The sequence below is a fragment of the Streptomyces sp. TLI_185 genome, from assembly GCF_003814765.1.
Classification (GTDB): Bacteria; Actinomycetota; Actinomycetes; order Streptomycetales; family Streptomycetaceae; genus Streptomyces.
In genome coordinates this window covers 2,058,007-2,288,692 of sequence record NZ_RKRB01000001.1, presented here as the reverse complement: position 1 = coordinate 2,288,692, position 230,686 = coordinate 2,058,007, and the positions used below count along the sequence as shown (strand labels likewise).

The 230,686-nt window shown below is 70.2% G+C and carries 208 protein-coding genes, 7 tRNA genes and 1 pseudogene (2 of these 216 running past the window's edge); 154 read left to right on the top strand and 62 right to left on the bottom strand.

Going from position 1 to position 230,686, the window contains the following annotated elements:
* Positions 1–576, bottom strand: partial view of an IclR family transcriptional regulator gene (locus EDD92_RS10420; protein ID WP_123964029.1) — the 5' portion only. Its footprint begins 189 nt before the window's first position; only the first 576 of its 765 coding nucleotides appear in the window; its start codon is at positions 574–576; its stop codon lies beyond the left edge, outside the window.
* A 295-nt stretch (positions 577–871) separates the two neighbouring features.
* Here EDD92_RS10420 and metH point away from each other — a divergent pair, with 295 nt between their 5' ends.
* From metH to EDD92_RS10395, 4 genes are all read left to right on the top strand, one after another.
* Positions 872–4,393 carry a methionine synthase gene (metH, locus tag EDD92_RS10415; protein WP_123964028.1) on the top strand — a complete coding sequence of 1,174 codons (3,522 nt, stop codon included), beginning with the start codon at positions 872–874 and terminating at the stop codon, positions 4,391–4,393.
* Positions 4,394–4,590: 197 nt separating this feature from the next.
* Entirely contained in the window at positions 4,591–5,286 is a 696-nt protein-coding gene (locus EDD92_RS10410) for an HAD family phosphatase (protein WP_123964027.1), read from the top strand.
* Between the two features lie 463 nt (positions 5,287–5,749).
* Complete coding sequence (locus tag EDD92_RS10400; RefSeq protein WP_123964025.1) at positions 5,750–7,354, top strand: ABC transporter substrate-binding protein; 1,605 nt, start codon at positions 5,750–5,752, stop codon at positions 7,352–7,354.
* A 68-nt stretch (positions 7,355–7,422) separates the two neighbouring features.
* Positions 7,423–9,003: an ABC transporter substrate-binding protein gene (locus tag EDD92_RS10395; RefSeq protein WP_123964024.1), complete on the top strand. Its 1,581-nt coding sequence runs from the start codon at positions 7,423–7,425 to the stop codon at positions 9,001–9,003.
* Positions 9,004–9,074: 71 nt separating this feature from the next.
* On the opposite strand, the gene EDD92_RS10390 is transcribed toward EDD92_RS10395, so the two are convergent.
* Both EDD92_RS10390 and EDD92_RS10385 read right to left on the bottom strand, forming a co-directional pair.
* Positions 9,075–9,746 carry a response regulator transcription factor gene (locus EDD92_RS10390; protein ID WP_099927643.1) on the bottom strand — a complete coding sequence of 224 codons (672 nt, stop codon included), beginning with the start codon at positions 9,744–9,746 and terminating at the stop codon, positions 9,075–9,077.
* Positions 9,747–10,024: 278 nt separating this feature from the next.
* The gene (locus EDD92_RS10385) at positions 10,025–10,966 is read right to left on the bottom strand and encodes a RecB family exonuclease (protein ID WP_123964023.1); all 942 of its coding nucleotides are present in this window, start codon (positions 10,964–10,966) and stop codon (positions 10,025–10,027) included.
* A gap of 174 nt (positions 10,967–11,140) precedes the next feature.
* Between EDD92_RS10385 and EDD92_RS10380 the strand changes: the two genes are divergently transcribed.
* The 3 genes from EDD92_RS10380 to EDD92_RS10370 all read left to right on the top strand — a co-directional run bounded on the left by EDD92_RS10380 (position 11,141) and on the right by EDD92_RS10370 (position 14,529).
* Positions 11,141–12,772, top strand: coding sequence for a site-2 protease family protein (locus EDD92_RS10380; RefSeq protein WP_123964022.1), 1,632 nt, complete (start codon positions 11,141–11,143; stop codon positions 12,770–12,772).
* Positions 12,773–12,831: 59 nt separating this feature from the next.
* Positions 12,832–13,731 carry a tRNA (adenine-N1)-methyltransferase gene (locus tag EDD92_RS10375; RefSeq protein ID WP_030945999.1) on the top strand — a complete coding sequence of 300 codons (900 nt, stop codon included), beginning with the start codon at positions 12,832–12,834 and terminating at the stop codon, positions 13,729–13,731.
* Positions 13,732–13,953: 222 nt separating this feature from the next.
* On the top strand, positions 13,954–14,529 hold the full coding sequence (locus tag EDD92_RS10370; protein WP_123964021.1) for a hypothetical protein: 576 nt from the start codon (positions 13,954–13,956) through the stop codon (positions 14,527–14,529).
* 58 nt (positions 14,530–14,587) lie between these two features.
* On the opposite strand, the gene EDD92_RS10365 is transcribed toward EDD92_RS10370, so the two are convergent.
* Positions 14,588–14,893 (bottom strand): ferredoxin, encoded by a 306-nt coding sequence (locus tag EDD92_RS10365; protein WP_123964020.1) that lies wholly within the window; start codon positions 14,891–14,893, stop codon positions 14,588–14,590.
* A gap of 245 nt (positions 14,894–15,138) precedes the next feature.
* On the opposite strand from EDD92_RS10365, the gene arc reads away from it, so the two are divergent.
* The 6 genes from arc (at position 15,139) to prcA (ending at position 21,289) form a co-directional block, all read left to right on the top strand.
* The gene (gene arc, locus EDD92_RS10355; protein ID WP_123964019.1) at positions 15,139–16,905 is read left to right on the top strand and encodes a proteasome ATPase; all 1,767 of its coding nucleotides are present in this window, start codon (positions 15,139–15,141) and stop codon (positions 16,903–16,905) included.
* A 245-nt stretch (positions 16,906–17,150) separates the two neighbouring features.
* Positions 17,151–18,662, top strand: coding sequence for a depupylase/deamidase Dop (gene dop / locus EDD92_RS10350; protein WP_399182444.1), 1,512 nt, complete (start codon positions 17,151–17,153; stop codon positions 18,660–18,662).
* A 156-nt stretch (positions 18,663–18,818) separates the two neighbouring features.
* A complete protein-coding gene (locus tag EDD92_RS10345; RefSeq protein WP_011027899.1) occupies positions 18,819–19,037 on the top strand; it encodes a ubiquitin-like protein Pup in 219 nt (72 codons plus the stop codon).
* A gap of 47 nt (positions 19,038–19,084) precedes the next feature.
* On the top strand, positions 19,085–19,678 hold the full coding sequence (locus tag EDD92_RS10340) for an endonuclease VII domain-containing protein (RefSeq protein ID WP_260326454.1): 594 nt from the start codon (positions 19,085–19,087) through the stop codon (positions 19,676–19,678).
* Positions 19,630–20,475 (top strand): proteasome subunit beta, encoded by an 846-nt coding sequence (gene prcB, locus EDD92_RS10335; RefSeq protein WP_123964018.1) that lies wholly within the window; start codon positions 19,630–19,632, stop codon positions 20,473–20,475. The genes EDD92_RS10340 and prcB overlap by 49 nt, the downstream gene beginning before the upstream one ends.
* 61 nt (positions 20,476–20,536) lie before the next feature.
* Complete coding sequence (gene prcA, locus EDD92_RS10330) at positions 20,537–21,289, top strand: proteasome subunit alpha (protein ID WP_030945975.1); 753 nt, start codon at positions 20,537–20,539, stop codon at positions 21,287–21,289.
* Between the two features lie 66 nt (positions 21,290–21,355).
* On the opposite strand, the gene EDD92_RS10325 is transcribed toward prcA, so the two are convergent.
* A complete protein-coding gene (locus EDD92_RS10325) occupies positions 21,356–22,372 on the bottom strand; it encodes a LacI family DNA-binding transcriptional regulator (protein WP_123964017.1) in 1,017 nt (338 codons plus the stop codon).
* A gap of 158 nt (positions 22,373–22,530) precedes the next feature.
* Here EDD92_RS10325 and EDD92_RS10320 point away from each other — a divergent pair, with 158 nt between their 5' ends.
* The 11 genes from EDD92_RS10320 to EDD92_RS10270 all read left to right on the top strand — a co-directional run bounded on the left by EDD92_RS10320 (position 22,531) and on the right by EDD92_RS10270 (position 33,926).
* Complete coding sequence (locus EDD92_RS10320; RefSeq protein WP_123964016.1) at positions 22,531–23,790, top strand: MFS transporter; 1,260 nt, start codon at positions 22,531–22,533, stop codon at positions 23,788–23,790.
* 9 nt (positions 23,791–23,799) lie between these two features.
* Positions 23,800–25,161 (top strand): Pup--protein ligase, encoded by a 1,362-nt coding sequence (pafA, locus tag EDD92_RS10315; protein WP_059196529.1) that lies wholly within the window; start codon positions 23,800–23,802, stop codon positions 25,159–25,161.
* A gap of 135 nt (positions 25,162–25,296) precedes the next feature.
* Positions 25,297–26,298 (top strand): FKBP-type peptidyl-prolyl cis-trans isomerase, encoded by a 1,002-nt coding sequence (locus EDD92_RS10310; protein WP_123964015.1) that lies wholly within the window; start codon positions 25,297–25,299, stop codon positions 26,296–26,298.
* Between the two features lie 60 nt (positions 26,299–26,358).
* On the top strand, positions 26,359–26,730 hold the full coding sequence (locus tag EDD92_RS10305) for an FKBP-type peptidyl-prolyl cis-trans isomerase (protein WP_030945962.1): 372 nt from the start codon (positions 26,359–26,361) through the stop codon (positions 26,728–26,730).
* 130 nt (positions 26,731–26,860) lie between these two features.
* Entirely contained in the window at positions 26,861–27,814 is a 954-nt protein-coding gene (locus tag EDD92_RS10300; protein ID WP_123964014.1) for a YafY family protein, read from the top strand.
* 18 nt (positions 27,815–27,832) lie between these two features.
* Positions 27,833–28,858: a YafY family protein gene (locus EDD92_RS10295; protein WP_123964013.1), complete on the top strand. Its 1,026-nt coding sequence runs from the start codon at positions 27,833–27,835 to the stop codon at positions 28,856–28,858.
* Between the two features lie 82 nt (positions 28,859–28,940).
* Entirely contained in the window at positions 28,941–29,225 is a 285-nt protein-coding gene (locus tag EDD92_RS10290) for a hypothetical protein (protein WP_185123980.1), read from the top strand.
* A 10-nt stretch (positions 29,226–29,235) separates the two neighbouring features.
* Positions 29,236–29,430: a hypothetical protein gene (locus tag EDD92_RS10285; RefSeq protein WP_030945951.1), complete on the top strand. Its 195-nt coding sequence runs from the start codon at positions 29,236–29,238 to the stop codon at positions 29,428–29,430.
* Positions 29,431–29,711: 281 nt separating this feature from the next.
* Positions 29,712–29,999 carry a Sec-independent protein translocase subunit TatA gene (gene tatA / locus EDD92_RS10280; protein ID WP_123964012.1) on the top strand — a complete coding sequence of 96 codons (288 nt, stop codon included), beginning with the start codon at positions 29,712–29,714 and terminating at the stop codon, positions 29,997–29,999.
* 92 nt (positions 30,000–30,091) lie between these two features.
* Positions 30,092–30,973: a twin-arginine translocase subunit TatC gene (gene tatC / locus EDD92_RS10275; RefSeq protein WP_123970340.1), complete on the top strand. Its 882-nt coding sequence runs from the start codon at positions 30,092–30,094 to the stop codon at positions 30,971–30,973.
* Between the two features lie 91 nt (positions 30,974–31,064).
* Entirely contained in the window at positions 31,065–33,926 is a 2,862-nt protein-coding gene (locus EDD92_RS10270; protein ID WP_123964011.1) for an RNA helicase, read from the top strand.
* Positions 33,927–34,160: 234 nt separating this feature from the next.
* Here the strand turns inward: EDD92_RS10270 and atzF are convergent, their stop codons facing one another.
* The 4 genes from atzF to EDD92_RS10250 are packed head-to-tail and all read right to left on the bottom strand — an operon-like array spanning position 34,161 to position 40,763.
* Positions 34,161–35,834, bottom strand: a complete 1,674-nt coding sequence (atzF, locus tag EDD92_RS10265; RefSeq protein ID WP_260327294.1) for an allophanate hydrolase — start codon at positions 35,832–35,834, stop codon at positions 34,161–34,163.
* The gene (locus tag EDD92_RS10260; RefSeq protein ID WP_123964009.1) at positions 35,831–39,343 is read right to left on the bottom strand and encodes a 5-oxoprolinase/urea amidolyase family protein; all 3,513 of its coding nucleotides are present in this window, start codon (positions 39,341–39,343) and stop codon (positions 35,831–35,833) included. Before EDD92_RS10260 ends, atzF begins: the two co-directional genes overlap by 4 nt.
* Positions 39,340–39,942 (bottom strand): urea amidolyase associated protein UAAP2, encoded by a 603-nt coding sequence (locus EDD92_RS10255; RefSeq protein ID WP_123964008.1) that lies wholly within the window; start codon positions 39,940–39,942, stop codon positions 39,340–39,342. Before EDD92_RS10255 ends, EDD92_RS10260 begins: the two co-directional genes overlap by 4 nt.
* Positions 39,939–40,763, bottom strand: a complete 825-nt coding sequence (locus EDD92_RS10250) for an urea amidolyase associated protein UAAP1 (protein WP_123964007.1) — start codon at positions 40,761–40,763, stop codon at positions 39,939–39,941. Before EDD92_RS10250 ends, EDD92_RS10255 begins: the two co-directional genes overlap by 4 nt.
* A 183-nt stretch (positions 40,764–40,946) precedes the next feature.
* Here EDD92_RS10250 and EDD92_RS10245 point away from each other — a divergent pair, with 183 nt between their 5' ends.
* From EDD92_RS10245 to EDD92_RS10220, 6 genes are all read left to right on the top strand, one after another.
* Positions 40,947–41,582 carry a TetR/AcrR family transcriptional regulator gene (locus tag EDD92_RS10245; RefSeq protein ID WP_123964006.1) on the top strand — a complete coding sequence of 212 codons (636 nt, stop codon included), beginning with the start codon at positions 40,947–40,949 and terminating at the stop codon, positions 41,580–41,582.
* 316 nt (positions 41,583–41,898) lie between these two features.
* Positions 41,899–43,491 carry a sensor histidine kinase KdpD gene (locus EDD92_RS10240; RefSeq protein ID WP_123964005.1) on the top strand — a complete coding sequence of 531 codons (1,593 nt, stop codon included), beginning with the start codon at positions 41,899–41,901 and terminating at the stop codon, positions 43,489–43,491.
* Positions 43,488–43,895 carry a roadblock/LC7 domain-containing protein gene (locus EDD92_RS10235; RefSeq protein ID WP_016434374.1) on the top strand — a complete coding sequence of 136 codons (408 nt, stop codon included), beginning with the start codon at positions 43,488–43,490 and terminating at the stop codon, positions 43,893–43,895. Before EDD92_RS10240 ends, EDD92_RS10235 begins: the two co-directional genes overlap by 4 nt.
* Positions 43,892–44,305, top strand: coding sequence for a DUF742 domain-containing protein (locus tag EDD92_RS10230; RefSeq protein ID WP_030945921.1), 414 nt, complete (start codon positions 43,892–43,894; stop codon positions 44,303–44,305). The genes EDD92_RS10235 and EDD92_RS10230 overlap by 4 nt, the downstream gene beginning before the upstream one ends.
* Positions 44,286–44,906, top strand: a complete 621-nt coding sequence (locus EDD92_RS10225) for an ATP/GTP-binding protein (RefSeq protein WP_030945918.1) — start codon at positions 44,286–44,288, stop codon at positions 44,904–44,906. The genes EDD92_RS10230 and EDD92_RS10225 overlap by 20 nt, the downstream gene beginning before the upstream one ends.
* A 172-nt stretch (positions 44,907–45,078) precedes the next feature.
* Positions 45,079–46,560 (top strand): cytochrome P450, encoded by a 1,482-nt coding sequence (locus tag EDD92_RS10220; protein ID WP_123964004.1) that lies wholly within the window; start codon positions 45,079–45,081, stop codon positions 46,558–46,560.
* On the opposite strand, the gene EDD92_RS10215 is transcribed toward EDD92_RS10220, so the two are convergent.
* Complete coding sequence (locus tag EDD92_RS10215; protein WP_123964003.1) at positions 46,554–47,501, bottom strand: RluA family pseudouridine synthase; 948 nt, start codon at positions 47,499–47,501, stop codon at positions 46,554–46,556. The two genes, EDD92_RS10220 and EDD92_RS10215, sit on opposite strands and share 7 nt — an antisense overlap.
* Positions 47,502–48,114: 613 nt before the next feature.
* Here EDD92_RS10215 and EDD92_RS10210 point away from each other — a divergent pair.
* The 3 genes from EDD92_RS10210 to EDD92_RS10200 are packed head-to-tail and all read left to right on the top strand — an operon-like array spanning position 48,115 to position 51,182.
* On the top strand, positions 48,115–49,146 hold the full coding sequence (locus EDD92_RS10210) for a terpene synthase family protein (protein WP_260327293.1): 1,032 nt from the start codon (positions 48,115–48,117) through the stop codon (positions 49,144–49,146).
* Positions 49,147–49,199: 53 nt separating this feature from the next.
* The gene (locus EDD92_RS10205) at positions 49,200–50,549 is read left to right on the top strand and encodes a cytochrome P450 (RefSeq protein ID WP_123964001.1); all 1,350 of its coding nucleotides are present in this window, start codon (positions 49,200–49,202) and stop codon (positions 50,547–50,549) included.
* Positions 50,550–50,600: 51 nt separating this feature from the next.
* Entirely contained in the window at positions 50,601–51,182 is a 582-nt protein-coding gene (locus tag EDD92_RS10200) for a GNAT family N-acetyltransferase (RefSeq protein WP_123964000.1), read from the top strand.
* A gap of 782 nt (positions 51,183–51,964) precedes the next feature.
* On the opposite strand, the gene EDD92_RS10195 is transcribed toward EDD92_RS10200, so the two are convergent.
* Both EDD92_RS10195 and EDD92_RS10185 read right to left on the bottom strand, forming a co-directional pair.
* Complete coding sequence (locus tag EDD92_RS10195; protein WP_123963999.1) at positions 51,965–52,273, bottom strand: hypothetical protein; 309 nt, start codon at positions 52,271–52,273, stop codon at positions 51,965–51,967.
* 324 nt (positions 52,274–52,597) lie between these two features.
* Positions 52,598–54,163 (bottom strand): amino acid permease, encoded by a 1,566-nt coding sequence (locus EDD92_RS10185; RefSeq protein ID WP_123963997.1) that lies wholly within the window; start codon positions 54,161–54,163, stop codon positions 52,598–52,600.
* A gap of 228 nt (positions 54,164–54,391) precedes the next feature.
* On the opposite strand from EDD92_RS10185, the gene EDD92_RS10180 reads away from it, so the two are divergent.
* The 3 genes from EDD92_RS10180 (at position 54,392) to EDD92_RS10170 (ending at position 56,971) form a co-directional block, all read left to right on the top strand.
* Complete coding sequence (locus tag EDD92_RS10180; RefSeq protein ID WP_123963996.1) at positions 54,392–55,012, top strand: PadR family transcriptional regulator; 621 nt, start codon at positions 54,392–54,394, stop codon at positions 55,010–55,012.
* Between the two features lie 169 nt (positions 55,013–55,181).
* Entirely contained in the window at positions 55,182–56,198 is a 1,017-nt protein-coding gene (locus tag EDD92_RS10175) for an ATP-binding cassette domain-containing protein (protein WP_123963995.1), read from the top strand.
* Complete coding sequence (locus EDD92_RS10170; protein ID WP_123963994.1) at positions 56,195–56,971, top strand: ABC transporter permease; 777 nt, start codon at positions 56,195–56,197, stop codon at positions 56,969–56,971. The genes EDD92_RS10175 and EDD92_RS10170 overlap by 4 nt, the downstream gene beginning before the upstream one ends.
* Before the next feature lie 69 nt (positions 56,972–57,040).
* Here the strand turns inward: EDD92_RS10170 and EDD92_RS10165 are convergent, their stop codons facing one another.
* From EDD92_RS10165 to EDD92_RS10155, 3 genes are all read right to left on the bottom strand, one after another.
* Positions 57,041–57,889, bottom strand: coding sequence for a siderophore-interacting protein (locus EDD92_RS10165; protein ID WP_123963993.1), 849 nt, complete (start codon positions 57,887–57,889; stop codon positions 57,041–57,043).
* 102 nt (positions 57,890–57,991) lie between these two features.
* Entirely contained in the window at positions 57,992–58,921 is a 930-nt protein-coding gene (locus EDD92_RS10160; RefSeq protein ID WP_030945888.1) for a 5'-3' exonuclease, read from the bottom strand.
* Between the two features lie 21 nt (positions 58,922–58,942).
* The gene (locus EDD92_RS10155; RefSeq protein WP_260326449.1) at positions 58,943–59,296 is read right to left on the bottom strand and encodes a hypothetical protein; all 354 of its coding nucleotides are present in this window, start codon (positions 59,294–59,296) and stop codon (positions 58,943–58,945) included.
* 142 nt (positions 59,297–59,438) lie between these two features.
* On the opposite strand from EDD92_RS10155, the gene EDD92_RS10150 reads away from it, so the two are divergent.
* From EDD92_RS10150 to EDD92_RS10135, 4 genes are all read left to right on the top strand, one after another.
* Positions 59,439–60,527: a glycine betaine/L-proline ABC transporter ATP-binding protein gene (locus EDD92_RS10150; RefSeq protein WP_123963992.1), complete on the top strand. Its 1,089-nt coding sequence runs from the start codon at positions 59,439–59,441 to the stop codon at positions 60,525–60,527.
* A complete protein-coding gene (locus tag EDD92_RS10145) occupies positions 60,520–63,135 on the top strand; it encodes an ABC transporter permease/substrate binding protein (protein ID WP_123963991.1) in 2,616 nt (871 codons plus the stop codon). Before EDD92_RS10150 ends, EDD92_RS10145 begins: the two co-directional genes overlap by 8 nt.
* A gap of 690 nt (positions 63,136–63,825) precedes the next feature.
* The gene (locus EDD92_RS10140; protein WP_123963990.1) at positions 63,826–64,401 is read left to right on the top strand and encodes a helix-turn-helix domain-containing protein; all 576 of its coding nucleotides are present in this window, start codon (positions 63,826–63,828) and stop codon (positions 64,399–64,401) included.
* Positions 64,402–64,406: 5 nt separating this feature from the next.
* Positions 64,407–65,135, top strand: a complete 729-nt coding sequence (locus tag EDD92_RS10135; protein ID WP_123963989.1) for a helical backbone metal receptor — start codon at positions 64,407–64,409, stop codon at positions 65,133–65,135.
* A 73-nt stretch (positions 65,136–65,208) separates the two neighbouring features.
* Here EDD92_RS10135 and EDD92_RS10130 read toward each other — a convergent pair whose 3' ends face one another.
* A complete protein-coding gene (locus tag EDD92_RS10130) occupies positions 65,209–66,375 on the bottom strand; it encodes a TDT family transporter (RefSeq protein ID WP_123963988.1) in 1,167 nt (388 codons plus the stop codon).
* A 71-nt stretch (positions 66,376–66,446) separates the two neighbouring features.
* Between EDD92_RS10130 and EDD92_RS10125 the strand changes: the two genes are divergently transcribed.
* Entirely contained in the window at positions 66,447–67,370 is a 924-nt protein-coding gene (locus EDD92_RS10125; protein WP_123963987.1) for a LysR family transcriptional regulator, read from the top strand.
* A 237-nt stretch (positions 67,371–67,607) separates the two neighbouring features.
* Positions 67,608–68,573: an aminoglycoside phosphotransferase family protein gene (locus tag EDD92_RS10120; RefSeq protein ID WP_123963986.1), complete on the top strand. Its 966-nt coding sequence runs from the start codon at positions 67,608–67,610 to the stop codon at positions 68,571–68,573.
* Here the strand turns inward: EDD92_RS10120 and EDD92_RS10115 are convergent.
* Positions 68,548–69,261 (bottom strand): gamma-glutamyl-gamma-aminobutyrate hydrolase family protein, encoded by a 714-nt coding sequence (locus EDD92_RS10115; protein ID WP_123963985.1) that lies wholly within the window; start codon positions 69,259–69,261, stop codon positions 68,548–68,550. The two genes, EDD92_RS10120 and EDD92_RS10115, sit on opposite strands and share 26 nt — an antisense overlap.
* A gap of 85 nt (positions 69,262–69,346) precedes the next feature.
* Positions 69,347–70,081 (bottom strand): FadR/GntR family transcriptional regulator, encoded by a 735-nt coding sequence (locus EDD92_RS10110; protein WP_123963984.1) that lies wholly within the window; start codon positions 70,079–70,081, stop codon positions 69,347–69,349.
* Between the two features lie 94 nt (positions 70,082–70,175).
* On the opposite strand from EDD92_RS10110, the gene EDD92_RS10105 reads away from it, so the two are divergent.
* The 4 genes from EDD92_RS10105 to EDD92_RS10090 are packed head-to-tail and all read left to right on the top strand — an operon-like array spanning position 70,176 to position 75,005.
* Positions 70,176–71,546, top strand: a complete 1,371-nt coding sequence (locus EDD92_RS10105; RefSeq protein WP_123963983.1) for a glutamine synthetase family protein — start codon at positions 70,176–70,178, stop codon at positions 71,544–71,546.
* An 8-nt stretch (positions 71,547–71,554) separates the two neighbouring features.
* Positions 71,555–72,919 carry an aldehyde dehydrogenase gene (locus tag EDD92_RS10100; RefSeq protein ID WP_123963982.1) on the top strand — a complete coding sequence of 455 codons (1,365 nt, stop codon included), beginning with the start codon at positions 71,555–71,557 and terminating at the stop codon, positions 72,917–72,919.
* Positions 72,920–72,925: 6 nt separating this feature from the next.
* Complete coding sequence (locus EDD92_RS10095) at positions 72,926–73,741, top strand: 3-oxoacyl-ACP reductase (RefSeq protein ID WP_123963981.1); 816 nt, start codon at positions 72,926–72,928, stop codon at positions 73,739–73,741.
* A 25-nt stretch (positions 73,742–73,766) separates the two neighbouring features.
* Complete coding sequence (locus tag EDD92_RS10090; RefSeq protein ID WP_123963980.1) at positions 73,767–75,005, top strand: haloacid dehalogenase-like hydrolase; 1,239 nt, start codon at positions 73,767–73,769, stop codon at positions 75,003–75,005.
* A 25-nt stretch (positions 75,006–75,030) separates the two neighbouring features.
* Here the strand turns inward: EDD92_RS10090 and EDD92_RS10085 are convergent, their stop codons facing one another.
* Positions 75,031–76,233 (bottom strand): amino acid deaminase/aldolase, encoded by a 1,203-nt coding sequence (locus tag EDD92_RS10085; RefSeq protein WP_123963979.1) that lies wholly within the window; start codon positions 76,231–76,233, stop codon positions 75,031–75,033.
* 1,694 nt (positions 76,234–77,927) lie between these two features.
* On the opposite strand from EDD92_RS10085, the gene EDD92_RS10080 reads away from it, so the two are divergent.
* Positions 77,928–78,677, top strand: coding sequence for a hypothetical protein (locus EDD92_RS10080; RefSeq protein WP_311736761.1), 750 nt, complete (start codon positions 77,928–77,930; stop codon positions 78,675–78,677).
* Positions 78,674–79,840 carry a type VII secretion-associated serine protease mycosin gene (mycP, locus tag EDD92_RS10075; protein ID WP_123963978.1) on the top strand — a complete coding sequence of 389 codons (1,167 nt, stop codon included), beginning with the start codon at positions 78,674–78,676 and terminating at the stop codon, positions 79,838–79,840. Before EDD92_RS10080 ends, mycP begins: the two co-directional genes overlap by 4 nt.
* 13 nt (positions 79,841–79,853) lie before the next feature.
* On the opposite strand, the gene EDD92_RS10070 is transcribed toward mycP, so the two are convergent.
* Entirely contained in the window at positions 79,854–80,858 is a 1,005-nt protein-coding gene (locus EDD92_RS10070; protein WP_123963977.1) for a serine hydrolase, read from the bottom strand.
* 161 nt (positions 80,859–81,019) lie between these two features.
* Between EDD92_RS10070 and EDD92_RS10065 the strand changes: the two genes are divergently transcribed.
* Positions 81,020–81,751, top strand: a complete 732-nt coding sequence (locus EDD92_RS10065) for an SseB family protein (protein ID WP_123963976.1) — start codon at positions 81,020–81,022, stop codon at positions 81,749–81,751.
* Positions 81,752–81,769: 18 nt separating this feature from the next.
* On the opposite strand, the gene EDD92_RS10060 is transcribed toward EDD92_RS10065, so the two are convergent.
* Complete coding sequence (locus EDD92_RS10060) at positions 81,770–82,138, bottom strand: DUF1844 domain-containing protein (protein ID WP_030945834.1); 369 nt, start codon at positions 82,136–82,138, stop codon at positions 81,770–81,772.
* Positions 82,139–82,476: 338 nt separating this feature from the next.
* On the opposite strand from EDD92_RS10060, the pseudogene infC reads away from it, so the two are divergent.
* The 10 genes and pseudogenes from infC to EDD92_RS10000 all read left to right on the top strand — a co-directional run bounded on the left by infC (position 82,477) and on the right by EDD92_RS10000 (position 93,608).
* Positions 82,477–83,176: pseudogene (infC, locus tag EDD92_RS10050) on the top strand (translation initiation factor IF-3).
* A 111-nt stretch (positions 83,177–83,287) separates the two neighbouring features.
* Positions 83,288–83,482, top strand: a complete 195-nt coding sequence (gene rpmI / locus EDD92_RS10045; protein ID WP_003977225.1) for a 50S ribosomal protein L35 — start codon at positions 83,288–83,290, stop codon at positions 83,480–83,482.
* 101 nt (positions 83,483–83,583) lie between these two features.
* On the top strand, positions 83,584–83,967 hold the full coding sequence (rplT, locus tag EDD92_RS10040; RefSeq protein ID WP_004933571.1) for a 50S ribosomal protein L20: 384 nt from the start codon (positions 83,584–83,586) through the stop codon (positions 83,965–83,967).
* Positions 83,968–84,054: 87 nt separating this feature from the next.
* The gene (locus tag EDD92_RS10035) at positions 84,055–84,909 is read left to right on the top strand and encodes an RNA methyltransferase (RefSeq protein WP_123963975.1); all 855 of its coding nucleotides are present in this window, start codon (positions 84,055–84,057) and stop codon (positions 84,907–84,909) included.
* 54 nt (positions 84,910–84,963) lie between these two features.
* Positions 84,964–86,100, top strand: a complete 1,137-nt coding sequence (locus EDD92_RS10030; RefSeq protein ID WP_123963974.1) for an ATP-binding protein — start codon at positions 84,964–84,966, stop codon at positions 86,098–86,100.
* A 139-nt stretch (positions 86,101–86,239) separates the two neighbouring features.
* Positions 86,240–87,361, top strand: coding sequence for a phenylalanine--tRNA ligase subunit alpha (pheS, locus tag EDD92_RS10025; protein ID WP_123963973.1), 1,122 nt, complete (start codon positions 86,240–86,242; stop codon positions 87,359–87,361).
* Entirely contained in the window at positions 87,361–89,874 is a 2,514-nt protein-coding gene (gene pheT / locus EDD92_RS10020) for a phenylalanine--tRNA ligase subunit beta (RefSeq protein WP_123963972.1), read from the top strand. Before pheS ends, pheT begins: the two co-directional genes overlap by 1 nt.
* A 310-nt stretch (positions 89,875–90,184) precedes the next feature.
* Positions 90,185–91,255, top strand: a complete 1,071-nt coding sequence (locus EDD92_RS10010; RefSeq protein ID WP_123963971.1) for a PP2C family protein-serine/threonine phosphatase — start codon at positions 90,185–90,187, stop codon at positions 91,253–91,255.
* Positions 91,256–91,637: 382 nt separating this feature from the next.
* Positions 91,638–92,978 carry a transcriptional regulator gene (locus EDD92_RS10005; protein ID WP_099927557.1) on the top strand — a complete coding sequence of 447 codons (1,341 nt, stop codon included), beginning with the start codon at positions 91,638–91,640 and terminating at the stop codon, positions 92,976–92,978.
* A gap of 90 nt (positions 92,979–93,068) precedes the next feature.
* Complete coding sequence (locus EDD92_RS10000) at positions 93,069–93,608, top strand: NUDIX hydrolase (protein WP_030945812.1); 540 nt, start codon at positions 93,069–93,071, stop codon at positions 93,606–93,608.
* A 29-nt stretch (positions 93,609–93,637) separates the two neighbouring features.
* Here the strand turns inward: EDD92_RS10000 and EDD92_RS09995 are convergent, their stop codons facing one another.
* Positions 93,638–93,895, bottom strand: coding sequence for a hypothetical protein (locus tag EDD92_RS09995; protein WP_030945808.1), 258 nt, complete (start codon positions 93,893–93,895; stop codon positions 93,638–93,640).
* 222 nt (positions 93,896–94,117) lie between these two features.
* Positions 94,118–94,993 (bottom strand): 3-hydroxybutyryl-CoA dehydrogenase, encoded by an 876-nt coding sequence (locus tag EDD92_RS09990; protein ID WP_185123979.1) that lies wholly within the window; start codon positions 94,991–94,993, stop codon positions 94,118–94,120.
* A gap of 185 nt (positions 94,994–95,178) precedes the next feature.
* Here EDD92_RS09990 and EDD92_RS09985 point away from each other — a divergent pair, with 185 nt between their 5' ends.
* Entirely contained in the window at positions 95,179–96,438 is a 1,260-nt protein-coding gene (locus tag EDD92_RS09985) for a glycoside hydrolase family 10 protein (protein ID WP_185123978.1), read from the top strand.
* A gap of 154 nt (positions 96,439–96,592) precedes the next feature.
* On the opposite strand, the gene EDD92_RS09975 is transcribed toward EDD92_RS09985, so the two are convergent.
* Positions 96,593–96,787 (bottom strand): DUF1918 domain-containing protein, encoded by a 195-nt coding sequence (locus EDD92_RS09975; RefSeq protein WP_030945799.1) that lies wholly within the window; start codon positions 96,785–96,787, stop codon positions 96,593–96,595.
* Positions 96,788–96,882: 95 nt separating this feature from the next.
* On the bottom strand, positions 96,883–97,833 hold the full coding sequence (locus EDD92_RS09970; protein WP_123963969.1) for a DMT family transporter: 951 nt from the start codon (positions 97,831–97,833) through the stop codon (positions 96,883–96,885).
* On the opposite strand from EDD92_RS09970, the gene EDD92_RS09965 reads away from it, so the two are divergent.
* The 3 genes from EDD92_RS09965 to EDD92_RS09955 all read left to right on the top strand — a co-directional run bounded on the left by EDD92_RS09965 (position 97,832) and on the right by EDD92_RS09955 (position 100,621).
* The gene (locus tag EDD92_RS09965; protein WP_123963968.1) at positions 97,832–99,280 is read left to right on the top strand and encodes a PLP-dependent aminotransferase family protein; all 1,449 of its coding nucleotides are present in this window, start codon (positions 97,832–97,834) and stop codon (positions 99,278–99,280) included. The two genes, EDD92_RS09970 and EDD92_RS09965, sit on opposite strands and share 2 nt — an antisense overlap.
* A 206-nt stretch (positions 99,281–99,486) precedes the next feature.
* Positions 99,487–99,924: a GNAT family N-acetyltransferase gene (locus EDD92_RS09960; RefSeq protein WP_123963967.1), complete on the top strand. Its 438-nt coding sequence runs from the start codon at positions 99,487–99,489 to the stop codon at positions 99,922–99,924.
* A 103-nt stretch (positions 99,925–100,027) separates the two neighbouring features.
* Complete coding sequence (locus EDD92_RS09955; RefSeq protein ID WP_123963966.1) at positions 100,028–100,621, top strand: histidine phosphatase family protein; 594 nt, start codon at positions 100,028–100,030, stop codon at positions 100,619–100,621.
* On the opposite strand, the gene EDD92_RS09950 is transcribed toward EDD92_RS09955, so the two are convergent.
* Together EDD92_RS09950 and EDD92_RS09945 are read right to left on the bottom strand one after the other, a co-directional pair.
* Positions 100,603–101,046 carry a DUF6314 family protein gene (locus EDD92_RS09950; RefSeq protein ID WP_123963965.1) on the bottom strand — a complete coding sequence of 148 codons (444 nt, stop codon included), beginning with the start codon at positions 101,044–101,046 and terminating at the stop codon, positions 100,603–100,605. The genes EDD92_RS09955 and EDD92_RS09950 overlap by 19 nt on opposite strands.
* A gap of 2 nt (positions 101,047–101,048) precedes the next feature.
* Entirely contained in the window at positions 101,049–101,300 is a 252-nt protein-coding gene (locus EDD92_RS09945) for a hypothetical protein (protein ID WP_123963964.1), read from the bottom strand.
* A 143-nt stretch (positions 101,301–101,443) separates the two neighbouring features.
* Between EDD92_RS09945 and EDD92_RS09940 the strand changes: the two genes are divergently transcribed.
* Complete coding sequence (locus EDD92_RS09940) at positions 101,444–103,930, top strand: alpha-L-arabinofuranosidase C-terminal domain-containing protein (RefSeq protein ID WP_123963963.1); 2,487 nt, start codon at positions 101,444–101,446, stop codon at positions 103,928–103,930.
* Here the strand turns inward: EDD92_RS09940 and EDD92_RS09935 are convergent.
* Positions 103,917–104,357: a carboxymuconolactone decarboxylase family protein gene (locus EDD92_RS09935; RefSeq protein WP_123963962.1), complete on the bottom strand. Its 441-nt coding sequence runs from the start codon at positions 104,355–104,357 to the stop codon at positions 103,917–103,919. The genes EDD92_RS09940 and EDD92_RS09935 overlap by 14 nt on opposite strands.
* On the bottom strand, positions 104,354–104,785 hold the full coding sequence (locus EDD92_RS09930) for a MerR family transcriptional regulator (protein WP_123963961.1): 432 nt from the start codon (positions 104,783–104,785) through the stop codon (positions 104,354–104,356). Before EDD92_RS09930 ends, EDD92_RS09935 begins: the two co-directional genes overlap by 4 nt.
* A gap of 411 nt (positions 104,786–105,196) precedes the next feature.
* Between EDD92_RS09930 and EDD92_RS09925 the strand changes: the two genes are divergently transcribed.
* The 8 genes from EDD92_RS09925 to EDD92_RS09890 are packed head-to-tail and all read left to right on the top strand — an operon-like array spanning position 105,197 to position 114,032.
* On the top strand, positions 105,197–107,791 hold the full coding sequence (locus EDD92_RS09925) for a YfhO family protein (RefSeq protein WP_123963960.1): 2,595 nt from the start codon (positions 105,197–105,199) through the stop codon (positions 107,789–107,791).
* A gap of 22 nt (positions 107,792–107,813) precedes the next feature.
* The gene (locus EDD92_RS09920; protein ID WP_123963959.1) at positions 107,814–108,764 is read left to right on the top strand and encodes a glycosyltransferase family 2 protein; all 951 of its coding nucleotides are present in this window, start codon (positions 107,814–107,816) and stop codon (positions 108,762–108,764) included.
* Complete coding sequence (locus EDD92_RS09915; protein ID WP_123963958.1) at positions 108,764–109,162, top strand: GtrA family protein; 399 nt, start codon at positions 108,764–108,766, stop codon at positions 109,160–109,162. The genes EDD92_RS09920 and EDD92_RS09915 overlap by 1 nt, the downstream gene beginning before the upstream one ends.
* A 45-nt stretch (positions 109,163–109,207) precedes the next feature.
* Positions 109,208–110,236 (top strand): N-acetyl-gamma-glutamyl-phosphate reductase, encoded by a 1,029-nt coding sequence (argC, locus tag EDD92_RS09910; RefSeq protein ID WP_123963957.1) that lies wholly within the window; start codon positions 109,208–109,210, stop codon positions 110,234–110,236.
* Entirely contained in the window at positions 110,233–111,384 is a 1,152-nt protein-coding gene (gene argJ / locus EDD92_RS09905) for a bifunctional glutamate N-acetyltransferase/amino-acid acetyltransferase ArgJ (RefSeq protein ID WP_123963956.1), read from the top strand. The genes argC and argJ overlap by 4 nt, the downstream gene beginning before the upstream one ends.
* On the top strand, positions 111,381–112,295 hold the full coding sequence (argB, locus tag EDD92_RS09900) for an acetylglutamate kinase (RefSeq protein ID WP_099927533.1): 915 nt from the start codon (positions 111,381–111,383) through the stop codon (positions 112,293–112,295). The genes argJ and argB overlap by 4 nt, the downstream gene beginning before the upstream one ends.
* On the top strand, positions 112,292–113,485 hold the full coding sequence (locus EDD92_RS09895; RefSeq protein WP_123963955.1) for an acetylornithine transaminase: 1,194 nt from the start codon (positions 112,292–112,294) through the stop codon (positions 113,483–113,485). The genes argB and EDD92_RS09895 overlap by 4 nt, the downstream gene beginning before the upstream one ends.
* Before the next feature lie 7 nt (positions 113,486–113,492).
* Positions 113,493–114,032: an arginine repressor gene (locus EDD92_RS09890; protein WP_123963954.1), complete on the top strand. Its 540-nt coding sequence runs from the start codon at positions 113,493–113,495 to the stop codon at positions 114,030–114,032.
* Between the two features lie 82 nt (positions 114,033–114,114).
* On the opposite strand, the gene EDD92_RS09885 is transcribed toward EDD92_RS09890, so the two are convergent.
* The 5 genes from EDD92_RS09885 to EDD92_RS09865 form a co-directional block, all read right to left on the bottom strand.
* Positions 114,115–114,855 carry an FAD:protein FMN transferase gene (locus EDD92_RS09885; RefSeq protein ID WP_399185395.1) on the bottom strand — a complete coding sequence of 247 codons (741 nt, stop codon included), beginning with the start codon at positions 114,853–114,855 and terminating at the stop codon, positions 114,115–114,117.
* 55 nt (positions 114,856–114,910) lie between these two features.
* Positions 114,911–115,729 (bottom strand): FMN-binding protein, encoded by an 819-nt coding sequence (locus tag EDD92_RS09880; protein ID WP_185123977.1) that lies wholly within the window; start codon positions 115,727–115,729, stop codon positions 114,911–114,913.
* Between the two features lie 30 nt (positions 115,730–115,759).
* On the bottom strand, positions 115,760–117,142 hold the full coding sequence (locus EDD92_RS09875; RefSeq protein WP_185123976.1) for a ferric reductase-like transmembrane domain-containing protein: 1,383 nt from the start codon (positions 117,140–117,142) through the stop codon (positions 115,760–115,762).
* Positions 117,143–117,219: 77 nt separating this feature from the next.
* Positions 117,220–117,687, bottom strand: coding sequence for an FMN-binding protein (locus EDD92_RS09870; RefSeq protein ID WP_123963953.1), 468 nt, complete (start codon positions 117,685–117,687; stop codon positions 117,220–117,222).
* 10 nt (positions 117,688–117,697) lie between these two features.
* Positions 117,698–119,050 (bottom strand): ferric reductase-like transmembrane domain-containing protein, encoded by a 1,353-nt coding sequence (locus tag EDD92_RS09865; RefSeq protein ID WP_123963952.1) that lies wholly within the window; start codon positions 119,048–119,050, stop codon positions 117,698–117,700.
* Between the two features lie 150 nt (positions 119,051–119,200).
* Between EDD92_RS09865 and EDD92_RS09860 the strand changes: the two genes are divergently transcribed.
* A complete protein-coding gene (locus tag EDD92_RS09860; protein WP_123963951.1) occupies positions 119,201–119,941 on the top strand; it encodes a response regulator transcription factor in 741 nt (246 codons plus the stop codon).
* Positions 119,938–121,398 carry a cell wall metabolism sensor histidine kinase WalK gene (locus EDD92_RS09855; RefSeq protein ID WP_123963950.1) on the top strand — a complete coding sequence of 487 codons (1,461 nt, stop codon included), beginning with the start codon at positions 119,938–119,940 and terminating at the stop codon, positions 121,396–121,398. Before EDD92_RS09860 ends, EDD92_RS09855 begins: the two co-directional genes overlap by 4 nt.
* Here the strand turns inward: EDD92_RS09855 and EDD92_RS09850 are convergent.
* From EDD92_RS09850 to EDD92_RS09840, 3 genes are all read right to left on the bottom strand, one after another.
* On the bottom strand, positions 121,385–122,095 hold the full coding sequence (locus EDD92_RS09850) for a L,D-transpeptidase (protein ID WP_123963949.1): 711 nt from the start codon (positions 122,093–122,095) through the stop codon (positions 121,385–121,387). The genes EDD92_RS09855 and EDD92_RS09850 overlap by 14 nt on opposite strands.
* Positions 122,096–122,098: 3 nt before the next feature.
* Positions 122,099–122,686 carry a pyridoxamine 5'-phosphate oxidase family protein gene (locus tag EDD92_RS09845; protein ID WP_123963948.1) on the bottom strand — a complete coding sequence of 196 codons (588 nt, stop codon included), beginning with the start codon at positions 122,684–122,686 and terminating at the stop codon, positions 122,099–122,101.
* 194 nt (positions 122,687–122,880) lie between these two features.
* Positions 122,881–123,750, bottom strand: coding sequence for a hypothetical protein (locus tag EDD92_RS09840; RefSeq protein WP_123963947.1), 870 nt, complete (start codon positions 123,748–123,750; stop codon positions 122,881–122,883).
* 200 nt (positions 123,751–123,950) lie between these two features.
* Here EDD92_RS09840 and EDD92_RS09835 point away from each other — a divergent pair, with 200 nt between their 5' ends.
* The 6 genes from EDD92_RS09835 (at position 123,951) to EDD92_RS09810 (ending at position 130,853) form a co-directional block, all read left to right on the top strand.
* The gene (locus EDD92_RS09835; RefSeq protein WP_185123975.1) at positions 123,951–125,144 is read left to right on the top strand and encodes an argininosuccinate synthase; all 1,194 of its coding nucleotides are present in this window, start codon (positions 123,951–123,953) and stop codon (positions 125,142–125,144) included.
* 47 nt (positions 125,145–125,191) lie between these two features.
* The gene (gene argH, locus EDD92_RS09830) at positions 125,192–126,622 is read left to right on the top strand and encodes an argininosuccinate lyase (protein WP_123963945.1); all 1,431 of its coding nucleotides are present in this window, start codon (positions 125,192–125,194) and stop codon (positions 126,620–126,622) included.
* 195 nt (positions 126,623–126,817) lie between these two features.
* A complete protein-coding gene (locus EDD92_RS09825) occupies positions 126,818–127,636 on the top strand; it encodes an alpha/beta fold hydrolase (protein ID WP_123963944.1) in 819 nt (272 codons plus the stop codon).
* Between the two features lie 94 nt (positions 127,637–127,730).
* Positions 127,731–128,702 carry an aldo/keto reductase gene (locus tag EDD92_RS09820; RefSeq protein WP_123963943.1) on the top strand — a complete coding sequence of 324 codons (972 nt, stop codon included), beginning with the start codon at positions 127,731–127,733 and terminating at the stop codon, positions 128,700–128,702.
* 82 nt (positions 128,703–128,784) lie between these two features.
* The gene (locus EDD92_RS09815) at positions 128,785–129,333 is read left to right on the top strand and encodes a TetR/AcrR family transcriptional regulator (RefSeq protein WP_123963942.1); all 549 of its coding nucleotides are present in this window, start codon (positions 128,785–128,787) and stop codon (positions 129,331–129,333) included.
* Positions 129,330–130,853: an MFS transporter gene (locus tag EDD92_RS09810; RefSeq protein ID WP_123963941.1), complete on the top strand. Its 1,524-nt coding sequence runs from the start codon at positions 129,330–129,332 to the stop codon at positions 130,851–130,853. The genes EDD92_RS09815 and EDD92_RS09810 overlap by 4 nt, the downstream gene beginning before the upstream one ends.
* 80 nt (positions 130,854–130,933) lie before the next feature.
* Here the strand turns inward: EDD92_RS09810 and EDD92_RS09805 are convergent, their stop codons facing one another.
* Positions 130,934–131,605, bottom strand: coding sequence for a 1-acyl-sn-glycerol-3-phosphate acyltransferase (locus EDD92_RS09805; protein WP_030945712.1), 672 nt, complete (start codon positions 131,603–131,605; stop codon positions 130,934–130,936).
* 362 nt (positions 131,606–131,967) lie between these two features.
* On the opposite strand from EDD92_RS09805, the gene EDD92_RS09800 reads away from it, so the two are divergent.
* The 3 genes from EDD92_RS09800 (at position 131,968) to EDD92_RS09790 (ending at position 134,256) form a co-directional block, all read left to right on the top strand.
* On the top strand, positions 131,968–133,131 hold the full coding sequence (locus EDD92_RS09800; protein WP_123963940.1) for a glycerophosphodiester phosphodiesterase: 1,164 nt from the start codon (positions 131,968–131,970) through the stop codon (positions 133,129–133,131).
* 74 nt (positions 133,132–133,205) lie between these two features.
* The gene (locus tag EDD92_RS09795; RefSeq protein WP_099927517.1) at positions 133,206–133,712 is read left to right on the top strand and encodes a sigma-70 family RNA polymerase sigma factor; all 507 of its coding nucleotides are present in this window, start codon (positions 133,206–133,208) and stop codon (positions 133,710–133,712) included.
* 46 nt (positions 133,713–133,758) lie between these two features.
* A complete protein-coding gene (locus tag EDD92_RS09790; protein WP_123963939.1) occupies positions 133,759–134,256 on the top strand; it encodes a GNAT family N-acetyltransferase in 498 nt (165 codons plus the stop codon).
* Here the strand turns inward: EDD92_RS09790 and EDD92_RS09785 are convergent.
* Together EDD92_RS09785 and EDD92_RS09780 are read right to left on the bottom strand one after the other, a co-directional pair.
* Positions 134,246–134,668: a hypothetical protein gene (locus EDD92_RS09785; RefSeq protein ID WP_123963938.1), complete on the bottom strand. Its 423-nt coding sequence runs from the start codon at positions 134,666–134,668 to the stop codon at positions 134,246–134,248. The genes EDD92_RS09790 and EDD92_RS09785 overlap by 11 nt on opposite strands.
* A 1-nt stretch (position 134,669) precedes the next feature.
* On the bottom strand, positions 134,670–135,029 hold the full coding sequence (locus tag EDD92_RS09780) for a hypothetical protein (RefSeq protein ID WP_123963937.1): 360 nt from the start codon (positions 135,027–135,029) through the stop codon (positions 134,670–134,672).
* A 513-nt stretch (positions 135,030–135,542) separates the two neighbouring features.
* On the opposite strand from EDD92_RS09780, the gene EDD92_RS09775 reads away from it, so the two are divergent.
* From EDD92_RS09775 to EDD92_RS09735, 9 genes are all read left to right on the top strand, one after another.
* A complete protein-coding gene (locus EDD92_RS09775; RefSeq protein ID WP_123963936.1) occupies positions 135,543–136,580 on the top strand; it encodes a methionine ABC transporter ATP-binding protein in 1,038 nt (345 codons plus the stop codon).
* Complete coding sequence (locus EDD92_RS09770) at positions 136,577–137,314, top strand: methionine ABC transporter permease (protein ID WP_123963935.1); 738 nt, start codon at positions 136,577–136,579, stop codon at positions 137,312–137,314. The genes EDD92_RS09775 and EDD92_RS09770 overlap by 4 nt, the downstream gene beginning before the upstream one ends.
* Before the next feature lie 121 nt (positions 137,315–137,435).
* Positions 137,436–138,272 (top strand): MetQ/NlpA family ABC transporter substrate-binding protein, encoded by an 837-nt coding sequence (locus tag EDD92_RS09765; protein ID WP_123963934.1) that lies wholly within the window; start codon positions 137,436–137,438, stop codon positions 138,270–138,272.
* A gap of 154 nt (positions 138,273–138,426) precedes the next feature.
* Positions 138,427–139,065, top strand: coding sequence for a GNAT family N-acetyltransferase (locus EDD92_RS09760; protein WP_123963933.1), 639 nt, complete (start codon positions 138,427–138,429; stop codon positions 139,063–139,065).
* An 82-nt stretch (positions 139,066–139,147) separates the two neighbouring features.
* Positions 139,148–140,368, top strand: coding sequence for a precorrin-6y C5,15-methyltransferase (decarboxylating) subunit CbiE (gene cbiE / locus EDD92_RS09755; protein WP_123963932.1), 1,221 nt, complete (start codon positions 139,148–139,150; stop codon positions 140,366–140,368).
* A 391-nt stretch (positions 140,369–140,759) separates the two neighbouring features.
* Positions 140,760–144,956 carry a nicotinate-nucleotide--dimethylbenzimidazole phosphoribosyltransferase gene (cobT, locus tag EDD92_RS09750; protein ID WP_123963931.1) on the top strand — a complete coding sequence of 1,399 codons (4,197 nt, stop codon included), beginning with the start codon at positions 140,760–140,762 and terminating at the stop codon, positions 144,954–144,956.
* Between the two features lie 205 nt (positions 144,957–145,161).
* Positions 145,162–146,394, top strand: coding sequence for a uroporphyrinogen-III C-methyltransferase (cobA, locus tag EDD92_RS09745; RefSeq protein WP_123963930.1), 1,233 nt, complete (start codon positions 145,162–145,164; stop codon positions 146,392–146,394).
* Positions 146,395–146,458: 64 nt separating this feature from the next.
* Complete coding sequence (locus EDD92_RS09740) at positions 146,459–147,277, top strand: RNA methyltransferase (RefSeq protein ID WP_099927509.1); 819 nt, start codon at positions 146,459–146,461, stop codon at positions 147,275–147,277.
* A gap of 4 nt (positions 147,278–147,281) precedes the next feature.
* Positions 147,282–147,674 carry an NUDIX domain-containing protein gene (locus EDD92_RS09735; protein ID WP_123963929.1) on the top strand — a complete coding sequence of 131 codons (393 nt, stop codon included), beginning with the start codon at positions 147,282–147,284 and terminating at the stop codon, positions 147,672–147,674.
* A gap of 4 nt (positions 147,675–147,678) precedes the next feature.
* On the opposite strand, the gene EDD92_RS09730 is transcribed toward EDD92_RS09735, so the two are convergent.
* A complete protein-coding gene (locus tag EDD92_RS09730) occupies positions 147,679–149,046 on the bottom strand; it encodes a serine/threonine-protein kinase (protein ID WP_123970332.1) in 1,368 nt (455 codons plus the stop codon).
* Between the two features lie 196 nt (positions 149,047–149,242).
* Here EDD92_RS09730 and EDD92_RS51015 point away from each other — a divergent pair, with 196 nt between their 5' ends.
* The 4 genes from EDD92_RS51015 (at position 149,243) to EDD92_RS09710 (ending at position 152,083) form a co-directional block, all read left to right on the top strand.
* Entirely contained in the window at positions 149,243–149,518 is a 276-nt protein-coding gene (locus tag EDD92_RS51015) for a hypothetical protein (RefSeq protein WP_123963928.1), read from the top strand.
* 197 nt (positions 149,519–149,715) lie between these two features.
* Positions 149,716–149,910: a hypothetical protein gene (locus EDD92_RS09720; RefSeq protein WP_123963927.1), complete on the top strand. Its 195-nt coding sequence runs from the start codon at positions 149,716–149,718 to the stop codon at positions 149,908–149,910.
* Positions 149,911–150,764: 854 nt separating this feature from the next.
* Positions 150,765–151,703, top strand: coding sequence for a phosphotransferase family protein (locus tag EDD92_RS09715; protein WP_123963926.1), 939 nt, complete (start codon positions 150,765–150,767; stop codon positions 151,701–151,703).
* Positions 151,704–151,783: 80 nt separating this feature from the next.
* Positions 151,784–152,083 (top strand): zf-TFIIB domain-containing protein, encoded by a 300-nt coding sequence (locus EDD92_RS09710; RefSeq protein WP_123963925.1) that lies wholly within the window; start codon positions 151,784–151,786, stop codon positions 152,081–152,083.
* Positions 152,084–152,132: 49 nt separating this feature from the next.
* On the opposite strand, the gene EDD92_RS09705 is transcribed toward EDD92_RS09710, so the two are convergent.
* From EDD92_RS09705 to EDD92_RS09685, 5 genes are all read right to left on the bottom strand, one after another.
* Positions 152,133–152,207: transfer RNA gene (locus EDD92_RS09705), tRNA-Val, on the bottom strand.
* Positions 152,208–152,236: 29 nt separating this feature from the next.
* Positions 152,237–152,308: transfer RNA gene (locus tag EDD92_RS09700), tRNA-Val, on the bottom strand.
* Between the two features lie 36 nt (positions 152,309–152,344).
* Positions 152,345–152,416 (bottom strand) — tRNA-Val (locus EDD92_RS09695).
* A gap of 1 nt (position 152,417) precedes the next feature.
* Positions 152,418–152,491 (bottom strand) — tRNA-Cys (locus tag EDD92_RS09690).
* Positions 152,492–152,530: 39 nt separating this feature from the next.
* Positions 152,531–152,603 (bottom strand) — tRNA-Gly (locus EDD92_RS09685).
* Between the two features lie 178 nt (positions 152,604–152,781).
* Between EDD92_RS09685 and EDD92_RS09680 the strand changes: the two genes are divergently transcribed.
* The 3 genes from EDD92_RS09680 to EDD92_RS09670 are packed head-to-tail and all read left to right on the top strand — an operon-like array spanning position 152,782 to position 155,524.
* Positions 152,782–153,828: a chorismate-binding protein gene (locus EDD92_RS09680; protein ID WP_123963924.1), complete on the top strand. Its 1,047-nt coding sequence runs from the start codon at positions 152,782–152,784 to the stop codon at positions 153,826–153,828.
* Positions 153,825–154,646, top strand: a complete 822-nt coding sequence (locus EDD92_RS09675) for an aminotransferase class IV (protein ID WP_123963923.1) — start codon at positions 153,825–153,827, stop codon at positions 154,644–154,646. Before EDD92_RS09680 ends, EDD92_RS09675 begins: the two co-directional genes overlap by 4 nt.
* A 53-nt stretch (positions 154,647–154,699) precedes the next feature.
* On the top strand, positions 154,700–155,524 hold the full coding sequence (locus tag EDD92_RS09670) for a GNAT family N-acetyltransferase (RefSeq protein ID WP_123963922.1): 825 nt from the start codon (positions 154,700–154,702) through the stop codon (positions 155,522–155,524).
* A 167-nt stretch (positions 155,525–155,691) separates the two neighbouring features.
* Here EDD92_RS09670 and EDD92_RS09660 read toward each other — a convergent pair whose 3' ends face one another.
* A complete protein-coding gene (locus EDD92_RS09660) occupies positions 155,692–156,216 on the bottom strand; it encodes a DsbA family protein (RefSeq protein WP_185123974.1) in 525 nt (174 codons plus the stop codon).
* A 234-nt stretch (positions 156,217–156,450) separates the two neighbouring features.
* Between EDD92_RS09660 and EDD92_RS09655 the strand changes: the two genes are divergently transcribed.
* Positions 156,451–156,894 carry a hypothetical protein gene (locus EDD92_RS09655; RefSeq protein WP_123963919.1) on the top strand — a complete coding sequence of 148 codons (444 nt, stop codon included), beginning with the start codon at positions 156,451–156,453 and terminating at the stop codon, positions 156,892–156,894.
* Between the two features lie 154 nt (positions 156,895–157,048).
* Complete coding sequence (locus EDD92_RS49805) at positions 157,049–157,201, top strand: hypothetical protein (RefSeq protein WP_180292031.1); 153 nt, start codon at positions 157,049–157,051, stop codon at positions 157,199–157,201.
* Positions 157,202–157,266: 65 nt separating this feature from the next.
* On the opposite strand, the gene EDD92_RS09650 is transcribed toward EDD92_RS49805, so the two are convergent.
* Together EDD92_RS09650 and EDD92_RS09645 are read right to left on the bottom strand one after the other, a co-directional pair.
* Positions 157,267–157,827, bottom strand: a complete 561-nt coding sequence (locus EDD92_RS09650; RefSeq protein ID WP_123963918.1) for a CGNR zinc finger domain-containing protein — start codon at positions 157,825–157,827, stop codon at positions 157,267–157,269.
* A 242-nt stretch (positions 157,828–158,069) separates the two neighbouring features.
* Positions 158,070–158,483, bottom strand: a complete 414-nt coding sequence (locus EDD92_RS09645) for an SsgA family sporulation/cell division regulator (RefSeq protein WP_004002642.1) — start codon at positions 158,481–158,483, stop codon at positions 158,070–158,072.
* Positions 158,484–158,684: 201 nt separating this feature from the next.
* Here EDD92_RS09645 and EDD92_RS09640 point away from each other — a divergent pair, with 201 nt between their 5' ends.
* From EDD92_RS09640 to EDD92_RS09610, 7 genes are all read left to right on the top strand, one after another.
* The gene (locus EDD92_RS09640; protein WP_123963917.1) at positions 158,685–159,149 is read left to right on the top strand and encodes a TIGR02611 family protein; all 465 of its coding nucleotides are present in this window, start codon (positions 158,685–158,687) and stop codon (positions 159,147–159,149) included.
* A gap of 88 nt (positions 159,150–159,237) precedes the next feature.
* A tRNA-Val gene (locus tag EDD92_RS09635) sits at positions 159,238–159,309 on the top strand.
* 335 nt (positions 159,310–159,644) lie between these two features.
* A complete protein-coding gene (locus tag EDD92_RS09630; protein ID WP_123963916.1) occupies positions 159,645–160,934 on the top strand; it encodes an ABC transporter substrate-binding protein in 1,290 nt (429 codons plus the stop codon).
* Between the two features lie 123 nt (positions 160,935–161,057).
* The gene (locus tag EDD92_RS09625; protein WP_123963915.1) at positions 161,058–162,014 is read left to right on the top strand and encodes a carbohydrate ABC transporter permease; all 957 of its coding nucleotides are present in this window, start codon (positions 161,058–161,060) and stop codon (positions 162,012–162,014) included.
* The gene (locus tag EDD92_RS09620; protein ID WP_123963914.1) at positions 162,011–162,895 is read left to right on the top strand and encodes a carbohydrate ABC transporter permease; all 885 of its coding nucleotides are present in this window, start codon (positions 162,011–162,013) and stop codon (positions 162,893–162,895) included. The genes EDD92_RS09625 and EDD92_RS09620 overlap by 4 nt, the downstream gene beginning before the upstream one ends.
* Positions 162,896–162,905: 10 nt before the next feature.
* Positions 162,906–163,496 carry a hypothetical protein gene (locus tag EDD92_RS09615; protein ID WP_123963913.1) on the top strand — a complete coding sequence of 197 codons (591 nt, stop codon included), beginning with the start codon at positions 162,906–162,908 and terminating at the stop codon, positions 163,494–163,496.
* 114 nt (positions 163,497–163,610) lie between these two features.
* Positions 163,611–166,346: a Tat pathway signal sequence domain protein gene (locus EDD92_RS09610; RefSeq protein WP_123963912.1), complete on the top strand. Its 2,736-nt coding sequence runs from the start codon at positions 163,611–163,613 to the stop codon at positions 166,344–166,346.
* A 119-nt stretch (positions 166,347–166,465) separates the two neighbouring features.
* Here the strand turns inward: EDD92_RS09610 and EDD92_RS09605 are convergent, their stop codons facing one another.
* The gene (locus EDD92_RS09605) at positions 166,466–168,838 is read right to left on the bottom strand and encodes an SCO7613 C-terminal domain-containing membrane protein (RefSeq protein ID WP_399182372.1); all 2,373 of its coding nucleotides are present in this window, start codon (positions 168,836–168,838) and stop codon (positions 166,466–166,468) included.
* A gap of 124 nt (positions 168,839–168,962) precedes the next feature.
* Here EDD92_RS09605 and EDD92_RS09600 point away from each other — a divergent pair, with 124 nt between their 5' ends.
* Both EDD92_RS09600 and EDD92_RS09595 read left to right on the top strand, forming a co-directional pair.
* Positions 168,963–169,409, top strand: a complete 447-nt coding sequence (locus tag EDD92_RS09600; protein ID WP_123963910.1) for an SRPBCC family protein — start codon at positions 168,963–168,965, stop codon at positions 169,407–169,409.
* A 39-nt stretch (positions 169,410–169,448) separates the two neighbouring features.
* Positions 169,449–169,520: transfer RNA gene (locus EDD92_RS09595), tRNA-Val, on the top strand.
* A gap of 166 nt (positions 169,521–169,686) precedes the next feature.
* Here EDD92_RS09595 and EDD92_RS09590 read toward each other — a convergent pair.
* Complete coding sequence (locus tag EDD92_RS09590; protein WP_123963909.1) at positions 169,687–170,412, bottom strand: 3'-5' exonuclease; 726 nt, start codon at positions 170,410–170,412, stop codon at positions 169,687–169,689.
* A 168-nt stretch (positions 170,413–170,580) separates the two neighbouring features.
* Here EDD92_RS09590 and EDD92_RS09585 point away from each other — a divergent pair, with 168 nt between their 5' ends.
* The 3 genes from EDD92_RS09585 to thrS all read left to right on the top strand — a co-directional run bounded on the left by EDD92_RS09585 (position 170,581) and on the right by thrS (position 174,468).
* Positions 170,581–171,147: a DUF4365 domain-containing protein gene (locus tag EDD92_RS09585; protein ID WP_030949409.1), complete on the top strand. Its 567-nt coding sequence runs from the start codon at positions 170,581–170,583 to the stop codon at positions 171,145–171,147.
* A complete protein-coding gene (locus EDD92_RS09580) occupies positions 171,144–172,370 on the top strand; it encodes a hypothetical protein (protein ID WP_123963908.1) in 1,227 nt (408 codons plus the stop codon). Before EDD92_RS09585 ends, EDD92_RS09580 begins: the two co-directional genes overlap by 4 nt.
* A gap of 121 nt (positions 172,371–172,491) precedes the next feature.
* Positions 172,492–174,468: a threonine--tRNA ligase gene (gene thrS / locus EDD92_RS09575; RefSeq protein ID WP_123963907.1), complete on the top strand. Its 1,977-nt coding sequence runs from the start codon at positions 172,492–172,494 to the stop codon at positions 174,466–174,468.
* Positions 174,469–174,524: 56 nt separating this feature from the next.
* On the opposite strand, the gene EDD92_RS09570 is transcribed toward thrS, so the two are convergent.
* Positions 174,525–175,181 (bottom strand): potassium channel family protein, encoded by a 657-nt coding sequence (locus EDD92_RS09570; protein WP_123963906.1) that lies wholly within the window; start codon positions 175,179–175,181, stop codon positions 174,525–174,527.
* A 67-nt stretch (positions 175,182–175,248) separates the two neighbouring features.
* Between EDD92_RS09570 and EDD92_RS09565 the strand changes: the two genes are divergently transcribed.
* Positions 175,249–175,806, top strand: coding sequence for an HIT domain-containing protein (locus EDD92_RS09565; protein WP_037886466.1), 558 nt, complete (start codon positions 175,249–175,251; stop codon positions 175,804–175,806).
* Positions 175,807–175,809: 3 nt separating this feature from the next.
* Here the strand turns inward: EDD92_RS09565 and EDD92_RS09560 are convergent, their stop codons facing one another.
* Positions 175,810–177,471: a hypothetical protein gene (locus EDD92_RS09560; RefSeq protein ID WP_123963905.1), complete on the bottom strand. Its 1,662-nt coding sequence runs from the start codon at positions 177,469–177,471 to the stop codon at positions 175,810–175,812.
* A 214-nt stretch (positions 177,472–177,685) separates the two neighbouring features.
* Positions 177,686–179,884 carry an elongation factor G-like protein EF-G2 gene (locus EDD92_RS09555; RefSeq protein WP_123963904.1) on the bottom strand — a complete coding sequence of 733 codons (2,199 nt, stop codon included), beginning with the start codon at positions 179,882–179,884 and terminating at the stop codon, positions 177,686–177,688.
* 281 nt (positions 179,885–180,165) lie between these two features.
* On the opposite strand from EDD92_RS09555, the gene pgsA reads away from it, so the two are divergent.
* The 16 genes from pgsA to relA all read left to right on the top strand — a co-directional run bounded on the left by pgsA (position 180,166) and on the right by relA (position 196,641).
* Positions 180,166–180,846, top strand: coding sequence for a phosphatidylinositol phosphate synthase (gene pgsA, locus EDD92_RS09550; protein WP_123963903.1), 681 nt, complete (start codon positions 180,166–180,168; stop codon positions 180,844–180,846).
* Entirely contained in the window at positions 180,843–181,772 is a 930-nt protein-coding gene (locus EDD92_RS09545; protein WP_123963902.1) for a phosphatidylinositol mannoside acyltransferase, read from the top strand. Before pgsA ends, EDD92_RS09545 begins: the two co-directional genes overlap by 4 nt.
* The gene (locus tag EDD92_RS09540) at positions 181,769–182,938 is read left to right on the top strand and encodes a glycosyltransferase family 4 protein (RefSeq protein WP_123963901.1); all 1,170 of its coding nucleotides are present in this window, start codon (positions 181,769–181,771) and stop codon (positions 182,936–182,938) included. The genes EDD92_RS09545 and EDD92_RS09540 overlap by 4 nt, the downstream gene beginning before the upstream one ends.
* A gap of 318 nt (positions 182,939–183,256) precedes the next feature.
* A complete protein-coding gene (locus EDD92_RS09535) occupies positions 183,257–183,808 on the top strand; it encodes a hypothetical protein (RefSeq protein ID WP_123963900.1) in 552 nt (183 codons plus the stop codon).
* 13 nt (positions 183,809–183,821) lie between these two features.
* Entirely contained in the window at positions 183,822–184,250 is a 429-nt protein-coding gene (locus EDD92_RS09530; RefSeq protein ID WP_123963899.1) for a DUF6210 family protein, read from the top strand.
* A 127-nt stretch (positions 184,251–184,377) separates the two neighbouring features.
* Positions 184,378–185,289 (top strand): pyridoxal 5'-phosphate synthase lyase subunit PdxS, encoded by a 912-nt coding sequence (gene pdxS, locus EDD92_RS09525; RefSeq protein WP_123963898.1) that lies wholly within the window; start codon positions 184,378–184,380, stop codon positions 185,287–185,289.
* Positions 185,290–185,302: 13 nt separating this feature from the next.
* Complete coding sequence (gene pdxT, locus EDD92_RS09520; protein ID WP_123963897.1) at positions 185,303–185,908, top strand: pyridoxal 5'-phosphate synthase glutaminase subunit PdxT; 606 nt, start codon at positions 185,303–185,305, stop codon at positions 185,906–185,908.
* A gap of 48 nt (positions 185,909–185,956) precedes the next feature.
* Positions 185,957–186,709 (top strand): YebC/PmpR family DNA-binding transcriptional regulator, encoded by a 753-nt coding sequence (locus EDD92_RS09515; RefSeq protein ID WP_123963896.1) that lies wholly within the window; start codon positions 185,957–185,959, stop codon positions 186,707–186,709.
* A 203-nt stretch (positions 186,710–186,912) separates the two neighbouring features.
* Positions 186,913–187,452: a crossover junction endodeoxyribonuclease RuvC gene (ruvC, locus tag EDD92_RS09510; protein ID WP_099927474.1), complete on the top strand. Its 540-nt coding sequence runs from the start codon at positions 186,913–186,915 to the stop codon at positions 187,450–187,452.
* Positions 187,449–188,054, top strand: coding sequence for a Holliday junction branch migration protein RuvA (gene ruvA / locus EDD92_RS09505; protein WP_123963895.1), 606 nt, complete (start codon positions 187,449–187,451; stop codon positions 188,052–188,054). Before ruvC ends, ruvA begins: the two co-directional genes overlap by 4 nt.
* Before the next feature lie 32 nt (positions 188,055–188,086).
* A complete protein-coding gene (gene ruvB, locus EDD92_RS09500; protein WP_115909327.1) occupies positions 188,087–189,157 on the top strand; it encodes a Holliday junction branch migration DNA helicase RuvB in 1,071 nt (356 codons plus the stop codon).
* 186 nt (positions 189,158–189,343) lie between these two features.
* Positions 189,344–189,835: a preprotein translocase subunit YajC gene (gene yajC, locus EDD92_RS09495; RefSeq protein WP_399185392.1), complete on the top strand. Its 492-nt coding sequence runs from the start codon at positions 189,344–189,346 to the stop codon at positions 189,833–189,835.
* Positions 189,836–189,972: 137 nt separating this feature from the next.
* Positions 189,973–191,733, top strand: a complete 1,761-nt coding sequence (gene secD / locus EDD92_RS09490) for a protein translocase subunit SecD (protein ID WP_123963893.1) — start codon at positions 189,973–189,975, stop codon at positions 191,731–191,733.
* Position 191,734: 1 nt separating this feature from the next.
* A complete protein-coding gene (gene secF / locus EDD92_RS09485) occupies positions 191,735–192,853 on the top strand; it encodes a protein translocase subunit SecF (protein WP_123963892.1) in 1,119 nt (372 codons plus the stop codon).
* Positions 192,850–193,389: an adenine phosphoribosyltransferase gene (locus EDD92_RS09480; protein ID WP_123963891.1), complete on the top strand. Its 540-nt coding sequence runs from the start codon at positions 192,850–192,852 to the stop codon at positions 193,387–193,389. Before secF ends, EDD92_RS09480 begins: the two co-directional genes overlap by 4 nt.
* Positions 193,390–194,106: 717 nt before the next feature.
* Positions 194,107–196,641 (top strand): GTP pyrophosphokinase, encoded by a 2,535-nt coding sequence (gene relA / locus EDD92_RS09465; RefSeq protein WP_123963888.1) that lies wholly within the window; start codon positions 194,107–194,109, stop codon positions 196,639–196,641.
* 78 nt (positions 196,642–196,719) lie between these two features.
* Here the strand turns inward: relA and EDD92_RS09460 are convergent, their stop codons facing one another.
* Together EDD92_RS09460 and EDD92_RS09455 are read right to left on the bottom strand one after the other, a co-directional pair.
* Entirely contained in the window at positions 196,720–197,949 is a 1,230-nt protein-coding gene (locus EDD92_RS09460) for a DUF349 domain-containing protein (RefSeq protein ID WP_123963887.1), read from the bottom strand.
* A 135-nt stretch (positions 197,950–198,084) separates the two neighbouring features.
* A complete protein-coding gene (locus EDD92_RS09455; RefSeq protein ID WP_123963886.1) occupies positions 198,085–198,939 on the bottom strand; it encodes a peptidylprolyl isomerase in 855 nt (284 codons plus the stop codon).
* A gap of 167 nt (positions 198,940–199,106) precedes the next feature.
* On the opposite strand from EDD92_RS09455, the gene EDD92_RS09450 reads away from it, so the two are divergent.
* Positions 199,107–199,823, top strand: a complete 717-nt coding sequence (locus tag EDD92_RS09450; protein ID WP_123963885.1) for an MBL fold metallo-hydrolase — start codon at positions 199,107–199,109, stop codon at positions 199,821–199,823.
* Positions 199,824–199,834: 11 nt separating this feature from the next.
* Entirely contained in the window at positions 199,835–201,097 is a 1,263-nt protein-coding gene (gene hisS, locus EDD92_RS09445; RefSeq protein ID WP_123963884.1) for a histidine--tRNA ligase, read from the top strand.
* Between the two features lie 282 nt (positions 201,098–201,379).
* On the opposite strand, the gene EDD92_RS09440 is transcribed toward hisS, so the two are convergent.
* Genes EDD92_RS09440 through EDD92_RS09425 form a run of 4 tightly spaced genes read right to left on the bottom strand, consistent with a single transcriptional unit; the run spans position 201,380 to position 204,916 of the window.
* Positions 201,380–202,003 carry a response regulator transcription factor gene (locus tag EDD92_RS09440; protein ID WP_123963883.1) on the bottom strand — a complete coding sequence of 208 codons (624 nt, stop codon included), beginning with the start codon at positions 202,001–202,003 and terminating at the stop codon, positions 201,380–201,382.
* Entirely contained in the window at positions 202,000–203,250 is a 1,251-nt protein-coding gene (locus tag EDD92_RS09435) for a sensor histidine kinase (RefSeq protein ID WP_123963882.1), read from the bottom strand. Before EDD92_RS09435 ends, EDD92_RS09440 begins: the two co-directional genes overlap by 4 nt.
* Positions 203,208–204,053: an ABC transporter permease gene (locus tag EDD92_RS09430; protein ID WP_123963881.1), complete on the bottom strand. Its 846-nt coding sequence runs from the start codon at positions 204,051–204,053 to the stop codon at positions 203,208–203,210. Before EDD92_RS09430 ends, EDD92_RS09435 begins: the two co-directional genes overlap by 43 nt.
* Positions 204,050–204,916, bottom strand: a complete 867-nt coding sequence (locus EDD92_RS09425) for an ABC transporter ATP-binding protein (protein ID WP_123963880.1) — start codon at positions 204,914–204,916, stop codon at positions 204,050–204,052. Before EDD92_RS09425 ends, EDD92_RS09430 begins: the two co-directional genes overlap by 4 nt.
* A gap of 146 nt (positions 204,917–205,062) precedes the next feature.
* Here EDD92_RS09425 and EDD92_RS09420 point away from each other — a divergent pair, with 146 nt between their 5' ends.
* The 3 genes from EDD92_RS09420 (at position 205,063) to rpsD (ending at position 208,068) form a co-directional block, all read left to right on the top strand.
* Positions 205,063–205,725: a vitamin K epoxide reductase family protein gene (locus EDD92_RS09420; protein ID WP_123963879.1), complete on the top strand. Its 663-nt coding sequence runs from the start codon at positions 205,063–205,065 to the stop codon at positions 205,723–205,725.
* A 72-nt stretch (positions 205,726–205,797) separates the two neighbouring features.
* Complete coding sequence (locus EDD92_RS09415) at positions 205,798–207,153, top strand: replication-associated recombination protein A (RefSeq protein WP_115913638.1); 1,356 nt, start codon at positions 205,798–205,800, stop codon at positions 207,151–207,153.
* Between the two features lie 300 nt (positions 207,154–207,453).
* Complete coding sequence (gene rpsD, locus EDD92_RS09410) at positions 207,454–208,068, top strand: 30S ribosomal protein S4 (protein ID WP_062674288.1); 615 nt, start codon at positions 207,454–207,456, stop codon at positions 208,066–208,068.
* Between the two features lie 24 nt (positions 208,069–208,092).
* Here the strand turns inward: rpsD and EDD92_RS09405 are convergent, their stop codons facing one another.
* Positions 208,093–210,246 carry a regulator gene (locus EDD92_RS09405; protein WP_185123973.1) on the bottom strand — a complete coding sequence of 718 codons (2,154 nt, stop codon included), beginning with the start codon at positions 210,244–210,246 and terminating at the stop codon, positions 208,093–208,095.
* 152 nt (positions 210,247–210,398) lie between these two features.
* On the opposite strand from EDD92_RS09405, the gene EDD92_RS09400 reads away from it, so the two are divergent.
* From EDD92_RS09400 to nusB, 13 genes are all read left to right on the top strand, one after another.
* The gene (locus tag EDD92_RS09400) at positions 210,399–210,842 is read left to right on the top strand and encodes a DUF948 domain-containing protein (protein WP_030949495.1); all 444 of its coding nucleotides are present in this window, start codon (positions 210,399–210,401) and stop codon (positions 210,840–210,842) included.
* A 9-nt stretch (positions 210,843–210,851) separates the two neighbouring features.
* Positions 210,852–211,214: a hypothetical protein gene (locus tag EDD92_RS09395; protein WP_123963878.1), complete on the top strand. Its 363-nt coding sequence runs from the start codon at positions 210,852–210,854 to the stop codon at positions 211,212–211,214.
* Positions 211,214–213,886, top strand: coding sequence for an alanine--tRNA ligase (gene alaS, locus EDD92_RS09390; protein WP_123963877.1), 2,673 nt, complete (start codon positions 211,214–211,216; stop codon positions 213,884–213,886). Before EDD92_RS09395 ends, alaS begins: the two co-directional genes overlap by 1 nt.
* Before the next feature lie 2 nt (positions 213,887–213,888).
* Entirely contained in the window at positions 213,889–214,353 is a 465-nt protein-coding gene (gene ruvX, locus EDD92_RS09385) for a Holliday junction resolvase RuvX (RefSeq protein WP_123970330.1), read from the top strand.
* A gap of 122 nt (positions 214,354–214,475) precedes the next feature.
* A complete protein-coding gene (gene mltG, locus EDD92_RS09375; RefSeq protein WP_123963876.1) occupies positions 214,476–216,134 on the top strand; it encodes an endolytic transglycosylase MltG in 1,659 nt (552 codons plus the stop codon).
* Positions 216,134–216,949, top strand: coding sequence for a shikimate dehydrogenase (locus EDD92_RS09370; protein ID WP_123963875.1), 816 nt, complete (start codon positions 216,134–216,136; stop codon positions 216,947–216,949). Before mltG ends, EDD92_RS09370 begins: the two co-directional genes overlap by 1 nt.
* 154 nt (positions 216,950–217,103) lie before the next feature.
* The gene (aroC, locus tag EDD92_RS09365) at positions 217,104–218,288 is read left to right on the top strand and encodes a chorismate synthase (RefSeq protein ID WP_123963874.1); all 1,185 of its coding nucleotides are present in this window, start codon (positions 217,104–217,106) and stop codon (positions 218,286–218,288) included.
* On the top strand, positions 218,285–218,800 hold the full coding sequence (locus tag EDD92_RS09360) for a shikimate kinase (RefSeq protein ID WP_123963873.1): 516 nt from the start codon (positions 218,285–218,287) through the stop codon (positions 218,798–218,800). Before aroC ends, EDD92_RS09360 begins: the two co-directional genes overlap by 4 nt.
* Positions 218,797–219,888, top strand: a complete 1,092-nt coding sequence (gene aroB / locus EDD92_RS09355) for a 3-dehydroquinate synthase (protein ID WP_123963872.1) — start codon at positions 218,797–218,799, stop codon at positions 219,886–219,888. The genes EDD92_RS09360 and aroB overlap by 4 nt, the downstream gene beginning before the upstream one ends.
* 163 nt (positions 219,889–220,051) lie before the next feature.
* Positions 220,052–220,900, top strand: coding sequence for a Pro-rich N-terminal domain-containing protein (locus EDD92_RS09350; RefSeq protein ID WP_123963871.1), 849 nt, complete (start codon positions 220,052–220,054; stop codon positions 220,898–220,900).
* Positions 220,901–221,108: 208 nt separating this feature from the next.
* Positions 221,109–222,215, top strand: a complete 1,107-nt coding sequence (locus EDD92_RS09345; RefSeq protein WP_123963870.1) for an aminopeptidase P family protein — start codon at positions 221,109–221,111, stop codon at positions 222,213–222,215.
* 213 nt (positions 222,216–222,428) lie between these two features.
* Positions 222,429–222,995, top strand: coding sequence for an elongation factor P (efp, locus tag EDD92_RS09340; RefSeq protein ID WP_020117452.1), 567 nt, complete (start codon positions 222,429–222,431; stop codon positions 222,993–222,995).
* 2 nt (positions 222,996–222,997) lie between these two features.
* A complete protein-coding gene (nusB, locus tag EDD92_RS09335; RefSeq protein ID WP_030946863.1) occupies positions 222,998–223,432 on the top strand; it encodes a transcription antitermination factor NusB in 435 nt (144 codons plus the stop codon).
* 188 nt (positions 223,433–223,620) lie between these two features.
* Here nusB and bldD read toward each other — a convergent pair whose 3' ends face one another.
* Positions 223,621–224,121, bottom strand: a complete 501-nt coding sequence (bldD, locus tag EDD92_RS09330; protein ID WP_030946861.1) for a transcriptional regulator BldD — start codon at positions 224,119–224,121, stop codon at positions 223,621–223,623.
* A 253-nt stretch (positions 224,122–224,374) separates the two neighbouring features.
* On the opposite strand from bldD, the gene pyrR reads away from it, so the two are divergent.
* The 6 genes from pyrR to carB all read left to right on the top strand — a co-directional run.
* Positions 224,375–224,950 carry a bifunctional pyr operon transcriptional regulator/uracil phosphoribosyltransferase PyrR gene (pyrR, locus tag EDD92_RS09325; RefSeq protein WP_123963869.1) on the top strand — a complete coding sequence of 192 codons (576 nt, stop codon included), beginning with the start codon at positions 224,375–224,377 and terminating at the stop codon, positions 224,948–224,950.
* Between the two features lie 106 nt (positions 224,951–225,056).
* Positions 225,057–226,037 (top strand): aspartate carbamoyltransferase catalytic subunit, encoded by a 981-nt coding sequence (locus EDD92_RS09320; protein ID WP_123963868.1) that lies wholly within the window; start codon positions 225,057–225,059, stop codon positions 226,035–226,037.
* 5 nt (positions 226,038–226,042) lie between these two features.
* Positions 226,043–227,329 carry a dihydroorotase gene (locus EDD92_RS09315; RefSeq protein WP_123963867.1) on the top strand — a complete coding sequence of 429 codons (1,287 nt, stop codon included), beginning with the start codon at positions 226,043–226,045 and terminating at the stop codon, positions 227,327–227,329.
* On the top strand, positions 227,326–227,895 hold the full coding sequence (locus EDD92_RS09310) for a hypothetical protein (protein ID WP_123963866.1): 570 nt from the start codon (positions 227,326–227,328) through the stop codon (positions 227,893–227,895). Before EDD92_RS09315 ends, EDD92_RS09310 begins: the two co-directional genes overlap by 4 nt.
* Positions 227,892–229,049, top strand: coding sequence for a glutamine-hydrolyzing carbamoyl-phosphate synthase small subunit (gene carA / locus EDD92_RS09305; RefSeq protein WP_123963865.1), 1,158 nt, complete (start codon positions 227,892–227,894; stop codon positions 229,047–229,049). Before EDD92_RS09310 ends, carA begins: the two co-directional genes overlap by 4 nt.
* Positions 229,042–230,686: the start of a carbamoyl-phosphate synthase large subunit gene (gene carB, locus EDD92_RS09300; RefSeq protein WP_123963864.1), read on the top strand. It continues 1,664 nt past the right edge of the window; 1,645 of the gene's 3,309 nt are visible here — the first part of the coding sequence; it begins with the start codon at positions 229,042–229,044; its stop codon lies off the right edge, out of view. The genes carA and carB overlap by 8 nt, the downstream gene beginning before the upstream one ends.

Genomic DNA, 230,686 nt, shown 5'->3' with positions numbered 1-230,686 from the left:
CTCCTCGACGTCGGCCGCGTAGCCACGCGCGCGTGACATGTCGAGGATGTGCTCGAAGTCCTCCAGCTCGCACACGGTGCGGTCGGTGAAGGGCTTGCGGTCGGCCTCGATCGCCTCGCTGTGCGCGACCGGGTCGTACGCCGACAGGACCTTGCCCAGGGCCGTGGAGTGCAGGGGCTGCATGGCCCCTATCTCCAGCACTTGACGGCTGTCGTCGGGCCGGAAGACATGGTGCACGATCAGTACGCCCTGCTGGTGCAGGACACCGAGATACACACTCTCCCCGCTGGACCGGGCCAGGTCGTCCGTCCACACCAGGGCGCGCGCCCGCAGCTCGTGCACGTCGAGATAGGTGGTGCCCAGGCGCAGCAGTTCGGCGCCCAGCTGATAGCGCCCGGAGGCGTCGTCCTGCTCGACGAAACCCTCCTGCTGGAGGGTGCGCAGAATCCCGTGGGCGGTGCCCTTGGCGAGGCCCAGTGACGAGGCGATGTCCGAGAGGCCGAGCCGTCGCTCGCCGCCCGCGAGCAGCCGCAGCATCGCGGCCGCCCGTTCGAGCGACTGGATGTTCCGTGCCATCGCCGTACTGCCTCCGTCCCCTTCGACCGTCGACGTAGCGACGTCGCTGCCGCTGTTCGGCAATGTCGAACACTACCGGTCGATGCCGACCTCCCGCTAATGGTCGGTCCGCATCCGTCGTGTTCTGTTGAGTCACTGGTATCCCGGGAGTGACCTGCCCGTCATCCTCGTCCGCCCCGTGGACGCCCCTGACCATCCCCGGCCGACCCCGGTTACCCTGGCGAGGTGCGCCTACCGGGGGCAGTTCCCGGAATGACGCAAAGCCGACAGCCGTCGCACCTAAGGGAGCCCCTTAATGGCCTCGTCGCCACTGACCCCTTCCGCCGACAGCCGGACCCGTGTGTCCGCGCTCCGCGAGGCGCTCGCCACCCGGGTGGTGGTCGCCGACGGAGCGATGGGCACCATGCTGCAGGCGCAGGACCCCACCCTCGAGGACTTCGAGAACCTCGAGGGCTGCAACGAGATCCTCAACCTCACCCGGCCGGACATCGTGCGCTCCGTCCACGAGGAGTACTTCGCGGCGGACGTCGACTGCGTCGAGACCAACACCTTCGGTGCGAATCACACGGCCGCGGCGGAGTACGAGATCGCCGAGCGGGTGCACGAGTTGTCGGAGGCGGGTGCCCGGATCGCCCGTGAGGTGGCGGACGAGTTCGCGGCCCGTGACGGCCGTGCGCGCTGGGTGCTGGGTTCGATCGGCCCGGGCACCAAGCTGCCGACCCTCGGCCATGTCGGTTACGCCACGATCCGTGACGGTTATCAGGCCAATGCCGAGGGCCTGCTCGCGGGTGGTGCGGATGCCCTGATCGTGGAGACCACGCAGGACTTGTTGCAGACGAAGGCGTCGGTGCTCGGTGCCCGCCGGGCGATGGAGGCGACCGGTTCGGATGTGCCGTTGCTGGTGTCGATGGCGTTCGAGACGACCGGCACCATGCTGCTGGGCTCGGAGATTGGTGCCGCGCTGACGGCGCTGGAGCCGCTGGGCATCGACATGATCGGCCTGAACTGCTCGACCGGGCCGGCCGAGATGAGTGAGCATCTGCGCTATCTGACCCGGCATTCCCGTATTCCGCTGCTGTGCATGCCGAATGCGGGCCTGCCGGTGCTCACCAAGGACGGCGCGCACTTCCCGCTGGGGCCCGAGGGGCTGGCGGATGCGCAGGAGAACTTCGTCCTCGACTACGGGCTCTCCCTGATCGGGGGCTGTTGCGGCACGACTCCGGAGCATCTGCGGCAGGTCGTCGAGCGGGTGCGGACGCTCGCCCCGGGCGAGCGTGACCCGCAGCCCGAGCCGGGGGCTGCCTCCCTGTATCAGAGTGTGCCGTTCCGTCAGGACACCGCGTATCTGGCGATCGGTGAGCGCACGAACGCCAACGGGTCGAAGAAGTTCCGTGAGGCCATGCTGGCCGGCCGCTGGGACGATTGTGTGGAGATGGCCCGTGACCAGATCCGCGAGGGCGCGCACATGCTGGATTTGTGCGTGGACTATGTCGGCCGGGACGGCGTGGCGGACATGGAGGAGCTGGCGGGCCGCTTCGCGACCGCCTCGACGCTGCCGATCGTGCTGGACTCCACCGAGGTCGATGTCCTGCGGGCGGGGCTGGAGAAGCTCGGCGGCCGGGCGGTCATCAACTCCGTCAACTACGAGGACGGCGACGGCCCGGAGTCCCGTTTTGCGAAGGTCACCAAGCTCGCCCAGGAGCACGGCGCGGCGCTGATTGCGCTGACCATCGACGAGGAGGGCCAGGCCCGCACCCCCGAGCACAAGGTCGCCATCGCCGAACGGCTCATCGACGACCTGACCGGCAACTGGGGCATCCACGAGTCGGACATCCTCATCGACACCCTGACCTTCACCATCTGCACCGGTCAGGAGGAGTCGCGCAAGGACGGTATCGCCACCATCGAGGCGATCCGCGAGCTCAAGCGCCGGCACCCGGACGTGCAGACCACGCTGGGTCTGTCGAACATCTCCTTCGGTCTCAACCCGGCCGCCCGCATGCTGCTCAACTCGGTCTTCCTGGACGAGTGTGTCAAGGCGGGCCTGGACTCGGCGATCGTCCACGCCTCGAAGATCCTGCCGATCGCCCGCTTCAGCGAGGAGGAGGTGCAGACGGCCCTGGATCTGATCTACGACCGGCGGGCCGAGGGCTACGATCCGCTGCAGAAGCTGATGGCGCTGTTCGAGGGCGCCACGGCGAAGTCGCTGAAGGCGGGCAAGGCGGAGGAGCTGGCCGCGCTGCCGCTGGAGGAGCGTCTCAAGCGGCGCATCATCGATGGTGAGAAGAACGGTCTGGAGGCCGATCTCGACGCGGCGCTGGAGACCCGCAAGGCCCTGGACATCGTCAACGAGACGCTGCTGGACGGCATGAAGGTCGTCGGTGAGCTGTTCGGTTCCGGGCAGATGCAGCTGCCGTTCGTGCTGCAGTCCGCGGAGGTGATGAAGACGGCCGTCGCCCACCTCGAACCGCACATGGAGAAGGTCGAGGGCGACGAGGCCGGCAAGGGCACCATCGTGCTGGCCACCGTGCGCGGGGATGTGCACGACATCGGCAAGAACCTCGTCGACATCATCTTGTCGAACAACGGCTACAACGTCGTCAACCTCGGCATCAAGCAGCCGGTCTCGGCGATCCTGGAGGCCGCCGAGGAACACCGCGCCGACGTCATCGGCATGTCCGGGCTGCTGGTGAAGTCCACGGTGATCATGAAGGAGAACCTGGAGGAGCTCAACCAGCGCGGCCTGGCGGCCGACTTCCCGGTCATCCTCGGCGGTGCGGCCCTCACCCGCGCGTACGTGGAGCAGGACCTGCACGAGATCTACCAGGGCGAGGTCCGCTACGCCCGCGATGCGTTCGAGGGCCTGCGGCTGATGGACGCGCTGATCGGCGTCAAGCGCGGCGTGCCCGGCGCCAAGCTGCCGGAACTCAAGCAGCGCCGGGTCCGGGCGACGGCCTCCGCCGAGGTCGAGGAACGCCCGCAGGAGGGCCACGTCCGCTCCGACGTCGCCACCGACAACCCCCTCCCCACCCCGCCCTTCTGGGGCACCCGCGTCATCAAGGGCATCCAGCTCAAGGAGTACGCGAGCTGGCTGGACGAGGGCGCGCTGTTCAAGGGCCAGTGGGGGCTGAAGCAGGCCCGCACCGGTGAGGGACCGACGTACGAGGAGCTCGTCGACACCGAGGGCCGGCCCCGGCTGCGCGGCCTGCTGGACCGGCTCCAGACCGACAACCTGCTGGAAGCGGCCGTGGTCTACGGCTACTTCCCGTGCGTCTCCAAGGACGACGACCTGATCATCCTGGACGAGCAGGGCAACGAGCGCACCCGCTTCACCTTCCCGCGCCAGCGCCGCGGCCGCCGCCTGTGCCTCGCGGACTTCTTCCGGCCGGAGGAGGCGGGGGAGACCGACGTCGTCGGCCTGCAGGTCGTCACCGTCGGCTCGCGGATCGGCGAGGAGACGGCCCGCATGTTCGAGGCCAACGCCTACCGCGACTACCTCGAACTGCACGGCCTGTCCGTGCAGTTGGCGGAGGCGCTCGCCGAGTACTGGCACGCGCGGGTGCGATCGGAGCTGGGCTTCGCCGGAGAGGATCCCGCCGAGATCGAGGACATGTTCGCGCTGAAGTACCGCGGCGCCCGCTTCTCCCTCGGCTACGGCGCCTGCCCCGACCTGGAGGACCGCGCCAAGATCGCCGACCTGCTCCAGCCGGAGCGCATCGGCGTGCACCTGTCCGAGGAGTTCCAGCTCCACCCGGAGCAGTCCACCGACGCGATCGTGATCCACCACCCCGAGGCGAAGTACTTCAACGCCCGCTGAGAAGTCCGTCGGGAAAACCCTCCCGACGGCACATCGGCGCACCTCAGAGCGGCCCCCGGCGGTATACACGATGTGCCCCGGACCACGCCGGATAAACGAGGCGCTTCGGCCGCGACAGTCGTACACTGGTCGGTCCACAGCAGGCCGGTTCCCCACCCGGGAACCGGCCTGCTCGCCCCTCAAGGAGGTGCGCCAGGATGACCAGTACGGTCCCCGCGCTCGGAACCCGTACGGCCGAAGGCTCAGCCCTGCAGGCCGTGCTCCTCGACATGGACGGAACCCTCGTGGACACCGAGGGGTTCTGGTGGGACGTCGAGGTCGAGGTCTTCGCCGGCCTCGGCCACACCCTCGACGACACCTGGCGCCATGTCGTGGTCGGCGGACCCATGACCCGCAGCGCAGGGTTCCTGATCGAGGCCACCGGCGCCGACATCGCCCTCGCCGAGCTCACGGTGCTGCTCAACGAGGGCTTCGAGGACCGCATCGACCGCGCCCTGCCGCTGATGCCGGGCGCCGCCAGGCTGCTCGCCGAACTCTCCGAGTACGAGATCCCCACCGCCCTGGTCTCCGCCTCCCACCGGCGCATCATCGACCGTGTGCTCACCTCGCTCGGCCCCCAGCACTTCGCCCTGTCGGTGGCCGGCGACGAGGTGCCGCGCACCAAGCCGCACCCTGACCCGTATCTGACCGCGGCCGCCGGACTCGGCGTGGACCCGGCCAGATGCGCGGTCGTCGAGGACACCGCCACCGGTGTCGCGTCGGCCGAGGCAGCGGGCTGCCACGTGGTCGCCGTGCCCTCCGTGGCCCCCATCGCACCCGCCGCCCGGCGCACGGTCGTGACCTCCCTCGAAGACGTCGACCTGGCATTTCTGCGCGGACTGATCACCCGCTGATCGCCTTCTGATCGCCACTCGATGACGGAAATGCGCTGAGCGTTCACCCAGCGTGCAGCGCCGATAGGACATGAATTCCCAGGGCTGGTGTGCGAGGGAATTCGAAGAGCGGTGGATGGCCGAATTCCGGGACCGATCCCTGCCGTGGGGGATGTGAGGTTCCCCACTCATGCGGGCCTCGACAGGCCGTACAGGCTGTGCTCTTCGCCCCTTTTCGGAGTGCGAGGACGTGCCCTTGTGTCCCGATTGATGGAACGCTGCACGAATCCTTCCCGGGTCGGGTTTTCGGTCTGTCCGCAGCCGGTTTCGCTGCGTGATGGGGGCTCAACTCCGGTGACTGCGAACCGCCGTGCTGGTGCGGACTAACCTCGACGCGAGAACCATCACCTCTACCCCCGTGATCCGCCGCGACACCCCTGCATGCCGGATACACGGACCTGAACAGCTCTGGAGAAACACGAGCATGAACCGCAAGACTTTGGTGCTGCCGGCCGTGGTCGGCCTGCTCGCGCCCGTGCTCGCCGCGTGTGGCAGTTCCGACAGCAGCGGCAGCAGCGGGGACGCGATCGCCGTCGGCACCACGGACCGGTTCACCGCCACGAAGGACGCACCCGCGCCGCTCGATCCGGCGTACGCGTACGACGTCGGCACCTGGAACATCCTGCGCCAGACCGTGCAGACCCTGATGATCCAGCCGAAGGGCGAGGGCGACCCCGTGCCCGAGGCCGCGCAGAGCTGCGGCTTCACCGACTCGGGCAACGAGCGCTACGCCTGCACCCTGCGTGACGGCCTGAAGTTCTCCAACGGCAACAAGATCACCGCGGCCGACGTGAAGTACTCCATCGACCGCGCCCGCGCCATCAAGGCCGACTCCGGCGTCTCCGCCCTGCTGAACACCATCGACACCGTCGAGACGCAGGGCGACAACCAGGTCATCTTCCACCTCAAGACCGCGGACGCCACCTTCCCGTACAAGCTGTCGACTCCGGTCGCGGGCATCATCAACCCCGACGACTACGAGAAGAACAAGCTGCGTGACGGCTTCGACGTCGACGGATCCGGCCCGTACACCCTCTCGGCCGACGTCAAGAACGACGAGATCGTCAAGGCCACGTTCACCAAGAACCCCAACTACAAGGGGACGCTGAAGGTGAACAACTCCAAGGTCGACATGGTCTCCTACGCGGACGCCGACGCGATGGGCAAGGCCCTGGACAAGGGTGACATCGACGTCATGACCCGCAGCATGGCGCCGGAGCAGATCCAGAAGCTGTCCGCCGGTACGGACACCAACGAGGACCTGGTCGAGATGGCGGGTCTGGAGATCCGCTACCTCGCCTTCAACACCAACGCGCCGACCGTGAAGAACAAGGCCGTCCGCCAGGCCATGGCCCAGCTGATCAACCGCGGCGAGGTCGTCGCCAAGGTGTACGGCACCCAGGCCGAGCCGCTCTACTCGCTGGTTCCGGCGAGCATCACCGGCCACTCCAACTCGTTCTTCAACAAGTACGGCGACCCGAGCACCGCCAAGGCCAAGGCCCTGCTGACCGCCGCCGACATCAGCACCCCGGTCAAGCTGACGCTGCACTACACGACCGACCACTACGGCTCGGCCACGAAGAAGGAGTTCGAGGTCCTTCAGAAGCAGCTCAACGACAGCGGACTGTTCGACGTCACCATCAAGGGCTCGCCCTGGTCGACGTTCGTCCCGGCCGAGCGCAAGGGCCAGTACGACGTGTGGGGCATGGGCTGGTTCCCGGACTTCCCGGACGCCGACAACTACCTGGCGCCGTTCCTCGACACGGACAACTTCCTCAAGTTGCCCTACCACAACAGCAAGATCATCAACACGCTGATCCCGGCGTCCCGCCGCGAGGCCGACCGCATCGCGGCCTCCTCCAACCTGACCGAGATCCAGGACATCGTCGCCGACGACGTCCCGATCCTGCCGCTGTGGCAGGGCAAGCAGTACGTCGCCGCCCGCGGCGACGTCACGGGGACCGCGTACGCGCTCAACTCCTCCTCGACCCTTCAGCTGTGGGAGCTCGGCCGTGGCGTGAGCGGCTGATCTCTCTCGTGCCCGGGGCCCGGGGAGTGTGGCCCCGGGGTTCCGAACCCGACGAGAAGGCACAAGCAGTGAACATGCGTAACCAGTGGCCGGTCCTGCCCGTAGTGGCGGGGCTGGCCTCCGGCCTTTTGACCGGCTGCGGAACGGGCAGCTCAGACTCCGGGGGGACCGGCTCGTCCATCGTCATGGGAATGTCGGACGACGTCCTGGCCACCGACCCCGCCTCCGGTTACGACCCGGGTTCCTGGCTGTTGTTCAACAACGTCTTCCAGTCGCTGCTCAGCTTCCCCGACGGAGGCACGGAGCCCGAGCCGGAGGCCGCCGAGTCGTGCGTCTTCGCCGACGCGTCCACCAAGGTCTACCGGTGCACGCTCAAGGACGGCCTCAAGTTCAGCAACGGTGACGCGCTCACCTCCGAGGACGTCAAGTTCTCCTTCGACCGCATGCTCAAGATCAACGACGCTGCCGGTCCGGCCATCATGTTCCCCATGCTGGACAAGGTCGAGGCGCCGGACGCCAAGACAGTCGTCTTCCGGCTGAAGGTGCCCGACGCCACCTTCCCGAGCAAGATCGCCTCCGGTGCGGGCTCCATCGTCGACCACAGCCAGTACGACGCGAAGGGCCTGCGCAAGGACGGCAAGGCGGTCGGCTCCGGCCCGTACACGCTGGACTCGTTCGGCGACGACAAGGCCGTCTTCTCGGTCAACGAGAACTACAAGGGCAACGCGAAGGTGAAGAACTCCGGCGTGACGCTGAAGTTCTTCCACGGCAACGCGTCCGCCCTGAAGAAGGCGCTGCTCGACAACAAGATCGACATCGCCTACCGAGGCCTCAGCGCGGGCGACATCGCCGACATCCAGAACGCCGACAACGACTCCGAGGCCGAGGTCGTCGAGGGCAGCAGCGCCGAGGTCCAGCACCTCGTCTTCAACATGAAGGACCGGGTCGCAGGAAAGCTCGGTGTGCGCAAGGCCATCGCCTATCTGCTCGACCGCGACGCCCTCATCAAGGACGTCTACCAGGGCACGGCCACCCCGCTGTACTCGATCATCCCGGCGGGCATCGCCGGCCACAACACGGCCTTCTTCGACACCTACGGCGCCAGCCCCTCACCGGCCAAGGCCGCCGCCGCCCTGAGGAACGACGGCATCACCGGCAAGGTCAAGCTGACCCTCTGGTCCACCCCCTCGCGCTACGGCCCGGCAACCGACCAGGAGCTCAAGGCGATCGCCAAACAGCTCAACGCCAGCGGCCTCTTCGACGCCGACGTGAAGTCCGTCGCCTTCGACCAGTACGAGAAGGACATCGCCAAGGGCAAGTACGGCGTGTACGTGAAGGGCTGGGTGCCCGACTACCCGGACGCCGACAACTTCACGGCCCCCTTCTTCGGCCGGGGCAACGTGCTGAGCAACCACTACAGCAACAGCACGATCACCGGCACCCTCATCCCGCGCACCGCCGCCGAGAGCGACCGCGCAGCGACCGACAACGACTACGGCAGGCTGCAGGACATCGTCGCCGACCAGCTGCCCGTCCTCCCGGTCTGGCAGGCCAAGCAGTACGCGGTCACCCGCCAGAACGTCTACGGCCTCGAGTACTGCCTCGACGCCTCGACGGTCTTCCGCTTCTGGGAGCTCAGCAAGGACTGAGCGACGGCCCCATGCAGACGAAGGGCGCCCTCTCCGCGCGAGAGGGCGCCCTTCGTGTCGTACAGCTGCCGCTACTGCGCGCCGGGACGCACCAGCCCGCTCTCGTACGCATACACCGCGGCCTGCACCCGGTCCCGCAGCCCCAGCTTCGTCAGCACGTGTCCGACGTGCGTCTTGACAGTGGTCTCGCTGACGAACAGATCGGCGGCGATCTCGGCGTTGGACAGCCCGCGGGCCACCAGCTTCAGTACCTCCACCTCGCGCTCGGTCAGCGTGTGCAGCGTGTCCGGCACGGGCTCGTCCCCGGAGGGCAGATGAGTGGCGTACTTGTCGAGCAGCCGCCGGGTGATGCTCGGCGCCAGCATGGCCTCACCGCCGGCCACCACCCGGATTGCCTGCACCAGCTCGTTGGCCGGCGCATCCTTCAGCAGAAAGCCGCTGGCACCCGCCCGCAGCGCCTCCACCACGTACTCGTCGAGGTCGAACGTGGTCAGCACCAGCACCTTCGCCGGGCCGTCCCGCCCGGGCCCGGTGATCTGCCGGGTCGCCTCCACCCCGTCCATGCGAGGCATACGGATGTCCATCAGGACCACGTCGGGCTGCAGCGCCCGCACCTGGTCGAGAGCCTGGAGGCCGTCTCCGGCCTCGCCGACGACCGCGATGTCCTGCTCGGCCTCCAGGATCATCCGGAAGCCGGTGCGCAGCAGCGGCTGGTCGTCGACCAATAGGACGCGGATGGCCACGTAAGTCTCCTTCGCTAGTCCGGCCCCATTCTGCCCTGCGAGACGTCCGCGGACTCGGCCGCCCTCAGAGCCGGCGAACAAACCCGCCTCGCCGGCGACGCCGGGCACGCACCGCGGCGCCTCGGCGGGCGCGACCGAGGAGACCGACGGGCTCGGCGAGGGCGAGGCCGAGCGGTCGGCGTCGCGGCTCGTCGCGGAGCCCTCCTAGCGGCCGTCGGCGCCGCCCGGCATGCCGGCCCACCGCACCACCGGTCCCAGCCTTCAGGCGGCCGGCAGGCTTATCCGCCGGCTCTGACCGGCAGCGGATACGGCGGGGGAGTACCGCCGAATTCCGGGCAGTGCGCCTGGTGGTCGCACCAGCCGCACAGCTTGGTGGGACGCGGGCGCCAGTCCCCCGACTCCGTCGCCTGCCGGATCGCCTCCCACAGCGCCAGCAGCTTGCGCTCGACACGCTCCAGGTCGGTGAGGACGGGGTCGTAGGTCAACACATCCCCACTGCCGAGATACACGAGCTGCAGCCGCCTCGGCACCACGTTCTTCAGACGCCACACCACCAGGGCGTAGAACTTCATCTGGAACAGAGCCCCTTCGGCGTACTCCGGCCGCGGCGCCTTGCCCGTCTTGTAGTCGACGATCCGCACCTCGCCCGTGGGCGCCACGTCCACCCGGTCGATGATCCCGCGCAGCATCAGCCCCGAGTCCAGCTCCGCCTGCACGAACAGCTCCCGCTCGGCCGGCTCCAGCCGGGTCGGATCCTCCAGCGTGAACCATCGCTCTACGAGCTGCTCCGCCTCGCCCAGCCAGCGCGCAAGCCGCTCGCCCTGCGGATCGTCCTCGAACAGCTCCAGCACTTCCGGCCGGGTCTCCCGCAGCCGGTCCCACTGCCCGGGGATCAGGGACTTGGCGCGCGGCGCGGTCCGCTCCGCGGCCGGGGCGTCGAAGAGCCTCTCCAGCACCGCATGCACCAGCGTGCCCCGGGTCGCCGCCTCGCTCGGCTTCTCGGGCAGCCGGTCGATGACGCGGAACCGGTAGAGCAGAGGGCACTGCATGAAGTCACTGGCCCGCGAGGGCGACAGACTGGCGGGCGCTATGGCGATTCGCGAACTCGTGCCCGCCGCCTCGACCGGCGACGCTGCCGCCGGCTCCACCGTCACCGGCACATCCGCCCGCGCCATATCGCTGCTGGGGGCCTCCGCCGCGCCCTCCGTACTCGTCTCCATGCCCCAGACCATACGGCCCGCCACTGACAGTGACCCGCCTGCGGCCGTAACAGCTGCGACGCCTGGGGAAACAGAAGGGGTGCCGGGGCGGAACGCCTCCCGACGGCCGCATACCATCGACCCGAGACCCTTCCGCCCGGCAGGCGCGGAAGACGCTTCGAACGAGGGGACATCGTGGACGAGAGCGGCGGGAGCGGGCACCCGCGGTCCGGCACCGACGAGCCGGCCGAGCACCACGCAGGGTCAGCGGCCCCGGCCGCCCCCGAGTCCACCCCGGCCCACGACCAGCCCCCGACAGACGCGCCGGGGGAGGACACGGACCGGCCCACCGCAGGCGACGAGCGGAACACTGCGCACGGCACCGACCCGCAAGCGAGCCCAGCGCCCGACGCGGCAGGCAGCACCGCCGCGGACGAACGCCACGCAGACGAGCCCCCCACGGACAACCGCCCCCCGGCCAACAGCGCCACGGGCGACCACGCCTCCCATGCCGCCGGCCACTCGGCCCCCCCTGCCGACGGACACCGGGCTTCCCACACCGACGACGACACCCCTCACCCCGGCGACCGGGCCTCCCACACCTCCGCCCCCGGCGATCGCACCCTCGCCCACTCCCGCACCACCAGGAACCGCCCGCCCCGGCGCCAGGAATCCCCCCGAGGCGGCCTCCTCATGGGCCGCCCCTTCGGCGTGCCCGTGTACGTAGCGCCCAGCTGGTTCCTCGTCGCCGCCCTGATCACCTGGGTCTTCGGCGGCCAGCTCGACCGCGTCCTGCCCGAACTCGGCGCCGCCCGCTACCTCGTCTCCCTCTTCTTCGCCGTCGCCTTCTACGCCTCCGTCCTCGTCCACGAACTCGCCCACACCGTCGCCGCCCTCCGGTTCAAACTCCCCGTCCGCCGCATCCAGCTCCAGTTCTTCGGCGGCGTCTCCGAGATCGAGAAAGAGGCCGAGACCCCCGGCCGCGAATTCGTCCTCGCCTTCGTCGGCCCCCTCCTCTCCCTCGTCCTCGCCGGCCTCTTCTACGTCGCCATGCAGCCCGTCGAGCCCGGCACCGTCCCCGGCGTCCTGCTGGCCGGCCTGATGATCTCCAACCTCATCGTGGCCGCCTTCAACCTCCTGCCAGGCCTGCCCCTCGACGGCGGCCGCATGCTCCGCGCCGTCGTCTGGAAGATCACCGGCAGGCCCATGAGCGGCACCATCGCCGCCGCCTGGGTCGGCCGCGCCCTCGCCGTCTCCGTCCTCATCGGCCTGCCGCTGCTCACCCAGTCCGGCGCCCTCGGCTCCACCGCCGAGGACAGCGTCGGCATGGACACCGTCACCGACGCCCTGCTCGCCGCCATCCTCGCCGCCATCATCTGGACCGGCGCCGGCAACAGCCTCCGCATGGCCCGCCTCAGGGAACACCTGCCGGAACTGCGCGCCCGCAACCTCACCCGCCGCGCCGTCCCCGTCGAAACCGACACCCCCCTGTCCGAGGCACTGCGCCGCGCCAACGCCGCCGGCGCCCGCGCCCTCGTCGTCGTCGACCCCGAAGGCAACCCCCTCTCCCTCGTCCGCGAGGCCGCCATCGTCGGCGTACCCGAACACCGCCGCCCCTGGGTCGCCGTCAGCGGCCTCGCCCAGGACCTCACCGACGGCATGCGCGTCTCAGCAGAACTCGCCGGCGAAGACCTCCTCGACGTCCTGCGCGCCACCCCCGCCACCGAATACCTGGTGGTCGAGGAGACCGGCGAGATCTACGGCGTCCTGTCCGCGGCGGACGTGGAGCGCGCCTTCGTGAAGGCCATGGCCAGGCCCTCCTCCTAGACGGCCGGGCCCTTCTCCCAGTGGTCGGAGGCCCACGCAAACCCCGGTAGTCTGTTCACATGTCCGAACCGACCGGTGCCGCCCGCAGGCGCGGGCCCTTCAAGGTCGGGGACCAGGTTCAGCTGACCGACCCCAAGGGCCGCCACTACACGTTCACGCTCGAGGCCGGGAAGAACTTCCACACCCACAAGGGTTCCTTCCCGCACGACGAACTGATCGGCGCTCCCGAGGGCAGCGTTGTCCGCACCACCGGGAACGTCGCCTACCTCGCGCTGCGCCCCCTGCTCCCCGACTACGTCCTGTCCATGCCCCGTGGGGCCGCCGTCGTCTACCCCAAGGACGCCGGGCACATCCTCGCCTTTGCCGACATCTTCCCCGGCGCCCGCGTCGTCGAGGCCGGCGTCGGCTCCGGCTCGCTCAGCAGCTTCCTGCTGCGCGCCATTGGCGACCAGGGCATGCTGCACAGCTACGAGCGCCGCGAGGACTTCGCCGAGATCGCCCAGCAGAACGTCGAGCGCTACTTCGGCGGCCCCCACCCCGCCTGGCAGCTCACCGTCGGCGACCTCCAGGACAACCTGTCCGACACCGATGTCGACCGCGTCATCCTCGACATGCTCGCCCCCTGGGAGTGCCTGGAGGCCGTCTCCAAGGCCCTCGTGCCCGGCGGCATCCTGTGCTGCTACGTCGCCACCACCACCCAGCTCGCCCGGACCGTCGAGTCCATCCGCGAGATCGGTTCCTTCAACGAGCCGACGTCCTGGGAGACGATGATCCGCAACTGGCACGTGGAAGGCCTGGCCGTCCGCCCGGACCACCGCATGATCGGCCACACCGGCTTCCTGCTCACCGCCCGCCGCCTCGCCGACGGCGTCGAGCCCCCCATGCGCCGCCGCCGCCCCGCCAAGGGCGCCTACGGCGAGGACTACACCGGCCCCAACGCCGACGGAGGCGGCCGCTGACGCGGCCGCACACCCCACCCAACGAAGAGGCGCTGCCGCCGAGTTCCCGGACATCATCCGCAACTCGACCGCAGCGCCCTTCTGTTGACACCACGCCGCAAACCGAACAAACCAGGCACCGTCCATTCGAGGAACCGAACACCCCGCCGTTCCCCCGCACTGTGACGTGTGGCACGATGCAGGCCACCCCCACCGGCACAGCCCTCACAGGAGACACTCCTAGTGCAGCAATCCGCCGTCCCGGAACTGGCACACACGCACACCCGCCCCATCCACTGGGTCGCCACCGCCACGGCCGTCTCAGGCGTCATGGCCCTCTCCTCGCTCCTGCAGCCCAACTCCGCGACAGCAGCCCAGACGGCACACCCCCGGCCCGGGACCGCACACACGGCGACCGCGCCCAGCACCACGGGAGTCGACTTCCCCATCACCTGCGGGCCGGTCAAAGCAGTCGTACAGAAAAAAGCCACCGGAGACCTCGACGGCGACGGAAACCCCGAAACCGTGGCCGTCGTGCACTGCGACGCCCCCATGGGAACCCCGCCCGACGGCGTCTACGTCCTCACGCGCGCCGCGGACGGCGGCAAGCCACGCGTGGTGGCGACCCTGCTCGACCCCAAGACCGGCGACACCGTCAGTGACTTCGCCGTACGCGACGGAGCCGTCCTCGCCACACTCCTCGGCTACTCGTCCGACGACGTCCCCCGCTGCTGCCCCGACGTCACCGACAGCGCGAAGTGGCAGTGGAAGAACGGCGCGTTCACCCGCTCCACGCCCGCCGGAGCACACACCGTCTGACCCCCGCAACCCCCGCGTGTGAGAAATCAGACAGCAGTAACAGGCAGTACCCGACAGGTCACTCCGCGTCCGGACCGTAGACCTCGACCCTGTCCGAAACCCGACGCACATGGATGCACTCGCCCGGACACTCCTTCGCCGAATCCACCACATCCGTGAGAAGCGGCAGCGGCACGGGCGTTGCAGCCCCCTTGGCCTGCAACAACTCGTCCTCCGAGCCCTTCACATAGGCCAGCCCGTCGATGTCCAGCTCGAACACCTCCGGCGCGTACTGGGCGCAGATCCCGTCGCCGGTACACAGGTCCTGATCGATCCAGACCTCCAGCGCCTCACCGCCGACCACGGCCTCCTGCTGCACGCTCATGTCTCCTGCCGTAAAGGTGCCGAACCGAACCGGGAATCCGGCCAGCTCTGACGGGTGTTGAACACTTCGACCCTACCTCCGGCGGCTTCCCAATCATGTTCGGTGGGTATTCCCCTGGCGTGAGGGAGAGCGCAAGGGTGAAGATCGGACACACCCCGACAGTCTTTGTGATCTAGGGGTTTCAATCGACACCCACCCAGGTAGGGTCTGGAAGCGTCCAGCTCCCCTTGGAGGAGGTGAGGACCGTGGCAGCCCACGACGACGACATGAACCGCGGCATCCGCCCGGGACGAGGGTCCGACGACCCGGCCGGGCAGATTGCCTACCTTGAGCAGGAGATCGCCGTCCTGCGACGCAAGCTCGCCGACTCTCCGCGACACACGAGGATTCTCGAAGAGCGGATCGTCGAGCTGCAGACCAACCTGGCCGGCGTGTCCGCCCAGAACGAGCGACTCGCCAACACGCTCCGTGAGGCTCGCGACCAGATCGTGGCCCTCAAGGAAGAGGTCGACCGGCTCGCACAGCCACCGGCCGGCTTCGGAGTCTTCCTCACGGCGAACGAGGACGGCACGGCCGACATCTTCACCGGAGGCCGCAAGCTCCGCGTGAACGTCAGCCCCAGCGTCGACCTCGAAGATCTGAGGCGCGGCCAGGAAGTGATGCTCAACGAAGCGCTCAACGTGGTCGAGGCCATGGAGTTCGAGCGCGTCGGGGACATCGTCACCCTCAAGGAGATCCTCGAGGACGGCGAACGCGCCCTGGTGCTCGGGCACACCGATGAGGAGCGGGTGGTACGGCTCGCCGAGCCACTGCTGGACGTGAACATCCGCCCCGGTGACGCCCTGCTGCTCGAACCCCGTTCCGGCTATGTCTACGAGATCGTTCCCAAGAGCGAGGTCGAGGAACTCGTCCTCGAAGAGGTCCCCGACATCGGCTACGAGCAGATCGGCGGCCTCGGCGGCCAGATCGAAGCCATCCGCGACGCGGTCGAGCTGCCGTACCTCTACCCGGACCTGTTCAAGGAGCACGAACTGCGCCCGCCCAAGGGCGTCCTGCTCTACGGACCCCCCGGATGCGGAAAGACACTCATCGCCAAGGCCGTCGCCAACTCACTGGCCAAGAAGGTCGCCGAGGTCACCGGCCAGGCCGCCGGCAAGAGCTTCTTCCTCAACATCAAGGGCCCCGAGCTGCTCAACAAGTACGTCGGCGAGACCGAGCGGCAGATCCGCCTCGTCTTCCAGCGTGCACGTGAGAAGGCCAGCGAGGGCACACCCGTCATCGTCTTCTTCGACGAGATGGAATCCCTCTTCCGCACCCGAGGCTCCGGCGTCAGCTCCGACGTGGAAAACACCATCGTCCCCCAGCTGCTCGCCGAGATCGACGGTGTCGAAGGCCTGCAGAACGTGGTCGTGATCGGCGCCTCCAACCGCGAGGACATGATCGACCCCGCCATCCTGCGCCCCGGCCGCCTCGACGTGAAGATCAAGATCGAGCGCCCCGACGCCGAAGCCGCCAAGGACATCTTCGGCAAGTACCTCACCGAACGCCTCCCCCTGCACGCCGACGACGTCGGCGAGCACGGCGGCAACAAGACGACCACCGTCGAGAGCATGATCCAGACGGCCGTCGAGCACATGTACGCGGAATCCGAGGAGAACCGCTTCCTGGAGGTCACCTACGCCAACGGTGACAAGGAAGTCCTCTACTTCAAGGACTTCAACTCCGGCGCCATGATCGAAAACATCGTCGGCCGCGCCAAGAAGATGGCGATCAAGGACTTCCTCGACCACAACGCAAAGGGTCTCCGCGTCTCCCACCTCCTCCAGGCCTGCGTGGACGAGTTCAAGGAGAACGAAGACCTGCCCAACACCACCAACCCGGACGACTGGGCCCGAATCTCCGGAAAGAAGGGCGAACGGATCGTCTACATCCGCACCCTCATCACCGGAAAGCAGGGCGCCGACACCGGACGCTCCATCGACACGGTGGCGAACACCGGTCAGTACCTGTAAAAGACAGGGCGGCTGCGGGTGCCCTCACCGGGTACCCGCAGTCGACTGTTTTTCAGGCCAAGACCGCAACAAGAGGCGCGCAAGGCAATGACGCAAATGATCTCCCCACCAGCGCAAAGCCGTTCTAGGCTCTTCGGTACCGCCGAGTCGCGCAGTGCGGGGACGGGCACCGCACACGCACCGGAGCGCCAGCGGTACTTGAGCGCCGCCCCCGACCGAGGGCAGCGCCGGGCAAGGAGGGCCGCATGACCGTACGGCGAGTAATGGGCATCGAGACGGAGTACGGCATCTCCGTCCCCGGCCACCCCAACGCCAATGCCATGCTCACCTCGTCCCAGATCGTCAACGCCTACGCGGCGGCGATGCACCGGGCCCGCCGGGCCCGCTGGGACTTCGAGGAGGAGAACCCGCTGCGCGACGCGCGAGGCTTCGACCTCGCCCGCGAGGCCGCCGACGCCAGCCAGCTCACCGACGAGGACATCGGCCTCGCCAACGTGATCCTCACCAACGGCGCACGACTCTACGTCGACCACGCACACCCCGAATACAGCGCCCCCGAGGTCACCAACCCCCGCGACGCCGTCCTCTGGGACAAGGCCGGCGAACGCATCATGGCCGAAGCCGCCGAACGCGCAGCCGCGCTCCCCGGCGCCCAGCCGATCCACCTCTACAAGAACAACACCGACAACAAGGGCGCCTCCTACGGCACACACGAGAACTACCTGATGAAGCGGGAAACCCCCTTCTCGGACATCGTGCGCCACCTCACGCCCTTCTTCGTCTCCCGCCAGGTCGTCACCGGAGCAGGCCGCGTCGGCATCGGCCAGGACGGCCACGAACACGGCTTCCAGCTCAGCCAGCGCGCCGACTACTTCGAGGTCGAGGTCGGCCTCGAAACCACCCTCAAACGCCCCATCATCAACACCCGCGACGAGCCGCACGCCGACGCCGAGAAGTACCGCCGCCTGCACGTGATCATCGGCGACGCGAATCTTTCGGAGATCTCGACCTACCTGAAGCTGGGCACGACGGCGCTCGTCCTGTCGATGATCGAAGACGGCTTCATCGCCGTCGACCTGGCCGTGGACCAGCCCGTCCGCACCCTCCACCAGGTCTCCCACGACCCCACCCTCCAGCGCCTGGTCACCCTCCGCAGCGGCCGCACACTCACCGCGGTCCAGCTCCAGATGGAGTACTTCGAGCTCTCCCGCAAATACGTCGAGGAACGCTTCGGTGCGGATGCCGACGACCAGACCAAGGACGTCCTGGCCCGCTGGGAAGACACCCTCAACCGCCTGGAGAACGACCCCATGAGCCTCGCCGGCGAACTCGACTGGGTCGCCAAACGCGAACTCATGGAGGGCTACCGGCGCCGCGACGGCCTCGACTGGGACGCCGCAAAGCTCCACCTCCTCGACCTCCAGTACGCCGACGTACGCCCGGAAAAGGGCCTCTACAACCGTCTCGCGGCCCGCGGCCGCATGAAGCGCCTCCTGGACGAGAACGAGGTCGAGAGGGCCCGTACGAAGCCCCCGGAGGACACCCGCGCCTACTTCCGCGGACGCTGCCTGGAGCAGTACGCGGACGACGTCGCCGCGGCCTCCTGGGACTCCGTGATCTTCGACCTCCCGGGCCGGGACTCCCTCCAGCGCGTCCCAACCCTCGAACCGCTTCGCGGAACGCGAAATCACGTAAAGGAACTCCTCGACCGCTGCCGCACAGCGGAAGACCTGGTCAGGGTGCTGTCGGGCGGCTGAGCGGGCGCCGGGGCGGAACCGGCCGGGCAGGGTGGAAAGTCCATCGTCCGGGAATCATCGAGGTGGCCCCCGTACGTTGTAGCAACTGCGGGGCCGATGTCGGACCCTGCTTGTAGGGTCTGATCAAGAACGTCGAACCGAGCGGGGTGAGGGGTTATGGCGACCAAGGACACCGGCGGCGGCCAGCAGAAGGCGACGCGCTCCACGGAGGAGGTCGAGGAGCAGGCGCAGGATGCGCAGGCTTCTGAGGACCTCAAGGAGCGCCAGGAGAAGCTGAGCGATGACGTGGACTCCGTCCTGGACGAGATTGATGACGTCTTGGAGGAGAACGCAGAGGATTTCGTGAGGTCCTTCGTTCAGAAGGGTGGGGAGTAATCCGGCATTCGCCTTTGATTCTAAGGTGAAGTCGGGGGATTCTCGGGGTGAACGAAGAATCGGGATCGAGACGCTGTTCGCGGTGCAAGCAGTGCCTGCCGCGTGCGGCGTTCGCCAGCAACAAGTCCATGCCCGATGGCCTCCAGGCGTACTGCCGCGAGTGTGCCGCCGAGTACTACCGGCAGCGCCAGGAGGCCAAAGGGAAGAAGGTCCGCGAGAAGGTTTCGGTCCCGCCGGGGCATAAGCGGTGTCCGCAGTGCGAAGAGGTGAAGCCGCACTCGGAATGGGAGCTCAACAAGTCCTCGTCGGACGGCTGGGCAAGCTACTGCCGCGCGTGCCGGGCGGAGCGGAATCGGGTCAGCTACTTCAAGCGCAAGTACGGCCTCACACCAGCGGAGTTGGACGCACTGATCGAGGAGCAGCGCGGCATCTGTTGTATATGCCTTGCCGCTCCGGCCGAGCATGTGGATCACTGCCACAAGACGGGTAGGGTCCGAGGCGTACTGTGCTTCAGCTGCAATGCCGCACTGGGGCAGTTCAAGGATCGGCCCGATGCCATAAGGCGGGCTGCTGCTTACGTGGAAGGAATCGCGTGGAAGCCAACACTCGTAGCACCGGGCGTCTACCAGCTGCCTTCCTGACGCCTGGGTCGTCGTCCTTCATGGACTTCCTGTCCGCGCACCAGCCGGAGATGCTTCCGGGCAACCGGCAGCTGCCTCCGACGCAGGGTGTGATCGAGGCGCCGCACGGGACGACCATTGTGGGTGTCACGTTCCCGGGTGGTGTCGTGCTCGCAGGCGACCGTCGCGCCACCATGGGCAACGTCATCGCGCAGCGGGACATCGAGAAGGTGTTCCCGGCCGATGAGTACTCGGCCGTGGGTATCGCCGGTACGGCCGGTCTGGCTGTCGAGATGGTCAAGTTGTTCCAGCTGGAGCTGGAGCACTTCGAGAAGGTCGAGGGGGCGCAGCTCTCGTTGGAGGGCAAGGCGAACCGGCTGTCGACCATGATTCGTTCCAACCTGGGCATGGCCATGCAGGGCCTGGCCGTGGTTCCCCTTTTCGCGGGGTATGACGTGGACCGCGAGAGGGGCCGTATCTTCTCCTACGACGTGACGGGTGGCCGTTCCGAGGAGCATGGCTTTGCGGCCACGGGCTCCGGTTCGATCTTCGCGCGTGGTGCCATGAAGAAGCTCTTCCATGACGGCCTGACCGAGGACGAGGCCACGACTCTCGTGGTCCAGGCCCTCTATGACGCGGCCGACGACGACTCGGCGACCGGTGGTCCCGATGTCGCCCGCCGGATCTATCCGATCGTCACCGTGATCACTGAGGACGGTTTCCGTCGGCTCACCGATGACGAGTCCTCCGAGATCGCCCGCTCGATTCTGGCGCGGCGGCTGGAGCAGCCTGACGGTCCGCGGGCCGCGCTGCTGTAGCCGGGTGACCGGCTCTTACGAAGGTGATCGCGTGACTTCGACAGAAAGGGACGGATAACCGGTGTCGACGCCGTTCTATGTCTCACCCCAGCAGGCCATGGCCGACCGGGCGGAGTACGCCCGCAAGGGCATCGCCCGTGGTCGCAGCCTGGTCGTGTTGCAGTATGCCGACGGCATCGTCTTCGTCGGCGAGAACCCGTCCCGTGCGCTGCACAAGTTCAGCGAGATCTATGACCGGATCGGTTTTGCGGCCGCCGGCAAGTACAACGAGTACGAGAATCTGCGGATCGGCGGGGTGCGGTATGCCGATCTTCGTGGTTACACCTATGACCGTGATGACGTGACCGCCCGCGGTCTTGCCAACGTGTATGCGCAGACGCTGGGCACGATCTTTTCCAGTGCGGCCGAGAAGCCGTACGAGGTGGAGTTGGTCGTTGCCGAGGTGGGCGAGACGCCTGAGGGTGACCAGATCTATCGGTTGCCGCATGACGGGTCGATCGTGGACGAGCATGGGTCGGTCGCGGTCGGTGGCAATTCTGAGCAGATCAGCACCTACCTTGATCAGCAGCACCGTGAGGGTATGTCCCTCGCGGAGGGGCTGAAGCTGGCTGTTCAGGCCCTGTCCCGTGACACGAACGGTACGCAGCGGGAGATTCCCGCCGAGCGTCTGGAGGTCGCGGTGCTGGACCGTACGCGTCCGCAGGCGCGGAAGTTCAAGCGGATCGTGGGCCGCCAGCTGGCTCGGCTTCTGGAGGTGGACGGAGCGTCCACCGAGGCTGAGAGCAGCGCGGAGGAGGGCTCGGACGAGGAGTAGTCCGCCCCACGCCTATCCCGCTCCTTGTTGTGCCCCGGTCGTCGATGCGGCCGGGGCACAGGGCGTTCAGGAGGGGCTGGGCGGGGCCGTGGAGCCCCGTACGACCAGTTCGACGGGGATGTCGCCTGCCTCGGGCAGACGCCCCTCCAGGACGGCCAGCAGGGCCTTCATGCCGTGCTCGCCGAAGAGCTCGGCGTCGAGGCGTACGGTCGTCAGTTCGGGGTCGAGGGCGGTGGCGAGGGCGAGGTCGTCGAGGCCGGTGACGGAGATGTCGTCGGGGATGCGCAGGCCGAGGCGGCGGGCTGCTTTGTAGGCGCCGGCGGCGAGTTTGTCGTCGTCGCAGACCAGGGCGGTGGGTCGTGGTCCGGGGGCGGACAGGGCTGCTTCGGCGGCGGTCAGGGCGCCTTCGATGGAGATCGGCGCGCGGGCCGTCCGTACTGTTGTGCCCGGGACGGCGCCGACTCGTGAGGCCAGTTCACGCGCGCGTACCTCGAAGGTCCAGGACGCCACGTCCGCCGCCAGGTGCAGGAAGCGGCGATGGCCCAGGCCCAGCAGGTGTTCGGCGACCTGGCGGACCCCGTCCGTGATGTCGAGGTTCACTGTGGCCGCGCCCAGACTGCCCTGCGGATCGCTGTCGAGCATCACCAGGGGGAGTTGGTCGCCGCGGATGGCGGTGAGGGCGTCGGCGGCCATGGAGGAGGCGATGACGCCGTCGAGGGCGGCCTGGGCGGAGGCGAAGGGGTCGCGGGCGGGGCCGATGCCTTCGGGGGAGGGATAGAGGACGACGCCGAAGCCGTGGTCGGCGGCGACTCGGGCGGCGCCTGTGTACACGCCGGCGAAGAATTCCGTCGTCAGTGCCGGGACGACGAGGAGGACGGTGCGGGTGCGGCCCAGGCGGAGGTTGCGGGCGGCGAGGTTGGGCCGGTAGCCGAGGTCGCGGGCGGCCTCTCGTACGCGTTCGGCGGTCGCGGCCGAGACGCGGCCGCGCCATTTGTCGCCGAGTACCAGGGAGACCGCGGCCTGGGAGACGCCGGCGGCCTGGGCGACGTCACGGCTGGTGGGGCGGGTGCTGCCTGGTGCCACCGTGTGCCTGCTCCCTGTCTTCTGGTCGTTCGCCTCGGGGCGTTCCAGCCCTGCGGCTCACTCCGGTCGTCTGGACTGGTGAACAGCGCACATGGTACGTATGAGAGCGGACGTTATACGTAAAACCTCCGGCGTCGGTCCGGGTGAGGGGAGCGGACATGGCTGCGGGATACGTGGAGATCCTCAGGACCCGGCACGCCGCGCGTCTGCTCGCCGGCACGCTGGTGGGCCGGCTGCCGTGTGCGGTCGCTGCGATCGCGGTCGTGCTGTTCGTGCGGGCGGAGGGCGGAACCTACAGTCTGGCCGGTGGGCTCGCGGCGGTGTACGGGGTCGCCAATGCGGTGGGGCAGCCGTTGCTGGGGCGGCTGGTGGATCTGTACGGGCAGCCGCGTGTCCAGCTGCCTGCCGCGCTCGGCTCTGCCCTTGCCATGTCCGGGTTCGCCTTCGTCGGCATCGATCCGCCGGCGCTCGCGTACACGTGCGTGGCGCTCGCCGGGCTGTTCACTCCGCCCTTGGAGGGTGGGCTGCGGGCGCTGTGGTCGTCGGTGCTGCGTGGCGAGGGGCAGGTGCAGACGGCGTACGCGTTGGATGCCGTCGCCCAGGAAGTCATGTTCACCGTCGGCCCGTTGCTGGTGACGCTGTGCGTGTCGTTGTGGTCGGCTCGGGCGGCGCTGGTGCTCATCAACGTCGTCGGAGTGCTGGGCGCCCTCTCCGTGGTCGTCTCACCGCCCTCGCGCGCGTGGCGTTCGGCGCCGCGGGAGGCGCACTGGCTGGGTGCGTTGCGCTCGCCGGGACTGCTGGTGCTGCTGGGTGCGTTCCTGGCGGTGGGGATGGCGCTGGGTTCCATTGCGGTCGCGGCTGTGGCGTATGCGGACGGTCATGGTGGGGATGCGGTGTACGGCTGGCTGATGGCGGCGATCGGCCTCGGGGCTCTCGTGGGTGGTACGGCGTACGGTGCGCGGCAGTGGAGTGGTGCGCCGGAGCGGCGACTGCGGGCGCTGGTAGCGCTTCTGGCGCTGTGTTACCTGCCGCTCACTCTGATGCCGGGTCCGGTGGCGATGACGGTGCTTGCGGCGGTTGCGGGGCTCTTCCTCGCGCCGTGTCTCGCGTGTGCGTTCGTCCTCGTCGACCGGCATGCGCCGCGTGGCACGGTCACCGAGGCGTTCTCGTGGATTGTGACGACGTTCACGGTGGGTTCCTCGGTGGGAACGGGCCTGGCGGGCCCGGTCGTCGAGTCGGGCGGGGCGGTGTGGGGGTTCGCCGTGCCGGGTGTCGCGGGGGCCGTGTCGCTGCTGGTTCTGCTGGCCACCGGGCGGGTCCTCGCAGCTCCCGCGGGGCGTGCGGTGGTTGCGGCTTCATCGGAAAATGATCCAAACCGTGCCGTCGAACCCCGTTTCAGCTCAGGGGATCGGGCGTAATGTTCAGTCATGGACCGCCGCATTTTCGGGCTGGAGAACGAGTACGGCGTCACGTGTACGTTCAGGGGACAGCGCCGCCTGTCTCCCGACGAGGTGGCGCGGTACCTCTTCCGCCGTGTCGTGTCATGGGGCCGCAGCAGCAATGTCTTTCTGCGAAACGGCGCCCGCCTCTATCTCGACGTGGGCTCACATCCGGAATACGCGACACCGGAATGTGACAACGTGACCGAGCTGGTCACCCACGACAAAGCGGGCGAGCGCATTCTCGAAGGACTCCTGGTGGACGCCGAACGACGCCTGCACGAGGAGGGAATCGCGGGCGACGTCTACCTCTTCAAGAACAACACCGACTCGGCGGGCAACTCCTACGGCTGTCACGAGAACTATCTCGTCGCACGCCACGGGGAGTTCTCCCGGCTCGCGGACATTCTCATCCCGTTCCTCGTCACGAGGCAGCTTCTGTGCGGTGCCGGCAAGGTGCTGCAGACTCCGCGGGGCGCGGTGTACTGCGTCAGTCAGCGGGCCGAGCACATCTGGGAGGGCGTCTCCTCGGCGACGACCCGTTCGAGGCCCATCATCAACACCCGCGACGAGCCGCACGCGGACGCCGAGCGCTACCGTCGCCTGCACGTCATCGTGGGCGACTCGAACATGTCCGAGACGACCATGCTGCTCAAGGTCGGAGCGACCGACCTGGTGCTGCGCATGATCGAGGCGGGCACGGTGATGCGGGACCTGACTTTGGAGAACCCGATCCGGGCGATCCGTGAGGTCAGCCACGACATCACGGGCCGGCGCAAGGTGCGCCTGGCCAGCGGCCGCGAGGCGTCCGCGCTCGAGGTGCAGCGCGAGTACTACGAGAAGGCCGTGGACTTCTGCGAGCGTCGCGGTATCCGCACCGGCACCGTCGAGCAGGTCCTGGAGCTGTGGGGCCGCACGCTGGACGCGATCGAGGCCGAGGACCTCGACCGGATCGGCACCGAGATCGACTGGGTGATGAAGTACAAGCTCATCGAGCGGTACCGGGCCAAGCACAACATGACCATGTCGCATCCGAGGGTCGCGCAGATAGACCTCGCCTACCACGACATTCACCGTCGTCGTGGTCTGTACTACCTGCTCGAGAGGAAGGGTCAAGCGGCGCGGATCTGCAACGACTTGAAGATCTTCGAGGGCAAGTCCGTTCCGCCGCAGACCACTCGGGCCCGGCTGCGCGGTGACTTCATCCGCAGGGCCCAGGAACAGCGTCGGGACTTCACGGTCGACTGGGTCCATCTGAAGCTCAACGACCAGGCGCAGCGCACGGTGTTGTGCAAGGACCCGTTCCGTTCCGTGGACGACCGGGTGGAGAAGCTGATCGCAGGAATGTGAGCTATGTGAACAACGCGTTCCGGTGAAAGGCCGGAACGCAACACGGGCGCCGTACGTTTCCCGTACGGCGCCCTTCTCACGCCGTAGAGTTGCGCGCACGCCATCCACAAGATCGACCGATACGAGGCCTTTACCGTGCGCCGACGCTCCCTTCTCATCGCCGTACCCGCAGGACTGGTCACACTCGCCGGATGCGGTGACGACAAGTCCGACTCGAGCAAGGCCGAAGCGAGTCCGTCGCCCTCCGCATCGGCCACGTCCGCCGCGCCGCCGCCGAAGATCGTCGACGGGCCGCTGCCGGCGATCACGGCGGGCACGAAGTTCGGTGAGAAGCCGACCGTGGCCAAGGGCACCGGCGAGCCGTCGAAGGACCTCGCGGTCAAGACGCTCATCGCGGGCGGCGGGCAGACGGTCGCGGAGAACGACTATGTGCAGGCCCATTACCTCGGCCAGATCTGGAACACGGCGAAGGTCTTCGACAACTCCTACGACCGCAAGACGCCCCTGATCATCCAGCTTGCCGAGGGCAGCATCATCGACGGCTGGCGGTACGGCCTGACGGGCAAGAAGACCGGCAGCCGCGTCCAGATGGCCGTCCCGCCCACTTGGGGGTACGGCACGTCGGGCAACTCGCAGGCGGGCATCAAGGGCACCGACACGCTGGTGTTCGTGGTGGACGTGCAGGCCACGTTCAACGCCAAGAGCTCCGCCAAGGGCACGGACGTGGCGCAGAAGGACGCGGCGCTGCCCAAGGTCGGCACCAACACCGACGGCGCGGCGCCCTCCATCGACGTACCCAAGAAGACCGCGCCCACCAAGCTGGTGGCGAACTACATCATCGAGGGCGACGGCCCCGTGGTCGGCGCACAGGACAGCGTGCTCGTGCAGTACAAGGGCGTGTTCTGGGACTCGGGCAAGGAGTTCGACTCGACGTACAGCCGCAAGGCGCTGACGTCGTTCGGGCTGCAGCAGGTCGTCAAGGGCTGGGGGCAGGGCCTGACCGGCAAGAAGGTCGGCAGCCGGGTCCTCATCGTCATCCCGCCGAAGCTGGGCTACGGCGACAAGCCGCCGGCCGGCAGCGGCATCAAGAAGGACTCCGTGCTGGTCTTCTCGGTCGACATCCTGGCCAAGATGTAACGGCTCGGTGATGTAAGACTGTGCGTGTTGCCTTTCCGCAGACAAGCAGGAGCTAGAGACGTGAGCATCGAGAAGCCCGAGATCGACTTCCCGGGCGGCGAGCCCCCGGCGGACCTCGAGATCAAGGACATCTGGGAGGGCGACGGCGCTGTGGCGCAGGCGGGCCAGACCGTCACCGTCCACTACGTGGGCGTCGCCTTCAGCACCGGTGAGGAGTTCGACGCGAGCTGGAACCGCGGGACGCCGTTCCGCTTCCCGCTCGGTGGCGGCCGTGTCATCAAGGGCTGGGACCTGGGTGTGCAGGGCATGAAGGTCGGCGGCCGTCGTCAGCTGACGATCCCCGCCCACCTCGCCTACGGCAACCAGAGCCCGACCCCGGCGATCAAGCCGGGCGAGACGCTGATCTTCGTGGTCGACCTCGTCGCGGTCTGATCGCCGCCGCGACCGGACCCGATCACCTGGGGCCCATGCCTGTCCGGGCATGGGCCCTCGGCTTTTGCCACGCCACCCGGGGGCGGTACGGTCATCGTCCGTAAGCACCATAGGGAGGCGAAGGGCGTCGATGGCCATTGCCAAGGCCGAGCGGCTGATGAACCTGGCGCTGTGTCTGCTCGGGACGCGGCGGCCGCTCAGCAAGCGCGAGCTTCGTGAGTCCATCGAGGCCTACCTCGAGGCGGGCAGTGACGACTCCTTCAGCCGGATGTTCGAGCGGGACAAGGACGATCTGCGCGAACTCGGCCTGGTCATCGAGACGGTGGAGAACCTCGACGGCGAGGTGGGCTACCTTGCCCGCCGTGACAGCAACCGCCTGCCGCCCATCACGCTCGACGCCGAGGAGGCCGCCGCTCTCGGTCTCGCCGCCAAGGTGTGGCAGCAGGCCCGGCTGGCGGGTGCGGCCAGCGGCGCCCTGCAGAAGCTGCGCGCGGCAGGGATGCCCGAGGACGTCGACCCGTATGAGGCGCACGGCGCGCTGGAGCCCCGTATCCCTGTGCACGAGGTGGCGTTCGAGCCGCTGATGCTGGCCTGCCGTGATCGCCGCCCGGTCGTCTTCGACTACCGCAAGGCCACCGCCGCCCACCCCGAGCCCCGGCATGTGGAGCCGTGGGCGCTGGAGTGCTGGCGCGGCCACTGGTATCTGGCCGGCTGGGACCGCGACCGGGGCGCCGAGCGGGTGTTCCGGCTGTCGCGGATCACCGGCAAGGTGCGCAGCCGCAGCGGGCAGTTCACGGCCGAGATTCCCGATGTCGTCACCGTCCGCGAGACCGTGGCGAGCTGGGCGGGGGAGACCGCGGACCGCTCCGCGCTGATCCGTCTGCGCTCGGGCGCGGGCTACCCCCTTCGGGCGAAGGCCACCGCGGTGCGGGAACTCGGCGACGGCTGGGACGAGTTGGAGATTCCGTACGGGCACGGGCTGGACGCCTGGCTGGTGGAGTTCGGGCCGGATGTGGTGGTGCTTGAGCCGGCCGAGCTGCGCGCGGACGTGGTGGACCGGCTGCGTGCCGTGGCCAAGGGCTGAGGGGGAGCGAGCAGGACAGTGGCAGGCAAACCGGTCAGGCCCGTGAACGCCATCGACCAGACCCGGCGGATGCTCTCCCTGGTGACGTATCTGAAGGAGCGCCCCGGGGCCCGGGTCGAGGACGTCGCGCGCGCCTTCGGCATCAGTGAGGACGAGCTGGTCTCCGACCTGGATGTGCTGCCCATGTGCGGCACCAGCTTCCGCGGCGGCGATCTGCTCGACATCGACACCGACGGCGAGCGCATCTGGTGGCGCAACCCTGCTGCCCTCGGCGAGGAGACAGCGGAGCCGCTGCGGCTGGCCGCCGACGAGGCGACGGCGCTGCTGGTGGCCGCCCGCGCGGTGTCCACCCTCCCCGGGCTGCGGGAGAGCGACCGGCAGGCGCTGCTGCGGGCCAACGCCAAGCTGGAGGCCGCGGCCGGTGAGGCGGCGGGCGCCAGCTCCCGGCTGTCGGTGACCTTCGAGTCCGAGGGCGGTGTCTTCGCCGACGTCGACCGTGCGATCTCGGAGCGCCGCCGCCTGTGGATCCGCTACTACTCGCCCGCGCGTGACGAGCTCACCGAGCGGGAGATCGACCCCATCCGGCTCGTCAGCGTCGGGCACACGTACGTGGAGGCCTGGTGCCGGCGCTCCGAGGCGCGCCGCACCTTCCGGCTCGACCGGGTCGCCGAGATCAGGATCCTGGACGAGCCGTCCGCACCGCCCGAGATCGAGCTGCGGGACCTGTCGGAGGCGCTGGTGCAGCCCGCCGCCGAGGACCCGGAGGTCGTCGTCGAGGTCGGCCCGGGCGGCCGCTGGGTCGCCGAGTACTACCCGCACGACAGCGCGGATGAGCTTGCGGACGGCGGGCTGCGTATCACCCTGCGGACCCCGGATCCGACGTCGCTGCGGCGGCTGGCGCTGCGGCTCGGGCGGGACGGCCGGATCGTCTCGCCGCCCGAGCTGGCCGACAGTGCCCGGCGGGCGGCCCGTGAGGCACTGGCGGCGTACGACGGAGTCGAGGCGCAGGCGCCGCACGCAGAGCATGCGGGTCACGACGGGTAGTCCGGCAGGCGGGAGTGAGCTGGAAGGGGCGTCGGCCGCGGGGCCCCGGAGGCGATCGACCTAGGGAAGAGGAGCAGGGGCTTTGAGCGAGTCGTCGGTGTCTGGTGCGGGGGGCATGTCGGTGGCGGCCGCCTTCGCCGGGATGAGAAGCGTGACCCCGGTGACCTTCCGGGCCGGCTGCCCGGACTGCCGCGGCAGCTTCGAGCTCGCCGCCGCAGCCCTGCGCCTCGCGATCGGCGCCAGCAGCCGCACGACTTTCTACTCTTTCACCTGCCCCGACTGCGGCGCCTCGGTCCGCAAGCCTGCGGGGGAGCGGATCGTCGAGCTGCTGACCGGCGGCGGGGTCAGGACCTTGCGGACCGTCTAGGCTCGACGTCATGTTCTGGCCGATGTTCGCGGTAGCTGTGGGTTTCCTGGGTCTCGCCGTCCTCGGAGTGTTCGCCGTGCGGGTGTTCGTCGAGGCACAGCGCCTCGGCCGCCAGGTCACGGACTCCGCGAGCCGTATCAACAAAGCCGCCGAGGACCTCGAGCGGGCGGCCGTGAGCACCGCCCGTGCCGTGGACTCCCTCTGATTGGTGCTGTGTGAGGCTGAGTACTGCTGTGCGAGGCATGTGAGTCGTGCGGCCCAGGCGGTTTGGGTCACTTCGACCTGTCATCGGGGCCACCCTGGCGGGTACGCTGCTGGTCGCGGACCGGAGAACGAGGCCCGGACCGCGGACCGGGAGTACGCACGGGGATTGCCTCACGTTTACCCCTGAGCGTTACGATCGCTGTCAACACGGCTGATCGGACACTTGTCCGACCGGTCGGACAGCACCCCACCCCAGCCGCCTCGGTGAGAAGGTAAAGACTTATGTTCGGAAGGCTCGGCGCCCCCGAGATCATTCTCATCCTTATCGTCGTCGTTCTCCTTTTCGGCGCCAAGAAGCTTCCCGACATGGCGCGCTCGCTCGGCAAGTCCGCTCGCATTCTCAAGAGCGAGGCCAAGGCGATGAAGGACGAGGGCAGCAGCACGGCCACCCCGGCCGGCCCGCCCAACACCGACGAGCAGCCCCCGGCTCAGCGCACCATCCAGGCCGCCCCCGGCGACGTGACGAGCTCGCGCCCGGTCAGCGAGCCGACGGACACCACCAAGCGCTGACGCAGGGCCGGACACCTCCGGCCTGCCGCACGAGATGAGGACGTGGGTTGCTCAAGTCTGCCCGCAAGAAGGAGAAGGATCCCGAGGGGCGGATGCCGCTCGTGGATCACCTTCGTGAGCTCCGCAACCGGCTCGCGAAGGGCATGCTGGCCATCACGGTCGTATCCGTGGTGGCTGCCTTTTACAGCGCGGAGCTGATGACCTTCCTCATGGACCCGGTGCCGCGCTGCACGAAGGGTCTGGGGGAGTCCACCGGCGGCCACTGCGCGGTCATCGCGTACACCGACCTGTTGTCCCCCTTCACCACGACGGTGAAGGTGGTCTTCATGGCGGGCATCGTGCTCTCCAGCCCGGTCTGGCTCTACCAGCTCTGGGCGTTCGTGGCACCGGGCCTGCACAAGCACGAGCGGAAGTACACGTACTGGTTCGTGTCGGCCGCCGTGCCGCTGTTCCTGGGCGGCGCGTGGCTCGCCTACACGATCCTGCCCATCAGCATGCGCGTGCTCCTGGGGATCACGCCCGACGGCTCGGCGAACATCCTGCCGATGGACAAGATCCTGGACTTCATCGTCCGGATGATCCTCATCTTCGGAGGGGCCTTCGAGCTGCCTCTGATCCTGGTCATGCTCAACTTCGCGGGCATCGTGACCGGCCGCAGGATGGTCAGTTGGTGGCGTGGCGTCGTCATGGGCGTCTTCGTCTTCGGAGCGGTGGCCACCCCCACCACCGACCCCTTCGGCATGATCGCGCTGGCCGGGCCCATCGTGGTCCTGTACTTCATCGCGGTCGGCGTCGCCATGCTGAACGACCGCCGCCGCCGGCGGGCGAATCCCGACGCCGAGCTGGACGACGACGAGGCCTCCGACCTCGACCTGACGCCGGAACCCGTCGGCGAGGTCGAGCGTGTCACGGCGGGCCCTGCCGTGCCCGAGCAGGCCAACGGGAGCGTCAACGGCTACGACGACGTCACCTGAGCACCACCCCGGGGCAACGGCATGAGCGAGGGCCGGACGGAAGACCCGTCCGGCCCTCGTGCTGTGCGGGGTGAGGGGCCGGGAACGGATAATGATCGTCCTGTTGTCAGTGCGGCCCGGTACGCTCGAAAGCACGATGACAGAGGACCTCTCCCCGGCTGAGCGGTACGCGGCTGCTCGCAGGCGCGCTGCCGAGCAGGCCACCGCGCTCGCCTCCTTCCGCGAGATGTACGACTTCGGCCTCGACCCGTTCCAGATAGAGGCCTGCCAGGCGCTCGAAGCGGGCAAGGGCGTGCTGGTCGCGGCGCCCACCGGCTCCGGCAAGACGATCGTGGGCGAGTTCGCCGTCCACCTCGCCCTGATGCAGGGCAAGAAGTGCTTCTACACGACACCCATCAAGGCGCTGTCGAACCAGAAGTACGCCGACCTGTGCCGTCGTTACGGGGACGGCATGGTCGGGCTGCTCACCGGCGACAACAGCATCAACCCCGACGCCTCGGTGGTCGTGATGACCACCGAGGTACTGCGGAACATGCTGTACGCGGGCTCGCAGACCCTGCTCGGCCTCGGCTACGTGGTCATGGACGAGGTGCACTACCTCTCCGACCGCTTCCGCGGCGCCGTATGGGAAGAGGTGATCATCCACCTGCCCGAGTCGGTGACTCTGGTGTCCCTTTCGGCGACCGTGTCCAACGCCGAGGAGTTCGGTGACTGGCTCGACACCGTCCGTGGCGACACCGAGGTGATCGTCTCCGAGCACCGGCCCGTGCCGCTGTTCCAGCACGTGCTCGCCGGGCGGCGGATGTACGACCTGTTCGAGGAGGGCGAGGGCCACAAGAAGGCCGTCAACCCCGACCTCACCCGCCTGGCCCGGATGGAGGCCCAGCGGCCCTCCTACCAGGACCGCAGACGGGGCCGGGCGATGCGCGAGGCCGACCGCGAGCGGGAGCGCAGACAGCGTTCGCGGGTGTGGACCCCGGGGCGCCCCGAGGTCATCGAGCGGCTCGACGCCGAGGGCCTGCTGCCCGCCATCACCTTCATCTTCAGCCGCGCCGCCTGCGAGGCCGCCGTACAGCAGTGTCTGTACGCCGGGCTGCGGCTCAACGACGACGAGGCGCGGGAGAAGGTGCGCGCCCTCGTCGAGGAACGCACCGCCGCCATCCCGACCGAGGACCTGCACGTCCTCGGGTACTACGAGTGGCTGGAGGGCCTGGAGCGCGGTATCGCGGCCCACCACGCGGGCATGCTGCCGACGTTCAAGGAGGTCGTCGAGGAGCTGTTCGTGCGGGGGCTGGTCAAGGCCGTGTTCGCCACCGAGACCCTCGCGCTCGGCATCAACATGCCCGCCCGCTCGGTGGTGTTGGAGAAGCTCGTCAAGTGGAACGGCGAGCAGCACGCCGACATCACACCCGGCGAGTACACGCAGCTGACCGGCCGTGCGGGCCGGCGCGGCATCGACGTCGAGGGACACGCCGTCGTCCTGTGGCAGCGCGGGATGAGTCCCGAGCACCTCGCGGGACTGGCCGGCACGCGCACCTACCCGCTGCGCTCCAGCTTCAAGCCCTCGTACAACATGGCGGTCAACCTGGTCGAGCAGTTCGGCCGGCACCGTTCGCGTGAGCTCCTCGAGACGTCCTTCGCGCAGTTCCAGGCCGACAAGTCGGTCGTCGGGATCTCCCGGCAGGTGCAGCGCAACGAGGAGGGCCTGGAGGGCTACAAGGCCTCCATGACCTGCCACCTGGGCGACTTCGAGGAGTACGCGCGGCTGCGCCGCGAGCTCAAGGACCGGGAGACCGAGCTGGCCCGTCAGGGTGCTGCCGAGCGGCGTGCCGAGGCCGCCGTCGCGCTGGAGAAGCTCAAGCCGGGTGACGTCATCCATGTGCCGACGGGCAAGTACGCCGGTCTGGCGCTGGTGCTGGATCCGGGGCTGCCGGCCGGGCGTTCCAACGGCCACCGGGGCTTCGAGCACCACGACGGGCCGCGTCCGCTGGTCCTGACCGCCGAGCGGCAGGTCAAGCGGCTCGCGTCGATGGACTTCCCGGTGCCGGTGGAGGCACTGGAGCGGATGCGCATCCCGAAATCATTCAACCCGCGCTCCCCGCAGTCGCGTCGGGACCTCGCCTCCGCGCTGCGCACCAAGGCCGGGCACATTCCGCCGGAGCGGGCCCGCAAGAAGCGCTCCCAGGCCGCCGACGACCGCGAGATCGCAAGGCTGCGGACCGCCCTTCGCGCGCACCCCTGCCATGGGTGCAACGAGCGTGAGGATCATGCACGTTGGGCCGAGCGGTATCACCGGCTGCTGCGGGACACCTCGCAGCTGGAGCGCCGTATCGAGGGCCGCACGAACACGATCGCGCGGACCTTCGACCGGATCGTGGCGCTGCTGACCGAGCTGGACTACCTGCGCGGTGACGAGGTCACCGAACACGGCAAGCGGCTGGCACGGCTGTACGGCGAACTCGACCTGCTGGCCAGTGAGTGCCTGCGCGCCGGTGTCTGGAACGGGCTCGGCCCCGCCGAACTGGCGGCCTGTGTCTCGGCGTTGGTGTACGAGGCACGGGTGGGCGACGACGCCATGGCGCCGAAGCTGCCCTCCGGCAATGCGAAGGCCGCGCTCGGCGAAATGGTGCGGATCTGGGGGCGTCTGGACGCCCTCGAGGAAGACTTCCGGATCACCCAGACCGAGGGCGTGGGGCAGCGGGAGCCGGACCTCGGGTTCGCCTGGGCCGCCTACATGTGGGCCAGCGGCAAGGGGCTCGACGAGGTGCTGCGGGAGGCCGAGATGCCGGCCGGGGACTTCGTGCGGTGGTGCAAGCAGGTCATCGACGTGCTCGGGCAGATCTCGGCGGCGGCCCCCGTCTCCGGCGGGGAAAGTTCGACGGTCGCGAAGAACGCACGCAAGGCGGTCGACCTGCTGCTGCGCGGAGTGGTGGCCTACTCGTCGGTGGGCTGAGCCGCCGACCCCCGCCAGGGCCGAAACCGGCATCCCGGACCGCCTGCGCGAGGCGGTCCGGGCAGGCCGTGCTCTGAAGGGGCGCTGGGGCCCCGCCGCGGCAGCGGCTGATGTCGCACCTGTATGCGGCTCCGCCGCGATGCGGGCCCGCCGCTTCGAGCGAAGCCGAGAAACGGGGGGAGCGACCAGCCCCAACGCACCCGCAGACAGATCACCGCACATCCCGCGGAGCGCTCACCGGCTCAGGTACGCCCGCCAGCCGCCGTACGGCGTGATGTCCTCGGCGTCCGTGAGGGCGGACGGTTCGCACAGGAAGCCAGGGACGTGGGTGCCGTCCGCCAGTTGCACGCCGCCCAGGGTCATGGGGCGGGGGAGCGCCGCCAGCAGGCGGCCCAGGCCCGCCGCGGGGAGCGTCCAGACCTCCGCCTCGATCGCCGTGCCGCCCTCGCCGACGTGGACGAGGCCCGGCTTCGGTGGCGTCGTCCGCAGGGCGTACAGGCGGTAGGCGGGGGCGGTCGTGGTGGTGCGGTCCAAACGGGCGCCCAGGGTGAGGAGTTGGGGGTTGAGGGGCTGGCCCGTCAGGTGCGCGCCCACCACCGCCACCTGTGTGTCCGGCTGGAGCAGTGCGGCGATCCGCGCCAGGCGGTCGTCCGTGAACGCCGGGCCGATCAGCATCACGCCGAACGGCAGGCCGTCCACCTCGCCCGCCGGGACGGCGACGGCGGCCAGGTCGAAGAGGTTGGTGGAGTTGGTGAAGCGGCCCAGGCGGGCGTTGGCGCCCAGCGGGTCGGCGGCCACCTCGGCGAGGGTCGGATGGCCGGGGGTGGTGGGCAGCAGCAGGGCGTCCGCGTCGGCGAGTTCCGCCAGGGCGCGGGCGCGCAGCGCGGTCAGGCGGTCGGTGTCGGCGTAGAGCCGGTGGGCCGGGATGTCGCGGGCGCGGGTGATGATGCCGGCGACGGTGGGGTCCAGGCCCGCGGTGCTGTCCGTGATCGCCTTGTCGACAAAGCTGCCGACCGCCGTGTAGCGCTCGGCGACGAACGCGCCCTCGTAGAGCATCGCCGCGGCCTCGGTGAAAGGGGTCAGATCGAGGGTGCGGATGTCGGCTCCGGCCGCTTCGAGCTGCCGTACCGCCGCCTCGTACGCCTCCGCCCAGCCCTCGTCCAGCTCGCCGAGCTGTTCCCGTGGCGGGACCGCGATGCGCCACGGCCCGGGGGCGCGCTGGGGGAGCGGCGGGAGCTCGCGGTCCGGCGGGGAGGTCATGAAGGACAGCGCCTGCTCGGCCTCCGGGAGGGTACGGGCGAACACCGTCACGCAGTCGATGGAGGCGCAGGCCGGGACGACTCCCGCCGTAGGGACCAGACCGCGGGTCGGTTTGAGGCCGACGATGCCGTTGAACGCGGCCGGGACCCGGCCCGAGCCCGCGGTGTCCGTGCCCAGCGCGAGGTCGACGATGCCCAGGGCCACGGCGACGGCCGAGCCGGAGCTGGAGCCGCCGCTGATCCGGGCAGGGTCGTGCGCGTTGCGGACCGCGCCATGGGGCGAGCGCGTGCCCACCAGGCCCGTCGCGAACTGGTCCAGATTCGTCGTGCCCAGCACGATCGCGCCCGCCGCGCGCAGGCGTGCGACGACCGGAGCGTCCGCCTCGGGCTCGTAGGCGTACGCAGGGCAACCCGCGGTGGTGGGCAGACCGGCCACGTCGATGTTGCCCTTCGCCGCGAACAGGCGTCCGGCAAGCGGCAGTTGCTCACCCGCCGCCACACGGGCGTCGATCGCGCCCGCCTCCGCCTCGACCTCGGCCTGCGGGCGCAGGTCGATCCAGATCTCGGGACGGTCCACCGCCTCGATGCGGGCGTAGGCGGCACGGACACGGTTCACAGCGGACATCTCTTGCTCCTCGGTGTGGTTCAGTGCTGCGCCGGGGCCAGGACGAGAAGTGCCGTCCCCGCCTCCACCTGGTCGCCCGGTCTGGCCAGGATCTCCGCCACCACGCCGTCCACCGGCGCGTGCACCCTGGACTCCATCTTCATCGCCTCCAGGGCGAGGAGAGGCTGCCCGGCGCTCACCTCGTCGCCCGGCTCGACGTTCAACTGCCACACGGACGCGGCGAATTCGGCCTCCACCAGACGGCCGCCCGCCGGGACGGTCACCTCGGCCGGAGGAGTGGCCGGTGTGTCCGCCGCCTCGGCCCGGGCGAACTCGCCGGCGGCCTCCCACGCGTCCCGCTCCGCGGCGAAGGCCGTCCGCTGCCGGGCCCGGAACTCACCGATCGACTCGGCGTTCTCGTCCAGGAAGGCCTGGTACTCGGCGAGCGAGAAGGTGCCCTCCTCGATGCGCGGCACGAAGCGGCCGGAGGTGATGTCGGCGCGCAGGTCCAGGAGTTCGTCCGCGTCCACCGGGTACCACCGGATGCGGTCGAAGAAGCGCAGCAGCCAGGGCGAGCCCGGCTCGAACGCGCCGCGCTGCTGCCACCCCGACCACACCTGCGTCGTACGGCCCACGAACTGGTAGCCGCCCGGGCCCTCCATGCCGTAGATGCACAGGTACGCCCCGCCGATGCCGACCGAGTTCTCGGCGGTCCAGGTGCGTGCCGGGTTGTACTTCGTGGTCACCAGGCGGTGGCGGGGGTCGAGCGGGGTGGCCACCGGGGCGCCCAGGTACACGTCTCCCAGGCCCAGTACGAGGTACTCCGCGTCGAAGACCGTGTCGTACACGTCGTTCACCGACTCCAGGCCGTTGACCCGGCGGATGAACTCGATGTTCCACGGGCACCACGGGGCGTCGTCGCGGACACCCGCCATGTAGCGGGCGATCGCCTCGCGGGTCGCGGGATCGTCCCAGGAGAGGGGGAGGTGGACGGTGCGGGAGGAGACGACGAGTTCGTCCGTGGGCGGTAGCGTCGCCGTGATCTCCCGGACCCCGGCGAGGAGTTGATGGAGAGGCAGGCGGCTCGGGTCCGTCCGGATCTGCAGGGAGCGGATGCCCGGTGTGAGGTCCGTGATGCCTTCGGGTCCCTCCTCGGCCACCGCCTCCATCAGCGCGTGGACGCGCATGCGCAGCGCCAGGGCGAGCTGCATGGGCCCGAATTCGACCAGCAGGTTGTCGTCGCCGCTGCGGCGGTAGGTGATGTCCCCGTCGCGGGCCAGTACGCCGCCGTCGACGATGTCCGCGCGGGGCGAGCCGTCGACGGTCACCGGCGCGAAGCGGACCGTGTCGCCCGGGCGCAGCTGGCCCAGCTTCCACCGCTCGCCGCTGAGGACCGTCGCCGGGCAGACGAACCCGCCGAGCGAGGGGCCGTCCGGGCCGAGCAGCACCGGCATGTCACCCGTGTAGTCGACGGCGCCGACGGAGTACGGGGTGTCGTGGATGTTGGACGGGTGCAGGCCCGCCTCGCCGCCGTCGGTACGGGCCCAGCGCGGTTTGGGGCCGACCAGTCGTACGCCCGTGCGGGCCGAGTTGAAGTGGACCTTCCAGTCGGCGGCGTAGAAGTCGCGGATGTCGTCCTCGGTGAAGAACTCCGGTGCGGCATGGGGGCCTTCGACCGCCCCCAGGTGCCATACGGCGGTGAAGGAGGGGCGGTCCGCGAGAGGCACCGGGGCGCCCTCGGTGACCGTGCCGCCGTGCAGTACGTCGCCCGTGCGCAGCGCCCGGCCGCCGTGCCCGCCGAACCGGCCCAGCGTGAAGGTGCTGGCGCTGCCGAGGAAGGCCGGTACGTCCAGGCCGCCGGCGAAGAGCACGTAGGTGCGCAGGCCGTGCTGGGTGGGCGCACCGATCTCCAGCAGGGCCCCCGCGGGCACCGTCACCGGCTCCCACTGCGCGACGGGCGTGCCGTCGACCGTGACCTCGGCCGGGGCGCCCGTCACGCACACCGTCGTCGGGTGTGTGAACCTCAACGACGGTCCCTGGAGCGTGCATTCGAGGCCCGGGGCGCCCTCCTGGTTGCCGATCGCCTGGTTGCCGAGCCGGAAGGACAGGTCGTCCATCGGACCGCACGGCGGCACACCGACCTGCCAGTAGCCGGTACGGCCCGGCCAGTCCTGCACGGTGGTGAGGGTGCCGCCGGAGACGACCTCGATCCGCGGTGTCGGGTCGGTCACGCAGGCCAGCGTCGCCGTGGAGTGACCGGCGGCCCTGAAGTCGGGGTGGTCCAGCGCCGCGCGCACCAGGCCAAGGTTGGTCTCGATGCCGTCGACACGGGTGCGGGCCAGCGCCTCGTCCAGTCGCTGTAGCGCGTGGGTGCGGTCGGGGCCGTAGGCGATGACCTTGGCGAGCATGGGGTCGTACGACGTCGTGACCTCGGTGCCGGTCTCCACCCAGCCGTCGACCCGGACGCCCGTCGGGAACTCGACCCGCGTCAACAGGCCCGCGCTGGGCCGGTGTTCACGCGAGGGGTCCTCGGCGTAGAGGCGGGCCTCCACGGCGTGGCCGCGGGGTGCGCCCGGTTCGCGTACGACCTGGGACTCGCCGCGCGCCAGGCGCAGCATCCAGGCGACGAGGTCGACGCCGTAGATCTCCTCCGTGACCGGATGTTCCACCTGGAGGCGGGTGTTGACCTCCAGGAAGTACGCTTCCTCGCGGGCGGCGTCGTAGACGAACTCGACGGTTCCGGCGGAGCGGTACCCGACCGAGGCGCACAAGTCACGGGCGCTCGCGGCGAGTTGCGCGCGCACGCGGTCCGGGAGGCCCGGGGCGGGGGCCTCCTCCAGCACTTTCTGGTTGCGGCGCTGGAGGGAGCAGTCGCGGTCGCCGAAGGTGACGACCCGGCCCTCGCCGTCGCCGAAGACCTGCACCTCGACATGGCGGGCGCGCTCGACGAGCCGCTCCAGGAAGACACCCGCGGAGGAGAAGGAGGCGGCGGCGACGCGCTGCACCCGCTCCCAGGCGTCGGTCAGTTCATCGGCGCAGCGACATGCCGACATACCGATACCGCCGCCACCGCCGGTCGCCTTGAGCATGACCGGGTAGCCGATCACGGCGGCCTGAGCAAGGGCCTCGTCGACAGAGGCCAGCAACCCCGTCCCCGGCGCCAGCGGCACCCCCGCCGCCGCGGCCGCCGCCCGCGCGGTGTGCTTGGCGCCGAACAGCTCCAACTGCTCCGGTGTGGGGCCGACGAACACGATCCCGGCGTCCTCGCAGCGGCGCGCGAAGGCCGCGTCCTCGGACAGGAAGCCGTAGCCCGGGTGGATCGCGCCCGCGCCGGTGTCCTTGGCCGCCTTCAGCACCAGGTCGGCGTCGAGATACGACTCCTTCGCGGGCGCCGGACCGAGCCGCACCGCCTCGTCTGCGAGCCGTACGTGGGGGGCGGAACGGTCCGGGTCGGCGTACACGGCGACCGTGCGCAGGCCGAGTTCGCGGGCGGTGCGGATGATCCGGACCGCGATCTCGCCCCGGTTGGCGACCAGCAGCGTGTCGAAGCTCATCCGGCGGCCCCGATCGTCATCTCCACCGCCGTCGGCTCGAAGCCGTTGCACGGGTTGTTGATCTGGGGGCAGTTGGAGACCAGGACGAGGACGTCGCGCTCGGCGCGCAGGGTCAGCTTCAGGCCCGGCGCCGAGAGGCCGTCGACGATACCGAGCGTGCCGTCCTTCTCGACGGGCACGTTCATGTACCAGTTGATGTTGGAGACGAGGTCGCGCTTGCCGAGGCCGTGTTTGGCGCCCTCGGCCAGGAAGTTGTCCACGCACGCGTGCTGGGACCAGGTGTGGTGGCCGTAGCGGAGGGTGTTCGACTCCTTGGAGCAGGCGCCGCCGACCGTGTCGTGGCGGCCCACGTCGTCGGCGGTCAGCGTCATCAGCGGGGTGTGTTCGTTGGACATCAGCACGCTGCCCCTGGTCAGGAAGATGCTGCCCTGGGCGTGGATGGTGTCGGGGGCGCTGTAGCGGACCGAGGTGTCGTGGGCGTCGTAGACGAGGAAGTCGACGGCCTGGTTGCCGTGCAGGTCGGTGATGGTCAGCGTCTCGCCCGCGCGGACGACGGAGGACCAGGCGGCGCGGGCGGGAACCACGGTCTTCGTGCTCATGCGAGCCCCCTCGCGGCAAGGAATTCGGCGGTGTTGAGGAAGGCGCGGCGGCCCTCGGGCGTGGCCTCCCACAGCGGGTCGCCCGGTTCGGTCGGCGCGGCGCGCCAGGCGAGGACCTCCAGCGGGGTGCTGACGTAGTCGGGGCGCGGGTCGGCCGGGTGCGGCACATTGGCGATCAGCACGGTGACGTCCTGTTCGGCGCGGAGCGTGACGCTGCCGCCGGGGCCGGCGGACCCGGTGAAGTCCAGGGCGCCGTCCTCACGCACCTCCACGCCCTGGAAGAACGACAGCGAGGGCGGCAGGTCGCGCGGCTGCAGGCCGTTCTTCGCAGCCGCCAGCTTGAACAGCTCACGGCCCGCGGGGGAGGAGGACTGCGGGGTGCCGTCGCCGTAGCGCTCCGTGTTGCGTACGAGGGTGGAGGTGCCGCACAGCGCGTCGTGCCGCCCGGAGGTGTCGGTGACGACACTCGCGAGGACACGCCCCTGGTCGGACAGGAGGAGCCGGCCCTCGCCGAGGTAGGCGTTCCACTGGACCTTCACCGTGTCGGCGACGTTCAGCCGCTCCCAGGGCCGGTCGGCCACGAACAGCAGCAGATGGGCGCAGGCCTCGCCGTGCAGATCGGTCAGGCGCAGCTCGGTGCCGCGGGCGAGCACCCGGTGGGTGTAGTTGCCGCCCGCGACCGTCTCGGCCCAGACCAGATGGCCCGCCGCGCAGGGCGGGTCCGGCCAGGCGGCGGCCGGGACGACGGGCATGGCCTCGGCTTGTGTGCCCTCCTGGGCGCGTGCGTGGTCGCGGGCTCCGTATGTGGTCGCTGTCGCCATCGCGGGACCTCCGGCTCCGGTGTGGTCTCTTCCGGGGTTGTTTCTGTCGCCCGACAGAAATTAGGAGCCGGGCGGGTCACGGGCATTGCCCGCGTGTTGCCGGTGGGTTACCGAGCCCTCACGGAGCCGGTGCGGAGATCGCCCGGAGATCGTTCCGCCCGGCCGTGTGCGAGGATCGAACGCATGGGAACGCCGGGTGGAGGAGGCGGCCGCCGGGTCGGCAGGCCGCGGGCCGCGCAACGGCCGGACAGCGGACTCTCGCCGCGCGACGAACTGCTCGCGGCCGCCGCCGAGTTGTTCACCACCCGTGGCTACGCGGCCACCACCACCCGTGCGGTCGCCGAGCGCGCCGGTATGCGGCAGGCCTCCATGTACCACTACGTCTCCGGCAAGGAGGAGCTCCTCGCCGAGCTGCTGGAGTCCACGGTCACGCCCTCGCTGGCCTGTGCCCGGCAGCTCCTCGCCGAGGATGCGACCCCGCCCGAGGGGCGGTTGTGGGAGCTGTGCCGGACGGACGTGGAGCTGCTGTGCGGCGGGCCGCACAACCTCGGCGGGCTGTATCTGCTGCCCGAGGTGCGCGCCGAGCGGTTCGCCGGCTTCCACGCCGTGCGCGCCGAACTCAAGGACGCCTACCGCCAGTTGCTCGCCGCCACGGCCGCCGGGAGCGCGCTCGCCAAGAACGAGCTCGATCTCCGTACGGACCTGTTGTTCGGTCTGATCGAGGGCGTGATCCTCGTGCACCGCTCCGACCCCGAACGCCCGGTGTCGGTGTTCGCCGAGGCCACGGCGGACGCGGCGCTGCGGATCGCCGGCGTCTGACCGGCCGGCGCGGAAGCTGATCTTCACTCGTCACGGTGAGTGTTTTTCGTACGTCCGCACGATGTGACGCGGCGTGTTCGAACGGCCGCTGAGTGTGTAAATGGAGCCGAGAGTACCCCTTGGTCCGGTCCCATTTCAGGTGCTTGCTGAATATGACACGGCGATGATCCGGTCGGACTAAGCTCGCCCGCAGCGCACCGAGTTGAGGTGTATTCGTGCGCTTGTTCCCAAAAATACCGAAGATCCAGCGCAGTCCCATGCGTACCCCACTTGCAAGCTCCCCAGACACCCAGCCGATCTTTTTCAGAGGGCCTACATGGTGAGTGTTCAGTCCCCTCCCGGGCGCCGTGAACTTCCTTACGCGCGCGTGCTGTTGCTGCCCGCCATACTGATGGCCGCAGCGACCGGAGCAGCCGTCGCCCTGGTGGCCGTGCCGGCCCGCGCGGCCGTCGTGTGGTGCGGCGCCGTCGCCACGCTCCTGGTGGTCGCGACGACGGCCGAAGCGGTACGCCGCGGCCGAGCCCTGCGGGCCGTGCGCGAGGAGAGCGCCCGTCACCGTGCGTACGCGGAACGGCGCATCGCCGGACACGACCAGGAGATCCACCGCCTCACGCACGAGATCGTCCCCACCGCCATCGAGTACCTGCGCGGCGGCCATTCCCCCAGAGAGGTGGTCCGCCTACTCGGCGACATCGACCCCGCCTACCGCGACCTGCCCAAGGCCCAGGTGGCGTTGGTCAGGCGGATGCTCGACATCATCGACACCGAGGAAGCCCTGCGGGACTCCTCACAGCGCTCCTTCGTCAACATCGCCCGCCGCGTCCAGGCGATCGTGCACCAACAGGCCAAGGAACTCCGGGAGATGGAGGAGGACCACGGCCGCAACCCCGAGGTCTTCGACGACCTGCTGCGCATCGACCACGGCACCGCGCTGATCGGCCGCCTCGCCGACTCCATCGCGGTGCTCGGCGGCGGCCGCCCCGGCCGCCAGTGGCCGCAGCCCGTACCGCTGTACAGCGTGCTGCGCGGCGCCATGTCCCGGATCCTGGAGTACCGGCGCATCTCGCTCGACAACATCGCCAAGGTCAACATCCGCGGCATCTCCGTCGAGCCGGTCATCCACGCCTGCGCCGAACTCCTCGACAACGCCACGCGCTACTCGCCGCCGCAGACCAAGGTGCACGTCATCGCGACCGAGGTGCAGACCGGCATCGCCATCGAGATCGAGGACGCGGGCGTCAGCCTCAGCGAGGAGGCCCGAGCCAAGGCCGAGTCCATGCTGGAGCGCGCCCAGGCCGGCGTCGACCTCCAGGAGCTCGGCGACTCCCCCCGACTGGGCCTGGCCGTCGTGGGCCGCCTGTGCAAGGCGTTCGACATGCAGATCTCGCTGCGCGCCTCCGCATACGGCGGCGTCCGCGCCGTCCTCGTCATCCCGCGCGTGATGGTCACCAGCGACTCCGCGCCCGGCCTCGCCCACGGCATCGGCGCCACCGCGGCGCCCAAGCTCGAACTCGGTGCGCTCGAAGGTCCCAAGCGCGCACCGAAGCGGCGGCGTCCCACCAGCCCGCGCATCCCGGCCGGCGTGTCCATGGAGGACGAGATCCCCGAGGTCACCGAGTGGACCGCGGGCGGCCTGCCGCAGCGCCGCAGCCGGGTCAAGATCCCGCTCAGCCAGCGGCTCGCCGAACAGGCCGCCGCCGAAGAGGCCGAGCGGGAGGCCCGGGCGAGCAGGCCTGCCTGGGCGACGCCCGTGCCCGAACCGGAGCCGGAGACCAAGGAAACCGAACCCGGACTGTGGGTCGAGGCGTTCTGGGAGGGCCTCAAAGGCGACCCGGACCCGACCGCATTCACCCAGCCGACCAACGAGCCGGCCCATATCGAGGCCGACGACGAGAGGGACCACAAGTGATCCAGCAGCGAGCCAACTTCGACTGGATGCTCAAGGATCTCGCCGACGGAGTACCGGGCATCGAGATGATCGTCGTGCTCTCCGCCGACGGCCTGCGCATCGCTCGCTACGGGGGCGATCCGGACGCCGCCGACCGCGTCGCCGCGGCCTGCGCGGGGCTGCAGAGCCTGGCGGGTGCCGTCGCCCATGAGATCCCGGGCAGCGACGGACGGATGAAGCTGGTCATCATCGAGATCAACGGCGGCTACTTCTATCTGATGGCCGCGGGAGCCAACGCCTACCTCGCGGTGCTCTCCGACGTGGTCGCCGAACCCGGTCTGATGAGCAACCGCATGCGCGATCTCGTCGTACGCATCGGGGCCCATCTCACCAGCCCGCCCCGGCGCAACGGGCAGACCGTATGACTCCTCCGCAACGCCGGCGGCGATACCCCAGTCAGGAAACCGCGGAACCTCCCCCGACACCCGCCAAGGAAGGCCAGCAGGGTGACACGAAGGCCCCGGAGCGGCTGTACGTCGTGGCCGGGCCGGACGGGGAACGCGCCGACATCGACCTCGTCACGTTAATCGTGGCGCGCGCCGACCCGCCCCCTTCCGCCACCCCGGAGCAGACGGCGATGCTCCGGCTCTGCACGGCCCCCCTCTCGGTGGCCGAGCTCTCGGCCTATCTGAGTCTGCCGTTCAGCGTGGTGACCGTGCTGCTGACCGAGATGCTGACGGCAGAACTGGTGCAGGCGCGCGCCCCGATCGTCCGGCAGGCGCTCCCCGACCGTTCCCTTCTCGAAGCGGTGATGCATGGACTTCAAAGGCTCTGACACCATCCCCGGACCACGGACAGCGGATCATCTGCCGCACACGGCCCAGGCCGCGGTGAAGATCGTGATCGTGGGCGGCTTCGGAGTCGGCAAGACTACGATGGTCGGCTCGGTCAGCGAGATCAGGCCGCTGACCACCGAGGAGACCATGACGCAGGCCGGCGTCGGGGTCGACGACAACTACGGCTCCGAGTCCAAGACGGCCACCACCGTGGCCATGGACTTCGGCCGCATCAGCATCACCGACCAGCTGGTGCTCTACCTCTTCGGCACCCCCGGCCAGGAACGCTTCTGGTTCCTGTGGAACGGGCTGTTCGAGGGCGCGCTCGGCGCGGTCGTACTGATCGACACCCGGCGGCTCGAGGTCAGCTTCGACGTCATCGGGCGGCTGGAGGAGCGCGGCGTGCCCTTCGTGATCGCCGTCAACTCCTTCCCCGACGCCCCCCGTTACCCCGTCGCCGACCTGCGCGCCGCGCTCGACCTGGCCGAGGAGATCCCGATCATCGACTGCGACGCACGCCGCCGGGCCTCCAGCCGGGACGTCCTGATGACGCTGCTGCGCTTCCTGCACTCGCTGGCCAGGGCGAAGGCGTCCACCTGAGCCACGCACCGATCGAGCTGGGCCGTAGGTCACCCCGTCCCGTCCCCGAGCTGTACGGCCCCCGCCCCCTGCACGACCTCCTCCACGTCTGCGGCTTCGTCCGAGCCGCCCGGACCGGGGGACCCCATCACCTCCTGTACACCGGATCCACTTCAGCTTCGGAGCGATCATCGTGAGGCCTGAACCCTTCTCCCCGACCGGTACGGACGAGTCCATGGCCGGCCCGCCCCCCGGCTGCCCCGCGCACGGCATCGGCCCCGGCGGGCTGCGACGGCTGTACGGCCCCGAGGCGGAGGACCTCGGAGCCGTGTACGAAAAGCTCCGTGCCGAGCACGGCACCGTGGCTCCCACGCTGCTGCACGAGGACGTGCCGATCTGGGTGGTGCTCGGCCACAGCGAGAACCTGCAGATGGTGAGCAGTCCCTCGCTGTTCAGCCGTGACACCCGGTTGTGGACCGCGCTGCAGGACGGCACATTCAAGCCGGACCACCCGCTCATGCCGCACGTCGCCTGGCAGCCCATCTGCTGCCACGCCGAGGGCGACGAGCACCTGCGGCTGCGCGGGGCGGTCACCGGCGCCATGTCGACCATCGACCACCGGGGCATCCGCCGCCACATCAACCGCGCGACCCAGCACCTCGTCAACCAGTTCTGCGAGGAGGGCCGTGCCGACTTGGTCAGTCAGTTCGCCGAGCACCTGCCGATGGCGGTGATGTGCGAGATCCTCGGCATGCCCGAGGAGTACAACGACCGGCTCGTGCAGGCTGCCCGCGACATGCTCAAGGGCACCGAGACCGCCATCGCCAGCAACGCATACATCATGGAAACCCTGATGCGGCTGACGGCCCGCCGCCGTGCCGAACCCGAGGACGACTTCACCAGCCACCTGATCAACCACCCGGCGGGGCTCACCGACGAGGAGGTCGGCCAGCACCTGCGTGTCGTCCTGATCGTCGCGTTCGAATCCACCGCCAACCTCCTCGCCAACGTGCTGCGGGTGGTCCTCACCGACCCCGGCTTCCGTGCCCAGCTCAACGGCGGCCAGATGACCGTGCCCCAGGCGGTCGAGCAGTCCCTGTGGGACGAGCCGCCGTTCAGCACCATCCTGGGCTACTTCGCCAAACAGGAGACCGAGCTGGGCGGACAGCGCATCCGCAAGGGCGACGGCCTCCTCCTGGGCATCGCACCGGGCAACGTCGACCCGCGCGTACGCCCCGACCCGTCGGCCAACATGATGGGCAACCGCTCCCACCTCGCCTTCAGCGGCGGACCTCACGAATGCCCCGGCCAGGACATCGGCCGTGCCATCGCCGACGTCGGCGTCGACGCGCTGCTGACCCGCCTCTCGGACATCCAACTGGCGTGCGAGGAGAGCGAGCTGCGCTGGCGGGCGTCCATCTCGAACCGGCACCTGGTGGAGCTGCCGGTCCACTTCGAGCCGAAGCCCCAGCAGGACGTGAAGGCGCTGCCCGGCCACGCCCCGGTCCCGTCGCAGCGCACGGACTGGGAGATCGGCACCAAGCAGCCCGAGCCGGCGGCCGCTGTCGCGGAACCCCAGCCGGCCGCACCGCCCAAGGCGGCGCCCGCGCCTGAGGAACCGGCCCGCCCGAAGGGCGCCTGGCGTCGCTTCCTGCTCTGGTGGCGCGGCTACTGACCGGCCCAGTCGCCGTAGGAGCTCCAGGCAGCGAGGGTTCGCGCACTGCGGAACCGGTGCTCCGCCCCTGTGACCGGATCGGTGAACTCCAGTGCCCGCGCCAGCAGTTGGAGCGGGCGGCGGAAGTCACCGGCCGGCACGGGGGCGGTCACCACGGGGTAGAGCGGATCGCCGAGGACGGGCACGCCGAGCGCGTTCATGTGGACGCGCAGCTGATGGGTCTGCCCGGTGCTCGGAACCAGCCGGTATCGCCCCAGCCCGTCGGCCCGGTGTTCCATCAGCTCGACGCGGCTGACGGCATTCGGCTCGCCTTCGACCTCGCGGGCCGTCAGGACTCCGCGCTCCTTGACGATCCGGCTGCGCACGGTGAGGGGGAGGTCCAGCGAAGCGTCGTACGGGGCCACTGCCTCGTACTCCTTCGACACCCGCCTGTCACGGAAGAGTGACTGGTAGGCGCCGCGCTCCTCGGTCCGCACGGTGAACAGCACCAGCCCGGCCGTCAGGCGGTCCAGCCGGTGCGCCGCGCCCAGCGTCGGGAGGCCCAGCTGTCGTCGCAGCCGGGCCAGGGCCGTCTCGGCGACATGGCTCCCGCGCGGGGTGGTGGCCAGGAAGTGAGGCTTGTCGGCCACGACCACGTGCTCGTCCTGGTACACGACGTCGACGGTGAACGGCACCCGCTCCTCATCGGGCAGCTCCCGGTGGAACCACACGAACATCCCCGGCACATACGCCGCGTCCCGCGACACGGGATGCCCGGAGCCGTCCACGATCCGCCCCGCGTCCAGCATGGCGTCGATCACCCCGGCCCCGGCCGCGAGCCGCGCCACCAGATGATCCCGTACGGTCGCCCACTCGTCCCCGGCAGGCAACCGCACGCGCACGGGGTCCACCCCGTCGCGCTGCGGCAGGGGAGAGGGCGGAGGTGGCGTACGGCGTCTCATCGCGATCAAGCCTACGAGACGGCGCGGACAGTGGGGCGAGGTGCAGTCGCAGGGCGTTGGGGCGCCCTTCTGAGCGCCGGATCGCGATGCCAGTGCTCCGGCGCACGAGCGCGTTCATCAGTGCCTGTGCACTATCGGCCATCCAATGCGCTTACGTGACCACTTTTGCGCCCCGATGCGCCCCCCTGTGATCACTTGTTCCCGTTGGCGGGCCTGCGTCTACTGGGAGTCGTGACCTTGCTCGTCCCCCTCGGTGAGCTGGCTCTGGCCCGTCAGTCGATCGAGGGCTGTTGCTCAAGCCGCGGGCTTGAGATGGGGAAACGTCAGTTCCGATCGTCGAACGTTCAGTTGGGTGTTCGGTTCGTTCACGGCTGGATCAGAGACGCCCACTTCCGATGTGAACCGAACTGCGATGTGATTGAAGGGCGTACCGCCGAAGGCAGAGCGTCCTGTTCGCGCCATCACGGAAGGAGAAGCCCGAGTCGCGGCTCGTGCCCCGGCCGCCCGTTGCGGCTGCTCCTCGGCCTTCTCGCCGCGCGAGCAGGCAACCTGACCACACCTCACCTGCCTCAGCCCACTTCTGCGCCCAGACATGGAGGTCCTCGTGCTCGCCATGATCCCGACGTTTGCGGAACCCACCCCGCCGGCCGTAAGCCCACACATCCAGAAGATCGAGGAATACGTCAGCTCACTCGGAGAGAGCCTCGGGCTGGCCAAGACGCGAGGCGGCCAGGAGCGGATGCGGGCAGGCTATGGGCGCTTTGTCGCCTGGACCTATCCGGAAGCATCGTTCAGTGATCTCTGCCTGTGTGCGGAATGGCTTTTCTTCACCTTCATCCTGGACGACCTGCACACGTTGAAGGTCTACGACACCCCGGAAGCATGGGCTCCGGTTCAGCGGCGCCTGATGGACATCATCAATACCGGAGAGGACCCTGCCCCCGCGCGAGAGCAGACTCCTTTCACCAAGGCCCTTTCGGATCTGGCCGTGCGTACCGGCGAAAGGCTCTCGCCGACGCTCCATGGACGGCTCAACCGGCATCTGGATTTATTCTTCCAGGGATTCGCCGAGGAATCCGAGAACCGGTTCCGTGGCACTCCTCCGGGGATCGAGAGTTTCACCCAGACCAGGCGGTTGTCCGTAGGTATGGAATTCGGCTTCGATCTGGTGGAGCTCAGCCAGGACACAGAGGTTCCAGAAGGCATATACGGGACAGGTCTGTTCAGGCGGATAATCGAAGCCGCGAGCGATGTTGTCGCCTGGCAGAACGACCTGCATTCAGTTCACCTGGACAGCACGCGTGGAGATTTCCACAACGTTGTCATAGTGATGCAGCATGCCGGCGGAATCTCGCTGCAGGAGGCCATCGACCGGGCCGTTGCCAAGGTCGAGGCGCGCGTGGCCGACTTCCTGGCCGCCGAAGAGCAGCTCTTGCCCTTCCTGGTGAGTCGTGGCGTGCCGCGCGCCACCCGTGAGGCGATTGCGAAGGTCACTGCCGGAATGCGGCAGTGGACGAACGGGTGCCTGCAGTGGTACGGGAACACCAGTCGCTACTCGCTTCCCAGCGCCTCGGACGAGTCGGATCAGCAGCATGCTCATCTTCAGGTGCTGCTCCCGAGCCCAGGACTGTACATCCCGGCGTAGTCGCGGTCGTTCGGTGAGCGATACCTGGATCGGCCAAGGAAGGCTGGTATGTCATGGCAACGAACCGTGAAGGCATCACACATGCTCCAGGGGCACTGCCACTCGTCGGGCATCTGTTGCCCTTGCTCCGGGACCCGCTGCAGTTCCTGAAAACCCTCCCCTCATACGGCGATCTGGTACAGATACGGTTAGGTCCGCAAAAGGCCGTAGTGGTCTGCCGACCCGAACTCGTCCAGGAAATGCTCCTGAACGACCGCGTCTACGACAAGGGCGGACCCATCATCGAGCGCGTCGGAAACGCGCTCGGGGACGGTATCGCCTCATGTCCGCACAGCGCTCACCGGCGACAGCGACGCAGTCTGCAGCCGGCCTTCACTCGTTCCTGCCTGCAGAAATATGCCGCCATCATGACCGAGCAGATAGACGCGCTCACGGTCGGCTGGAGCGATGGACGAGCCATCGATGCAGGCGCGGAGATGTATTCTCTCGCGAGTGGCACAATTGCTCGGACGTTGTTCACGGCCGACGCCGCGGGGCCCGCTGTGGAGACCGTCACGGAATGTCTTCCGGACATCTTCCGGGGCATCTACCAGCAGGCCGTCCTCCCGCCTTTGCTGCGCCGCCTGCCACTCCCCTCGAACGTGCGCTACGAGCGTGCTCGCGACCGGGCGTGGGCCGCGGTGAGCAAGACGATCAGTCTGTACCGGCAGGACGAGAAATCCCACGGCGATGTGCTGTCGATGCTCCTCGAGACCCGTGACGACGAGGGACGATCCCTGAGCGACGCCGAGATCCACGCTCAGATCATGACCCTGCTCGTCGCCGGCATCGACACCACTGCGGTGGCCCTTACGTGGGCTGCCCATCTCCTGTGCCAACACCCCGAACTCCAGGAGCGGTTGCGCGCCGAGACGGATGAGGTTCTCGGCACCCGAACGGCCACCTGGGACGATCTCCCCCGGCTCGACCTTGCACGCCGGGTCATCACCGAGACACTGCGCCTCTACCCGCCCGGATGGATCTTCACCCGGACGACCACCACCGAGGCCCGGCTGGCGGACGCCGTGATTCCGCCCGGAACCACGCTCGTCTACAGCGCATATCTCATGCACCACGACGCACGGTTCAATCCGCACCCCAGCAGCTTCGATCCCGACCGTTGGCTTCCGGAGCAGGAACACGTGCGCGGTGCCTTCATTCCGTTCGGCGGCGGCGCGCGCAAGTGCATCGGCGACAACTACGCGATGACCATGGCGACCTTGGCGCTGTCCACGATCGTGGCCCGCTGGCGGCTCTCGCACAACGACCTTCAACTGCCGCGCGTCGAACCCCGTATGACTCTGAACCCCGACAAGGTGCGTGTCCGGGTGGAGTGTCTGGAGAGGGGTGCCGTGGGCCGGTAGTCGTCGGAAAACCCGTTGGGCTCCTCCCTGCCCGTTGGCAGGATGCGGATCATGCCTTTCACCGCTCCCCCCGTCGTGCCCGCCGGAAGCCTCGCCGGCACCCCTCAGCCCGCGTTGTCCACCGGCGACGGCCTCCTCCTGCGCCCGTGGCGAGCGGCGGACGCCCCGGCCGTCCATGCCGCCTTCCAGGACCCGCTGATTCACCAGTGGCACGTCAGGTCGGCCGACTCCGTCGAGGAGGTCGCCGGCTGGATCGAGGAGTGGCAGAGGAGCTGGCGCGGGGAGCGGGATGCGCAGTGGGCCATCACCGACGCGGACACCGACCGCTTGCTGGGGCGGGTGGCGCTGCGCGACATCCGGCTCGACGAGGGTCTGGCCGCGATCGCCTACTGGACCGCGGCGGCGGCCCGTGGCAGGGGCGTCGCCGCCCGCGCCACGAACACCCTCACCCGCTGGGCTCTCGACGAGATCGGCCTCCATCGCCTGGAGCTGCTGCATGCCACCGCCAACGGGGCGTCCTGCCGGGTCGCCGCCAAGGCCGGCTTCCTCCTGGAGGGCACCAAGCGCAGTGCAGGCTGGCACCAGGACGGATGGCACGACATGCACCTGCACGCGCGCGTGCAGGGCGACTGACCGTACGCGCGCTTGCTGGGGGCCCGGGCTGGACGGCGGCCTTCTGAACAGTGGCATCACTCCGGGCCGCCGTCCGCCGGCGGTACGCCCGGTACGCGCCACCGGCCACCACCGTCGCCGCGAGGGACAGCACCGTGAACCACTGGAAATACCAGTGCCGGGGGCCCGGTGACCTGCGGTGATCCCGTCAAGGGGGCGCTGACCTGGGGCAACGTGTTCCGGTTGGTGCGTCGAGCCGGAACGTGTGCGCGTCCCGGAGAAGTGCAGATGAGCTACGGATGGTTCCGGTCGATTCCGGTCGTTGCTCGATGTCTGGGGTCCTGGCGGTGTCCAGCAGTTACTGCGACACGCGGAGGCGACCGTCAAAGGGCCGATCGGCCCTTTGAACGCACACACGCTGAGACGCGTACGTGGTACTGGGTGGATGCTCCAGCGGCATGCAGCTCAGGGGTAGCCGAGAGACTGCGCAAAGGCGCAGCGTGGAAGGGCGCCGAGTTTCACCAATGACTCTTGGTGATTTTCTCCGGTCAGTGAGGCACAGCGGAACGGAAAGATCATGACCGAGGTCATGTTCCTGCGTGGTGAACCGTGCGTCCGCTGCACTGGAGACACGCAGATGCCCAGCGAAACCGCGCACATGCTCTGCGAGGATCACTTCAGGGATGTCGCGGTCGTGCACTTCGCTCGCCGGAACCACCCGAACCCCGTGCAGGCGGCCACGTCGGCGATGGACGGTGGGCTCCGAGCCGTATCCGCACCCCTCGATGTAGGACTTCCGACCGTCAGCTGACCAGGTGTTTCAGGAAGTCGGTCACGAACTTCTCGACCTCTTCCTTCGTCGTGCTGTCCCGCACGTCGATGCGTGCGATGTGTTTGATCCCAGCGTTGCGCAGCAGACCCTCACGACTGTAATCATCCGAGCGCATCCCTTTGAAATAGGGGCCGTCGACTTCGATGCCCCCTGGCCTCCCCCGGTGGGTGATCAAGAGATCGGGCTCGACCGGTGCCTGCTTGAGAGCCTTCATCCTGGGGAGCGCGAGGATGCCGATGGTGTTGTTGTCCGGCAGGGCCGCCTGCCGCTCTTTGAGCACGGAAACTCGTCACGCCCGACAAGGGGCGCAGTACCTCGGGCCATTGAAGTCACTGGTGTTCACCGACGACAAAGGCAGGCCCATCCGTCGGTCAACTTGGTCGCGTGTCTGGAAGGCGGAAACCCGAGGGCGCCGAGCCGGAACGTGTGCGTGTCCCGGAGAAGTGCACCCTGCACAGCCTCCGGGACTTCTACGCCTCGTGCCTGATCAAGAAGAACGAGAACGTCAAGACCGTCCAGGTGAGCCTCGGCCACTCGAAGCCGAGCATCACGCTCGACAAGTACACCGGCCTCTGGCCGACTGGCGAGGACACCACGGCGGACGCTATTGAGTCGGTTCTGGGAGAGGTTCCTCAAGGGCCGGTTCCTGAGTCGAGTGCCCTCGTGGTGCCCTCACGGCCCGGTGCAGGAATCCGATCCCTACGGTGACCAGCAGGAACAACACCGTGAACCACTGGAAGTACCAGTGCCCGCCCGCCGGGTCGTACACAGCCGCCCTCGGCCAGGCCAGGTTGACCGTCATGAGGAGGCCGTAGAGGAGGGCGAGGGCGTTGACGGGGATGCCCCAGCGGCCGAGGGAGAAGAGCCGGCCGCCCGTCTCGTCGGTGCCTTCGGAGGTGAACTCGCCGCGCAGCCGGCGGATCAGGAGCGGGCCCGTGACCATCGCATACGCCAGGTACAGCATCACGATGCAGGTGGTGCCGATGGCCAGGAAGGCGTCCGGAGAGGCGAAGTTGAGCAGCAGGAGGGCTGCGGCTAGGACGCCGACGACGAGGGCGGGGGCGTTCGGCATGCCCGTGCTCGGGTTGACGCGGGCGAGGCGGCGAGAGAAAGGGAGTTGGCCGTCGCGGGCCATCGAGAACAGCATCCGGCAGGCCGCGGTCTGGATGGCGAGGGTGGCCACCGCGATCGCCACCACCACGTCGGCCAGCAGCACCTTTCCGAGGCCGTCGCCGAGGCGGCTGGTGAGGACGTAGCTCAGGCCGTCGACGCCCAGCCGGCCGTCGGTCAGGCTGGGCGCGGCGAGCAGGCCGCCCAGGATGACCAGGCCGCCGAGCAGGCCCGCGGCGCCGAGTGCGGTGAGGATCGTGCGGGGCGCCGTACGCCGGGGGTGGTGTGTCTCCTCGCTCATCTCACCCGCGCTGTCGAAGCCGATCATCACGTACGCCGCTGTGAAGGAACCCACGGCAAGCGCCCCGAACAGGCCGGAACTTGCGGCTCCCGTGGTGTGGAAGGTGATGCCGGGGGAGCGCGTCGAGTGGGTGAGCAGCAGCACGACGATCAGCACTGCACCGATGATCTCGGCGGTCACGCCGACCCGGTTGATCACGGACATCACCCGGTTGTCCACGATGTTCACGAGCGTGGTCAGCACCAGCAGGATCACTCCGAGGACCGCCGCGTTCGCCGCGCCGTCCTCCGACGTCACCGCCGGGTCGGTGCCCACGAGCTGGAAGCCCGTCCAGATCGCCGGCAGCACCATCTGCAGCGCCAGCGCCGCCGCCGCGACCACCACGATCTGTCCGATCACCATGATCCAGCCGGCGAACCAGCCGAAGGTGGGGTTCGAAAGACGCGAGGACCACTGGTAGATGGCGCCAGAGATCGGATACCGGGCGGCCAGCTCCGCGAAGCACGCGGCCACCAGCAGCTGCCCGACCAGCACCGCCGGCCAGGCCCAGAAGAAGACCGGGCCGCCGAACGCGTACCCGAAGGCGAAGAACTGGAAGACGGTCGTCAGGACGGAGATGAAGGAGAACCCGGCCGCGAAGGAGGCGTACCTGCCCAGGCTGCGGTGCAGTTCCTGGCGGTAGCCGAACTCCGCGAGGGAGCCGTCGTCGGGGGAGTGCGGAGGGTCGGGGCGTACGTCGGAGGGGGTGGTTGTCGTCACGGCGGCACCTGCCTTCGGCGCGGGAGCGGAGAGTGGTGCGAGGTTCCTGTCAGGCGACAGAAATTAGGGACGGGCTGTTTCGTGTGTGTCACGCCGTCATGTCCACGGCGGGCCCAAGTCCTCACGTCTTGCCATGCAGCCAGAAACGCGATACATCGTGTGTATTGACGCCCGGTCGAGGATCGCGATATGTTCGGTCACGGATATTCGTAAGCGAGGTGATTGGTCATGGCGATGAAGCGCCGCAAGCTCAGCAACCCGCTGGCGCTCGCCGTGATGGTCACGCTCTGGCAGAAGCCGATGCATCCGTACGAGATCGCCCAGACCCTGCGCCGACAGGGCAAGGACGTCAGCACGAAGATCAAGTACGGCTCGCTCTACACGGTCGTGCAGAACCTCCAGAAGCACGGCTTCGTCGAGGTCGCGGACGTCGAGCGGCAGGGCAACCGGCCCGAGCGCACGGTCTACGGGCTCACCGAGGCGGGGCGGGAAGAGATGGCCGACTGGCTGTCCGATCTGCTGGCCGTCCCGGCCAAGGAGTTCCCGATCTTCGAGACCGCCCTGTCGCTGCTCGGGGCCCTGCCTCCCGACGAGGTGGTGCGGCTGCTCCAGGAGCGGCTGCAGAACCTCGAGGTGGAGGCTGTGAGCGGGCGCGCCGCGCTGGAGAAGCTCTGCCAGACGCTCCCGCGGCTCTTCCTCGTCGAGGTCGAGTACCAGTTGCACATGGTCGAGGCGCAGGCGGAATGGGTCCGCGGTTTCCTGGAGGAGATCGAGAAGGGCTCGCTGCCGGGCGTTGACGGGTGGCGCCGCTTCCACGAAACGGGGGAGCTGCCACCGGAGTTCACCTGACGAAACAGACCCCGGCCGGGCTGTTGCAGCAGCTGGGCCGGGGTCTCGAACCCCGAACTGAATCCGCCGTGAAGCGGCTCCAGGCGATCGAGGTGCGGCACACCCAGGATAGCCCGGCGCTCTTCAAGCGGACGGATCAGTTGTCATCCGCTCATTCAGGAGAGCAGTCGTGAGTGCTACCCGTGCGCCCGCAGTGCAGGCGCGCCAGCTGATCAAGACCTACCCTGGTGAGGTCACCGCCCTGTGCGGCATGGACGTCACCGTCGAACCGGGCACCGTCTTCGGCCTCCTCGGGCCCAACGGCGCCGGCAAGTCCACCACCGTCAAGATCCTCACCACCCTCGCGAAGCCCGACTCGGGCACCGCCACCGTCGCCGGACACGACGTGCTGCGCCACCCGGACCGGGTGCGCCGCGCGATCGGCGTGGTCGCCCAGAGCTCCGGCGCCGATCCGGTCGCCACCGGCCGCGAGAACCTCCAACTCCAGGGCAGGCTCTACGGGTTGAAGGGCGCCGCCCTCGGCAGGCGGGTGGACGAGCTGCTCGACCGCTTCAGTCTCGCCGACGCCGCGAGGCGTCCGGTCAAGGGCTACTCCGGCGGTATGCGACGCCGACTCGACGTCGCGCTCGGTCTGGTGCACCGGCCCGAGGTGCTCTTCCTCGACGAACCCACCACCGGCCTGGATCCCGAGGCCCGCACCGCGATGTGGGACGAGATCGACCGGCTCGCAGGGGAGGAGGGTCTGACGATCCTGCTCACCACGCACTACCTCGAGGAGGCCGACCGGCTCGCCGAGCGCATCGCCATCGTCGACCGCGGCCGGGTCGTCGTCGAGGGCACCCCGGACTCTCTCAAGGGTGAACTGCGCGGCGACGCCGTCCACTTGGAGCTGCGGGAGGCGCTCGGAGAGGCCGGCCGTACGCTGCTCAAAGGCGCCCTCGGCGGTCTGCCCGGGATGCACGAGGTGCTGGTCGACGGGCGCCGCGTCAGCGTCCGCGCCGACGACGGGGCGGCCGCCGTACCCGCACTGCTCGGGGCGCTGGAGCGGGCCGGGGTGGGAGTCGCCGCCGCGACCGTCGCCCGACCCTCCCTCGACGACGTCTACCTCCGCTACGCCGGCCGCCGTTACTCCGAGGCCGATGCCGAAGCCACCGAGAACCTCGTCCTCGCCGGAGGTGCGCGATGAGCACGGCCGTCTCCCAGACCTGGTACATGACGCAGCGTCAGCTCATGGTGTTCACACGGCAGCCCGCGTACGCGGTCATCACCCTGATCCAGCCGGTGATCTGGCTGTTCCTGTTCGGCAACCTCTTCAAGAAGGTGGTCGAGCTGGGCGGCTTCGGGACGACCACGTACCTCGACTACCTCGTCCCGGGCGTGGTCGTGATGAGTGCGCTCAGCTCCAACATGTGGGCCGGGATGGGCACGCTGGAGGAGATCCAGCGGGGCACGCTCAACCGCTTCCTGACCACGCCGGTCAGCCGGGCCGCGCTGATGAACGGCAACGTCGTCAACAACGGCCTGGTCACCGCCTTCCAGTCGGTCGTCATCGTGCTGCTCGCCCTGGCTGGAGGCGCCGACTACCCGGGCGGCATCGGCGGCATCGCGATCCTGGTCCTCGCCTCCGTGCTGCTCGGCACCATCTTCGGGGCGCTGTCCAACGCGCTGGGCATGCTGGTGCAGGAGCGGGAGTCGATCATCGGCATCAACACCTTCCTGCTGCTGCCGCTGACGTTTCTTTCGAGTGCCTTCATGGCGCCGTCCCAGATGCCGTCCTGGATGCGGCACATCGCCGACTTCAACCCGCTCAACTGGGCGATGGTCGCTGGCCGTTCGGCACTGTCCGAGCACCCCGACTGGGGTGACGTGCTCAGTCGCGGCGGGGCGCTGCTGGCGTTCGCGGTGGCGGCGGTGTGGTTGTCGATCCGGACCTTCCGCTCGTACCAGCGGTCGGTGTGAGCGCCGCCCCGGTGTGACGGCAACAACGAAGGGGCGGCACCTCGCCGAGGTGTCGCCCCTTCGGACGTCTCACGCGGCGGACGCCGCGCTCTCCTGCTCCGCCTCGATACGCGCGTTCCACTCCCGCTTGGAGGCCTGCCAGCCGTCCTCGTTGTGACCGAGCCGCCAGTAACCGGAGATCGACAGGTCCTCGCGCGGGATCGCCAGGTCGCAGCGCAGCAGCTGGCGCAGCTCCTTCACGAAGTGCGCCTCGCCGTGCACGAAGGCGTGCATCCGGCCTTCCGGGAACCGCAGCGACCGTACGGCCTCGACCAGCGCCTCGCCGACGGGCCGGTCCCCGCGGTGCAGCCAGACGACCTCCACGTCGGAGTCGATCTTCTGCTCCTCCTCGGGGCCCGAGACCTCCACGAAGGCATGCGCCGTCGTGCCGTCCGGCAGCGACTCCAGGGAGCGGGCGATCGCGGGCAGGGCGCTCTCGTCGCCGACGAGCAGATGCCAATCGGCGCTGATGTCCGGGGCGTAGGCGCCACCGGGGCCCATGAAGTGCACGGTCTCGCCCGGCTGGACGCGCGCCGCCCAGGGGCCGGCCAGACCCTCGTCGCCGTGGATCACGAAGTCCAGCGCCAGCTCGCGGTGGACCGGATCCCAGGCCCGCACGGTGTACGTCCGGGTCACCGGCCACTGCTCGCGCGGAAGTTCCTCGCGGATGCGCTCCAGGTCGAAGGGCTCGGGATAGGCAACACCCTCGGCCGGCGGGAACAGCAGCTTCACATAGTGGTCGGTGCAGGTGTCCGCCGCGAACCCGGCCAGACCCTCACCACCGAGGACCACGCGCTGCATGTGCGGAGTCAGCCGTTCCGTGCGGACGACCTGCGCGGACTGGGCCTTCCGCGGCTTCCGTGCCGGGCGTTCTGCCATGGCGGCCTCCCTGTTCGCAAGCTTAGGTTTACCTAAGTTAGCACCTTCCCTCGGTTAACACCTCTCCCATGAAGGCTCGATGAGTGCGCGTCGCCGGAATCGTCACATCCCCAGCGTCGTCAGCAGACGCTGCAACGAGCCGCCCAGTCCCCAGCGGACCGCCAGCTCGTCCAGCGCCGCCGAGTCGCGCGGGGCGTGCGGCAGGGCCGTGTCCACGTCCGGCAGCGGGACGTCGTCCGCGACCTTCACCACCTTCGGGGCGACGGCGACGTAAGGCCGCGACTCGTCCAGGCGCTTGCGCTGCGACGGCGTGAGCTTCGCCTTCGGGTCCTCGACCGCGGCCATGATCCCGGCCAGGTCCCCGAACTCGGCGAGCAGCTTCGCGGCCGTCTTCTCACCGATGCCCGGCACGCCCGGCAGGCCGTCGCTCGGGTCGCCGCGCAGCAGCGCCAGATCCGCGTACCCCTTGCCGTCCACCCCATACTTCTCGCGCAGCCACGCCTCGTCGGTGAGCTGCAGCGTGCCGACGCCCTTGAGCGGGTAGAGCACGCGCACCCCGCGCGCGTCGTCCACCAGCTGGTACAGGTCGCGGTCGCCGGTGACGATGTCGACCGGGCCCTTCGCCCGCGCGGTGAACGTGCCGATCACGTCGTCCGCCTCGTACGGCTCGACGCCCACGCGCGCGATGCCGAGCGCGTCGAGGACCGCCTCGATGACCGGCACCTGAGGGGAGAGCGTGTCCGGCACCTCCTCCTCGTCCGGGCCCACCTCGTGCTCCTCGGCGACACGGTGCGCCTTGTAGGAGGGGATCAGGTCCACCCGCCATTGAGGGCGCCAGTCGGCGTCCATGCACGCCACCAGGTGGTCGGGGCGGTGGTCCTTGACCAGGCGGTCGATGAATTCGAGGAGCCCGCGCACGGCGTTCACCGGCGTGCCGTCCGGGGCCTTCACGGACTCCGGCACGCCGAAGTAGGCGCGGAAATAGAGCGAGGCGGTGTCGAGGAGCATCAGTCGTCCGGTCACGCCTCGCATCATGCCGTACGGGACTGACAGTCACGCGTCGGCGAGCAGCCACCGCCAGCGCGGGCGTTCCGTGACGAGGGTGGCGGCCACCAGGAGGGAGACCGGGACGGCCGCCCAGACGGGCCAGACCCACCACGCCGACACCAGGGCCGCGGCGAGCTGGAGCAGTACGAGCAGGATCGTGACCGGGCCCGGAACCGGCACGATCACGTGCGCCTTGTCACCCGCAGTGGAGAAGACGGTCGGCAGACCGATCAGCACCAGCACCGCGAGCACGGCGAGCGGCCAGGAGTGCGGCCACAGGGCCCAGGGCGTGGCGACCCAGGCCACCAGCTCCGTCGCGAAGCGCAGCACCGACGCACGTCTGTCGTCCGGTCGTTCCACAGCCGTCCCCCCCATACCGATGTGAAGCACCGGCGGTGATCCTACGCACTGGTTGTGAACTGAACCACTCCCGCGTTTGCCCTGGTCGGCCGGGGGCAGGCGCGCCCCCTGTCCCCCTGACCCCCCGAGACGAGAGGCGCGCGTGTCCTCCAGGCTTGAGGCCGAACATCTCTACAAGGTGTTCGGCAGACGACCCGACCATGCCGTCGAGCGGCTCCGACAGGGAGCCGACCGGGAGGAGCTGCGCGCCGACGGCACCACAGCCGCCGTGATCGACGCCTCCTTCACCGTGGAACCGGGCCAGATCTTCGTCGTCATGGGCCTGTCCGGCTCCGGCAAGTCCACGCTGCTGCGCATGCTCAACGGCCTGCTGGAGCCGACCGCGGGACAGGTCCGCTTCGACGGCCAGGACCTGACCGCGCTCGGCGACCGCGAACTGCGCGCGGTCCGCGCGAGGAAGATCAGCATGGTCTTCCAGCACTTCGCGCTGTTCCCGCACCGCAGCGTCCTCGAGAACGCCGCCTACGGCCTGGCCGTGCAGGGCGTGCCCCGCGCCGAGCGCGAGCAGCGCGCCGGCGAGGCGCTGGCCCTGTGTGGACTGGCCGGCTGGGAGAAGTCCTGGCCCGACGAGCTCTCCGGCGGTATGCAGCAGCGCGTCGGCCTCGCCCGCGCCCTCGCCACCGACGCCGACCTGCTGCTGATGGACGAGTCGTTCAGCGCCCTGGACCCGCTCATCCGCCGCGACATGCAGGACCAGCTGCTCGAACTGCAGCGGAGCCTGAAGAAAACCATCGTCTTCATCACCCACGACCTCAACGAGGCCATGCGTCTGGGCGACAGCATCGCCGTCATGCGTGACGGCCGCATCGTCCAGACCGGCACTGCCGAGGACATCCTCGTCCGCCCGGCCAACGACTACGTTGCTTCCTTCATCCAGGACGTCGACCGTTCCCGCGTCCTGACCGCGTCCGCCGTCATGGACGAGGACGTTCGCGGCGACGAGGCCGACTGCCGCTGCGAGACCGCGACGCCCGACACGCCGATTGCCGAACTCTGCGCGATCAGCGCCCGGTTGACGCACCCGGTCGCCGTCCTCGACGCGAAACGGGGGCTTGTCGGTGTCGTACGCAGACAGCGCCTCGTCGGCTTCCTCGGCGACGAGCAGGGCGAACCCGCGCTGTGCGACTCCCCTCGCGACCAGGGCGGCGAGAAGGTGATCGCCAGTGCCTAGGATTCCGTTCGGCGACTGGGTCAACAGCACGGTCGACTGGCTGCTCGACCACATGGCCTGGCTGTTCGACTTCTTCAAGACCGTCTTCGAGGGCTCCTTCGACGGTATCGACGCCGTCCTGCAGGCACCGCACCCTCTGCTGCTCGCGGGCATCTTCGCAGTGATCGCGCTCTGGCTGCGCGGCGTGGTCGCGGGTGTGCTGACCTTTGTCGGATTCGCGTTCGTCGACTCCCTCGAACTGTGGGACCACGCGATGATGACGCTGTCACTCGTCCTCGTCGCGACGATAATCGCCCTGGTCGTCGCAGTGCCGGTCGGCATCTGGGCGGCCCGCTCGGACCGGGTCAGCGCCCTCGTGCGGCCTGTCCTCGACTTCATGCAGACGCTGCCCGCGATGATCTACCTCATCCCGGCCATCCTCTTCTTCGGTTCGGGAGCCCCCGCCGGCATCGTCGCGACCCTGATCTTCGCCCTGGCCCCCGGCGTCCGCATGACGGAGCTGGGCATCCGTCAGGTCGACAAGGAACTGGTCGAGGCCGCCGACGCGTTCGGCACCACCCCGCGCGAGACCCTGCTGCGTATCCAGCTCCCGCTCGCACTTCCCACGATCATGGCCGGCGTCAACCAGGTCATCATGCTGGGCCTGTCCATGGCGGCCATCGCGGGCATGGTCGGCGCCGACGGACTGGGCGCCGACGTGAACGAGGCCCTCGGCCAGCTCAACGTCGGCCTCGGCTCCGAGGCCGGCATCTCCATCGTGATCCTGGCGATCTACCTCGACCGCATGACCAGCGCCCTGGGCACCCAGGCGTCCCCGACGGGCCGTCGGGCCCTCGCCAAGCTGCGCGCCGACCACGGCGTGACGATCTGGAACTTCCGCCCGCGTCCCGCGGTCGCGGTCATCGGAGTCGTCGTTCTCGCGCTGGTCGCGGGCGGCATGGGCATCTTCGGCGGCTCGAACGGCGTGACCGCTGCCTCGAACGCGACGAACGTCGGCCAGGGCAAGAAGATCACCATCGGCTACATCCCCTGGGACGAGGGCGTCGCCTCCACCTTCCTGTGGAAGGAGGTCCTTGAGCAGCGCGGCTTCGACGTCGAGGCAAAGCAGCTCGAAGCGGGCCCGCTCTACACCTCGCTCGCCTCGGGTCAGCTCGACTTCCAGACGGATGCCTGGCTGCCGACCACGCACGCCGAGTACTGGAAGAAGTACGGCAGCAAGCTCGACGACCTCGGCTCCTGGTACGGGCAGACGTCCCTGGAGCTGACCGTGCCGTCGTACATGAAGGACGTCAACTCCCTCGCCGACCTCAAGGGCAAGGCCTCCGAGTTCGACGGCAAGATCACCGGCATCGAGTCCAGCGCCGGCATGATGAGCCTGCTCAAGAGCAAGGTCCTCAAGGAGTACGGCCTCGACGGGGAGTACAAGGTCGTCGACAGCTCCACGCCCGCCATGCTGGCCCAGCTGAAGCGCGCGTACTCCAAGAAGGAGCCGATCGTGGTGACTCTGTGGTCGCCGCACTGGGCGTACAGCGACTATGACCTGAAGAAGCTCAAGGACCCGAAGGGCGCCTGGGGCAAGGGCGACGGCGTGCACACGCTGGCCCGCAAGGGCTTCGCGGCGGACAACCCCACCGTCGGCAAGTGGCTGAAGAACTTCAGGATGAGCGAGAAGCAGCTCACCAGCCTCGAGTCCGAGATCAACAAGGTGGGCAAGGGCAAGCAGCAGGATGCCGTGCGCGCCTGGCTGAAGAAGAACCCCGGCGTCGTCGACAAGCTTGCCCCCGTCGCCGGCGGCTCGGGCCCGACCCCCGCCGAGGCCAAGCGGACCGTCAACGTGGCCTGGTTCCCCTGGGACGAGGACATCGCCGTCACGTACCTCTGGAAGAACGTCCTGGAGCGGCGCGGCTACAAGCTGCACCTCAAGCAGATGGACGTCGGCCCGGTCTACACCGGCCTCGCCTCCGGTGACCTCGACGTCAACTTCGACGCGTGGCTGCCGTACGCGCAGCAGAACTACTGGGACAAGAACAAGGACAGACTCAAGGACCTCGGCACCTGGTACCAGCCGACCTCGCTGGAGGTCGCCGTGCCCTCGTACGTCAAGGGCGTGAAGTCCTACGACGACCTCAAGGGCAAGGCGAGCACCTTCGGCGGGAAGATCATGGGCATCGAGCCGGGCACCGGTGAGATGAACCTCCTCAAGACGAAGGTTCTGCCGGGCTACGGCCTGGACAAGGAGTACAAGGTCGTCGACGGCTCCACCCCGGCGATGCTGGCCGAGCTCAAGCGGGCTTATGCCAAGAAGGAGCCCGTTGCCGTGGTGCTGTGGTCGCCGCACTGGGCGTACAGCCGCTACGACCTGACCAAGCTGAAGGACGACAAGAAGCTCTTCGGCGAGGGCAACACGATCCGCACCATCACCAACGAGAAGTTCCCCGGGCAGTACCCGCAGCTCACCAAGTGGATCAAGGGCTTCCACATGAGCGAGGCGGAGCTCGGCAGCCTTGAGGCCGAGATCAACAAGCGCGGCCAGGGCCATGAGGAGGAGGCCGTCGCCGCCTGGGCCAAGGAGCACCCGGACGTGGTCGGCCGGATGACACCTCAGTAGGCCCGACGACACTCCGGTAGGGGAGCACGCGCGCGTGGGCGGTCCGTTTCGCGACGGGCCGCCTATGCGCGCGTGAAGGGCGTACGAAAAGGATCCGGCCAACCACGTAGGGCTATGTCATCACCCAAGCCTCACCGTCCTCCCCGCCGGAAGTGCCGACCGCACATGCACCGCGCCGCGCACCCCGGCCGTCCGTGCCGAAGGCACCCCGGACATCACCTCGATGCATGGCGACACCATCGAACTGACCAGCCATGACCGGCCGGACCGCGACACGCAACGCCAACTGGGCGCTGCCCCGCCGACGTCGGAAACCGGCGGCCGTACGCCCGGGATCCCGGCACCGGACCGGCCGACCGGAAGGCGATCCGCACCTCCGGAGAGCGCCGCGCCCGCGCCGACCGCCCACGGCCCCCGCGACCGGCCCGGACCGCCCTGAGGCCCTGCTGGTCAGCGGCTTCGTCCCGAAGGAGGAATCCGCGCCCGGGGAGTCCGGAGAGCTCATCCGCGGGCCAGAGTTGGCGAATTGACCGCACGCAGTGTTTACGGGGATGTGACGGGCGCATGAAACGGTTTGCCGAACCTGCGTAAGGTGCAGAGAAACCTCATCCGAAGTGCTGCCCCGGACGCCGGTGCACGGCACACGGAACCGCGCCATACGGACCACGAGCGAAGGAGGGAGCCGGAGCGATGGGCGACCACAAAGACGACCACAAGGATCAGCCCCTGCGAGTGGGCGCGGCCGTGCGGCGACGCCGTCGGGCGCTGCAGCTCACCCTCGCCGTCGTGGCCGAGCGCAGCGGCCTGTCGGTTCCGTTCCTGAGCCAGGTCGAGAACGATCGGGCGCGGCCCAGCAGAACGTCCCTCGAGAAGGTCGCCGACGCCCTGCGCACCACCGCCGTGGAACTCCTCGCCGCCGCCGACCCCGCGTGCAGCGTCGATGTCGTGCGCGCCGAACCAGAGCCGGCGGCCGAACCGCGGGCGCGTTCCCTGGTGCGGGGGCACCACCAGATGCACGCCTCGGAGTTCACCGGGGACCATGACGCGGGCCGCGAATTCCAGTACCGCAACGACCAGTTGATGTACGTCGCCGACGGCGCGGTGGAGATCGAGGCCGAGGGGCGGGCCTACCGGCTCGGCCGCGGCGACACGCTGTACCTGACCGGCGGCGTACGCCACCGGTGGCGGGCGACCGTGTCGGACACGCGCGTGGTCGTCGTCGCGGTGGCCGAGCACGTCGAGGCGGTCCAGAACCGGTCGCGGTAGTGCCGGTGCGTGTCGTCTCCCTCGTCCCGTCGCTGACGGAGGCGGTCGCGGTGTCGGTACCGGGGGCCCTGGTCGGCGCGACCGACTGGTGCACGCACCCCGCGGACCTGGACGTCCCCCGCATCGGCGGAACCAAGAACCCGAAACTCGACCGCATCCTCGCGCTCGCCCCCGACCTGGTGGTGGCCAATGCGGAGGAGAACCGCGAACCCGACCTGGCGGCGCTGCGCGCGGCGGGCGTCGAGGTCCTGGTGACGGTGGTATGTGACATACCACAGGCGTTTGCGGAGCTCGCCCGGGTGCTGGAGGCCTGCGGCGCGAAGTCCCGCCCCCGCTGGCTCGACGAGGCCGAGACGGCCTGGTCCCGCCTGCCGCGCCCCGAGCACCGTACGACGGCCGTGGTCCCGATCTGGCGCCGCCCCTGGATGGTCCTGGGCCGGGACACCTTCGCGGGCGACGTGCTGTCCCGCCTCGGCGTCGACCACCTCTACGCCACCCACCCCGACCGCTACCCCCGCATCCCGCTCGACGAGTTGCGGGCGGCCGCCCCGGACGTGGTCGTACTGCCGGACGAGCCGTACCGCTTCACGGCCGACGACGGCCCGGAGGCGTTCCCGGGGCTGAAGTGCGCACTGGTCAGCGGACGTCATCTGACCTGGTACGGGCCGTCGTTGACCGAGGCGCCGCGGGTGCTGGGCGAGGCGCTGAGAAGCGCTCCGCGGGATGTGCGGTGAACTGTCTGCGGGTGCGTCGTGGCTGGTCGCGCCCGCGCGGCGGAGACGCGTATCCACGCAGCCCCGTGCCCCTTCAGGGCGCGGCCGCAGTATCGACATGCGGCTCCGCCGCGCGGCAGCGGACTTCGCCCGAACCGCTCGGCAGCACTCCGCCGACCAGACCACGAGCCGTGTGCAGGGCGGCCGTGCCCCAGGCGGCGACGAGCAGGACGTACAGCCCGACCGCGAGCCAGTCGTACACGACGAGCCCGGTGTGCCGGGCGAGCGCCTCGGCGCCCGTGACACACGTCCCGACCGGGAAGGTGAACGCCCACCACGTCATCGCGAAGCCCATGCCCTGCCGCCGCGCCCGCACCACATGCGCGGCGGCGAACACCAGCCAGAGCAGTGCGAAGCCCATGACGGGCACGCCGTACAGGACGGCGAGGATGCCGAAACCCTCGCTGTACGGCGCCGGTACGACCCCCGGTGCGACGTCCGCGAACTTGCCGACCGCGGTGGTGGACTGCCCCAGCGGCCCGAGCACCAGGAACAGAGTCGGGGTCAGGACGAGGGGCAGCGGACCGCCGGTGATCAGCCGACCGAAGATCACCGGCAGCATCAGCAGGGTCGCGAGGAGACTGAGCCCGAACATCGCGAAGCAGGCGAACAGGAGTGTCTCCCGGGGCTGCCCGGCAGGCAGGTGCGGCACGAGAAGCGGCCCGAGCGCCGCGGACACCATGGGCGCGACGACAGGCAGCAGCCACACCGGCGTGGCCTGCTCCGGCTCGACCTTGTGTCGTACGGCCATCAGGTACGGGACGGCGACGGCAGCCGCGAGCCCCACCGCCGTCCCGGCGGTGAACAGCACGGCGTCGAGAACGAGCGCGCCGTCCGGTCCGATCCAGTACCGGCCGACGGTGACGGCGCCGCCGCCGACGGCCAGCAGGGCCATGGCGAGACACCCGTAGAACGGTGCCGTCGCCGGGTCGAGGAGGTGGGCGCGGGCCTGGTCGCGGTGGTGCCTCCAGTGCAGGGCGCGGGCGGTCAGCAGAGCGAGCAGGAGGCCGAGTGAGAGGGCCCACACGGCTGCGCAGGCGGTGCGCAGGACGGGGACGTGGAGGGGGAGCGCCGACCCTGCGGTGGCGACGATGGCGGTGCCCATGACGGTGGCGTACCAGTTGGGCCCGAGATGACGGACGGCCGTGGCGCGCGGGGGGCGTGCGGTGGCACGCGGAAGGGGCTGGGCTGCTGTGACCATGGCATTCACTGTCTCGCTGCCGGTCCCCTGCAACCAGGGAGCATGTCTCTATGAGGGCATAAGCTGGAGTTATGAGTAACAGGGAGGAGCCGCCGGCCGTCGTGGTCCCGCTGGCGCATCGGGTGCCTGATCTCGGGGCGCTGGAATTGCTGCTGGCGGTGGCGCGGCTCGGCAGTCTGGGCGGGGCCGCGCGGGAGGTGGGGATCACGCAGCCGGCGGCGAGCAGCCGGATCCGGTCCATGGAACGGCAGTTGGGTGTGGCCCTCGTCGACCGTTCACCGCGCGGCTCCCGCCTCACGGACGCCGGTGCGCTGGTCACGGACTGGGCGCGGCGGATCGTCGAGGCGGCGGAGGCCTTCGACGTGGGGGCGCAGGCGCTGCGGGACCGGCGGGACTCCCGGTTGCGGGTGGCGGCGAGCATGACCATCGCCGAATACCTGCTCCCCGGCTGGCTGTTGGCGCTGCGCGCCCAGCGTCCCGACACGGCGGTGTCCCTGCTTGCGGGCAACTCGGCGGCGGTGGGAGAGCGGTTGCTGTCGGGCGAGGCGGACCTGGGTTTTGTGGAGGGGGTCAGTGTGCCGCCGGGCCTGGACTCGACGGTGATCGCCCACGACCGGCTGATCGTGGTGACGGCACCGGGACATGCGTGGGCCCGCCGCCGGCGACCGCTGGAGGCCTCGGAGCTGGCGGCGACGCCCCTGATTCTGCGGGAGAAGGGTTCAGGGACCCGGCAGGTCCTGGATGCGGCGCTGGGCGGGTTGGCGCGGCCGCTGATCGAACTGTCGTCGACGACTGCGGTGAAGGCTGCGGCGGTCAGTGGGGCGGGGCCGGCGGTGCTGAGTGAGCTGGCGGTGGGGGAGGAGCTTGGGATGCGGCGCCTGGTGTCGGTGCCGGTCGACGGCGTCGCGCTGGCCAGGGATCTGCGGGCGGTGTGGCCGACGGGGCATCGGCCGGTGGGGCCGGCACGGGAGCTGTTGTCGCTGACCCGGGGGTAACGTTTTTTCCTCGCCCCCGCCGCCCCTTCCCGTCCCGTCCCTGGGGGCTGCCGCCCCCAGACCCCCGCTTTCGGCCTGAACGGCCTCGTCCTCAAACGCCGGACGGGCTGAAAACTCAGCCCCTCCGGCGTTTGAGGAGCGGGGGTCCGGGGGCTGGCCCCCGGGTCGGGACGGGTAGGGGCGGCGGGGGCGAAAACCCTTGGCGGGCGGGGGGCGCCGGACCGCACCATGAACCGCATGACCACCCCCGCCCCGCCCGCCGCAGGCGTCCGCACACCCTGGGACGCACTCCCGGCCACCGTGCGCAACGCCGTCGCAGACGTGCTCGGCGGGACCCCCGTCGTCCACGCCGTCACCCAGCCCGGCGGCTTCTCCCCAGGCACAGCCGCCCGCATCCGGACCGCCGACGGCCGCCGCGCCTTCGTCAAGGCGGTGAGCGCGGACACCAACCCGCACAGCCCCACCCTGCACCGCACCGAGGCCCGCCACACCGCCGCCCTCCCGCACACCGTCCCCGCACCCCGCCTCCTCGGCACCTATGACGACGGCACCTGGGTCGCCCTGGTCCTGGAGGAGATCCCCGGCCGCCAGCCCCATGTCCCCTGGCGGAAGCGGGAGTTGCAGCGCGTCCTCGACGCCGTGGCAGAACTCGGCCGTATTCTCACCCCGTCCCCGGTGGATGCACCGGCCGTGGCCGAAGCGCTCGCCGACGACTTCTCCGGCTGGCAGCGGTTGCGGGCACAGCCGGAGCACGAGGTCCGCGGACGCCTCGACGCCTGGACTCTCGCCCAACTGCCCCGCCTCGCCGACATTGCCGCGGACTGGACCCGGGCTGCGTCCGGCGACACCCTCGCCCACGCCGACCTGCGCGCCGACAACATGCTGCTCACCGCCGAGGACCGGGTCGTCTTCGTCGACTGGCCGCACGCGGTGCGCGCCGCACCCTGGTTCGACCTGCTGGTCATGCTGCCGTGTGTACGGGCCCAGGGCGGTCCGGACCCGGAGCAGGTGTTCACGGCGCATCCGCTGGGCCGTGACGCGGATCCGGTAGGCGTCACCGCCGCGCTCGCGGCTCTGGCCGGGTTCTTCATGGAGAAGTCCCTGCTGCCGGCTCCGCCCGGCCTTCCCACCCTGCGTGCCTTCCAGCGCGCCCAGGGCGACGCCGCCCTCGCCTGGCTCAGGAGACGGCTGAGGACCTCGTAGCCGAAGCAGCCGCCTCCACCAGCGCCCGCATCACCCGCAGGTCGTCGCCCATCTCCGGATGCCACTGCACGCCCAGCACCCAGCCGTCCGCGGGCGGCAGTTCCAGCGCCTCCACCGTCCCGTCCGCCGCGTGGGCCGAAGGGATCAGGCCGGTGCCGAGGTGGTCGACGGCCTGGTGGTGATACGTCGGTACGGACGTCTCCTCGGGCACGGCGGCGGCGTACCGCGTGCCGGGCACCGGCTTGACCGGGTGGTCGCCGAAGACGCCGACGACCTCGGCGTGGCCGTCGATGTGCTGGACGAGCGTGCCGCCCAGGGCGACGTTCAGGAGCTGCATGCCCCGGCAGATGCCCAGCAGGGGGACTCGGGCGGCCAGGGCCGCATCGATCAGCGCCAGTTCCCAGGCGTCCCGGGCACGGGCCGGTGGGCCCGTCCGCGGATGGGGCTCCGCGCCGTAATGGACCGGCTCGACGTCCGGACCGCCCGCGATCACCAGACCGTCGAGACGCGCGACGGTCGCGGAGGCGTGCTCCGGCGCGTCCGGCGGCAGCATCACGGCCAGCCCGCCCGCCCGCTGCACCAGCCGCGGATAGCCGACCGGCAGCAGCGCGGCCTCCAGCTCCCACACGCCCCAGCGTGCCCCGGCCTCCAGATACGTACTGATGCCGATCAGTGGCCCGTCCGCCATGCGTCCTCCCGGTCCGGCAAAGGATTGTATTCGTACCTTTGGTGACAGGGCCTCTCGAAGGCAAGGCCTCCACAGCCCCGGCCCCTCACGCCAGGAACCCTCTGAGCAGCGCCGCCGTCCCCGCACAGTGCTCCCGCATCATCTCCCGCGCCCCGTCCGAGTCCCCGTCCAGGACCGCCTCCACCAGCGCGACGTGCTGCCGCTGCGAGTGCTCCAGGTTGCGGACGAGGAGCGGAATGCAGTCGAGCAGGTCGTTCACCGTCGCCCGGACCGCCGCGTACTGCGCGGTCAGCGTCGGAGATCCGCAGAGCTCGGCCAGCGTCAGATGCAGCATCGTGTCCAGACGCCGGTAGTCGGCGAGCGGTGCGTCGCCCGTGCGGGCCAGGGCCTCGCGCAGCCGGTCCGCCTGCTCCCTGCCCAGGCCGTGCGTCGCGCACAGCCCCGCCGCCCCGACCTCCAGGACCTCCCGGAAACGCAGGACGTCCTCGATGTCGACCTCGGCGATGCGGCGCCGCAGCTCGTCCTCGCCGCCCGCGTCCGTGCGCGGCAGGACGAACGTGCCGCCGTAGCGCCCGCGCCGGGACTCCACCAGACCCTGGTCCTGCAGCACCTTCAGCACCTCGCGCAGTGTCACCCGGCTGATCCCGAGCCGCTCCGCCAGCTCCCGCTCGGCCGGCAGCCGGTCGCCGCCCGGCACCAGACCCAGCCGTACGACCTGCAGAATCTGCTCCAGTGCCTCCTCGAAGCCGTTGCCCGCCCGCACCGGCCGCAGTACCGGTGTCAACCGGTCCTCCAGGCTGCCGTCCGGATCCAGCGACATCCCGCCGCACCCCCTTCCCAAGCAATGGTTCTCCGCAATACCTTATGGCTTCCGGCCCGGTCGAAAAAGCGTCAGCAGCCGAAGGAGCTCTCCCGTGGCAGACCGCACACCCCCGCTCAGCGTCGAGGAACTGCATGCCCTCGTCGCGAGCGGTGAGATCGACACTGTCGTCCTGGCCTTCCCCGACATGCAAGGGCGGCTCCAGGGCAAGCGGTTCGCCGCACGTTTCTTCCTCGACGAGGTCCTCCACCACGGCACCGAGGGCTGCAACTACCTCCTCGCCGTCGACACCGAGATGAACACGGTCGACGGATACGCGATGTCCTCCTGGGAGCGCGGCTACGGCGACTTCGCCATGCACCCGGACCTGCGCACCCTGCGCCGGGTGCCCTGGAACGCCGGTACGGCCATGCTGATCGCCGACCTCGCCTGGAACGACGGCTCGCCCGTGGTCGCCGCCCCGCGCCAGATCCTCCGCCGCCAGCTGGAGCGCCTCGCCGAGCACGGCTTCACCGCCCAGGTCGGCACCGAGCTCGAGTTCATCGTCTTCAAGGACACCTATGAACAGGCATGGGACGCAAACTACCGAGGGCTGACACCGGCGAACCAGTACAACATCGACTACTCGGTCCTCGGGACCGGGCGGATCGAGCCCCTGCTCCGCCGTATCCGCAATGAAATGGCGGGCGCCGGCCTCACCGTCGAGTCCGCCAAGGGCGAGTGCAACCCCGGCCAGCACGAGATCGCCTTCCGCTACGACGACGCCCTCGTCACCTGCGACCAGCACGCGATCTACAAGACCGGCACCAAGGAGATCGCCGCCCAGGAGGGCGTGTCGATCACCTTCATGGCCAAGTACAACGAGCGGGAGGGCAACTCCTGCCACATCCACCTCTCCCTCGCGGACGCGGCCGGCAACAACGCCATGGCGGGCTCCTCCGACGACCCCGGCGGCATGTCGGACGTCATGCGGTACTTCCTCGCCGGACAGCTCGCCGCCCTGCGGGACTTCTCGCTCCTGTACGCCCCCAACATCAACTCCTACAAGCGGTTCCAGCCGGGCTCCTTCGCCCCGACCGCCGTCGCCTGGGGCCACGACAACCGCACCTGCGCCCTGCGGGTCGTAGGCCACGGCCGCTCGATGCGCTTCGAGAACCGGCTGCCCGGCGGTGACGTCAACCCGCATCTCGCCGTCGCCGGGCTGGTGGCGGCCGGACTGTACGGCATCGAGCAGAAGCTGGAGCTGCCCGAGCCCTGCCCGGGGAACGCGTACACCGCCGAGTACGAGCACGTCCCGACCACCCTGCGCGAGGCCGCCGAGCTCTGGGAGAACAGCCCGATCGCCAAGGCCGCCTTCGGCGACGAGGTCGTCGCGCACTACCGCAACATGGCGCGCGTCGAGCTCGAGGCCTTCGACGCCGCGGTGACCGACTGGGAGCTGCGCCGCTCCTTCGAACGCATGTGAGGCCCCTGTTGTCTGCCGAGCACGAACTCGTCGTACTGAACCCCGCCACCGAGGAGGTCGTCGCCACCCTCCCCGCCGCCGACGCGGCCGACGTGGACCGCGCCGTCGCCCGCGCGGCCGCCGCCCAGCGGACCTGGGCGGCCGCAGCCCCCGCCGACCGGGCCCGACTGCTGCGCCGCTTCGCCGACGTCGTCGACGCACACGTCGAGGAGCTGGCCCAGCTGGAGGTCCGCGAGGCCGGCCATGTCCTCGGCAACGCCCGCTGGGAGGCCGGCAACGCCCGCGACCTCCTGCTGTACTCCGCGGGCGGCGCCGAACGCCTCCTCGGCAAGCAGATCCCCGTGACCGGCGGCTGGGACGTCACCTTCCAGGAACCGCTCGGCGTGGTCGGTGTCATCGCCCCCTGGAACTTCCCGATGCCCATCGCCGCCTGGGGGGCCTTCCCCGCACTCGCGGCGGGCAACGCGGTGGTCCTCAAGCCCGCCGAGACCACCCCGCTGACGGCCCTGCGCCTGGCCGAACTCGCCCTGGAGGCGGGCCTGCCGGAGCATCTCTTCCAGGTCGTCCCCGGTTATGGTCACATCGCAGGCCGCGCCCTCGTCGACCACCCCGACGTGGCGAAGATCGTGTTCACCGGCTCCACCCGCACCGGCCGCGAGGTCATGGAGCGCTGCGCCCGACTGGTCAAGCCGGTCACCCTCGAACTCGGCGGCAAGAGCCCCAACATCGTCTTCGCCGACGCCGATCTCAGGACCGCCGTCGACCCCTTCTCCTTCCTGGACAACTCTGGCCAGGACTGCTGCGCCCGCACCCGGATCCTGGTCCAGGAGTCCGTGTACGACGAGGTCCGCGAACTGCTCGCCGACGCGCTGTCCACGGTCGTGGTGGGCGACCCGGCCGACGAGAAGACCCAGATGGGTCCGCTGATCAGCCGTCAGCAGCTGGACCGCGTACGGTCGTTCGTGCCCGACGAGGCCCCGGCCCTGCGCGGCAGCGCCCCCGACGGGCCCGGCTTCTGGTTCCCGCCGACCGTCCTCACCGGCGAGCGGCACGACTCCGACGCGGCCCGCGAGGAGATCTTCGGCCCCGTCGCCGTCCTGCTGCCCTTCACCGACGAGGCCGACGCGATCCGCCTCGCCAACGACACCCCGTACGGCCTGGCCGGCTCACTGTGGACCCGCGACCTGGGCCGCGCCCTGCGCGTCTCGCGAGCCGTCCGCGCCGGCAACCTCTCCGTCAACTCCCACTCCAGCGTCCGCTACTGGACCCCCTTCGGCGGCTACAAGCAGTCCGGCCTGGGCCGCGAGCTCGGCCCGGACGCCCTGACCGCCTTCACCGAAACCAAGAACGTCTTCATCAGCACGGAGGCCTGACCGCTCATGACCGAACAGACTGTTACATCTCCTGGGGGTTCCCCCCAGGCCCCCGGCTGCCGCCGCCTGGTGGGCCGCACGGCCGTCATCACCGGTGCCGGCAGCGGCATCGGCCTCGCCACCGCGCGCCGGCTGGCCTCCGAGGGCGCGCACGTCGTCTGCGGCGACGTCGACGAGGCCCGCGGCAAGGCGGCTGCGGACGAGGTCGGCGGGACCTTCGTGAAGGTCGACGTCACCGACGCCGAGCAGGTCGAGGCCCTCTTCAAGACGGCCTTCGACACCTACGGCAGCGTCGACATCGCCTTCAACAACGCGGGCATCTCCCCTCCGGACGACGACTCCATCCTGGAGACCGGCCTGGAGGCATGGAAGCGCGTCCAGGAGGTCAACCTCACCTCCGTGTACCTGTGCTGCAAGGCCGCCATCCCCTACATGCGGCAGCAGGGCAAGGGCTCCATCATCAACACGGCGTCCTTCGTGGCGCGCATGGGCGCGGCCACGAGCCAGATCTCCTACACCGCCTCCAAGGGCGGCGTGCTCGCCATGTCCCGCGAGCTGGGCGTGCAGTTCGCCCGCGAGGGCATCCGCGTGAACGCCCTCTGCCCGGGCCCGGTCAACACCCCGCTCCTCCAGGAACTGTTCGCGAAGGACCCCGAGCGGGCCGCCCGCCGCCTGGTGCACATCCCGGTCGGCCGGTTCGCCGAGGCCGAGGAGATCGCAGCCGCCGTCGCCTTCCTCGCCAGCGACGACTCCTCCTTCGTCAACGCCACCGACTTCCTGGTGGACGGCGGAATCGCGGGCGCGTACGTCACGCCCCTGTAGGGACGAAACGGTACGGTCCACGCGTATGCGACCCTTTCTCGCGTGGACCCTGGCCGCGGCCGCCGCCCTGGTGGCCGCGCCGACCGCACCCCCCGTCTCCCCGCACTCGAACTGTCCCCGCCTGACCGGCACTTGGTACGGCGACAACCGCGCCCGCCTCCAGCAGGTGATCGACGAGCGCGGCACCTGCTCAGGAGCCGGCGGCCACCCGGTCGCCGTCTTCGACTGGGACAACACCGTCACCAAGAACGACGTCACCGACGCCACCCTCTCCTGGTCCCTCAGACACGACCGACTCCTGCGCCCGGCCCGATGGAAGGACACCAGCCCCTGGCTCACGGACGCCGCCGACCACGCCCTGACCGAGGCCTGCGGCGCCGGCACCCCCGAACCGCTGCGCACCTCGACGAACCCCCGCTGCACGGACGAGATCCTCGACATCCGCGAGAACGCCACCACCACGAGCGGCGCCCCCGCCTTCGCCGGCACCTGGAACCACCGCCGCACCGTCCCGCAGTACGCCTGGGTGCCCCAGCTCTTCGCCGGCCGCACCCCCGCCGAACTCGCCTCCTACGCCCGCGCGGCCCGCACCGAAGCCCTGGCAGCCCCGATCGGCGCCACCCGCACCCTCGGCACCCACACCGTGCCCGCCTACGTCCGCTACTACGACCAGCAGCGCGACCTCATCGGCACCCTCCAACGGGCCGGATTCGACGTCTACATCGTCTCCGCGGGCTCCGAACCGATCACCGAGCTCTGGTCCCGGGCCATCGGCATCGACCCCGCCCACACCATCGCCATCCGCTCGCTCCTCGACCGCCGCGGCCGCATCACGCCCCGCAACCAGGGCTGCGGCAACGTACCCGCAACCCGTGGCACGGCGATCCCGTACATCGACGGCAAACGCTGCTGGATCAACCAGGAGATCTACGGGGTCCGGGGCGCCGCGGCCTGGCAGCGGCAGCCGTGGCCGCGGCGCCCGGCCCTCGCGGCCGGGGACGCCGACACCGACGTCACCTTCGTCGGCGACGCGACCGGCGCGCACCTCGTCCTCAACCGCAACAAGCCGGAACTGATGTGCCGGGCCTACGACAACGCCGACGGCCGCTGGCTGATCAACCCCATGTTCATCGAGCCCCTGCCGCGCAGGCCGGGCCCGTACCCGTGTTCGACCAGGGCCCACAACGCGTCCGACGGCGCCAAGGACCCCCTTCTGCGGGACGACGGTTTCGTGGTCCCGGACCAGCCGGACACCGTGTACTGACCTGCAGCGACCGCTGTTGCACCGGCTAGAGGAAGGTGTGGCCTTCCCCGCGGTACGTCGGGACGGTCGCCGTCACCGCATCCCCCTCGATCAGATGCAGCACGTCGAAGCGCTCGCACAGCTCACCGGCCTTGGCGTGCCGGAACCACACCTTGTCGCCGATCAGCAGGTCGTCGGCGGGGGAGCCGAGCAGCGGCGTCTGCACCTCGCCGGGTCCCTCCTGGGGGTCGTAGCGAAGCCCCTGAGGCAGGTGCGGGACGGGCAGCCGGTCGCTTCCTGGCGCGCCGGAGGCGGGGTATCCGCCGCCGAGGACCGTGACGACCCCGACGCCTGGGCGCCGTACGACGGGCTGGGCGAACAGAGCCGCCGGACGCCCGCTGAAGGACGTGTAGTTGTCGAACAGTCGCGGCACGTACAGCCCGGAGCCGGCGCCGATCTCGGTGACGGCGTCCTCGGCGGCGGTGTGCTGCACACTGCCGGTGCCACCGCCGTTGACGAACTCCAGATCCGGTACGACGGCCCGTACCGCACGCACCACCTCGCCGCGCCGCTCGGCGAGCTCCCGCCGGGCCGTTGCCTGCATGAGCCGTACGGCACGCGACCGCAGCGGCCGCCCGGCAACGGAGTCACCGACGCCCGCGATATGGCCCTCGTACGCCATGATCCCCACGACCTTGAACCCCGGCCGCCGGGCCACGAGCCGGGCCATGTCGGCGACCTGGGCGGGCGAGTGCAGCGGCGAGCGACGCGCCCCGACGCGCACGCGCCCCCCGAACAGCTTCAGAGAGGTGTCCAACTCCAGGCAGACCCGGATGACTTCACGCCCGCCGTCGCGGGCCTCGTCGATGAACCTCAGCTGCGAGGGGTCGTCGATCATGACGGTCACGGCGGCGGCGAGCTTGGGGTCGGAGGCCAGCTCGGCGAAGCGGGCGCGGTCCGCGGACGGATAGGCGAGCAGGATGTCGTCGAAGCCGCCGCGCGCCAGCCACAGGGACTCGGCGAGCGTGAAGGACATGATGCCCGCGAACCCGTCCTTGGCGAGGACCCGCTCCAGCAGGGCCCGGCAGCGGACGGACTTGCTGGCGACCCGGATCGGCTTGCCGCCGGCGCGACGCACGAGATCGTCCGCGTTGGCGTCGAAGGCATCCAGGTCCACGATGGCGAGAGGGGCGTCGAGATGGGCTGTGGCCCGGTCGTAGCGGACCCGGTCGGCGGCGCGCGCAGTCATGAACGAAGCCTGCCAGACAGGATTACCGCAGGGTAGGGGGACGTTCCGGGCAGATGCCTCGTGCTCGTGGACTGGTTCCCGTTCTGACAGGGGCAGCCCGTAGAGTGACGCGCACGTACGGCGGAACGGCGGCGGTTGCACATGCATCCGGATGCCGGTCCGCTTGTACGGGTATGCGTGCCCGGGACGGACTGGCCCGGCGTCGACCGGTTGAGCGCAAGGACGACGGCCCGCGTACAGGTAGACGGCCCGGGCGCGAGGAAACGGGGGGGTGCATGAGCACGGAAGCGCAGCACGCCTCCATTCCGCCGCGCCCACCCCAGCCCCCGACAGTCGGATCGTCGCCGTCGGAAAGCCGGCCGCGGGACACCGCGACGGCCGCCGACGAGGCATGGTCCCCGTGGCGACGCTCCGGACCCTTCGAGGCGTTCGGCCACCGCACCCCCTCCATGGGTTCGGACACCGAAGCCGGGCCCGACTCGTCCGCCGAGCCCGAACCGGCTCCGGCCCCGCTGCCGCCCACTCGGGACGGCGTTGTGGGGGGCGAGGCCTGGTCGGGTCCGCAGACCCCGCCCCCGCCGCAGGCCTCGGCCCGCTTCCCGGACACCCCTCCGGCGGCGCGCAACAGCGCCGGTACGCCCGCACCCGCTCCGGGCACCGACGTACCGCCACGCCCGACCCACCGCCCCACACCGCCGCCCGGCGCCCCGAACGCCCCCGCGGAAACCCCCCAGGAAACCACCACGCGCCTCCGCCCGATCCCCCCGGTGACCCCACCCACTACGCCGGTCACGGGCCGAACGCCCACATCGCCCCCTCCCGGCTCGGCCACCCCGCTGACGCCGGACGCTCCCGCTGGCTCGGGTACGCGGCCGCCGTCCTCGCCGTCCGCTGATCCGCGGCGCCGTGCTGATTCGGCTGCTGGTGGGATGTCTTCTGCGGGTGCGGGTGCGGGTTCTGGTGCGGCTGTTCCGTCGGGTGCGGATGCTGCGGCTGGTTCGGGTACGCGGTCGATGTCGTCGTCGCCGTCCGCTGATCCGCGGCGCCGTGCTGATTCGGCTGCTGGTCGGATGCCTTCTGCGCGTGCGGCCTCGGGTTCGTCGGGTCCGGATGCTTCTGCTGGTTCGGGTACGCGGTCGGGGGCGCTGTCCTCGCAGTCTGCCGACCCGTTGCACCGGCCTGAGCCGGCCGCCAAGTCCGTGCCTCCTGCCCGTCCGGCGGGGGCCCCTTCCGGTTCGACCACGCCCCCGGCTCCCGCCGATCCGCCGCGGCGCGCCGACTCGGCTGCCGGGCCCATGCCTCCTGCCCGTCCGGCTTCCCGCCCCGGCAGCGCCCCGCCGTCGGCGGATGCCCGCCCGGGCACGGCCACGCCGCCACCCCGCCCGGCCGCTGCCCCCGCCGAACCGACCCGTCGCCCCGGCTCGTCCATGCCGATGCCGCCTGCCCGGCCCAGCTCGACCCCCGGCGCGGCCACACCTCCTATGCCCTCCACCCGCCCGGGCTCCGGCCACGCGTCGCAGTCGCCGCCCATGCCGCCCTTGCCGGGCACTCGGGTGGAAGGTGTGGGCGCGGGGCCCGACCCGGCGCTTTCCTGGAGCGCTCCGGGGGTGCCCGGCGGCGGGCGGCCGGTGGTGTCGTTCGGGGAGCCCGAGGGATATGACGAGCGGGTCCGGCCGCGGCCGCTCGGGGGGCGGATGCGTTCGCGCACTGCCGCCGTCGCCGCCTGTGTCGTGCTCGGGCTCGGGCTCATCGGCGGTGCCGTCACCGGGAGTTGGCTGGTCGGGGGCTCCGGGGACGACGGCGGACAGGACACGTTCGCCGCGGCCGGGAGCCTGTGGCACAGCGTGCCCGTGGACCAGCTGTTCCCGCGCACCGTCCAAGGCACGGGGGCCGGACCCGGCGGCGCCGACCGGACCTGGACCCGCATCGCCGTCGCGCCGGACAGCGGCTGCAAGGACGCCTTCGACCCGCTGCTGAAGAAGGCCCTCGCACCGGTCGGCTGCCAGCGGTTGCTCCGCGCCACGTACACCGACGCCACCCAGAGCTTCGTCACCACCGTCGGCCTCCTCTTCACCGAGGCCGACACCGCATCCATGACCTCCCTCGCCAAACGCTTCCAGAGCCAAGGCCTCGGCACCCGCACCGACCTCATGCCCCGCCCCTACGCCTCGAAGAACACCGCCGCCGCCCACTTCGGCAGCAAGCAGCGTGCCTCCTGGACCGTCTCCGTGCTCACCGACGCCCCCGTCGTCGTCTACGCCGTCTCCGGCTGGGCCGACGGCCGCAGCGTCGACACCCCGGTCCCTGCCGAGCAGGCCACCCAGTCCGGCGCCACCTCGGCCCCCGCCCAGGCGGGCCTCGGCAACGAGGCCCAGGGCCTCGCCAACCGCATCGAACGGGCCCTGCGCAAAGACGTCACCTCGCCCACGGAGAACCCCTCGTGACGCGCCGCATCGCAGGCCTGAGCGTCCTGCTCGCCGCCTCCCTCGCCCTGGTGCCGTCCACCGTCGCGCACGCCGACGGCATCCGCGCCCAGCAGTGGGCCCTCGACGCCATGCACACCCAGCAGGCCTGGCAGACCACCAAGGGCAAGGGCATCACGGTCGCCGTCCTCGACACCGGCGTCGAGGCCGACCACCCCGATCTCGTCGGCAACGTCCTGCCCGCCAAGGACATGATCGGCTTCGGGGCCGAGCAGGGGGACCGGGCATGGGCCCGGCACGGCACCGCGATGGCCGGCATCATCGCCGGGCACGGACACGGCCCCGGCGACGCCGACGGCGTCATGGGCATCGCCCCCGAGGCGAAGATCCTGCCGGTGCGGGTGATCCTCGAGGACGGCGACACCGCCCGCGGCAAGGCCCGCTCCACCCGCGGCAACGCCCTCGCCGAAGGCATCCGCTGGGCCACCGACCACGGCGCCGACGTCATCAACCTCTCCCTCGGCGACGACTCCGCCTCCGCCCACCCCGAACCCGCCGAGGACGAGGCCGTCCAGTACGCCCTGAAGAAGAACGTGGCCGTCGTCGCCTCGGCCGGCAACGGCGGCGACAAGGGCGACCACGTCTCCTACCCGGCCGCCTACCCGGGCGTCATCGCCGCGACGGCCGTCGACCGCTTCGGCATCCGCGCCTCGTTCTCCACCCGCCGCTGGTACGCCACCGTCAGCGCCCCCGGCGACAAGATCGTCATCGCCGACCCCGACCACAAGTACTACGAGGGCTGGGGGACCAGCGCGGCCTCGGCGTTCGTCTCGGGCGCGGTCGCCCTCATCAAGGCCGCCCACCCGGGGCTGACCCCCGCCCAGATCAAGCAGCTCCTCGAGCACACCGCCCGCAACCCTCCCGCCGGCGGTCGCGACGACTCGCGCGGCTTCGGCATGATCGACCCGGCCGCCGCGATCAAGGCCGCAGGCCGACTCAAGCCCAAGGGCCTGCAGGCGGTGTCGTACGGCGAGAAGTACTTCGGCCCCGGCCCGGACGCGTCCGAGTCCGGCGACGGCACCAGCGGTTGGGCGGCTCCGCTCGCGGGCAGCCTCGGCGGGGTACTGCTCGTCGCGGCGGTCTTCCTGTGGCGCGGCCGCCGCGCACGCTTCGACGGCTTCTGAGACCGCCGGCCCGTCACTCCGGGACGGACGCGGAGGGCGAAGCAGAGGCTGACGACACCGGCGTGTCCCCGGCCAGCGCCGAAACCGCCGCCTTCGCCACCGACTCGACCAGCGAAATCCCCTTCGCCTGCGTCGAGTTGCCCTTGGACAGCACGGCCACCAGGTGGTTACGGCCGTCGACCGTCACCCGCCCGATGCTGTTGATGTCCCACAGTCCGGTCGTGCTGCGCGGCAGCCAGCCGTTCTTCAGCGCCCACCGGGAGCCGTCGGCCGCCGCCGACACGCCCCAGTGCTGGTCGGCCTCAATGTGTCCCATCAGCCCCTGCAGATACGTCCGTGAGACCTCGCTCAGCCTCGAGTCGTCCCCGAACACCTGCTGCAGCAGCGTGAGTTGATCGGCCGCCGTGGTCTGGGTCAGCCCCCACAGCATGCCCTCGCCGCCCGCGGTGGCTGTGAGCCCCAGCCGCTCGTTCGCGGCGTCGAGACCCTCCGCCTTGCCGATGGTCTGCCACAGCGCGGACGCGGCGGTGTTGTCGCTGTTCTCGATCATCGTGGTGGCGTACGACTTCTCGCTCGCCGTGAGGTGCCGGCCCGCGTCCTGCGCCTGGAGCAGCAGCGCCGCCAGGATGTCGACCTTGACGATGCTCGCCGTGTCGAACGCGCCGTCCCCGTACGAGGCGCTCTCGCCCGAGTCCAGGTCCAGCACCGCCACCGACACCTGCGCGCCGTCCTCGACGGGCACCGACTTCACGGCCCCGGCCAGCAGCGCGTCGTAGTCCACCGCCGGCTCTGCCACAGGTTCCACCGCATCCTCCCCGTCCGCCGTGGCCGAGGTGGAGGCCGACGCCGTCGCCGACGACGATACGGGGCTCGCACCGGAGTGCGCTCGAGCCTTCACATACACGGTCCCGGCGGCCGTACCGCCGACGACGGCCACGAGGGCGAGGGCGGTGTGGAGCAGGGTGCGCGTCCTGGACGGACGAGCGCGGCGGCTACGGCGGTCTCTGGGGGACTCCATTCCCGCGATGCTGGAGGCGGCGACTGTGCGTGCCGTTAGCCGGAGGTTAGATGTGCGTCAGGGAAATCTGAGAAAGCCGTGAACCCTGTGAACCAGCGGTTTCCAGGGCCGCACAAGCCCAGCAGCATCCCCCCGATATCCGCCCGATAGGGTCGGTGACCGTGGCGAACAAGAACATTCCCGACTCCGGCTTCTCCGACGACGACGGCACCGCCGACCCCCGGCTCAGCGCCGCGCTCACCGCCTGGGCCGAGGACCGCACCGCCGTGGGCCCCGTCCTGGAGGCACTCAAGGGCGCCCGGCTGCTCGTCCCCGTGGTGGCCGTCCTCGGCGAGGTCGAGGAGGACGAGAACGGGCTGCGCCGCGAGAAGACCAGCGACATGGCCGTCCCCACCCTCAAGGCCGGCCCCCGCACCGCCCTGCCGGCCTTCACCTCCACCGACTCCCTGGCCCGCTGGGACCCGGCGGCCCGCCCCGTCGCCGTACCGCTGCATCAGGCGCTGCAGGCCGCCGCGCACGAGAAGGCGGACACGGTGGTACTGGACCTGGCCGGGCCGGTGCCGTTCGAACTGACCGGCTCCGCGCTGCTCGCACTCGCCGAGGGGCGTACGACGGCCGACCCCCTCGCCGACCCCGCCGTACAGGAGGCGGTACGGACCGCGGTGGCCGCCGAGCCCGCCGTGCTGCGCGCCCACCTCGGGCCCGGTCAGGCCGACGGCACCCTCGCCCTCGTCCTCGACCCGGCAGCCGCCCCCGCAGAGGCCGCCCGTGCCGTGGCCGAGCGCCTCGCCGCCGACGAAACACTGAGGGCCCGCCTGGTGCACGGCCTCGACCTGGCGCTGCTGCCGGCCGGGGCGACGCCGCCGGGCGAGCCCTTGTACGTACGCGGGTAGTTGTTTTACCCCCCGGAGCTAGCCGTAGACCGGGCCCGTGTACTTCTCGCCCGGCCCCTGGCCCGGCTCGTCCGGGACGATCGACGCCTCGCGGAACGCCAGCTGCAGCGACTTCAGGCCGTCGCGCAGCGGCGCCGCGTGGAAGGAGCTGATCTCGGTCGCGCTGCCGTCCAGCAGGCCGGCCAGAGCGTGGATCAGCTTGCGGGCCTCGTCCAGGTCCTTGTACTTGTCGCCCTCCTCGGTCAGACCGAGCTTCACCGCGGCGGCGCTCATCAGGTTGACGGCGACCGTCACGATCACCTCGACGGCGGGGACCTCGGCGATGTCGCGGGTCATGGCGTCGAAGTCGGCGGGGGACTCGGGAGACTCAGGAGGGGTGTCACTCATGCCCCACACGATAGGGCCCGGCGCAGTCCGGTTAGCACCACCCCCGGGTTGCTGCTAACCTTGTGTGACGACCGGCTGGATGCTCGCGTGTCCGGCCCACAAGTGGAGGCTCCGATCTCCCACCTGACTGTCCCCCGGGACGGCGGGTCACCCCGGTCAGGCGGCCACCATCGTTCCGTACGGACGATGGAGTCGCCCGAAAGCGCGCCCCGCGTCATCGCGGCGGTGCTCCGGTAGTGCATTGGAGCCCCGCCTGTGATCGTCCGGGGCATTTTTCATGCTTCGGCGCGGTTAGGTCTAACGAAAGAGAGACATACGCGGCTGTCCGCCAGACCGCCGTGTGGTGCTAACCGAGGAGGATCCATCAGCGCCGAGCCCCGCATCAACGACCGGATTCGCGTTCCCGAGGTGCGACTTGTCGGTCCCAGTGGCGAGCAGGTGGGCATTGTCCCGCTGGCGAAGGCACTGGAGCTTGCGCAGGAGTACGACCTGGACCTGGTCGAGGTCGCGGCGAACGCCCGTCCGCCCGTGTGCAAGCTCATGGACTACGGGAAGTTCAAGTACGAGTCGGCCATGAAGGCCCGTGAGGCGCGCAAGAACCAGGCGCACACGGTCATCAAGGAGATGAAGCTCCGGCCGAAGATCGACCCGCACGACTATGACACCAAGAAGGGTCACGTCGTCCGGTTCCTCAAGCAGGGCGACAAGGTCAAGATCACGATCATGTTCCGTGGTCGCGAGCAGTCCCGGCCCGAACTGGGCTACCGACTGCTGCAGCGTCTCGCGGAGGACGTCCAGGACCTCGGCTTCGTGGAGTCGAACCCGAAGCAGGACGGCCGAAACATGATCATGGTCCTCGGTCCGCACAAGAAGAAGACCGAGGCGATGGCCGAGGCCCGCCAGGCGCAGGAAGCCCGCAAGGCAGACGCGAAGGCCAACCCCGGCAAGTCGCAGAACGCCGCGGAGGCCGAGCACGCCGCCGAGGCCGAGAGCGCCGTGGAGACCGAGGCCCCTGCCGAGGCTTCCGCCGAGGCGTGATCCCGGGGGACGCAAGTCCCCAGGATGTAACCGAAACACGAACGACGCTCCACCGTGCCCGGTTTTCGCGACCGGGCACCGGAGCGCCACCGACGAGGAGAGAACGGCGCTATGCCGAAGAACAAGTCGCACAGCGGTGCCAGCAAGCGCTTCAAGATCACCGGCTCCGGCAAGGTGCTCCGTGAGCGCGCCGGCAAGCGCCACCTGCTCGAGCACAAGTCGTCCCGCGTGACGCGTCGCCTCACCGGCAACGCCGAGATGGCCCCGGGCGACGCCGCGAAGATCAAGAAGCTTCTCGGCAAGTGACGTGAGCGGCGCCCCCACCGAGCGCCGTACGTCTGGACCGGGACCCAATCGTTTCCGGGCCGTGTGAGTCCAACCACGGCCCCGCTACAAGGAGTTAACAAGTGGCACGCGTCAAGCGGGCAGTCAACGCCCACAAGAAGCGCCGGGCGATCCTCGAGCAGGCCTCCGGCTACCGCGGTCAGCGTTCGCGCCTGTACCGCAAGGCCAAGGAGCAGGTCACCCACTCGCTGGTCTACAACTACAACGACCGCAAGAAGCGCAAGGGTGACTTCCGCCAGCTGTGGATCCAGCGCATCAACGCCGCTGCCCGCGCCAACGGCATCACGTACAACCGCTTCATCCAGGGGCTGAAGGCCGCGAACGTCGAGGTCGACCGCAAGATCCTGGCCGAGCTGGCCGTCAACGACGCCACCGCGTTCGCCGCGCTGGTCGAGGTTGCACAGAAGGCCCTGCCGGCGGACGTCAACGCCCCCAAGGCGGCCTGACGCCTGGCGTAGAGCCGACGTGACATGAGGGACCCGCAGGCTTTCGGGCTTGCGGGTCCTGTTGTGTAGTTTCCGAAAGTGAGCCCCATGCCCTCGCCCTCTGCCAGCCCCGAGCTGATCTCCCCCCGTTCGCCCCGCGTCTCCGCCGCCCGGCGGCTCGCCAGGCGGAACTTCCGGGGCAAGGAGCGGCTGTTCCTGGCCGAAGGGCCGCAGGCCGTGCGGGAGGCGGCGGCGTTCGGGGACACGCTCGTCGAGCTGTTCGCCACCGTCGAGGCCGCGGAGCGGTACGCCGACGTCGTGGGGGAGGCCCGGGACACCGGGGTCCGTGTTCATCTCGCCGCCGACGACGTGATCGCAGACATCTCGACGACGGTCACCCCGCAGGGGCTCGTCGGGATCTGCCGGTTCCTGGACACGCCCTTCGAGGAGATCCTCGCCGCCCGGCCCAAGCTCGTCGCCGTACTCGCGCATGTCAGGGACCCGGGGAACGCCGGGACCGTGCTGCGGTGCGCCGATGCCGCCGGCGCCGAGGCCGTCGTACTGACCGACGCGTCCGTCGACCTCTACAACCCCAAGGCCGTACGGGCCTCCGTGGGCTCGCTGTTCCACCTGCCCGTCGCCGTCGGCGTTCCCGTCGAGGACGCGGTCGAGGGGCTCAAGCGGGCCGGTGTGCGGATCCTCGCCGCCGACGGGGCCGGGACCGACGACCTGGACGACGAGCTCGACAAGGGCACCATGGGCGGGCCGACCGCCTGGGTGTTCGGGAACGAGGCGTGGGGGCTTCCGGAGGAGACCCGCGCACTCGCGGACGCCGTGGTGCGCGTGCCGATCCACGGGAAGGCCGAGAGTCTGAACCTCGCCACCGCGGCCGCCGTATGTCTGTATGCGTCAGCCCGTGCACAGCGCGCCTCCGGAGGGTGCCGCTCCGTCACCGAGAGCTAGTAGGGTGACCAGCTCGGGGGCCACCTGCGCCGTCTGAAGGTGGGGTTACGGGGAATGAGTGTCGGCACGAGCAGGGCACGGGGATCACGGGACGCGCAGCGCGCGCCCGCGCCCCGGCACGGCGATCTCGCCGAGCTCGGCATCGACCCCGACGTACTGCCCGACGGCCTCGTCGTCGCCGACGAGCACGGCCACGTCATCTGCTTCAACGCCGCCGCCGAGCGCATCACCGCCGTCCCCGCCTCGGACGCCCTCGGGCAGCGGCTGGAGAAGGCACTGCCGTTAGAGGACCTGGAGGGTCGGCGCTGGTGGCAGCTGACCGACCCGTACGGCGGGCTCGCCATTCGCCGGCGGCAGCCCGAGCGGAACCTGCTGCTTCCCGGTGGACGGGAGGTCCTCGTATCGGCCCGGTACGTCCGCGGTGAACCCACCGGCCCGGTCCGCCGTGTCGTGGTCTCGCTGCGCGACACCGAGGCCCGCCGCCGCACCGAGCGCAGCCACGCCGAGCTGATCGCGACCGTGGCCCATGAACTCAGGTCGCCCCTGACCTCCGTCAAGGGCTTCACCGCCACGCTCCTCGCCAAATGGGAACGCTTCACGGACGACCAGAAGCGGCTGATGCTGGAGACCGTGGACGCCGACGCCGACCGGGTCACCCGGCTCATCGCCGAGCTGCTGGACATCTCGCGGATCGACAGCGGGCGGCTGGAGGTCAGGCGTCAGCCCGTCGACATGGGCGCGGCCGTGGGGCGGCACATCCAGGCGTACGTCGCCGCCGGGCAGCCCGCCGACCGGTTCCTGCTGAGGATCGAGCAACCGCTGCCCTCGCTGTGGGCCGACCCCGACAAGATCGACCAGGTGCTCAGCAACCTGCTGGAAAATGCGGTGCGGCACGGCGAGGGAACCGTCACGATTGACATCACGGCCACGGCGTCCCCCCGAGAGGACGAGGACACCGGCACGTCGGTCACGGTGAGCGACGAGGGGCCCGGCATCCCGGAGGAGTCCATGAACCGCGTCTTCACCCGCTTCTGGCGGGGCAGCAAGCGCGGCGGCACCGGCCTCGGTCTCTACATCGTCAAGGGCATCGTCGAGGCCCACGGCGGCACCATCACGGTCGGCCGCGCCCCCCAGGGCGGCGCCGAGTTCCGATTTACGTTGCCCGTGGCAGCCCCGGCGTATCTCGCCTGACGGCCCACGGGCGCATTCGTACACCTCCACCCCGTTAGACTCGGCCTTTGGCACCTTTGTGTCCCATGGACGGCCCTCTGACCTCTGTGTGAGTCGGTGACGGGGACCTTCAGCCAGCCAATCGGAAGCACGGGAAGAGATGTCGGCACCGAATAAGTCGTACGACCCTGTAGAGGTCGAGGCGTTGAAACCGGAAGAGATCGAGCGCATGCGGGACGAGGCGCTCGCCGCCTTCGCCGCCGCGGACTCCCTCGACGCGCTCCAGGAGGCCAAGGTCGCCCACACGGGGGGCACCTCCCCGCTGGCCCTCGCCAACCGCGAGATCGGCGCCCTGCCCCCGCACGCCAAGGCCGCCGCCGGCAAGCTGGTCGGCCAGGCCCGGGGCGCAGTGAACAAGGCCCTTGGCGCCCGCCAGGCCGAGCTCGAGGCCGAGCGGGACGCCCGCGTGCTGGTCGAGGAGTCGGTGGACGTCACGCTGCCGTACGACCGCGTACCGGCCGGCGCCCGCCACCCCCTGACCACCCTCTCGGAGCGCATCGAGGACGTCTTCGTGGCCATGGGCTACGAGGTCGCCGAGGGCCCCGAGATCGAGGCCGAGTGGTTCAACTTCGACGCCCTCAACATCGGCCCGGACCACCCGGCGCGCGGCGAGCACGACACCTTCTTCGTCGAAGGCCCGCAGGGCGGCACCGAGTCCGGAGTGGTGCTGCGCACCCACACCTCGCCGGTCCAGATCCGCTCGCTGCTCAATCGTGAGCTGCCGGTCTACGTGATCTGTCCGGGCCGTGTGTACCGCACCGACGAGCTCGACGCCACGCACACGCCCGTCTTCCACCAGGTCGAGCTGCTCGCCGTGGACGAGGGCCTGACCATGGCCGACCTCAAGGGCACCCTGGACCACATGGTCCAGTCGCTGTTCGGCGAGGGCATGAAGACCCGGCTGCGGCCCAACTTCTTCCCGTTCACCGAGCCGTCCGCCGAGATGGACATGGTGTGCTACGTCTGCCGCGGCGAGTCCGTCGGCAACCCCGACCGCCCCTGCCGCACCTGCTCCAGCGAGGGCTGGATCGAGCTCGGCGGCTGCGGCATGGTCAACCCGCGGGTGCTCACCGCCTGCGGCGTCGACCCGGAGAAGTACAGCGGCTTCGCCTTCGGGTTCGGCATCGAGCGGATGCTGATGTTCCGCCACAACGTCGAGGACATGCGAGACATGGTCGAGGGTGACGTCCGGTTCACCCGGCCGTTCGGGATGGAGATCTGATGCGGGTCCCGCTTTCTTGGCTGCGGGAGTACGTCGACCTGCCGGCGACGGAAACCGGCCGTGACGTCCAGGAGAAGCTCGTCTCTGCCGGGCTCGAGGTCGAGACCGTCGAGCACCTCGGCGCCGACCTCAAGGGCCCGCTCGTGGTCGGCAAGGTGCTGACCATCGAGGAGCTGACGGAGTTCAAGAAGCCGATCCGCTTCTGCACCGTCGACGTCGGCCAGGCCAACGGCACCGGCGAGCCCCAGGAGATCGTCTGCGGCGCCCGCAACTTCGCCGTCGGCGACAAGGTCGTGGTCGTGCTTCCCGGCGCCACGCTGCCCGGCGGCTTCTCGATCTCCGCGCGCAAGACGTACGGCAAGACGTCCCACGGCATGATCTGCTCCAGCGACGAGCTGGGCATGGGCGACGACGGCACCAAGGGCATCATCGTGCTTCCGCCGGAGGCCGAGGTCGGCAAGGACGCCATCGAGCTGCTCGAGCTGGTCGACGAGGTCCTGGACATCGCCGTCACCGCCAACCGCGGCGACTGCCTGTCCATCCGCGGCGTCGCCCGCGAGACCGCCATCGCCTACCGCCTGCCGCTGCGCGACCCGGCCCTGATCGACGTACCCGGCCCGAACGCGTACGGCTACCCGGTGCAGGTCTCCGACCCGCTCGGCTGCGACCGCTTCACCGCGCGTACGGTCACCGGGCTCAGCCCCGAGGCGCGCTCCCCGATCTGGCTGCAGCGCCGGCTGCAGAAGGTCGGCATGCGCCCGGTCTCGCTCGCCGTCGACGTCACCAACTACGTGATGATGGAGCTCGGCCAGCCGCTGCACGCCTACGACCGCTCGCTGGTCCAGGGCACCATCGGCGTGCGCCGCGCCGAGCAGGGCGAGAAGCTCGTCACGCTCGACGGCGTCACCCGCACGCTGGACGCCGAGGACCTCGTCATCACCGACGACCGCGGTCCCATCGGCCTCGCGGGCGTCATGGGCGGCGCCAACACGGAGATCGCCGACCACGACGACGCCGAGAACTCGACGAGCGATGTCGTGATCGAGGCCGCTCACTTCAACGCGGTCTCCATCGCGCGCACGGCCCGCCGCCACAAGCTGTCCTCCGAGGCGTCCCGCCGCTTCGAGCGCGGCGTCGACCCGCAGGCCGCGGCCGCCGCCGCGCAGCGCACGGTCGACCTGCTGGTGCTGCTCGCGGGCGGCTCCGCCGAGGCCGGCGTCACCGAGGTCATCACGCCGTCCGCGCCGCACACCATCACCGTCCCGGCCAACCACCCGGACCAGGTGGCGGGCGTCGACTACGGCCGCGAGACCGTCGTACGGCGGCTGCAGGAGATCGGCTGCGACGTGTACGGACAGGACGAGCTGATCGTCACCGTGCCGTCCTGGCGGCCCGACCTCCTCGAGGTCAACGACATCGCGGAGGAGGTCATCCGCCTGGAGGGCTACGAGAACCTGCCCTCCACGCTGCCCAAGCTGCCCTCGGGCCGCGGACTGACCCACCGGCAGCGGCTGCACCGCCGGGTCGGCCGCGCGCTGGCCGGGGCGGGCTATGTCGAGGCGCCGAACTACCCCTTCGTCAGCGAGCAGGTCTTCGACCAGTTGCTGCTCGAGGCCGACGACCCGAACCGCCGCGTCGTGAAGCTCACCAACCCGCTCAGCGACGAGGAGCCCGCGCTCCGTACCTCGCTGCTGCCGGGCCTGCTGGGTGCCCTGCGGCGCAACAACGGCCGCGGCTCGCACGACCTCGCGCTGTTCGAGACCGGGCTGGTCTTCCTCCCGCGCGAGGAGCAGAAGACCGCCGTCGCCCTGCCCGTCGACCGGCGTCCCACCGACGAGGAGATCGCCGAGCTGAACGCCGCGCTGCCCGAGCAGCCGCGTCACGTCGCCGTCGTCCTCGAGGGCGCCCGCGAGCAGGCCGGCTGGTGGGGCAAGGGCCGTCCGGCGGACTGGGCCGACGCGGTCGAGGCGGGCCGCGTCGCCGCGCGGGAGGCCGGTGCCGAACTGATCGTCCGCAAGGGTCAGTACGGTCCGTGGCACCCCGGCCGCTGCGCCGAGCTCGTGGTCGTCGTCGACGGCGCGGAGAAGGTGGTCGGCCACGCGGGTGAGCTGCACCCGCGCGTGGTGAAGGCTCTGGGGCTGCCCGAGCGCACCAGTGCGATGGAGATCGACCTGGATGTGCTGGAGGAAGTCGGCAACGACACCCCGCAGGCTCCGGGCATCTCCACCTTCCCGGTGGCCACGCAGGATGTCGCCCTCGTCGTCGACAACTTCGTGCCGCACGCCGAGGTCGAGGCCGCGCTGCGCGACGGTGCGGGTGAACTCCTTGAGGCGATCCGGCTGTTCGACGTGTACGAGAACGCCGAGCAGCTCGGTGAGGGGCGGAAGTCGCTGGCGTATGCATTGCGCTTCCGTGCGGCGGACCGGACGCTGACCGTCGATGAGGCCTCCGCGGCCCGCGACGCGGCGGTAGCCCTCGCGGGCGAGCGTACGGGAGCAGTGCTGCGGAGCTAGTGCGCAGTGCGCCCAAGGGGCGGGGAGCTGTTGTTGTTCGGCGGCTGCGGGTGGTTCGTGGCTTGTCGCGCCCACGCGGCGGTAGCCGCAGATCCAACACAGCCCCGCGCCCCTAAAGACAGGGCGCTGCACTACGCCCCGTGAATATGCGCCCCACCTGCATAAATGCGGGTGGCCTGCGGGTGCTCACTCATCTGGGTGATAAGTCCGGGTGATCTGGCCCTGTTGGGCCATGCGGTCGACAGAATCGGACCGGCCTTTCGGGGTCGGTCCGTCTGTGCTTCCAGGCCTAAATGGGGGGCCAATCGGCATGATCCGCATCAAGGCTGGCGTTCCTCGGGCGGGGCGGCCGCCGCTGCGCCGGGTGCTCGCGCTGGGGCTGCCCACGGTGTGGGGCGCCATGGCGATCACGTACAAACTGGCCTGTCCGCTCGCCCAGCAGAACGGGCTGGGGGCGCGCATCGGCACCAGTGCCGTCTTCTTCGCGGTGGGGACCGGGCTGATACTCCACGTCCGCCATGTGCTGCTGCGCGAGCTCAGAGAGGTCCGGCAGGTCGCGGGTGCCGCGCAGAATGTGCTGCTGCGGCCGCTGCCGCCGCGGATCGACGGGCTGAACATCGCCGCGGCCCAGCTGTCCGCGGACCGCTGCGCGACCATCGGCGGGGATCTGTACGAGGTCATCGCCACCGAGCACGGTGTGCGGGTCGTGATGGGCGATGTGCGCGGCCACGGTCTCGCCGCCATCAGTACGGTGGCCGCCGTGCTCGGCAGCTTCCGCGAGGCCGTGCACGACGAGGCCGAACTCGGCAGCGTGCTGCGGCGGCTGGAGCGGGCGCTGGCCCGGCATCTGCGGGAACGGGCCCGTGCCGAGCACCCCTCGGCCGGAGCGGAGCCGGACAACCCGGTCGCCGAGGAGTTCGTCACCGTACTGCTGCTGGAGATCCAGCGGGACGGCGAGGTGCGCGTCCTCAACTGCGGGCACCCCTGGCCGTATCTGCTGGGTCCGGCCCGGGCCGAACTGCTGACCCGGGCCGAACCACTGCCTCCCCTCGGGCCGTTCCCGTTGCCCGCCGAGCTGCCCGCCCTCCCGTGCGGTCGGCTGCTGCCCGGCGAGGCGCTGTTCCTGCACACGGACGGTGTCGAGGACGCCAGGGACGGACGTGGCCGGTTCTTTCCGCTGCCGGCCGCGCTCGCCGAAGCCGTGGGCGCCGGGCCGGTCTCCCCGCAGTCGGTACTGCGCGCCGTCTTCGCCGGGCTGCTGCGCCACGCAGGGGGAAGACCCGCCGACGACGTCGCCCTCCTCGTCCTGCGCAACGACCGCCGCCAGGTCGCACGCCGCCCTGGCGAGCCGGTCGGCCACCGGGCACACCGCCGCTTTTAAGGGGCGCGAGGCTGTATCGATATGCGGCTCCGCCGCGCGGGCGCGACAAGCCACAACGCACCCGCAGCCGACAACGTGCCTTGTACGCCACGGCGTTTGGTCCGAACCGCCACGCTGCCGCAGGCACAAGCTGCCGCCGGCACACCGTCCGCCCCGCCACGGAGTGTCGGGCAGGCAGCTGGGCGGACGGCGCGGAAGCGGGCCGCCGCACTGTACGAGGGGGAGCCGGCGGCCCGGCCGGCCTCTTGCGAGGCATTTCAGTCAACCGGCTGGAAACTCTCCGCGACAGTGCGCGTACGCTGCGGATTCGGGCACTCCGTTCACACCCCGTGTGAAGCCGTTCGCACTACGCTGTCGGCACCGAGCGATCCGGGGGGCATATATGCAGCCCAACACTCTGCTCGACGCGATCCTGGACGAGGCCGGGATCTCGCATGCGGGGCTGGCGGCACACGTCAATCAGGCGGGGCGGGCGCGCGGCCTCGCGCTCCGGTACGAACACACCGCCGTCGCGCGGTGGTTGAAGGGGCAGCGGCCCCGAGGGCAGGTGCCCGACCTGATCTGCGAGGTGCTCGCGGGACGGCTGCACCGTCCGGTCACGCTGGACGACATCGGCCTCGGTGTGCCCGGCGAGCCGTCCACCCCGCACGGCACCTCGCTGTCCGGCTTCGTGGAGCGCGCCACCGCCCTGTGGCGCTCCGACGAACAGCAGCGCCCGCACATCCTGGGTGCGCCCGCGGTCACCGGCACGCCCGCCGTCATGCCCGTGTGGGAGTGGGAGAACCCGCCCGAGGACGTGGATGTCTCGCGCGGCGGCCGGCACCGGGTCACCCCCGGCGACATCGAGATGCTGCGCGCGGCCCGTACCCACTACGAGCAGATGTACCGGAAGGCCGGCGGCATAGCCACCCGCACCCGGATCGTCGGCTTTCTCAACGCCGAGGCCGCCCCGCTGCTGCGCGGCAGCTACACCGACGCCACCGGTCGCCAACTGCACCGGGCCACGGGCGGGTTGGTGGCCATCGCGGGCATCTGCGCCTACGACTCCGACGCGCACGGGCTCGCCCAGCGCTACTTCCACCAGGCGCTCAGGCTGGCGAAGGCCAGCGGAGACCGGGGACTCGGCGCCTATGTCATTGCCCTGCTGGTCAACCAGGCGCTGTTCATGCGGGAGTTCCGCCAGGCGGTCGCCTTCGCGGAGGCCGCACTGCGGGCCGCCGGCAAGCACATCACGCCGGCGCTCGCCTGCGATCTCTACGCGATGCAGGCCAAGGCGTACGCGCACCTGGGCGACAGTACGACCGCGCTGTCCTGCATCCGGCGTGCCGAGCAGGCCGCCGAACGCATCCGGCGCGGGTACGAACCCGACGAAACCGGCTATGTCCAGCCGGGGCTGGTCAACGTCCAGGTGGCGGAGGCCCTGCTCAGCCTCGGCGAACTCGTGGCCGCTGGGGAGCATGCCGCGGCGGCCGTCGACAATCCCGCGCACGACCGCGGCCGGGTGCACCGGCTCGCCATGCTCTCCACGATCGAACTGCGCCAGGGCAACGCCGACAAAGCCGTGGCCACCGCGGTGCAGATGGCCGAGCAGGCCCGCGGAATGGAGTCCCAGCGGCTGCGCGACAGACTCCGCGCGGTACGCGAGTACCTGGTGCGCAGTGGTTGTGCGGGCACCGCCGAAGCCGCCGAACTCATCGACGGGGCACTGCGCGTACCGCTGTAGACCGGTTCCGCCGTAGACAGGTTCCGAGCACCGACGTCCCACAGTCCCTGCTGCGATATTGCCACTTACTCGACGGAAGGTGGCAGAACCGTGCAGTGGACGAAACAGAACGAACAAACTGTGTATGCAAACCGCTGGTTCACCGTCAACCTGGCAGATGTGGAACTGCCGGACGGGCGGCACCTGGACCACTTTCTGATACGGCTGCGGCCCGTCGCCGTGGCCACGGTGGTGAACGAGGCCAATGAAGTCCTCCTCCTGTGGCGCCACCGCTTCATCACCGACAGCTGGGGGTGGGAACTCGCTGCGGGCGTGGTCGAGGACGGCGAGGACATCGCCGTCGCGGCCGCCAGGGAACTCGAGGAAGAGACCGGCTGGCGACCGGGACCGCTGCAGCACCTCATGAGCGTCGAGCCGTCCAACGGCCTCACCGACGCCCGGCATCACATCTACTGGGCCGACGAGGGTGAGTACGTCGGACATCCCGTGGACGACTTCGAGTCGGACCGCCGGGAATGGGTCCCCCTCAAACTCGTCCCCGACATGGTCGCCCGCGGCGAGGTCCCGGCCGCCAACATGGCGGCCGCGTTACTGCTCCTGCACCACCTCAGGCTCGGGCAGGACGCCTGACCCTGATCCCCCCACCGCGCCCTTGTCCCTCAGTGGCCCAGGGCTTGCCATACCGTCACGACGAGCGCGCCCACGGCTGTCAGCGCCGCGACTGCGGGCAGCGGCCAGCGGGCGTGCTCCAGGGCGATGATCCGTGCGCTGAGATCGTCGACTTCCTTGTGTGTCTCCTCGGTGCGATGGTTGAGCAGGGCCAGCCCTCCCTCGACGCGCGCGTACGCGACATCGAGGCGGCGGCGTAACTCTGCGAGTTCTCCATGGACCACGGGATGCTCCGGGTCGGCGGTCACGAGTCCGCTCCTTTCCGTAGTCGTCACATCCCTTGCATTGCGCATGGAGAGTCAACTCGCCTGGTGGGTGCGTGGGGAGCGTGTGCGACGGGCATATGCGGGCCCGGCGCGCACACGGTGTGTGAATGACGCGGGCCCGGCGCTCCGAAGAGTGCCGGGCCCGTGTTGGTCGCACTGTGTAATCAGCACCCTGGAACGGGCACTGTGCAAAAGGCCGCGGAGTCAGCCGTAGGTGTAGAAGCCCGACCCGGTCTTCCGGCCGAGCCGGCCCGCGTCGACCATGCGCTGGAGCAGCGGGGGAGCGGCGTACAGCGGCTCCTTGTACTCCTCGTACATCGAGTTGGCGATGGACACGATGGTGTCCAGGCCGATCAGGTCCGAAAGCTTCAGCGGGCCCATCGGATGGGCGCAGCCCATCTCCATGCCGTTGTCGATGTCCTCGCGGCCCGCGATGCCCGACTCGAACATACGGATGGCGGACAGCAGATACGGCACGAGCAGCGCGTTGACCACGAAGCCGGAGCGGTCCTGGGCACGGATCGCGTGCTTGCCGAGGACCTTCTCCGCGAACAGCTGCGCGCGGCTGAGCGTGCCCTCGGAGGTGGTGAGCGCCGGAATCAGCTCGACCAGCTGCTGCACCGGGGCCGGGTTGAAGAAGTGGATGCCGACGACGAGGTCGGGACGGGAGGTGGCGACCGCCAGCTTCACCAGCGGGATGGAGGAGGTGTTGGAGGCCAGAATGGCGTCCGGGCGGGTCACCACCTGGTCGAGCACCTGGAAGATCTCCGTCTTCACCTGCTCGTTCTCGACGACGGCCTCGATCACCAGGTCGCGGTCGGCGAACTCGCCCAGGTCGGTGGTGAAGCTCAGCCGCGCCTGCGTCTCGTCCCGCTCCTGCTCGGTGATCTTGCCGCGCTCGGCCGCCTTGCCCAGGGAGCTGAACAGCCTGGTCCGGCCGATTTCCAGGGCCTCCCCGGTGGTCTCGGCGACCTTGACGTCCAGACCGGCCCGGGCGCACACCTCGGCGATGCCCGCTCCCATCTGGCCACAGCCGACCACTCCGACGCGCGAGATGTCTCCCGTTGGGAAGTCCGTCACATCGTCCCCTTCGCTGATCTACGAATGCGGCAGGGTCCCGATGGTTCGGTGCCTGCTCCAAACCTGCACGTTACCTCCGGCGATCGTTGATCGATCGTTCGGGTCCGCGTGGCAGCCTGACGCGGGAGGCGGCCCGGGTCGAGAATCTCCCCCGGTCACGCACATCGGCGCATGGAGGTAGGGGAATGCTGCACCGTAGGTCTCGGCTGTCGCGACGGGCGTTCGCAGCGACGGCCCTGTCGGCTCTCGTGGCGGGGGGCGGTGCAGTGGCGGCGAGTGCGGCGATGGCGGGCGGCGATCCCGGCCGCCGGCGGTCCGTGCGGGAGATGCGGGGCGTCTGGGTGGCGACCGTGGCCAACCGGGACTGGCCCTCCAAACCGGGGCTGACCGCGGCCGAGCAGCGGGCCGAGCTGATGGCCGTCCTGGACCGTGCCGTGCACAGCCGCCTCAACGCCGTGATGTTCCAGGTGCGCCCGACGGCCGACGCGCTGTGGCCCTCCCCGTACGAGCCCTGGTCGCAGGTCCTCACCGGTACCCAGGGCCAGGACCCGGGCTGGGACCCGCTGGGTACGGCGGTGAGGGAGGCCCACGCCCGCGGTCTGGAACTGCACGCCTGGTTCAACCCGTACCGCATCGCCAACCACACCGACGTGACGAAGCTCGCCGCCTCCCATCCCGCGCGCAAGCACCCGGACTGGGTGGTGCCGTACGGCGGGAAGCTCTACTACAACCCGGGGCTGCCGAAGGTCCGTGCCTTCGTGCAGAACGCGATGCTCGACGCGGTGCGGAAGTACCCCGTGGACGCCGTCCACTTCGACGACTACTTCTACCCGTATCCCGTGACCGGCCAGACCTTCGACGACGACGCGGCCTACGCCCGCCACGGCAAGTCCTTCCCGGACCGGGCCGCCTGGCGGCGCAACAACATCGACAAGCTGGTGTCCGAGATGGCCGCGCGGATCAAGCAGGTGCGGCCGGGCACGCGCTTCGGCATCAGCCCGTTCGCGGTGTGGCGCAACGCCGCCACCGACCCGCACGGCTCCGACACCCGGGCAGGCGTGCAGACGTACGACGATCTGCACGCGGACACCCGCAAATGGGTGCGGGAGAACTGGATCGACTACATCGCCCCGCAGGTCTACTGGAACATCGGCTTCGCCGCCGCCGACTACGCCAAGCTGCTGCCGTGGTGGTCGGAGGTCGCGCGCGGCACCGGGACGCAGGTGTACGTGGGGGAGGCGCTGTACAAGGCCGGCGACCCGGCCCAGTCCGCGCCCTGGCAGGACGTCGCCGAACTCTCCCGCCACCTCACCCTGGCCAAGGACTACCCGCAGGTGCGCGGGCACATCTTCTTCGCTGCCAAGGACGTGACGACGGACCGGATCGGCGCGATGGCACGGGTGGTCACCGACCACTACCAGCAGCCGGCGAGGCCCCCGCGTTGACCTGCGCCCCGAAAGGGGCGCGGGGCTGTATCGATTTGCGGCTCCGCCGCGATGGGGGTCCCCCCGCTCGAGCGAAGCCGAGAGTGGGGGAGCGACCAGCCACGATGGTGCCGCAGACGACTGACGGCACATCGCGGCCCTCCAAGCGGAGCGCTCAGCGTTGGGTTTCCGTGTGGCGGATCTCGGTGTCCGGGCCCGGCGAGCAGATGCCCGTGTGCCCGTCCTCGAAGCGGACGCGGTACGGAGGGTTGCCCTCCTGGCCCAGTACTTCGACGATCTCGCCGACCTTGTCGTGTTGGCCGACCACCCTGCCGTGCTGGACAAGCTGGTCGCCCACGGTTGCACGCATCTGTAGGGCCTCCTCACCAGGTGCGGGAGCAGCGGTCCGTGGCCTTGAGTCTACGGCGCGGGGCCACGGTTGGAACCGGCGCGTACGTGCGCCGTTCAGCCCCGCGCCCGCTGCGTGACGGCGATGCACACCAGCACCGCCGCGGCCGTCAGCGGGGCGGCCACCGTCAGGTGCTCGCCCAGCAGCAGCACCGACCACACCAGTGTGAGCAGGGGTTGGGCCAACTGCAACTGGCTGGCCTTGGGAATGCCGATCGCCGCCATCCCCCGGTACCAGACGACCAGGCCGAGGAACTGCGAGCCCGCCGCGACCCACAGCAGCCCGGCCACGCTGTGCGCACTCAGCCGTACGGGCTCGTACGACAGCGCCAGCGCGGCGGCCGGCACGCTCAGCGGCAGGCACAGCACCAGCGCCCAGCCGATGACCTGCCAGCCCGGCATGACCCGGGCGAGCCGGCCGCCCTCGGTGTAGCCGGCCGCGCACACCAGCAGTGCGCCGAACAGATACAGGTCCGCGGTGGTCAGCGCACCGCCGCTCTGCTGCACCGTGAAGGCGACGACCGCGGCAGCGCCCGCGAGGGCCGCTGTCCAGAAGGTGCGGGACGGGCGCGTGCCCATGCGCAGCGCGGAGAACAGGGCGGTCGTGAGCGGGAGCAGTCCGACCACGACGGCGGCGTGCGCGGTGGTCGACGTCTGCAGGGCCAGCGTGGTCAGCAGCGGGAAGCCGACGACGACACCGGCAGCGACAACGGCCAGGCCCGCCAGGTGCACTCGGCCGGGCAGCGGCACGCGCAGCGCCAGCAGACAGGACCCGGCGATCAGCGCCGCGAGAACGCTGCGCACGGCCACCAGGGACCAGGGCCCGAAGCCCTCCAGACCCCAGGCGGTGGCGGGGAAGGTGAGGGAGAAGGCGACCACGCCGAGGGCGGCCAGGAGGGTGCCGGTGCGGCGGCTCGCCGCGGTCACCGGGGTGGCCGCGCCTGCCGGCCGGCTCTTGCCGCCGACCGCTATCCGGCTGGGGGTAGTAGCGCTACTCTGTGCTCTCATGCAAGAGCGTAGCAGTGTCGGTGAACTGGCGAAGCAGCTGCGGCGGGAACTGGACCGCTACTCTCCCGGTGGAAAGCTCCCGTCGAGCCGGTCCCTCGTCGAGCGGTTCCGGGTCAGTCCGGTGACCGTCTCGCGTGCCCTGGGGCAATTGGCCGCCGAGGGCCTGGTGGTGACCCGGCCGGGCGCCGGCGCCTTCCGCGCCGAACTGCGCGGCGCGAGCGCTCCCGCCGGTGACACCTCCTGGCAGGAGGTCGCCCTCAGCGCGGACGGCGCCGCCGATCTCGTACCGCGCTCCGTGGACGCCTCCGGAGTCACGGTCGCCCTTGCCGCCCCGCCGCCCGGGGTCGTCGAGTTCAACGGCGGCTATCTGCACCCGTCCCTGCAGCCCGAGCGGGCGATGGCGGCGGCGCTGTCCCGGGCGGGCCGTCGCCCCGGCGCCTGGGGGCGGCCGCCGATGGAGGGGCTGCCGGAGCTGCGCGAGTGGTTCGCGCGGAGCATCGGCGGCGGGATCACCGCCGCCGGCGTGCTCATCGCTGCCGGCGGCCAGTCCGCGCTGACCACCGCCCTGCGCGCGCTCGCCCCGCCCGGAGCGCCGGTGCTCGTCGAATCGCCCACGTATCCCGGGATGCTGGCGATCGCGCGGGCGGCGGGCCTGCGGCCGGTGCCGGTCCCGGTGGACGCGGACGGAGTACGGCCCGCGCTGCTCGCGGACGCGTTCCGGGCGACCGGCGCGCGGGTCTTCGTCTGTCAGCCGCTGTTCCAGAACCCCACGGGTGCCGTGCTCGCCCCCGACCGGCGCGGGGAGGTGCTGCGGATCGCCCGCGAGGCCGGTGCGTTCGTCGTCGAGGACGACTTCGTACGACGGCTCGTGCACGAGGACGCGGGGCCCCTGCCGAGCCCGCTGGCCGCCGACGACCCCGACGGAGTCGTCGTCCACGTCTGCTCGCTGACCAAGGCGACCTCGCCCAGCTTCCGGGTGAGCGCGCTGGCCGCCCACGGCCCGGTCCTGGAACGGCTGCGCGCCATCCAGGTCGTCGACACCTTCTTCGTCCCCCGCCCGCTCCAGGAGGCGGCGCTCGAACTCGTCGGCTCGCCCGCCTGGCCGCGTCATCTGCGGGCGATCTCCGGGGAGTTGAAGAACCGACGCGACGCCATGACGACGGCGCTGCGGCTGGAACTCCCCGAACTGTCCCTGCCGCACATCCCGGCGGGCGGCTACCACCTGTGGCTGCGGCTGCCCGACGGCACGGACGAATCCGCCCTGACGGCGGCGGCCCTGCGCGCCGGGGTCGCCATCACCCCAGGACGTCCGTACTTCAGTGCGGAATCGTCGGCGCCGCACGCCCGGTTGAGCTTTGCCGCGGTCGCGGGGACCGGGGAGATCGCGGAGGGGGTGCGGCGGTTGCGGGTGGCTTGTGATGAGTCGCTCCGCGGGGTGGGTCGTTGATCGTCTGCAGCGCCGTTGTGGCTGGTCGCTCCCCCACTCTCGGCTTCGCTCGAGCGGGGGGACCCTCATCGCGGCGGAGCGGCATGTCGACACAGCCCCGCGCCCCTGAAGGGCGCTGCCGAACCGTTGGCCGGGGAGGCACCGACGACGCCCCGTCCCGCCGAAAACCGGTCGACGTCTCCGTCCCGCCCTGCGAGCCTCCTGCCATGACCGACACCCCGAGCCTCCCCGAAGGCTACGAGATCTCCACCGACCCGGCCCGCATCGACGTCGAACGCGTCCACCACTGGCTGTCCACCGACGCCTACTGGGCAAAGGGCCGGCCGCGGGAGAAGCAGGAGCGGGCCGTAGCCGGGTCGCTGAACTTCGGGGTGTACGACATGGTTTCGGGGGAGCAGGTTGCCTATGCCCGGGTTATCACCGACCGGGCGTCCTTTGCCTGGTTGTGTGATGTCTACGTCGACCGGTCCGTGCGCGGCAAGAACATCGGTACGGCCATGGTGGGCGCCGTGCGCGATCATCTGGAGCCGTACGGGCTGCGGCGCATCGTGCTCGCCACCGCCGACGCGCACGGGGTCTACGCGAAGCTCGGATTCGAGCCGCTGGCCCAGCCGGACATCTGGATGGCCCTCGTTTTCGAGTGACTTGTCCGGCAGGTCCTGACCTTGAAGTAAGGTTTCGGGCACCGTCGGTGAACGCTCACCAACACCCCTTGACCTGCGCACTTTCCCGACACACCATCGCCGCATGCAACTTCGGGTCACTTTCGTCGCCGCCGCGCGCAGCTCTCCGCTGCTCGCCGAGCGCTTCGAGGACGACCGTCCGCTGGACCAGTCCGGCTGGGACGAGGTGCAGCGCGTCGCCCGCGATCTGGTGCCGCTCGCGGCGGCGGAGCTGCGCTACTGCTCGCCCACGCCGCGCAGCCGTGCCACCGGCGACGCCCTCGGCTATGCGCCGCTGGTCCAACTCGCCCTGCGGGACTGCGACATGGGCCGCTGGCGCGGGCTGACCCTCGGCGAGGCGATGGCCCGCGAGCCGGAGGCGGTGGACGCCTGGCTCGCCGACCCGCGGGCCACCCCGCACGGCGGCGAGTCGCTGATGGGCTTCATCGCCCGGGTCGGCAACTGGCTCGACACCCGGCCCGTCGAGGACGGCGGCCGGATCGTCGCCGTGGCCGAGCCGTCCGTCGTCCGCGCGGCCCTGGTGTATGCGCTGAAGGCGCCTCCGTCGACGTACTGGAACATCGACGTGCGCCCGCTGTCGACGACCACCGTGACGGGTCACGCCGGGCGCTGGAACCTGCGCTTCGACGGGGCTCCGGTTCAGCCCTCGCGGGCGTAGTCGGTGGTCAGGACGAGGTCCTTGGCGGGGCCGCCCACCCGCCACACGGACCGCCAGTGGTCCGCGTCCCGGACCGTGAACTCGCCGCGGTAGAGGTCCGCCGCGCAGGGGTGGTCGGCGACATGGTGCCCGGCGGTCAGGTCCAGGTGGTGGAAGGGGCGCCCGTCGGCGAAACGCACGTCCGCGGTGCCCGGTGAACCGCAGGGCAGGAAGCGCAGGGTGCGTTCGGCGGGGCGGGCGACGCCCTCCCAGGTGAACGTGCCGGACTCCTCGTGCAGCAGCCCGCCCTCGGGGAGTGGGCTGAAGAGTGTCGTGCCCTCGAAGCTGCCCTCGTCGCCGCTCGCGAGATCCCGCACAGTGCGCTCCACGCGCCAGCGTCCGGCGAGATGGGCCAGCACGTCGGCCACGGGCCAGAACTCGCCCATGCTCAGCCCCTCTTCCGCCGGGTCCGCAGGGGATCGGGCGAGCCGGTGGGTGTCTTGCGGTCGGCCTGGGCCCGGATCTCGTGGTGCGCGGCGTGGCTCGTGGCGCGGAAGGCCTCCTCGTACGCGGCGAGCGCCCCGCCCAGCCCGCCACCGGCGGTGCCACGGCGACGGATCCTCAGCGCCAGCCAGGTGAAGGCCGCCATCACGACGGCCAGACCGCCGGCCAGGACGAGGTAGGGCAGCAGCGCATCCATGGCGTCGACCTTACGCCCGCGCAGGTTCGCCCCATTGACGTGCTCACACCCCTTCCTTATCTTTCCGTTCGAATTACTGACCGCTGTCTGATATTTCGAACCATGTGAGCCCCCGCAACAATCCCCAGAGCCGCGGAGTATCCATGTCACGCACCACCCGCAACCGGCTGGGACTCGGCCTCGGAGCAAGCGCTTTCCTGCTGGCCGCCGGTCTCGTCCCGACCCCCGCCCATGCCGACGGCGTCACCGACTACTCGATCACCGTCGACCCCGCCACCAAGGGTGCGAAGATCGACGACACGATGTACGGCGTCTTCTTCGAGGACATCAACCGCGCCGCCGACGGCGGCCTGTACGCCGAGCTCGTGCAGAACCGGTCCTTCGAGTACTCCACCGACGACAACACGTCGTACACGCCCCTGACTGCCTGGACGGTCGACGGCACGGCGAAGGTCGTGGACGACGACGGCCGTCTGAACGCCCGTAACCGCAACTACCTCTCCCTGGGCGGGGGTTCGGCCGTCACGAACGCCGGCTACAACACCGGCATCCGGGTGGAGGACGGCAAGAAGTACGACTTCTCGGTGTGGGCACGCGCGGAGAGCGGCACGACGCTGACCGTGTCCCTGAAGGACGCCGGCGGCACGCTCGCGGCCGCCCGCCAGGTGGCCGTGAAGAAGAACGGCTGGGCGCAGTACAAGGCCACCTTCACCGCGACCCGAACCAGCTCGGACGGCCGCCTCACCGTCGCCTCATCCTCCGCGGCCGCGCTCGACATGGTCTCCCTCTTCCCGCGCGACACGTACAAGCATGAGCCGAACGGTCTGCGCAAGGACCTCGCCGAGAAGATCGCCGCCCTCCATCCGGGCTTCGTCCGCTTCCCCGGCGGCTGCCTGGTCAACACCGGCTCCATGCAGGACTACAGCGAGGCCTCCGGCTGGCAGCGCAAGCGCTCGTACCAGTGGAAGGACACCACAGGCCCCGTCGAGACGCGCGCCACCAACTCCAACTTCTGGGGCTACAACCAGAGTTACGGCCTCGGCTACTACGAGTACTTCCGCCTGGCCGAGGACATCGGCGCCATGCCGCTGCCCGTGGTCCCCGCCCTGGTGACCGGCTGCGGCCAGAACAAGGCCGTCGACGACGACGCGCTGCTGGGGCGGCACATCCAGGACACCCTCGACCTCATCGAGTTCGCCAACGGACCGGTGACCAGTCAGTGGGGCAGGAAGCGCGCGCAGATGGGCCACCCCAAGCCCTTCCACCTCACCCACATCGAGGTCGGCAACGAGGAGAACCTCCCGAACGAGTTCTTCGCCCGCTTCAAGCAGTTCCGCGCCGCCATCCAGGCGAAGTACCCGTCCATGCAGGTGATCTCCAACGCCGGCCCGGACGACTCCGGTTCGACCTTCGACACGGCCTGGAAGCTCAACAAGGACGCCAAGGTCGACATGGTCGACGAGCACTACTACAACAGCCCGCAGTGGTTCCTGCAGAACAACGACCGCTACGACTCCTACGACCGCAGCGGGCCCAAGGTCTTCCTGGGCGAGTACGCCTCCGGCGGCAACGCCTTCAAGAACGGGCTCGCCGAGGCCGCGTACATGACCGGTCTGGAGCGCAACGCGGACGTCGTCAAACTCGCCTCGTACGCCCCGCTGTTCGCGAACGAGGACTACGTCCAGTGGCGTCCGGACATGGTGTGGTTCAACAACCACGCCTCCTGGGGCTCGGCCGACTACGAGGTCCAGAAGCTGTTCATGAACAACGTCGGTGACCGGGTGGTTCCTTCGGCCGCCACGGGCACGCCGTCGCTGCTCGCCCCCATCAGCGGCGCCGTCGGCCTGTCGACATGGGCCACCAGTGCCGCCTACGACGATGTGAAGGTGACCGACGCCGACGGGAAGGCGCTGCTCACCGACGACTTCTCCGGTGACGCCTCGAAGTGGACGCACACCGGCGGCGGCAGCTGGAGCATCCAGGACGGACAGTACGTCCAGACGGACACCGCCGCCGAGAACACCATGGTGGCCGCCGGTGACCCCTCCTGGCACGACTACGACCTGCACGTGAAGGCCACCAAGAAGTCCGGCAAGGAGGGCTTCCTCGTCGCCTTCGGCGTCAAGGACACCGGCAACTACTACTGGTGGAACCTGGGCGGCTGGGCCAACACCCAGTCCGCCGTCGAGCAGGCCGTGGACGGCGGCAAGTCGACGCTGATCGCCAAGCCGGGGTCGGTCGAGACGGGCCGTACCTACGACATCGACGTCAAGGTGCGCGGCCGTCAGGTGATGCTGTACCTCGACGGGCAGGAGTGGGGCAGCTTCAAGGACGACAAGCCGGCCGAGCCGTTCCGCCAGGTCGTCACCAAGGACGCGAAGACCGGTGACCTGATCGTCAAGGTGGTCAACGCCCAGGCGTCGGCGGCACGTACGGCGATCGACCTCGGTGGCGCCAAGGTCGCGTCCAAGGCCCGGGTGACCACGCTCGCCGCCGCGCCCGACGCGGTGAACACCGAGACGTCCACGGCGGTCGCGCCCGTGACGTCCACCTTCCAGGGGGTCGCCGACAGGTTCTCCTACACCTTCCCGGCGAACTCGATCACCTTCCTGCGGATCAGGCAGAGGTAGCCGGGGTCTCCTGCGCGGGCTGCTGTCCGAGCGGCAGCAGCCCGCGTTCGGCGAAGACCTTCTTCGCCACGAAGGTGGCGTTGAGCGCCCTCGGCATGCCGCAGTACACCGCCGAGTGGGTCAGGGCCTCGACGATCTGCTCGGGGGTGAGGCCCACGTTCAGGGCCGCGTTGACGTGCACATCGAGCTGGGCCTCGCAGCCGCCGAGCGCGGTGAGCATGCCCAGCGTCACCAACTGGCGGTCGCGCGGGGCGAGTCCGGGGCGGTCGTAGATCTCGCCGAAGGCCCAGGCGACGACCTGGTGGCCGAGTTCGGGGTTGATGTCGGCGAGGGAGTCGACGACCCGCTGGCCGGCCTCGCCGTCGACCCTCTTCAGGACCTCCAGGCCGTGGGCGAAGCGGTCTTCACGCGTGGTGCTCTCGCTCATTTCGGGTCGTCCGTTCCCGGCTGCTCGGGCGATTCGCTCAGCAGCCGTTCGTAGTGGTCGATCTTGTCGTCCAGCGCACGGGCGTTGCGACGCAACGCGCGGATCCGGTCTGCCAGTTCGGCGCGGTGCTCACGCAGCATCGCCAGCCGCTCGGCGACCGAGATGTTCCCCCTGGCCCGCAGCTGGGCGAACCGCTGCATGTCGACGATCGGCATGCCGGTCTCGCGCAGCCGCAACAAGAACTCCAGCCAGGCCAGGTCGGCCGCGTCGTAGCGGCGCTGGTTGCCGGTGGTCCGGCCGACCCGCTCGATGAGGCCGGCCTTCTCGTAGTAGCGCAGGGTGTCGTGCGACAGGCCCGTGCGCTCGGCGACCTCGGCGATGGTCAGGGTCGGCTCCCGGTCCTGTGGGAGGGGGTGTCCGCTGGTCATGACAAGAAGGTAGAACCTGGAGCGCACTCCAGGTCAAGCCCTGACGGCGATCACTTCCCGCAAAGTCCTGAGCTGCACGAACACCCTGCTCGTCCGGCACGAGCTGCTTCCGGACCGGTGGCATCGCCTTCAATGCCGCACTCGCCGCCGCCTCGACCCCGCGGCACGCCTGGAGCGCCTACGGCCGGCATCGCGCCGACGAACCCGACGAGCGTATGCGGCACGCAAGGCTCGCTGAATTTCACCATCAAATAACTCGCCCGGAGCATTCTGTTTCCCGGCCGTTCACCGTTTCATAAATTCCCGCTCGTATTCGGAATTGGCTTCACCACTTTTCGTGGACGGCACAACCAAGCGGAAGCAAAGTCCGTCTAAGCCGTCGAATCGATAACCTGCGGGGAGTAACAAGGAATGGATCGCTCGACCCTGTCCACAGCCGTTTCGAGCGGTCATTTCTCACCGAAGAAGGCCGCGGCCCTGCTCGCGGCGGTCATCTCCGTCACGGTGTTCTGCGCCGCCGACGCCGTCGCCCGCAGCCATCCCTTCGGCCCCCGCACCCGCAATGTCAACGACCTCGGCAACCAGTACGTGCCCTTCCACGCGCACCTGTGGGACCTGCTGCACGGCAGGGCCGACGGCGGACCCTTCGTCAACTGGCAGTCCGGCTTCGGCTCCAGTTTCCTGCCCGACCTCGGCACCTACCTCAGCAGCCCGTTCGCCCTGCTCGTCGCCCTGTTCCCGCGGGACGAGATCGATCTCGCCGTCTACGTGATCACCGTGCTGAAGATCGCCTGCGCGGGGGCGGCCATGGCCTGGCTGCTGCTGAGTCTGCGCCCCGGCCGCTGGTGGGGTGCCGGGCTGCTGGGTGCCTCGTACGCCCTGTGCGGCTGGAGCGTGGCGGTCGGCGACTACAACCCGATGTGGCTCGACGGCCTTGTCGCCCTGCCGCTGCTGTGCCTGGTCGGCGAGTGGACCCTCCAGCGCAGGCGCCCGCTGTTCGGTGTGCTGATCGTGGCCCTCGCCTGGGTCGCCAACTTCTACACCGCCTACATGGCCACCCTCGGCGCCGGCCTGGTGCTGTTGCTCCGGCTGTGGCTCTCCGGCCTCTCCCGCCGGCAGCGACTCGCCGCGGCGGGCCGCGCCGCCGGCACCGTCGCCCTCGGAGTGGGTCTGGCCGCACCGCTGGTGACGGTCGTGTACTTCGGCACCAAGCACGCCTACCCGGGCCGGGTCGTGCAGTTCGAGCCCGTGGGCACCCAGGACCTGCTGGCCCGCGTGCTGCCCACCACGTACAGCTTCGGCAGCCCGGCCCTCTACTTGGGCATGACGGCACTGCTGCTCGCTCTCGCGCTGCCCTTCCACCGGGCGGTACCCGGGCGGGTGCGCTCCGGATGGACGCTGCTCGTCGCCGCCGTGACGCTGTCGCTGCAGTGGGGGCCGACCCACCTGGTCTGGCACGCCTTCGCCACCCCCCAGGGCAGCCCCTACCGCCAGGCCTTCGTCCTGTGTGCGCTGCTGGTGATCGCCGCGTGGCACGCCCTGTCGTACGGGCTCCCCGACCGGCGGGCGCTGGGGGCCGCGGGAGCGCTGCTCGCCCTGATCACCGCCGTTGCGAGCCGGAGTCACTTCGTGAAGCCGGTCGCGTGGCCGGTGCTGGTGCTCGCCGTGATCGGTGCGGTGGGCGGGCTGGTGCTGTTGCGCCGCGCCGACGGCCGGGGCCGTACCGCCCTGGCGGGACTGGCTCTGGTGCTGCTGTTCGGCGGGCAGTTCGGGGAGACGGCCGCCACCGCCGCCGTCGCCACCCGGGTCCGATTCGGCCACATGGACGACTACGCGCCCTGGGGAGCCCGGCAGGAGGCGCAGGCGCAGGCGATCGCACGGGCCGACGGCTGGCCGCGCTACCGCACCGACCCGGGCCGCGAGCAGACCGTCGCCAACGACCCGATGGCGGTCGGCGGCCAGGGCGCCCAGTACTACAGCAGCCTCACCTCCGACGTCCTCGGCCGCACCCTCACCGCCCTCGGCGGCGGCTGGACCTCGCGGGGCCGCAACCTGCAGAGCCTCGACAACCCCGTCACCGACGCGATCTTCTCCGTCGGAGCGCGGGTGCACTCACCGATCGACCCCCACCAGGCCTACCTGCCGCAGCTGGGCGGCCCGTTGTCGGTCTCCCGGCAGGACGCGCCGCCTCTGGTGACCGTACGGAGCACGCCCGACCGGGCGGCCTTCGGACCGTCGCCGTACCGCAACCAGGAGCTCCTGCTCGGCGCCCGCGTCTACACCGTGCCCCGGACCGCCGTCCACGACGACAACGGCAAGCCGCTGCGGGAGAAGGACTGGGTCGGTTACGGGACCGCCCTCACCCACCCGACGATCACGGCCGACTGCCCGGCCGGCAGCCAGGTCCACCTGTGGGCCCCGCGCTACTCCGGTACCGCGCGCCTCGCAGGTCACACCGTGCTCTTTCGTGCGCAGTACCCGCGCAACCGCGCCGCCATGGCGCCGCTCGGCCCGGCCCCCGCCTCCGGCCGGCTGCGCATCGAACTGACCCCCGACCGCCCCGGCCGCATCCCGCGGGGCGCGGTCGGCTGCCTGGACACCACCCGGCTGCACAAGGCCGTCGAACACCTCAAGGCCACCGGAGCCACACACGTCACCGTCTCCGACGCCACCGTCCGGGCCGAACTCCCCGCCGGCAGCAGGGGAATCGCGGTCGTCGCGGCTCCCCGCATCGCCGGCTGGCGGTGCGCCGCGGGCGACGGCGCCGCCGTACCGGCCAAGGAGTACCACGGCCTGATCGCCGTCCCTCTCGACGGCTCCTCGACCAGCGTCACCTGCACCCTCCATCCGCCCGGCCTGCGGCTCGGCACGGCCGTCGGGACCGCCTCGCTGCTGACCCTGATCCTGCTCGGCGCCGTCACCGCCGTACGCCGGCGGCGTTCCACACCGCCGGCCCCACCGACCACCCGCACCCGTCCGCGCGAAGCCATGACCGGCGTTCTCTGACCGCGTCCCCAGGGGAAAAACCATGCTCATATCGATCGTCGCGCCCTGCTACAACGAAGAAGACGTCATCGAGCGCTTCCACGACCAGGTCCAGAAGGTCGCGGAGGAGCTCCTTCCGCTCGGTCACGACATGGAGTTCGTGTACGTCGACGACGGCAGCCGCGACCGCACGCTCGCCGCGCTGGAGCGGCTGGCCGACCGTGACGCGCGCGTGCGCTATGTCTCCTTCAGCCGCAACTTCGGCAAGGAGGCGGCGCTGCTGGCCGGCCTGCGCCACGCCTCGGGAGACTCCGTGATCGTCATGGACGCGGACCTCCAGCATCCGCCGGAACTGATCAAACGCATGGTGGACCTGCGCAAGGAGGGCTACGACCAGGTCATCGCCAAGCGCACCAGGACCGGTGACCGGATGACCCGCACCGTCACCGCCCGCCTCTACTACCGGCTCATCAACCGGCTCGTCGACGTGGAACTCGTCGACGGCGTCGGCGACTTCCGGCTGATGTCGCGCCGGGTGGTGGACGCGGTCCTGGAGCTCACCGAGTACAACCGCTTCTCCAAGGGCCTGTTCGCCTGGGTGGGGTTCCCCAGCACCACCTTCGAGTACGAGAACGCCGCCCGCGAGGCCGGCCGCAGCTCCTGGAGCCTGCGCAGCCTGCTCAACTACGGCATCGACGGGCTGCTCTCCTTCAACAACAGGCCCCTGCGCCTCGCCCTCTACCTGGGCATGGGTCTGCTGCTGTGCGCCGGCCTGTACACCGCGTGGATCGTGGGCGCCGCGCTCGTCAACGGCGTGCAGACGCCCGGCTATGTCACGATCATCACCGCGGTCACCGGTGTCGCCGGAGTGCAGATGGTCATGCTCGGGGTCATCGGGGAGTACACCGGCCGCATCTACTACGAGGTCAAACGGCGCCCGCACTTCCTGGTGAAGGCGAGCAATGTGGACCGGGCGAAGGACCTCATTCCCTGATGCGTACCGCACTTGTTTCAAGGCAGATGATCACCTTCGCCGTGATCGGTGTCGTCAACACAGGCACGTATTACGCTGCCTACCTGCTGCTCCTCACCCGTCTCCCCTACCTCCTCGCCCATATCCTCGCGACCGCGCTCAGTCTGACCGGTTCGTTTTTCCTCAATGCGCGATTCACCTATCGGACCCGCCCCACCCTGCGGAAATTCCTGCTTTTTCCCCTGACGAACGCCGCGAATTTCCTCAGCACGACAGCCGGCGTCTACGTGCTCGTCGACCTCCTGCACTTCAGCAGCCGCTTCGCCCCGCTGCTCGCGTCCCTGGCGGCGATCCCGGTGACCTTCGTCGTCTCCCGGCGGATCATGCTCCCGAAGGCGGACCCTGCTCCGATTGCATAAACGTGCATCGTTACGTATAGTCATGCCATCCAGGAGGAGGATGACATGGCGGTACGTGCGGCAGTGGCCGGAGCGAGCGGGTACGCGGGCGGAGAGCTCCTGCGTCTGCTCCTGGCGCACCCCGAGGTCGAGATCGGGGCCCTGACCGGCAACTCCAACGCGGGCCAGCGGCTCGGCGCGCTGCAGCCGCATCTGCTGCCGCTGGCCGACCGGATACTCCAGGAAACCACCCCCGAGGTCCTCGCCGGGCACGACGTGGTGTTCCTCGCCCTGCCCCACGGCCAGTCCGCCGCCGTCGCCGAGCAGCTCGGCCCGGACGTGCTCGTCGTCGACATGGGCGCCGACTTCCGGCTCAAGGACGCGGCCGACTGGGAGAAGTTCTACGGCTCCGCGCACGCCGGGACCTGGCCCTACGGCCTCCCCGAACTGCCGGGTGGCCGCGCCGCGCTGGAGGGGTCCAGGCGCATTGCGGTACCCGGCTGCTACCCGACGGCCGCCACCCTGGCCCTCTTCCCGGCCTACGCCGCCGGACTCGCCGAGAACGAGGCCGTGATCGTCGCCGCCTCCGGCACCTCCGGCGCGGGCAAGGCGCCCAAGCCGCACCTGCTGGGCAGCGAGGTCATGGGCTCCATGTCGCCGTACGGCGTCGGCGGCGGCCACCGGCACACCCCCGAGATGATCCAGAACTTCAGTGCGGCGGCCGGGGAGCGGGTCTCCGTCTCCTTCACCCCGACCCTCGCGCCGATGCCCCGCGGCATCCTCGCCACCTGCAGCGCGAAGGCCAAGCCGGGCGTGACCGCCGAATCCGTGCGCGCCGCGTACGAGAAGGCCTTCGCCGACGAGCCCTTCGTCCACCTGCTGCCCGAGGGGCAGTGGCCCGCGACGGCGTCCGTCTACGGTTCCAACGCCGTTCAGGTGCAGGTCGCATACGACGAGGCGGCGGGCCGCATCATCGCGATCAGCGCCATCGACAACCTGACCAAGGGCACCGCGGGCGGTGCCGTCCAGAGCATGAACCTCGCCCTCGGACTCGACGAGTCCACGGGGCTTTCCACGATCGGAGTCGCACCGTGAGCGTCACGGCAGCCAAGGGATTCCAGGCTGCGGGCATCGCCGCCGGAATCAAGGAGAACGGCAACCCGGACCTGGCCCTCGTGGTCAACAACGGTCCGCGCCGCGCCGCCGCCGGTGTCTTCACCTCCAACCGTGTGAAGGCCGCGCCGGTGCTGTGGTCCGAGCAGGTCCTCAAGGGCGGCCAGGTCTCCGCCGTCGTCCTCAACTCCGGTGGAGCCAACGCCTGTACGGGCCCGAAGGGCTTCCAGGACACGCACGCCACCGCCGAGAAGGCCGCCGAGGTCCTCGGCCGGGGCGCCATCGAGGTCGCCGTCTGCTCCACCGGCCTGATCGGCGTGCTGCTGCCCATGGACAAGCTGCTCCCGGGTGTCGAGACGGCAGCCGAGGCCCTGAGTGAGCACGGCGGCGAGAAGGCCGCCATCGCCATCAAGACCACCGACACCGTCCACAAGACGTCCGTCGTCACCAAGGACGGCTGGACCGTGGGCGGTATGGCGAAGGGCGCGGGCATGCTCGCCCCGGGCCTCGCCACCATGCTGGTCGTCCTCACCACCGACGCCGCCCTCGACAGCGACGTACTGGACAGGGCGCTGCGGGCGGCGACGCGCACGACCTTCGACCGGGTGGACTCCGACGGCTGCATGTCGACCAATGACACGGTGCTGCTGCTCGCCTCGGGCTCGTCCGGCATCACCCCGGAATACGAGGAGTTCGCGGAAGCCGTACGGCAGGTCTGCGACGACCTCGGCCAGCAGCTCATCCGGGACGCCGAGGGCGCCAGCAAGGACATCAAGGTCGAGGTGATCAACGCGGCGAGCGAGGACGACGCCGTCGAGGTGGGCCGCTCCATCGCCCGCAACAACCTCCTCAAGTGCGCGATCCACGGCGAGGACCCCAACTGGGGCCGCGTGCTCTCCGCGATCGGCACGACGAAGGCCGCCTTCGAGCCGGACCAGTTGAACGTCGCCATCAACGGCGTCTGGGTCTGCAAGAACGGCGGCGTCGGCGAGGACCGCGAGAACGTCGACATGCGCTACCGCGAGGTGCACATCGTCGCCGACCTCGCCGCCGGGTCCGAGACCGCCACGATCTGGACCAACGACCTCACCGCCGACTACGTTCACGAGAACAGCGCCTACTCGTCATGAGCACTACGCGTAAGCACACCGCGCTCCCCAAGGCCCAGATCCTCATCGAGGCGCTGCCCTGGCTGGTCAAGCACAACGGCAAGACCGTCGTCATCAAGTTCGGCGGCAACGCCATGATCGACGAGGACCTGAAGGCCGCCTTCGCGCAGGACGTCGTCTTCCTGCACCACGCCGGCCTGAAGCCGGTCGTCGTGCACGGCGGCGGCCCGCAGATCAGCGCCGCCCTCGACCAGCACGGCATCGTCAGCGAGTTCAAGGCCGGCCTGCGCGTCACCACCGAGGAGGCCATGGACGTCGTACGCATGGTGCTCGCCGGGCAGGTCCAGCGCGAACTGGTCGGACTGCTCAACCAGCACGGCCCGCTCGCCGTCGGCCTCACCGGCGAGGACGCGCACACCATCACCGCCACCAAGCACCAGCCCGAGATCGACGGCGAGTTGGTCGACATCGGGCGGGTGGGCGAGATCACCGAGATCGACACGGGCGCGATCGAGGCACTCCTCGCCGACGGCCGCATCCCGGTCGTCTCGTCGATCGCCCGTAGCCAGGACGACGGACATGTCTACAACGTCAATGCTGATACGGCGGCTGCGGCACTCGCTGCTGCGCTGGGCGCCGAGACCCTCATGGTCCTCACGGACGTCGAGGGCCTTTACGAGGACTGGCCGAACAGCGACGAGGTGATCAGCCGCCTCACCGCTTCCCAACTGGAGAAGCTGCTGCCGGAGTTGAGCTCCGGCATGGTGCCGAAGATGGAGGGCTGTCTGCACGCCGTGCGAGGCGGCGTCACCACCGCCCGCGTCATCGACGGCCGGGTCCAGCACTCGATCCTGCTGGAGATCTTCACCGACGAGGGCATCGGCACGATGGTCGTGCCCGACGAGAATCCGCACGTACAGGGGGAGTCGTGAGCAACCAGGAACTGACCGCGCGGTGGCAGGGCGCGCTCATGAACAACTACGGCACTCCGCTGCTGCCCCTGGTGCGCGGCGAGGGCGCCAAGGTGTGGGACGCCGACGGCACGGAGTACGTCGACTTCGTCGGCGGCATCGCCGTCAACGCGCTCGGCCACGCCCACCCGGCGGTCGTCGAGGCCGTCAGCAGGCAGATCGGCTCCCTCGGCCACATCTCCAACTTCTTCATGTCCGAGCCCACCGTGACCCTTGCAGAACGGCTGCTGCAGCTGTTCGGGCGGGACGGCAGGGTGTTCTTCTGCAACTCGGGCGCCGAGGCCAACGAGGCGGCCTTCAAGATCGGCCGGCTGACCGGGCGTACCCACGTGGTGGCCACCGAGGGCGCCTTCCACGGCCGCACCATGGGCGCTCTCGCGATGACCGGCCAGCAGGGCAAGCGGGAGCCGTTCCTGCCGCTGCCGGGTGACGTCACTCATGTGCCGTTCGGCGACGCGCAGGCGCTCGCGGCCGCGGTCACCGAGGAGACCGCGCTGGTCATCCTGGAGCCGGTCCAGGGCGAGATCGGCGTCGTCGTGCCGCCCGCCGGCTACCTCAAGGCCGCCCGTGCGATCACCGCCGCGACCGGTGCGCTGCTGGTCCTCGACGAGGTACAGACCGGAATCGGCCGTACCGGCCACTGGTTCGAGTACCAGGCCCACGAGGGCGTCCTGCCGGACGTCGTCACGCTGGCGAAGGGCCTCGGCGGCGGACTGCCGCTCGGCGCGACCGTCGCCTTCGGCCGGGCCGCCGAGCTGCTGCAGCCCGGGCACCACGGCACGACCTTCGGCGGCAACCCGGTCGCCTGCGCCGCCGGGCTCGCCGTCCTGGACACGATCGCGAACGAGGGGTTGCTGGAGAACGTCAAGCAGCAGAGCGAGAAGCTGCGGGACGGAATCGAGTCACTGGGCCACCCGTTGATCGCCCATGTCCGGGGCGCGGGCCTCCTCCTGGGTATCGTGCTCACCGAGCCGCTCGCGCCCCAGGCGCGCCAGGCGGCTCAGGAGGCCGGATTCCTGGTGAACGCCCCCGCCCCCGACGTCGTACGGCTGATGCCGCCGCTGACTCTCGGCGACGACGAGGTGGACGCGTTCCTCCGGGCGCTCCCCGGCATCCTGGACCAGGCCAACGGGGACGGATCCGGAGAATGAGACGACGATGAGTCACGCGCAGGACGACGCACAGCACGCCGGGCCTGCCGTGCCGCAGACCCGCACCGCACGCCACCGCCGGATCGTGGACATCCTCAACCGGCAACCGGTGCGGTCCCAGAGCCAGTTGGCGAAGTTGTTGGCCGACGACGGCTTGAATGTCACGCAGGCGACGTTGAGCCGGGACCTGGACGAGCTCAACGCGGTGAAGATCCGCAACAACGACGGCGACCTGATCTATGCGGTGCCTAGCGAGGGGGGTTTCCGGACCCCCCGGGCGCCGCTGGGCGAGTCGGCGAAGGAAGAGCGGATGCGGCGGCTGTCGCAGGAGCTGCTGATCTCCGCAGAGGCGTCGGCGAATCTCGTTGTTCTGCGGACGCCTCCGGGGGCCGCGCAGTTCTTGGCCTCGGCGATCGACCAGGCCGAGTTGCATGACATTCTCGGGACGATTGCCGGTGACGACACGCTGATGCTGATCAGCCGGGATCCGACGGGTGGTCAGGCGCTGGCGGAGCACATGCTGCGGTTGGCTCAGAACGGGCACTGAAGGGGGGCTTGCGGTCGTTCGCCGACTGCGGGTTGTGGGGGTTGCTCGCGCAGTTCCCCGCGCCCCTTACGGGGCGCTGTGCTTACCCGAGGCGAGATGCGAGGCCCCCCGTGCATCTCACCTCGTCGCCCGCCGTGATCAGCAGCGCCTCCACGTCCGGCAGGGACTCCAGCCAGCGCAGGCCCTGGCTCGAGCCCATGGCGAAGGCCGCCGTGGCCCAGCAGTCCGCCCAGGTCAGCTTCGGGGCCACCACGGTCACCGCCACCAGGTCGGTCACCGCGGAGCGGCCCGTGCGCGGGTCGACGATGTGGGCGCCCCGCTCGGCGGTGCCGGAGGTGGCCACCGCCAGCTCGTCCGCGCCGGCCGCGGAGACGACCGCAGCGAGCCCGCCCGGACGCAGCGGGTCCGCCACCCCGACCCGCCAGGGCCGGTGCCGTTCGGGCATGCCGAGCAGCTGGACGTCCCCGCCGCCGTTCATGCTCACTCCGCTCACGCCGGGGGTGACCGCCAGCAGCCGGGCCGCGCGCTCGGCGGCCCAGCCCTTGACGATCCCGGTCGGATCCAGCCGCCCTTCGTAGCGCATGCTGAACCAGCCGTCGCTCACCCGCTCCGCCTCGGCGCCCAGTGCGAGCACCTCGGCGACCTCGGGATCGCACTGCTCCACGGTCAGCTCACCCCGCGCGAGCCGGGAGACCTGGCTGTCGTCGCGGTACGTGCTGAACACCTCGTTCACCCGGTGCAGCCCGGCGATCGCCTCCGCCAGCGCCGCCTGCACCGCACCGGGCTCCCCGCCGCGGACGTCGAAGGAGAAGACGGTCCCCATGACCTCCTCCGCATGACGCACCGCGGCGGGAGCTTCTGCCGACTCGGCCACCGACTCAGCCACCGGCCTGGTCCAGTGCCGACTGCAGCGACTGCATATAGCCGCTGCTCGTGTACGTGGCACCCGACACCGCGTCGATCTTCGCGCTGCCGGCCGCCACCGCCTCCTGGTTGAGCTTGGGGATGGCCATCGCGGTCTTCTGGTCGCTGAGCCCGCCCTTGGGCGCCTGCACCGCGTCGGCCTTGGTGATCTTGCCGTTGCTGACGGTGATCCGGACCTGGACCGGCCCGTACTGGGTCTGCGCGACACTGCCGGTCACGGTCTTGGCCTGGGTGCTCCCCGTGCCCGAGCCCTGGGAGTTCCCGGACGAGGAGCCCGCGCCGCTGCTCTGCGAGGAGCCGCTGCCCTGCGAAGAGCCCGCGCTCGCCTTCATCTTGTCGATGGCCGACTGCAGCGACTGCTTGTAGCCGTTGCTGGTGTACGTCGCCCCGGACACCGAGTCGATCTGCGCGCTCTGTGCGGTGACCGTCTCCTTGGTCAGCTTGGGTATGGAGAGGGCGGTCTTCTGGTCGCTGGTGCCGCCCTTGGGCGCCTGGATCGCCTCGGCCTTGGTGATCTTGCCGTTGCTGACGGTCAGCCGGACCTGGACGTTGCCGTACTGCGTCTGGGCCACGTTGCCGTCGACCGTGCCGGTCCCGGCCGCCGCGGAGCCGCCCTGGGGCGACTCCTGCGCGGCCGCGGTCTGCTGCGGGGCCGCACCGGCCGCCTGGGCGTTCGGGTCGGACGCCGGTTTCAGCGACAGCAGCAGTACGACGCCCGACACGGTGGCGGCGGTGGCCAGCACGACACGCCGGATGGGGTGACTCTTCTTCATCGCTTTCCTGAGCTCCTGAAGTCCCGTCGCTCACATCTCGAACGACTCGTGATGGATGCGGCGGGCGGGCACTCCCGCGCCGCGCAGTGCTTCGTACACGCCCTGCGCGAAGCCGGCCGGCCCGCACATGAAGACGTCGTGCTGTTCGATGTCCGGCAGCTTCTGGCGCAGCCGCTCCGCCGAGATGTCCGGGCGCTCCCCGTCGGGGCTGTTGACCGCGTACATCAGCCGGGCGCCGCGGTCGTCGGCGATGGCGGCGAGCTCGTCCCAAAGGGCCAGGTCCTGCGTGGTGTTGGCCCGGTACAGGAGCGTGATGTCGCCGGAGGCACCCGGCAGTGTCTCGAACAGCGCCCGCATCGGCGTGATGCCGACGCCGCCCGCGACCAGCAGCACCTTGCCGCGGCTGCGCCGCTGCGCGGTCATCGCGCCGTACGGGCCCTCGGCCCACACCTTGGTGCCGGGCGTCAGCTCGCGCAGCCGGGCGCTGTGGTCGCCGATCGCCTTGACGGTGATCCGCAGCATGTCGGGGCGGGGCGCCGCCGACAGCGAGTAGGGGTGGGAGGAGAACCGCATGCCCGGCGCGAGGAACCGCCACCGGAAGAACTGTCCGGCCTCCGCGCCCATCCGGTGCAGCTTCCGCCCGCCGATCAGCACCGACACGATGCCCGGGGTCTCCTCGATGACGGCCTCGACGCGCATGCGGTGCCGCAGGTTCAGGCGGATCGGCGTGAGGATGCGGTACCAGACGACCAGCGCGGTGACCGACCCGTACAGCACGTACCAGAAGGTCTTCGCGGTCGGCTCGACGGCGAAGTCGTTGCCGGTGGTGATCTGGTGCCAGAACGTCAGGAACACGGCCCCGTACGTCAGCAGATGGACGTGGTACCAGGTGTCGTACGGGATCCTGCGCCGCACCGGGCCGATCGACGTCAGCCCGATGAGTAGGAACAGACCGGTGCCGATGGCCGCCTTGCCCATGTCCGGCAGCTGGTTGATGGAGTCGATCGTCTGCTGGACGATGTCGCCGAGCGATTTGCCCGCCTGCAACGCATAGCCCCACATGATGAGGAAGACGTGCGCGAAGACCAGGCAGAGCGTGTAGCGGCCGCTCATCGCGTGCCAGCGCGCCACCCGGTCGGAGCCGACGCGCCGTTCGAGAGCGGGCACGCGGGCCATCTGCAGCACCACGAGAGCCATCAGGTAGCCGGCCAGCAGGCCGGTGATCCGGCCCGCGTTGAGGATCTTGCCGTTCTGGTCGGCGATGGACGGCGTGTTGTGCCACCACAGCCACATCACAGCGACCGCGCCCGCCCATACGGCGAGCAGCAGGACGGTCGCCGGGGAGCGGCGCGGGCGGATGCGGCGCATCGTCTGGCGGCGGGCGGCGCGGCCGCCTGCGAGCGTGGTGGTCACTGTTCCTCCGGGGCGGGGGGCAAGGGGGGTTGGCGTGGTCCCTTGGCCCAGAGATACGTGCCGCGACGCCGGTGTGTTCAGCCGCGTGCCGAGTCCAGTGCGGACTGGAGTGACTGGCGGTAACCATCACTTGTGTACGTGGCTCCCGAGACGGTGTCGATGCTCGCGCTCTGGGCCTGCAGTGCCTCGCTGCGGAGCCGGGGGAGGGCGTAGCTGTTGATCTCCTGGTCCTTCGGGTTGTCCGTCGGGTACTGCACGGCGGTCACGTCGGTGAGCTTGCCGCTCTTGACGGTGATCTTCACCTGGACCGGGCCCCAGCGGGTCTGGATCGTGTCTCCGGTGACCGACTTGGTGACGGTGGTGGTCGATCCTCCGGAGCCGCCGGACGTGCCCGAGCTCGAGCTGCTGGACGGCGCGGGAACGGCCAGGCCCACGTCCGGCGTCGAGTGCGGCTTCAGGGACAGCAGCAGCACCATCCCGGAGACCGTGGCGGCACTCGCCAGCACGATGCGGCGCAGCGGGCGGTTCTTCTTCAACGCGTGCACTTCTACTGCCTCACAGCTCGAACGACTCGTGGTGGATACGGCGGTCCGGCACACCGGCGGTGCGCAGCGCCTCGTACAGATCGCGGGCGAAGCCGTGCGGCCCGCAGATGTAGACGTCGTGGCCCGCGAGGTCGGGGAAGGACGCGCGCAGGGACTGGGCGGTGAGGCTGGGGCGCCGCCCGTCCGGCCCGTTGAGCGCATACAGCACCTTGGCTCCCCGCCACCGGGCGATGGCCTCCAACTCCCCGCCCAGGGCGAGGCCTTCGGCGGTGCGTGCCCGGTAGAGGAGCGTGACGTCGCCGGGCAGCGTCTCGAACAGCGCCCGCAGCGGTGTGATGCCGACGCCGCCCGCGATCAGCAGGGACTTCTGCGCGGTCTGCCGGTCCTGGGTCAGCGACCCGTACGGGCCCTCCGCCCACACCCGGGTGCCCGGCCGCAGCAGCGCGACGGCCGCGCTGTGGTCGCCGAGCGCCTTGACCGTGATCCGCATCAGGTCCTGGCGAGGCGTCGCCGACAGCGAGTACGGCGTCGACGTCCACCCCATGCCCTCGCCGAGGAACCGCCAGCGGAAGAACTGCCCTGCCCGCGCACCCAGTTCGTCCAGCCGCTCACCCCGTACGACGACGGAGTACACGCCCGGCGCCTCCTTGTGCACCGACTCCACCCGCAGCCGGTGCCGAAGGTTGAGCCGCAGCGGGACCAGGACCCGGAACCACAGCACCAGGGCCGCGACACCGAGGTACAGCACGTACCAGGCGGCCGTGGCCGCGGTGTGGCCGCTCAACTCGTTGCCCAGCGTCAGCTGGTGGAAGAAGGCCAGGAAGACGGCCACGTACGCGAGCAGGTGCACGTAGTACCAGAACTCGTGGCTGAGCCGACGGCGGGCCGCGCGGGCCGAGGTGATGCCGACCGTGAACAGGATGATCGTGCCGAAGGTGGCCTTGAGCATGTCCGGGTAGTCCAGGACCACGGTGACCGTCTCGTGCCAGAGCGAGGCACTGTCCTGGGCGGCGTACCCGAGGAGGATCAGCACGATGTGCGCGACCAGCAGGCACACCGTGTAACGCCCGGCCATCGCATGCCAGCGGGCCACCCGGTCCGAGCCGATCCGCCGCTCCAGCAGCGGCACCCGCGCCATCAGCCCGACCAGGACCGCGCACGCGTACCCGCACAGCAGCCCGGCGATACGCCCGGCCCCGGTCAGCCAGCCGGCCGTGCCGACCACCGACCCGGTGTCCGTCCACCACAGGGCGACCACGGCCGCCGCCCCTGCCCACAGCAGGGCGAGCACGGGGCCCGCGGGGGAGCGCCGCGCGGCCGGCGCCACGGCCGGTGCCGTCCGCTGCTCGTACACGGTGGTCATGTGTGCGTCCTTTCGCCTGTATCCGGACGCAACTGTGCCGCCGCAACCTCTCAGCACGCTCTGAACGGCCACCTTCTGAGCCCACTCAGAGGAAACTCAGAGCATCGCGGACGGCCCGCCGACCCGGCGAGGGGTGATCCTGGTAGGGCGATGAACACCACCCGCTCCGGCCGCCCGGCCCTCACCCGCCCCGACGGCACTCCGCTGCGCGTCCTGGTCGTCGACGACGACCCCGACCTGGCCGAGGTGCTCTCGGGTGCCCTGCGCTACGAGGGCTGGCAGGTCCGCTCGGCCGGCGACGGCGCCTCCGCGCTGGCCGAGGCGCGGGAGCTGATGCCGGACGCCGTCGTGCTGGACGTGATGCTGCCCGACACCGACGGCTTCGCCGTGCTGCGCTCCCTGCACACCGTGAAGCCCGACGTGTGCGTCCTCTTCCTCACCGCACGGGACGCAGTGGAGGACCGCATCGCGGGCATCACGGCGGGCGGCGACGACTACGTCACCAAACCCTTCAGCCTGGAGGAGGTCGTCGCCCGGGTACGCGGGCTGCTGCGCCGCGCCGGCATGGCCCGGCAGCTGGACGAGGGCCCGCGGCTGACCGTCGGCGACCTGGTCATGGACGAGGACTCCCGCGAGGTCACCCGGGCCGGCGAGCTGATCGAGCTGTCCCCGACCGAGTTCGAGCTGCTCCGCTTCCTGATGCGCAACCCGCGCCGCGTGCTCAGCAAGGCACAGATCCTCGACCGGGTCTGGTCCTACGACTTCGGCGGCCGCGCCCACGTCGTCGAGCTGTACATCTCCTATCTGCGCAAGAAGGTGGACGCGGGCCGCGAGCCGATGATCCACACCGTGCGGGGGGCCGGGTACGTGATCAAGCCGGTGGCGCCATGAGGGTGCAGTGGAGGCGTCTGCCCCGGCCGCGGACGCTCCGGGCCAGGCTCACCGTCGGCCTGGTGGTGCTGCTGGCCGTCAGCTGCGCGGCGGTGGGCCTCGCCGCCGTGATCGAACTGAACGGCTTCCTCACCAGCCGCCTGGACGAGCAACTCGGCCAGGTCGGCCCCAGGTTCGCTGCCAGCCTGGAACACGGGGGCAAGCTCCCCGACGACCACGACGGCGACGAACACGGCGACGACCGCAGACAGGCCGCCGGCACCTTCGGCGCCCGCCTGGTCGACGGCTCGGCCACCAACGCGGCGGTCATCCGGACCGGCGGAGTCGTCGACGTCCCGCTGACGGCCAGGGACACCGGGCAGCTCGCCGCGGTTCCGGTCGACGGCAGGGGCCACAGCGTCCGGCTCTCCACCCTGGACGGCTACCGGGTGACCGCGTCCAAGGGCATCGACGGCGACGTCCTGATCACCGGGCTGCCCCTGGAGCCCGTGGAGGCCACCGTCCACCGCCTCGAACTGGTCGCCGGGATCGTCTTCGGCGCCGCCCTCACCCTCACCGGCGTCGCGGGCGCCCTCTGGGTGCGCTGGTCGCTCAGGCCGCTGAGCCGGGTCGCCGCGACCGCCACCCGGGTCAGCGAACTCCCCCTCGCCAGCGGCGTAGTGGCCCTGCCGTCGCGCGCCCCCGAGTCCGACCCGCGCAGCGAGGTGGGCCGGGTCGCGGGCGCCTTCAACCGCATGCTCGGCCATGTCGAGGACGCCCTGACCAAACGGCATGCCAGTGAGGAGCGGCTGCGCAGCTTCGCGGCCGACGCCAGCCACGAACTGCGCACCCCCGTCGCCTCGGTCCGCGGCCACGCGGAACTGGCGCTCCTCCACCCCGGCCCGGTGCCGCCGGAGGTCACCCGCGCCCTGGAACGCATCGCCGCCGAGTCGGGCCGCATGGGCGCGATGGTGGACGACCTCCTGCTGCTCGCCCGCCTGGACGCGGGCCGCCCCCTCGAACGCCTCCCCGTCGACCTGACCCGCCTGGTCCTGGACGCCGTCACCGACGCCCGCGCCGTCGGCCCCGACCACCGCTGGACCCTGGAGCTCCCCGAGGAACCGGTCACGGTCACCGGCGACGAACACCGCCTGCACCAGGTACTGGCCAACCTGCTGGCCAATGCGCGTCTGCACACACCGGTCGGCACCAAGGTGACGGTGTCGCTGGAGACCGACGGACCCACGGCCGTCTTCAAGGTCCACGACGACGGCCCGGGCGTTCCCGAGGACATCCGGCCGGGCGTCTTCGAACGCTTCACCCGAGCCGAACACCGCCGCCGCAAGGACGCCCCCGGCGGGGGCGCGGGCCTGGGTCTGTCCATCGTGGCGGCGGTCGCGGAGGCGCACGGGGGGAGCGTGGGGCTGGAGAGCAGGCCGGGGTCGACCACGTTCACCGTGTGGCTCAGTACCGCGTGATCGCCGTACTCCCGCTCGTCGTCCCGATCGCGATGTGCGGCTCGCTCCAAGGCCGCACCCACGTCAGAATCCGCTGCATCGCATCACTTGGAACCGACACACAACCCGCCGTAGCCCCGCGCCCGTTGACATGCAGAAAAATGCCGGCGCCCCGCCCCCGTACGCGCTGGTGGTAGTTGAACCCGATGACGAGTGCATACGCGTACTGCGTCCCGTAGGACGCCAGGTGTTCCGACTCGGACGCCCGGCAGTCGGAGGGCCGCGGCTCGGTCCAACGGTTGTAGGAGCGGGAGGCGGTGTCCTCGCACCACCACGAACTCCGGTGCACGGGACGGTACTTGTAGAGCGTTCCGCCCGGCGCGGCCTTGATGCCGAAGGCGTACGGCAGGTCGTACAGCCCGGTCGGGGTCGTGTTCGTGTTCTGCTTCCGCGACGCCCCCTCCACGAGCCCCTTCGCCCCGAACCGCGCGGACACCGAACCGGCCTCCACCCACCGGCCGCCCCGCAGGTCCCACCAGGTGACCTTGCCGGTCGTCGAGCTCGCCTTCGGGGCCACGGCGGTGATCAGCTGCGTACCGCCGCCCGTGTCGGCCATCCGGGCGGGAAGAGGCGCACCGGAGGCCGACGCGGCCGGCACGGCACCGAGGACCAGGAGTGAGGCGGACACCAGAGCGCCGGCGGCGAGAGCTGATCGCATGGCTCAGACCGTAGACGGGGGCAGCGGCAACGGCAGCCCGGGTAGGCCATCCAGGCTCGTCGCGATGTGCTCCTTCTTGGTGAAGTACTCACTGAGCGAGGAGTCGTCCTCCCGCGCGAAGCGCTTGCCGTGCAGGTCGCGGTCCTCGTCGTAGCTCATGAAGGGTACGGCGTAACCGCACGAGTCGCGGACGAGTTCGGCCGTCACGACGATGACGGCCCGCAGGCCGTGCAGGGTCGGGTCGATGTCCGGGAAATGGGCGAGCAGTTCCTTGAAGCGCGGGTCGTCGCGGAAGACGGGCTCCCCGCGACCGTGCACCCGCACGATGGTCGGCGGGCCCTGGAAGGCGCACCACATCAGCGTGATACGCCCGTTCTCCCGCAGATGCGCGATCGTCTCCGCGTTGGATCCGGCGAAGTCCAGGTAGGCCACGGTGAGTTCGTCGATCACCGCGAAGGAACCCCTGAGGCCCTTGGGGGAGAGGTTGACCGTCCCGTCGCCGGAGAGGGGCGCGGTCGCGGTGAAGAAGAGGGGCTGCGCCTCGATGAACGTGCGCAGCCTGCCGTCTATGCGTTCATAAGTCTTTCCCACGCCTGAGGATTATGGACGCAAATCTTTCGCCTGTCTAAGGAATTACGAGCTCCACTTGTCGAGCTCCACTTGTCCAGCTCCATTTGCCGGCCCTGCCTGTCCCACTCCCTTGGCCGGCCTTCGATCGCCTGCCACCGGCCGTGGCCGCCCCGGCCGGCGCTCAATCGGGGCGGCCACAGTGCCTGTCACGCGACTTACTTGGTGAGCGTGCAGGCGGCCAGGGAGTCCAGGCCGGTCGGCTTGGCGGAGGTGCGGCCGATGGAGATCGCGATGCGGTCGATGGTCGACTTCCGCTTGTCGGCCAGCGGGCCGAGGATCGCGTTCTGCACGAAGTTCGGGCCGCCCTGGCCGACCGTGTCGACCAGCCGCTTGTTGGCCTCCTGGATCTGTGTCTGCAGCAGGGTGAGGTTCCGGGTGACCTCGGCCTGTGCGGAGGCGGGGATCGCCGGGAGCTTGGAGGCGACGTCCGGGCAGGTGATGGTGCCGGCGGCGGAGGCGCCTGCCGCCTGCCCGCCGGACGCGTTGGAGGCGCCCGGGGCCGCGGAGTTCGCGGCTGCGCCGGAGCCGGCCTTGCCCGCGTTGCCGTTGCCGGTGTTCGCGCCGGTGTTCGCGCCGCCGGCGTTCAGGGTGCACGGCGCCAGCGCGTCCAGGCCGGTCGGCTTGGCCGCCTTACGTCCGATGGCGGTGGCGATGCGGTTGATCGTGGCCACCCGCTTGTCCTTGAGGGGCCCCAGGATGGCGTTGTTCACGAAGTTCGGGCCGCCCTGGCCGACCGTGTCGACCAGCCGCTTGTTGGCCTCCTGGATCTGTGTCTGCAGCAGGGTGAGGTTCCGGGTGACCTCGGCCTGCGCGGAGGCGGGGATCGCCGGGAGCTTCGAGGCGACGTCCTGGCAGGTGATGGTGCCGGGGGACGCGGCCAGGGTCCGGGCGTTGTTCCCGCTGCTCTTGGACGGCGTCCCGGCGAGGGCGGAACCGGCGATCACCGCTCCGGACAGCGCCACCGCGGCAGCCCCGCCGATGATCGCGACGCGACGCTTGTTGTACTTCGGAAGAGCCCTGGACATGCGGATGCCTCACTTGGGTCAGGAGTGGGTTTACAAACGCGGCGCCGGCGTTCGGGGTGAAGTACGGGTAAGCGGTTTCGTTTGTTCAAGGTGCCTTCAGAACTTCTCCACACCCCGCCTGCCGTCCGGGTTCGATTGACGAATCATGCAGAGCGCTGCATACTCATGCATGTCAGTGAATGCGGTGTGAGGAGAACCCCGTGACCGAGCGCGTCGTACTCGCCTACTCAGGCGGTCTGGACACCTCCGTCGCCATCGGCTGGATCGCCGAGGAGACGGGCGCCGAGGTCATCGCCGTCGCGGTCGACGTCGGCCAGGGCGGCGAGGACCTGGACGTCATCCGCAAGCGCGCCCTCGCCTGCGGCGCCGTGGAGGCCGAAGTGGCCGACGCCAAGGACGAGTTCGCCGAGGAGTACTGCCTCCCGGCGATCAAGGCCAACGCCCTCTACATGGACCGCTATCCGCTGGTCTCCGCGCTCTCCCGGCCCACGATCGTCAAGCACCTCGTCGCCGCCGCCCGGAAGCACGGCGCCACCACGGTCGCCCACGGCTGCACCGGCAAGGGCAACGACCAGGTCCGCTTCGAGGCCGGCATCGTCGCCCTCGCCCCCGGCCTCAAGTGCATCGCCCCGGTCCGCGACTACGCGATGACCCGCGACAAGGCGATCGCGTTCTGCGAGGAGAAGCAGCTCCCGATCGCCACCACCAAGAAGTCCCCGTACTCCATCGACCAGAACGTCTTCGGACGCGCGGTCGAGACGGGCTTCCTGGAGGACATCTGGAACGCGCCGATCGAGGACATCTACGAGTACACCTCGAACCCGGCGACCCCGCGCGAGCCCGACGAGGTGGTCATCACCTTCGAGCAGGGCGTCCCGGTCGCCGTCGACGGCAGGCCCGTCACCGTCCTGCAGGCGATCCAGCAGCTCAACGAGCGCGCCGGCGCCCAGGGAATCGGCCGGATCGACATGGTCGAGGACCGCCTCGTCGGCATCAAGTCCCGCGAGGTGTACGAGGCCCCGGGCGCGATCGCCCTCATCACGGCCCACCAGGAGCTGGAGAACGTCACCGTCGAGCGCGAACTCGCCCGCTACAAGCGGCAGGTGGAGCAGCGCTGGGGCGAACTCGTCTACGACGGCCAGTGGTTCTCCCCGCTCAAGCGCGCCCTGGACGGATTCATCGACGAGGCCAGCCAGCACGTGAACGGCGACATCCGGATGACCCTGCACGGCGGCCGCGCGGTGGTCACCGGACGGCGCTCCGAGTCGTCGCTCTACGACTTCAACCTGGCCACGTACGACACGGGCGACACCTTCGACCAGGCCGCGGCCAAGGGCTTCATCGACATCTACAGCCTGTCGTCGAAGATCGCGGCCGAGCGGGACCTCGCGTGAGCGAGACTGTGCGCAATACCGACCCACCCTCCCTAGGAGCAACGCAAGTGAGCAGCAACAGCGGTGACGTACGGCTCTGGGGCGCCCGTTTCGCCGACGGTCCCGCCGAGGCCCTGGCGAAGCTGTCCGCCTCCGTCCACTTCGACTGGCGGCTGGCGCCCTACGACATCGCCGGTTCGCGAGCCCACGCGCGCGTGCTGCACAAGGCGGGCCTGCTCACGGACGACGAGCTGACCCGCATGATCGCCGGACTCGACCAGCTCGAGGCGGACGTGGCCGACGGCTCCTTCGTGGGCACGATCGCCGACGAGGACTGCCACACCGCGCTGGAGCGGGGCCTCCTGGAGCGCCTCGGCCCCGACCTCGGCGGCAAGCTCCGCGCGGGCCGCTCCCGCAACGACCAGGTGACCACCCTCTTCCGGATGTACCTGCGGGACCACGCCCGCATCATCGGCGGCCTGCTCGCCGACCTGCAGGACGCGCTGGTCGGCCTGGCGGAGGCCCACCCGGACGTGGCGATGCCCGGCCGCACTCACCTCCAGCACGCCCAGCCGGTCCTCTTCGCCCACCATGTCCTGGCCCACGTCCAGTCCCTGACCCGGGACGCGGAGCGTCTGCGGCAGTGGGACGAGCGCACGGCCGTGTCGCCGTACGGTTCCGGCGCCCTGGCGGGCTCCTCCCTCGGCCTCGACCCGGAGGCGGTGGCGAAGGACCTCGGCTTCGAGCACGGCAGCTCCGCGAACTCCATCGACGGCACGGCCTCCCGTGACTACGTCGCCGAGTTCGTCTTCATCACCGCGATGATCGGCGTGAACCTCTCCCGGATCGCCGAGGAGATCATCCTCTGGAACACGAAGGAGTTCTCCTTCGTGACCCTGCACGACGCCTTCTCCACGGGCTCGTCGATCATGCCGCAGAAGAAGAACCCGGACATCGCCGAGTTGGCGCGCGGCAAGTCCGGCCGCCTGATCGGCAACCTGACCGGCCTGATGGCGACCCTCAAGGCCCTGCCGCTCGCGTACAACCGCGACCTCCAGGAGGACAAGGAGCCGGTCTTCGACTCCTGCGACCAGCTCGAGCTCCTGCTCCCCGCCTTCACCGGCATGATGGCCACCCTCACCATCCACCGGGAGCGCATGGAGGAACTGGCCCCGGCCGGCTTCTCCCTCGCCACCGACATCGCCGAGTGGCTGGTCAAGAAGGGCGTCCCGTTCCGTGTGGCGCACGAGGTGGCCGGCGAGTGCGTGAAGGCCGCCGAGGCCGAGGGCAAGGAACTGGACGGCCTGACGGACGAGCAGTTCGCCAAGATCTCCGCCCATCTGACCCCCGAGGTGCGCACGGTCCTGAACGTGCCGGGCGCCCTGGCCTCCCGCAACGGCCGCGGCGGTACGGCGCCCAGCGCGGTCGCCGTCCAGCTCGCCGAGGTCAAGGCGGACGTCGCGGCACAGCACGCGTGGGCCACGGCCAAGCAGGCCTGACGGCCGCACCGCAGCACACAGCAGGGCCCGGACATCGCGTCCGGGCCCTTCGTGCTGCCCGGCCCGGTTGGTAACAGATGAGATTCGGCCACTGGCCGAAACCTTGACGCCGCTCTACTCGGAGGTAACCATTCCGGTTACCCGGTCGACAATGCCGAACACCGGTCGATCACAGCCGAGCATGAAAGGGACGTCATGCGCGCCCGAGGTACCAGACGAACAGCCCGCCTTCTCGCCGTCACCGCCGTAGCGGCCCTGTGCGCCTTCGGGCTCACCGCTCCCGCGGGCGCCGCCGACACTCCGCCGCCCGGCTCCAACGACTGGTCCTGCAAGCCGGACTCGGCCCATCCGCAGCCGGTGGTCCTGGTGAACGGCACCTTCAAGACCTCGTACGAGAACTGGCTGACCCTCTCGCCCGCGCTGGCGAACGCCGGTCACTGCGTCTTCTCCTTCGAGTACGGCGGCCTGGAGACCGCCCCGATCCCGGACTCGGCGGCCGAGCTGCGGGACTTCGTGAACGCCGTGCTCGGCGCGACCGGCGCCAGGAAGGTGGACATCGTCGGGCACAGCCAGGGCGGCATGATGCCCCGCTACTACGTGAAGTTCCTCGGCGGTGCGACCAAGGTCGACGACCTCGTCGGCATCGTGCCGTCCAACCACGGCACCACCAACCCGCTCGCCCTCGCGGCCGGCGCCACCGTCTGCCCGTCCTGCGTCGACCAGACCGCCGGCTCGGACTTCCTGCAGAAGCTCAACTCCGACCCGGAGGCCCCGGTGGGCCCCGACTACACGGCGATCGCCACCAAGTACGACGAGGTCGTGGTGCCGTACACCAGCGCCTTCCTCAAGGGCCCTGGCTCGTACGTGACCGACGTCCTCCTCCAGGACCGCTGCCCGCTCGACACCACCGAGCACGACCAGGCACCCAAGTCGCCCCTGGTCGAGCAGTGGGTGCTCAACGCCTTGGAGCGCACGGGGCCGGCCGACCCCGCCTTCGTGCCGCGCTGCGTCTGACGAGGGCGGGCTGAACGGCACGCGGCTGGGTAGATTGGTGCGAGATCCCCCTCCTGATGCGGGATCTCCTCCACCGATCGTGCAGGGAGCCACCATGCCCTTCAGCCGCCTGGCCCACGCGACCACGCCCACCGCGCACATCGGACTGGGTCTCGCCGCCGTCGGCCGTCCGGGCTACATCAATCTCGGCCGCGAGGACGACCTCCCGGCCGAGCGCACCGTCGACGCCCTGCGCCTGCGCACCCACGAACTCCTCGACGCCGCCTACGCCCAGGGCGTCCGCTACTTCGACGTGGCCCGCTCCTACGGCCGCTCCGAGGAGTTCCTTGCCGACTGGCTGAACGCCCGCCCGGATGTCGAGGGCATCGTCGTGGGCAGCAAGTGGGGCTACACCTACACCGCCGCCTGGTCGGCGGACGCCGAGACGCACGAGGTCAAGGACCACAGCCTGCAGACCTACGAGCGCCAGCGCGCCGAGAGCGCCGAACTGCTCGGCGACCGCCTCGACCTCTACCAGATCCACTCGGTGACCCCGGACAGCCCCGCCCTCACCGACAAGGAACTCCACGCCAAACTGGCGGAGGCGGCCGCCGAGGGCACCACCATCGGCTTCTCCACCAGCGGCCCGGCGCAGGCCGAGGCCATCCGCGCCGCCCTGGCCGTGACGGTCGACGGCGAGCCCCTCTTCCGTACCGTCCAGTCGACGTACAACGTCCTGGAGACCTCGGCCGCGCCTGCCCTCGCCGAGGCGCGCGACGCGGGGCTCACAGTGATCGTCAAGGAGGGCATGGCCAACGGTCGCCTCGCGGACCCGTATGCACCGGACGCCCTGAGGGCCGTAGCCGCAGAAACGTCTCTGGGCTGCGACGCGGTGGCTCTCGCCGTGATCCTGCGCCAGCCCTGGGCGGGAGTCGTGCTCTCCGGCGCGGCGACCGCCACCCAGCTCGCCTCCAACCTGCACGCGGCGGTCGTGGACCTGGACGAGGACCAACTGGCCCGCCTGGCCGAACTGGTGGAGAAGCCGCAGGCGTACTGGGAGCGGCGCGGGCAGCTGCCCTGGCACTGAAATCCGGCAGGAACCCTCGCCACCGTGAGACGCACACGCCCATGATGAGACATCAGCGTCTCACGTGCGCTACTCTCGTCTCATGGCCGTCGACCGTGACCACGTACTGCGCACCGCCGCAGCCCTGCTGACCCGCAAATCCACCGCGACCATGGACGAGGTCGCCAAGGCCGCCGGGATCAGCCGCGCCACGCTGCACCGCCACTTCGCGGGCCGTGATGCTCTGGTGCGGGCGCTCGAGGCGCTCGGCATCGCGGAGTGCGAGGCGGCGCTGGACGCCGCCCGGCTGGACGAGGGAACCGCGAGCGAGGCCGTGCGCAGGCTGGTGAGCGAGATTCAGCCCGCCGCCGGGCTGCTCGCCTTCCTGTACGGCGAGAGCCAGCTCTGGGAAGCCGGCCAGGACGCGGGCTGGCAGCAGTTGGACAGCCGCATGGGCGCGCTGTTCGTGCGGGGTCAGCAAGCGGGCGAGTTCCGTATCGATCTCACCCCTGTCTGGCTCACGGAGGCGCTCTACGGCCTGATCGCCTCGTGCGCCTGGGCCATGCACGACGGCCGCGTCGCCCCCAAGGACTTCACCCACATGGTCGCCGAGCTGCTGCTCGGCGGCGCGCTACGGAGAGAGGAACCATGACCAGCACCCTGCAGCCGGCGACCACGACCGAGGCGGTGAAGCGCCCTGGCCGCTGGCTCGCGCTCTCCGTCCTGGTACTCGCCGTGCTGCTGGTGGCCGTCGACGCGACCGTCCTCGGTCTCGCGACCCCCTACATCAGCAAGGACCTCAAGCCCTCCGGCACCCAGCTCCTGTGGATCGGAGACGTCTACTCCTTCGTCATCGCGGGCCTGCTGGTGTCGATGGGCAGCCTCGGCGACCGCATCGGCCGCAAGCGGATCCTGCTCGGCGGCGCCACGGCCTTCGGCGCGATATCGGTCCTCAACGCCTACGCGACGACACCCGAGTTGATGATCCTGGCCCGCGCCCTGCTCGGCGTCGCGGGCGCCACCCTCATGCCGGCCACCCTCGCCCTGATCCGCAACCTCTTCCACGACCCGCGCGAACGCAGTCTCGCCGTGGGCATCTGGGGCGCCACGGCCTCGGCGGGCACGGCCGTCGGCCCGATCGCGGGCGGCTTCCTGCTCGAACACTTCTGGTGGGGCTCGGTCTTCCTGATCAACCTGCCCGTGATGGCGGTCCTGGTCGTCGTCGGCATCCGCACGCTGCCCGAGTCCCGCAACCCGAACCCGGGCCCGTGGGACCTGACCAGCGTCGTCCTGTCCCTGGTCGGTGTGATCGGCATCGTCTACGCGGTCAAGGAGGCCGCAACCCACGGCTTCGAGTGGCCCACGCTCGCCGCGGGCGCACTGGGCGCGACGGCGCTGTACTGGTTCATCCGCCGCCAACTCACGCTCCCCACCCCGCTGCTGGACATGCGCCTGTTCCGCAACCGCGGCTTCAGCGCCGCGGTCCTGGCCGACCTGCTGACCATCCTCGGCCTGTCCGGCCTGGTCTTCTTCCTCTCCCAGTACCTGCAACTCGTCCAGGGCAGGCGCCCGTTCGAGGCGGGCCTGGCCGAACTGCCCGCGGCGGTGGGCGCGGTGGCGGCGGGCCTGATCGCGGGCCGCGCGGCGCGCCGCTTCTCGGTACGGGCCGTGGTCGCGGGCGGCCTGGCAGCGGTGGGCCTGGCGCTGGCGGTTCTGACGACACTGAGCGAGTCGACCGGCTACCCGGTCCTCGGCGCCGCCCTGCTGGTGGTCGGTGTGGGCGCCGGCTTCTCCTTCACTGTGACGGCGGACGTCATCCTCTCCGCCGTAGCGAAGGAACAGGCAGGCGCGGCCTCCGCAGTCTCGGAAACGGCGTACGAGCTCGGCGCGGCCCTCGGTATCGCGGTCCTGGGCTCGATCGTGACGGGCGTCTACCGGGGTTTCGCAGCCCCGGTCGGCACTCCGGCGGGCGCCCACGAGTCACTGGGCGGAGCGGTGGAGGCGGCAACGGGAATGCCGACGGACTCGGCGCAGGCGCTGCTTACCTCGGCCCGAGCGGCCTTCGTCGACGGCCTCGCCATCGCAGCGGGCGCAGGCGCAGCCGTACTTCTTGCCACGGCGACTGCGGCATGGTTCATGCTGCGAGGCCAGCGGTTGGATACCGCCGTTTAGGGGCGCGGGGCTGTATCGATTTGCGGCTCCGCCGCGTGCGCGCGACCAGCCACAGACAACCCGCACCCGACAACGAACCGTCAAGCAGCCTTCGCCTTGGTCGCATACATGTCCACATACTCCTGCCCGGACAGGCGCATGACCTCAGCCATCACGGAGTCGGTAACCGCCCGCAGCACATACCGATCCCGGTCCATCCCGTCGTAACGGGAAAACTCCATCGCCTCACCGAACCGAACAGTGACCCGCCCCGGACGGGGCATCCCCGCCCCGCCCGGCTGCAGCTTGTCCGTGCCGATCATCGCGAAGGGAACCACCGGCGCCCCCGTCATCAGCGTCAGCCGCGCGATGCCGGTACGCCCCCGGTACAGCCGCCCGTCGGGCGACCGCGTGCCCTCGGGGTAGATCCCGAAGACCTTGCCCTCCTCCAGCACGCGGCGCCCGGTCATCAGCGCGGCCACCCCGCCCCGGCCGCCGTCGCGGTCCACCGGGATCATGCCGACGCCGGTGAAGAACCAGGCCATCAGCCGGCCCTTGAGGCTCTTGCCGGTGACGTACTCGTCCTTGCCGATGAAGAACACCTGGCGGTCGCAGACCAGGGGAAGGATCATCGAGTCGATGAAGGTGAGGTGGTTGCCGGCCAGGATGACCGGACCGTCACCCGGGATGTGCTCCGCGCCCTCCACCTGTGGGCGGAACATCAGGCGCATGATCGGTCCGAGCACTGCCTTGATGAGCGCGAAGCGGGACAACGGGCCCTCCGGTGTCAAGGGATTCGGTATGAGTATGTGCAGGTGAGGACGATACTCGCGGTCCCCGGGGTCTTGCACATCGGGTTCACGGAGGTCTTACGCACTGTTGACGTGGGTTTACCTGCGGTGACGCGGCGTTGCCCGCCGGTAACAGCCCGGAACGATGTGACGGACGACTCGCCGCCGAACGGGCGAGCCGCGCGGGCCCGTTCACCGCTCGTCGGACGTCGTTCCCCGTAGGACCTCATACGACATCCCGAGTCACCCGCATGTTCCGGACAATGCCTCCCTCGCGTCATGTCCACGCCCCTACGATCGGCGCGCTGAGAGAACAGATCGAGCCGACGTCAGGGGAGGCGCTCATGGGAACGCAGGAGAACGAGCAGACAGGCGGCACCGGACGACGGGCCCTCCTCGGTGCGGCGGTACTCGGTGCGGGCGGAGCCGTGCTCGGCCTGTCCGGCACGGCGAGAGCGGCGGACGCCGGGTTCGCGCACGGCGGGCTGAAGAGCCTGCCCAAGCCGACGATCATCGGCCACCGCGGAGCCAGCGGCTACCGGCCCGAGCACACCTTCGGCTCGTACAACCTGGCCCTCGACCTGGGCGCCGACGTCGTCGAGGCCGGCGACCTGGTCCCCACCAGGGACGGCCATCTCGTCTGCCGCCACGAGCCGGAGATCGGCGGGACGACGAACGTCGCCGACCACCCCGAGTTCGCCGACCGCAAGACCACCAAGGTGCTCGACGGCGTCTCCACCACCGGCTGGTTCACCGAGGACTTCACCCTTGCGGAGCTGAAGACGCTGCGCGCGATCGAGCGGATTCCGGCCAATCGCCCGCACAACACGATCTACAACGGTCGCTGGGAGATCCCCACCTTCGAAGAGGTCCTGAAGTGGCAGGACGAGCAGACCCGCAAGCGCGGCAAGCAGGTCTGGATCTACCCCGAGACCAAGCACCCCACCTACTTCCGCAAGCTCGGCCTGGGCCTGGAGGAGCGGGTCGCCAAGCTGCTGCACAAGTACGGCAAGGACAGGCGGAACTCGCCGGTCATCCTGCAGTCCTTCGAGCCGAGCAGCATCCAGCGCCTGAACAAGCTGGTCGACAACCCGCTGGTGGTGCTCCTGTCCACCGCGAACAGCCGCCCCTGGGACTTCGTCGAGGCGGCCGACCCGCGCACCGTCGCCGACCTGATCACCCCGAAGGGTCTGAGGGAGATCGCCGGTTACGCCCAGGGCCTCGGCCCGACCCTCGACCTGATCATCACGAAGAAGGCGGACGGCAGCCTCGACAAGCCGACCACCCTCGTCTCCGACGCGCACAAGGTCGGCCTGATCCTGCATCCGTACACCATGCGCAACGAGAACCCGTTCCTGCCGGCGGAGTACCGCAAGGGCACGGCCGCGGACGCGTACGGCGACCCCTTCGGCGCCTTCAAGACCTACTTCGCCACCGGCATCGACGGCGTCTTCACGGACAACGCGGACACCGGCGTGCTGGCCCGCGAGGACTTCGTCAACGGCTGAGCCCCCGGCCCCGGTTGGGGTGAACAGTCGGCCGTCCGGGCAACTCGGCCCCGGGCGGCCGCGTCGAACCGCATATGACGCACGACCTGGTTGCCGCTCTGCGCCCGCTGCTCACCGCCGAGGCCTCCGCCGAGGCACATGCCTCCGGAGCCGAGCCGGGCGACCTGGAACAGGCGGTCTGGCTCCGCCTCCTGGAGCACCTCGAGGTGGACGGCCCGCCGCCGGACCCCGAGCGCTGGCTGCGCAGCGCCGTCCGTTCAGAGGTGCGCCGCACTCGCCGTACGACCCGACACGAACGGCCGTACGACATCGAGCCGGCCGACGACATCGACCGCGATCCCGAACAGCTGGCCCTCGCGGCCGCCCGCCGCCGGGCGCTGCGGGACGCCGTCCGCCGCCTGCCCGGCCGCTGCCCCAGCCTGATGGAGGCCCTGCTGTCCCCGAAGGACCTGACATACCGGGAAATCGCGGGGGAGTTGGGTATCTCACAGGGCAGTCTCGGCCCGGAACGTTCCAGATGCCTGGGATGTCTCCGTCGTTTGCTCTCGCCGGAGGTTGCGGCCCGCGAACCGCGGGGATAGGAGTGAGGGACAACGTGGCGATCAGGTGAGCGGGAGGCGTGCGCACATGGGCATGAGCGTGACCATCTCGGTGGCGACCGAGCAGGATGCAGAGCAGATCTTCAAGCTCCAGTACCTGTGCTTCCAGAGCGAGGCGGCGCTGTACGGCAACTACCGCATCGACCCGCTCGTCCAGAGCCTGGACTCGGTCCGCCAGGAGGTGGCCGCCGACTGCGTCTATGTGGCGCGGCTCGGCGAGGAGGTCGTCGGCTCGGTCCGCGGCCGTGTCACGGAGGACGGCTCCGCCTCCATCGGCAAGCTCTGCGTCCATCCCCGCCTGCAGGGCCACGGCATCGGCGCGCGGCTGCTGCGCGCGGCCGAGTCGGCGCTGGCGGAGGAGCGCGGCGCGAAGGTGTTCCGCCTGCACACCGGCCACCGCAGCGAGGGCAACCTGCGGTTGTACCGCCGGGTGGGCTACCAGGCCGTGGGCACCTCGCAGGGCAACGACGGCGTACCCATGATCGTGCTGGAGAAGCCGGCCGAGGCGTACGTGGCTACTGCGTGACGGTGCGGTTCCTGCGGAGCCAGTACAGCGCGGACAGCGGCAGCAGTACGGGGATGAAGACGTACCCCATGCCGTAGTCCGACCAGACCGTCGCGTCCGGGAAGGCCGACTTGTCGACCAGGGTCCACGTACCGACGATCAGCACACCCGCGAGTTCGGCGGCGCAGCACACCTGTGCCGCCCTGCGAGCCCTTTCGCCGCCGCGGACCAGCGAGTACGTGATGAAGCCGTAGACGACTCCCGCGACGGCGGACAGCGAGTAGGCGAGCGGCGCGCGGTCGAACTCGGTGGCGATCTGGTAGACGGACCGCGACACGGCGCCGACGACCATCACTCCGTAGAACCAGACCAGCAGCATCCCCGGCCCGCTGATCAGCCGCGTCCTCGTGGGCTTCTCCTGCACCGAGGTCACCTCAGCCTCCCCAGATGTCGTAGAGCCGCACTTCGAGAACGGCCAGGACGATACCGCCGGCGGCCACCGTCACCGAACCCCAACGGGTGCGCTCCGCCAAGGACATGAACCCCGCCGCCGGCACACACGCGAACGCGCCCAGCAGATACGCCACGAAGATCGTCGTGCCCTGCTCCGGCTTCTCGCCCCGCGCCAGCTGCACGATCCCGATCACCAGCTGCACCACGGCCAGCAGCGACACCACGGCCATGCCGATGAAGTGCCAGTCCTTCGTCGGCTGATCACGATAGGCCGCCCACCCGCACCAGGCGGCGAGCAGCAGCGCGGCGACACCGGTCACCAGCGTCAGGGCATCAAGCATGGAGCGACCTTATTACGGCCCAAAAGACCTGCCGCGCCCGGCCCGGCCCGGCCCGCTGCGCCGCCGGGCGATCATCGTGGCATTGGCCACAAGGCACGAGGCGCATGAGCCGCCCCCGGCCTCGTGGTCGAGGGCCTCTCGGCCCTGTCCGCACTGGTCACCGGTGGAGGAGCGGAGATCCCGGTCCGTGGCCGACGCCTGTCCACCGCCGTCCGCCATGTGGACAGGCGGTTCTTGGGCGTCCCGATACGTCTGCTTTACTGATCGCATGACCACGACGAGCTGCCGCACCCTTGCGACCGAGGCGACCATGACGCCCGGTGCTCGTTGTATGTGTCGAATGCGCGCCTTCTAGAGGGCCCCTGCACCACCCTTGAGCCTCGCGCCCCGAAGCGAGCTGCCGCGGCATGTCCGTACGCCTTCCGCCGTATGTGACCGAGCTGCCCGCGCATGACTTTCCCTTCCGTACCAGGGCACACCCACGCCCGCGTACTCGACAGTGACGGAAACCCAGTGATCACGACTTCAGGCCTGACCAAGGTCTACCGCTCACGCGGCCGTGAGGTCACCGCCCTGGACGGCGTCGACCTGCACGTCCGCGAAGGCGAGGTGTACGGCGTCATCGGCCAGTCCGGCGCCGGCAAGTCCTCCCTCATCCGCTGCGTCAACCTGCTGGAACGGCCCACCGCCGGGACGGTGACCGTCGCCGGGCAGGAGCTCACCGCCCTCGCGGGGCGCGGCCCCCGCGCCGGCAAGGAGCTCCGCGAGGCGCGCAGCCGTATCGGCATGGTCTTCCAGCACTTCAACCTGCTCTCCTCGCGCACGGTCCAGGACAACGTCGAGCTGCCGCTCGAGATCCTCGGCAAGTCCGGCAAGGAGCGCTCCCGCAAGGCACTCGAGCTGCTCGACCTGGTGGGGCTCGCGGACAAGGCGAAGGCCTACCCCGCCCAGCTCTCCGGCGGCCAGAAGCAGCGCGTCGGCATCGCCCGCGCCCTGGCCGGCGACCCCAAGGTGCTGCTGTCCGACGAGGCGACCAGCGCCCTCGATCCGGAGACCACCCGCTCGATCCTCCAGCTGCTGCGCGACCTGAACCGGCAGCTGGGCCTGACCGTCCTGCTCATCACCCACGAGATGGACGTCGTGAAGTCGATCTGCGACTCGGCGGCACTCATGGAGAGGGGCCGCATCGTCGAGTCCGGGACGGTGAGCGAACTGCTCGCGACCCCCGGCTCCGAGCTGGCCTCCGCCCTCTTCCCGGTGGGCGGCGAGACCACCGACGCCGACCGCACCGTCGTCGACGTCACCTTCCAGGGCGAGGCCGCCACCCAGCCCGTCATCTCGCAGCTCTCGCGCACCTACAACATCGACATCTCGATCCTGGGCGCCGCCATCGACACCGTCGGCGGACTCCAGGTCGGCCGGATGCGCATCGAACTGCCCGGCCGCTACGAGGACAACGTCGTACCGATCGGCTTCCTGCGCGAACAGGGCCTGCAGATCGACGTGTTGGGCCAGGAGCCCGTACTGCTGACGGAAGGTGCCCAGCTGTGACCTGGTCCGAGATGCAGCCCCTGCTGTCCCAGGCGTGTTGGGACACCCTCTACATGGTCGGCTGGTCCACGCTGATCGCCGTCGTCGGCGGGCTCCCGCTCGGCATCCTGCTCGTCCTCACGGACCGGGGCGGACTGCTGCAGAACGTCCTCGCCAACAAGGTCATCGGGCAGATCGTGAACGTCGCCCGCTCGATGCCGTTCATCATCCTGATGGTCGCCCTGATGACCTTCACCCGCTGGATCACCGGCACGACCATCGGCCGCGAGGCCGCCATCGTGCCGCTCGCCATCGGGGCGATCCCGTTCTTCGCGCGCCTCGTTGAGACGGCTGTCCGCGAAGTGGACGGCGGGCTCGTCGAGGCGGTGCAGTCGATGGGCGGCAACACCTGGACCGTCGTCCGCAAGGTTCTCGTCCCCGAGTCGCTGCCCTCGCTGATCTCCAGCGCCACCACCACGATCGTCGCCCTCATCGGCTACTCCGCGATGGCCGGCACGGTCGGCGCCGGTGGCCTGGGCGACATCGCCATCCGCTACGGCTACCAGCGCTTCGAGACCGAACTCATGTGGATCACCGTGGCGATCCTCGCCGTCGTCATCTCGGTCATCCAGTTCGCCGGCGACTACGCGGCCCGCTCCCTGCACCGGCGCGGCGGCCGCTCCGGTGCGGCGCCCAGGCTTCGCCTGCTCAAGCCCGAGGAGCCCGCGACCCCCGACGTCGGCAAGGTCGCGTAACCCCCTCACAGACTCCCCGCACCGCCCACCCGTCGCCCGACCACCGCCCCTCAACGACGGCGCTTCGCGCCGACACCCCTCGATCCGCGGGGTCGCTACACCCTCAGGAAAGGCACTTTTCGTGCGTAACACCGCAAAGCTCACCACCGCCGTCCTCGCCGCCGGAGCCCTCACCTTCGGGCTCTCCGCCTGCGGCTCGGGCACGGAGTCCGCATCGAGCTCCTCCGACTACAGCGGACCGCTGGTCGTCGCCGCGAGCCCGACCCCGCACGCCGAGATCCTCGACTTCGTCAAGAAGAACCTGGCGAAGAAGGCCGGACTCGACCTGGAGGTCAAGGAGTTCCAGGACTACATCGTCCCGAACACCGCGACCGAGGACGGCTCGGTGGACGCCAACTACTTCCAGAACCAGCCGTACCTCGACGACTTCAACAAGAAGCGCGGCACCCACATCGTGCCCGTCGTCACCGTGCACCTGGAGCCGCTCGGCCTCTACTCCCACAAGGTCAAGAAGGCCGACGCGCTGAAGAGCGGCGCCACGATCGCCGTCCCGAACGACGCCGTGAACGAGGCGCGCGCCCTCAAGCTGCTCGCCGCCAACGGCCTCATCACGCTCAAGGACGGCGCGGGCAGCGAAGCAACCCCGCAGGACATCGCCAAGAACCCGAAAAACCTCAAGTTCAAGGAGGTCGAGGCGGCCCAGACCGCGCGCTCCCTGGACGACGTGGACGCCGCGGTCGTCAACGGCAACTACGCCATCTCCGCAGGCATCAAGCCCGCCAAGGAGTCCCTCGTCCTGGAGTCCGCGAAGAACAGCCCCTACGGCAACTTCCTCGCGGTGAAGAAGGGCAACGAGAAGGACCCGCGGGTGAAGAAGCTCGCCAAGCTGCTCACCTCCCCCGAGGTGAAGAAGTTCATCGAGGGCAAGTACCAGGGCTCGGTCATCCCGTCCTTCTGAACCTTCTCCTGACGGCACGTATACGGCGTATCGCCACGCACGGGGTCCACTTGCTCACCGCGAGTGGACCCCGTGGTGCAGTTCCGTGCCCACATGCTGCATGCTGGGCAGTTCAGCAGGCTCTGAAGGTTTTCCGAAGGTTACGGAGTGGCGCATGACTAGCACCTTCCCCAACATCTCCATCAGCACGGAGCGGTTGGTGCTGCGTCCCTTCGACGAGGACGACGTGAGCGCGCTGGCCGAGATGATGAACGACGAGCAGATCACCGCCTGGACCTCCGTGCCGCAGCCCTACACCGAGGCCGACGCCCGCAACTGGACCGTCCACATCGCCCCTGCCGAACGCGCCGAGGGCCGCGGCATCGTCTTCGCCGTCACGGAGTTCCTCACCCAGCGCCTCGTCGGCATCGTGCACCTGCAGAACACGAACTGGCGGGTCCGCTCCAGTGAGATCGCCTACGTCATCGCCCCCTGGGCCCGCGGTGAGGGCTACGCCTCCGAGGCGGCCCTCGCCACCGCCCAGTGGCTCTTCCACGACCAGAAGTTCGAACGCCTCGAACTGCGCACCGCTGCCGACAACACCGCCTCCCAGCAGGTGGCCCAGAAGATCGGCTGTATCAGCGAGGGCGTCCTGCGCAACGCCTGGATAGCCCGCACCCGGGGCGGGGACGGGGAATGGACGGACGTCCGCACCGACGTCATCGTCTGGAGCCTGCTGCCGGAGGACCTGGCCGGGGTCAGCGAACAACTGGCCGACACCGGCGGTTTCACGACCTTCACCGACTGGAACTGAACCTTGGGGGCTCGAGGGCCCACACCTGACACCAGGTACCCTCACAGCCCGACCTGCGCAAAACCCCTGGAGACCGACGACGATGGCCGACCGAGTCACGGTGATCGGCTGGGACGGCTCGCCCCTGACCGCCGCGGCCCGCTCCGCCCTGGGCGCCGCCACGCTGGTGGCAGGTGCCGCCCACCACCTGGCGCTCCCCGAAGTGCCGCGCGCCGCCGAGCGCATCCGGCTGGGCAGCGTCGCCCTCGCCGCTCGCCGTATCGCCGGCCACCGCGGTACCGCCGTGGTGCTGGCCGACGGCGACCCCGGGTTCTTCGGCGTCGTACGAACCCTGCGCGCACCCGAGTTCGGCCTCGAGGTCGAGGTCGTCCCCGCCGTCTCCTCCGTGGCCGCGGCCTTCGCCCGCGCCGGGATGCCCTGGGACGACGCCCAAGTGGTCGTCGCACACCGCCGCACCCTGCGACGCGCAGTGAATGTGTGCCGCGCCCACACCAAAGTCGCCGTCCTCACCTCACCCGGCGCAGGCCCCGCCGAACTCGGCCTCCTCCTCGAAGGCGTCCACCGCACCTTCGTCATCTGCGAGGAACTCGGCACCGAACGCGAACAGGTCACCGTCGTCACCTCCGACAAGGCCCCCGACCACACCTGGCGCGACCCGAACGTCGTCATCGTCATCGGCGGACCCACCGCGCCGGGCGTCTCCGGCGAGGGCGGCGGCTGGCTCGCCGGCCGCGACCCGGGAGCCGGACCGCGCGGCTGGACACAGCCGGGCGAGGCCTACGACGGGCCGCTCGGCGAGGGCGAGACGGATCTGCTCCGGGCCGCCCAACTCGCCCGGCTGGGACCGCGCGTCGGGGACCTCGTCTGGGACATCGGCTGCGGCAGCGGTGCCTTCGCCACCGAAGCCGCACGCGCCGGAGCCGCCGTCATCGCCGTGGACCGCAAGCTGGAGGCCTGCGCCCGCACCGACGCCGCCGCCCGGCACTTCGGCGTCCAGCTGCAGATCGTGCAGGGCACGGCCCCGCACGTCCTGGAGAACCTCCCCGAGCCCGACGTCGTGCGCGTCGGCGGCGGGGGAGCGGCCGTGGTCTCCGCCGTCGCCGACCGCCGCCCGCAGCGCATCGTCACCCACGCCGCCACCCGCGACGCGGCCGAACTCGTCGGCCGGGACCTGACGGAGCACGGATACCAGGTCGAGTGCGCCCTGATCCAGTCCGTCGAACTCGACACCAGGGCCTGGACGGAGACGGAGCGGAGCGTTGCGTTCCTGCTCAGCGGAGTGCTGCCGGGGCGCGCATCGTGACCCTGGCGCCGTCCCAGTGATCCTGGTTTCTGCCGTCCCGGTGATCCTGTAGTCGTACCGCTCGCGGTAGGCTGGCCGACTGTTGTACCGCACCAGGCGGCCCGGAACTTCGTTCGTCAATGTCCGGAAAACACACCCCTTTTGGGGTGGGTGCGGTACGGCAGAACCGGAGGACGCGCAACGTGGCGCAGTCCACAGCGGGTCGTCACGGATCAACCTGTCGTGACGGAGGAACGGCCGGGACAATGCCACTGAATGGCTTTGTCGCCTTTTAAGGGCGGGTCGTTCGTGCCGCTGGGCAGGCACGCTCGTTCTTCACTGCGGGGGCGGTCGGTGCGCCGCTCCCGGTGGGCTGGACGTGGAAGCACTAACCGATGGGCGAGGGGTACGCATGACCGACACCGGCCAGGTCCCGGGCGAGGGACTGCCGGAGAGCGCAGGCATGGTGGAACAGCCGGGCGTCCACGCGCACGGTGCGTACACCTACCTCTCCGAGACCACCGCCGAGGACGAAGACCTGTTGCTGCTGCCGGGTGCGCAGAGCCCGTGGGGCAACGAGGTCGCCCCGCCCGCGCCCGAGCCGGTCGTCGAGGCCGTCCACGAGCCGGGCCCGCACGAGACGGCGGGCCGCGACAGCGGCTCGGTCGACCTCGGCGGCGTCCGCCTCCCCAACCCGACACCCGCGTCGTCCCCGGTGACCCCGCGCCGCCCGCTGCACCTCGGCCCGCCGATCCCCGACGCGTCGGCAAGCCCGGTCCGCTCCCTCGCCGACCGCGGCCCCGCGGGTGCACCGGTACGCCAGGCCGGCACGCCGACCGCCGGCCCCGAGTACTTCGACGCCCCCCAACTGCGCGAGATGCCCCCGCAGGGCGCGGCCCCTTGGGGCCCCCAGGCGCAGGCCGCGGTGCAGGCAGGGGTACCGGTGAACACCGGGGCACCCGCTGCGGAAACGGTTGTTCCGGCGGCCGAGCCGAGCGCCGAGCCGGTGGCCGCGGCCCAGGCCGTCATGGCCCCCATGGCCACGGAGACCGCTCCGGTGGCGCAGAACGGTGACATCGGCGTGGCCTACGGCCCGGAGGGCGGGCACGTTCCGGTGGGGGTGTCCGCTACGGAGGGCGGGCAGGCCGCCGGGGCCGCTGCGGGTGCCGGTGGACCTGTTGCCGGGGACGGACACGTCGCTCCCGGCGGGTTCCCCGCCGCGGGGGGTGGGCACGGGGCTCCGGGTGAGTTCGCCGCGGACGGCGCGCAGGCGGCTCCGGTGGGGGCTGCCGTGGACGGCGGGCACCTTGCTCCGGCGGGAGCCACTCAAGACGTGGAGCAGGGCGCGGTTCCCCCGGTTGCTCCGGACGCCGAGCAGGACGAACTGGTCGGTTCGGCGCCCGAGGCCGCGCAGACGCCCGGCGCCGCAGTCGCCCCCGAAGGCGGGCAGCCCGATGCTGCCGTGCCCGGTGTGGAGGCCGTACCCGCTCCTGGGCCCGCACCTGAGGCCGTATCGGCTCCCGCAGCGGCGCCTGCGCCGGAGGCCGGCCAGGTTCCGGAGGCAGCCCACGCTCCGGAAGGAACGCCGACGGTTGAGGGCGCACCGGTCGCCGAGGGCCTTACGCCTGCCGCTGGGCCGCTCGCCGAGGAGCCCGCGTCAGAGGGCGCGCCGATCGCCGAGCCCGTTATGTCACCGAGCGCCGAGGCCGTTACGCCAGAGGGCGCACCGATCACCGAGGTGGCTGCGCCCGGGAGCGGGCAGCCCGCCGCGGCTGTGGCGCCCGAAGCACCGCAGGTCACAGAGGCGGTGGCACCCGAGAGCGAGCAGTCGCCCGAGATGGTCGCGGCAGCGGCCGGACAGTTCGCCGAGGCAGTCGCCCACGAGACGGGGCAGTTCCCCGAGGCGGTCGCCGACCAGGCCGGGCAGTTCCCCGAGACGATCGAACCGGGAGCTGCGCAGCTCCCCGAGGCGGCCGCACACACCACCGAACAGGCACCTGAAGCAATCGCCCCCGAGGCCGCACAGGCACCCGCGACCGTGGCGCCGGATGCGGGCCAGGCTGCCCACGCCGCCGACCTGGCTGCGCCCCAGCCCGTCGTCCTTGAACCCGCCCAGGCTGTCGCTGTCGAACCAGCGCAAGCCGCCGAGGCGCCCGCCCCCGGGACCGCGGAGGCTGTCGTAGCCGCCCCCTTCCCGGCAGCCCCGGACCCGGCGCAGCCCGTGGCACCGGCCGGAGACGCAACCGCCGCCCCCGAGCCCTCACCTCACCTCGTGGCAGCAGAGCACGCTCTCCAGGACCAGAGCGGTCGGCCCGTCCAGACCGCCCCGGACGCACCGACGCCCGCGCCGGAGGCGGAAGTGCAGCCCGAGGCCGCTGCCGTCGCCGACCCGGCCGCCCCCGCCGTGTCCCCGGTGCCCACCGCCCCGGCCACCGACCAAACGGCCGAGGCGGGTTCCCCGACGGACCAGGCGCACCCCGCAGCGCCCCTGGCCCCCGAGCCGGCCGTGGTCTCCGCCGAGGCCCTGCCCGGACTCCCGACCGACGAGGCTGCGGACCCGGGCCGTCCCGGCCCCGGCACGGAGACGCCCCAGCCACTCGCCGCGGAGCCCGCGGACCCGCAACCGGACGCGTCCGTCGGCCAGTTCATCCTCGTCGAGGGCTCCGTGCCGACCACCCCGCACCTCGCCCCGACCCCGCCGCACGCACTCACCCTCCCCCCGGAGGAGGAGCAGGCGCCGGAGCCGATCGTCAAGGTCCCCGCCCCGCGGGAGGCCGACCCCGACCTCGTACAGCACGCGGAGGACCTGGACACCAGGGCCGCCGACCAGGAAGAAGAGAGCACGGCCGCCGTGGAAGAAGTACGACAGTCCACCGGCCCGGCGGCGCCCGCCTACGACGACGCCGAGCGCGAGGCCGTGATGAAGGTCATGCGCGAGCGCCGCGACATCCGCAACGGCTTCCGCAGCGACCCCATCCCGCACGAGGTGCTGCTCCGCGTCCTGGAGGCCGCGCACACGGCCCCGTCCGTCGGCCATTCGCAGCCCTGGGACTTCGTCGTCATCCGCTCCGCCGACACCCGCCGCAGCATGCACGAACTGGCCATGCGCCAGCGCGACGCCTACGCGAAGTCGCTGCCCAAGGGCCGGGCGAAGCAGTTCAAGGAACTGAAGATCGAGGCCATCCTCGACACCCCGGTGAACATCGTCGTCACCGCCGACCCGACCCGCGGCGGCCGCCACACCCTGGGCCGTCACACGCAGCCGCAGATGGCGCCGTACTCCGCCGCGCTCGCTGTCGAGAACCTCTGGCTCGCCGCCCGCGCCGAGGGCCTCGGCGTCGGCTGGGTCAGTTTCTTCGACGAGCGAGAGATGGTCCGCGCCCTCGGCCTGCCCGAGCACCTGGAGGTCATCGCCTACCTGTGCGTCGGGTACGTCGACGAGTTCCCGGACGAGCCCGAGCTGATGCAGGCCGGATGGTCCAAGCGCCGCCCGCTGTCCTGGGTCGTGCACGAGGAGACGTACGGCCGCCGCGCCCTGCCCGGCGAGGAGCCGCACGACCTGCTCGCCGAGACCGTCGCCCAGATCCGCCCGCTGGACGCCAAGGCGCTCGGCGAGGCCTGGGAGCGGCAGAAGCGGATGACCAAGCCGGCCGGTGCGCTCGGCATGCTGGAGATCATCTCCGCGCAGCTCTCCGGGCTTTCGCGCCAGTGCCCACCGCCGATCCCGGAGCCCGCGGCCGTCGCGATCTTCGCGGGCGACCACGGCGTGCACGCGCAGGGGGTCACCCCCTGGCCGCAGGAGGTCACCGCCCAGATGGTGGCCAACTTCCTCGGCGGGGGAGCGGTCTGCAACGCCTTCGCCGGACAGGTCGGTGCCGAGGTGTGTGTGGTGGATGTCGGTGTGGCCGCCGACCTGCCTGCCACCCCCGGCCTGCTGCCGCGCAAGGTCCGCGCGGGCACCTCCGACATGACGACCGGCCCCGCGATGAGCCGCGAGGAGGCCAAGCAGGCCATCGAGGTCGGCATCGAGACGGCCCGCGACCTGGTGGCAGCCGGCAACAAAGCCCTTCTGACGGGCGAGATGGGCATCGCCAACACGACGGCGTCCGCCGCCCTGATCTCGGTCTTCACGGACACCGACCCGGCCGAGGTGACCGGCCGCGGCACCGGTATCAACGACGAGACCCTGGCCCGCAAGACCGAGGTCGTCCGCCGTGCGATCGAGGTCCACCAGCCGGATCCGGCCGACCCCATCGGCGTGCTCGCCGCGATCGGCGGCTTCGAGCACGCGGCGATGGTGGGCCTGCTGCTGGGCGGCGCCTCGCTGCGTACGCCGGTGATCCTGGACGGAGTCAGCGCCGGCGCCGCCGCCCTGGTCGCCCGCGCCATCGCCCCCGAGGTCCTCGCGGCCTGCATCGCCGGCCACCGCAGCGCCGAGCCCGGCCACGTCGCCGCCCTCAACAAGCTGGGCCTGCGCCCCCTGGTCGACCTCGACCTCCGCCTCGGCGAGGGCACGGGCGCCCTTCTGGCCCTCCCGCTGGTCCAGAGCACGGCCAGGGCGATGCACGAGGTGGCGACGTTCGATTCGGCAGGGGTAACTGAAAAGTAGGCGTCTGTGGTCCGTGGGCAGTCGTTCCGCTGGGGGTCCCCCCAGGCCCTTAAGGCACTGGGGTAGGAACGGGTGGGCACGGACCACGCACCCGCACCCGGCCATGGTGCTCAGCCACTGGACCACCTGAGCCGCCACCACCTCCTGCCCTTTAAAATCCGCACGTCAGGGCCACTGCACCGCCGTAAAGAGGAGCCGCACCCTCATGGCCGAAAACCCCGCCTACCCCGTAGGCCTCCGCCTCACCGGCCGCAAAGTGGTCGTCCTCGGTGGAGGCCAGGTCGCCCAGCGTCGCCTCCCGGCCCTCATCGCAGCAGGCGCGGACATCCTCCTCGTGTCGCCCGAGGCGACCCCCTCCGTCGAGGCCATGGCCGACGCGGGCGAGATCACCTGGCAGAAGCGCCCGTACGCCGACGGTGACCTCGCGGACGCCTGGTACGCCCTGATCGCCACCGGTGACACGGAAGCGAACACCCTCGCCTCCGCCGAAGCGGAACGCCACCGCGTGTGGTGCGTACGCTCCGACGACGCCGACGCCGCGACCGCCTGGACCCCGGCGACCGGCCACAGCGAGGGCGTCACGGTCGCCGTCCTCACCACGGAGGCCCGCGGCCGCGACCCCCGTCATACCGCCGCCATCCGCGACGCGGTCGTCGAGGGCCTGCGCGACGGCACCCTGGTCGCCCCGCACCACCGCACCCGCACCCCCGGCGTCGCCCTCGTCGGCGGCGGCCCCGGCGACCCGGACCTCATCACGGTCCGCGGCCGCCGCCTCCTCGCCGAGGCCGACGTAGTCATCGCCGACCGCCTCGGCCCCCGCGACCTCCTTGCCGAACTACCCCCGCACGTGGAGGTGATCGACGCGGCGAAGATCCCGTACGGCCGCTTCATGGCCCAGGAGGCCATCAACAACGCCCTGATCGAGCACGCCAAGCAGGGCAAGTCGGTCGTACGGCTGAAGGGCGGCGACCCCTACGTCTTCGGCCGGGGCATGGAGGAGCTGAACGCCCTCGCCGAGGCCGGCATCCCCTGCACCGTCGTCCCCGGCATCTCCAGCTCGATCTCGGTCCCGGGCGCGGCCGGCATCCCGGTCACCCATCGCGGCGTCGCGCACGAGTTCACAGTCGTCAGCGGCCATGTCGCCCCCGACGACGAGCGCTCCCTGGTCGACTGGCCGTCGCTCGCGAAGCTCACCGGCACACTCGTGATCCTCATGGGCGTCGACAAGATCGGAAAGATCGCCGAGACGCTCGTCGCACACGGCAAGCCGGCCGACACCCCCGTCGCCCTGGTCCAGGAGGGCACCACGGCCGCCCAGCGTCGCGTCGACGCGACCCTGGCGACGGTCGGCGAAACCGTGCGTACGCAGGAGGTCAAGCCGCCCGCGGTCATCGTCATCGGCGAGGTTGTCGGCGTAGGCCCGCAGACGTCCGCGTAACCGCGGGTAACTCAACTCGTACACAGCCGTTGGCACCACACCCAGGACAAGGCAGTATCACCCTGTGGCCGATCTCATCACCGTTGAGGATCCCGACGACCCGCGCCTGCGCGACTACACAGGCCTGACCGACGTGGAGCTGCGCCGCAAGCGCGAACCGGCCGAGGGCCTGTTCATCGCCGAGGGCGAGAAGGTCATCCGCCGGGCGAAGGACGCCGGGTACGAGATGCGCTCGATGCTGCTGTCCGCGAAGTGGGTCGACGTCATGCGCGACGTCATCGACGAGCTCCCGGCCCCGGTGTACGCGGTCAGCCCGGACCTGGCCGAACAGGTCACCGGCTACCACGTGCACCGCGGCGCGCTCGCCTCCATGCAGCGCAAGCCGCTGCCGACGGCCGCCGACCTCCTCCAGACCACCCGCCGGGTCGTCGTCATGGAGTCGGTCAACGACCACACCAACATCGGCGCGATCTTCCGCTCGGCGGCTGCCCTCGGCATGGACGCCGTCCTGCTCTCCCCGGACTGCGCGGACCCCCTGTACCGCCGCAGCGTCAAGGTCTCGATGGGCGCGGTCTTCTCCGTCCCCTACGCCCGCCTCGACACCTGGCCCAAGGGCCTGGAGTCGGTCCGCGAGGCAGGCTTCACGCTCCTCGCGCTCACCCCGGACGAGAAGGCAAGGTCTCTCGACGAGGCCGCCCCGCACAAGATGGACCGCGTCGCCCTGATGCTCGGCGCCGAGGGCGACGGCCTGTCCACCCAGGCCCTGGTCGCCGCCGACGAATGGGTCCGCATCCCCATGTCCCACGGCGTCGACTCCCTCAACGTGGGCGCGGCGGCCGCGGTCGCCTTCTACGCGGTGGCCACGGGCCGCCCGCCGGGATAGTCCGGTGCCCCAGCGGGAGGCCATCGTCGCGGTCCTGCGCCGGGGCGGCCGGGTCCTGGCGATCCGCCGCGGCCCCGGCGTCCCCCGCCCCGGCTACTGGCAGCCCCTCAGCGGCAAGGTCGAACCGGGGGAGACCCAGGAGCAGGCCGTGGTCCGCGAGGTCCGGGAGGAGGTCGGCCTCACCGTCTCCCCCCTCGCCAAGGTCTGGGAGTCGGAGACCGACGACGGTCTCTTCCGCCTCCACTGGTGGACGGCGGACGCGACCACCGACGAGGTCGTCCCCGACCCCGTCGAGGTCGCCGAGACCCGGTGGGTCACCCCCGAGGAGTTCCTGGCGCTCACCCCGGTCTTCGACGGCGACCGGGAGTTCTTCGAACGGATCCTGCCGGGGCTGTGACGCCTCAGTTCACCTGGGCGCGCCCCGGCTCCACCTGCTGTTGCTGTCGTACGACGCCGTCGCCACCGCCCAGCCCCCGCGGCGGCCCCTGGCATCCCTGGGCCGCGGCGATGCCGAGCGCCACCAGCAGTGTCACGACGACGAACACGAAGAGCCGCTGCCGCAGCAACCGCGGATTGGCAGGCCGCCGTCCCGTCCCCGTGGATCTGGGCGCCGGACGACCGGTACCGCTGCGCGGCGCGGGCCGGGCCCCCGTGCCCTGGCGGGCCGTGTTCCGCGACCCCGGCGCGGGCCGGGGCCCGGAACGCTGGGGCGGTGGGGGGCCACCGCGGGAGGTGCCGGCGCCCCGCGAAGGGCCCGCCCCGCCCCGCACCGGAGGGACCCCGCGCGGCCCGGCGGAAGCGCCCCGCGACGGCGGAGCCCCCTGCGGGCCCGGGGGACGACGGTGTTCGCGCTGCTGCTCCGGATACGTGTCGACGAGCCGCCCGGTGGGCCGGTCCGCCTCCCCGGAACGCGGCGCGGGCGGACGAGGGTCGGCGAGCCCCTGCGCCTCACGGGCGGCGATCTCCTTGAGCCGCAGCGACAGCTGAAGCGTGCTGGGCCGCTCCTCGGGATCCTTCGCCAGACAGGCCCGCACGAGCGGAGCCAGCGCGTCCGGAACGCCGTGCAACTGCGCCTCTTCGTGTACGACCCGGTACAGCATCACCTCGGAACTGCCGTGCCCGAAGGGTGAGTCCCCCATCGACGCGTACGCCAGGGTCGCCCCCAGTGAGAACACGTCCGTGGCCGGGGTGACGGCCGCACCGCGCACCTGCTCCGGCGCGAGAAAACCGGGGGAGCCGACAGCCGTACCGACGTGCGTCAGAGTGGACGCCCCGGTCGCCCAGGCGATACCGAAGTCGATGATCCGCGGCCCCTTCGGGGACAGCAGGATGTTCGACGGCTTGAGATCCCGGTGCACGACGCCCGCCTCGTGCACGGCGACGAGCCCCTCCGAGAGGGCGGCTCCCACAGCGGCCACATCGGCCGCACCCAGCGGCCCCCCGTCGGCGACCTTGTCGTGCAGCGAGGGCCCGGGCACGTACTGAGTGGCGAACCAGGGCCGTTCGGCCTCGAGGTCGGCGGCGACGAGCCGGGCCGTGCACCCGCCCCTGATCCGCCGCGCGGCGGAGACCTCCCGCGCGAACCGGGACCGGAACTCCTGGTCCTCCGCCAGATCCGGCCGGATGACCTTCAGCGCGACCCGCTGCCCCTTCTTGTCGGAGCCCAGGTACACGACGCCCATCCCACCCGCGCCGAGCCGTCTGTGAAGCCTGAACGAGCCGACGACGCGCGGGTCCTCGCGCCTCAGGCGCATCATCGCCATGTTCATCCCCGCTGCCCGGTCCGTGTGACGTGGCACAGCTTACGTTTCCACGGCCGCCCGCGCGCAGAGGCCGCGCCCTCTCGCCCAGATCGATTGTCAGTGCCGGATGCGAGACTTGAAGGGTGGTCAGGGACCCCGTGAACAGGCGGCCTTTACCCTCCCTGGGGCCCCAACCACCCATCACAGAAGGGGGATTGAACACGTGAAGGGTGATCGCGTGGAAATAGTCGTGGATGCGGGAGACACGACCCGCACCTACGAGGTGGTGGCCAGCAGGGCGGGCCGCCGGGTGGAGACGGCGGTACGCCGAGGTGTCGTGGAAGTGAGCGAAGTCACCCGAAGCGGCTCCGTGGTCCGCACGGCCCGCTTCATGGCCAATCGGGTGTTGGCCCTTGTCGAACAGCCGATCCCTAGGGAGGACAGCTCGGAAAAGGCCGGACACACCGGGCGCCCCCTCCGGGAAGACCCTGAGACCTAGGTCCAGGTCTCCACCCAGGGGAGTACTCCCCACCTCATGGCTCATCCTCCGGGAGGCCCGGCAATCGGTACGAGGGCATGACGTGCGGCGAGCGCCGGACGCCTAGATTTGAGGTCAAGCGGCGGGTGCAGCACTCGTCCCCCGAGGTCAGACACCCGCCGCTGCCAACGACAACTGGAACGGTCAGGAGAGGGACCATGGCCCTAACGGCACCGCGGACACTGATCCGCACCCAGGAGCGCACCGCACTCCGCCGCCGCACGGGCCGCCGCCACCCCCTGGTGGCGACGCTCATGGCCCTCCCCCTGGCGGCCCTGCTCTTCTTCGTCTTCGACGGCTGGGAGACAGTGGCCACACAGGCGTCGTCCGTGGGCGTGATGCTGGGGCGCTGAGCGGCGACCCCAGGCCCGGAAGAGCGGTCCGGGCGGGGACATCCACCCATGAAACCCCGTGGGGACGGGGGTGCGGCGGACGGCAAAAATGCCGGCGCAGCTGGGGAGCTGCGCCGGCATTGCTTTTCCCTCTTTCTGACCACCGCCCTCTCGAGCCCGACACGGCCGCCCAGGCCCGTACCCGCCCCCACTCACGCACGGATCGCACCCTCCATACGCCGGTCAGGCACTTTCAGCCCGTCCGGCGTTTGAGGACGAGGCCGTTCAGGCCGACCGGGGTCCAGGGCGGAGCCCAGGCGGGGTGCGAGGGAGGCCGGGGGTGCAGTGCCGCGGGGTCCGGGGTGGGCCTGCGAAGTGGGGCCCGGGGGTGGAGCCTCGAAAGCGAGTTCAGGGGCGGAGCTCCGAGGTGGCGTGCAGGGGCGATCGGCGAGGGGTGTGCGGGCGGTGCCCCGCGAGGGAGGTCGGGGGTGCAGTGCCGCGGGGTCCGGGGTGGGCCTGCGAAGTGGGGCCCGGGGGTGGAGCCTCGAAAGCGAGTTCAGGGGCGGAGCCCCGAAGCGGCGTGCAGAGGCGGAGCCCCGATACGGCGTGCAGAGGTGATCCGTGAGGGGTGTGCGGGCGGTGCCCCGCGAGGGGTGCAGGGGACGCAGTCCCCGCCGGGGTTCAGGGGCGGAGCCCCTGGCGGGGTCGAAGGGGCGGAGCCCCTGGGGACGGGACGGGTAGGGGCGGCGGGGGAGCTGCACCCTCAGCGGCTCCCACCACGGGCAGCCCAAGCCCCCCAGCGCCGCCGAGCCCCATGCCCACCCCCACCACCCCCGCCGTACCCTCACGAAAGACCCACCGCCCCAGGGAGCCCCATGACCCCCACCCCCTTGCTCACCGAACTCACCGCCCGAGCCAGGGCCAAGGCCCACTCCCGCACCGCCCCCTGCCCCTGCGGCGCCGCCACCCTCGCCGACCGCCCCGACGCCACCGTCGTCCGCCACGCCGACACGGTCGCCAAGGCCCACGCCCCGAACACCCCCCGCGCCGACCTCACCCCCCGCCTCACCACCGCCACCCACCTCCCCGGCATCCTCCTCCCCCCACTCACCCCGACCCCCGTCGACCTGCACGGCCGCCTCGTCACGTTCTGGCCCTACGGCACCCCCGTAGACCCGGACACCCCCGACGCCGCCCCCTGGGAGCCCGCAGCCACCCTCCTCGCCCGCCTCCACCGCACGCCCGTCCCCGTCCCCCTCCCGCCCATGCGGGGCCCCGCCAAGGCCGCCCGAGCCATCGCCCGGCTGAGGGCAACAGCCGCCGACCACCCCGCCACCCGCCCGGTCCTGCACGCCTGGGACACCCTCCCGGCCTGGGCCCGAGCCGAAGCCCCCATGCCGGACTCCACCACCCTGTGCCACGGCGACCTCCACCTCGGCCAGCTCGTCCGCCACCCCGCCCCCGACGGCCCCTGGCTGCTCATCGACGTCGACGACCTCGGCACCGGCGTCCCCGCCTGGGACCTGGCCCGCCCGGCGGCCTGGTACGCCTGCGGTCTCCTCCCGCCCGACGAGTGGACCCGCTTCCTCACCGCCTACCGCACGGCCGGCGGCCCCGCCGTCCCCGCCGACGGCGACCCCTGGGCCGCCCTGGACGTCCCGGCCCGCGCTCTCACCGTGCAGACGGCCGCCCGCGCGACAGCCAAGGCAGCAGCGGAGGACCGCCCCCTGGACGAGGTCGAACTGTCCATGATCGACGCATGTGCCCGAATGGCTTCGCTCCCGCCGGAGTTGACCCCGGAATTCGCGAAGTAGGGTGCAACCGACCGCACCCTGACAGAGTCTGTCCTGGGGAAACGCGAAGCAGGACCGACCGGCGAGGAGTTGAGCCGACCATGCAGTGTCCGAAGTGCCATGCGCCGATGCACACGTACAACCGCAACGGTGTCCAGATCGAGCAGTGCAGCGGCTGCCGCGGGATCTTTCTCGACTACGGCGAGCTGGAGGCGCTGACCCGCCTGGAGTCCCAGTGGTCCCAGCCCGGGCCGCCGCCCCCGCCCGCCCCGCAGGCGTACCCCGCCCCGCCCGCGCCCGCCTGGGGCGCTCAGCACGGCGGTCACGGAGGTCACTACGGCGGCCACCACGGCGGTCACCACCGCCACAAGAGCTTCGGCCACATGCTGTTCTCCAGCTGACGGCACACGACGAAGCCCCCGACCGTACGAGACGGCCGGGGGCTTCGGCTGGTGCGCGATACTGGGATTGAACCAGTGACCTCTTCCGTGTCAGGGAAGCGCTCTCCCGCTGAGCTAATCGCGCAGGTGAACCTGCGTGTGATGCGTATTGCGTGCGCGATACTGGGATTGAACCAGTGACCTCTTCCGTGTCAGGGAAGCGCTCTCCCGCTGAGCTAATCGCGCGGGTGTGGATCTCGCCGTACGTGCTGGAAGATCCAGTGGACGATACTGGGATTGAACCAGTGACCTCTTCCGTGTCAGGGAAGCGCTCTCCCGCTGAGCTAATCGTCCTTGGAGGTGGAGACGGGATTTGAACCCGTGTAGACGGCTTTGCAGGCCGTTGCCTCGCCTCTCGGCCACTCCACCAGGAGTGCAGGGGTTCGGGAAGATCCCCTGTTTCCATCGAGCGGACGACGAGGCTCGAACTCGCGACCTCAACCTTGGCAAGGTTGCGCTCTACCAACTGAGCTACGTCCGCTTGTCGTTTCGGTCCGCTCTCGCGGCCCGGCGACGAGTTGAACTCTAGCGGATTCCGGGGCCAGCACAAAAACGCGTTTGCGCAGCGTGCTGCGCTGCACCTGCTCGCGTACGTGGTCAGGGCCCCCGCAGGGACATGGCCGGGCCACCTTGACGACACCCGCCCTAGACTCGACTGCGTGCTCGACCTCCCTTCTCTCGCCCGCTTCGGTGACCGTGTCGCCACCGGGCTCCTCGACGTCACCAGCGATCCCGCGGCCCTCGACTCCACCGGTTTCTGGGCCGTCGTGGCGGACTTCGAGGGCCGGTTGACCTGCGCCCGCTTCAGGGACGTACGGGTGGAGCCCGTGCCCGCGCCGGTGCCGGGGGAGTGGCGGGGACCGGCTGCCGGTGACTGGACGTCCTCCCTCGACCGCGATGCGTACACGGCTGGGGTGCGCCGGATCCGGGAGTACATCGCGGCAGGCGAGGTCTATCAGGCGAACCTCTGCCGGGTGCTCTCCGCGCCCGTCGCGCCCGAAGCCGACGTGGACGCCCTGACTGCGCTGCTCGCCCGCGGCAACCCGGCACCGTATGCAGGAACGATCCGGCTGCCCGGCCACGGGGTCGAGATAGCCACCGCCTCGCCCGAGCTCTTCCTGCGGCGCGGCGGCCGTGTCGTGGAGTCCGGGCCGATCAAGGGCACTGGGCGCACCGAGGCGGATCTGCTGGAGAAGGACTACGCCGAGAACGTGATGATCGTGGACCTGGTCCGCAACGACATCGGGCGTGTCTGCGCCACCGGCAGTGTGAGCGTCCCCGATCTGTGCGCAGTCGAGAAGCACCCGGGGCTGGTCCATCTCGTGTCGACGGTCCGCGGCGAGCTGCGTGCCGGCGCCGGCTGGCCCGAACTGCTCGACGCGTCCTTCCCGCCCGGATCGGTCACCGGTGCGCCCAAGTCCAGTGCCCTGCGGATCATCGAAGCCCTGGAGACGGCGCCCCGCGGGCCGTACTGCGGCGGCATCGGCTGGATCGACGCGGACCAGGGAACCGGCGAGCTGGCCGTCGGCATCCGTACCTTCTGGATCGACCGTGCGGAAGGCGTCCTGCGCTTCGGGACGGGCGCCGGCATCACCTGGGGTTCCGACCCGGAGGCGGAGTGGCGGGAGACCGAGCTGAAGGCGGCCCGACTGCTCGCGGTAGCGTCGGGGACGTACGAGGTGAGTGGAGAGGGACTACAGACGTGAAGATCTGGCTCGACGGCGGGCTGCAGGACATCGAGTCCGCCCGCGTCTCCGTCTTCGACCATGGGCTGACCGTGGGCGACGGCATCTTCGAGACGGTGAAGGCGGTCGACGGGAAGCCGTTCGCGCTCACCCGGCACCTCGACCGGCTGAGCCGCTCCGCGGGCGGTCTCGGCCTGCCCGACCCCGACCACGACGAGGTCCGCCGCGCCTGCGCCGCCGTCCTCGAAGCCAACCCGATGCCGCTCGGCCGACTGCGCATCACCTACACCGGCGGCCACGGCCCGCTCGGCTCCGACCGCGGCGACCACGGCCCGACCCTCGTCGTCGCCCTCGGCGAGACCGCCCGGCGCCCCGACTCCACGGCCGTGATCACGGTGCCGTGGACCCGCAACGAACGCGGCGCCCTCACCGGCCTGAAGACGACCTCGTACGCCGAGAACGTCGTGGCCCTCGCCCGGGCCCGCCAACACGGCGCGTCGGAAGCCCTGTTCGCGAACACCGTCGGGCAACTCTGCGAGGGCACCGGCTCGAACGTCTTCGTCGTCCTCGACGGCGAGATCCACACCCCGCCGCTCGCCTCCGGCTGCCTCGCGGGCATCACGCGCGCGTTGACCGTCGAGTGGACCGGCGCCAAGGAGACCGACCTGCCGCTCGACGTCCTGGAGCGCGCGGACGAGGTCTTCCTGACCTCCACCCTGCGCGATGTCCAGGCCGTGCACCGCGTCGACGACCGGGAACTGCCGAGTGCACCGGGCCCGGTGACCGCCAAGGCCATGCGGATCTTCGATGAGCGGTCGGGGCACGATCTGGATCCGTAAGAGCCGGGAAAACAGGCTGCCAAGGGGCGGCTGCGGCGGGTAGAACACCCCTGATGACCACGACTCTGCGGCCGACCGAGCCGCTTCAGCACCAGGCCGACGGCACGCGTTCGCGCCGCTTCCAGGTGTGCGTGAACAGCCGGCCCGTCGGCACCCTGCAGCTCGGCACCTCGCCGGGTTTCGGCGACAGGGTGGCCCGCATCGTCGACCTGCGGATCGAGGAGCCGGACCGGCGCCGCGGCCGGGGCACGGTGGCAGCGCTGGCCGCGGAGGAGGTGGCGCGCGGCTGGGGATGCCGGCAGATCGAGGTGGTCGTGCCCGCCGACGCGGCGCCGGCGCTGCGGCTCGTCGAGGCGCTCGGCTACGTCTTGCGCAATCGCGGCATGGAGAAGCCGCTCGGCGACACTCCGCCCGCGCTGCCGGAAGGCAGCCGGGGCCGGCCCATGACCGAGGCCGACTACGAGGCGTGGTTCGCGCACGAGTCCGAGCACTACGCGCGCGTGTGGATCGAGCGGGGCGTGCCCGAGGCCGACGCGTACGAGAGGTCGCGGCGCGACCACGAGAGGCTGCTGCCGCAAGGGCTGGACACGCGGGACATGCGGTTGAGCGTCCTCGAACACGAGGGGACGCGCGTCGGCACCCTCTGGGTGGCCCTGCTGGAGGACAAGGCCTACGTCTACGACGTCGCGGCCGACGCCGCCCAGCGCGGACACGGACACGGCCGCACGCTCATGCTCCTGGCGGAGACCCAGGCGATCACCGCGGGCCGACGCGTCCTCGGCCTCAACGTGTTCGCCGGCAACACCCCGGCCGAACGGCTCTACGAGTCACTCGGCTACCGGACGACGCAGTACGCCCTGTACAAGCCGCTGCTCTGAGCGGACCCGCGCCCTGTAGGGGCGCGGGGCGTGTCGATATGCGGCTCCGCCGCGATGGGGGTGCCCCCGCTCGAGCGAAGCCGGGAGTGGGGGAACGACAGGCCACGACGACGCGCAGACGAGCCGCAGCCCATGGCCGCACATCCCGCGGAGCGCTTGGGCACCGGTCAGGCGCCCTGCCCGGCCAGCAGCCGGTCCGCGATCTCCTCGATCCGCTGCCGCAGCCCCTGCTGGCTCTTGCCGCCGTCCAGACGCTCACCGCCGATGACGTACGTCGGGGTACCGGTCACGCCGATCGCCTTGCCCTCGGCCTGGTCGGCGTCGACGATCAGGATGTGCCGGCCGTCGATCAGCGCCGTGTCGAACTCCTCGGCGTCCAGCCCCAGTTCGGCGGCCACCTCGACCAGGAAGGGTTCTCCCTTACGGTCCAGCTCCTCGACCCGCTCCAGCACGGCCTCGACGTACTCCCAGCCCCTGCCCTGCTCGAGGGCCTCCTCGGCGGCCTGCGCGGCGGCGAAGGCGTGCTTGTGCTTCTCCAGCGGGTAGTGCCGCAGTCGCAGCTCCAGCCGGTCGCCGTAGCGGGCGCGCAGGGCACGCAGGTCGTCGAGGGTGCTACGGCAGTCCGAGCACTGGAGTTCGCACCAGACGTCGAGGACGGGCACGGCGGGAGGCACGGGGGAGGAGTCGCTCATGCCGTCAGTCTTCCAGTTCGGGCGCGGTCGACCCAATCGAACGCCGGCCGCGGTGACCTGCGCCCGGGACCCTGATCCACACCCGGGGGAGTGCCCGGAACCGGCACCTTCGGAGGAGCCGACCCGGAGATGTCCCTGATGTCCGCCCGGACCATGGCCGCGCGGGGTCCGGGCGGTGCAGGATGGAAGGGACGAAGTGCCCCCTGCCCGACCGAGCCCTGCCTGGAGGACCGGATGATTGCCGAGACCGTCTGTTCCGCCGTGTCCGCAGCCGGCCTGGGCATCGCGGTGGTGACGGCGTACCGCAAGCGCTTCCTCGCGGCCGCCCGCATCGCCGCCTACTCACTCGTCCCCATCGGCCTGGTGATGACCGGCACCGTGCAGTGGCTGGCGGACACCGCCTTCAGTCCGACGGCCTGGGCGGGCTTCGGTGTGCTCGGCGCCGCCTGGCTGCTGTTCTCCAGCACGCGCGCGGTGGAGCGCCGCCGGGGCGGCACCCGCAAGGAGCGCAGGGAAGCCAGGGCCGCGGGGCAGCGTGAGGCGGTCGCCCCGACGGCTTCCGCGCCTTCCCTGGGTCCCGGGGCCCGTCCGGCGACCCGGCCCGCGAGCGCACCCCGCGCCGAGTCGGCGGAGGACTTCAGCGACATCGAGGCCATCCTGAAGAAGCACGGCATATGACCCGCGCATGACGACTGAAACGACACAGTGGATCAAGGCTGTGGCGTGAAGTGATCACGACCGGAACCGGACTTCACGGAATCCGGCGAACTGCCGGTCATTCCGTGCGTGTTGAGCGCGCCGGACGTGTGGAGTGCGCCATCATCGCCGCGAGATGCTGGACACGGAACACGGCGATACCGCGCCGCCGAAGGACGAGCCGCGCGGATGCCTCTTCGCCCTTTCCCAGCCACCGCTGATGATCTTCCTTGCGGTGATCGGGTGTCTGCTGCTCATGGCCTCGTTGCACGACCTGCTGATGCTGTGAGCCGTACCCGTGGTCCCCGGCGCCACCCGCGGGGGACCACGTCGACATCCGTGTCCGGGCAGGCCCTAGCCCGCCGCCTCCTTGCGCCGTGCCCGGTAGGCGGCCACGTGCAGACGGTTTCCGCAGGTGCGGCTGTCGCAGTAGCGGCGCGAGCGGTTGCGGGAGAGGTCGACGAAGGCGCGCCGGCAGTCGGGGGCCTCGCAGCGGCGCAGCCGCTCCTGCTCACCGGCCACCACGAAGAACGCCAGCGCCATCCCGCAGTCGGCCGCCAGATGGTCGGCGACGGAGGCACCGGGCGCGAAGTAGTGCACATGCCAGTCGTAGCCGTCGTGGTCCGTGAGGCGCGGAGTCGTACCCGCGGCGGCGACCAGCTCGTTGATCACGCCGGCGGCGGTCCGGGCGTCGTGCGCCGCGAAGACCGAGGCGAACCGGCCGCGGATCTTGCGCACGGCCGAGAGGTCGAACTCCGAGAGCGTCCCCACATCGCTGATTTCGTGGTTTCGTACAAAATCTTCGAGAGCTGCGACGTCGAGCAGTCCGTCCGGTGCCGCGTTGCCCTCCGGTGCGGTGTTCACCAGATCCACCACGGTGTCGAGCGCGCACCGGGTGTCGTGGGTGATCAGCACGTTTCGCTCCCTGGCCTGGGGGTCGGGCGGACGCCCGCCTCATGCTGGCCGATGTTAGTGGCTTGCCGCCCGGCTGCGGGCGGTCGTGCCACCGAGGCACCTTCCCCCTGCGCCGCCGCACACACCGGCGCCGCCCCACGACTCAATCGCGGTGGCGGCGCTGATGCGTACCGTATGCAGTTGTTCTGGCCCGAGCCGTCTCCCCGAGTCGACGGCGCCGGGCGGCTTCGTGGTGCCTCGCCCTAGCTCTCCGCCAGGATGTGCGAGAGCTCCTGGTCGAGATCGAAATGCCGGTGTTCCGTGCCGGGAGGCACAGCGGCGTCGGTTCGCTTCAGGAAGGACTCCAGCGCCCGCGCCGGGGCTTCCAGCAGGGCCTCGCCCTCCGGAGAACTCAGGGCGATGCAAACGACCCCCTGACCGTGACTGCGCGACGGCCAGACACGGACGTCGCCGGTGCCGGTGGGCCGGTGCAGCCCCTCCGCGAGGAGGTCGCGGGCGAACACCCACTCGACGGTCTCCTCGGCTCCGGTGTGGAAGGTGGCGTGCACGGCGTAGGGGTCGGCCGTGTCGTACCGCAGGCCTGCGGGGACAGGCAGGGAGGACTCGCTCGACACAACGAGGCGCAGGTGCAGCTCGCAGCTGACCGTGGTGTTCATAAGCGCCAGGGCCTTTCGCTCAGTGTGCGCTCGGGGATTCGCACGTCGGCGAAATCGACATGCCACCTACGGTGCCGTTGTAAACCCCTCTGAGTGTTTTGCGTGCCTTTACGTAACTCTTCCGGCCGATGGGTCGTTCGTGAGGTACGGCCATTCCGGTGACTGGTTTCCGCTCGGTAAAGTAAGGTAAAGTTTGGCCGTATGGATACGGGGAGTAACCGGACCGAGGGAGCGCCGGGCGAGGCTGCCGTGGTATCGGACGAGACGAGGCCGGACGGGGCGCAGAGCGAGCAGAGGCTCGGCTCCAAGGCGCCGGCGTTCATCAAGAGGCGTCGCGCACTGCATCTGAGCTGGCAGGTCGGGGTCTTCCTCGTCGGTCTCGCGGTCGTGGTCGCCGGCATCGTCATGCTGCCGCTGCCCGGGCCCGGCTGGGTGGTGATCTTCGGTGGCATGGCCATCTGGGCGACCGAGTTCGTATGGGCCCAGCTGGTGCTCCGCTGGGCGAAACGCAAGGTCACCGAGGCGGCACAGCGAGCCCTCGATCCCAAGGTGCGGCGCCGCAACATCACGCTCACGGCGATCGGTCTCGTGATCGTGGGCGTGCTGGTCGGGATCTACCTCTGGAAGTTCGGCGTCGTGATGCCCTGGAAGATCAAGGACCAGTGATCCGCGCCGGTGGCGCGGGTGCCGGTCGGCGCCGGTTCGTGCTGGTCACAGGCACCCCCTGACATGGGGTAATGTTCTTCCTGCGTCCGGGCGATTAGCTCAGTGGGAGAGCGCTTCGTTCACACCGAAGAGGTCACTGGTTCGAACCCAGTATCGCCCACCCGGATCGGCGGCCCGTCTGCGAGAGCAGGCGGGCCGCCGTCGTGTGAGCCCCCTCTGGACGGGTCCCGCGCTTCGGTGAGTTTCGGCCGAGCGACATCCGTGTACGGATGGCCAGTTGATGTTCGGCCCGTCGGTCGTGTGCGTCTCACCTGCGGCATCATCCCTCTCGCGGTGCGTTCTGGCGCTGATGTGCCGTCAACTCGCTCGGGGGCCCGGCAAGAAATTCCTGTCCGAATCATTGACGCACCCCGAGGCCCTCCGTAACTTGTGCCAGCAAGCGCTTACTTGAAACGATTCATGCAGGTGGCAATGATGCCGGGGAGGGGCCCGACTGTGGGAACCAGCAGGAATGTTGAGAGGCGTACGATCCTCAAGGCCGCCGGGGCGTCGGCGGCCGCGCTGGGGCTGGCCGCGACGACGGGCTGCGGCGGCGACAGCGGCACCTCCGCCGACGGGACGGTGACGATCCGTTACTCCTGGTGGGGTGCCGACGAGCGGGCCAAGAAGATCAACCAGACCATCAAGCTCTTCGAGAAGAAGTACCCGAAGATCAAGGTGAAGACGGACTTCCAGGACTACGTCTCATTCTGGGAGAAGTTCCAGACGCAGGCGGCCGGCGGAAATCCCCCGGACGTTTTCCAAAACGCCGTCACTTTCCTTCGGAAGTACGACAAGAGAAGCGTCCTGCTCGACCTCAAGTCCCAGATCGACGCGGGCAGTCTGAGTCTCGACAACTTCCGTGCGGGTGTCACCAAGGTCGGCGAGGTCGACGGCAAGCAGCTCGGCATCCCTGTCGGCTCCAACACGATGGCGCTGGTCATCGACAAGAAGGTCTTCCAGAAGGCGGGCGTCGAGCCGGCCACGGGCTGGACCTGGGACGACTACTTCAAGGCCCTCAAGACCATCCACGACAAGACCAAGGTGCCCGGCGACACGGGCTACTTCAGCATCATGTACCTGTACGACCTGTATCTGCGGCAGAACGGAAAGGCGTTCTACACCAAGGACGGACTCGGTTTCGACAAGGCCGACCTGACGGAGTGGTGGCAGGACGGCTACAACCGCGTGAAGGCCGGCATCATCACCGACCCCAAGACCGTCGAGCAGGACCGACCCAAGTCCTCCCTGTCCGCAGGACACGGGGCCTCGGAATTCACCTGGGACAACTTCACCGTTCGCTACACCGCCGAGGGCAGCAGCGAGTACGGCCTCGCGCCGATCCCCACCATGGACGGAAAGCACACCGGGCAGTACCTGGCCTCCCTGATGCTGAGCGCCTCCGCACGCACCCAGCACCCCAAGGAAGTCGCCCAGTTCATCAACTTCATGGTCCACGACCCGGAAGTCGGCAAGATCATGGGCTACGACCGGGGCATCCTCGCCTCCACCCAGCAGTACGAAGCGTTCAAGCCGACCGACCCGGTCAACAAGGAGATCGCTCAGTACGAGGCGGACACCGCCAAGGCCGGAGTCCTCGGCACGATCACCCCGCACCCCTCCGGCGCCGACACCATCGAGGCGGCCTTCCTGCGCATCGGCGGCGACCTGGCCCAGGGCAAGACGAAGCCCTCCGCCGCGGTGAAGCAGTTCTTCGACGAGTCGCAGGCCGCCTTCCAGGCATAGCGCTCCGCTAGGGGTGCGGTTTGTTGGGTTCTGTCTGCTGCGCCGTCGTGGCTGGTCGCGCAGTTCCTCGCGCCCCTTTGGGGCGCCGCCAGCCCCCCGGCCCGGAACCGATTGGGAAGCACCGTGACGCTCGTCAAGGAATCACCGCCCGCCACCCGGAAGGCCCGCTCCGCCGCCCCCGCCGCCGTCAAGCGGCGGGGGCGGCGGGAGAACCTCGCCGGCTATCTCTTCATGTCCCCGTGGATCGCGGGCTTTCTGCTCCTGACCGCGGGCCCCATGGTCGCCTCGCTGTACTTCGCGTTCACCGACTACAACCTCTTCAACACCCCGAAGTGGGTCGGTCTCGACAACTTCACCAAGATGTTCGACGACCCCCGGTGGCAGAAGTCGGTGGAGGTGATGGCCAAGTACGTGATCATCGGCACCCCGCTGAAGCTGCTGCTCGCCCTCGGGGTCGCCCTGCTGCTCGCACAGAGCCGCCGCGGACAGGCCTTCTACCGGGCCGCGTTCTACGCACCCTCACTCATCGGCGCGAGCGTCTCGGTCGCCTTCGTCTGGCGGTCGATCTTCTCCGACAACGCCATCGTCGACCGTACGATGTCGGTCTTCGGCTTCCACGTCGGCGGCTGGGTCGGCAACCCCGACTGGATCCTCTACTGCCTGGTCGCGCTCACCGTCTGGCAGTTCGGCGCGCCCATGGTCATCTTCCTGGCCGGACTCAAGCAGGTCCCCAAGGAGCTGTACGAGGCCGCCGAGCTGGACGGTGCCGGGGCCTTCCGCAAATTCTGGAGCATCACCCTGCCGATGATCTCCCCGGTGCTCTTCTTCAACGTACTGCTGGAGACCATCCACTCGTTCCAGATCTTCGGCTCGGCCTACGTCGTCTCCAACACCTACTGCGGCCCGGCCGACGCCACGCTCGTCTACACCTGCTACCTCTACCAGCAGGGCTTCAAGAACGCCCAGATGGGCTTCGCCTCCGCGATGGCCTGGATGCTGCTGCTCGCCGTGGCCCTGGTGACCGCCGTCCTGTTCTGGTCGCAGAAGAAGTGGGTGCACTACGAGGAGGACGCCCGATGAGCGCCACCACCCCCGCCACCCCGAAGCCGCTCGGCGGACTCGGGCGCAAGCGCGCCGGCTCGCTCGCCTGGCACATCGGCTCGCTGCTGGTCCTCGCGGTCGTCCTCTATCCCGTCGTCTGGGTGATCGGTGCGTCGTTCAAACCGAGCAAGGACATCATCAACAGCCTGCAGCTGTTCCCGGCCCGTCCCATCCTGGCGAACTTCAAGGGACTGGCCGACGGCATCGCCGACATCTCGATCTGGACGTTCTTCCAGAACTCCCTCCTGTACGCGGGCGGCGCCGTCGTCGGCATCCTGATCTCCTGCTCGCTGACGGCGTACGCCTTCGCCAAGATCAGGTTCGCGGGCCGGAACCTGCTGTTCTCGCTGATGATCGGCACGCTTCTGCTGCCGTATCACGTGCTGCTGATCCCGCAGTACGTGATGTTCCAGAAGCTGGAGCTGATCAACACCTATGTGCCGCTGCTCCTGGGCAAGTACCTGGCCACGGAGGCCTTCTTCGTCTTCCTCATGGTGCAGTTCATGCGCAACCTGCCGAGGGAGCTGGACGAGGCCGCCCGGATCGACGGCTGCGGGCATCTGCGGATCTACTGGTCGATCGTGCTGCCGCTGTGCCGGCCCGCGCTCATCACCAGCGCCATCTTCACCTTCATCAACGCCTGGAACGACTTCATGGGCCCGCTGATCTACCTCAACGAGCCCGGCAAGTACACCGTCTCCCTCGGCATGATGATGTTCCGCGACTCCGACGGCGTCGCCGCCAACTACGGCGGCCTCATCGCGATGTCGCTGGTGGCGCTGCTGCCCGTGCTGCTGTTCTTCCTCGCCTTCCAGCGCTATCTGATCGACGGCATGGCGACCTCCGGACTGAAGGGCTGAGGCGGTCACAATGGCCGAAGTGCGGGTGAAGGCGCGCAAGGAGTCGGTGTTCGCGGAGCGGTTCGGGGTCTTCGCCGAGTGTCTGCTCACCGGGGTGTGGATCGCGGTGGCCTCGCTGGGGGTGGTGACCTTTCCGGCCGCCTTCGCCGCCGGGGCGAGGCATCTGCGCCGCCGTACCGGTCATGAGGGCGGCGGCTGGCGGGAGTTCGTAGGCGACTTCCGTACGGCTGTGACGGGCGGGTGGATCGCCGGGCTCGCCGGGTGGGTCGCGGCGGGCCTGGTCTGGGTGGACGTCCAGGCCGTGCGCGCCGGGCTGCCCGGGGGCCCGTTCGTGGGGGCCGTCGGCCTGTTCGCGCTCATCGGTGTTGCCGTGGCCGGGTTGCGGGCGGCGGCGGTCTGGGAGCCGGGGGCGGCCTGGCGGGCGCTGCTCGCCGAGGCCGGCCGCCGTACCGTCCTCGATCCCGCCGGATCCTTCCTGCTCGTCGGCGGAGTGGTCCTCGTCGTCTGTTCCGCCCTGCTGATCGCGCCGCTGGCGGTCCCCGTCCTGGGGGCGGTCGCGGCCGCGGCCGTCGCCGTGGAGGAGCGGTACCGACGCCGCTGAGGGGCGGTGCCCTCGTACCAGGTCGGCGCCCGGGCGCCGTACCCCTCCCTGCCATGCCCCTGACCAGCTGCACGGAAAGAAACGTCCCGCACGGAAAGGAAAGGCTGAACTCTCATGTCTCCCATCCCTCGCAGGTCCCTCCTCAAGGCGGCCGCCGTCGCCGGAGCCGCCGCGCAGTTCAGCTGGGCCCTAGGAGCCAAGGAAGCGCAGGCCGCGCCCGGAGCCGAGGCCGCGGCTGCCGATCCCGTGACCCTGGACTGGCTGGAGGACGGCGGCCTGGGGGCCGCCCCCGGCTCGACAGTGGGTGTGCCCTGGCCGAAGGGCGCCCACCGGCCCGACCAGACCTTCGCGCTCACGGACGCGGACGGCAAGGCCGTACCCGTGCAGTCCTGGCCCATCGCGTACTGGCCGGACGGCTCCCTCAAGTGGTCGGCGCACGCGGTGAGTTCGGGATCCGGCAAGCTCACCCTCGCCGCCGGAGACGCAGCCGCCCCCGACAAGAAGATCACCGTCGACAAGAGCGGCGGCACCGTCGACGTGTCGACCGGCGTGATCACCGCCAGGATCGGCAAGAACGGCTCCACGATCATCAAGTCGGTGACCCGTGGCTCGACGGAGATCGCCAGGAACGGCCGGCTCGTCCTGATCCGCCAGCCGGAGATCGAGGACGAGGACCAGGGCACGGTCAAGACCGAGCGCTTCGACGGCGCGATCGGCGAGGTGACGGTCGAGCAGGACGGCCCGGTCCGTGCCGTGGTCCGCATCGACGGCAAGCACCGCAAGGGCGACCGGAGCTGGCTGCCGTTCTCCATCCGGCTGTACTTCTACGCCGGGGCCGACTCCTTCCGCATGGTGCACACCATCACCTACGACGGCACACAGGAGCCCGGCAAGGCGAGCGGCGACTTCATCCGCGGGCTGGGGGTGCGCTTCAGCGTGCCGATGCGGGACGCGTCGTACGACCGGCACATCCGCATCGGCGGCGAGGGCACCGGTCTGCTGCGGGAGGCGGTCAAGGGGATCACCGGCCTGCGCCGCGACCCCGGCGCGGCCGTGCAGGCGGCCCAGTACGCGGGGCAGAAGCTGCCCGACCCCTCCACCTGGGACCAGCGGGTGACGACCCGGCTGCAGTACATCCCGGAGTGGGGCGACTACACCCTCTCCCAGCTCTCCGCCGACGGCTTCACGCTGCGCAAGCGGACCAAGAAGGGCTACGGCTGGATCGGCGCCGGCGGCGGCAAGCGGGCCTCCGGCTTCGGCTATGTCGGCGGCGTGAGCGGCGGATTCTCCTTCGGGCTGCGGGACTTCTGGGAGAAGCACCCCGCCCAGCTCGACATCCGCGACGCCCACACCGACGAGGCCGAGGTCACCCTCTGGCTCTGGTCGCCCGAGGCCCAGCCCATGGACCTGCGCTTCTACCACGACGGCATGGGCCAGGACACGTACGCCAAGCAGCTCGAAGGCCTCAACATCACCTACGAGGACTACGAGCCGAAGTTCGGCACCCCCTACGGCATCGCCCGCACCTCCGAACTCCTCTTCTGGGCCAACGAGTCGACCCCGGCCGCCGAGAAGCTCGCCGAACAGATCGAGGCCGTACGAGTGCTGCCGCAGCTCGCCGCGCCGCCCAGGCAGCTCATCAAGGCCAAGGTCTTCGGCCCGGGCCTGTACTCCGAGCCGGACCGCTCCACACCGGCCAAGGCGAAGATCGAGGACCACCTCGACTTCCTCTTCACCTACTACAAGGACCAGGTGGAGCAACGCCGTTGGTACGGCTTCTGGGACTACGGCGACTTCATGCACTCCTACGACACCGTGCGCCACCAGTGGCGGTACGACGTCGGCGGCTACGCCTGGGACAACTCCGAGCTCTCGCCGGACATCTGGCTCTGGATGGCCTACCTCCGCTCGGGCCGTGCGGACATCTTCCGCTTCGCCGAGGCCCTCACCCGGCACACGGGCGAGGTCGACGTCTACCACCTGGGCGACTGGGCGGGCCTCGGCACCCGGCACGGGGTCCAGCACTACGCCGACAGTGCCAAGCAGCAGCGCATCGCCAACACTACCTACCGGCGCTACTACTACTTCCTCACCGCCGACGAACGCGTCGGCGACCTCATGCACGCCAACGTCGACTCCGACGAGACCTTCCTGGTCCTGGACCCGCAGCGCAAGGTCCGCACCGACCCGTACACGCCCGACCGGCACGCCCTGTCGATCGGCTTCGGCACCGACTGGAGCGGCCTGGTGTCCGCGTGGCTGACCGAGTGGGAGCGCAAGGGCCCCAAGTGGGAGAAGGCCAAGGCGCGGGTGCTGTCGACGATGGAGGGCATCGCCGCCCAGCCCAACGGCTTCGTGCAGGGCAGCGGGCTGTACGACCTCGACACCGGCAAGTTCGCCGTCGCCTCGACGCCCGTGGTCTCCGTCTCGCACCTCTCGGCCGTGTTCGGCCTCAACGAGCTGTGCGCCGAACTCATCGACCTCGTGGACATGCCCAAGTTCAACCAGGCCTACTTCGACTACTGCCGCTACTTCAACGCCACCAAGGCCGAGCAGAAGGCCCGCTACGGCTCCGACTTCGGCACCCTGCTGCTGTTCCAGGGGCACTCGCGCCTCGACGCGTACGCCGCCGTACAGACGGGTGACGCTGCGCTGGCCAAGCGGGCGTGGACGAAGTTCTACAGCTCCGACGGGTACACGGAGGCTTCGCCTTGGAAGACGGAGAAGCTGAGCGGGCCGGTGACGTTGGTCTCGGGCAGCGAGGCCGCGTGGGTGTCGTCGAACGACACCGCGCTGTACGGCCTCGCGGCCATTGAGAACCTGGCGTTGCTTGGCGACAAGATGCCGTAGCGCTCCGCTGGGGGAGCCGGGGAACTGCGCAGGCTTTCTTCTGCGGGCCGTTTGCGGCTGGTAGCGCCCACGCGGCGGAGCCGCAAATTGGCAGAGCCCCGCGCCCCTTTCGGGGCGCTTCAGTTCATGGTGGTCAAGATGTCCCGTACTCGGCGGACATCCCTCAGACGGCGTTCATATGTCGCCCCAAGTGCCAGCAGTAGCAGGCCGGCGAGTGCGAAAGGTACCCAGCGGGGGAGGGCGCCGGTCATCTGGACCAGGTACGGGGCCAGTTCGTGCAGGGCGTCCAGGATCAGGACCGAGCCGCCGAGCACGAGGGGGGCCTGGAGGCGGTGGCGGGCGCCCAGCAGGGTGGTCAGCAGGGCTGCCGTGCCGAGCAGCAGCGGGCGCGTCCAGTGCGGGTCGTCCCAGGCCGCGGCGAGGCTCGGCAGCAGGGTGGCGGCGAGTCCGGCGCCGTACGCCGTCCACGACGAGGCCTGCGGGTCGCGGGACCTGCGCCAGACGCCGACACACAGTGCCGGGACGGTGACCGGGAGCGTGTACGCCTCGACGGTGCCGACGTCCCAGGCGGCCAGCCGGACCCAACTGGCCAGCAGGAACAGGGCGGCGGCCGCATAACTTGCGGGGCGGCGGTCGGAGCATACCGCCGTGCCTGCCGCGATCACTCCGCACAGGGCCAGCACCAGGGCGAGCATCGGCGGTGCGGTGATCGCGAGGCCGACGGCCAGCAGTCCGGTGGCGGCTCCGGTCACTTCGACCGGCACGCGCGCGTGGCTCTCGCCGAGCCGGGCGGCGAGCAGGGCCGCCGCCAGCGTGACCACCAGGACCAGCAGCGCCGTGTGCTGCGGTCGCCAGTCCGCCGCCAGCCCTGTCGCGCACGCCAGCGCAGTGGCGTACCCGAGCGCGGCCGGAGCGGTGAAGGGCGCGAGGTGCGGACGCAGCGAGGCAGCAGCGAACAGTGCCATCAGGACGGACAGCACAGTCAGGGTGGCCGTCTGGGAGGCAAGCGAGAGGAAGGCGAGGGAGACCGAGCCGCCCAGGGCGAGCGTGGTGGCGGTCACGGGCAGGAGCCGGAAGGCCGCCGCCGCGAGGGCCGCGGCGGTCACCGCGCCCTGCAGCAACAGGGCGGCAGAGTAGGGGAGCTGGAGGACCGCAGGCAGCGTCATGACGGTGGCCCAGGCGAGGAGCGTCGCGCCGGTCAGCGCCTGGGGACGTCGGGTCTCGCCGCGCACCAGCAGAGCCAGCACGGCTGCGACGACCACCGGGCCGAGGAGCAGCTGACCGGGATACGGCGGCCACGGCATGTGGACGGCCGCCGCGGCCCGCGCGTCCGAGGGGGCACCGGTCCACCAGCGCTCCGCCCAGCCCAGCGGGCCCAGCAGCGCGACCACGACCAGCGGCAGCGCACAGGCGACGACGACCGCCTGCACCGCACCGGAGGCCTGGACCAGCCCCCGCCGCACAGGCTCGGGCAGCCGCATCCGCAAGGCCGCCAACAGCGCGACGCCGCACGCCAGATACCCCGGCACCGTCCACCCCTCCGGCAGTGTCACCCGCAGCACACCACCGCCGGCGGCGACCAGCAGCAGACCGCCGGTCACGGCGTTGCCCGTCGCCATGGCCGGCTTCGGCAGCCGCCAGGCGGCGCCCAGCGCGATCGCCGCCGCAAGGGTGAGGAGCGCCGCCGCACGGGCGGCGGCGCCCGGGCCGGCTGCATCCCAGGAGAGCCAGCCGGCCGTCAGTGCACCCAGGGCGCCCGTGCCGTACGCGCCGACGGCGGCGAGGACGCGTACGGACCCGGCGGTCACCCGGAGCGCCGCACCTGTGTCGAACCCGGCCGTCACCAGAAGTGCGGCCGCGATCCCGGACGACCCCGCGGTGGCCGAGATCGCCCAGAAGAACAGCGGGAGTTGGGCCGCGGTCAGCGCGGCGGGCAGCGGCAGCCGCAGCCCGGCCGCACGCGGCAGCAGACCGTACGCCGCCCAGAGCCCCGCCAGCAGTGCCGAAGCGACGGCCGTGTACCCCGCGCCGTCCGTGCCCATGAAGGCGACCTGCTGCAACGCGTACGCGTCCAGCACCGTCAGCGCCAGCCCCAGGCCGGCCACCGACTCGGCCGTCGAACGCAGCCCGCGCTGCAGCAGGGGAAACGGCGCACCGAGCGCGGCCACCGTGACCGCGCCGAGCACGAGGGCCCGCCCCGTGATCCCCAGATGCCCCCAGCTGACCAGCGTGAACACCATCGCGGCGACCGTGAGCAGGATCCCGCCGAGCAGCAGCAGAAGGTTCTGCACGCCGGGCGCGGTGGCCTCCGGGCGAGACGCCTCGACGGGCGCCTGCGGTGCCTGCTGTGCCGGGGGCACCGGGCGGGCTGCCTGGAGCGCGGCGACCAGCCAGGCACGGCGATGGAGCAACTGGGCCCGGCGGGCGTCCAGTTGCCAGAGCTCGGCGTCGAGGAGCCGCAACTCCTCGGCCGGGGGCGGAACATGCGTCATGCCTCGGAGTGTGGTCCGCGTCACGTCGTACGGCATGAGCGCAGGTACTCAGAACGTACTCAGATCCAGCCACCACGTGGCTCGGATGCGGGGCGGACGCGCTGGGTACGGGCAGACTCCCACCATGGACTGGACGCACTACCGCTTCCGCAGCAACTGGGCCCTGGCCGCCTCGCCCGCCACCGTGTACGAGGCGCTGGAACAGGCGGAGGAATACCCCCGGTGGTGGCCCCAGGTACGGGAGGTGACCCGGCTCGACGACACCAGCGGCGTCATTCGGGTCCGGTCGGTTCTCCCGTACGACCTGCACTTCACCGCCCGCGAGACGCGCCGCGACCCCGTTGCCGGCGTCCTGGAGATCGCCATGTCCGGCGACCTCGAGGGCTGGGCGCGCTGGACGATCACCGCAGCGGGCACCGGCACCCTCGCCCGCTACGAGCAGGCCGTCGACGTGAACAAGCCGCTGCTGAGGCGGTTCGCCGTGCTGGGGCGGCCGGTGTTCCGCGCCAACCACCGGCTGATGATGCGGGCCGGGCGGCGCGGGCTGGCCGCGTACCTGGAAGCGGTTTGAAGGAAGCCTGCGGGGACCTGTATTGTTCAGTCCGTTCCCGGGCGATTAGCTCAGTGGGAGAGCGCTTCGTTCACACCGAAGAGGTCACTGGTTCGAACCCAGTATCGCCCACGCTCGCGAGAGCGACGTGTGTCCGCAGAATACGCGGACCGCGTCGCTCTCTTCGTGTTTTGCGCGGCTTCGCCGCGCGCGGTGGGGGCTTCGCCACCCACACCCCCTGGCCGGTCCGCAGCTGCGGACCGGCCTTCTTCATGTCGGCCTACTTCGTGCCGCCGCTTCATGCCGCCGCGGGAAGATCCGGCCGCAGCGGCCACGCCGGGTTCACGATCTCCTCGGTGCCGCTCTTCGCGAACCACGCCTGCAGGCCGCGCGCCTGGGCCGCGTGCCACGTGGTCTGCAGGGTGTGCAGCTCGGCGGGCGAGAGACGCTCCAGCCGGGCGGCGAAACGACGCCCGAGGGCCCGTACGACGTCCAGTGCGGCCAGTGCGTCCGCCGCCGCGTCGTGCGCACCCTCCAGCGTGACGCCGTAGTGCGCGCACAGGTCGGTCAGGGTGCGGCGGCCCTTGCGGTAGCGGTCCAGGTGCTTGTCGAGGACCCGGGGGTCGAGCACCCGAAGCGTCGACGACTCGAACCAGCGGTCCAGCGACGAGGCGCGATGGCGGCGCAACTCGCGGTCCAGAAGTGTCAGATCGAACGGCGCGTTCATCACCACGAGCGGACGGGCCATCGCCGCCTGCTCCGCCAGTTCCTCGGCTATCTCGTACATCACCGGCGCCGGCCAACGGCCGTTGCGCTGCAGGTGTTCGTCCGTCAGCCCGTGCACCGCCGTCGCCGCCTCCGGGACCGGCACACCCGGGTTGACCAGCCAACGGGTCATCCGGGGCCGGCTGCCCGGGGCGTCCTGGACGACGACGGCGGCCGACACGATCCGGTCGGTCTCTACGTCCACGCCCGTGGTCTCCGTGTCGAATGCGGCCAGGGGCCCCTCGTACCAGGTCGTCATGCCTACACAACTCCTCGTTCACCCACGGCAGCTGACGTCCCGTCTTCTGCCTGTTTGGTGATACCCGGGCTGTTTGCGCCGTACGCCGGAAGGACACAACAGGAGTACGGGTCTTTGCAGTTCAGAGGCCCACAGCAGGGAATCACTTGGCGTGGAAGGCTGTTGGTCATGGCGATAGCGCAGCCCGAGCGGGGCGGGCTGCTGCCCGAACGTACGGGCCCCCTTCGCGGCACACTCGCCACCACCGCCTGCATGGAGACACTGCAGGTGGGTTATCTGCACGCCGTCGCCGCGGCGGCCGGCTGCTCGCTGTCGCAGCCGTTTCCGGACAACGGCATCGACTGGCACGTCAGTCACGGCTCGCCCGGGCACACCGTCGACGACGAGGTGACCATCAAGGTGCAGCTGAAGTGCACGTACCAGGTCCCGCCGAACCCGCCGGGGCGCTTCTTCTCCTTCACGCTCGACAACGACCATCTGCGCAAGCTCGCGCGCACGCCCGTCTCGGTGCACAAGATCCTGGTCGTGATGCTCGTCCCGAGATCCCAGGACGACTGGCTGCGCGCCAGCCACGACCGTCTCGACCTGCGGCACTGCTGCTACTGGGTCAACCTGGCCGGCCAGCCGGTCACCGGGCGGACCCGGACCACAGTGCGGATACCGACCTCACGCATCTTCGACGACCGGGCGCTGTGCGAGATCATGACGCGGGTCGGGGCCGGAGGCAGACCATGACGCACCGCCCGCTTCAGGAGCCACTGCGGCCCGTCAGGCCGCACCCGGTCGAGGCCTCCTGGCACCGTCCCCCCGAGCCCGACGAGGTCGACCCCGCCGTGCTCAGCGCCCTGCTGCAGCGGCACGGCTGGGAGCGGCGCGGCGGAGCCGCCGGACGCTACGGCCGCTGGACCCCGCCCGGCCCCGGCGGCGGCGGGACGAGCCTGCTCGTGCCCGAGAGCCGCGCCTTCCCCGACAGCGACGACCTGCTCGGCGAGGCGCTCGTCGCGCTGACCCGCAGCGGTACGCCCTCCGCGCGCGAGGTACTGGTCGGACTCGCCGTGCCCAGCGACGAGATCCGCTGGTGGCGGGATGTGCCGAGCGGTCCGGCCGGCTCCGCGCCCTGGGTGGTCGAGGAGCAGCTGCGCGCCTCCGCCCGCCAGATGCTGCTCGCCGGGGCGCTCGCCACGCGCGCGCGTGCGGGCTATTACGGCGCCCGGCACCGCCGTGCCGCCGCCGCGCTGCTGGAGAGCGTCCTCGTCGGCTCCGCGGCCGGCGGCGGGCGACTGACCGCCTTCGTGCCCGTCGGTACGGGACGGCAGCTCGCCGTGCGCCTCCACCAGGCTCTGTACGCCGCCCGCGAGGCCATCGACTACCAACGCGCCACCGGAGGTATGGATGCCTTCGACGGCGCCGTCGAGGCAGGCGTGAGTCGCGAGCTCACCGAGGCGCTGATCGCCCTCGTACGCGGCACCGAGGGCGCCAGGATCGCCGTCGAGTGGGCACCGGCCGCCGGGGTGCCCGAGGACTGCGTGGCGGGCGTCGAGCCGGTGGAGTTCTCACCGGGCGACCTGCCCGCGCTGCGTGAGGCGGGGGCCCGCTATCTGCGCGAGGAGCCGTCCGTGCCCGTGCGGATCACCGGCACGGTGGTGCGGATGCGCAGGTCGGGGCCGCGCGGGGAGGGCAGCGTACGGCTGCGGGTGATCGCGGGAGCCGAGGTGCCGCACGTCCGGATCACGCTGGACGAGGAGGACTACCGCATCGCCGGGCACGCCCACCTCGTAGGGCTGCCCGTGCGGCTGCACGGGCGGCTGGAGAGCCGGGGCGGCTTCCGGCGGCTGACGGGGGCGTCCGGCGTGGCACCGGTGCAGGTGGAGGAGGCGGAACGGGACCGGCTCATGAAGTCCCTGCAGGAGAACCTCGACTTCTTCGAGGAGGCGTGCAGCGGGGAGGACGACGACTGAGCGCGGGCCTGCCTGCACAAAGGGCGACCGTTTCGCGGTCGGAGGGTCGGGGTCGGTACGATCCCCTATTGCGCGCGCTCCTGGTATGGCGCCGCACCCCACCTTCAGTCAGGAGAGACCGGTGTCAGACGTCCGTGTGATCATCCAACGCGATTCCGAGCGGGAAGAGCGCGTGGTGACGACGGGCACTACGGCCGCCGAGCTCTTCGCCGGCGAGCGCTCGATCGTCGCCGCGCGCGTGGGAGGCGAGCTCAAGGACCTCGCCTACTCGCCGGCCGAGGGCGAGGTCGTGGAGCCGGTGGAGATCTCCTCCGAGGACGGTCTCAACATCCTGCGCCACTCCACCGCGCACGTGATGGCGCAGGCCGTGCAGGAGCTGTTCCCCGAGGCCAAGCTGGGCATCGGCCCGCCGGTCAAGGACGGCTTCTACTACGACTTCGACGTCGAGAAGCCGTTCACGCCCGAGGATCTCAAGGCCATCGAGAAGAAGATGCAGGAGATCCAGAAGCGCGGGCAGAAGTTCGCCCGTCGTGTGGTGACCGACGAGGCGGCCCGCGAGGAGCTGGCGGACGAGCCGTACAAGCTGGAGCTGATCGGCCTCAAGGGCTCGGCGTCGCACGACGACGGTGCCGACGTCGAGGTCGGCGCCGGCGAGCTGACGATCTACGACAACCTGGACGCCAAGACCGGTGACCTGTGCTGGAAGGACCTCTGCCGCGGTCCCCACCTGCCCTCCACCCGGAACATCCCGGCGTTCAAGCTGATGCGCAACGCGGCCGCCTACTGGCGCGGCAGCGAGAAGAACCCGATGCTCCAGCGCATCTACGGCACCGCCTGGCCGTCCAAGGACGAGCTCAAGGGCTACCTCGACTTCCTCGCCGAGGCCGAGAAGCGCGACCACCGCAAGCTGGGCTCCGAACTCGACCTGTTCTCCATCCCGGAGCAGATCGGCTCCGGCCTCGCCGTCTTCCACCCCAAGGGCGGCATCGTCCGCCGCGTGATGGAGGACTACTCGCGCCGCCGCCACGAGGAGGAGGGCTACGAGTTCGTCTACACCCCGCACGCGACGAAGGGGAAGCTCTTCGAGACGTCCGGGCACCTGGACTGGTACGCCGAGGGCATGTACCCGCCCATGCAGCTCGACGAGGGCGTGGACTACTACCTCAAGCCCATGAACTGCCCGATGCACAACCTGATCTTCGACGCGCGCGGCCGCTCCTACCGTGAACTCCCGCTGCGCCTCTTCGAGTTCGGGACCGTGTACCGGTACGAGAAGTCGGGCGTCGTGCACGGTCTGACCCGTGCCCGCGGCTTCACCCAGGACGACGCGCACATCTACTGCACCCGTGAGCAGATGTCGGAGGAGCTCGACAAGACGCTCACCTTCGTCCTCGGCCTGCTGCGGGACTACGGCCTGACCGACTTCTACCTGGAGCTCTCCACCAAGGACCCGGAGAAGTTCGTCGGCTCCGACGAGGTCTGGGAGGAGGCCACCGAGACGCTGCGCCAGGTCGCCGAGAAGCAGGGCCTGCCCCTGGTCCCGGACCCGGGTGGCGCCGCCTTCTACGGCCCGAAGATCTCCGTCCAGACCAAGGACGCCATCGGCCGGACCTGGCAGATGTCGACGATCCAGCTCGACTTCAACCTGCCGGAGCGCTTCGACCTGGAGTACACGGGTCCGGACGGCTCCAAGCAGCGCCCGGTCATGATCCACCGCGCGCTGTTCGGCTCGATCGAGCGGTTCTTCGCGGTGCTCCTGGAGCACTACGCGGGCGCCTTCCCGGCGTGGCTGGCCCCGGTCCAGGCGGTCGGCATCCCGATCGGCGACGGGCACGTGGACTACCTGGAGAAGTTCGCCGCGGCCGCGAAGAAGCAGGGCCTGCGGGTCGAGGTCGACTCCTCCTCCGACCGCATGCAGAAGAAGATCCGCAACGCCCAGAAGCAGAAGGTGCCCTTCATGGTCATCGCGGGCGACGAGGACATGTCGGCCGGTTCCGTCTCCTTCCGCTACCGCGACGGTTCGCAGGAGAACGGCATCCCGTTCGACGAGGCCATCGCGAAGATCGCGAAGGTCGTGGAGGACCGGGCGCAGGTCTGACCGGCCGGTTCGATCGGCTGGCCTGATCCGCTGGTGTCCGAGGGCCCTCGGGAGGTTCAGCCTCCCGGGGGCCTTTCGTCGTTCTCCTGGGAGAAGACCTGCAGCAGCCAGGAGGCGAAGGTGCCGGTCACCGCGCCGAGCAGCGCCAGCCCGACGGCCATCATCCCGACCGCGAGCAGCCGTCCCAGCGGCGTCACCGGCACGACGTCCCCGTAGCCTGCGGTGGAGAAGGTCTCGCAGGTCCACCAGAGGGCGTCCCCGAAGGTGCGCATCGTGGCGTGCGGTGCCCCGCGTTCCTGCTGGAAGACGGCGAGCGCGCCGGAGAAACCGAGCAGTGCGGCGGACAGCCCGGCGTACACGATCACGCGCGCGTGCAGCGCGAGACGCGGCTGGCCGTGCCGCCGCTGCACCGCTTCGTACAGCTTGACGATCCGCAGAGGTCTCAGCTGTGGCAGGACGAGCACCAGCGTGTCCAGCAGGTGCGTCCGTACGAAGCGCAGCCGCTGCCCGCTCAGCCGCCAGCGCACCGCGTAGTCGACGGCGAACAGGGCCCAGGTTGTGAACAGCAGCGCGAGGCACAGGTCCTGCCAGGCGTCGTGCAGACCGGGAGCCAGGACGCGGACCGCGTACGAGGCGAGGAAGACCAGGGATGCCACGGCGAGCGGAATCTCCGCACGCTGCTCCCAGCGGGTGTCGCGACTGTCATCGTCCACCGGCCCAGCTTGGCCCGGCGGGCTTTTCTCACAACCCCGCCGACACGCCGCGAACGGGCGACGCCATATGCTGCATGGCATGACGAGTGAGCCGGAGCAGCAGTTGGGAGTAGGGGTCCAGGACGCGTTCCAGCGCCTGTGGACGCCCCACCGGATGGCCTACATCCAGGGCGAGAACAAGCCGACCGGCCCGGGTGCCGACGACGGCTGCCCCTTCTGCTCCATCCCGGCCAAGTCCGACGAGGACGGGCTGATCGTCCGGCGCGGTGAGCAGGTCTACGCCGTGCTCAACCTGTACCCGTACAACGGTGGACACCTCATGGTCGTCCCCTACCGCCATGTCGCCGACTACACGGACCTCACGCACGCCGAGACCGTCGAGCTCGCCGCGCTCACCAAGCAGGCCATGACGGCCCTGCGTACCGCCTCCGGTGCCCACGGCTTCAACATCGGCATGAACCAGGGCACGGTCGCAGGCGCCGGCATCGCGGCCCACCTCCACCAGCACATCGTCCCGCGCTGGGGCGGCGACACGAACTTCATGCCGGTCGTCGGCCACACGAGGGTGCTGCCGCAGCTGCTGGCGGACACCCGGAAGATGCTGGCGGAGGCCTGGCCCTCGTAACCGCTACGCGTCGTACACGTCGGCCTTCTTCGGCGTCGGGTCCTGGACCTGGGTGCTCAGGAACGCCGACCTCGTGCCGAACTTCTCCGTGTCCACGCCGTTCTCCTCGAGGACCCGTATCGCCGCCGCGTGCACCACCCGCAGCACCGGCGTGGCGGCGCGAAGGGCGTCGTCGGCCATGAAGCGGTGGCGCCAGGGCTGGTCGGCCCAGGCGTGACGGAGGCCGAAGGGCTCGGGCAGGGCTATCGTGCCGCCCAGCCAGTTCAGCAGGGGCGGGTACCAGGAGAGCGGGGCGCGGACGGCCAGTCGTACGACCTCGTCGGTGGTGACCAGCGGGAGGGCCACCTTCCGGGTCTCCCACGGCTTGAACGACTTCTGGACCTCCTTCGTCGGCGCCTCGGGCTTGCTGGTGAACAGGGAGTTCACGGGACCGAGCGCATGCCCGGTGACCTCGATGCGCAGCGTCTCGTGCAGCACGGTCACCGTGATCATCATGGTGATGACCAGCTGCCCGTCCCACAGGGTCCACTGCACGCCCAGGTAGTGCCGGTCGCCCGCGCCGAACTGCTGCTTGTTGCAGATGTCCTGTATCGCGTGGGACTTCACCTGGTATGCGTCCACGTCCGTGCCCTCGGGCCGGGCCACCTCCTTCGCGCCCTCGCCGATCGGCGTGACGATCCAGTGCCGTACGGAAGGGGTCGGGAAGCCGCCGGTGTTCAGCGTGTTCCGCTCCAGCATGCGCAGTTGGTCGTGGATCGAGCGGATGACGTCCCAGCTGCGGAAGGGGTGGATCTCCCGGGTCGGGTCGGCGGGCACCAGGTCCTCCGCGAGCTGCCAGCTGCCCCAGCGGGTGCCCATCCCGAGGATGCCTTTGGGGCCGGCGTAGAACACGGAGTTGGACTGCTGCTCGGCGCTCAGCTTGGCCAGCGACTGGCGCAGCAGGTCGGCCTTCGTCTCGCCCGGGCTGGTCGGCACCGCCTCGGGCACCTTGGCCCCGACGCTGCTGCCCGCCAGCAGGCTGTCCCAGCGCTCGCGCAGGTCCTTCGCCGTCCGCTCGCAGATCTGCCGGGCCCAGAACCAGCCGATGACCGGCATGATCACCGAGGCCCGGGCATACCAGGCCCAGAAGCCCGTGAACGGCATGCGGATCAGGAAGATCACGGCGAGGGCGCCCACCGCCACCAGCAGGGTGGTGGCCAGCGCCCCGGCCCGCTTGTCGTCGCGCTTGGCGACGGTGGTGCGGATCGAGAAGACCAGCAGCCAGACGAGGAGCCCCGGCAGGAACAGCAGGCCGCACAGCACCATCACGATGCTCAGCAGATTGTCGCGGTCCTTGCGGATGTTGTTCGCGGCCAGGCAGTGCTCGACGACGACCGGGGGCTCGGCGCCGAAGGACTGGATGAGCGGCTTGCGGCCGGACCCCACCATGCGGTCCACGACCGCCCGCGAGAAGGCCTCACCCAGGTTGGGCCGGAATATCCTCGCCCACTTCAGGCCGGGTTTGACGGTGGTCTGGTGCCACTCGTTGTCGGCCTTCTTGATGTCCGCCACCGGGTTGTCCCGGTAGGCCGCCGAGGCCAGCGCGAACGTCGCCGTCTGGCCCTCGTTGCCGGTGCGCGGCACCTGAGGGCCGAAGATGTCCCCGTAGCCGCTCTCAACGGTCATTCCCGCCCCCGATCGCCGCCGGCCTCGCTTCTGCGGCTTTCCCGACTTCCTTGCTCCGCACACCTGTTGATCAAGCCGGCACGGTGATCCCGTCACAACTTGATCAGGTCATCAGCGTATCCGCAGGCACCGACATTCGTCGGCGGACGGCCGAAGCCGCCCGCCGACGGAGGGGAGCGTTCCACAAAAGCGACTTGGAAGCGCCCGGCGCCAACTACGAGGCGTCGCGCGCCTCTTCACGAATCCTTTCTGCGATCTGCGGGGGCATCGGCTCGTGTCGTGCGTAGGAGCGGTTGAAGCGGGCGGTGCCGTGCGACATGGACCGCAGGTCGATGGCGTACCGCCCGATCTCGATCTCGGGCACCTCGGCCCGGATGAGTGTCCGGCCGCCGGTGGTCTGTTCCGTGCCCAGCACCCGGCCGCGCCGTCCGGACAGGTCGCTCATCACGGCGCCCACATAGTCGTCGCCGACCAGGACGGCCACCTCGGCCACCGGTTCCAGCAGGTGGATCTTCACGTCGGCCGCCGCCTCCCGCAGCGCCAGCGCGCCGGCCGTCTGGAAGGCCGCGTCCGAGGAGTCCACGGAGTGCGCCTTGCCATCCAGCAGGGTCACCCGCACGTCGATGAGCGGATAGCCCGCGGCAACTCCCTTGGCCGCCTGTGCCCTTATGCCCTTCTCGACCGATGGGATGAACTGCCGCGGCACCGCGCCGCCGACCACCTTGTCCACGAACTCGATGCCCGAGCCGCCCGGCAGCGGCTCCACCTCGATCTCGCAGATCGCGAACTGCCCGTGCCCGCCGGACTGCTTCACATGCCGGCCACGCCCCGCCGCCTTGCCCGCGAACGTCTCCCGCAGGGAGACCTTGTGCGGTACGACGTCGACCTGGACGCCGTAGCGGCTGCGCAGCCGTTCCAGCGCGACGTCCGCGTGCGCCTCGCCCAGGCACCACAGCACCACCTGGTGGGTGTCCTGGTTCTGCTCGAGCCGCATGGTCGGATCCTCGGCGACCAGCCGGGAAAGCCCCTGCGAGAGCTTGTCCTCGTCCGCCTTGCTGTGCGCCTCGATGGCGAGCGGCAGCAGCGGGTCGGGCATCTGCCACGGCTCCATCAGCAGCGGGTCGTCCTTGGCCGAGAGGGTGTCGCCGGTCTCCGCGCGGTTCAGCTTCGCCACACACACCAGGTCGCCCGCGATGGCGTGGGTCACGGTGCGCTGCTGTTTGCCGAAGGGGGTGGAGAGGGCGCCGATGCGCTCGTCGACATCGTGGTCCTCGTGCCCGCGGTCCGCGAGCCCGTGCCCGGACACGTGCACCGTCTCGTCGGGGCGCAGCGTGCCGGAGAAGACACGGACCAGGGAGACCCGGCCGACGTAGGGGTCGGAAGCCGTCCGCACGACCTCGGCGACCAGCGGGCCGTCCGTGTCGCAGGTCTTCAGCTCGCGCGGCTTGCCGTCGATGGTGGTGACACCGGGCGTGGGGTGCTCGAACGGCGTCGGGAAGCCGCCCGTGACCAGCTCCAGCAGTTCGACGGTGCCGAGGCCCTGCCGGGCGCCGTCGGCCGCGGGGGCGGCGGCCAGGACCGGGAAGAAGACCCCGCGTGCGACGGCCCGCTCCAGGTCCTCGACGAGCGTCTTGAAGTCGATCTGCTCGCCGCCCAGGTAGCGGTCCATGAGGGTCTCGTCCTCGCTCTCCGAGATGATTCCCTCGATCAGCCGGTTGCGGGCCCCCTCGATCTCCGGCAGCTGGTCCTCGCCCGGCTCCGACTCCTTGCGCTCGCCGGACGAGTAGTCGAAGAGTTTCTGCGACAGCAGCCCGGTCAGCCCCGTCACGGGCGCGTGTCCGTCCGGACCCTGCGGGCCGTGCAGCGGCAGGTAGAGCGGGAGCACGGCGTCGGGGTCGTCCCCGCCGAAGGCCTCCGCGCAGGTCCGCGTCATCTCGTCGAAGTCCGCCCGGGCGGCCTCCAGATGGGTGATCACGATCGCCCGTGGCATGCCGACGGCCGCGCACTCCTCCCACACCATGCGGGTCGAGCCGTCCACGCCGTCGGAGGCCGAGACGACGAAAAGGGCCGCGTCCGCCGCTCGCAGACCGGCCCTCAGCTCCCCGACGAAGTCGGCGTATCCGGGGGTGTCGAGAAGATTGACCTTGATGCCGTCCCATTCGACCGGCACCAGGGAGAGCTGCACCGAACGTTGCTGCCGGTGCTCGATCTCGTCGTAGTCGGAGACGGTGCCGCCGTCCTCCACGCGGCCCGCCCGATTCACTGCCCCCGCGGTGAGCGCGAGAGCTTCCACCAATGTCGTCTTGCCCGATCCGGAGTGGCCGACCAGCACCACATTCCGTACGGACGCGGGGTGGTCGGCCGCTGTTGCCCTGCCGGCGGCTCCGGGGTGTGCGCTTGCCTTGTCGCCCATGGCCTTGCCTCCCGTGCACGGTGAGGTCACTGTGGGCGCGGGCATGCCGGGCCGCGTGCGGTGGCGGCTCCGATGACGCCCGCGGTCCTTCGAGCTTTCCACTCCCGTCACGGTGCGTCCATACGACGGACGTGATCGCGCCGCCCGCCGCCGGTCCGGGCCGTCCGCCGGATCTCGCCACGACGTCCGGGTGCCCGGCAGTCGCACACGCGCGCGCGTGGCTACGATGGGCCAGCCGGAGGCCAGCAGGGGCCGCGGCCACACCGACCGTCGGGAAGGCCATGCTGAACAAGTACGCGCGTGCATTCTTCACGCGTGTCCTCACGCCGTTCGCCGCGTTTCTCATCCGCCGGGGCGTCAGCCCCGACACGGTCACGCTCCTCGGCACCGCCGGGGTGATCGCGGGCGCGCTGGTCTTCTACCCCCGGGGGGAGTTCTTCTGGGGCACGGTCGTGATCACGCTGTTCGTGTTCTCCGACCTCGTCGACGGCAACATGGCCCGCCAGCTGGGCCGCACCAGCCGCTGGGGCGCCTTCCTGGACTCCACGCTCGACCGGGTGGCCGACGGCGCGATCTTCGGCGGTTTCGCCCTCTGGTACGCGGGAAGCGGCAACGACAACGTCCTGTGCGCCGTCTCGATCTTCTGCCTGGCCAGCGGCCAGGTGGTGTCGTACACCAAGGCCCGCGGCGAGTCGATCGGCCTGCCGGTCGCCGTCAACGGGCTCGTCGAGCGCGCCGAGCGCCTGGTCATCTCACTGGTCGCGGCCGGGTTCGCGGGACTGCACAAGTTCGGTGTGCCGGGCATCCAGTACCTGCTGCCGGTCGCCCTGTGGATCGTCGCCGTCGGCAGCCTGGTCACGCTGATCCAGCGGGTGGTCACCGTCCGTCGCGAGTCGGCGGAGGCGGAGGCCGCGGCGGCCACCCCGGAGAACGCCTCACAGGGCAGCGAGGCGGCGAAGTGAGCCCCCGCGATCAGCTGACGGACGCGCTGTACGGCCTCGGCTGGGGCACCGTCAAGAAGCTCCCGGAGCCCGTCGCCGTACGGCTCGGCCGTTCCATCGCCGACCTCGCCTGGAAGCAGCGCGGCAAGGGCGTACGGCGCCTGGAGAGCAACTACGCGCGCGTGGTGCCCGATGCGAGCCCCGAACGCCTCGCCGAGCTCTCGCGCGCGGGCATGCGCTCGTACCTGCGCTACTGGATGGAGTCCTTCCGGCTCCCGGCGTGGAGCGCCGAGCGGATAAAGGGCGGCTTCGACCCCAAGGACGTGCACTACCTGACCGACGGGATCGCCTCCGACCAGGGCGTCATCCTGGCGCTCCCGCACATGGCCAACTGGGACCTCGCCGGGGCCTGGGTCACCACCAAGCTCGAGACGCCGTTCACGACGGTCGCCGAGCGCCTCAAGCCCGAGACCCTCTACGACCGCTTCGTCGCCTACCGCGAGGGCCTCGGCATGGAGGTCCTGCCGCACAGCGGCGGCACCGCCTTCGGCACGCTCGCCCGGCGGCTGCGCGACGGCGGCCTGGTCTGCCTGGTCGCCGAGCGCGACCTGTCGTCCTCGGGCGTCGAGGTCGAGTTCTTCGGCGAGGCCACCCGGATGCCGGCCGGCCCCGCCCTCCTCGCCCAGCAGACCGGCGCACTGCTCCTGCCGGTCACGCTCTGGTACGACGAGTCGCCCGTCATGCAGGGGCGTGTGCACCCGCCGGTCGAGGTACCGGAGACAGGCAGCCGGGCCGAAAAGACGTCTGTCATGACACAGGCGCTGGCCGATGCCTTCGCCACCGGGATCGCCGACCATCCGGAGGACTGGCACATGCTCCAGCGCTTGTGGCTCAAGGACCTCGACCCCGCGAAGAAACCCCCGGCTCCCGGGAAGGGCACGTCGTGAGGATCGGCATCGTCTGCCCGTACTCCTGGGACGTGCCGGGCGGCGTCCAGTTCCACATCCGCGACCTCGCCGAGTACTTCATCCGCCTGGGCCACGAGGTGTCGGTCCTGGCCCCCGCCGACGACGACACGCCCCTGCCGCCGTACGTCGTCTCGGCCGGCCGCGCGGTCCCGGTGCCGTACAACGGCTCGGTGGCCCGGCTGAACTTCGGGTTCCTGAGCGCCGCCCGGGTCCGGCGCTGGCTGCACGACGGCGGGTTCGACGTCGTCCACATCCACGAGCCGACCTCGCCGTCGCTCGGCCTGCTGACCTGCTGGGCGGCGTCGGGTCCGATCGTGGCCACCTTCCACACCTCCAACCCGCGCTCGCGGGCGATGATCGCCGCCTACTCGATCCTCCAGGCGGCTCTGGAGAAGATCAGCGCCCGGATCGCGGTGAGCGAGTACGCGCGCCGCACGCTGGTGGAACACCTCGGCGGTGACGCGGTCGTCATCCCGAACGGCGTCGACGTGGACTTCTTCGCCCGGGCCGAACCCAAGGCCGAGTGGCAGGGGGACACCATCGGCTTCATCGGCCGCATCGACGAGCCCCGCAAGGGCCTGCCGGTGCTCATGAAGGCGCTGCCCAGGATCCTCGCCGAGCGCCCGCAGGCCCGGCTGCTGGTCGCCGGGCGCGGGGACGAGGAGGAGGCGGTCGAGTCGCTGCCCGCCGAACTGCGCCCGCGTGTGGAGTTCCTCGGCATGGTCAGCGACGAGGACAAGGCCCGCTTCCTGCGCAGCGTGGACCTGTACGTGGCGCCGAACACCGGCGGCGAGAGCTTCGGCATCATCCTCGTCGAGGCCATGTCCGCCGGCGCTCCCGTCCTCGCCTCCGACCTGGACGCCTTCGCCCAGGTCCTGGACCAGGGCGCGGCGGGCGAGCTGTTCGCCAACGAGGACTCCGACGCGCTGGCCGAGGCGGCTCTGCGGCTGCTGGCGGACCCGGAGCGCCGGGCCGAGCTGCGGGAGCGCGGGAGCGCCCACGTACGGCGCTTCGACTGGTCGACGGTCGGGGCGGACATCCTGTCGGTGTACGAGACGGTGACGGCGGGAGCGGCCGCGGTCGCGGCGGCGGAGGACGAGCGGGGCCCGGGCCTTCGGGCGCGGTTGGGGCTGGCGCGGGACTGAGCGCTCCGCGGGCTGTGCCGATGTGCGGCTCCGCCGCCGGGCAGTGATGGGTCGTCTGTCGGCTGCGGTGTCGTCGTGGCTGGTCGCGCCCGCGCGGCGGTGGCCGCACATGACGACAGCCCGGCGCCCCTTCAGGGCGCGGCTGTCGTATCGATGTGCGGCTCCGCCGCGGGGTGGCGGACACCGCCCGGGAACTGCGCCTCGTGGCCGACCGGGCGCGCATGCCAGGGCCGATGACGGCGAGCCGATCCGCCGGCCAGGCCTGGTGACGTTGGCGGCCGACGCTGATCGCAGCTGACTCTCGGCGTCCCGCTAACCTTGCCGCCCGTGACCGCAACCCTCATCTGGATCCTCGTCGCCCTCCTCGCGATCGGCCTGTACCTGAGCTGGACGGCGGGCCGCCTGGACCGGCTGCACGCCCGTATCGACGCAGCGCGCGCCGCGCTCGACGCGCAGCTGCTGCGCAGGGCCTCCGTGGCCCAGGAACTCGCCACCTCCGGCGTCCTCGACCCGGCCGCCTCGATCGTCCTGTACGAGGCGGCGCATGCGGCCCGGCAGGCCGAGGAGGAGCAACGGGAGGTCGCCGAGAGCGAGTTGAGCCAGGCACTGCGGGCGGTCTTCGCGGAGGCGCAGCAGGTGGAGGCGGTGCGTGAGGCACCGGGCGGGGAAGCGGCCGCCGGCGAGCTCACCGAGGCCGTACGTCGGGTCCCGATGGCCCGCCGCTTCCACAACGACGCGGTGGGCGCGGCCCGCCGTCTGCGCGAACACCGCAAGGTCCGCTGGTTCCGCCTGGCCGGCCACGCCCCCTTCCCGATGGCCTTCGAGATGGACGACGAGCCCCCGTCGGCACTGGCCGACCGGGCGGCCTAGGAGACCGCCGGCCATGACTGACGGGAGACGCCGTGTCTTCCTCGACCTGGAGGGCAACGACAACGGCACGGTTTTCGTCATCGTGGCGGCGCCGACCGGAGTGGTCTACGAGGTCCAGGGCGGTGGGTACGGCTGCGTACCGTACGCGCTGGAGGGCTATCTGCTCCCCGTGCCGGGGCGCGGCCTCGACGAGGAGCTGAAGGACATCTTCGTCGGCGAACTGCAGGGGGCGGGTGCCCAAGGGCTGACCTGGCCTCCGTCGCTGCTGGAGCGGCTGCGGGGCGCGGTCGCCCTGCATGTCTACGGCTCCGCGAACCGGGACGACCTGTACCCCGCGCCCCTCGTCCTCGACGAGTCCCGGCTGGCCGAGGCGGACGAGGCGTGGGTGCCGGTGCTGACGCCGGACGGGCCGGGCGTACTCGTGTGGGAGAACTCCGACTGAGGTGCCCTGCGCGGGCCACGGACGCGAAAAGGATCCACCGTCTCCGCATTGGCCCTTGCTGTGGACTGGCCCACTCGCGTTTCCTCGGAGCTTGCAGAAGCCCTCTTTCACCGAGTGAGGTCAACCCGTGTCCAGCACGCTCTCCGAAAACCAGGCCCCCGAGACCGGCACCGCGCGCGTGAAGCGCGGAATGGCCGAGCAGCTCAAGGGTGGCGTGATCATGGACGTCGTCACGCCGGAGCAGGCGAAGATCGCCGAGGACGCGGGCGCCGTCGCCGTCATGGCCCTGGAGCGGGTCCCGGCCGACATCCGCAAGGACGGCGGCGTGGCCCGGATGTCCGACCCGGACATGATCGAGGGCATCATCGAGGCCGTCTCCATCCCGGTCATGGCCAAGTCCCGCATCGGCCACTTCGTCGAGGCCCAGGTGCTGCAGTCCCTCGGCGTCGACTACATCGACGAGTCCGAGGTCCTCACCCCGGCCGACGAGGTCAACCACTCCGACAAGTGGGCGTTCACCACCCCCTTCGTCTGCGGTGCCACCAACCTGGGCGAGGCCCTGCGCCGTATCGCCGAGGGCGCGGCCATGATCCGCTCCAAGGGCGAGGCCGGCACCGGCAACGTCGTCGAGGCCGTCCGCCACCTGCGCCAGATCAAGAACGAGATCGCCAAGCTGCGCGGCTTCGACAACAACGAGCTGTACGCCGCCGCCAAGGACCTGCGCGCCCCGTACGAGCTGGTCAAGGAGGTCGCCGAGCTCGGCAAGCTCCCGGTGGTGCTGTTCTCCGCCGGTGGCGTCGCCACCCCCGCCGACGCCGCGCTGATGCGCCAGCTCGGCGCCGAGGGCGTCTTCGTCGGCTCCGGCATCTTCAAGTCCGGCGACCCGGCCAAGCGCGCCGCCGCCATCGTCAAGGCGACCACCTTCTACGACGACCCCAAGATCATCGCGGACGCGTCCCGCAACCTCGGCGAGGCCATGGTCGGCATCAACTGCGACACCCTCCCCGAGGCCGAGCGCTACGCCAACCGCGGCTGGTAAGGCACTGGATCACATGAACACCCCCGTCATAGGCGTCCTGGCCCTCCAGGGCGACGTACGGGAGCACCTCATCGCCCTGGCCGCGGCCGACGCCGTGGCCAGGCCGGTCAGGCGCCCCGAGGAGCTCGCCGAGGTGGACGGCCTGGTCATCCCCGGCGGCGAGTCCACCACCATCTCCAAGCTGGCCGTCCTCTTCGGCGTGATGGACCCGCTACGCGCGCGCGTGCGTGACGGAATGCCCGTCTACGGCACCTGCGCGGGGATGATCATGCTCGCCGACAAGATCCTCGACCCGCGCTCCGGCCAGGAGACCATCGGCGGCATCGACATGATCGTGCGCCGCAACGCCTTCGGACGGCAGAACGAGTCCTTCGAAGCGGCGGTCGACGTCCGGGGTGTCGAGGGCGATCCTGTAGAGGGCGTTTTCATCCGCGCCCCCTGGGTCGAGTCCGTCGGCGCTGAGACCGAGGTTCTCGCCGAGCACGACGGCCACATCGTCGCGGTCCGCCAGGGCAACGCGCTCGCCACGTCGTTCCATCCGGAACTGACCGGCGACCACCGCGTGCACGCCTTGTTCGTCGACATGGTGCGCGCGTACCGGACAGCGGAGTCCTTGTAGGATCTCTGGCGTTCGTTCATAGATGGGTTACGCGAAGGAGACAGGCAGATGTCCGGCCACTCTAAATGGGCCACGACGAAGCACAAGAAGGCCGTGATCGACGCCAAGCGCGGCAAGCTCTTCGCGAAGCTGATCAAGAACATCGAGGTCGCTGCGCGCATGGGCGGCGTCGACCTGGACGGCAACCCGACGCTCTACGACGCCGTGCAGAAGGCGAAGAAGTCGTCGGTTCCGAACAAGAACATCGACTCCGCGATCAAGCGCGGCGGCGGTCTCGAGGCCGGTGGCGCCGACTACGAGACGATCATGTACGAGGGCTACGGCCCCAACGGCGTCGCGGTGCTCATCGAGTGCCTCACCGACAACCGCAACCGCGCCGCCTCGGACGTGCGGGTCGCCATGACCCGCAACGGCGGCAACATGGCCGACCCCGGCTCGGTGTCGTACCTCTTCAACCGCAAGGGCGTCGTCATCGTCCCCAAGGGCGAGCTGAGCGAGGACGACGTCCTCGGCGCCGTCCTGGACGCGGGTGCCGAGGAGGTCAACGACCTGGGCGAGTCCTTCGAGGTGCTCAGCGAGGCCACCGACCTGGTCGCGGTCCGCACCGCCCTCCAGGACGCCGGGATCGACTACGACTCCGCCGAGGCCAACTTCGTCCCGACCATGCAGGTCGAGCTGGACGAGGAGGGCGCCAAGAAGATCTTCAAGCTGATCGACGCGCTCGAGGACAGCGACGACGTGCAGAACGTCTTCGCCAACTTCGACGTCAGCGACGAGGTCATGGAGAAGGTCGACGCGTAACGCTGCCGCGAACTGAGCGGTTTCGGCGGGCCGGTGGGACAACACGTCCCACCGGCCCGCGGCCGTTGTCGGTGGCAGCAGTTAGCCTGGCTGGAGTCAAAGATCACCGCCCACGGACCGCAACCATCAATTGAGGAACCCCGACGGTGTTCAGCCAGGTCCGCGAGAGCGGCGGCGGTTTAGCCGCAAAGGGAGTGGGGCGCGTGCGCGTATTGGGGGTGGACCCCGGACTGACGCGATGTGGTGTCGGCGTGGTCGAGGGGGTCGCGGGCCGGCCGCTCACCATGGTGGGCGTCGGAGTCGTACGGACGCCCGTGGACGCCGAGTTGGGGCAGCGGCTCGTCGCGATCGAGCAGGGCATCGAACAGTGGCTGGACGAGCACCGGCCCGAAGTCGTCGCCGTGGAGCGGGTGTTCAGCCAGCACAACGTACGAACCGTGATGGGCACCGCACAGGCCAGCGCCGTAGCCATGCTGTGCGCCGCCCGCCGCGGCCTCCCCGTCGCCCTGCACACCCCCAGCGAGGTCAAGGCCGCGGTCACCGGCAGCGGTCGCGCGGAGAAGGCCCAGGTCGGCGCCATGGTGACCCGTCTGCTCCGGCTCGACGCACCCCCGAAACCGGCCGACGCGGCCGACGCCCTCGCGCTCGCCATCTGCCACATCTGGCGCGCCCCCGCCCAGAACCGACTCCAGCAGGCGGTCGCCCTGCACGCAGCCAACGCAACGAAAGGCCGTACGGCATGATCGCCTTCGTGAGCGGCACGGTCGCCGCACTCGCCCCCGACGCCGCCGTGGTCGAGGTCGGCGGTGTCGGCATGGCCGTGCAGTGCACGCCGAACACGCTCTCCACGCTCCGTCTCGGCCAGCCGGCCAAGCTGGCCACCTCCCTCGTCGTACGGGAGGACTCGCTGACGCTCTACGGCTTCGTGGACGACGACGAGCGCCAGGTGTTCGAACTGCTGCAGACGGCGAGCGGGGTCGGCCCGCGGCTGGCGCAGGCGATGCTGGCCGTGCACACCCCGGACGCCCTGCGCCGGGCGGTGTCCACGAGCGACGAGAAGGCCCTCATCGCCGTCCCGGGCATCGGCAGGAAGGGCGCCCAGAAGCTGCTCCTTGAGCTCAAGGACCGGCTCGGCGAGCCGATCGGCGCCCCGGCCGTCGGTACGGCGGTCACCTCCGGCTGGCGCGACCAGCTGCACGCCGCGCTGATCGGCCTCGGGTACGCCACCCGCGAGGCCGACGAGGCCGTGTCCGCCGTGGCACCGCAGGCCGAGGCGTCCGGGGGCACGCCCCAGGTCGGTCAGCTGCTGAAGGCGGCCCTGCAGACCCTCAACCGCGCCCGCTGACCCACCTGCGCCACCCCAGTTAGGAGATCTCAGTGAACTGGGACGACCCGACCGACGCCCCCGGCCCCGAGCGGCTGGTGGGCTCTGTCGCCGACCGCGAGGACCAGGCCGTCGAGGCGGCCCTGCGCCCCAAGGACCTGGACGAGTTCATCGGCCAGGAGAAGGTCCGTGAGCAGCTCGACCTGGTCCTGCGCGCCGCACGCGCGCGTGGCGCCACCGCCGACCACGTGCTGCTCTCCGGCGCCCCGGGCCTCGGCAAGACCACCCTGTCGATGATCATCGCGGCCGAGATGGGCGCCCCGATCCGCATCACGTCCGGCCCCGCCATCCAGCACGCGGGTGATCTCGCCGCGATCCTCTCCTCCCTCCAGGAGGGCGAGGTCCTCTTCCTCGACGAGATCCACCGCATGTCGCGGCCCGCCGAGGAGATGCTCTACATGGCCATGGAGGACTTCCGGGTCGACGTCATCGTCGGCAAGGGCCCCGGCGCCACCGCCATCCCGCTCGAACTGCCCCCGTTCACTCTGGTCGGCGCCACCACGCGCGCGGGCCTGCTGCCGCCCCCGCTGCGCGACCGCTTCGGCTTCACCGCGCACATGGAGTTCTACGAGCCCGCCGAGCTGGAGCGCGTCATCCATCGCTCGGCGAACCTGCTCGACGTCGAGATCCAGGCCGACGGTGCCGCCGAGATCGCCGGCCGCTCCCGCGGCACGCCCCGTATCGCCAACCGCCTGCTGCGCCGGGTGCGCGACTACGCCCAGGTCAAGGCCGACGGAATCATCACGCGGGACATCGCGGCGGCCGCCCTCGCGGTGTACGAGGTCGACGCCCGCGGCCTCGACCGGCTCGACCGCGGCGTGCTGGAGGCTTTGCTCAAGCTCTTCGGTGGCGGGCCCGTCGGCCTGTCCACCCTCGCCGTCGCGGTGGGGGAGGAGCGCGAGACCGTCGAAGAGGTCGCCGAGCCCTTCCTCGTGCGGGAAGGACTGCTCGCGCGTACCCCCCGAGGCCGGGTCGCCACGCCTGCCGCATGGGCGCACCTCGGCCTCACCCCGCCCCGCTCGGCCACTGCGGGAAACGGACAACAGGACCTGTTCGGGACGTGATGCCTTTGTGACGGCGCGGGCATTGGCCGGGCCAGGAACCCAGGTGCCATGCTGAGCGTTGTTCCATGCGCGTGGACTCGCTTAGACTCCGCCGATGCCGCCTTTGTCGGCGGTATACATACCCCCATCCATGAGGCCGCTCTCCATCGCGGTCGTGCGAAGGAATTCCGTCCCGTGAATATCACCATGCTCCTCCCGTTCATCGTGCTCATCGGGGCCATGTTCCTCATGACCCGCTCGGCCAAGCGCAAGCAGCAGCAGGCCGCCGCGATGCGTAACGAGCTGCAGCCCGGCAGCGGCGTCCGCACGATCGGGGGCATGTACGCGACGGTCAAGGAGGTCAACGAGGACACGGTCCTCCTCGACGCCGGCCCGGGCGTGGAGCTCCTCTTCGCGAAGAACGCCATCGGTTCCGTGCTCTCCGATGACGAGTACAACCGCATCGTGCACGGCATCGAGCACGACCTGAAGTCCGACTCCGACCTGGTCCCGGACGACGCCTCCTCCCTCACCGAGACCGACGACTCCGCCGACGAAGCTGCCGCCGCCTCCGACGACAAGTCCGTCGACCTCGACAAGAAGGACGCGCCCGAGGAGCCGGCCGACGACACCCCGGCCGCCGAGGCCACGTCGGACGAAGAGCCGAAGAAGACCGACGGCGACTCCGAGGCGAAGTAGTCACGTCCCCGGGGCGCGCGGCCGACCTCGCCGCGCCCCGGGTCGTGCGTATCTCGCACACACGGGGATCCCGACACCAGTCATGGCCGACCCCGCGCTGACCCGGCGCGGAGCGGCCCGAGAGGGAGTACGAGAAGGTGGCAGCACCTAAAAAGGGCCGGAGCGCGAGCGCCCAGAGCAAGCCGGGGCGCTCGCTGGCCCTCATCCTGATCGCCATCGTGGCGCTCACCGGAGGAATGTTCGCCTCCGGAAACACCACTCCGCGTCTCGGTATCGACCTGGCCGGTGGTACGAGCATCACGCTCCGGGCGGTCGCAGAGCCGGGCCAGGAGTCCGCGATCAACAAGACCAACATGGACACCGCGGTCGAGATCATGAACAACCGCGTCAATGGTCTTGGTGTCACGGAGGCCGAGGTTCAGACCCAGGGCAACAAGAACATCATCGTCAACATCCCCAAGGGCACGAACTCCAAGGAAGCCCGGAATCAGGTCGGCACCACCGCCAAGCTGTACTTCCGCCCGGTGTTCACCACCGAGGTCTCCGGCGCCGCCGCGACCAGCCCGTCGCCGAGCGTCTCCGGCAGCCCCTCGGGCAAGGCCACCGAGAAGGCCACGGGCAAGTCGACCCCGTCCTCCTCCGCGACCCCGTCGGCGACCGCCACCTCGCAGGGCCGCGCCGTCACCGGCGCCCTGAAGGCCGACGCGACGCCGAGCGCCACCGCCTCCTCGAGCGCGAAGACCTCCGCCTCCCCGTCCGCGAGCAGCAGCTCGTCCGGCAACCCGGCGGCAGCCAAGCTGCAGGCGCAGTACACCGCACTCGACTGCACGAACAAGAAGCAGCGCGCCACCGCCGGCAGGGGCGCCAAGTCCAGCGACCCGACGATCGCCTGCGGCCAGAACTCCTCGGGCCAGTGGCAGAAATACATCCTCGGCCCCGCCGAGGTCGACGGCACCGACGTCAAGAATGCCCAAGCCCGCTTCAACACGCAGACCGCCGCCGGCTGGACCGTCACCATGGAGTTCACGGGCAAGGGCTCCAAGAAGTTCGGCGACATCACCGGCAAGCTGGCCAAGAACCAGCCCCCGCAGAACCAGTTCGCCATCGTCCTCGACGGCAACGTCGTCTCCGACCCGTCCGTCAACCAGGCGCTGACCGGCGGCAACGCGGAGATCACCGGCAGCTTCAGCCAGCAGGAGGCCCAGAGCCTCGCCAACATGCTGTCGTACGGCGCGCTGCCGCTGACCTTCAAGGAGGACAGCGTCACCACGGTGACCGCCGCGCTCGGTGGCGAGCAGCTGCACGCCGGTCTGATCGCCGGTGCCATCGGCCTCGCACTGGTCGTCATCTACCTGCTGATCTTCTACCGCGGCCTGTCGGTCATCGCGATCCCCTCGCTGCTGGTCTCCGCGATCCTCACCTATGCGCTCATGTCGCTGCTCGGCGAGGCCATCGGCTTCGCGCTGAACCTGCCGGCGGTCTGCGGTGCGATCGTCGCGATCGGTATCACGGCGGACTCGTTCATCGTGTTCTTCGAACGCATCCGGGACGAGATCCGCGAGGGCCGGTCGCTGCGCCCCGCCGTCGAGCGGGCCTGGCCGCGCGCCCGGCGCACCATCCTGGTCTCCGACTTCGTGTCGTTCCTCGCCGCCGCGGTGCTGTTCATCGTCACGGTCGGCAAGGTCCAGGGCTTCGCGTTCACGCTCGGTCTGACCACCGTGCTCGACGTGGTCGTCGTCTTCCTGTTCACCAAGCCGCTGATGACGATCCTCGCCCGCAAGAAGTTCTTCGCGAACGGCCACAAGTGGTCGGGCCTCGACCCGAAGGCACTCGGCGCCAAACCGCCTCTGCGCCGCACTCGTCGTCCCTCCGCCCCCGTCGACCCGAAGGAGGCGTGAGATGTCGAAACTCGGCAGCCTCGGCGCCCGTCTGCACCGCGGTGAGGTCGGCTACGACTTCGTCGGCAACCGCAAGATCTGGTACGGCATCTCGATCCTGATCACCATCACGGCCGTCCTGGGCCTGGCGGTGCGCGGCCTGAACATGGGCATCGAGTTCCAGGGCGGTGCCGTCTTCACCACCCCGAAGGGCATGACAGCCTCGGTCGCCAAGACCGAGGGGTACGCGCAGGACGCGTCCGGCCACGACGCGGTCGTCCAGAAGCTCGGCGACGGCAGCCTGCGCATCCAGATCGCGGGCATCGACACCGACAAGTCCGACGCGATCAAGGACAAGCTCGCCAAGGACCTGAACGTCAACAGCGAGAACATCAACGCCGACCTGGTCGGCCCCAGCTGGGGCGACCAGATCGCCAACAAGGCCTGGCAGGGCCTGGCGATCTTCATGGTCCTCGTGGTGATCTACCTGGCGATCGCGTTCGAGTGGCGGATGGCGGTCGCCGCGCTGGTCGCCCTGATCCACGACATCACCATCACGACCGGCATCTACGCCCTCGTCGGCTTCGAGGTCACGCCGGGCACGGTGATCGGTCTGCTCACGATCCTCGGTTACTCGCTCTACGACACGGTCGTCGTCTTCGACAGCCTCAAGGAGCAGACGAAGGACATCACCAAGCAGACCCGCTGGACGTTCAGCGACGTCGCCAACCGCTCGATCAACAGCACCCTGATGCGGTCCATCAACACCACGGTGGTCGCGCTGCTGCCGGTTGCGGGCCTGCTGTTCATCGGTGGCGGGTTCCTCGGCGCCGGCATGCTCAACGACATCTCGCTGTCGCTGTTCGTCGGCCTCGCGGCCGGTGCGTACTCCTCGATCTTCATCGCCACGCCGCTCGTCGCCGACCTCAAGGAGCGTGAGCCGCAGATGAAGGCGCTCAAGAAGCGCGTCCTCGCCAAGCGCGCCCAGGCCGCGGCGGAGGGCGGGCCGCTGGAGGCCGAGACCGCGCACGAACGCTTCGACGACGAGCCGGAGGACGCCGCTCACGCGGTCGTCGGCCCGCGCAACCAGCCGGCTTCGCGCAACCGCGGTCGTGGCCGTCCCTCCGGGAAGCGCCGATGACCGGCATCGAGGAGCTGCTGCTCAGCCGCATCCGTGACGTGGCCGACTACCCGGAGCCGGGCGTGATGTTCAAGGACATCACCCCGCTGCTGGCGGACCCGGCGGCCTTCACGGCGCTCACCGACGCGCTCGCCGAGATCGCCGCGAACACGGGCGCCACCAAGGTCGTCGGCCTGGAGGCCCGTGGCTTCATCCTCGGCGCCCCGGTCGCGGTCCGCGCCGGCCTCGGCTTCATCCCCGTACGCAAGGCGGGCAAGCTCCCCGGAGCCACCCTCGGCCAGTCGTACGACCTGGAGTACGGCTCGGCGGAGATCGAGGTGCACGCCGAGGACCTGTTCGCCGACGACCGCATCCTGATCGTCGACGACGTCCTCGCCACGGGCGGCACCGCCGAGGCCTCCATCCAGCTGATCCGCCGCGCGGGAGCCGAGGTCGCCGGCCTAGCGGTCCTGATGGAGCTCGGCTTCCTCGGCGGCCGCGCCCGCCTGGAGCCGACCCTCACCGGAGCCCCGCTGGAGGCCCTGCTCACCGTCTGACCCCACGGCACACATCCACAACGAACGGCCGCCCCGGCTCTCCCGGGACGGCCGTTCGCACATCACCGACCTGGTTCCCGCCGGCGACACTCGTACCAGGTGTCCCCACGCCCGCAGGCTTGAGCTCGACGCCGGGGCCGCACTGTACGGACGACCACACGGCGGCCGGAAAGTTGAACGCGGAGATCACACCGACTACGCCCAGCGGACGCCGCCACGCTCCGTGGCAAGCACCCCCACGCAAAGTCGCACTACGCGCCCCCGCGCAAGCGCCCGGCTCGCACTCCGCACAAGACCACGCCGTGCAGACGGCCCGCGCTTCCGCCTCCGGCCTGGCCCCGTCCAGGCCGGCCACGCAAGAGCGGCCCGCACGCCGCATGAGTGCTCGGCTGGTGCTCGGGCCATGCTGCGCGGACTGTCGCGCTCCGGCGTGAGCGCCCGGGGTGCACACCACGCCTGGGTCCCCGCGAGCGGCCCGCGCACCCGTGCGGGCGCTCGGACTTCCCTCCCGCGCAAGGGCCGTGCCCCGCCCCCGGCCACCCGCAGGACACCCCCGGATCACCTCGAAGCCGCCTCCCGGAATCCGGCAGCAGTCCCTTGTGTTTCTTCGGTAGACGGCCCTCACATTGGCCTGAAGGCGATCCTGCGGCCCAGGATCGCTACCATGGGGTCTCCGGAGCCTGACCGGGGGACCCGGATCGCGCACGAGGAGTCCTCTTGCCAGACGAGGCCCAGCACCTGACCGCCGCCAAGCCCGAGTCCGCCTCGGCAGCCGCGGCCAAGCCCGCGCCGAACACGCCGCACGCGAAGAACGACACCCGCGGGCCGGTCGAGCACGCCCAGTCCGCGCCCGTCGACAAGTCGGCCGAGGAGTCACGCCCCAAGCCCCCGCCACCCGAGCGCCCCACGCCCACCCCGGCGGTGCGCCCGAACACCGGCCAGCCCGCCCGCTCCGGCTCCTCCAACCGCGTCCGCGCCCGTCTCGCCCGCCTCGGTGTCCAGCGCTCCAACCCGTACAACCCGGTCCTGGAGCCGCTGCTGCGGATAGTGCGCAGCAACGACCCGAAGATCGAGACGGCGACGCTGCGGCAGATAGAGAAGGCCTACCAGGTCGCCGAGCGCTGGCACCGCGGCCAGAAGCGCAAGAGCGGCGACCCGTACATCACGCACCCGCTCGCCGTGACGACGATCCTCGCCGAGCTGGGCATGGATCCTGCCACCCTCATGGCCGGCCTGCTGCACGACACCGTCGAGGACACCGAGTACGGCCTCGACCAGCTCCGCCGCGACTTCGGCGACTCGGTCGCGCTGCTCGTGGACGGCGTCACCAAGCTGGACAAGGTCAAGTTCGGCGAGGCCGCGCAGGCCGAGACCGTGCGCAAGATGGTCGTCGCCATGGCCAAGGACCCCCGCGTCCTGGTCATCAAGCTCGCCGACCGCCTCCACAACATGCGCACCATGCGCTACCTCAAGCGCGAGAAGCAGGAGAAGAAGGCGCGCGAGACCCTCGAGATCTACGCGCCCCTCGCCCACCGCCTCGGCATGAACACCATCAAGTGGGAACTGGAGGACCTCGCCTTCGCGATCCTCTACCCCAAGATGTACGACGAGATCGTACGGCTGGTGGCCGAGCGGGCACCGAAGCGTGACGAGTACCTGGCCATAGTGACCGACGAGGTCCAGCAGGACCTGCGCGCCGCCCGCATCAAGGCGACGGTCACCGGCCGCCCGAAGCACTACTACAGCGTCTACCAGAAGATGATCGTCCGCGGCCGTGACTTCGCGGAGATCTACGACCTGGTGGGCATCCGCGTCCTCGTCGACACGGTCCGCGACTGCTACGCCGCCCTCGGCACCGTGCACGCGCGATGGAACCCGGTCCCCGGCCGGTTCAAGGACTACATCGCGATGCCCAAGTTCAACATGTACCAGTCACTGCACACGACGGTCATCGGCCCCAACGGCAAGCCCGTCGAGCTGCAGATCCGCACCTTCGACATGCACCGCCGCGCCGAGTACGGCATCGCCGCGCACTGGAAGTACAAGCAGGAGGCCGTGGCCGGCGCCTCCAAGGTGCGTTCGGACGCACCGAAGGGCGGCGGCAAGGACGACCACCTCAACGACATGGCGTGGCTGCGCCAGCTGCTGGACTGGCAGAAGGAGACCGAGGACCCGGGCGAGTTCCTGGAGTCCCTGCGCTTCGACCTGTCGCGCAACGAGGTCTTCGTCTTCACCCCGAAGGGCGACGTCATAGCGCTCCCGGCCGGTGCCACCCCTGTCGACTTCGCCTACGCGGTCCACACGGAGGTCGGCCACCGGACCATAGGAGCACGGGTCAACGGCCGCCTCGTACCGCTCGAATCCACCCTGGACAACGGCGACTTGGTGGAGGTCTTCACCTCCAAGGCGGCCGGCGCGGGCCCCTCCCGCGACTGGCTCGGCTTCGTGAAGTCGCCGCGCGCCCGCAACAAGATCCGCGCGTGGTTCTCCAAGGAACGCCGCGACGAGGCGATCGAGCAGGGCAAGGACGCCATCGTCCGCGCCATGCGCAAGCAGAACCTGCCGATCCAGCGCATTCTCACCGGCGACTCGCTCGTCACGCTCGCGCACGAGATGCGCTATCCGGACATCTCCGCGCTGTACGCGGCGATCGGTGAGGGCCATGTCTCCGCGCAGAACGTCGTGCAGAAGCTCGTCTCCGCGCTCGGCGGCGAGGAGGCGGCCACCGAGGAGATCGACGAGTCGGTCCCGCCGTCCCGCGGCCGTAGCCGCAAGCGGCGCTCCAGCGCCGACCCGGGCGTGATCGTCAAGGGCGTCGAGGACGTATGGGTCAAGCTGGCCCGCTGTTGTACACCCGTCCCCGGCGACCCCATCATCGGCTTCGTCACGCGCGGTAGCGGAGTATCGGTTCACCGCAGCGACTGCGTCAACGTGGAGTCACTGTCCCGCGAGCCCGAGCGCATCCTCGAGGTCGAGTGGGCGCCCACCCAGTCCTCGGTCTTCCTGGTCGCCATCCAGGTCGAGGCCCTGGACCGCTCCCGGCTCCTCTCGGACGTCACCCGTGTCCTGTCCGACCAGCACGTCAACATCCTCTCCGCGGCCGTCCAGACCTCCCGCGACCGCGTGGCCACCTCCCGCTTCACTTTCGAGATGGGCGACCCGAAGCATCTCGGCCACGTCCTGAAGGCGGTACGTGGCGTGGAGGGCGTCTACGACGTGTACCGCGTGACGTCGGCGCGCAGCAGGTCGTAGCAGAGTCAGTCCTGCGACGCAGACGACGAGAAGGGGCCCGTACCTCGCGGTACGGGCCCCTTCTCCACGCAACAGGTGTCAGCCGCCGAACTCCTGCAGGCCCTTCAGCGCCTGGTCCAGGAGCGCCTGGCGGCCCTCCAGCTCGCGCTCGAGCTTGTCGGCCCTGGCGTTGTTGCCCTGGGCGCGGGCCTGCTCGATCTGGCCCTTCAGCTTGTCCACGGCGGCCTGGAGCTGACCGGTGAGACCCTCGGCACGCGCGCGTGCCTCCGGGTTCGTCCGGCGCCACTCGGCCTCCTCGGCCTCCTGAATCGCCCGCTCCACGGCGTGCATCCGGCCCTCGACCTTCGGGCGCGCGTCCCGCGGTACGTGACCGATGGCCTCCCAGCGCTCGTTGACCGAGCGGAACGCGGCCCGCGCCGCCTTGAGGTCCGTGACCGGGAGGATCTTCTCGGCCTCCTCGGCCAGCTCCTCCTTCAGCTTCAGGTTCTCCGACTGCTCGGCGTCCCGCTCGGCGAAGACCGAGCTGCGGGCGGCGAAGAACACGTCCTGGGCGCCGCGGAAGCGGTTCCACAGGTCGTCCTCGTGCTCGCGCTGAGCGCGGCCAGCGGCCTTCCACTCCGTCATCAGCTCGCGGTAGCGCGCTGCCGTCGGACCCCAGTCCGTCGAGCCGGACAGCGCCTCGGCCTCGGCGACCAGCCGCTCCTTGGCCTTGCGGGCCTCCTCGCGCTGCGCGTCCAGCGAAGCGAAGTGCGCCTTGCGGCGCTTGGAGAACGCCGACCGGGCGTGCGAGAAACGGTGCCACAGCTCGTCGTCCGACTTGCGGTCAAGCCGCGGCAGCCCCTTCCAGGTGTCCACCAGCGAGCGCAGCCGCTCACCGGCCGCCCGCCACTGGTCGGACTGCGCCAGCTGTTCCGCCTCGGCGACCAGGGACTCCTTGGCGTTCCGTGCCTCGTCGGACTGCTTCGCGCGCTGCTGCTTGCGCTCCTCACGGCGCGCCTCGACCGTCGCGACGAGCTTGTCCAGCCGCGTCCGCAGGGCGTCCAGGTCGCCGACCGCGTGGTGCGCGTCGACCTGCTCGCGGATGTGGTCGATGGCGGCCTGCGCGTCCTTCGCAGACAGGTCGGTGGTCTTCACTCGCTTCTCGAGGAGGCCGATCTCGACAACCAGGCCCTCGTACTTGCGCTCAAAATAGGCCAGCGCCTCCTCAGGGGAGCCGGCCTGCCAGGAACCGACGACCTGCTCGCCGTCGGCCGTACGCACGTACACGGTCCCCGTCTCGTCGACGCGGCCCCACGGGTCGCTGCTCACAGCGCCTCCTCCACATGATGCCTGCGAGGGGCGTCAGTGCCCCCGGGCATCGTCCACAGTTTCGTCACGGCCAACATAGGCGACCGGCGGGTTGCCTGTCCGCATCCCGCGCGACCGAAATTTCGCACTTGACGGTCAGGATTTGGTGACCGTCGCCTTGTTGATCACCACGGTCGCATTGGGTGCCGTATTGCCCGTCGTGGGGTCCGCGGCCTGCGCGCCTGCGGCGGCGATCTTCTTGAGAACCTTCATGCCCGCCGGGGAGATCGTGCCGAACGGGGTGTAGTCGGGCGGCAGCGGACTGTCCTGGTAGACCAGGAAGAACTGGCTGCCGCCGGTGTTGCGGCCCTGCTTCGTCTGTGCGTTGTACTGGTTGGCCATGGCGACCGTACCCGCCGGGTACACCTGGCCCTTGAGGCTCTTGTCCTTGAGGTTCTCGTCCGGGATCGTGTAGCCGGGACCGCCCATTCCGGTTCCCTGTGGATCGCCGCACTGCAGCACGTAGATGCCCTGGGCGGTCAGCCGGTGGCACTTGGTGTGGTCCAAGTAGCCCTTGCCGACGAGGAAGTTGAACGAGTTGACGGTGTGCGGCGCCGCCGACGCCTTCAGCGCGATGTCTATGTCACCGCACGTCGTGGCCAGATCCATCGTGTACTTCGCCGACTTGTCGATGGTCATCGCCGGCTCCTTCTTCCAGCTCAGCTTCTTCACCGAGCCCTTGGCCGGCTTCGCGCACGGGTCCGGCGCCTTGCTGGTCGCGGCGGCGCTGGGGGACGTCTGCGAGCTCGCGTTGGCCTTGTCGTCGCCCTTGTCGCCCTTGAGGACCCCGGTCGTGTACAGCGCCACACTGCCGATGACGACCACACCGAGCACCGACGCGATCACGGAGTTGCGCATCTTCGCCTTGCGCCGCGCGGCCGTACGGCGCTGCTGCTGGCGCAAGAACTTCTCGCGGGCGAGCTGACGCTTGCGCTGTTCCTGGGTGACCACCGGGTTCTCTCCTCATGCGTCTCGTACGTGGACCGGTACGCGTGTGTCTTGTGAGCCGACCGCCTGCGTGTGCCCCGTACCGTATATGGGTTCGCTGAGGAATCGGCAGCGCCGGTAGGCTCTGAGGTCAGCAGCAGCCGCCCGTATCGACACAACGAAGGACGATCGTGCTCATTGCCGGGTTCCCCGCCGGGGCCTGGGGGACGAACTGTTATCTCGTCGCCCCCGCCGCCGGTGAGGAGTGCGTGATCATCGACCCGGGCCATCAGGCCGCCCAAGGAGTCGAGGAAGCGCTGAAGAAGCATCGGCTCAAGCCCGTCGCGGTCGTCCTCACCCATGGCCACATCGACCATGTGGCCTCGGTCGTACCGGTGTGCGGCGCGCACGACGTACCGGCCTGGATCCACCCCGAGGACCGCTACATGATGGCGGACCCGGAGAAGGCGCTCGGCCGCTCCATCGGCACGCAGCTCATGGGCGAGCTGACGGTGGGGGAGCCCGACGACGTCAAGGAGCTGACCGACGGCGCGCAGCTGGCGCTCGCGGGTCTGGAGTTCTCCGTCGCGCATGCGCCCGGCCATACCAAGGGGTCGGTGACCTTCCAGATGCCCGAGAGCGCGGAGATCCCATCCGTGTTCTTCTCCGGGGATCTGCTCTTCGCCGGCTCCATCGGACGCACCGACCTGCCCGGCGGTGACATGGCCGAGATGCTCGACTCGCTGGCCCGTGTGTGCCTGCCGCTCGAGGACTCGACCGTGGTGCTGTCCGGCCACGGCCCCCAGACGACCATCGGCCAGGAGCGCGCCACCAACCCGTATCTGCGGCAAGTGGCCGCAGGCCGCCAGGGAAACAGCGCGGAGCCTGCTCCCCGACGAGGAATGTGACGAGACTTTCCGTGAGCACCTTCAAGGCCCCCAAGGGCACGTACGACCTGATCCCGCCGGACAGCGCCAAGTTCCTGGCGGTCCGCGAGGCGATCGCCGCGCCGCTGCGCAACTCCGGTTACGGCTACATCGAGACGCCCGGCTTCGAGAGCGTCGAGCTCTTCGCACGCGGTGTCGGCGAGTCCACCGACATCGTGACCAAGGAGATGTACGCCTTCGAGACCAAGGGCGGCGACAGGCTCGCCCTGCGCCCCGAGGGCACGGCGTCCGTGCTGCGCGCGGCGCTGGAGGCCAACCTGCACAAGCTGGGCAACCTGCCCGTCAAGCTCTGGTACTCGGGCTCCTACTACCGCTACGAGCGTCCGCAGAAGGGCCGTTACAGGCACTTCTCGCAGGTCGGTGCGGAGGCGATCGGTGCGGAGGACCCGGCGCTGGACGCCGAGCTGATCATCCTGGCGGACCAGGCGTACCGCTCGCTGGGCCTGAGCAACTTCCGGATTCTGCTCAACAGCCTGGGCGACAAGGAGTGCCGTCCCGTCTACCGGGCCGCGCTGCAGGACTTCCTGCACGGACTCGACCTCGACGAGGACACCCTCCGCCGCGCCGAGATCAACCCGCTGCGGGTCCTGGACGACAAGCGCGAGTCGGTCCAGAAGCAGCTCGGGGACGCCCCGCTCCTGCGTGACTACCTCTGCGACGCCTGCAAGGCGTACCACGAGGAGGTCCGTGAGCTGATCACGGCGGCGGGCGTCGTTTTCGAGGACGACCCGAAGCTGGTGCGCGGCCTGGACTACTACACCCGTACGACCTTCGAGTTCGTCCACGACGGTCTGGGCTCCCAGTCCGCGGTGGGCGGCGGCGGCCGTTATGACGGCCTGTCGGAGATGATCGGCGGTCCGGCCCTTCCGTCCGTCGGCTGGGCGTTGGGCGTCGACCGCACGGTCCTCGCCCTGGAGGCGGAGGGTGTCGAACTCGAACTCCCCTCCACGACCAGCGTGTTCGCGGTGCCGCTGGGGGAGGAGGCGCGCCGGATCCTGTTCGCGAAGGTCGCCGAGCTGCGCAAGCTCGGCATCGCGGCGGACTTCTCCTACGGTGCGAAGGGACTCAAGGGCGCCATGAAGAACGCCAACCGCAGCGGCGCCCGCTACACGGTCGTCGCGGGGGAACGCGACCTCGCCGAGGGCGTCGTCCAGCTCAAGGACATGGAGTCCGGCGAGCAGACGGCGGTCGGGGTGAACGAGATCGTGGCGGAGCTGGAGGCCCGTCTCGGCTGAGGCCCGCGGCGGAGCCGCTGATGATTGCAGTCGCCCCCGCCGCCCCCACCCGTTCCCGTCCCCTGGGGGCTCCGCCCCCAGACCCCCGATCGGCCTGAACGGCCTCGTCCTCAAACGCCGGACGGGCTGAAAAGATCAATCCCCGGTCGGCGAAAATCAGCCCCAGTCCGCAAAATGCAGCCCCTCCGGCGTTTGAGGAGCGGGGGTCCGGGGGCTGGCCCCGGGTCGGGACGGGTAGGGGTGGCGGGGGCGACTGCAATCATCAGCGGCTCCGCCGCGGGCTCAGTCCAGCAGACCGAACCGCATCGCGCTGGTCACCGCCGCCGTCCGGTCGTCCACCCCCAACTTGCCGAAGGCCCGCAGAAGATGGGTCTTCACCGTCGACTCGCCGATGAACAACCGCCGCCCGATCTCCGCGTTCGTGCATCCCTCCGCCACCAGCCGCAACACCGCCGCCTCCCGCTCAGACAGCCGCGGCCGCTCCGGCCTGGTGCGCAGCTGGTCGACCAGCCGGGCCGCCACCGAGGGCGCAAGCACCGTCTCGCCGCGCGCGGCCGCCCGTACCGCTTCCGCGAGTTCCGCCCGCGGCATGTCCTTGAGCAGGTAGCCCGCCGCGCCGGCCTCCACCGCCCGCAGAATGTCCCGGTCCGTCTCGTACGTCGTCAGGACGATCACCCGGCACGGCAGCCCCGCCTCGGCCATCCGCACGATCGAGTCCACGCCCCCGCCGCCCGGCATCCGCAGATCCATCAGCACGATGTCGGGCCGGAGTTCGGCCGCGAGCGCCTCCGCCTGCGGACCGCTCGCCGCGTCGGCGACGACCTCCAGGTCCGGCTCGGCGCTGAGCATCGCCCGCAGGCCCTCCCGTACGACGGGGTGGTCGTCGGCCAGGACGATCCGGATCACGATGAGCTCCTCCCCGGTGATACGGGCAGTGATACGGGCAGGCTGACCGTCACCGTGGTGCCGTCCCCCGGTGTGCTGCGGATCTGCGTCGTTCCGCCGACCTCGCCGGCCCGGGCGCGCAGCCCCGCCAGACCGTAGCCGTCGCAGGGGGCGCCGGGGTCGAAGCCGCAGCCGTCGTCCCGTACGGACACGGTGAGCGCGTCGTCGGAGTACGCCAGCGCGATACCCACCGCCGCCGAACTCCCCGCATGTTTACGGGCGTTGGCCAGGGCCTCCTGGCAGGAGCGCAGGGCCACCACCTCGGGAGCGGCGGGCAGCGGGCGCACAGGACCGTTCACCTCCAGGGTCGCCCCGTGGCGGGCGGCCAGGCGGCGCAGGGCGTCCGGCAGGGAGGTGCCGTCGAGGTCGGCGGGGGCGGCACCGGCGACCAGGGCGCGGGCCTCGGCGAGGTTCTGCCGGGCCGTCTCGTCCATGAGCGCCAGATGGCGGCGGGCCTGCGGGACGTCGTGGTCGAGTTCGGCCTCCACCGCCTGGACCAGCATCAGCAGGCTGGTGAACCCCTGCGCGAGGGTGTCGTGGATCTCCCGGGCCATGCGCTCGCGCTCGGCCAGGGCGCCGTGCGCGGCCGAGAGGCGGGAGATCTCGTGGCGGCTGGCGTCGAGTTCTGCGATCAACTCGGCCCGTTCCCAGCTCTGTTCGATGATCCGTATGATCCAGCTGCCGATCACCACCGAGAAGACGAAGGTAACCACGCAGAACAGGAAGTTGGCGAACAGGTCCGCGCCGCTGGGCTGCCACAGCAGCGCCCAACCGGCCACCGGCACCAGGTTGATCACGCTGACCGCCGCCAGCGACCACCGCATGCGCAGCGTCATGAAGCACTGGGGGATCAGCGCGAACGCCATCAGCCGCGTCTCGCCCACCAGCACGGCCGACGGCAGGAACAGTGCTATCGCCGCGGCGAGATAGCGCAGTGCCTGCCCCTGGTCCGGTGGGTCCTCCTGGAGCAGCGGGCGCCCCACGACCGCATACCAGGGCACCAGCGGGACGAGCAGTGCCGCCGCGACCGCACGGACCGGGAATCCCGGGTGGGCCGCGGCGAGCACGAAGACGAGGGTGGCCGCCCAGGCGACCGCGAAGTACCCGTCCCAGAGCCGGATCGTCCGGTCCCAGGCGTGCTCCCCACGGGCCGCACCTGGGCGGTTCACCCGTCGCGCCGGGTCTTCCAGCGGAAGGTCAGCAGACACAGCACCAATCCTCCGACGCACCAGGCGGCCAGCACCAGTGCGACCTTCCCGAACTCCCAGCTCCCGGCCTGCTCCAGGACCCGCGCGGAATCCGGCAGGAACACGCCCCGAAGACCCTGGCACAGCCACTTCAGCGGGAACAGGGCACCGACGTTCAGCATCCAGTCCGGGATGGTGTCGATGGAGATGTACACCCCGGAGATGAACTGCAGGACCAGGAAAGGGAGTACGACCACGGAGCTCGCGCTCTTCGCCGACTTGGGCACCGAACTGATCGCGATGCCGAGCAGCGCGCACCCGGTCAGCCCCAGTACGAAGATCCAGGCGAAGTCGAACCACCGGGACGCGTCCGAGGGCAGGTCGACGCCGTACAAGGTGGTGCCGACGAGGAGCAGGATCGCCGTCTCGACGACACCGGTGAACAGAACCAGCCAGATCTTGCCCAGGAAGTACGCCGACGGAGGCATCGGTGTGCCGCGCAGCCGGCGCAGCACCTTCTCGTCCCGTTCCACCGCGATCGAGATGCCCAGCGACTGGAAGCTGGTCGACATGATGCCGGAGGCCATCATCGCGGGAACGTACAGCTGGGAGGCGGTGACGCCGGAGCCGTGGACGTCGTCGTGGAAGATCGACGCGAACAGGAACAGGAACACGACCGGGAACGCGAACGTGAACACCACCTGGTCGCGCTGCCGGAAGAACTGCTTGATCTCCAGCGCGCCGCGGCGCAGGCCCAGCCTCCAGGCTCCCGGCAGCCGCTGGGCGGGCGCCTCGGCCCTGGTCCGGACGGCGGTCGTGGTCATCGTGCGTCCTCCTGCCCGGTCAGCCGGAGGTAGACGTCCTCCAGGGTGGGGCGGGCCACCCGCAGGCCCGGGATCTCGCCGTCGAAACGGTGCATGAGCTCGGCGACCGTCCTGGTCGGGGTGTCGGTGCGCTCGGAGCGGGTGACACCGTCCGGCCCGGTCCACTCGACGGTGGCCTCCGTGCCGTACCGCTCCCGCAGGGCGGCGGGCTCGCCCTCGGCGACGACCTGCCCCTTGGCGACGACGGCGAGACGGTCGGCGAGCGCCTCCGCCTCCTCCAGGTAGTGCGTGGTCAGCAGGATCGTCGTGCCCTCCTCGGACAGCAGCCGGATCAGGTCCCAGAACTGCCGCCGGGCCGCCGGGTCGAAACCGGTCGTCGGCTCGTCCAGGAGCAGCAGCTCGGGGTCGCCGATCACCCCCAGGGCGACATCGAGACGGCGGCGCTGCCCTCCGGAGAGCGCCTTGATCCGGCTGGTCGCCTTGGCCTCCAGACCCACCAACCCGATGACCTCCTCCGGGTCGCGCGGCCTCGGGTAGTAGCGGGCGAAGTGCCGTACGGTCTCGCGGACCGTCAACTCGGCGGGCGCCGATTCGTCCTGCCAGACGATTCCGACACGTGACCGCCACGCGCGCGTGCCGGTCGCCGGGTCCGAGCCGAGCACCGACACCTCGCCCCCGTCCCGCATCCGGTTGCCCTGAAGGATCTCCACCGTGGTGCTCTTGCCCGCGCCGTTGGGTCCCAGCAGGCCGTACACCTCGCCACGCCGAATGCCCAGATCGATGCCGTCCACGGCGGTCACGTCCCCGTACTGCTTGCGCAGCCCCCGTACGTCCACCGCGAGTTCGTTCGCGTGTGCTGTCATGCCGTTCAGCCTCGGCCGGAACCGAACGCTCCGGGACGACCGTGCGTACTTCCTTATGTCCACCGAACGGTGGACAGTGGCCTTAGTGCGGCACAATGGCCCCTGCCCGAAGAAGGTCCAACTCTCAAGCAGACGGAATCGGCGTGATGAGCAAGACCACAGTGAAAGACGTCTCCACCGAGTCCGAGCCCGCTCCGGACCGCGACTCCGCGGGACCACGCACAGTGGGCGGCAGCCGGGCGTTCGCCCTGCTGCTGATCATCACGGGCGCGGCCGGTCTGCTCGCCGCCTGGGTCATCACGATCGACAAGTTCAAGCTGCTCGAGGCGAAGGTCGAGGGCAAGACCTTCACCCCCGGCTGCAGCCTCAACCCGGTCGTCTCCTGCGGCAGCGTGATGGAGTCCAAGCAGGCCGCCGCCTTCGGCTTCCCGAACCCGATGCTCGGCCTGGTCGCCTACGGAATCGTCATCTGCGTCGGCATGAGCCTGTTGGCCCGTGCCCGCTTCCCGCGTTGGTACTGGCTCACCTTCAACGCCGGAACGCTCTTCGGCGTCGGCTTCTGCGCCTGGCTGATGTTCCAGTCGCTGTACCGCATCAACGCGCTGTGCCTGTGGTGCTCGCTGGCCTGGGTCGCGACGATCATCATGTTCTGGTACGTGACCTCGTTCAACATCCGCAACGGCTTCCTGCCTGCCCCGCGCTGGCTGAAGAGCTTCTTCGGCGAGTTCACCTGGGTCCTGCCCGTGCTGCACATCGGCATCATCGGCATGCTGGTGCTGACTCGCTGGTGGGACTTCTGGACCAGCTGAGCCCCGGCTTCGAGACCCCGGCTTCCCCGGGGCCCGAGGGGATTGTCAGTGGCGTGATTTAGGGTTCTTGACGTGGAGCCCGACCTGTTCACCGCAGCCGCAGAAGAACGCCAGGAGAAGGACCCGACCGGCAGTCCTCTGGCGGTGCGGATGCGCCCGCGCACCCTCGACGAGGTGGTGGGCCAGCAGCACCTGCTGAAGCCCGGTTCGCCCCTGCGCCGCCTGGTCGGCGAGGGCGCGGGCGGCCCGGCCGGCCCGTCCTCGGTGATCCTCTGGGGCCCGCCCGGCACCGGCAAGACGACCCTGGCGTACGTCGTCTCCAAGGCCACCAACAAGCGCTTCGTCGAACTGTCGGCGATCACCGCGGGCGTCAAGGAGGTCCGCGCGGTCATCGACGGCGCCCGCCGGGCCACGGGCGGCTTCGGCAAGGAGACCGTCCTCTTCCTCGACGAGATCCACCGCTTCAGCAAGGCCCAGCAGGACTCCCTCCTCCCGGCCGTCGAGAACCGCTGGGTGACCCTGATCGCGGCGACCACGGAGAACCCGTACTTCTCGGTGATCTCCCCGCTCCTGTCCCGCTCGCTCCTCCTGACCCTCGAACCCCTCACCGACGACGACGTCCGGGGGCTGCTCAAGCGCGCGCTGAGCGACGAGCGCGGGCTGAAGGACGCCGTCACCCTCCCCGAGGACACCGAGGACCACCTTCTGCGCATCGCGGGCGGCGACGCCCGCCGCGCCCTGACCGCACTGGAAGCGGCCGCAGGAGCCGCCCTCGACAAGGGCGAGACGGAGATCTCCCTGACGACCCTGGAGGAGACGGTCGACCGGGCGGCGGTGAAGTACGACCGCGACGGCGACCAGCACTACGACGTCGCCAGCGCCCTCATCAAGTCCATCCGGGGCTCCGACGTGGACGCCGCGCTGCACTACCTGGCCCGCATGATCGAGGCCGGCGAGGACCCCCGCTTCATCGCCCGCCGCCTGATGATCTCCGCCAGCGAGGACATCGGTCTCGCCGATCCCAACGCCCTGCCGATAGCCGTCGCCGCCGCCCAGGCGGTCGCCATGATCGGCTTCCCCGAGGCCGCCCTCACCCTCAGCCACGCCACCATCGCCCTCGCCCTGGCCCCGAAGTCGAACGCCGCGACGACGGCGATCGGCGCAGCCATGGAAGACGTACGCAAGGGACTGGCGGGTCCGGTGCCCCCGCACCTGCGCGACGGCCACTACAAGGGCGCCGCCAAGCTCGGGCACGCGCAGGGGTACGTGTATCCACATGACCTGCCGGAGGGCATCGCCGAGCAGCAGTACGCCCCGGACGCCCTCAAGGACCGCGAGTACTACACCCCGACCAGGCACGGAGCCGAGGCGCGCTACGCGGACGCGGTCGAATGGACCAGGCAGCACCTCGGTCGCAAGCGGTCCTGAGCGCCCTGTAGAATCCTGCGAAGTGCTGCGTCCTGTGCAGTCAGAACAGGGCAGTCAGCCGGAGTCCCGGCCCCCGGGCCGGGTTCCAGGAGCGTCGCGCACCGTTCGATTGGTGTCGCGGGCAGCCCACCACCACCTGTCGTACGACGGGAGAGGTCGGTGGGCCACTCGCGTGCTGCACGTATGTGCCCAGACCAGGGGAGCGGCTGCCCGGCAGGTCCACGGACCTGAAGGGTTTCCCCGGCTGCGGATGCGACCTCCCTCAACCCTGACAAGCCGAACACTGAGAAATGAGAGATTGTGGCGAACCAGTCCCGCCCCAAGGTCAAGAAGTCGCGTGCCCTCGGCATCGCGCTGACCCCGAAGGCCGTCAAGTACTTCGAGGCCCGCCCCTACCCGCCGGGTGAGCACGGCCGTGGCCGCAAGCAGAACTCGGACTACAAGGTCCGTCTGCTCGAGAAGCAGCGTCTGCGCGCGCAGTACGACGTGTCCGAGCGCCAGCTCGTCCGCGCCTACGAGCGTGCCTCCAAGGTCCAGGGCAAGACCGGTGAGGCCCTGATCATCGAGCTCGAGCGCCGTCTCGACGCCCTGGTCCTGCGTTCGGGCATCGCCCGCACCATCTACCAGGCCCGTCAGATGGTCGTGCACGGCCACATCGAGGTCAACGGCCAGAAGGTCGACAAGCCGTCCTTCCGCGTCAAGCCCGACGACGTCGTGATGGTCCGTGAGCGCAGCCGCGAGAAGACCCTCTTCTCCATCGCCCGTGAGGGCGGCTTCGCCCCCGAGGGCGAGACCCCGCGCTACCTCCAGGTGAACCTCAAGGCCCTGGCGTTCCGCCTGGACCGTGAGCCGAACCGCAAGGAGATCCCGGTGATCTGCGACGAGCAGCTCGTCGTCGAGTACTACGCCCGCTGATCACCAGCAGGCGGTAGCACCACCTCAGCCCGCCGTCTCCCCGCCCTTGTGGGCGCGGGAGGCGGCGGGTTCGTGCATGTTCACGCTCGCTGTCGCATGCCGGACCGGCCCAGGCGGCGATGCAGCGGCCTCCATCGGCCGCTCCAGTGCCCGCGACACCGCCGCCTCCCGCACCAGCCGGGCCCCTTCCGCCACGCACTCCTCGTACCGCTCGTCCCCGAGCTGCTCCCGCGCCATCGCCTCGCACAGCTCGTGCGGCGCGTTGTAGTGGGCCGATCCGAACAGCCGCAGACCGACCGAGGGCCACATCCGGGCCGCCGCGCCCTGCAGCACCGCCGCCTCCGCCGCATCGCCCTGCACGGCTGTGACCAGGGCCAGCAGCTCGACCGCCAGCACCGAACCGAGCAGGTCGTGGAAGGAATGGGCGCCGGCGAGGCAGTCCGTCAGCAGGGTGCGAGCCCTTGCCGGGTCGCCGTCGGCCCAGGCCGCGTACGCCAGGACGTACAGGGCATAGGTACGGGTCCACCGCTCGCCGTGGTCCTCGCACACCCGGCGGACGTCCTCGCACAGCCGCACCGCGTCCGGCAGATCGCCCTGGAAAGCGCGCGCCATGGCCAGTTCGACCTGCCCCATCAGCACATTGCTGTTGAGCTCGCCGATCTCCCGGTAGCGGTCCAGCGCCGAGCACAGCAGGGTCTCCGCGCGCGCCATGTCGTCCGTGACCAGGGCCAGGCATCCGCTGCGGTGTTCCGCGTACGCCACGGCCGTCGCGTCGCCCGCGCGCTCCGCCTCCTCCCGGCACTCGTGCAGCGCCGCCAGCGCGGGCACCGTGTCGCCCTGCAGGATCGCCACATAGCCGAGCACCCACAGCGCCTTCAGCCGGGACCGCTCGTGGCCGGAGTCCAGCTGCACGACCTGCTCCAGCCAGTGCCGCCCCTCCGACAGCCGCCCGCAGCCCGCCCAGTAGAACCACAGCGAGCCCGCCAGGTACTGGCCCAGATACGCCGCCTCCGGCTCGGCCAGGCAGTGCTCCAGTGCGGAGCGCAGATTCGGCAGCTCCGCCTCCACCCGTGCGGCCACCTCGTTCTGGCGCGGCGAGAACCAGTCCAGCTCGCACCAGGTCGCAAGCCCCAGGTACCAGTCGCGGTGCCGCCGCCGCAGCCGGGCCGCGTCTCCCGTCGCCTCCAGCCAGTCGGCGCCGTACGCCCGGACCGTGTCCAGCATCCGGTAGCGCACACCCGCCGGCGTCTCCTCGCGGGCGATCAACGACTGCGCGAGCAGCTCGGCGAGCACGTCGAGGACGTCGTCGGCCTCCAGACCGTGCCCGCTGCACACGTACTCGACGGCCTCCAGCTCGAACTGCCCGGCGAAGACCGACAGCCGCGACCACAGCAACCGCTCCTGGGGCGTGCACAGTTCATGACTCCAGCCGATGGCCAGGCGCAGGGTCCGATGGCGGGGCAGCGCATCCCGTCTGCCGCAGGTCAGCAGCCGGAAGCGGTCGTCGAGCCGCTCCAGCAGCTGCCCGGGAGACAGGGCCCGCAGCCGGCCCGCGGCCAGCTCGACGGCGAGCGGGATGCCGTCCAGGCGCCGGCACACCTCCCGTACCTCCGGCCCGTCCGCCACCGCCGGACCCTGCTCGGCCGCCCGGCTCAGCAACAGCCCGACCGCCTCGTCCTCCGCCAGCGGTGCCAGCGGAAACACCCGCTCACCCGCCACGCAGAGCGGTCTGCGCCCCACGGCGAGCACCCGCAGTCCGGGCAGCTGCCCGAGCAACTCGCCCACCAGACCGGCACACGCCTCCACCAGATGCTCGAACCCGTCCAGTACGAGCAGGAGTTGGCGCTCGGCGAGATGCGCGAGCAGCGTCTCGCGCGGCGGCCGCGTCGTGTGGTCGGTCAGCCCCAGCGCCTCCACGACGGCGTAGTCGACGAACTCCGGGTCGCGCACTGGCGCCAGTTCCACCCACCACACCCCGTCACGCGGCGCGCACCCCACGGCCGCCCGCGCCGCTAGCCGTGACTTGCCGACCCCGCCCGCGCCCGTCACCGTCACCAGACGAGCCGCGCCGAGCACCCCCGCCAGCCCGGCGAGTTCGGCCGAGCGCCCCACGAACGCATTGAGCTCCAGGGGGAGATTGCCGTGCACGGAGCTGCCGCCGCGCTGATGATCCCGCATGGAATACGGAGCGTACTGACCCGTATTCAGTCCGTACAATCGCTTCGCGCAACTCGGCAGCGCGTGGACGGTAATCCGGTGCGGAGCCCCGTCCCCGGCGCGATAGGCTCGGCCTACGACTTTTCGATGTTCAGGCATGTTCCAGGGAGCGGGTGCACGTGGTGTCCGGTGGAGAGGTGGCCGGGATCCTGGTGGCCGTCTTCTGGGCGATCCTGGTCTCCTTCCTCGCCGTCGCGCTGGCGAGGGTGGCCCAGACGCTCAAGGCGACCACCAAGCTCGTGGCGGACGTGACCGACCAGGCCGTCCCGCTGCTGGCCGACGCCTCCGCGGCGGTGCGCTCCGCGCAGACCCAGATCGACCGGGTCGACGCGATCGCCACGGACGTCCAGGAGGTCACGTCGAACGCGTCGGCGCTGTCGACCACCGTCGCCTCCACCTTCGGCGGCCCCCTGGTCAAGGTCGCGGCGTTCGGCTACGGCGTCCGCCGGGCCCTGGGCGCCCGCCGGGACGACGTGCCCGCCAAGGAGCCGAGGCGTACCGTGATCGTGGGCCGGACCGTCCCGGCCGCGCGGCGGGGCAAGCGGAAGAAGGACTGAGACCTAGCGATGTTCCGCCGTACGTTCTGGTTCACCACGGGCGTCGCCGCCGGTGTGTGGGCCACCACCAAGGTCAATCGCAAGCTGAAGCAGCTGACCCCCGAGAACCTTGCCGCCTCCGCGGCCAACAAGGCGCTCGAGGCCGGTCACCGGCTCAAGGACCGCGCGGTCGGCTTCGCGCTGGACGTCCGGGACAACATGGCCCAGCGCGAGGAGGAGCTCGGGGAGGCGCTCGGCATCAACCAGGCCCCCGAACTCCCGGCGCCCCGGCGGTACCCCGCCATCGAGAACCGCAACAGCCCGAAGTACGTCGAGGGCTCGACGTACCAGACGTACTCGAACAACTCGTACAACCGGAATGAGGACCACTGATGGAGTCGGCCGAGATTCGCCGCCGCTGGCTGAGCTTCTTCGAGGAGCGCGGTCACACCGTCGTCCCTTCGGCGTCGCTCATCGCGGACGACCCGACTCTGCTCCTGGTCCCGGCCGGCATGGTGCCCTTCAAGCCCTACTTCCTGGGTGAGGTCAAGCCGCCCTTCCCGCGCGCCACCAGCGTGCAGAAGTGCGTGCGCACGCCCGACATCGAAGAGGTCGGCAAGACCACCCGGCACGGCACGTTCTTCCAGATGTGCGGCAACTTCTCCTTCGGCGACTACTTCAAGGAAGGCGCCATCAAGCACGCCTGGGAGCTGCTCACCAGCCCCCAGGACAAGGGCGGTTACGGCCTCGAGCCGGAGAAGCTCTGGATCACCGTCTACAAGGACGACGACGAGGCCGAGCGCATCTGGCACGAGATCGTCGGCGTGCCCAAGGAGCGCATCCAGCGCCTCGGCATGAAGGACAACTACTGGTCGATGGGCGTCCCCGGCCCGTGCGGCCCCTGTTCCGAGATCAACTACGACCGCGGACCCGAGTTCGGCGTCGAGGGCGGTCCCGCCGTCAACGACGAGCGGTACGTGGAGATCTGGAACCTCGTCTTCATGCAGTACGAGCGCGGCGAGGGCATCGGCAAGGACAACTTCGAGATCCTCGGCGAGCTCCCCAGCAAGAACATCGACACGGGCCTCGGTCTCGAGCGGCTCGCCATGATTCTGCAGGGCGTGCAGAACATGTACGAGATCGACACCTCGATGGCGGTCATCAAGAAGGCCACCGAGCTGACCGGTGTCGAGTACGGCGACGCGCACGACTCGGACGTCTCCCTGCGCGTGGTCACCGACCACATGCGTACGTCGGTGATGCTCATCGGCGACGGAGTCACCCCCGGCAACGAGGGCCGCGGCTACGTCCTGCGCCGCATCATGCGCCGCGCCATCCGCAACATGCGCCTGCTCGGCGCCACCGGCCCGGTCGTCCTCGACCTGATCGACACCGTCATCGGCATGATGGGCCAGCAGTACCCCGAGCTGGTCACCGACCGCGAGCGCATCGAGAAGGTCGCCGTCGCCGAGGAGAACGCCTTCCTCAAGACCCTGAAGGCCGGCACCAACATCCTCGACACCGCCGTCACCGAGACCAAGCAGTCCGGTGGGACGGTCCTCGCCGGCGACAAGGCGTTCCTGCTCCACGACACCTGGGGCTTCCCGATCGACCTCACCCTCGAGATGGCCGCCGAGCAGGGCCTCTCCGTGGACGAGGACGGCTTCCGCCGCCTGATGAAGGAGCAGCGGGAGCGCGCCAAGGCCGACGCCCAGGCCAAGAAGACCGGACACGCCGGTGCCGGCGCCTACCGTGAGATCGCCGACAAGGTCGGCGAGACCGACTTCATCGGCTACGGCGACACGGAGGGCGAGTCCACCATCGTCGGCATCCTCGTCGACGGCGCCTCCTCCCCGGCCGCCACCGAGGGCGACGAGGTCGAGATCGTCCTCGACCGCACCCCCTTCTACGCCGAGGGCGGCGGCCAGATCGGCGACACCGGCAAGATCAAGCTCGACTCCGGTGCCGTCATCGAGATCCGCGACTGCCAGAAGCCGGTCCCGGGCGTCTACGTCCACAAGGGCGTCGTTCAGGTCGGCGAGGTCACGGTCGGTGCCAAGGCCCACGCCTCCATCGACGCCCGTCGCCGCAAGGCCATCGCCCGCGCCCACTCGGCCACGCACCTCACCCACCAGGCGCTGCGCGACGCCCTCGGTCCGACGGCCGCCCAGGCCGGCTCCGAGAACCAGCCCGGCCGCTTCCGCTTCGACTTCGGCTCCCCGTCCGCCGTTCCCACGGCCGTGATGAGCGACGTCGAACAGAAGATCAACGAGGTGCTCGCCCGCGACCTCGACGTCCGCGCCGACGTCATGGGCATCGACGAGGCCAAGAAGCAGGGCGCCATCGCCGAGTTCGGCGAGAAGTACGGCGAGCGGGTCCGCGTCGTGACCATCGGCGACTTCTCCAAGGAGCTGTGCGGCGGCACGCACGTGCACAACACCGCCCAGCTCGGCCTGGTCAAGCTGCTCGGCGAATCGTCGATCGGCTCGGGCGTCCGCCGTATCGAAGCCCTCGTCGGTGTCGACGCCTACAACTTCCTCGCCCGCGAGCACACGGTGGTCAACCAGCTGACCGAGCTGCTCAAGGGCCGCTCGGAGGAGCTGCCCGAGAAGGTCTCCGCCATGCTCGGCAAGCTGAAGGACGCCGAGAAGGAGATCGAGAAGTTCCGGGCCGAGAAGGTGCTGCAGGCCGCTGCCGGTCTCGTCGAGTCCGCCAAGGACATCCGCGGCGTCGCCGTGGTCACCGGCCAGGTCCCGGACGGCACGACCCCCGACGACCTGCGCAAGCTGGTCCTCGACGTACGCGGCCGGATCCAGGGCGGACGCGCCGCCGTGGTCGCCCTGTTCACGGTCAACAACGGCAAGCCCCTCACGGTCATCGCCACCAACGAGGCTGCCCGCGAGCGCGGCCTCAAGGCCGGCGACCTGGTCCGCACCGCCGCCAAGACCCTCGGCGGCGGCGGTGGCGGCAAGCCGGACGTCGCCCAGGGTGGCGGCCAGAACCCGGCCGCGATCGGCGAGGCCGTGGACGCCGTCGAGCGGCTGGTCACGGACACCGCGAAGTGACGATGCGCAGAGGCCGTCGACTCGCGATCGACGTCGGGGACGCCCGCATCGGGGTCGCCTCGTGCGACCCCGACGGGATCCTCGCCACCCCGGTGGAGACGGTCCCCGGCCGGGACATCCCGGCAGCTCACCGACGGCTCAAGCAACTCGTCGAGGAGTACGAGCCGATCGAGGTCGTCGTCGGCCTCCCTCGCTCCCTCAAGGGGGGCGAGGGTCCCGCGGCGGTCAAGGTTCGCGGCTTCGCACAGGAGCTCGCGAAGGGCATCGCCCCTGTCCCGGTCCGGCTCGTGGACGAGCGGATGACCACGGTGACGGCCAGTCAGGGACTGCGCGCCTCGGGGGTGAAGTCGAAGAAGGGCCGCTCGGTCATCGACCAGGCAGCCGCTGTGATCATCCTCCAGCAGGCCCTCGAATCCGAACGGGTGTCAGGTAGAGCACCCGGAGAGGGCGTCGAAGTGGTCATCTGATCGCGATACGGTAACGTTCCGCGCGTCTGCGCCGCTGTTCGAACAGCGGCTGCACAGCAAGAGGCGGGACGGAACCCGGCCCGAAAGCCGCGTAACCGCCGCCTCGCGGCTCTAGGGGATCGATGACTGAGTATGGCCGGGGCCCAGGCTCCGAACCGTGGCATCCGGAGGACCCGTCATACGGGAACGACGGATGGGGCGGACAGCAGGCCCAGGCGGGCCCGCAGTCCCCCTACGGCGGCCAGCCACAGCACTATCCGGAGCAGCCGCAGCAGCAGCACTACGGTGACTGGGGCAACGGCGAGCAGTCCGCATACGGTCAGGCGCAGCAGTATCCGCAGCAGCAGTACCAGGGCTACGACCAGCAGTACTACGCAGGTCAGGGCCAGCAGCAGTCGTACGACCAGGGCAGCTGGGGCACCGGCACGCACACGCATGTCCAGTACACGGATCCGTCGGACCCGTATGCCCAGCAGGCCACCGCGTACGGCGGCGACCAGCCCGACTACTACGGCACGCCCGAGGCGTACCCGCCGCCCGAGCCGCCCGGCCGCAGGCAGGCCGAGCCCGAGCCGCGGACCGACTGGGATCCCGGCCCCGATCAGGGAGAACACGCCTTCTTCGCCGGCGGCGATGACGACGAGGACGAGGACGACGACCCGCGCGCCGGCCGCAAGGCCCGCGGCGGCAAGAAGCCGAAGAAGCGCCGCAGCGGTTGCGCCTGCCTCGTACTGGTGGCGATCTTCGCCGGAGGTGTCGGCGGGGTGGGCTACTTCGGCTACCACTTCTACCAGGATCGTTTCGGCCCCTCGCCCGACTACGCGGGCGACGGGAACGGCAAATTGGTCCAGGTCGTCATCCCCAAGGGCGCCGGCGGCTATGTGATCGGGCAGAAGCTCAAGGAAGCGGGAGTCGTCGAGAGCGTTGACGCCTTCGTCTCCGCGCAGCAGTCGAACCCCGACGGCAAGAAGATCCAGGACGGCGTCTACACGTTGCAGAAGCACATGTCGGCCGCCAGTGCGGTCGAACTGATGCTCAGCCCGAAGAGCCGCAGCAACCTGATCATCGCCGAGGGCTCCCGCAACACGGCGATCTACAAACTGATCGACGCGCGTCTCGGGGTGGCGGCGGGCACCACGGCCAAGACCGCGAAGCAGGACTACAAGGACCTCGGCCTGCCCTCCTGGGCGCTGAACCACCCGAACCTGAAGGATCCGCTGGAAGGATTCCTCTATCCCTCCAGCTACGCGGTCAGCAAGGGCCAGAAGCCCGAGGCCGTCCTGAAGGACATGGTCACGCGCGCCAACGACAAGTACGAGGAACTCGGCCTGACGAAGAAGGCGAAGAGCCTCGGCCTCGACAGCCCCTGGCAACTGCTCACCGTGGCGAGCCTGGCGCAGGCCGAGGGCACCAGCCACGACGACTTCCGCAAGATGGCCGAGGTCGTCTACAACCGCCTCAAGCCGGGCAATCCCGAGACCTACGGCTCGCTGGAGTTCGACTCCACGTACAACTACATCAAGAACCAGAGCAAGATCGACCTGAGCATCGCCGCGCTGCGGAAGTACAACAACCCCTACAACACGTACTACATCAAGGGTCTGCCGCCCGGCCCGATCGACAACCCCGGCGAGCTGGCCCTCAAGGGGGCGCTCGACCCGACGCACGACGGCTGGTACTACTTCATCTCGTTGGACGGCAAGACCAGCAGGTTCACCAAGACGCTCGCCGAGCACAACAAGCTGGTCGACGAATTCAATGCGTCGAGGAAAAAGAACTGATGTCAGCAGCACGCAGGGCGGCCGTGCTCGGCTCGCCCATCGCCCACTCCCTGTCGCCGCAGCTGCACAACGCGGCGTACCGGGCGCTCGGCCTGGACGACTGGTCGTACGACAGGTTCGAGATCGACGAGGCCGCGCTGCCCGGGTTCTTCGCACAGCTCGGCCCCGAGTGGGCAGGGCTGTCGCTGACGATGCCGCTGAAGCGGGCGGTGATCCCGCTGCTCGACGAGATCACCGACACGGCGGCCTCGGTGGAGGCGGTCAACACCGTGGTGTTCCGGCCCGACGGCCGGAAGGTCGGCGACAACACCGACATCCCCGGCCTGGTGGCGGCGCTGCACGAGCGCGGCGTGGAGAAGGCCGAGTCGGCGGCGATCCTGGGCGCGGGTGCCACTGCTTCGTCGGCCCTTGCGGCGCTCGCCCGGATCTGCACGGGTGAGGTCACCGTGTATGTGCGCAGCGAGCAGCGTGCGGCAGAGATGCGGCAGTGGGGCGAACGGCTCGGCGTGCAGGTCCGCCCGGCCGACTGGACGGATGCGGTACGGGCCTTCGAGGCGCCGCTGGTGATCTCCACGACCCCGGCCGGCGGCACCGACGCGCTGGCCGGGCTGCTGCCCGCACAGGTCGGCACCCTCTTCGACGTGCTCTACGAACCCTGGCCCACCCCTCTCGCCGCTGCCTGGCAGCAGCGGGGCGGGCAGGTGCTCAGCGGCCTGGACCTGCTGGTGCACCAGGCGGTCTTCCAGTTCCGCCAGTTCACCGGCGACCCGCGCTCCCCGCTCGCTGCCATGCGCGAGGCCGCCCAGCTGGGCTGATCTGTCCGTTTGTCGGACTCGGATCCGACCCGCCGCCCGGACGTGGGAGGATCGGGGGTGGCGGGCCAGGGCCGCGCACCTGGTCACGCCGTCGCCGTACGCGAGGACGCGCGTACGCAGGGCAGTACCAGGGCGCGAGCACTGAGGAGCACCGTTGAGCAGGTTGCGCTGGCTGACCGCGGGGGAGTCCCACGGTCCCGCACTCGTGGCGACGCTGGAGGGTCTTCCCGCCGGTGTGCCGATCACCACGGAGATGGTGGCGGACCACCTGGCCAGGCGCCGGCTCGGTTATGGACGCGGTGCGCGCATGAAGTTCGAGCGCGACGAGGTCACCTTCCTCGGCGGTGTGCGGCACGGTCTCACCCTCGGCTCCCCGGTCGCGATCATGGTGGGCAATACCGAGTGGCCCAAGTGGGAGCAGGTCATGGCGGCCGACCCCATCGACCCGGAGATCCTCGCCGGGCTGGCCCGCAACGCCCCGCTGACCCGCCCGCGCCCCGGCCATGCGGATCTCGCGGGCATGCAGAAGTACGGCTTCGACGAGGCCCGACCGATCCTGGAGCGCGCCTCGGCGCGTGAGACGGCGGCCCGGGTGGCGCTGGGCGCGGTGGCCCGGTCGTACCTGAAGGAGACGGCCGGTATCGAGATCGTCAGCCACGTCGTCGAGCTGTGCTCCGTCAAGGCCCCGCAGGGTGTCTACCCCACCCCGTCCGACGTCGAGAAGCTGGACGCGGACCCGCTGCGCTGCCTGGACGCGGACGCGTCGAAGGCGATGGTCGCGGAGGTCGACCAGGCCCACAAGGACGGCGACACCCTGGGCGGTGTGGTGGAGATCCTGGCCTACGGGGTACCGGTGGGCCTGGGCTCGCACGTGCACTGGGACCGCAAGCTGGACGCCCGCCTCGCCGGTGCGCTGATGGGCATCCAGGCCATCAAGGGTGTGGAGCTCGGTGACGGCTTCGAGCTGGCCCGGGTGCCTGGCTCCAAGGCGCACGACGAGATCGTGGGCACGCCCGAGGGCATCAAGCGCACGTCGGGCCGCTCCGGCGGCACCGAGGGCGGCCTGTCGACGGGTGAGCTGCTGCGGGTGCGGGCGGCGATGAAGCCGATCGCGACCGTGCCGCGCGCCCTGCAGACCGTCGACGTGAGCACCGGTGAGGCGACGCAGGCGCACCACCAGCGCTCGGACGTGTCCGCGGTGCCGGCGGCCGGCATCGTCGCGGAGGCGATGGTGGCGCTGGTGCTGGCGGATGCGGTGGCGGAGAAGTTCGGCGGCGACAGCGTGCCCGAGACCCGCCGCAATGTGCAGTCCTACCTCGACAACCTGGCCATCCGGTGAGTGCTGTGCAGGTGGTGCTGGTCGGTCCGATGGGTGTGGGCAAGTCCACCGTCGGCAGATTGCTGGCCGAGCGGCTCGGGGTCGGCTACCGCGACACCGACGACGACATCGTGGCCGAGCAGGGCCGCACGATCGCTGAGATCTTCGTCGACGAGGGCGAGCCGGCCTTCCGGGCGATCGAGAAGGCCGCCGTGCACAAGGCGCTGGCCGAGCACGACGGCGTCCTCGCCCTGGGCGGCGGCTCGATCCTGGACGCGGACACGCGGGCGCTGCTGGCCGGGCAGCGCGTGGTCTACCTCTCGATGGACGTCGAAGAGGCCGTCAAGCGCACCGGGTTGAACGCGGCCCGGCCGCTGCTCGCGGTCAACCCGCGCAAGCAGTGGCGCGATCTGATGGAGGCACGGCGGTCGCTGTACGAGTCGGTGGCCACGGCGGTCGTGGCCACCGACGGCCGTACGCCCGAAGAAGTCACCCAAGTCGCCCTGGACGCACTGGAGTTGAAAGAAGCATGAGCGAGGCAGTCACCCGGATCCAGGTCGGCGGTAGCGCGGGCAGCGAACCGTACGAGGTCCTGGTGGGGCGTCAACTGCTCGGCGAACTGCGCGGGTTGATCGGCGACAAGGCCAAGCGGGTCGCCGTCGTCCACCCCGAGGCGCTCGCCGAGACCGGTGACGCGCTCCGTGCCGACCTGGCCGGGCAGGGCTTCGAGGCCGTCGCCATCCAGGTGCCGAACGCGGAGGAGGCCAAGACCGCTGAGGTCGCCGCCTACTGCTGGAAGGCGCTCGGCCAGTCCGGGTTCACCCGCACCGACGTCATCGTCGGCGTCGGCGGCGGCGCCACCACGGACCTCGCAGGGTTCGTGGCCGCCACCTGGCTGCGCGGGGTGCGCTGGATCGCGATCCCGACCACCGTGCTGGCCATGGTGGACGCCGCGGTCGGCGGCAAGACCGGCATCAACACCGCCGAGGGCAAGAACCTCGTCGGCGCCTTCCACCCGCCCGCCGGTGTGCTGTGCGACCTGGCGGCTCTGGACTCCCTGCCGGTCAACGACTACGTCTCCGGGCTCGCCGAGATCATCAAGGCCGGTTTCATCGCCGACCCGCAGATCCTGGAGCTGATCGAGGCCGACCCGCAGGCCGCCCGCACCCCGGCGGGCCCGCACACCGCCGAGCTCATCGAACGCTCCATCCGGGTCAAGGCCGAGGTCGTCTCGTCCGACCTGAAGGAGGCTGGCCTCAGGGAGATCCTCAACTACGGGCACACCCTGGGCCACGCCATCGAGAAGAACGAGCGCTACAAGTGGCGGCACGGCGCCGCGGTCTCGGTCGGCATGCACTTCGCCGCCGAACTCGGCCGTCTCGCGGGCAGGTTGGACGACGCCACGGCCGATCGCCACCGCACGGTCCTCGAATCGGTCGGTCTCCCTCTCCACTACCGCTACGACCAGTGGCCCAAGCTGCTGGAGGCGATGAAGGTCGACAAGAAGTCCCGCGGCGACCTGCTGCGCTTCATCGTCCTGGACGGCCTGGCCAAGCCGACCGTCCTGGAAAGCCCCGACCCGGCCGTCCTGCTGGCCGCGTACGGCGAAGTGGGCGAGTAGTCCACCGGTGTGTCATCCGTCCGATTTGCCTTACGGACATGGGCACTTCGGGCCGTCCCCGGCCGTTCACCAAACGGCGGCCGGGGCAGGTACCGTTCGGTAAGGAGCGGGCTCCGGGCCCGCTGCCAGCGCCAATTGCCTGTACGAGACGGAGTGGCACCGGATGCAGCACGCAGTGGGTTCTCCGCTGCCGCCGCCCCATCAGCCGGGGCACGGACCGGCCGGAGGCTGGTCGCCGGCCGCACACCAGCCGGGTCCGCACCAGGCGGGCCCGCACCAGGGCCCCATCCCCGTGCCCCCGCCGCCCCCGGCACCGGGCTACCCCCAGGCGCCCGCACCGCAGCACGCCCCGCCCCCGCCGCCGCCGGACACCACCGGCCATGTCCCGCTGCCCCCCGGCGGCCCCGTCGCGATGCCCAGCGCACCGCCCGCGACGACAGCGCCCGACCCCACCGCCACGACCCTCGCGGTGCTGCTCATCGGCCCCGCGGGCGCCGGCAAGACGAGCGTCGCCAAGTACTGGGCGGACCACCGCCGCGTCCCCACCGCCCACATCAGCCTCGACGACGTGCGTGAATGGGTCCGCTCCGGCTTCGCCGACCCGCAGTCCGGGTGGAACGACCACTCGGAGGCGCAGTACCGCCTGGCCCGCCGCACCTGCGGCTTCGCCGCCCGGAACTTCCTGGCCAACGGCATCTCCTGCATCCTGGACGACGCCGTCTTCCCCGACCGTCCGGTCGTCGGCCTCGGCGGCTGGAAGCGCCATGTGGGACCCGGCCTCCTCCCGGTGGTCCTCCTCCCCGGCCTGGAGATCGTCCTGGAACGCAACGCGGAACGCTCGGGCAACCGCCGCCTCACCGACGAGGAGGTCGCCCGCATCCACGGCCGCATGGCGGGCTGGTACGGCTCGGGCCTCCCGATCATCGACAACAGCCAACTGGACGTCCCCCAGACGGCGAGGGTCCTGGACGACGTACTGGCACGTTCCATCGCCAGCCCCCCGAACTGGTAACGGCAGCGGACTGCAGGGCTCTTTGGCTGCCATCCGCTGGGGCCTGCACGGTTTCAGGGGCGCGGGGCCGTATCGATGTGCGGCTCCGCCGCGTGGGCGCGACCAGCCCCCACAGACCCGCGCCGGGCACTCAACATCAAGCGGCACCCCCATCCCCCAATCGGCACCCCAACCGGCACAAATCCCCCACCGCTCCTACGCTCATCTCATGTCAGAGGTGTACGCACTGCGCCGAGCAAGGCTGAGAGACCGCTGCAAGGCCGGCGGCAGCCAGTCCGCGCTGATCTCCCGCCCCGCCAATGTCCGCTACCTCGCGGGCACCGCCCCGCGGGGCGCTGTCCTGCTCCTGGGCAAGACCGACGACCTGCTGCTCTGCCCCGGCCCGCCGGAGGAGCGACCCGCCGAGGGCCGGCCTGACGAGGCGCTGCGCGTGCAGACCCTGCCCGGCAGCGCGGGCGATCCCGCGGTGGCCGCCGCCGACCTCGCCGAAGGCCAGCGCGCCGACACCCTCGCCGTGGAGGAACACCACCTCACCGTGGCCCGGCACCGGGAGATCCGCTCGGTCGTCCCACGGCTGCGCCTGACCGACCTTGGCGGAGCCGTGGAGCAGCTCCGGGTCGTCAAGGACGAGGAGGAGATCTCCTGCCTCCGCATCGGTGCCGAAATCGCCGATCAGGCCCTCGGTGAGCTCCTGGAGTCCATCCTCGTCGGCCGCACGGAACGGCATCTCGCGCTCGAGCTGGAGCGCCGTCTCGTCGACCACGGCGCGGACGGTCCCGCCTTCCCGACCTCCGTCGCCACCGGCCCCAACGCCGGCAGACGTGCCCACCGGCCCACCGACCGCCGTGTCGAGGAGGGCGACTTCCTCTCCGTCTGTCTGGGCGCCGCCTACCGCGGCTACCGCTGTGAGATCGGGCGTACCTTCGTCATCGGCACGTCTCCAGCGGACTGGCAGATCGAGCTGTACGACCTCGTCTTCGCCGCTCAGCGCGCCGGACGGGAGTCGCTGGTGCCCGGCGCGGCCTGCCGCGATGTGGACCGCGCCGCACGTCAGGTGCTGGACTCCGCGGGGTACACGGAGGGGCTCCCGGCGCTGACGGGGCACGGTGTGGGGCTCGAAATCGACGAGGACCCGCAGCTGGCCCCTGCGGCCATGGGTAAACTGGACGCTTGCGTGCCGGTCACCGTCGAACCGGGGGTCCACCTCCCGGGCCGGGGCGGCGTCCGGATCGATGACACGCTCGTCGTCCGCCCCGAGGCGGACGGCGGACCCGAGCTACTCACCATCACGACCAAGGAGCTGCTCGCACTCTAGCGACCCCAGGGAAGACCAGGCACGTCCCCACGACGCCCGGCACGCACTCTCGCTGCACCGGCCGAAGGCCCTAGTAGCTCCGCTACGAGGACCTCCACCCGGCACACCGAGAGCACGCACCGAACGACGCGGGAACGCACCCGGCCTTCCCTGGCGCCGCCGGCAGGTGCGTGCGCCGGGGTCGTCCACGTCAGTCCAGGAGATTCCGCAACCGTGGCTTCCACGAACGACCTCAAGAACGGCCTGGTGCTCAAGCTCGAAGGCGGCCAGCTCTGGTCCGTCGTCGAGTTCCAGCACGTCAAGCCCGGCAAGGGCCCGGCCTTCGTGCGCACCAAGCTGAAGAACGTGCTCTCCGGCAAGGTCGTCGACAAGACGTTCAACGCCGGCGTCAAGGTCGAGACGGCCACTGTCGACAAGCGCGACATGCAGTTCTCGTACATGGACGGCGAGTACTTCGTCTTCATGGACATGGAGACCTACGACCAGCTGATGGTCGACCGCAAGGCTGTCGGCGACGCCGCCAACTTCCTCATCGAGGGCTTCACGGCCACCGTGGCGCAGCACGAGGGCGAGGTGCTCTTCGTCGAGCTGCCGGCCGCCGTCGAGCTCGTCGTCCAGGAGACCGAGCCGGGCCTGCAGGGTGACCGCTCCACCGGCGGCACCAAGCCCGCCACGCTGGAGACCGGCCACCAGATCCAGGTGCCGCTCTTCATCACCACCGGTGAGAAGATCAAGGTCGACACCCGTACGAGCGACTACCTCGGCCGGGTGAACAGCTAACCGTGGCTGCCCGCAACACGGCCCGCAAGCGCGCCTTCCAGATCCTCTTCGAGGGCGACCAGCGCGGCGCCGACGTCCTGACGGTCCTCGCGGACTGGATCCGGCTCTCCCGGGACGACACCCGGCAGCCGCCGGTGAGCGAGTACACGATGCAGCTGGTCGAGGGCTACGCGAAGCACGCGAAGCGCATCGACGAGCTGATCGCGCAGTACTCGGTCGGCTGGACGCTCGACCGGATGCCGGTGGTGGACCGCAACGTCCTGCGCCTCGGTGCCTACGAGCTGATCTGGGCCGACGAGATCCCGGACGCCGTCGTGCTGGACGAGATGGTGCAGCTGGCGAAGGAGTTCTCCACGGACGAGTCGCCCGCGTTCGTCAACGGCCTGCTGGGCCGGCTCAAGGAGCTGAAGCCCTCACTGCGCCGGGACGAGGCGTAACGACCTGTTGCACCCCAGGTCGTAAGAGGCAGACATCGCCAGGGGGCCCGCAGCGTCACTGCTGCGGGCCCCCTGGCGTTCCCGTACCGGTGAGGCCCCCCAAGGCCGCAGAAAGCCGCCGGGGTGGCCGGAACCGTGAAGTTCCGGCCACCCCGGCGGCACGTTTCTGCTCAGAGCAGTCAGGCGAGTCAGACCTCTTCGTGGGCAACCGCGCGACGCGCGTCCGCGTCCAGCACGCCCCAGCTGATCAGCTGCTCGGTGAGGACCGACGGGGACTGGTCGTAGATGACGGCGAGTGTGCGCAGGTCGTCCTGGCGGATCGACAGCACCTTGCCGTTGTAGTCACCGCGCTGCGACTGGATCGTCGCCGCATAGCGCTGCAGCGGGCCCGCCTTCTCGGCCGGCACGGTCGCCAGCCGCTCCAGGTCCAGGACCAGCTTCGGCGGCGGCTCGGCGGCGCCGCCCGGGGTGGTGCCCGGCAGCAGCTCCTGCACGGGGACCCCATAGAAATCCGCCAGTTCGGCGAGGCGCTGTACGGTCACGGCACGGTCGCCGCGCTCGTACGAACCGACCACGACCGCCTTCCAGCGGCCCTGACTCTTCTCCTCGACACCGTGAAGGGAAAGGCCCTGCTGGGTGCGGATGGCCCGGAGCTTGGCCCCGAGCTGTTTGGCGTATTCGCTGGACATATAGCTCCCCGGACACTGTGTCGACGCGGCTGCAGAGGTTCCGAGCCGCGCGTCTGGTAACTCACTGTGAGGTTACGCAGCGTGACTCTTGTGCGTCAAGCCGAATGGTCCACACCGACGCTTCCGTGGCCGCCGTGGCTGATTACGCCATGGGGGTGATCAGGGGCGTCGTCGGGGCCTGCTACCGTGGATGGCGCAAATCCGACGTCCTTTAAGGTCCGTCCCGTGAGGCGGAGAAGGGGGTCCGTTTCGTATGGACAAGCAGGACACATCCGGAATTCCGGCGTCCGATGCGCGGCCGGTTCTCGAAGGCCCCGACATCGCGCGGGTTTTGACCCGTATCGCCCACGAGATCGTCGAGCGTGCCAAGGGCGCCGACGACGTGGTGCTCCTCGGCATTCCGACCCGAGGGGTCTTCCTCGCCCAGCGGCTCGCCGCCAAGCTCGAGGAGATCACCGACCGGAAGATCCCGATCGGTTCGCTCGACATCACCATGTACCGCGACGACCTGCGCATGCATCCGCCGCGTGCGCTGGCCCGTACCGAGATCCCCGGTGACGGCATCGACGGCCGCCTGGTCGTCCTCGTCGACGACGTGCTGTTCTCCGGCCGCACCATCCGCGCCGCCCTCGACGCCCTGAACGACATCGGACGTCCGCGCGCCGTGCAGCTCGCGGTCCTCGTCGACCGCGGCCACCGCGAACTGCCCATCCGCGCCGACTACGTCGGCAAGAACCTCCCCACGTCGCTGCGGGAGACGGTCAAGGTCCAGCTCGCCGAGGAGGACGGTCGCGACACCGTGCTGCTCGGTGCGAAGCAGACCCCGTAGCACGCACAAGGCGTACGGCTCTGCCCTACGCCCGCTCGGCGCGCCTCCACGCGCGTGCGTGCCGCCCGAATTCTCCCGACCTGAACTGCCTTACGGAGCCTGAAAGATGCAGCGTCATCTCATCTCGGCCGCCGACCTCACCCGCGACGACGCCGTCCTGATCCTCGACACCGCCGAGGAGATGGCCCGGGTCGCCGACCGGCCGATCAAGAAACTGCCGACCCTGCGCGGCCGTACCGTCGTGAACCTCTTCTTCGAGGACTCCACGCGTACGCGTATCTCCTTCGAAGCCGCCGAGAAGCGCCTGTCCGCGGACGTCATCAACTTCACCGCCAAGGGGTCGAGCGTCTCCAAGGGCGAGTCCCTGAAGGACACCGCCCAGACCCTCGAGGCCATGGGCGTCGACGCCGTGGTCATCCGGCACGGTGCCTCCGGTGCGCCCTACCGCCTCGCCACCTCCGGCTGGATCGACGCGGCCGTCATCAACGCCGGCGACGGCACCCACCAGCACCCCACCCAGGCCCTGCTCGACGCGTTCACCATGCGCCGCCGCCTCGTCGGCCGGGACGCCGGGATAGGGCAGGACCTGTCCGGCAAGCGGATCACGATCGTCGGCGACGTGCTGCACAGCCGGGTCGCCCGCTCCAACGTCGACCTGCTGCACACGCTGGGCGCCGAGGTCACCCTCGTCGCGCCGCCCACGCTCGTGCCGGTCGGCGTCGAGCGCTGGCCCTGCGAGGTGTCGTACGACCTGGACGCCGTACTGCCCAAGTCCGACGCGGTGATGATGCTGCGTGTGCAGCGCGAGCGTATGAACGCCGCGTTCTTCCCGACCGAGCGCGAGTACTCGCGGCGCTACGGCCTCGACGGCGACCGCATGGCGCGGATGCCCGAGCACGCCATCGTGATGCACCCGGGCCCGATGGTCCGCGGCATGGAGATCACCGCCGAGGTCGCCGACTCGGAGCGCTGCACTGTCGTGGAGCAGGTCGCAAACGGAGTCTCCATCCGGATGGCCGTCCTGTACCTGCTCCTGGGCGGCAACGAGCCCGCCGTCACCCACGCCCGTACCACCGAGGAGAAGTAAGACCCATGAGCAAGATCCTGATCCGTGGTGCGAAGGTGCTCGGCGGCGAGCCGCAGGACGTGCTGATCGACGGCGGGACGATCGCCGAGGTGGGCGTCGGTCTGAGTGACGAGGGTGCCGAGGTCGTCGAGGCGGCCGGCAAGGTGCTGCTGCCGGGGCTCGTCGACCTGCACACCCATCTGCGCGAGCCCGGGCGCGAGGACTCCGAGACCGTGCTGACCGGCACGCGTGCGGCGGCGAGCGGTGGCTACACGGCCGTCTTCGCCATGGCCAACACCTTCCCGGTCGCCGACACCGCCGGTGTGGTCGAGCAGGTCTGGCGACTGGGCCGGGAGCACGGCTACTGCGATGTGCAGCCCATCGGCGCCGTCACCGTCGGCCTGGAGGGCAAGAAGCTCGCCGAGCTGGGCGCCATGCACGAGTCGGCCGCCGGTGTCACGGTCTTCTCCGACGACGGCAAGTGCGTCGACGATGCCGTGATCATGCGGCGCGCGCTGGAGTACGTGAAGGCCTTCGGCGGGGTGGTCGCCCAGCACGCGCAGGAGCCGCGGCTGACCGAGGGCGCCCAGATGAACGAGGGGATCGTCTCCGCCGAGCTGGGGCTCGGCGGCTGGCCGGCGGTGGCCGAAGAATCGATCATCGCCCGGGATGTCCTGCTCGCCGAGCACGTCGGCTCCCGCGTCCACATCTGCCACCTGTCGACCGCAGGGTCCGTCGAGATCGTCCGCTGGGCCAAGTCCCGCGGCATCGACGTCACCGCCGAGGTCACCCCGCATCACCTGCTCCTCACCGACGAACTGGTGCGGACGTACAACCCGGTCTACAAGGTGAACCCGCCGCTGCGCACCGAGCGGGACGTGATCGCCCTGCGTGAGGCGCTCGCCGACGGCACGATCGACATCGTCGCCACCGACCACGCCCCGCACCCGCACGAGGACAAGGACTGCGAGTGGGCCGCGGCCGCCATGGGGATGGTCGGCCTGGAGACCGCGTTGTCAGTGGTGCAGGAGACCATGGTGGAGACCGGGCTGATCAACTGGGCCGGGGTCGCCGACCGTATGTCCTTCAAGCCCGCGCAGATCGGGCAGGCCACGGGGCACGGGCGTCCCGTCTCGGCTGGTGAGCCCGCCAACCTCACGCTCGTCGACACGGAATACCGTGGGTCCGTGGACCCCACGGGCTTCGCCTCGCGCAGCCGCAACACTCCGTACGAGGGGCGTGAGCTGCCGGGCCGTGTCACGCACACGTGGCTCCGGGGCAAGGCCACGCTCGTCGACGGGAAGCTCACGTGACACCTCTGCAGCATCTGACGTATCTGGCCGCCGAGAAGAAGTCGGCCGAGGTCACCGACTGGGCCGGACGCATCGGCTGGCTCGTCGGGCTCGCGCTCTTCGTCGCGCTCGTCTACTGGCTGATGCGCGAGGGCTGGAAGTGGCGCGGCACGCTCCAGGGTGACCTGCCGGAGCTGCCCAGCGCGCCGGACGAGCCGGGCGAGGCGAGACTGACGATGAGCGGCCGCTATCACGGCTCCACCACCGCCGGGCAGTGGCTCGACCGCATCGTGGCGCACGGCCTCGGCACCCGCAGCCGGGTCGAGCTCACGCTGACCGACGCGGGACTGGATGTCGTACGCCCCGGTGCGACCGACTTCTTCGTCCCGGCGGAGCAGCTGCGCGAGGCCCGGCTCGACAAGGGCATCGCCGGCAAGGTGCTGACCGAGGGCGGGATGCTCGTGGTGACCTGGGCACACGGTGAGCGGCTGATCGACTCCGGGTTCCGCTCCGACCGTGCGGCCGAGCACACCGAGTGGGCCGAGACCCTGAACCACATGATCAACAAGACGGAAGGCGCACGATGACAACCTCCACCAGGGGAGCCGCCAAGGTTCCCGCCGTACTCGTCCTGGAGGACGGCCGGATGTTCCGCGGTCGCGCCTACGGGGCCGTGGGGGTGACCTTCGGCGAGGCGGTCTTCTCGACCGGCATGACCGGCTACCAGGAGACCCTGACCGACCCCTCGTACCACCGCCAGGTCGTCGTGATGACCGCCCCGCACGTCGGCAACACCGGCGTCAACGATGAGGACCCGGAGAGCAAGCAGATCTGGGTCGCCGGATACGTCGTGCGCGACCCCGCGCGCGTGCCGTCCAACTGGCGCTCCCGTCGCTCGCTCGACGACGAACTGCGCCACCAGGGCGTCGTCGGCATCTCCGGCATCGACACGCGCGCGCTGACGCGTCATCTGCGCGAGCGCGGCGCCATGCGCGTCGGCATCTTCTCCGGCAACGCGCTGCCCGACGAGGGCACCATGCTCGCCGAGGTCCGCCAGGCCCCCGAGATGAAGGGCGCCAACCTCTCCGCGGAGGTCGCCACCAAGGAGGCGTACGTCGTTCCGGCGATCGGCGAGAAGAAGTTCACCGTCGCCGCCGTCGACCTCGGCATCAAGGGCATGACCCCGCACCGCATGGCCGAGCGCGGCATCGAGGTGCACGTGCTGCCCGCCACGGCAACCGTCGAGGACGTGTACGCCGTCAACCCCGACGGTGTCTTCTTCTCCAACGGCCCAGGTGACCCGGCCACCGCCGACCACCCCGTCTCCGTCATGCAGGGCGTGCTGGAGCGCAAGACCCCGCTCTTCGGCATCTGCTTCGGCAACCAGATCCTGGGCCGCGCGCTCGGATTCGGCACCTACAAGCTCAAGTACGGCCACCGCGGCATCAACCAGCCGGTGCAGGACCGTACGACCGGCAAGGTCGAGGTCACGGCGCACAACCACGGCTTCGCCGTCGACGCCCCGCTCGACAAGGTCTCCGACACCCCCTACGGCCGCGCCGAGGTCTCCCACGTCTGCCTCAACGACAACGTGGTGGAGGGCCTGCAGCTCCTCGACCAGCCCGCCTTCAGCGTCCAGTACCACCCCGAAGCGGCAGCGGGCCCGCACGACGCCGCCTACCTGTTCGACCGCTTCACCTCTTTGATGAGCACAGCACTGATGGAGGGCCAGCGTGCCTAAGCGCACCGATATCCAGTCCGTCCTGGTCATCGGCTCCGGCCCGATCGTCATCGGCCAGGCCGCCGAGTTCGACTACTCCGGCACCCAGGCGTGCCGCATCCTGCGCGCCGAAGGCCTGCGGGTCATCCTCGTCAACTCCAACCCGGCGACGATCATGACCGACCCGGAGATCGCCGACGCCACGTACGTCGAGCCGATCACCCCGGAGTTCGTCGAGAAGATCATCGCCAAGGAGCGCCCCGACGCGCTCCTGCCCACCCTGGGCGGCCAGACGGCCCTCAACACGGCCATCTCGCTGCACGAGGCCGGCACTCTCGACAAGTACGGCGTCGAGCTGATCGGCGCCAACGTCGAGGCCATCAACAAGGGCGAGGACCGCGACCTCTTCAAGGTGGTCGTCGAGGCCGTCCGCCAGAAGATCGGCCACGGCGAGTCCGCCCGCTCGGTCATCTGCCACTCCATGGACGACGTCCTCAAGGGCGTCGAGACGCTCGGCGGCTACCCGGTCGTCGTCCGACCGTCCTTCACCATGGGCGGCGCCGGTTCCGGCTTCGCGCACGACGAGGAGGAGCTGCGCCGCATCGCAGGCCAGGGCCTCACGCTCTCGCCGACCACCGAGGTGCTCCTCGAGGAGTCCATCCTCGGCTGGAAGGAGTACGAGCTGGAGCTGATGCGCGACAAGCACGACAACGTCGTGGTCGTCTGCTCCATCGAGAACTTCGACCCCATGGGCGTGCACACCGGAGACTCGATCACCGTCGCGCCCGCGATGACGCTGACCGACCGCGAGTACCAGATCCTCCGTGACATCGGCATCGCCGTCATCCGTGAGGTCGGCGTCGACACCGGCGGCTGCAACATCCAGTTCGCGGTGAACCCCGAGGACGGCCGCGTGATCGTCATCGAGATGAACCCGCGCGTGTCGCGGTCCTCGGCGCTCGCCTCCAAGGCGACCGGCTTCCCGATCGCCAAGATCGCGGCCAAGCTGGCCGTCGGCTACACCCTCGACGAGATCCCGAACGACATCACGCAGGAGACCCCGGCCTCCTTCGAGCCGACGCTCGACTACGTGGTCGTCAAGGCCCCGCGTTTCGCCTTCGAGAAGTTCCCGCAGGCCGACTCCACTCTGACCACCACCATGAAGTCGGTCGGCGAGGCCATGGCCATCGGCCGCAACTTCACCGAGGCCTTCCAGAAGGCGCTGCGCTCGCTGGAGAAGAAGGGCAGCCAGTTCACCTTCGTCGGCGAGCCGGGCGACAAGGCTCTCCTCCTCGAAGAGTCCGTGCGCCCGACCGACGGCCGTATCAACACCGTCATGCAGGCCATCCGCGCCGGCGCCACGCAGGAGGAGGTCTTCGAATACACGAAGATCGACCCCTGGTTCGTCGACCAGCTCTTCCTCATCAAGGAGATCGCCGACGAGCTCGCCGAGGCGCCCGAGCTGACCCGCGAGCTGCTGGCCGAGGCCAAGCGGCACGGCTTCTCCGACCAGCAGATCGGTGAGATCCGCGGACTGCGCGAGGACGTCGTGCGCGAGGTCCGGCACGCGCTGGGCATCCGCCCGGTCTACAAGACGGTCGACACCTGCGCCGCCGAGTTCGCCGCCAAGACGCCGTACTTCTACTCCTCCTACGACG

Excerpts from the sequence above, each read along its gene's own strand:
- EDD92_RS09840 (WP_123963947.1), bottom strand. The coding sequence starts at position 123,750 with ATGTCCAGGGCTCTTCCGAAGTACAACAAGCGTCGCGTCGCGATCATC.
- argC (WP_123963957.1), top strand. The coding sequence starts at position 109,208 with ATGGCGGTACGTGCGGCAGTGGCCGGAGCGAGCGGGTACGCGGGCGGA.
- EDD92_RS10255 (WP_123964008.1), bottom strand. The coding sequence starts at position 39,942 with ATGAGCACGAAGACCGTGGTTCCCGCCCGCGCCGCCTGGTCCTCCGTC.
- EDD92_RS10165 (WP_123963993.1), bottom strand. The coding sequence starts at position 57,889 with ATGGCAGAACGCCCGGCACGGAAGCCGCGGAAGGCCCAGTCCGCGCAG.
- EDD92_RS10410 (WP_123964027.1), top strand. The coding sequence starts at position 4,591 with ATGACCAGTACGGTCCCCGCGCTCGGAACCCGTACGGCCGAAGGCTCA.
- EDD92_RS09780 (WP_123963937.1), bottom strand. The coding sequence starts at position 135,029 with ATGCTTGATGCCCTGACGCTGGTGACCGGTGTCGCCGCGCTGCTGCTC.
- EDD92_RS09425 (WP_123963880.1), bottom strand. The coding sequence starts at position 204,916 with ATGACAGCACACGCGAACGAACTCGCGGTGGACGTACGGGGGCTGCGC.
- EDD92_RS09585 (WP_030949409.1), top strand. The coding sequence starts at position 170,581 with ATGGCGATAGCGCAGCCCGAGCGGGGCGGGCTGCTGCCCGAACGTACG.
- EDD92_RS10215 (WP_123964003.1), bottom strand. The coding sequence starts at position 47,501 with ATGAGACGCCGTACGCCACCTCCGCCCTCTCCCCTGCCGCAGCGCGAC.
- EDD92_RS09855 (WP_123963950.1), top strand. The coding sequence starts at position 119,938 with ATGAGGGTGCAGTGGAGGCGTCTGCCCCGGCCGCGGACGCTCCGGGCC.
- EDD92_RS09315 (WP_123963867.1), top strand. The coding sequence starts at position 226,043 with ATGAGCAAGATCCTGATCCGTGGTGCGAAGGTGCTCGGCGGCGAGCCG.
- EDD92_RS09580 (WP_123963908.1), top strand. The coding sequence starts at position 171,144 with ATGACGCACCGCCCGCTTCAGGAGCCACTGCGGCCCGTCAGGCCGCAC.
- EDD92_RS09925 (WP_123963960.1), top strand. The coding sequence starts at position 105,197 with ATGGATCGCTCGACCCTGTCCACAGCCGTTTCGAGCGGTCATTTCTCA.
- EDD92_RS09345 (WP_123963870.1), top strand. The coding sequence starts at position 221,109 with ATGTCAGAGGTGTACGCACTGCGCCGAGCAAGGCTGAGAGACCGCTGC.
- EDD92_RS09670 (WP_123963922.1), top strand. The coding sequence starts at position 154,700 with ATGACCACGACTCTGCGGCCGACCGAGCCGCTTCAGCACCAGGCCGAC.
- EDD92_RS10125 (WP_123963987.1), top strand. The coding sequence starts at position 66,447 with ATGAGTAACAGGGAGGAGCCGCCGGCCGTCGTGGTCCCGCTGGCGCAT.
- EDD92_RS09880 (WP_185123977.1), bottom strand. The coding sequence starts at position 115,729 with ATGAAGAAGAGTCACCCCATCCGGCGTGTCGTGCTGGCCACCGCCGCC.
- EDD92_RS09600 (WP_123963910.1), top strand. The coding sequence starts at position 168,963 with ATGGACTGGACGCACTACCGCTTCCGCAGCAACTGGGCCCTGGCCGCC.
- EDD92_RS10210 (WP_260327293.1), top strand. The coding sequence starts at position 48,115 with ATGATCCCGACGTTTGCGGAACCCACCCCGCCGGCCGTAAGCCCACAC.
- carA (WP_123963865.1), top strand. The coding sequence starts at position 227,892 with ATGACAACCTCCACCAGGGGAGCCGCCAAGGTTCCCGCCGTACTCGTC.
- pdxT (WP_123963897.1), top strand. The coding sequence starts at position 185,303 with ATGAACACCCCCGTCATAGGCGTCCTGGCCCTCCAGGGCGACGTACGG.
- EDD92_RS09565 (WP_037886466.1), top strand. The coding sequence starts at position 175,249 with ATGCTGCATGGCATGACGAGTGAGCCGGAGCAGCAGTTGGGAGTAGGG.
- pheT (WP_123963972.1), top strand. The coding sequence starts at position 87,361 with ATGCGGGTCCCGCTTTCTTGGCTGCGGGAGTACGTCGACCTGCCGGCG.
- EDD92_RS10180 (WP_123963996.1), top strand. The coding sequence starts at position 54,392 with ATGGCGATGAAGCGCCGCAAGCTCAGCAACCCGCTGGCGCTCGCCGTG.
- rpmI (WP_003977225.1), top strand. The coding sequence starts at position 83,288 with ATGCCGAAGAACAAGTCGCACAGCGGTGCCAGCAAGCGCTTCAAGATC.
- cbiE (WP_123963932.1), top strand. The coding sequence starts at position 139,148 with ATGGCCGACCGAGTCACGGTGATCGGCTGGGACGGCTCGCCCCTGACC.
- EDD92_RS09480 (WP_123963891.1), top strand. The coding sequence starts at position 192,850 with ATGACCGGCATCGAGGAGCTGCTGCTCAGCCGCATCCGTGACGTGGCC.
- EDD92_RS09620 (WP_123963914.1), top strand. The coding sequence starts at position 162,011 with ATGAGCGCCACCACCCCCGCCACCCCGAAGCCGCTCGGCGGACTCGGG.
- tatC (WP_123970340.1), top strand. The coding sequence starts at position 30,092 with ATGCCGCTCGTGGATCACCTTCGTGAGCTCCGCAACCGGCTCGCGAAG.
- EDD92_RS10270 (WP_123964011.1), top strand. The coding sequence starts at position 31,065 with ATGATCGTCCTGTTGTCAGTGCGGCCCGGTACGCTCGAAAGCACGATG.
- EDD92_RS10080 (WP_311736761.1), top strand. The coding sequence starts at position 77,928 with ATGCGTTCGCGCACTGCCGCCGTCGCCGCCTGTGTCGTGCTCGGGCTC.
- EDD92_RS09965 (WP_123963968.1), top strand. The coding sequence starts at position 97,832 with ATGCAAGAGCGTAGCAGTGTCGGTGAACTGGCGAAGCAGCTGCGGCGG.
- EDD92_RS09530 (WP_123963899.1), top strand. The coding sequence starts at position 183,822 with ATGACTGACGGGAGACGCCGTGTCTTCCTCGACCTGGAGGGCAACGAC.
- EDD92_RS09730 (WP_123970332.1), bottom strand. The coding sequence starts at position 149,046 with ATGAACATGGCGATGATGCGCCTGAGGCGCGAGGACCCGCGCGTCGTC.
- EDD92_RS09350 (WP_123963871.1), top strand. The coding sequence starts at position 220,052 with ATGCAGCACGCAGTGGGTTCTCCGCTGCCGCCGCCCCATCAGCCGGGG.
- EDD92_RS09615 (WP_123963913.1), top strand. The coding sequence starts at position 162,906 with ATGGCCGAAGTGCGGGTGAAGGCGCGCAAGGAGTCGGTGTTCGCGGAG.
- alaS (WP_123963877.1), top strand. The coding sequence starts at position 211,214 with ATGGAGTCGGCCGAGATTCGCCGCCGCTGGCTGAGCTTCTTCGAGGAG.
- EDD92_RS10060 (WP_030945834.1), bottom strand. The coding sequence starts at position 82,138 with ATGAGTGACACCCCTCCTGAGTCTCCCGAGTCCCCCGCCGACTTCGAC.
- EDD92_RS10170 (WP_123963994.1), top strand. The coding sequence starts at position 56,195 with ATGAGCACGGCCGTCTCCCAGACCTGGTACATGACGCAGCGTCAGCTC.
- EDD92_RS10225 (WP_030945918.1), top strand. The coding sequence starts at position 44,286 with ATGGACTTCAAAGGCTCTGACACCATCCCCGGACCACGGACAGCGGAT.
- pgsA (WP_123963903.1), top strand. The coding sequence starts at position 180,166 with ATGCTGAACAAGTACGCGCGTGCATTCTTCACGCGTGTCCTCACGCCG.
- EDD92_RS09405 (WP_185123973.1), bottom strand. The coding sequence starts at position 210,246 with ATGCGGGATCATCAGCGCGGCGGCAGCTCCGTGCACGGCAATCTCCCC.
- EDD92_RS09985 (WP_185123978.1), top strand. The coding sequence starts at position 95,179 with ATGCTGCACCGTAGGTCTCGGCTGTCGCGACGGGCGTTCGCAGCGACG.
- ruvA (WP_123963895.1), top strand. The coding sequence starts at position 187,449 with ATGATCGCCTTCGTGAGCGGCACGGTCGCCGCACTCGCCCCCGACGCC.
- EDD92_RS10095 (WP_123963981.1), top strand. The coding sequence starts at position 72,926 with ATGACCGAACAGACTGTTACATCTCCTGGGGGTTCCCCCCAGGCCCCC.
- EDD92_RS09920 (WP_123963959.1), top strand. The coding sequence starts at position 107,814 with ATGCTCATATCGATCGTCGCGCCCTGCTACAACGAAGAAGACGTCATC.
- pyrR (WP_123963869.1), top strand. The coding sequence starts at position 224,375 with ATGGACAAGCAGGACACATCCGGAATTCCGGCGTCCGATGCGCGGCCG.
- EDD92_RS09850 (WP_123963949.1), bottom strand. The coding sequence starts at position 122,095 with ATGCGATCAGCTCTCGCCGCCGGCGCTCTGGTGTCCGCCTCACTCCTG.
- EDD92_RS09970 (WP_123963969.1), bottom strand. The coding sequence starts at position 97,833 with ATGAGAGCACAGAGTAGCGCTACTACCCCCAGCCGGATAGCGGTCGGC.
- EDD92_RS10115 (WP_123963985.1), bottom strand. The coding sequence starts at position 69,261 with ATGGCGGACGGGCCACTGATCGGCATCAGTACGTATCTGGAGGCCGGG.
- EDD92_RS09865 (WP_123963952.1), bottom strand. The coding sequence starts at position 119,050 with ATGACCACCGTGTACGAGCAGCGGACGGCACCGGCCGTGGCGCCGGCC.
- EDD92_RS10250 (WP_123964007.1), bottom strand. The coding sequence starts at position 40,763 with ATGGCGACAGCGACCACATACGGAGCCCGCGACCACGCACGCGCCCAG.
- ruvX (WP_123970330.1), top strand. The coding sequence starts at position 213,889 with ATGCGCAGAGGCCGTCGACTCGCGATCGACGTCGGGGACGCCCGCATC.
- EDD92_RS09820 (WP_123963943.1), top strand. The coding sequence starts at position 127,731 with ATGCCCTTCAGCCGCCTGGCCCACGCGACCACGCCCACCGCGCACATC.
- EDD92_RS10010 (WP_123963971.1), top strand. The coding sequence starts at position 90,185 with ATGATCCGCATCAAGGCTGGCGTTCCTCGGGCGGGGCGGCCGCCGCTG.
- EDD92_RS09760 (WP_123963933.1), top strand. The coding sequence starts at position 138,427 with ATGACTAGCACCTTCCCCAACATCTCCATCAGCACGGAGCGGTTGGTG.
- EDD92_RS10110 (WP_123963984.1), bottom strand. The coding sequence starts at position 70,081 with ATGTCGCTGGATCCGGACGGCAGCCTGGAGGACCGGTTGACACCGGTA.
- EDD92_RS09955 (WP_123963966.1), top strand. The coding sequence starts at position 100,028 with ATGCAACTTCGGGTCACTTTCGTCGCCGCCGCGCGCAGCTCTCCGCTG.
- EDD92_RS10205 (WP_123964001.1), top strand. The coding sequence starts at position 49,200 with ATGGCAACGAACCGTGAAGGCATCACACATGCTCCAGGGGCACTGCCA.
- EDD92_RS09660 (WP_185123974.1), bottom strand. The coding sequence starts at position 156,216 with ATGAGCGACTCCTCCCCCGTGCCTCCCGCCGTGCCCGTCCTCGACGTC.
- EDD92_RS10375 (WP_030945999.1), top strand. The coding sequence starts at position 12,832 with ATGTCCGAACCGACCGGTGCCGCCCGCAGGCGCGGGCCCTTCAAGGTC.
- EDD92_RS09930 (WP_123963961.1), bottom strand. The coding sequence starts at position 104,785 with ATGACCAGCGGACACCCCCTCCCACAGGACCGGGAGCCGACCCTGACC.
- EDD92_RS10300 (WP_123964014.1), top strand. The coding sequence starts at position 26,861 with ATGGCCATTGCCAAGGCCGAGCGGCTGATGAACCTGGCGCTGTGTCTG.
- tatA (WP_123964012.1), top strand. The coding sequence starts at position 29,712 with ATGTTCGGAAGGCTCGGCGCCCCCGAGATCATTCTCATCCTTATCGTC.
- EDD92_RS09560 (WP_123963905.1), bottom strand. The coding sequence starts at position 177,471 with ATGACCGTTGAGAGCGGCTACGGGGACATCTTCGGCCCTCAGGTGCCG.
- EDD92_RS09610 (WP_123963912.1), top strand. The coding sequence starts at position 163,611 with ATGTCTCCCATCCCTCGCAGGTCCCTCCTCAAGGCGGCCGCCGTCGCC.
- EDD92_RS09640 (WP_123963917.1), top strand. The coding sequence starts at position 158,685 with ATGGATACGGGGAGTAACCGGACCGAGGGAGCGCCGGGCGAGGCTGCC.
- EDD92_RS09515 (WP_123963896.1), top strand. The coding sequence starts at position 185,957 with ATGTCCGGCCACTCTAAATGGGCCACGACGAAGCACAAGAAGGCCGTG.
- secF (WP_123963892.1), top strand. The coding sequence starts at position 191,735 with ATGTCGAAACTCGGCAGCCTCGGCGCCCGTCTGCACCGCGGTGAGGTC.
- EDD92_RS10140 (WP_123963990.1), top strand. The coding sequence starts at position 63,826 with ATGGGCGACCACAAAGACGACCACAAGGATCAGCCCCTGCGAGTGGGC.
- mltG (WP_123963876.1), top strand. The coding sequence starts at position 214,476 with ATGACTGAGTATGGCCGGGGCCCAGGCTCCGAACCGTGGCATCCGGAG.
- EDD92_RS10030 (WP_123963974.1), top strand. The coding sequence starts at position 84,964 with ATGAGTGTCGGCACGAGCAGGGCACGGGGATCACGGGACGCGCAGCGC.
- EDD92_RS09795 (WP_099927517.1), top strand. The coding sequence starts at position 133,206 with ATGACGCACGACCTGGTTGCCGCTCTGCGCCCGCTGCTCACCGCCGAG.
- cobT (WP_123963931.1), top strand. The coding sequence starts at position 140,760 with ATGACCGACACCGGCCAGGTCCCGGGCGAGGGACTGCCGGAGAGCGCA.
- EDD92_RS09720 (WP_123963927.1), top strand. The coding sequence starts at position 149,716 with ATGGCCCTAACGGCACCGCGGACACTGATCCGCACCCAGGAGCGCACC.
- EDD92_RS10365 (WP_123964020.1), bottom strand. The coding sequence starts at position 14,893 with ATGAGCGTGCAGCAGGAGGCCGTGGTCGGCGGTGAGGCGCTGGAGGTC.
- EDD92_RS09655 (WP_123963919.1), top strand. The coding sequence starts at position 156,451 with ATGATTGCCGAGACCGTCTGTTCCGCCGTGTCCGCAGCCGGCCTGGGC.
- EDD92_RS09890 (WP_123963954.1), top strand. The coding sequence starts at position 113,493 with ATGAGTCACGCGCAGGACGACGCACAGCACGCCGGGCCTGCCGTGCCG.
- EDD92_RS09370 (WP_123963875.1), top strand. The coding sequence starts at position 216,134 with ATGTCAGCAGCACGCAGGGCGGCCGTGCTCGGCTCGCCCATCGCCCAC.
- bldD (WP_030946861.1), bottom strand. The coding sequence starts at position 224,121 with ATGTCCAGCGAATACGCCAAACAGCTCGGGGCCAAGCTCCGGGCCATC.
- EDD92_RS09645 (WP_004002642.1), bottom strand. The coding sequence starts at position 158,483 with ATGAACACCACGGTCAGCTGCGAGCTGCACCTGCGCCTCGTTGTGTCG.
- argB (WP_099927533.1), top strand. The coding sequence starts at position 111,381 with ATGAGCACTACGCGTAAGCACACCGCGCTCCCCAAGGCCCAGATCCTC.
- EDD92_RS10400 (WP_123964025.1), top strand. The coding sequence starts at position 5,750 with ATGAACCGCAAGACTTTGGTGCTGCCGGCCGTGGTCGGCCTGCTCGCG.
- EDD92_RS10120 (WP_123963986.1), top strand. The coding sequence starts at position 67,608 with ATGACCACCCCCGCCCCGCCCGCCGCAGGCGTCCGCACACCCTGGGAC.
- EDD92_RS09555 (WP_123963904.1), bottom strand. The coding sequence starts at position 179,884 with ATGGGCGACAAGGCAAGCGCACACCCCGGAGCCGCCGGCAGGGCAACA.
- EDD92_RS10260 (WP_123964009.1), bottom strand. The coding sequence starts at position 39,343 with ATGAGCTTCGACACGCTGCTGGTCGCCAACCGGGGCGAGATCGCGGTC.
- EDD92_RS10230 (WP_030945921.1), top strand. The coding sequence starts at position 43,892 with ATGACTCCTCCGCAACGCCGGCGGCGATACCCCAGTCAGGAAACCGCG.
- EDD92_RS10285 (WP_030945951.1), top strand. The coding sequence starts at position 29,236 with ATGTTCTGGCCGATGTTCGCGGTAGCTGTGGGTTTCCTGGGTCTCGCC.
- EDD92_RS09710 (WP_123963925.1), top strand. The coding sequence starts at position 151,784 with ATGCAGTGTCCGAAGTGCCATGCGCCGATGCACACGTACAACCGCAAC.
- pafA (WP_059196529.1), top strand. The coding sequence starts at position 23,800 with ATGGACCGCCGCATTTTCGGGCTGGAGAACGAGTACGGCGTCACGTGT.
- EDD92_RS09915 (WP_123963958.1), top strand. The coding sequence starts at position 108,764 with ATGCGTACCGCACTTGTTTCAAGGCAGATGATCACCTTCGCCGTGATC.
- EDD92_RS49805 (WP_180292031.1), top strand. The coding sequence starts at position 157,049 with ATGCTGGACACGGAACACGGCGATACCGCGCCGCCGAAGGACGAGCCG.
- EDD92_RS09945 (WP_123963964.1), bottom strand. The coding sequence starts at position 101,300 with ATGGATGCGCTGCTGCCCTACCTCGTCCTGGCCGGCGGTCTGGCCGTC.
- EDD92_RS09825 (WP_123963944.1), top strand. The coding sequence starts at position 126,818 with ATGCGCGCCCGAGGTACCAGACGAACAGCCCGCCTTCTCGCCGTCACC.
- EDD92_RS09940 (WP_123963963.1), top strand. The coding sequence starts at position 101,444 with ATGTCACGCACCACCCGCAACCGGCTGGGACTCGGCCTCGGAGCAAGC.
- EDD92_RS09715 (WP_123963926.1), top strand. The coding sequence starts at position 150,765 with ATGACCCCCACCCCCTTGCTCACCGAACTCACCGCCCGAGCCAGGGCC.
- yajC (WP_399185392.1), top strand. The coding sequence starts at position 189,344 with ATGCTCCTCCCGTTCATCGTGCTCATCGGGGCCATGTTCCTCATGACC.
- pheS (WP_123963973.1), top strand. The coding sequence starts at position 86,240 with ATGTCGGCACCGAATAAGTCGTACGACCCTGTAGAGGTCGAGGCGTTG.
- EDD92_RS09950 (WP_123963965.1), bottom strand. The coding sequence starts at position 101,046 with ATGGGCGAGTTCTGGCCCGTGGCCGACGTGCTGGCCCATCTCGCCGGA.
- EDD92_RS09800 (WP_123963940.1), top strand. The coding sequence starts at position 131,968 with ATGGGAACGCAGGAGAACGAGCAGACAGGCGGCACCGGACGACGGGCC.
- EDD92_RS09935 (WP_123963962.1), bottom strand. The coding sequence starts at position 104,357 with ATGAGCGAGAGCACCACGCGTGAAGACCGCTTCGCCCACGGCCTGGAG.
- cobA (WP_123963930.1), top strand. The coding sequence starts at position 145,162 with ATGGCCGAAAACCCCGCCTACCCCGTAGGCCTCCGCCTCACCGGCCGC.
- EDD92_RS10035 (WP_123963975.1), top strand. The coding sequence starts at position 84,055 with ATGCCCTCGCCCTCTGCCAGCCCCGAGCTGATCTCCCCCCGTTCGCCC.
- EDD92_RS10130 (WP_123963988.1), bottom strand. The coding sequence starts at position 66,375 with ATGGTCACAGCAGCCCAGCCCCTTCCGCGTGCCACCGCACGCCCCCCG.
- EDD92_RS09790 (WP_123963939.1), top strand. The coding sequence starts at position 133,759 with ATGGGCATGAGCGTGACCATCTCGGTGGCGACCGAGCAGGATGCAGAG.
- EDD92_RS09420 (WP_123963879.1), top strand. The coding sequence starts at position 205,063 with ATGAGCAAGACCACAGTGAAAGACGTCTCCACCGAGTCCGAGCCCGCT.
- EDD92_RS10240 (WP_123964005.1), top strand. The coding sequence starts at position 41,899 with ATGGTGAGTGTTCAGTCCCCTCCCGGGCGCCGTGAACTTCCTTACGCG.
- EDD92_RS10245 (WP_123964006.1), top strand. The coding sequence starts at position 40,947 with ATGGGAACGCCGGGTGGAGGAGGCGGCCGCCGGGTCGGCAGGCCGCGG.
- EDD92_RS10005 (WP_099927557.1), top strand. The coding sequence starts at position 91,638 with ATGCAGCCCAACACTCTGCTCGACGCGATCCTGGACGAGGCCGGGATC.
- metH (WP_123964028.1), top strand. The coding sequence starts at position 872 with ATGGCCTCGTCGCCACTGACCCCTTCCGCCGACAGCCGGACCCGTGTG.
- EDD92_RS10320 (WP_123964016.1), top strand. The coding sequence starts at position 22,531 with ATGGCTGCGGGATACGTGGAGATCCTCAGGACCCGGCACGCCGCGCGT.
- EDD92_RS09960 (WP_123963967.1), top strand. The coding sequence starts at position 99,487 with ATGACCGACACCCCGAGCCTCCCCGAAGGCTACGAGATCTCCACCGAC.
- dop (WP_399182444.1), top strand. The coding sequence starts at position 17,151 with ATGACCGTACGGCGAGTAATGGGCATCGAGACGGAGTACGGCATCTCC.
- EDD92_RS09860 (WP_123963951.1), top strand. The coding sequence starts at position 119,201 with ATGAACACCACCCGCTCCGGCCGCCCGGCCCTCACCCGCCCCGACGGC.
- EDD92_RS09815 (WP_123963942.1), top strand. The coding sequence starts at position 128,785 with ATGGCCGTCGACCGTGACCACGTACTGCGCACCGCCGCAGCCCTGCTG.
- EDD92_RS10385 (WP_123964023.1), bottom strand. The coding sequence starts at position 10,966 with ATGGAGACGAGTACGGAGGGCGCGGCGGAGGCCCCCAGCAGCGATATG.
- EDD92_RS10160 (WP_030945888.1), bottom strand. The coding sequence starts at position 58,921 with ATGCGAGGCGTGACCGGACGACTGATGCTCCTCGACACCGCCTCGCTC.
- EDD92_RS10345 (WP_011027899.1), top strand. The coding sequence starts at position 18,819 with ATGGCGACCAAGGACACCGGCGGCGGCCAGCAGAAGGCGACGCGCTCC.
- EDD92_RS09395 (WP_123963878.1), top strand. The coding sequence starts at position 210,852 with ATGTTCCGCCGTACGTTCTGGTTCACCACGGGCGTCGCCGCCGGTGTG.
- EDD92_RS10070 (WP_123963977.1), bottom strand. The coding sequence starts at position 80,858 with ATGGAGTCCCCCAGAGACCGCCGTAGCCGCCGCGCTCGTCCGTCCAGG.
- EDD92_RS09605 (WP_399182372.1), bottom strand. The coding sequence starts at position 168,838 with ATGACGCATGTTCCGCCCCCGGCCGAGGAGTTGCGGCTCCTCGACGCC.
- EDD92_RS09885 (WP_399185395.1), bottom strand. The coding sequence starts at position 114,855 with ATGGGGACCGTCTTCTCCTTCGACGTCCGCGGCGGGGAGCCCGGTGCG.
- EDD92_RS10090 (WP_123963980.1), top strand. The coding sequence starts at position 73,767 with ATGCGACCCTTTCTCGCGTGGACCCTGGCCGCGGCCGCCGCCCTGGTG.
- EDD92_RS09320 (WP_123963868.1), top strand. The coding sequence starts at position 225,057 with ATGCAGCGTCATCTCATCTCGGCCGCCGACCTCACCCGCGACGACGCC.
- EDD92_RS09810 (WP_123963941.1), top strand. The coding sequence starts at position 129,330 with ATGACCAGCACCCTGCAGCCGGCGACCACGACCGAGGCGGTGAAGCGC.
- EDD92_RS10200 (WP_123964000.1), top strand. The coding sequence starts at position 50,601 with ATGCCTTTCACCGCTCCCCCCGTCGTGCCCGCCGGAAGCCTCGCCGGC.
- EDD92_RS10085 (WP_123963979.1), bottom strand. The coding sequence starts at position 76,233 with ATGACTGCGCGCGCCGCCGACCGGGTCCGCTACGACCGGGCCACAGCC.
- aroB (WP_123963872.1), top strand. The coding sequence starts at position 218,797 with ATGAGCGAGGCAGTCACCCGGATCCAGGTCGGCGGTAGCGCGGGCAGC.
- EDD92_RS09430 (WP_123963881.1), bottom strand. The coding sequence starts at position 204,053 with ATGACCACGACCGCCGTCCGGACCAGGGCCGAGGCGCCCGCCCAGCGG.
- EDD92_RS09975 (WP_030945799.1), bottom strand. The coding sequence starts at position 96,787 with ATGCGTGCAACCGTGGGCGACCAGCTTGTCCAGCACGGCAGGGTGGTC.
- EDD92_RS09590 (WP_123963909.1), bottom strand. The coding sequence starts at position 170,412 with ATGACGACCTGGTACGAGGGGCCCCTGGCCGCATTCGACACGGAGACC.